We start from the raw sequence: 204,459 nt of genomic DNA, 5'->3' as shown, positions 1-204,459 counted from the left end.
TTAGAAGCCAAAGCAACAGCAACAGCAACAGCAACAGCAACAGCAACAGCAACAGCAACAGCAACAGCGACAGCAACGGCAACGGCAACGGCAACGGCAACGGCAACGGCAACGGCAACGGCAACGGCAACGGCAACGGCTAGTTGTATGGGACGATTTTAGTATCGCCCTGGCCATGGCTCATCCTCTGCCAGCCCTGGTGAATCGTCGTGCTCGTTCGTTCATGTAAAAAAGCGGCGGATAAGCCGCGATCACGCCTAGGACGAACGGACACGCCATGACACTTCGCAACCCGTCAATTCCCCTTGCCCAGATGTTACGCCTAACCTTGCTAGGCATTGCTCTCTCGCCCCTTGCTCACCAGCCCGCCCTGGCAGCTGATCAAGTGCAGACGATCTCCTTCGATATCGCCCCCGGCCCGCTCGGCAGCGTACTGGAGGAATACGCCCAGCGCGCCGCCATTTCGGTGTCATTCGCCCGTACAGCCCTCGCCGAACTTCGCTCAAGCGGCCTGCAAGGAAACTATGGCGCATGGGAAGGGCTCGATCATCTGCTGCAAGGCACTGGCCTGCGCCTTGGTCGCGACGCTAACGGTGGCTACCTTGTGCTTGCCCCTGCCCCGGGCACCAGCGGGGCAATGGAACTGACCGCCCTGAGCATTTCCGGCAAGGCCCCCGGTGCCCTCACCGAAGGTTCGGGCGCGTACACCACCGAATCGTCCAGCAGCTCTACGCGCCTGAACCTGTCACTCAAGGAAACCCCACAATCGATCACGGTCCTGACGCGCCAGCGCCTGGACGACCAGAAGCTCGATACCCTCACCGACGCACTGGACGCTACCACCGGCATCACCGTCATTCGCGAAAGCCTGGGGGCCGACAGCACGGCGTACTTGTCCCGGGGCTTTGCCATCCGCAACTTCGAGATCGACGGCGTCCCCACGTCGGCGAACATGGACAACTACACCCAGAACACAGCCATGTACGACCGGGTGGAAATCGTGCGCGGCGCCACAGGCTTGATCAGCGGCATGGGCAACCCATCGGCCACCATCAACCTGATCCGCAAACGCCCCACCGTTGATCCTCAAGTGCAGTTGAGCGCAGAGGCCGGAAGCTGGGACCGCTACGGCCTGGGCGTTGACGTGAGCGGCGCGCTCGATGAAAGCGGCAGGCTGCGTGGCCGTCTGGTGGCCGATCACAAGGACCAGCACGCCTGGATCGACCGCTTTGACCAACAGCTCTCGACCCTGTATGGCATCACCGAACTGGACCTGGGCGACGAGACCCTGCTGACGGTGGGCCTCAGCCATCAGGTCACCCACAGTACCGCCCCCATTCGCACTGGCTTCCCGCTGTTCACCACGGACGGGGCGCGCACGCATTTCTCCCGCTCGTTCAATACCGCGCCAGACTGGAGCTATTACGACCGGCAGCAAAGTACCCTCTTCACCTCGCTAGAACATCAGTTCGCCAACGGCTGGAGCGGCAAGGTGGAGTACAGCCATGCGCGCAACGACTACGACACCGTGATCGCCTACGTCGATGGCGAAATCGACCCAGCAACCGGTGCCGGGGCTACGATCAACCCGACCCGCTGGAAGGCCGCGCCCACCCAGCACAGCCTGGACGCCTACCTCACCGGCACCTTCGATGCCCTGGGGCGCGAGCACGAAGTGATCGGCGGCGTGACCCTGTCACGGACCGAGGAAAGAGGCACATCCAACTTCGGCGGCTGGCAGAGTGCTCGAACGGGCTACGACGACACCATCGACAACATTTTCAACTGGAACGGATCGTCCCCCAAGCCGGTGTTCACCCAAATCGGCACTACCGACATGACCGAAACCCAGTACGCAGGCTACCTGACCTCGCGGCTGCACCTGAGCGATGCCGCCAGGCTGATCCTCGGGGCACGCGTGGTCGACTGGAACAGGGTGAACAAGAGCGCGCTCTATACCGGCTCGCGTCAACGTACCGAGCGAACCGAAAACGGTGTAGTGATCCCCTATGCTGGGCTGGTCTATGACCTGAACGATACCTGGGCTGCCTACGCCAGCTACACGCAAATCTTCAACCCGCAAGGTAACCAGATTCGCGATGTCAAGGGCTCGCCCCTCGACCCGCAAGAAGGCACAGGCTACGAAGTGGGGTTGAAAGCCGATCTGCTCGACAAACGCCTGACCGCAAGCCTGGCCCTGTTCCGGGTGGAGCAGGACAACCTGGCAATCGCCGATGGGCGCTTGCTGCAGCCCAACGGGTTTCAGGCGTATCGCGCCGAGAGCGGCACCACCAGCGAAGGTGTAGAGCTTGAGCTCAATGGTGAGCTGGCCGATGGCTGGCAGGTCATGGCAGGCTATTCCTACAACGTCAGCTTCGATACCAACGACCAGCGCATCGTAACCGAGATTCCGCGCAATAGCGTGAAGCTGTTCACCACGTACCGCCTGCCGGGCGAGCTGGACAAATGGACTGTCGGCGGCGGGATCAACTGGCAAAGCGAAACGGGCTATGCCCTGAGCTACGCCACCACCCAGAGCAGTTATGCGCTGGTCAACCTGATGACGCGCTATCAGGTGACGCCGCAGCTATCAGCCAGCGTGAACGTCAGCAACCTGTTCGACAGACACTACTTGACGACCACGGCAGGCGGGATCTACGGCGCCCCACGCAACGTCATGACGACGCTGCGCTACAACTTCTGAGGCCCATACCCGTCGGCGGATGAGCGGGCCCGTCAATGACGGGCCGCGTAGTTATGCCAACTCTCCCTCCCAGGGATGCTCCGACAGCAGCCGCAAGGTCAGCGACAGTGTCAGCTGACGCTCGGACGCGCTGCGCTCATCGGCCAGGTTACCCACGGCCTCGAGGATCTGCTGCTCGGTCATACCTTCCTGGCCCTGCAAAAGCCCCTCGAGCCGGACGTGATAGGGCTGGTTCAGCGTCTCGTATTCGCCTGAATACGAAGTTCGCAGAAAATCGATCCAGAACGTGCGCTGCAGCAGCGAGTCTGCAATCCGCGCATTGCTTTCTGCCAGCAGAATGCTGCGCGCGGCGTCACGCAGATGCACATCGTTGACGTCGGAAAATACCCGGTGATACATGTAGCGCGACTGAGCCGGCAGCCCCAACGGCCGGACCAATCCGGCCCGGTACGCTAGGTGTATCTCCACTTCATCGATCAGGCCGTAGGGGTTGGTGGCCCTTTCCCTGGCAATGTGCTGGGCTGCAACGCGGTCCACCTCGTCCAGGCGATAGAGCTCGCGACCAATGCGCACCAGCGCCGGCGCCGTGTCTGCGGCGGCAAGCCCTGCGGTGCGAGTCGTGACCAGTGCACGTACCTCGAACAGGCTAAGCATCAGCAGCATCTGATCAGCACAGGTGCGCGGCCCTGCTGCCTGCTGGAAGACAGCTTCACGGACTTGCGAGTTTTCAACGCAAACCTCGATCAACGCCCAGATGCGCCTGCGCAGATCAATGCCTTGAAAGTGATAATCGTTCGAGCGCCCGAGGTCGTTGAAGAACCGCATCAGGTCATCGCTGCCAGGTTCGTCGGCCAGCGCCTTCCAGTGCTCGGAGCGGAGCACACGCTCCTCAGGGCTGGAGTCAGCCAACCACCGTTCGAGGGATTCCTGCCCGCCAGGGCCATGACGGCGCAGGGGCAAGGCCGTTGCACCCGCATCGCCCAAGGTGCCGCGCAGCTCGGTCTGGGTTGGTTCGGGAACAGGGTTGTCATGCAGGCTGAGCCCGGCCAGCCGCCGGTGGGAGTGAGCAAGGGTTGGGCTCATGTCCGCAATGCGGTTATCGCGAAGATCGATTTCTTCCAAGGCAGGATGCATGTAAACCTCGACCGGCAGCTCAGCCAGGCCCGTGTCACGCAGGTGTAGCCGCTGTAGATCCAGCAGCCGTCCCAAAGGTGGCAGTTGGCCGATCGGGTTGTGCGACAGGTCAAGGGTGCGCAACCGGGTCAATGCACTGAGCCTTGCCAGGCCTGCGTCGTCGATAACGATCTGGTTGCGCGTCAGGCGCAGCTCGGTGAGCTGGGTCAGTGCCTGGACGCCCTCTGGAACACTGCTCAGCAAGTTGTGGCTCAGATCCAGGGTGCGCACATTAGGGAATCGCTCGAGAAACCCCTCGGTGATGTTCGACAAATGGGCGCGGCGCAGCGTCAAGTGCGTAACGTGATCGAATATAGCGTGCGCAGGCAGCACTGGCAGGCTGTCAATGCGTTCGCTGTCGATGACCAGGCGGTACTCGCCGTCGACGTCAGGTCGCTTGCGCCGCCAGCACTGGCGGATGCGACGGGCAATCTGTCGACGGCGCTCGGGCAGCGGTGCCGTAGTCGCTTCCCGGCGCCAAGCAGTCAGATTGTCACCCAGATCCACAAGGCATTGCTGCAAGGTACGCAGGTGATCCCATGGTTGCTGACCCTGCAAACGTACCCGCTCAAGATACACTTCGATGTCCATCTCGCTGAGTGTCGGAAAGATCTGCTGGTAGCCTTGAAGCATGGCTCGCCGCGACCCTTCCGGACGACCACTGAGCGCATAGCCAATGCGACCATCGCCAAGACGCATCGGGGGCCTGGATTTACCGGGCGGCGCCATGCCCAAGAGCTGCGCAGCCTGCACTCGGTCAGCAAAAGCATGGTCTGCAAGCGCATTGGCAAGCTTGGCTGGCGTGGCCGAGACTGCCCCAATATCTGCGCGTTGTGATGGATCAAGGGTGCGCAGAAGTGCGTGAAAAAAACCGTCATCAACGACGGCACCGGGCAGAGCGCGTCCTGTGTGATCGGCTGCCAGATAGCCCTGTTTCGTAAGGATAAGAAAACGCGTCTCAGACGCCGCTGCAGCGCCCACGCTGGCCCGTACGTCGCCGTCTGGCTTCGTCTCGCGCACTTCCACCCTGATTGACGAATCCCAAGGCCAGCTGGCGTCCAGTAAACCCAAAGCCAACTGCTCGGTGTCTCTGTTAACGGCGTTCGTCTGCTCGAAACCGGCGCACGCGCGGTCCAGGCGAGCGTCATGCAAAGCCCATCGGGCTCGCTCGGCCAGCGCAAGCGGGACTTTGTGCTGTTCCAGCAGTTGTTTGCGTTCACCATCGCCGGCAGTGGCGAGCAACTCTCGGCCTGCCCGGGTGGAAAGCGTAGGAAAGTCCCGGTGCAGCGGGCCTGCTGCCCGCTCAGGGACCGTCTGTACAGCCTGCCAGTGAGCTTCGAATGCTTGCCCACGTAGCCGCGCAAACGCGTCATGCAACTCATAGCGCTGCACGGCATCACACAACCGCGCTGGTGCGGGTGCATTTTCCAGGTGCAGGCGTCGCAGGGAGGCTTCGTTCATGCCTACGCTACGCAGTACTGCTCGCGCAGCCGATTGCCCGACCAGAGCAAGATTCGAACCTAGACGTCTCATTAGCACATGCGCTTCATGCCACTCCTGAGGGCGCTCAAGCGCATGTCGCATACCGCCTGTACCATTGTCCTCCAGGCCGATAGTGGGTGCGTGGTCACGCTCGGGATGCTCGATGGCGAGTCGCTGACCACTTGCCTCGAGTCGGTAAGCACTGCTGTCGATACCTACATGGAGGCGGTCATGCAACAGGCCACGCTGCCCCTGTGCCAGGTGCATGTCCGGTACCGCATAACCCGGCAGATCGACGCGGGCCAAGCGGTGTTCGCCGGCGCGCGACAGTACGGGGACGAGTTCATCTATCACACGCTCCCGCGCCACTGCATTCCCGGCCGCCCCAGCCGCTGCGCTCACCCCGATCATGACCACATTCTGCGCCACAGACACCAGGTGACTGAGCGCTGCCTCCCGATCGCCCAGCGTCCAATCATGATAACCCTCGATTACCTCATCGGTGATCTGACGTGCTGCCAGCGCAAGTAATGGCAGCCCGAGTTCCGGTACGAAAAAACTCGCCAGCCCCAGCAAGTCAATGCCCAGTCCGTGGAGGAAATGTGTGCGTCGGTCGCGCGCACTGCTATCTACGGAGCCATTGGGCACGGCCAGCACCTGAGCATTATCAAGTACGGTATCTACTTGCACTTCACGCAGATACCGGATCAAGTCGCCCTGAATGGCTTGGTGTCGCCCGTCCAGTGCGATTGGCTCTTGGGCAGCCGTGCTGGCCAGCAAGTGCTTGAAACCCTTTACAAAGTGCAGTCGGTCGCGTTCTTTGACAAAGCGTTGGAAGAACTGCCGGTAGGCAGGTTCACGCAAACGCATACCCAAGCTGCGGAACAGGTCCGACCACGAAGCAAAGGTAGCGATGGCACCATGCGGATCGTCCGGTACCCACAGAAGCAGGCCCTGCGCCGTGGAGGAGCCGTGATCAGCCTGCGGCTCGAATACCGTGATGCCAGTGATGACCCGACCCAGCAGCCGAAGCTCGCTGAACGTACCCAGCGACTTTTCGCCTTTCCCTTCAACGGCGCCGCTCAGGTAGTCCAGGAGTTGCCCGGCAACGACACCTTGCACACGCGCCAACTCAGTTGCAGCCAGCAGGCTAGTGCGCCAACCTTCTTCGAGCACGGCGTTAACGTGACGTCGGCGGCTATCGTCGGCGAACAGCACGTGCTTGAGGTGTTGCTGATAAGTAGCGCCCAGATCCAGGGATCGACAGACCCCCGCGAATGCACGGGGACGCAAGGCAATCATATTCCCATCGGCGTCCACCAGGTCCGATTTCGGCAACCAGGCTACTTCAGCAGTCTCACGTCTATCGAAATTATGCAACGCACAGACTAGCAACGGTTGCACCAAGGTCGTCGGGACCACGTGATCAGGCACGGTGCCGAGACCGGATGGGTAACGCACATGCACCGCGCGGCGCAGCTTGGCGGTACGAACGTCTACCGGACGATGCAGAAGTTTCTCCAATGCGGCCTCCAGCAGCGTGCTGGCGAACGTATCGAGCGGCTTTATGCCGGCGAATACGGCTTGAACCTGCTCGCGGGCGCGCTGCTGGGCGCTTAGTGCCTGGTGCAGGATCTTGATCTGCTCAACCGTAGCGCTCGTCATCCAAGGCGGTAATCGATTGGCGATGAATGTATCAACGGAGTCATCGGGGAAGGGCTGGTTGGTCATGTAGCACCTGCACGTAGTAAAACCGAAAGTGAGCCAGCTCCGGCAGCCAGCCCCGAGGTAATTATCTAGAGCCATCGAAACAGCAGCGGTGTTCCACGCAACTGCACGTCCCCTGAAACGGTCATTTGCGCTACAATCGCGCCCGGGTGCTAGCTGCTTGGGGCAGTGACGCAGGTTAAAAAAGCTACGCAGGTCGGGCCGCCATGCGGGAGTCATTGCGCCTATGCAAAACACCAAGGTCCCCAAAGCACAGCAACTGGCCGAGCGTGCGCTGGCCAGCCTCGAACGTTTCCTGCACATCGAAGCCGTCAGTGGTGTGGTACTGCTGATCGCCGCCATCGCCGCCCTGATCTGGGCCAATTCCCCGGCCGCCGCCAGCTACGACGCCCTCTGGCACACACCAATCACGCTGGGTATCGGCTCGCTGGTCTATTCCCAGTCCCTGCATTTCTGGATCAATGATGGCCTGATGACGATCTTCTTCCTGGTGGTCGGGATGGAGATCCGCCGCGAGATCCATGAAGGTGCCCTTTCCAGCCTGCGCCAGGCGTCCTTGCCCATGCTGGCAGCCATGGGTGGGGTAGCCGTGCCTGCCATGGTCTACCTGGGCTTCGGCCATGCGCCTAGCGAGCAGCAAGGCTGGGCGGTGCCGACAGCCACCGATATCGCGTTCGCGGTCGGCGTCTTGGCGCTGCTGGGCAAGTCGATCCCGTCGAACATTCGCGTCTTTCTGCTGGCACTGGCGATCATCGACGACATCATCGCGGTGCTGATCATCGCCTTGTTCTACTCCGGTGGCCTGGACTACCTGGGCTTTGCCGTCGCGGCAGCGGGCCTGCTGCTGGTCCTGATCATGCAGCGCATCGGCGTGGGTTCGGCCTTTGCCTATGTCATCCCAGGCGCGATCACATGGGTGGGTGTGCTGATGACCGGTGCCCACCCTACCCTGGCAGGCGTCGTCCTGGGGCTGATGACCCCCGTCACCAGCCGCCCTATGTGGGAACGTCCTGTAGAGGCCGTATCGCGCCTGAGCGAAGAAGTGGTCGGCCGGGCCAAAGCCGCGACCCAGGACGCCAGCCAATTGCTTACGCCACTCAAGCACCTGCGGGTGGCGCAACGTGAAGTGCTGCCGCCGGTGGTGCGTGTGCAGAGTGCGCTGCACCCTTGGGTTGCATTCGGCATCATGCCGCTGTTCGCCTTGGCCAATGCCGGGGTGAGCCTGTCGGGCGTCAACCTGGACAGCGAAACACCGCGCTGGGTGATGGAGTCGGTGATGGCGGCGTTGGTCATCGGCAAACCGGTAGGCATCGTCGGCATCAGCTGGCTGATGGTGCGCTTGGGGCTCTGCTCGTTGCCGCCAGGGGTCAACTGGAGCGGCATCACCTTGATCGGGCTGCTGGCAGGTATCGGCTTCACCATGTCCATCTTCATTGCCAACCTGGCGTTCGCCAGCCCTGCGGCGCTGGGTGCGGCCAAGTTGGGCGTGCTGGCAGGTTCGGTGGTTGCGGCCTCGCTGGGCCTGGCATGGGGCGCATGGCGCGTGCGCGGTAAACACTGATAGTGTCCAAGCTGTTTCCCCATGCTCAAGCGCATGGGGAAACACGCTGAGGGGTTGCCCACGGCCGCTCGTCGTCCCAATCGTCGATCCAAGTCAACCCAGGGCAACGGGACCTTTCGAACAGGTACGAGCATTCTCAACTGCAGGAGCTTCTACCATGCGCGACTACCCTACCCCACCCTTCCCCTCTCAGCCCCAGACCGTACCCGGCTCCCAGCCGAAAATGGACCCGGTACCGGACTGCGGCGAGCAGACCTACGTCGGCCATGGCCGGCTCGAAGGCAAGAAGGCGCTGATCACCGGCGGCGACAGCGGCATCGGCCGCGCGGTGGCCATCGCCTATGCCCGTGAAGGCGCCGATGTCGCCATCTCCTACCTGGATGAACACGAAGACGCCGAAGAGACCAAGCGCTGGGTGGAGGCAGCCGGGCGCAAGTGCCTACTGCTGCCAGGCGATCTGGCGCAGAAGCAGCAATGCCACGCGATCGTGGAGCAGACCGTGGCCGAGTTCGGCCGCATCGACATTCTGGTGAACAATGCCGCCTTCCAGATGGCCCACGAAACGTTCGAGGAAATCGAGGACGAGGAATGGGTAAAGACCTTCGACACCAACATCACGGCCATCTTCCGCATCTGCAAGGCCGCCCTGCCGTCCATGCCCAAAGGCAGCTCGATCATCAACACCAGCTCGGTCAACTCCGATGATCCGTCTTCATCGCTGCTGGCCTACGCGGCGACCAAAGGCGCCATTGCCAACTTCTCTGCAGGGCTGGCGCAACTGCTGGCCAAAAAGGGCGTGCGCGTCAACAGCGTTGCGCCAGGCCCGATCTGGACGCCGTTGATCCCCGCAACCATGCCCGACGAAGCCGTCAAGAATTTCGGCTCCAGCTACCCCATGGGCCGCCCTGGCCAACCGGTGGAAGTGGCGCCGATCTACGTACTGCTGGGTTCGGACGAAGCCAGCTACATCAGTGGCTCGCGCTATGCGGTCACAGGCGGCAAGCCCATTCTCTGACTGACGCGGGGCTCTGCACGACAGAGCCCCTGCGCCACCTCACGGCATCAGGATCGCCTGGGCGCGATCGATAGAAGGCACTGGCATGCTGTCCCTGCTCACCATGAGCCACTGACGCATGCGAGCAGTGTCGAATATCTGGCCTTCTTCCATCATCGTCAGAATCAATGCCTGGGACATTCGGTAACACCCACACTGGGCGCACTGGCGCTGCTCCCACCCGCCGGCACATTCGATGGACTCTGCTTGTCCTGCGCATATCAGACAGCTCATATAAGCCCCCTTCTTGTTCTTGTTCACCAGAGCGTGGTCCCATGACCTACCCAACCCGGACATGGCCAACTTTCATGAGATATCCGTGCCAATGCTTAAATTCAGTGAAATGCGCTGCCCGATTGTCGGTTAGGTCAGCAGTTGACTCAGCACCGCGCGCAGTTTCCCGGGTTTGACCGGTTTGTTCAGCACCGGCATGCCCAGCGCCTGCAACGCCTGCCTGCCTTCGTCGCTGCGGTCTGCGGTGATGATGACGGCGGGGATCGTGCACCCGAACTGCTCACGCAACCGCTCCACCACGTCGCACCCCAGAATGCCGTGGTCCAAGTGGTAATCTGCCAGGATCAATTCCGGCGGCTGCCCTTGCAGCGCGTCCAAGGCTGCATGCTGATCGATGGCCATGACGACCTTGCAGCCCCACTGCCCCAACAGGGCGCCCATGCTGTGCAAGATACTCGACTCGTTGTCCAGCACCAGTAGCCGCCGCCCCGGCAGGGGATCGCCCATGCTCGGCTGCGGTAGCGCCACTGCCGTGGCCGCTGGCAGACAGCTTGCCATCGGTACCTGAATCGTGAACACCGACCCTCGCCCTGGTCGTGAGCGCACCCGTACCGGATGCTCGAGTATCTTGGCGATGCGCTCGACGATCGCCAGGCCCAGCCCAACCCCCTTGCGCTCGGCTGCCCGGCCCACATCCAACTGGTTGAACTCGAGGAAGATCGACTCCAGGCGATCGTCCGGGATACCGCGCCCGGTATCCCACACCTGCAGTTCGAGGTTAGGGCCACGCCGCCGCGCCGCCAACAGCACGCCGCCCTTTGACGTGTAGCGGCAGGCATTGCTCAGAAAGTTACGCAGGATGCGGGTCATCAGCCGCACATCGGTGCCCATGGCAACGTCGGGAATACGTGACCTGAGCTTGAGGCCTGCGGCTTCGGCCACCGATTCGAACTCGGACACCAGTGGCGCGAACACGGTGCTCAGGTGGTACACGCCGATGTCCGGCTTCACGGCGGCCTGATCAAGTCGCGAGATGTCCAGCAGGTCGGTCAGCAGGTCTTCGGCCCCTTCCAAGGCCTGATGAGTGCGTTCAACCAGCAGTTGTTCGGCCTGCGCCAGCGGCCGCTCGCGCAGGGTCGAAATCAGCAAGCGGGCGGCATTGAGCGGTTGCAGCAGGTCATGGCTGGCCGCCGCCAGGTATTTGTCCTTGCTGCGGTTGGCCAGCTGTGCGGCGTCCCGGGCCTCGCGCAGGGCCCGGACAATCTGCTTGCGCTCGGTGATCTGCTGATGCAGGTTGCGGTTGGCTTCGAGCAGTTGATCGGTGCGGTCGGCCACCCGCTGCTCAAGCTCATCGTTGAGTTGCTGCAAGTGCTGCTGCGCCAGCTTGCGCTCGGTGATATCGGCCACGAACCCCTCCACCAAGCCTTCATGCCCAGGTTTGCGCAGCAGGTTCATGAGCACGTCGATGTGGCGGCCATCGCGGCGGCGCAGGCGGGTTTCGTAACCGTGCAGGCTATGCTCGCGGGCCAAGGTCGTGGTGATGGTGTGCAGTTCCTGAGCGCCCCCGACGAAAAGGTTGGCGGCAAGGTCGGTCAACGAAAACAGTACGGCCTGGGGATCGTCATAGCCCAGCATCCGCGCCAGGGCCGGGTTGGCGGCGCGCATGCCGTCCTGCAGGCTGGCCTGGAAGATCCCGTGAACGGCATTTTCGAACAACCACTTGTAGCGGTTGCGCTCAGCTTCCAGTTCTTCCAGCCGCGCAGCCAGTTCCGGGTAATGACTCTTGCGCGCGGACTGGTCGCCCAGTCCCAGCAGCCCGGCCAGGGCTCGCTGCTGCGCTTCAGAGGGCTTCGCCATAAACAACCTCGACGTCGCGCTGGCTGGAGGCGCGTGGGTTGGTCAGGATGCACGGATCGTCCATCGCGTGCTGCGACAGGAATGGAATATCGCTGGTGCGCACACCGTGCAGCCCAAGGGTTTCATGAAAACCCATGGCGTATTTCAGGGCGATCAGGTGCTCGACCAGGCGCGCGCAAATCTGCCGGTGGTTCAGGCCCCGGCAATCGATGCCCATCACTTCGGCAATCACCTTGAAGCGCTCGGGCGCCGAACTGTAGTTGAAAGCCACCACATGCTCGACCAGCACGGCGTTGCACAAGCCGTGGGGCAGATCCAGGAAGCCGCCGAGGCTGTGCGACATCGCGTGCACGGCGCCGAGGATGGCATTGGAAAAGGCAAGCCCCGCCTGCATGCTGCCCAGCATGACTTTTTCGCGCAGGCTGATGTCGGTCGGATTGTCGATCATCTGCACCAGGTTGCCGTTGATCAGGCGCATGGCCTCAAGGGCATGCGGGTCGGTCAGGGGGCCGTGGCCAGTGGAGACGAACGCCTCGATGGCGTGCACCAGGGCATCGATCCCGGTACAGGCCGACAAGAACGGGTCCATGCTCAGGGTGGTCTGTGGATCGATCAACGACACGTCGGGTACCACCGCCTTGCTGACGATGGAGAACTTCATGCGTTCTTGCTGGTTGGAGATGATCACGAACTGCGACACATCCGCCGAGGTACCGGCCGTGGTCGGGATCAGGATCAGCGGGGGGCTGGGCACGCGGATCATGTCCACGCCCTCGAACTCGAGGATGCTGCGCCCGTGCGCCACCACGATGCCGATGGCCTTGCCGCAGTCCATCGGGCTGCCCCCGCCGACTGCGACGATGACATCGCAATGGTTTTGCCGGTAGATCTCGGCGCCGAGCATCACCTCCTCGACCCGGGGGTTGGGCGACACCGCGCTGTAGAGGCAATAGTCGATGCCTTGGGCTTGCAGGCTGGCCTCGACGTCGGCCACCCACCCGGCAGCGATCACCCCAGGGTCGCTGACCACCAGCACCTTGCGGGCCCCGAAGGTCTTGGCATAATTGGCCACGTTATGCCGGCAGCCGGCACCGAAGATGATTTCAGGCGAAACAAATTTGCGAAGCGGGCTGAAACTCTGGCTCATGGGCAAGCCTGTTCTTATTGTTCTGGAAGGTGAGTGCCAGCGTAATGCATCCATCGACGAAAGCAACCAGACCTAGGTGGCATCGTGTTCACTCGACCCAGGCCCTGGCCCTGGCGAGCTCGAGAAAGCCCAGCACGTCCTCCTCAAGACCTTGCACATCGGCAAAGCGCTGACGCAAGCACTCGATGACACCCGCCACGCTGAGCTGACCGTCCAGCAGTTCCAGCACCCAGCCAGCACTGCCGTTCAGTTCGATGACCACGCCCGGGCACTGCAGCACATGCATGCCTGTGCTCGGTTCCCAGCGCAAGCGGGCCCGACGGTGCACTTGCAAGGCCTGATGACGGGTGATCGGCTCCACGGCCCAGATTGTTCCTGGCGGGTAGAAAGACACCGGCCACCGCGTGGGTGGCCGGAGGGCGGATCAACGGTTAGCGAAGTACATCGTCACTTCAAAGCCAATGCGCAAGTCGGTGAAGGCGGGTTTGGTCCACATGGCGTGTCCTCTTCTTGTGCCGGACGATTCCGGTACAGCCATTAATGCACGGGCAGCCGCAGGGCCAAATGCTACTTTGGAACGAACTCACGGCGCCCATGGACGAGGGTGTCTGGGCCTTAGAAGAAGCCCAGTGGATTGATGTCATAGCTGACCAGCAGGTTCTTGGTCTGCTGGTAGTGGTCGAGCATCATCTTGTGGGTTTCACGGCCCACGCCCGACTTCTTGTAGCCCCCGAATGCGGCGTGCGCCGGGTACAAGTGGTAGCAGTTGGTCCAGACACGCCCGGCCTTGATCCCGCGGCCCATGCGGTAGGCACGGTTGATATCGCGGGTCCACACGCCGGCACCCAGCCCGAATTCACTGTCGTTGGCGATGGCCAGCGCCTCGGCTTCGTCTCTGAAGGTGGTCACGCCCACCACAGGCCCGAAGATCTCCTCCTGGAACACGCGCATCTTGTTGTCGCCCTTGAGCAGCGTGGGCTGGATGTAATAGCCGCTGGCCAAGTCGCCCTGCAGGCGCTCGGCAGCGCCGCCGGTCAGCAACTGAGCGCCTTCGTCCTGGGCAATCTGCAGGTAGGACAGGATCTTGTCGTACTGCTGTTCGGAGGCTTGCGCACCGACCATGGTCGAGGTATCGAGCGGGTTGCCACGGCTGATCTTGGCGATCTTCTTCATCACCTCAGCCATGAACGGCTCGTAGATCGATTCCTGAATCAGCGCCCGCGACGGACAGGTGCACACCTCGCCCTGGTTGAAGAAGGCCAGCACCAACCCTTCGGCCGCCTTCTCGATGAAGGCCGGTTCGGCCTGCATGATGTCCTCGAAGAATACGTTCGGCGATTTGCCGCCCAGCTCTACCGTCGAGGGAATGATGTTGTCCGCGGCGCACTTCATGATGTGCGAGCCCACCGGCGTAGAGCCTGTGAAAGCGATTTTGGCGATGCGCTTGCTGGTGGCCAGGGCCTCCCCGGCTTCACGGCCAAACCCCTGGACGATGTTGAGCACGCCAGCTGGCAGCAGGTCGGCGATGAGCTCAGCGAAGACGGTAATCGACAGCGGCGTCTGCTCGGCGGGCTTGAGCACCACGCAGTTGCCGGCGGCCAGTGCCGGGGCCAGCTTCCAGGCGGCCATCAGCAAGGGGAAGTTCCAGGGGATGATCTGCCCCACTACACCCAGCGGTTCATGGAAGTGGTAGGCGACGGTGCCCTCGTTGATCTCGGCGGCGCCGCCCTCCTGAGCCCGGATGCAGCCGGCGAAATAGCGGAAATGATCCGCTGCCAGCGGCACGTCGGCATTGAGCGTTTCACGCACGGCCTTGCCGTTGTCCCAGGTTTCGGTGACCGCCAGTACCTCCAGGTTCTGCTCGATGCGATCGGCGATGCGCAGCAGCATCAGCGCGCGGTCCTGCACCGACGTCCTGCCCCAGGCATCGGCGGCGGCGTGGGCGGCGTCCAGGGCCTTGTCCACGTCTTGGGCCGTGGACCGAGGAAACTCGGCGATCGGCTGGCCGTTGACCGGCGAGCTGTTGGTGAAATACTGCCCCGCCACTGGCGGTACGAACTGGCCGTTGATGAAGTTGCCATAGCGTGGCTTGAAAGACACGACGGCGCCTGGGGTTCCGGGTTGTGCGTAGATCATGCTGAGCCTCTGCGGGTCGATGCCTGCCTGCGACAGGCGATACGACGATGGTAAAAAGCCCCGCCTGCCAGGCGAATGCATCGTTGGCAGCGGGGCGCTCGTCATTTGGTAGTAGGGTTCAGCGCTGCGCAGTCGCGCTGGTGCCTTGCAGGTGCTTGGGCAGCTTGAAGGTCCAGAGCATGCCGCCCTGGTTGAAGTCCTTGACCCGCTTGGCCACCTCCCCGCCCCACAGCGGCACTGCGCCCCCCCAGCCGGAGACCACCGAGACGTACTGCTCGCCGTCCATTTCCCAGGTCACGGGTGAGCCGAGCACACCGGAGCCGGTCTGGAACTCCCACACCTTTTCGCCGGTCTTGGCATCGAAAGCCTGGAGGAACCCCTCAGGGGTGCCGGTGAAGACCAGGTTGCCCTTGGTGGTCAACACCCCACCCCACAACGGGGCGTAGTTCTTGTGGCGCCAGACTTCCTTGCCGCTGACCGGATCGATGGCACGCAGCACGCCGATGTAGTCCTCGTTGAGCGGCTTGATGGTGAAGCCTGCGCCCAGGAACGCTGCGCCTTTCTTGTAGGCGATGCCCTCGTTCCAGATGTCCATGCCCCATTCGTTCGAAGGCACGTAGAACAGCCCGGTGTCACGGTTGTAGGCCATGGGCATCCAATTCTTGGCGCCCAGGAATGCTGGCGCGACGAAGACCGAGCTGCCCTTGGCTTCGCTGCCCGGCGCACCCGGGCGACTGGCGTCGTTGTAGAGCGGGCGGCCGTCCTTGTCCAGGCCCGTGGCCCAGGTGATCTTGTCGACGAAGGGGAAGCCGCGGATGAACTTGCCGTTGGTGCGGTCGAGCACGTAGAAAAAGCCGTTGCGGTCAGCCGTGGCGGCGGCCTTCACCTCCTTGCCCCCATCCTTGTAGTTGAACGATATCAGCTCGTTGACGCCGTCGAAGTCCCAGCCGTCGTGGGGCGTGCTCTGGAAGTGCCACTTGATCGTGCCATCGTCCGGGTTCAGTGCCAGGCGCGAGGACGAATACAGGTTGTCGCCGGGACGCAGGTGCGAGTTCCAGGGGGCGGGGTTACCGGTGCCGAACAGAATCAGGTTGGTTTCCGGGTCGTAGTAGCCGCCCAGCCAGGGAGCAGCACCGCCGGTCTTCCACAGGTCGCCCGGCCAGGTCTTGCCGGCTTCACCGCCCGAGATGCCGTTCTCGATGGCCTTGCCGTCCTTGTAGACATAGCCCATGTGGCCCTCGACGGTGGGCCGCATCCAGAGCAACTCGCCGTTCTGCGGGTTGTAGGCCTGGATCTTGCCCACCACCCCGAACTCGCCCCCGGCAACGCCGGTAATGAGCTTGCCGTTGACGATCATGGGTGCAGCGCTGATGGAGTAGCCTTCCTTGTGGTCAGCCACCTTCTTGCTCCACACCACCTTGCCAGTGTCCTTGTTCAGGGCCACCAGCTTGGCATCCAGGGTGCCGAAGAAGACCAGGTTGCCGTACAGCGCAACACCCCGGTTGATGACATCGCAGCAAGGGCGGATATCGTCGGGCAGGCGGGCGTCGTATTGCCACAGTTTCTTGCCGGTGCGTGCGTCCACGGCAAATACCCGTGAGTAGGAGCCTGTGAGGTACATGACCCCATCCTTGATCAACGGCTGCGCCTGCTGGCCGCGTTGCTTCTCCCCACCGAAGGAGAATGCCCAAACCGGCCGCAACTCCTTGACGTTGCCGGTGTTAAGCATGTCCAACGGGCTGTAGCGCTGGCCCTGCACGCCCAGCCCGTTGGTCACGATCTGCTGGGGGTTCTTGGGGTCTTGCAGGATTTCGGCATCGGTGACGCCGGCATGGGCTGCGCCGGCGAGCAGCAAGGCGCTGAACACAAGGCTCAAGGCAAACACGGGACGGCATGGAGTACGGGTCATGGCAGTACCTTTGGCTTTTTGTTATGCCGGGAAATTTTCCCGGTGTGGCGGGAATTCTTGTTCCCGCCCTGGCTGCCAGCAATTGACCGCAATACGCAAAACCCTAGTTCCTTGGTACAAGAGCACTAGGCCTGGCCGTTATCAGGGCCTGAGATCCACCCGTTGCATTACCTGCTTTTCATAGCGCGGGTACAGGTGGCTGACACTTCGAATCAGCTCATAGCGCGTCAGGCTGATCGCGGCAAACCGCTCAGGCACAGGGCTGCGGATCAGCTCGACCATGTCGGCGCCCCGCTCGGCGCCCTCGCGCATCAGGCCGTCCAGCCAGCCCAGGTAATCGTGCATCTGGACAAAGGGCCTGGTATCGCTTGCGACAGGGCCATGGCCCGGTACCAGTTGCTTCCAGGGCAAGGCCTGCAACGTGTCCAGGTCACGCTGCCACACGTCCAGCCCCGGGCTGTTGGGCGTGGTCAGGGCGCGCTCGTAGAACACCAGGTCGCCAGCGAACAGCACGCCGGTCGTCTCATCGTAAATGGCCAGGTCAGCGCCGGTATGCCCTGCCAACCCCAACAGGCGCAATCGATGCCCGCCCACTTCACGCACGCCGGGTTGGACCACCTCGGTCGGCAAGAGCACTTCGGTGCCACGCATCCAGTCGCCGACCAAACGGTACATGTTCTCGGCCATCGCATCGCCCTGCTGGCGCAACAGCTCGGTCGTACCGGCCAGCGCAGCGATCGGCACATCGGCGAATGCCTGGTTACCCAACACATGATCAGGGTGGTGGTGGGTCAACAGGACTTCGATGACAGGCTTGTCCGTAACCCCGGCGATGGCCTGGCGCAAGGCCTCCCCATAGCGCTTGGATGGCCCGCTGTCGATCACTACCACGCCAGTGTCGGTCACGATGAACGCCGTGTTCACGACATTGCCGCCGTTGGCCTTGGCGAAATTCTCGGTGCTACCTTCAAGCACCCAGGTGCCCTGGGCGATCTGGCGCGGCGCCAGCCGGTAGTCGAAGTCGGCCAGCGCCGGCAGGCACACGCCCAGCAGCAAGAGCATCATCCATCGCATCAGGTGCCTCCTGTTGAGCATGAAAACAAGCCAGTCACGTTCAGGGCACGGCGGCTTCGAACCGATTGCCGCTGTTATCCTGCAGCACCAGGCGGGTAGGCCCTGGTGCGCGCACATCGAACCCAAGGCTTGGGTTTTCACTCACCGCCGGATAAAGCACCAAAGCCGCCAACCGCTGCCCATGTTCATCCAGCAGCTCAGCTTGGTTTATGAAGAATTCCGGAATCCCGCTGACCAGGCCATTGTCCATGGGGTGAGCGATCTGCAGGCGCAAGCGGCTGCCTTCCTGGCGCCGATAGCGCCCGCCGAGCACTTCACCCAGATGCTCCTCCCACCCTGGCTGGGTGCGCACCACGCTGGGTGCGGTGCAACCCCCACCGGCTGCGTCGACCAGGGCCGACCCCACATGCCAGATGCCGTCGCGGGTAAGCGCAGCTGCCCGTAACGGCGTGGCCTGCTCGACCCGGATGCGCACCGACAGCCAAGGCATGACCTGTTCCCCTGGTTCGAAGTCGACGATGCGCGGCAATGGATTGAGCTCGGCCCAGGCCAGAATCCGCACCACATCAGGCAAGGCCCTGGCATCGATCTCCAGCGGGACCTGGCGGGCATCCTCGGCAAAAGGCGGCGCCAGCAGCTTGACCCGATCATCGAAGACGAACGGCGCCTGGTTCAGGATCTGCTTGTGGTAGAACGCCCACATCACCGAAGGGACAGGGTCGGCATTGCTGGCAGGCGCATCGCCCTGCCCATACGCCGACCAGCCCAGGATGCACACCAGCCCCAACCCCGCTCGCCAGTTCATCGCTCGCTCCTATTGGTACATCTCCGGGACCTCATAGCGCAGCCCGTAGTGCGCGTAGAGCGCCTGCATGCGACCCTCGCGGATCATCGCTTCGAGGGTTTCTTCCAGGGCGTAGGCCAGCTGCCGGTTGCTTTCATGCACCGCCATTCCGATTTCCCACACCTGCTTGCCCAGGCTGGGGTAGGCGTTTTCGGCCACCTGCAGATGCGGGTTGCGGGCCTGGTGCAGTTGCCAGTCCACTTCACCGCGCATGGCCATCACCGCATCCACCTCGCCTTGGCCCAGGGCCGCAAACGCCCGCTGCACGCTGGGGTAGTGGCGTGCGCTGGCACGCAGTAGCCCGTCGAACACCGATGTCAGGTAGAACGAAGGTACGCTGTCTACCTCGACTCCGACCGGGTGGCCCTTGAGTGCCGCGATACTGCCAACCGACGGCAGGCGCCTGCGATCGAACGCCACCTGCCAGCGCTCCTGCTGGTAAGGGCCGAACATCACCACCTGGCCATTTTCCAGCTCGCCCAGTTCGTTGCGCTTCTGGGTATACGCCTGGTCGTAAGGCACGCGCATCATCACATCGGCCAACTGCTGGTGACGCAGCGGACTCGCTCGCCAGATGTAATCGCGCAGGTCGTCGTCGAGCTTCTCGCCAGGCGGCGCCCAGATCAGCTGGAGCCGCACGCCCATCGCGTCGGCCAGTGCCTGCGCCAGCTCCACGTCCACCCCGCGGGCCTGGCCATGGTCCTGGAAACTGTAGGGGGCAAAGTCCTTGTAGACCGCGACCTTGAGCTCGCCTGCGGCGATGATCGAATCGTAATTGCGCACCTGCCCCTGCACCGCCGCCCCCCACAGCAGCAGGCCGGCGATGGCGCAAAGCCTGGCTGCCCAGTGGCGCACGACGTTCATTCGTCCACGTGTACGCTGTCCAGGTAGGTGCGCACCGCCCATAGCGCTTCCTGGCTCAGGTAGTCCGCCATCTTGGGCATGTACACGCGGCCATCGCGCACGGCACCGTGACGCACACGTTCGACAAACCACTCATCGCCCGCTTCGCCGACGTCGAGCATGCGCAGGTCAGGTGCGATGCCGCCGGACTTGGCTTCCAGACCATGGCACGCTGCGCAGTTCTGGTTGTACGCCGACGCGCCGATTTCAACCGCCTTGTCGTGCTCGGGAGACTCCCGGTAAGGGTTGACCGCCGCCCAGCCATCGGCATCCAGGCTCACGCCGGCATCCTTGATCGGGGTCAGCCCCTGGGTTTCCACCGCCTGAGGCACCACGTTGCCGTGGGCCCAGGCCGACCCGGTCAACACGGCACCGGCCAACAGGCCTGCAGCAAGCACGACGTTGCGTTTGATTGTCATTGTTATCCCCTCACGGTTGCACGCAAGGCCTCAACCACAGAGGCCGTGCCGCCATCTTAGAAACCGCAGCGCCGACGCCGTATGCTGCTTTGGTGGTCGGGTGTTCGTTCCTTGGTAGTAGGGCTTGCGACGAAGTGCGAAAAGAGGTTGGCGCTGGGAAGTTTTCCCGGCCACGGCGGGATTTTCTCCCTGTTGCGCAGCGCCCAGGCGGACCACGCTGTGCGGGCCAAACTCCACAGGGAATCGCAACCATGACAACAAGATCGCTACCCGCCCCGTCTCCCCTGGCCCTGAGCGTGAGGGCCCTGCTGCTGGCCGCAAGCCTGGCCACCGGGACAGTGGCCACGGCGGCCACCACAAGCCCGGCACCTGCCAGCAAGAACGTGACCTGGGAAGACATCGCCAACGACCACCTCACGCCCGGGGATGTGCTGCAATACGGCATGGGCAATAACGCCCAGCGCTGGAGCCCGCTGGCCCAGGTCAACGACAAGAACGTGTTCAAGCTGACCCCGGCCTGGTCCTACTCCTTTGGTGACGAAAAGCAGCGTGGCCAGGAGTCCCAGGCCATCGTCAGCGACGGCGTGGTGTACGTTACCGGCTCCTACTCGCGGGTATTCGCCCTCGATGCCAAGACCGGCAAACGCCTGTGGACCTACAACCACCGCCTGCCGGACAACATTCGCCCGTGCTGCGACGTGGTCAACCGTGGCGCTGCCATCTACGGCGACAAGGTCTATTTCGGCACCCTGGACGCTCGGGTCATCGCGCTGAACAAGAACACAGGCAAGGTGGTGTGGAACAAGAAGTTCGGCGACCACAGCGCCGGCTACACCATGACCGGGGCGCCCGTGCTGGTCAAAGACAAGACCAGCGGCAAGGTGCTGCTGATCCACGGCAGCTCGGGCGATGAATTCGGTGTGGTGGGCCAGCTGTTCGCCCGTGACCCGGAAACCGGCGAGGAAGTGTGGATGCGCCCCTTCGTGGAGGGCCACATGGGCCGCCTCAATGGCAAGGACAGCACCCCCACCGGCAACGTCAAGGCGCCGTCCTGGCCAGATGACCCGACCACCGAAACCGGCAAGGTGGAGGCCTGGAGCCATGGCGGCGGCGCACCCTGGCAGAGCGCAAGCTTCGATGCCGAGACCAACACCATCATCGTCGGTGCCGGCAACCCCGGCCCCTGGAACACCTGGGCACGCACCGCCAAGGACGGCAACCCGCACGATTACGACAGCCTCTATACCTCCGGCCAGGTGGGCGTGGACCCCAGCACCGGCGAGGTCAAATGGTTCTACCAGCACACCCCCAACGACGCCTGGGACTTCTCTGGCAACAACGAGCTGGTGCTGTTCGACTACAAGGACAAACACGGCAAGGTGATCAAGGCCACGGGGCATGCCGACCGCAACGGCTTCTTCTACGTGGTCGATCGTAACGACGGCAAGCTGCAGAACGCCTTCCCCTTCGTCGACAACATCACCTGGGCCAGCCACATCGACCTCAAGACCGGCCGCCCCGTGGAAAATCCAGGGCAACGGCCCGCCAAGCCGCTGCCGGGTGAAACCAAGGGCAAGCCGGTGGAAGTGTCGCCACCCTTCCTGGGCGGCAAGAACTGGAACCCCATGGCCTATAGCCAGGACACCGGGCTTTTCTACATCCCGGGCAACCAGTGGAAAGAGGAGTACTGGACCGAGGAGGTGAACTACAAGAAAGGCTCCGCTTACCTGGGCATGGGCTTTCGCATCAAGCGCATGTACGACGACCACGTAGGCACCCTGCGTGCCATGGACCCGACCACCGGCAAGCTGGTGTGGGAACACAAGGAGCACCTGCCGCTGTGGGCCGGGGTGCTGGCGACCAAGGGCAACCTGGTGTTCACCGGCACCGGTGACGGTTTCTTCAAGGCGTTCGACGCCAAGACCGGCAAGGAGCTGTGGAAATTCCAGACCGGCAGCGGCATCGTTTCCCCGCCCATTACCTGGGAGCAGGACGGAGAGCAGTACATCGGCGTCACCGTCGGCTATGGCGGCGCGGTACCGCTGTGGGGTGGCGACATGGCCGAACTGACCAAGCCAGTTGCCCAAGGCGGTTCGTTCTGGGTGTTCAAGATACCGAGCTGGGACAACCCGACCGCTCAACGTTGACCGACAGCGGGGTGCGGTCTGGCTGCGCCCTGCCCTTTTCCGTCTGCCCAGAGAGCTCGATCATGACTTTTCTACCCCTGGCCTTGTTGCTGGCCGTCACACCCGCGATGGCGCTGGCCACTGACATCGACGACAGCGACACGCCGTTGAGCATCAACGGCTGCGTGATTGCCGAAGCCAGCCAATGCCCCGGCGCCGACCTGCGGGGCGCCAAACTGGCCAACCAGGACCTGCGCAAGATGAACCTGGCCGGCGCCGACCTGCGCGATGCCGACCTGCGCCACGCCCGGCTGGACCTGGCCAACCTCGAAAAGGCCCGATTGCAGGGCGCCAACCTGACCCGCGCCAGCCTGCAGCAAAGCAACCTGCGCCTGGCCAACCTAAGCGGCGCACGGCTGATGGCCATCCAGGGCTGGGGGCTGTTCGCCCAGGGCGCCCAGTTCGCCAACGCCGACCTTAGCGCCGCCTACCTGCAATTCGCCCGGCTCTCCGGTGCCAGGATGCAGCAGGTCAACTTGCAGGCTGCCGACCTGGAAATGGCCTGGCTGAACAAGACCGACTTGCGCGGCGCTCAGCTCAATGACGCCAACCTCCAGGAAGCCAAGCTCGGCCAGAGCAACCTCGAACAAGCCCATCTGGAGGGCGCGCGCCTTCACTACGGCAACTTCCAGGACGCCAACATGCAAGGCTGCACCGGCTGCCCAGCCACTTGGGAACATTGACCTGCAGAACTTGGCTACCCCGCTACACGTACCAGACCTAGGTCGATACCCACGTGCACCAGTTCAGCATGGGAGCCGACCTGCAGTTTGCTCTTGAGCGTGGTCAGGTGATTGGAGACGGTCTTTGCGCTGATGCACAGCTGCTCGGCGATCGACCGGGCTGGTGTGCCACGAACCAGCATCACGAAGATTTCCAGTTCACGCTGGGTCAGGCGTTGCAGCCTGGGATCACAGGCATCGTGCGTCGTGCTGCAGGCCAGCTGCGTGGCCAGCCCCTGCTCGATGTAGGCGTGCCCGGCAAGCACGCGCTGTACGGCCTCGACCAACACTTGTGGGGCTGAGTTCTTGGTCAGGTAGCCGGCGGCGCCGGCGTCCAGCGCCTGGCGCACCAGTGGCAGCTCGTCATGCATGCTGAAGAACAGCACCCGCAACTGCGGCAGGCGCTGGCGCAGGCGTCGGGTGGTTTCCAACCCACTGATGCCGGGCAGGCCGAAGTCCATGATCACCAGGTTCGGTACCTGCTCCTGCACCCGGGCCAGGGCTTCTTCACCGCTGGCAGCCTCGCGCACCTGCATCGCTGGCAACACGGCGCGCAACAGGCTGGCGTAGCCCTGGCGGACCACGGCGTGATCGTCGACCAGCACGATATTCATGACACCTCCAAAGGGATCGTCAGGGCCAGTGCCCACCCGGCACCGGGATGGCTGAGTATGCGCAATTCACCGCCCAGGCTGCGGGCGCGCTCGGCCATCGAATGCAGGCCTACCCCTGGGCGCCCAGGCTGGCTGGCACCACAGCCATCGTCGCGAACCAGCAGGCGCAGCCCGTTGGCGCCGCGTTGCAGGCGTATCCGCACCTGACGGGCGCGGGCATGACGGGCGACGTTGGTCAGCGCTTCCTGCAACAACCGGTACAGATGCGTGCGTCGAGTGGGTGACAGCGCCGGCAACTGGGCGCCGACCAGCAACTGGCACTCGATGGCCTGGCTGGCACGCCATTGGCTCACCAACTGGTTGAGCGCCTCCGCCATGGGCAGGTGCTGCAGCGCAACCGGATACAAGTCCCGTACCAAGGCGCGGAAACCGAACTGCAAGCCTGCGCAATTGCTTTCCAGCGTCTGGGTGGTTTGCCGCACCTGCTCAGGCTGGTGGGCACACAATTGCAACAGGCACACCTGGGCGCGGATGCCGGCCACGTACTGGCCCAGGTCGTCGTGCAACGCCTGAGCCAGTCTGGTCCGCTCCTGCTCCTGAACCGCCAGCAAAGCGCCAGTCAGTTGCCGGTTGTCGGCCTGGGCCTGCTCGATCGCCGCAGCCATCTGGTTGAAGTGCCCGGCCAACTGGCGCGCTTCCGGGCCACCGGTCTCTTGCAGGCGCACGTCCAGCTGACCTCCCGACACCTGACGCAATGCACACAGCAGCGCGGCCAGCAGCCGCAGCCCGCGCCGCACGGCCCAACTGATGGACAGCAGGCTCAGGGTCAACGCGACAACACAGACCGCCAGCAACTGTTGCAGCGAATCCCAGACTTCGTCCACCTCATCGCGGGCGTCCACGCTCAGCGCGACGCGCCGGCCGTCATCGAGGGCCAGCAGGCGCGTGCTGTCGTAGTACTTGCCTGCCAGCACCGCGCCCAACCAGCCATCGAGCCCGGCCGCGGACGGCACCGACGCTTTTTCAACCTCGCCAGGGACCAGCCACTGCACGCGCACGTGGCGCAGGTGCTCGGTCAGCGTAGGTTCCAGGCTCGCCGGATTGTGGCTGGCGGCTTGGGCCATGTACGCCATCACCGCTTCGGCCGACTGCAACTCCCGTTTCACATCGGCTGATGCCTGATGCAGCACGACCCCCGCACAGGCTAGGGTCAACACCGCGAAACAGCCGGTGACCCACAGGTTGATACGCCATAGGGCAGACAGATTGGCAGCGAGCATGACCGGACTCCAGGGTAACTGCTGTCATCCTAGGGCCCGGCGCGGGCGCATCGGCTACTACCTTGGTAGCGGCTGGGCGCTACTTTCTGCATATTCCCCGGCCCCGGCAGGCTTTCTATGCTGGCGCCATCTGCCGTGGAGTGCGATATGCGCCAGCCTGCCCACCTTGTCCTGACCTGCCTGCTGACCTTGCTCGCGCCGACGGTTTGGGCGCAAGACCAGCAGGCTGACACCCGGGCTGCGAGCGCGTTGTACATCCGCATCGGCTACCTGGGCTATCGTCCTGACAGCGGGCCGCTGTTGTCCAACATCCTGCCTGAACCGGACGATGCCGGCCTGCAAGGGGCGCAACTGGCCATTGCCGACAGCAACAGCACCGGGCGGTTTCTCAAGCAGCAGTTCGAGCTGGTCAGCGCCCGTGTCGACTCTGCCGAGCAACTGCTGCATGCCGCCCAGGCCCAGCATGGGGAAGGCGTTCGGTTGTTCGTCGTCAATGCGCCGGTCGCCAGCCTGCGGGCCTTGTCTGTGGCCCTGCCCGACAGCCTGCTGTTCAATGCCGGCAGCCCGGATGACGCCGTACGCAGCACGCAGTGCCTGGGCAATGTGCTGCACGCCCTGCCTGGGCGGGCGATGCTGGCCGATGCGCTGGTGCAGTTTCTGGTGCTGCGCAAATGGCAGCGCGGCTTGCTGATCGTCGGGCAGACCCCGGACGATGAAGCCTACGCCGCCGCACTGCGCCGCGCGGCGAAGCGCTTTGGCCTGCACCTGGTGGCCGAGAAACGCTGGACGTTCGACAACGACCAGCGCCGCAGCGCCCAGGCCGACATGCCGCTGTTCACCCAGGCGCGCGAATACGACGTGGTGCTGGTGGCTGATGAACGTGGCGACTTCGGCGAATACGTGCCCTACCAGACCTGGTTACCCCGCCCGGTCGCCGGCACTCAGGGCTTGACGCCCACTGGCTGGCACATGACCGTGGAAACGTTCGGCGCCGCGCAATTGCAAAAACGTTTCCAAGCGCAGGCCGGCCGCTGGATGAACGACCGTGACTTCGCAGCCTGGATGGCCGTGCGCAGCATCGCTACGGCGGTCAGCAAGCTGGGTGAAGCCAGGCCCGAAGCCTTGCAGCAGCTGCTTGTCAGCGAACAATTGCCACTCGATGGCTTCAAGGGGCGCAAGCTCAGCTACAGGCCCTGGAATGGCGAGCTGCGCCAACCCATCCCCCTGGTGCAGCCCAGGGCCCTGGTCAGCACCTCACCGCAGGAAGGCTTCCTGCACCCTTCCAATGAGATGGACAGCCTGGGGTTCGACAAGGCCGACGTGACCTGTACGTACCCCTGACACGCCCAAACAATAACAAGGAATCTGCCATGCGCCGCCTCCCCTCATCACGCAGCCTGCTGTGCGCCAGTTTGCTGCCGGCCGTGTTAGCCGTGGCCTGCGAGCCTACCCTGGCCGCCACCGCCTGGGTGTCCAACGAGAAGGACAACACCCTGAGCCTGATCGACCTGCAGACCTTGACGGTAACCGACACCCTGCCCGTCGGCCAACGCCCGCGCGGCCTGCTGCTGTCACACGACAACAAGCTGCTGTACATCTGCGCCAGCGATTCGGATCGGGTGCAGGTGATGGACGTGGCCAGCCGTACTCTCGTCAAGGAACTGCCCTCAGGCAAAGACCCCGAGCAGTTCGCCCTGCATCCCAATGACCGTTGGCTGTACGTGTCCAACGAAGACGATGCCCTGGTCACGGTCATTGATACCGTGACCGACACGGTACTGGCCCAGGTGGAGGTGGGCATCGAACCTGAGGGCATGGCCGTGAGCCCGGATGGCAAATGGGCGGTCAATACCAGCGAAACCACCAACATGCTGCACTGGATCGACACCCAGACCCAGACCCTGGCCGACAGCACGCCGGTGGACCAGCGCCCGCGTTTCGTGGAATTCAGCCAGGACGGCAAACACCTGTGGGCGTCGGCAGAAATTGGCGGGACCGTCACCATCCTGGACGTGGCTTCGCGCCAGGTCCTCAAGACCCTGAACTTCGCCATCAAGGGTGTGCACCCTGACAAAGTCCAGCCGGTGGGCGTCAAGCTCAGCGCCGATGGCAAGTACGCGTTCGTGGCGCTGGGCCCGGCCAATCATGTGGCGGTGGTCGATGCCAGGACATTCGAGGTGCTGGACTACCTGCTGGTGGGGCGCCGCGTCTGGCAGCTGGCCTTCACCCCTGACCAGCAGCAGCTGCTGGCCACCAATGGCGTGAGCGGCGACGTGTCGGTGATCGACGTGGCCAGCCTCAAGGTGCTCAAGTCGATCAAGGTCGGCCGCTACCCATGGGGTGTGGTGGTCACGCCATGAACGCACTGCACGTAACGGGGGTCAGTTTCGCCTACGGTCAGCGCGCAGCGCTCAGGGACGTGACCTTCAACCTGGCGCCGGGCCACTTTACCGCCTTGCTGGGGCCCAATGGCGCCGGCAAGTCGACCCTGATTGCCTTGATGACCTGCCTGTATGACTTGCAGCACGGCGATATCCAAGTATTGGGCTGTTCGCTGCGCCACCAGCCGCGGGCGGCCCTGGGCCAGTTGGGCGTCGTGTTTCAGCAGAGCACGCTGGACCTGGACCTTGGCGTGGAGCAGAACCTGCGCTATCACGCGGCGCTGCATGGCCTGCCCCGACGGGAAGCCCAGCGCCGCGTGGACGCCGAGCTGGCCCGCCAAGGGCTGGGGGAGCGGCGTCGTGACCCTGTGCGCGAACTCAATGCCGGGCACAGGCGCCGCGTCGAAATTGCCCGGGCCTTGCTGCACGGGCCCCGCCTGTTGCTGCTCGACGAAGCCAGCGTTGGCCTGGACCCGGCCAGCCGGCAGGCGCTCAGCCAGCACGTGCGTGACTTGTGCCTTAGCGATCAGCCCTTGAGCGTGCTGTGGACCACTCACCTGCTCGATGAAGTGCAACCGGCCGATGACTTGGTCATCCTGCACCAGGGTCGGGTGGTGGCAAGTGGGCCTGCCGAAGCCATGATGCAGCCCCACGACGGCGACCTGGGCCGCACGTTCGCCCATCACACGCGGGACATGACCGGAGCACCCACCTGATGAACGCCTACTGGTACTGCTTCAGCGGCATCCTCATGCGTGAAGCCCTGCGCTTCGTGCGCCAGCGCACGCGCCTGTTGAGCGCACTGGTGCGCCCTTTGCTGTGGCTGGTGGTATTCGCTGCCGGGTTTCGTGCGGCACTGGGCATCGCCATCATCGAGCCTTACGACAGCTACATTCCCTACGAGGTCTACATCGTGCCGGGGCTGGCCTGCATGATCCTGCTGTTCAATGGCATGCAGGGTTCGCTATCGATGGTCTACGACCGGGAGATGGGCAGCATGCGGGTGCTGCTGACCAGCCCGCTGCCCAGGACGTTCCTGTTGTGCAGCAAGCTTATGGCGACGTCGCTGATCTCCGTGTTGCAGGTGTACATCTTCCTCGTCATCGCCTGGCTGTACGGCATTGAGCCCCCGGTCGGCGGCCTGGGGCTGGCCCTGCCCGCAGTGCTGCTGGTGGGGTTCATGCTCAGTGCATTGGGACTGCTGCTGTCCAATGCCATCCGCCAGCTGGAGAATTTTGCCGGGGTGATGAATTTCGTGATCTTCCCTCTGTTCTTTCTGTCGTCGGCGCTTTATCCGCTGTGGAAAATGCAGGAGGCCAGCCAGTGGCTGTACTGGCTGTGCGCGGTCAACCCGTTCACCCATGCGGTCGAGCTGGTGCGCTTTGCGCTCTACGAGCGGCTGAACCTGCTGGCGCTGGCGGTATGCCTGGCGCTGAGCGTGCTGTTTACGCTGCTGGCCATCGTCACCTTCAACCCGCAGCACGCCGCCCTGCGCAAGCCACGGTGAGCCAGGCCCTCGCCTCTACTACTTTGGTACTGCCCAGGGTGTCTATGGTCGCATTCACAAAGCCACGGCACTGGCATGTAATGCGCCTATAACAAGAAGGAACAGACCATGCCACGTGCCCTCCAAAGGCTGCCCCTGCGTTTGCTGGCCGCCGCCTCGCTGAGCCTTCTGCTGGGCCATGCCCTGGCCGACACCCCACCGACGTTCACGCCAGATGGCTACCGCGCCACGCTGTACCGCAGCCCGACCCCACCGCAGGTCGAAGGTGGCAGGGTGATAGACACTGCCGCACTGCAGGCGATGATGCGGGGCCATCCGGCGCCTGTCCTGATTGACGTTTACCGCCGTCAGTGGCTGCATGAACGCTTCATCGAAGATGAACCCCATGCCAACCTGCCCGGTAGCCTGTGGCTGCCCAACACCGGGGACGGCGTGCTCAGCCCAGACTGGCAACGTTACTTCGAGCATCACCTGCGTCTGGCCACAGGGGGCGAGCCTCAGTACCCCGTCGTTTTCTACTGCCGGGCCGATTGCTGGTTGAGCTGGAACGCGGTAAAACGCGCAGCACACCTGGGCTACACCAACCTCTACTGGTACCGCGACGGGCTCGACGCCTGGCAGCAGGCCAACCTGCCCGTGCAGGCGGCCCAGCCAGCGCCGTTTCCCTGACCGGGCCCTTGCCCCTGCTCGCTCAATCATTCAAACAAGAACAAGGTGAATAGGCCATGTACAAAATCTTGATCGCCGACGATCACCCGCTGTTTCGCGAAGCGATCCACAACGTCATCAGCGACGGGTTCCAGGGCAGTGAAATCATGGAAACCGCTGACCTTGACAGCGCGCTGACGCTGACCAAGGACCATGACGACCTGGACCTGATTCTGCTCGACCTGAACATGCCGGGCATGCATGGCCTCAATGGGCTCATCACCTTGCGCAACGAAGCGCCCACCACCCCGGTGGTGATCGTCTCGGCCGAGCAGGAAAAGCAGATCGTGCTGCAAGCCATCACTTATGGCGCGGTGGGCTTCATCACCAAGTCCTCGCCGCGCGCGCAGATGATCGAAGCGATCGAGCAGATCCTCAACGGCAATGTGTACCTGCCGCCGGATATCATCCGCGCGCAGAAAAGCAGTAGCCGCCGCTTGAGCGATGCCCCAAGTTTTCCGCCGGAAATGCTCCAGGCCCTGACCCGCAAGCAGTTGCTGGTGCTCGAGCGCATGACCAAGGGCGAATCGAACAAACAGATCGCCTATGCCTTGGACATCGCCGAAACCACGGTCAAGGCCCACGTCTCGGCCATCCTGCGCAAGCTGAACGTGCACAACCGGGTGCAGGCCATCCTCAGTGCCAGCGACATCGACTTCGCTGACTACCTACGACGCTGATCCCTTGGGGACCCGGGTGGCCAGCAAGTGGCTCATGGCAGTCTTGAGCTTCATGGGTCGTACGGGCTTGTGCATCAGCGTATGGCCTCGCTCGCGGATCTGCTGCTTGAGTTCGTTGCTGTAGTTGGCGGTGATCATCAGCGCTGGCAGCGCCTTGGCGCGGCGGGCGTTGATGCGTGCAACGGCATCGACCCCATTGCAATCGTCGTCGAGGTGATAGTCGGCAATCAGCAGGTCGGCATCGGCGTGGTAGTTGTCCACCTGACGGGCCAGGTCCTGCTCCGACAGTGCCGTGATCACGCAACAGCCCCAGCCTTCTAGCAACGTGCGCATGCCGGCACAGATGGCAGCGTCATTGTCCAGCACCCACACCCGGGCCCCGCGCAGGCACTCGAGCATCGACTCGCACACGGCATGCTGGGCCCTGGCAATCGGGGCGGTGGTGCTCAATGGCACTTCCACACTGAATACCGACCCCTTGCCGGGCCGGGAGCGCACGGCAATACGGTGGCCGAGGATGCCCGCAATCTTCTCGACGATGGCAAGCCCCAGGCCCAGGCCGCGGTCCTGATCCGGCCGCTGCACGGCGCCACGCTTGAATTCCTGGAACATTTCCTCCAGGTGCTCCTCGGCGATGCCGATACCGGTGTCCCACACCTCGATGCGCACGCGACCCGGCTGGCGGCGACAGCCCAGCACCACGCGTCCGCTTGGGGTGTAGCGAATGGCGTTGCTGAGCAGGTTGCGCAGAATGCGCGCCAGCAGTTGGATATCGCTGCGCACCACGACCGAGCAGCCTATGAAGTGCAGGGCCAGCCCTTCGCTGCGGGCAACCTGGGCATATTCTGCTGCCAGGTTGTCCATCAGCTCCGCCAGGGCGAAGGGTGCCACGTCGGCCGTGATGACACCGGCATCGAGCTTTGAGATGTCCACCAGCGTTCCCAGCAGGTTCTCGACGTCTTCCAGGGAGTTGCTGACGTTACGCACCAGCTGTGCACTGGCCTGCGGATCACGGCGCTCGAGCAAGGCGCTGGTGAACAAGCGCGCCGCGTTCAGGGGCTGCAGCAGGTCATGGCTGACCGCGGCGAGGAACTTGGTCTTGGACAGGTTGGCCTGGTCAGCCTCATGCTTGGCCTCGCGCAAGCGCGCCTCGGCACGTCGCCGCTCCTCGATTTCCCTCAGCAATTGTTCGTTGAGGCTGGTCAACTCGGCCGTACGTTCCCTGACCCGCAGCTCCAGGTGCTGATAAGCCTGGTGCAACGCCTGGGCGGTGTTGCGCCGTTCGGTGATGTCACGGATCAACACGAAGATACCCACCACCTCGCCAGAGGCCAGCCGGTTTGGCACATAGGAGCGCAGCATGTGGCGCTCCTGTCCGCTGATGTTGGTTTCCGGGAATTCGAACGTAACGCTCTCCCCTGCCAGCGCCTGCGCCACGTAGGCTTCCAGGCGCTGGTAGTGCTGTTCGCTATGGGCCTGGCGCAGGCTCTGGCCCAGCATCAGCCCACTGGGCCAGCAGTACCACTGCTCATAGACCTTGTTGGTGAACTCATACACCAGGTCGGCGTTCAGGTAAGCGATCAGCGCCGGCACATGGTCCGTGATCAAGCGAATCCAGCGCTCGCTTTCGCTCAGGGCCTCGGCATGCAGGTAGCGTTCGGTGATGTCGGTAAAGGTGTTGACGAATCCGCCAGTGGGCAGTGGATGCGTGCGGATCTCCAGCATGCGCCCGTCGAACAGGCGTTGCTCGCACTCGTGCACGACACGCCCGCTGTCGTCGCGGCTTTCGGGGGTGAGCAAGCGCAGCTCGCTGTCGGCGATCACGTCGGCGAAGGGACGGTGGGCGGCAACCGGAGCCAGCCCGCTCAGCTCCAGGAACCGGCGGTTCCACAACTCCAGCACACCGTCCGCGTTGACCATGGCCACGCCCTGGGACAAATTGTCCACCGCCCGCTGCAACAGGTGCGATTTCTGCGCCACAGCCTGTTCCCGGCGCAGGGTTTCGCTGAGTTTGACCTCGGTGATGTCGGTGAACAGGATCACCCGGCCACCCTCGCAGGTGGGCCGCTCATTGACCTGCAGCCAGCGGCCGTTGTGCTGTCGGTACAACAGGTGTTCGTCGGTCGGGCTGCGCGGCTCCTCGCTGAACAACCCGCTGCTGGTCATCAGCCTGCGCACTTCGGCCAGGCGCATCCCGGGAATGATGCGCACGCGGCGATTTTCCCAGAAGGCCTTGAAGCGGCTGTTGCACAGCACCATGCGCAGGTTTCGGTCGAACAGGATGAATGCGTCGGAGATACTTTCGATGGCATCGATCAGGTGCTGGTGCGCGGTTTCGGCGCGCAGACGCGCCTCGCTGAGCAGCTGGTTGCCCGCCTTGAGTTCGGCCATGGCCTGGTTCAACGCGTCAGTGCGCTCGCGCACCTGCTCGGCCAGCACCACCGAATGCTGGAACGCCGCATAGGGGTCGCTGCCTCGCGTCACCCCCGACTCGATGCGCTCGATCAGCGCGGCGTTGATCCGCTGCAGCTTACGGTTTTCGTAGCGAAGTTGCGCCAGTTCGGCCTGCACCTCACTGGCCGGGGCGGGTTCGGTTGCGGGCAATGGCGACCCCGGTGAAGGTCTGGTTGATGTGCATGCCATTGAACTGTTCTCCATAGGTGTTGAAGCCCATCACCCGCTGCTCACGCAGAAAATCACCCACTGCCTCAAGACCTTGCTGGGTCTCAAGCTCCAGGCGGCGCAGAAAGCAGTCGCAACCGATGGTGAGCAACAGCGGCCCCAGGCGCTGCTGCAGGCCATCAAACAAATCCTGCAAGTTCGGCAGCAACGGGCCAGGCGTCATGGGCGTGAGCACGATGCCGTTCTCTACCGCACAGTAAAAGCTCAGGCTCAGGTCGGCATGCACCTGCTGGATGGCCCGCACGTAGTACCGATCGTGCATGCGCACGGCCAGCGGGTGAGCGGCAAACAGCCTGTGGTCCAGGGCGCTGACCGGCACCCCGATATGGCGTGCATATTCTTCGGCGGCAGGCTCGGCATTGAGTTCATAGACCCGCCGCTGGGCGCTGTCAGCGCCGGTGACCACCAGTTTTTCCTGCCGCGGCTCAAGGTGGTGGGTGGTGAACACTTCGAAGTCCAGCCAGGTATTGACCAGCACCACCACGGCAGCACCATGGTGAAACGCCCCGCCGTAGAAGACGTGGGTCTGGGTCAGGTAGTTGTCGTCCCCGGCCGAGCCACCAAAATGCGGGATATCGCCCAACGCTGCGCTCAGGGCCGCCAGCACCGTTTCTTCACGGCTGGACAAGCCATCGAGCAAGGTCAATGCAAAGCTGTGCCCCTTGATTTGGGCCAGGGCATTCCCACGGCAGCTGCCGACCAGTCGTTCGACCATCTGCTGGGCGTCGATCAGGCTGAAACGCTCCATTTCGTCGATCAGTTCGGTGGCGATGGAAAAATGCCGATGATCAAAGCCCATGGCCGTCACACAACTGCGCCCATAGCCCAGCGGCGTAATCTCCCCCGCGCTGGTACAACCTACCAGCGGTATGCCGCCGAAGCCTTGTTCAAGGGCCTGGCCCAGGGCCTGCAGGTCGTACTCGGCGGTGCAGAAGAACAGTACGAAGCCCAAATGCGGATGCAGCAGTTGCCGCGCCAGCTCTTGAGCCGCCACGCGTGCATCGCTGGCCTGGGACATGGCGCTGACCACGCCCTCGTTATGTGCTTGCTGCATCGGGATCTCCGGCAAGGGCTGGCTGAGCGCTGAGTGTACGAAGCGTGGGCTGGGGTTCGAATGCTACTTGGGTCGCGGGTGCACGCTTCGTTGGGCGTAGTCGTGAGCGAGTGGCATACGCCGCGCTTGCTGGAGGCGGGTGGCGGCCCTGGTGATCCGAAATATCGGGTAGCTGCACTGCCCAAGCGCCCAGCCCAGCGCGCTGCATTGACCAAACGCCACTCGTGATCAGGAAATGATCCCGGCGACCTCCAGAGCACCTTCTGCATTTACCGCCAATCACTCTCTGATTGCCAGTCACCGCGTTCGGGTGATCTTGGCGATACCTACCTGCCTCGCTTAACTGCCGCAGGGCTTTTCCCTCTTTTCGGCCCCGCATCTGCGCTTACAGGGTTGAGTGACGAAGGATCAGTCGCCCAGTCAGTGGCAGCTGCAGTCGACTGCCCTACCTTTATTTTTGGATTATCGCTAATCGCCATACGCGAGAGATTGGCTTTGGTACCGATCACCATACCCATCCGCAGCCCAAACAGGCGCAGTACAGATTCCACAGTGCCGAGTTTAGGGTTCGATTTGCCACTTTCGAGCTCATACAAACTTTTCGTGGACATCTTGCACATTGTGGCAAAGGTCTCTTGGTCCAGACCGGTCACTTCGAGCCGCAGGCGACGAATTGATGTTCCGATCGAATCAAGCCCCGCGGCGTTGCGCTGGGCAATTTCCTCCACAAGCTGAGCACGCTGCTCAGGCTTCAGTTTTTTCATCTCAATCCCCACTGCGCGAGTCGTTTGTCCAGGTCATTCACCGGCAACGGGGCTGCATTGCGTACCGACTCAGGGACGCCTGTCAGTAGATCGGGCAACGCCCTGAAGCCATCAGCCGCATCCATCAACCGTTGCAGCAGTACATCGGGATCGGTGTAACCGGCTAGTTCAGCACAATTGTCCCTCCAGTTTGAGGAGCCCTTGCGCTCGGCCGCCCACTTCGTCGTTCGCGTGACGCCCTCTTCATCAAGGATCATTGGTGCGAGATCATAGATCGGGGCCAAACGAAACTTTCCCCCTTCACGGATGATGGAAATGTTTCGGCCATGGTTGTCGGTATTGCCCAGAATGCGATTGAGCAGATCGCGCCGTGCGTACTCGAACACCAAGTCCTCCACCTCATCCCGCTGGCCGTTGTGAGTCCACAGTTCCACCAATCGGCGAACGACTTCAGTATGGGCCATCACCTGTCCGTAACCGGTAATGCCGCAGATTGAGTACACCGACTCAAGCGGCACCCGCTCCACTACGCCGTGCACGACTCGGCGATCAAAGCGCGGCATCCACAGGCTGGGCTTGACTGCCTCCTCGAGCATCAAGCCCTCAGTGGGAACCGTATCAAGTCCGAGCGCCGCCACCGCGTTGTAATAGTGAAACTCTGTGCGCAGGATATCGTTATCGCGCTCGCTCCCTCTATTGCGCGCGAACTTGATCAGCCAGTGGTGGCGCGCCTGATCATCGGCAAGCATTGCATCAGCGTACAGCGCACCGTCGTGGGCTTGGGTCATAAGCAGCTTGGGGGCTTGCCCGTTGGCACCGGTAGCGCCACCCAACGCCGCACCGGTTTCAAAGGCGTACTCTAAAAACTCATTCGTCCTATTCACGACTTCAAGCCGCGCGAAAGCCTCTTGTCGACCCGGCTTCAGATCCTCTATCGACTCCTTGATGCGCAGATGGCCAACAGGGGCCGGCGTGAAGCGCTTCAAGAGGTATAACCCCATTTCCATCCCTTCGGGTTTGGAGCGCGCGTAGCGCGATTCAAGAGCATTCTTGGCAGCGCCAGAGGGAATGATGTCGTACAGAAATGCCGGATAGCCTTTACCGTGGTGGTGCTCCCAGTTCAATGGGAGATTAACGCTCAGCGCCCGCTCACAACGATCTTCCATGCGATCGAAGTTTGCGATGATGTAGTCGTCGTCATACGCAACCAGGCTCGCACCCTCAGCAACATGGGCGGGGTTCTCAACCGTGAGCGTAGCCGCATCGGTCCAGGTACCCTCATAAAAAGCTTGGATAACGAGCCTAAGCGGCATGGCTACCTCCTAATCAGCACTGTAATGCTGGTTAGGATAATATGCAGGACATAAATCAGCAATAAAATGCCGATTAATTGGGTAAGTCACGCCTAAATCGGTACTGGACTGCTGGTTGTAGCGGCTTGCCGGATGAACGCAGTAGCGGTCCTAACGCTTGGAAAGCGTTCGGCATGCGAAGAAGCATCAACGTTGTCATTCACGCCAGCGTCATTCGAGCCGTGGCGCTGCCCTGCCATCAGGAGCCTGACCCTGAAGGTTTCGAATACCGCCCGAACGCCAGGCCTGCGCCAGATCGCTACCAGGTCAGCACCGCACCCACGGCGAAGGTATCGGTGTCTTCGTTCTGCGCGCGGGTGTCATGGCCCTCAATGGAAAACTGGTTGTACTCGGCCACCAGCTTGAGGTTGTCGTTGATGTCATGAAACAGCGCCACCCCGCGGGTTTGATAATCGGCACCGCTGCCTACCGCGCCGTTGCCGTCGTCCTTGGTTTTGCCGTAGGAAAGCGCAACCCGGTTCTTGCCCACCTTGTAAGAGGCTTGCAGCAGGTAGCCATCGCTGTCCACGTTGCGCAACACCGGCTCGCCAGCATTGTTGGTGAAGAACGGGTTGATGCCCTTGGCCTGGAAACCGGACCCGGTCAGGGACAGCCCGCCCAGCTTGGCCTGCACGCCGTAGCCAAGGCCCTTGGAAGTGACTGATCGCACCGAATCATCGGTGTTGTCGGAAGTCTGGTAGCTGCCGTTTAGCCAGCTGTAGATCTGTGCGCCTGCCAGGTCGAACTGGTACGTGATCTCGGACTCGGTGCGGGGGTTCTTTTGGTAGGCCTTGCCTGTGGGGCTGCTGTCGTTGGTGTCGACCGGGTCCATGATCCCTACGGCGATCCGCAGGCCCTCCATGACCGGGGTACGGTAGGTGATCTGCGAGGTCGGGAACGGGTATGGGTAGCCGCTGCCGATGTTGCCGAACGACACCCCACCGCCATCGACAAGACCCAACGTGTCACTGACCTGGCCGTAACCGGCGAGCAACTCGTCCAGCAGGATGTTCGAACGGGCGAACAGCCCGAAGTCCTTGCCGATGAGCACCTCGCCCCATTCGGGGTTGGCTACGGTGCCGTAGAACTGCCGGACATCGATGGCCGTGTCGGTACCGTTGCTTTCGCTGTCGTTGATGGTGACCCAGAACGAGGCACGGGCACCGAGCTTCAGGTCGTTGACCTGCTTGCCCATGTTGAAACCCAGGTAATTGGGCAGGAAACCCATTTTCACGCGGGACTGGCGGCGGTCGAATCGTTCACCTTCACGGTCGACCTTGCTGTTGACGTAGAACGCGTTGATATAGCCGTCGGTGGAAAAGGTGGTCTGATTCTGGTCGTACAGCATGATCTCGGCCTGCGCCAAGGGGCTCAGGCTGACAGCCGCGAGGCTGGCGATGGCAACTGCCAGGTACTGAGGCGGCAGATACTTGTTTTTGTTGTTGTGCATGGCGCGCTCCAAACGGGGACAGAGTGTCGGAGGCGATTATCGAAAGGTGGGTAGCGCTCAGAAACGCTGCTTTGGCGCAGTCTTGAGCCTGCTTGCGAAGGGCGTGCAAGGCCCGGTGGTTTGGGACCACTACGGGCTGTGCCGGGTCGTGCGACCTAGGGCTTACGCATCAATGATGGACACCGAAGACCGGCAGGCAGGTAGCCAAGCGTATGAATGGGAACGCCTACCAGCTGTGGCCTGCCTGGCCTCTGGCGGGTCAGGAAGCGAGCATCGATCCGCGCTGCGCACGTGCTGTGCTAAAGCGATGAGGTTGCTGCCAAGCCAGCATGGCCTGAACATCGGTAGCCGCTTGCTTGACCTTCTGCGTCCATTGGTCGTCCTGGGGGCACACCACTACCACGCGAAAACCATGTTCGAGCCCCTCGAGCCGTACACCGTCGGAGTCGTCCACATGCAGGTCGATGTCGAACGCCGAAGGCAGCTTGGACGGGGAATTGACCAGCCCCCGCTGGCCCAGCATATGCTGGTGGCGGTCGCTGTTGACCACGCCATCGACACGGATACCGTACAGCAGCAACCAGCGGCGGATATAGGCCGGCGTGCGTCCGGAGGATGTGTAGATCCACACGCTGCAACCCTGGCGGCGCAGGTCGCTGATCAGTTCGCGGGTACCGCTGCGCAGGGGCTCGCCCAGCCAGCGGTGGATGAAGCTCGGCAGCCGATTCGGCTCGGCTTCGGCGTGTTCGGGCAGGCAGGCCAAGGTATCGTCGATATCGAACGAGATGCGCACTTGGGCTTGACGTGTAGCGCTGTCGAGCACCGCTCGGCAGCGCTGCCAGGCTGATCCGCGACTCATCGAAGGCTCCTCTCGCGCAGGGGGGTTGGCAGGAAAAACGTGTCGGGCGCCGGTGCATGGGCTTCCAGGAACGCGGCGTACTTTTTCTTGATCTTGGGCAGCTCGTACAGCGCCTTGACGCCATGCTTGGCCGAGTTGCGGATGACTGACGAAGGATTGAAGTAGCCTTCGGCGTTCTCGAGCGACAACACGAATGGCGGCAAGCCTGCGCGCATCAGCAGATAGCTGACGATCAGCGAGCCGGTACGGTTATTACCTTCGATGAACAGCTGCGGCTTGCTGAGGATGCGCACGTATACACCGGCAGCCCGCTTCCATACCGAATCGCTGCCATAACCGCAGTACCAGTTGTACAAGTCCTTGATGCCGCCTTCGACGTTGTTGAAAAAATGGGCTTCGGTAGCGGCCAGGTGCGCGGCGAACTCCTCGCGACGGGCGGCGTCGCTGCCACAGAGCACGGTGGCATTGATTTCCAGCATCAGGTTCACCTGCTGCAGGTGAAACAGGTCGATGCCGCGCGCCACATAGTGATCGACCAGCGCGTAGCCCTCCAGCACGTTGCACAGCACCTCGTCCGTGAACGGGTCGCGAGGCTCGGTGAAGTGGCGGCTGAGCTCGGCAAAATGCGCCTGCACTTGGCGCAGGGCGTGCTCGACGGCATTGAGATCCAGGCGGGGTGTCGCTGGCATCGGATGTCCCTGAGTACGGTATTCGAGTAAAGGCAGCCGCGGGCCTGGGCCGTCCTGGCACTGGCGCGCGGGCGTTCTCAAGCGAGGGTCAGCTGAACTTGCCACTGATGTAGTCGGCGGTCAGCTGTTCACGAGGGTCTTGGAAGATCTGGGTAGTGGGACCCATCTCTACCAGATAGCCCGTGCGGGTGCCTTGGGAAATGTCGACCGAAAAGAACGCCGTGGTGTCGGCCACGCGAATGGCCTGCTGCATGTTGTGGGTCACCAGCGCAATGGTGTAATCCTTTTTCAACTCCACCATCAGCTCCTCCACCCGCCGGGTCGCGATCGGGTCCAGGGCCGAACAGGGTTCATCGAGCAACAACACTTCGGGCTCGGTGGCGATGGCCCGGGCAATGCACAAGCGCTGCTGCTGGCCACCGGACAGGGACAGGCCACTGACCTTGAGCTTGTCCTTCACTTCATCCCATAACGCGGCGCCTTGCAGGGCATGCTTGACCCGGTCGCCGATGTCGCCTTTGTAGCGGTTCAGGCGCAGACCGAAGGCCACGTTGTCGAAAATGCTCATCGAGAACGGGTTGGGCTGCTGGAACACCATGCCGATGTAGCGACGCACCACGACTGGATCGACCCCTTTGCCGTAGACGTCCTGCCCCAGAAAGTGCACATGGCCTTCGAAGCGAAAGCCCTTGACCAGGTCGTTCATGCGGTTGAGGCTGCGCAGCACGGTGCTTTTGCCACAACCGGACGGGCCGATGAAGCCAGTGATCTCGTTCTTGCGGATCGGCACGTGGCTGTCGCGCACGGCCATGAAGTTGCCGTAGAAGATCTTGTCCAGCTTGCAATCCATGACGATGGGGGTTTCGCTGGCCAGGGGAGCGGCTCTTTGGGCGGTGGATACGTTCACGTCGAATGCTCCCTATCAGTACTTGGGCTTGCCGAATACTCGGCTCAGAATGTTGATAACCAGCACGATCATTACCAGAACCAGCGATGCCGCCCAGGCGAGCTCCAACTGGTTGTCGAACGGCATGCCGGAGAAGTTGTAGATCAGCACCGCCAGCGAAGCGGTCGGGTTCATCACCGCCAGGCTGCCATCGTGGTAGATCCAGTAGTTGCTGAACAACGCGGTGAACAGCAGCGGCGCGGTTTCGCCGGCCGCCCGGGCCACGGCCAGCATGACGCCGGTCAGGATGGCTGGCAGGCCGGTGGGCAACACGATCTTCCAGATCACCTGGGCCCGGGTACAACCCATGCCGTAGGCGGCGTCCTTCATGATCTTGGGCACCATCTTCATGGCTTCCTCGGCGGTCAGGACCACGATTGGCAGCATCAGGACGGCCAACGCCACGCCGCCTGCCGGCGCCGAGTAGGTTCCGGTGGTCATCACCACCAGGGCATAGGCGAACACGCCGGCCAGGATGGACGGCAAGCCGGTCAGCATCCTGGCGGCGAAACGTGCGGCGTTGGCCAGCTTGCTGTCAGGCCCAAGCTCGGCCAGGAACACGGCGGCCAGGATGCCCACCGGCACAGCGATGGCCGCTGCAATGCCGACCATGACCAGGGTACCGGCCATGGCGTTGCCGAAGCCGCCCCCCATTTCGAAACCAGTTGGCGGCAGCTCGGTAAACACTTCCAGGTTCAGCCGTGCGCCACCACGGGTGATGAGCATGTACAACACCGAAATCAGGGGCACGCTGGCCACCAGCGCGGCGAGCCAGGCCAATGTGGTCAGCAGTACGCTGCGCAGCGCCCGTCCTTCGAGCTTGCGCTGCAGGCTTGGCAGCGCGGCCACTGGGGTGGAGAGATCGGTCATCAGCGGTTACCTCGTTGCGCGTAGAGCATGATCATCGAGCCCAATACGTTCACCAGCAGGGTGATGAACATCAGCACCAGGGCGGCGTACATCAGCACTTGCACCTCATTCGGCCCGGCTTCGGGGAAGTTCAATGCCAGCAGCGCTGCCAGGGTATTGGCCGGCGCGAACAGTGACAGGGAGATGGTGTTGGCGTTGCCCACCAGCATCGCCAGGGCCATGGTCTCCCCTAGGGCGCGGCCCAGGCCCAGCACCAGCGAGCCAAAGATGCCGGTCGCGGCCGAGGGCACCATGACCTTGAGAATCGCCTCCCAGTGCGTCGTGCCCATGCCGTAGGCGGCTTGCTTGGTTTTCATCGGCACACTGGTCAACGCGTCCTGGGAGACGGCGGCGATGGTCGGCAGAATCATGATCGCCAGCACCAAGGCTGCCGGCAGCAACCCCGGGCCGCTCAGGGACGTGCCAAAGAACGGGATCCAGCCCAGCTCGCTGTTGAGCCATGTGGTCAGTGGCCGTATGGCTGGAATCACCACATAGATGCCCCACAGCCCGTACACCACGCTCGGGATAGCGGCCAGCAGCTCGACAATGGTGCGAAAGACGGCCGCGAGCCTGGCCGGCAGGAAATCCTGGGTCAGAAAGATGGCCATGCTGACGCCGAAGAAACCGGCGATCAGCAAGGCGATGAATGCGCTGTACAGCGTCCCCCAGATGGCCGGAAGAATGCCGTACTTGCCTTGGTTGACGTCCCAGACGCTGCCCAACAACACATCGAAGCCATGCTTCTCGATGCCCGGCAAGGCCTTGCGCCCCACTTCGTAAACCAGTGCGAAGACCAGTGCCAGTACCAGCACAACCCCAATGCGGGCCAGCGCACGGAAGGTGCGGTCCACCAGCACGTCCTTGGCAGACGGCGGCCGGCAGGCGGAGTCGGGGTTATCCGGTAGGTCGAAAGGTGTGTTCATTGGCAGGTTCCGGGACAGGGTGCTGACACCCCCGGCGTGTCAGGCGCACGCCGGGGACGCCGGTATCACTTGATGTTGGCGGAGGCTTTGCGCACTTGCTCGACCACCGAGGGGGGCAGCGGGATGTAGCCCATCGAGTCGGCGATTTTCTGCCCTTCGGTGAGGCTGTACTCGACCATCTCGCGCATGGCCTTGGCCTTGGCGGGGTTGCCATTGTCCTTGCGGAAGATCATCCAGGTGTAGGAGGTGATGGGGTAGGACTTGGCGCCGTCCGGATCAGGCAGCCAGGCCACCAGGTTTTCCGGCATGTTCACGGCGGCCAGGGCCTCGGCGCCGCTTTCGGCATTGGGCACCACGTACTGCCCAGCCTTGTTCTGCAATTGGGCGAAGTCCACCTTGGCCAGCTTGGCAAAACCGTACTCGATGTAGCCGATGGCGCCTGGGGTCTGGCGTACGGTGGCGGTCACGCCATCGTTTTTCGGTGACTTGATGAACTTGTCAGTAGCCGGCCAGTTGACGGTATTGCCCTCACCCAGTTCTTGCTTGAAGTCGGCATTGATGGCCGACAGGTGCTTGGTGAACACCGCTGTCGTGCCGCTGGAGTCGGCACGCACCACGACGGTGATGGGGGTGTCGGGCAGCTTGAGCTCGGGGTTGGCGGCTGCGATCTGGGGGTCGTTCCAGCGCGTGATCTTGCCAAGGAAGATGTTGGAGTACACCTCGCGCGGCAGCTTGAGCCCTTTGGGGTTGCCTGGCAGGTTGTAGGCCAGCACGATCTCGCCGGCGGTCATGGGCAGCAGTTGCACGCCCTCGCTCACCTTGGCCATGTCGGCCTCGCTCATGGCCGAGTCGCTGGCAGCAAAGTCAACGGTCCTGTTCAGGAAATCCTGCACCCCGGCGCCGCTGCCCTTGGACTGGTAGTCGACGGTCACACCCTCGGATTTCTTGCTGAAGTCCTTGAACCAGGTCAGGTAGATAGGTGCGGGGAAGCTGGCCCCGGAACCGGTCAGGCGAATGTTTTCTGCGGCGATCGAAGCCGATGTGGCGCAAAGGGAGACCGCGACGGCGAGTGCAGCAGACTTCATCAGGCGTATCATTGAAAGCGCTCCGTGTGATGGCCGGCACACTTTGCATCAGCTGTGTTACAGCTTTGTGACCGCCGCATGGCAGCGAGCCCTTACCCACGCCAGGCCATGTCCTACGCCCTGTTGAACCGTAGCATCGGCAAGCCTGACGCTCACCTCCATGGAACGCTGACCGTTTGCCGCACTCACACCCTTTATCAGGGCAGCAGCCCGCACATCCCGAGCTGGAGGACAGACCTGCATGAAGAAGATCCTGATGGTGTTGACGTCCCACGATCAACTGGGTGACACCGGCAAGAAAACCGGCTTCTGGCTGGAAGAGTTCGCGGCACCTTATTACGCATTCGTGGATGCCGGAGCCGACGTCACGCTCGCCTCGCCAAAAGGCGGACAGCCGCCGCTGGACCCGAAAAGTGACGAAGACGATGCCCAGACCGAGGCCACCCGACGCTTCGCCAAAGACACCGAGGGCCAGGCTGCCCTGGCCGATACCGTACCCCTTGGCGAAATCGACCCCTATGATTTCGACGCCGTGTTCTATCCAGGCGGCCACGGCCCCCTGTGGGATCTGGCCGAGAACCAGGACTCGATCGTGCTGTTGCAAGCCTTTTATGCCTCCAACAAGCCCATCGCAGCGGTATGCCACGCCCCAGGTGTTCTGAAGAACGTCAAAGCGCCTGACGGTCACCCTGTCGTAAAGGGCAAAAAGGTCACGGGCTTTACTAACAGTGAAGAGCAAGCTGTGGGCCTGACCGACGTCGTTCCGTTTCTGGTGGAAGATATGCTACGTGACCATGGGGCGAACTACGCCAAGGCCGAGGACTGGGCAAGCCATGTGGTCGAGGATGGGCATTTGATCACAGGGCAGAACCCGGCATCGTCAGAGGCAACTGCCAAGGCATTGCTGAAACGGGTAGCCCAGGAACCCGGCGCCTGACCCCTATTTCTGCGCTGGTGAAAAGGCAACTGCTCAGAAACGGAATTTTTTGCTACAGCCCGAGGTCATAACGGTAGCGCACAGCTATCGCTTGCACCTCTGGCTGCAAGCCTACATCGGATGTTCCCTTTATTCAGCGTGCGCAGAGCCAGAGTATTGCCATGAAAACGTGCGAATTCCCCAGCTGTCCAACCGTTCTGCTGGTTGAGGACGAACCTATCATCCGTGAGCTGATCGCCATCGCCCTTGAGGATCTGGGCGTAGCGGTAACCAGCGTGGAAACAGCACAAGAAGGTCTGGAAATTACCTCGCGCTCTGCATTTTCGATGCTCCTGACCGATGTCCGCACCCCTGGCGCGGTCAACGGCCTGGAGTTGGCCTATCAGGTCGGCCAGTCGCAGCCTGACACTCGCATCGTGGTCATGAGTGGTTATCACGACCCTTCAAGCCACGCCCTACCCTCTGGCGCCGTGTTCCTGCCCAAACCCTGGACCCTGGATCATTTCATTGGCGTGATCAGTGATCAGCTTGCGCGTTCAACGTCGCTGCGGGCGCAGCCAGCGGCATGATTAAGTTCCAAGGCTTTTGCAGCAGTCAAATGCTGCAAAGTAAACCCGGCAACTGCAGCCACTGGTGTACACGGCGGATGAGTCGTGACACGCGATTCTTCCAGCCTGCGCCATGTTTAACTGGCAAGCGTTTGGAATCAAGCCCACCTGGAAAGGTCTTCTAGCTCTTCACTGATACGCTGTTTGTCGACAAGCCTCACCCATCGTTAGGCTGAAATTACCCCCGCCCCACGCGCCTAGTGCGTTGATGCGTTGCGTATATGAGAAGAGCCGGCTTCAAGCCCTGAACACCATACAGCAGGCTCACCCCGTCCTACACAACCCTGCAACTAGAACACAAAACTCCAAACGGCATGGAATCACTTTGCTGTCCATTGCTCTGCACATCAACGCGGGCGCTAGGCGAACGCTTTTCAGCGACACGTTTGAAACACCCCACTAGGGCACGCCGTAATGGGTCAACCGCTCCCACTGATAATGTACATGGCCAGCAAACGTCGGATGCTTTTCGATAAATTCAAGCGTATAGGGTAGCGACATTCCGAGGCGCATGGCGTATTGATTGTACCCGATGAAGAGGGTGCCCCGAGGCCATCCGTCAACGCGTTTACCGCATATCTGTGGATAATCACTGTTCTGCTCGTAAAGGTCCAGGCTATAGCGGGATAATGTTTCCATCCCTTGTGTCAACCGTGTAGCGTATTCTTGGTAGAGATCAACCCCTTGAATGCGTGCCGTCTCCGCAACATTGATCAGTGCTGCGACACCATAGCCTGAGTGAGGCAAGTCTCTACAAAATTCCATCGGCATGCCGCTAATGAGTCGGGTGGGGTTACCCCATTTCTGCATGACTTCGTTATAAGAGCGTCCAAACCACACTGCGTCCAAGGGTCGCGCTCCGTCCCACGGCAGATAGATATAACTGCCCAGCAATGATTTCCACTTGCTGAGTGCTTCATGGAAGCCCTGCTCATCCTTAGTGAAGATTGCTATATTAACCAAGGCTTCTACAGCACTGGCCTGCCAGTTACTGTTGTTTTTGAAGTCATTACCGGTACTAGGCAGAAACATCTGGCTGGCATACGGTCGGTATTGCTCCCTAAACATTCTCGTCACAGCATCCTTTTCAACCTGCGGCCAGCCCCCATAGCTATACTTGACGATCTCCGCTGCACGGGTAAACAATTGAGCGGCCCATGAGGCTTGCAGGCGCCTGTTATTGCCCGTATGCTGCTCTAACGTTTCAGTCCAGGCTTTGAAGATTTCCCGTACATTTTCGGCATATGCAGGGTCCCCTGTATAACGCCACAACAGCGCTTGCAAGTAGGCAGCCTGAGCATCCCGGATTTCGTCCGAGCACCCGTAATCCGGTACAGAATACGCACCGCAGTGAACAATGCTCCAAGGCCTAGCCCGATAATTTCTGTCAGCCAACGGTGACGCCAAAGCAGCGTGCATGGATGTCGCCCAAGGCTCGAGATGCTTGTGGTCACGCACATACCGCAACTGCACCTCGGACGTCAGTATTCCAGGGTGAACAAAGTTAAAATCCGCCTGCGCGCCTGCGCTGAACGCGCAAAGCAAACATGCCCCGACACTACAGTAGATTCGCATTCCGCGCCCAACCCTTGCATTCAGAACTCAGAGCTAGACGTTAGCAAGTTGCCTTGAATTACACGACTGACAAAATTATCAGGTCAAAGCGCTTGAGCGACTGAATGTTCTAGCAGGGCATGTGCGAAAAATACTTGTTTAAGCAGTGGGCGAATGTTGCATGCGAACCGAATCATCCATTTGTTGAATGACCGAAGCCTTTTGATGCTCGCTGCAATGACCTGTCAACCAGTTGTCGAAGATCCCGCCACTGCTGCCAAGCGATCAGTTGGAGACGTCTCATCTCGTCTGCTTGGCTTAGCAATTCCTCGCGGTAGGCACTGGGGCAGGCGTTGCGTAACGCGTGATCATCGAAGGTCGAGAACCAACGGTTGATTGCCTCCAGGTGCATCAGGTCATTGGTAGGCTGCTCAATGAATGCCGTCATGCCAGTTTCCCTGTGCTCGCTTTTTCAATCGAGCCCAGGGAGTAACCGATGGTTCACTTCGATTGGTGTTCAGCCGCGCCAGCCTCACACAATGCCCGTATGACCATCGAGTACCTGCCGCACACGGCGTGCCAGATCATGGGGCTGGCAGGGCTTGGAAATCACATCGAATTCAGAGCCGCCGATGTCGGTGCGTTCAATCGAGTTTTCCGCGTAGCCGGTCGTGAGCAGCACCTTGATCTGCGGCTGCAAACGACGCACCTCGCGCGCCAGCATCACCCCATTCATGCCCCCGGGCATGATCAGGTCGGTGAACAACAAGTCATAGCGCTCACCTGCTTCAATGAGTTTTAGCGCTTCGCGTGCGTTGAGCACCATGTCGGCGTCATAGCCATAGTTTTCCAGCACCATTTTGGCCAGCTCGGCGACATCAGGGCGGTCTTCGACAATGAGAATCCTCTCGGTGCCGGAACTGCGTTCAACCAGCTTCACGGGCTTTTCCTGAATCGGGCTGGCTTCGTCCACCGGGAAATACAAGCGCAGCGTGGTGCCTTCGCCCTCTTCGGTGTAGATCCGGGCAGCACCACCGGACTGACGCGCGAACCCGTACACCATGGACAGCCCTAGCCCTGAACCCTTTCCCTCCTCCTTGGTGGTGAAGAAAGGGTCCATGACACGGTCTCGAATGCTGGCAGGCATGCCGATGCCATTGTCGGTAATGGAGATGCTCACGTAACTGCCTGGCAACAGGCCATCGAAGGACAGATTGATGTCGCTTACATGCACGTTCCGCGTTTCGATGAATACATGGGGTCGTTTGCGGCCGATCAGGGCGTCCCGGGCGTTCATGAAGATGTTCAACAGCGCCACTTCGGCCTGGGTCGGGTCGATACGACAGTTGCGCAAGTGATCTTCCAAGTCGTATTCGACCGTCACCTCGGCACCGAAGGTGCGCTCGATGATAGGGACCACGTCATCGAGCAGATGATTGAGATTAAGCACCCGGCCGTGCAATTTCTGCTTGCGGGCAAAGGCCAGCAACTGTTTGGTGAGGGTGCTGGCACGATCGACCGCCGTTTGCGCGTGCCCGACGCTTCGGCGAATGCGGCTCAGGTCAGGCTGCGCCTTGTCGGTCTCGCTGGCCACCAGGCCCATGTAGCCGCCCATCACTTGCAGCAGGTTATTGAAGTCGTGGGCGATGCCGCCTGTCAGCTGACCCAGGGCTTCCATCTTCTGCGCCTGACGCAGTGCATCCTCGGCATCGCGACGACGGCTGACATCCAGCTGCGAGGCGAAGAAGTAGATCAGGTCGCCACGCTCGTTGAAAATCGGCGAGATGAACAGCGCATTCCAGAAACTGGAGCCGTCCTTGCGGTAATTGAGCACTTCGGTGGCGATGTCCACGCGCTTCTCGATCGCCTCACGGATGGCGTCGACCACTGTCCGCTCGGTTTCCGGGCCCTGCAGGAAACGACAATTTCGCCCAATGATCTCACCGGCTTCATAGCCGGTCATTTCCAGAAACGCGCGATTGGCAAAGATGATAGGATTGTCGTCGCGGCTGGGATCGGTCACGATCATGGGCATGCGCGTCGTTTGCACGGCAGCAAAAAACATGTCGTGCGGCAGGTTGGATATGTCTCCGGTCGCCTGATTGCTGACGCGGGCCTTCTTGTCCGTCACGTGACTCTCCTGGTTGGGCAATGGTGCAACTGGTCACTTCTTGACAACGCCAAGCGGCAAATTGCTCCGCCTACTTGGGCTCGTTACGAAACTATTATTCGCTAGCCAATGTCGACTCGTCATCTTGGGCCTACACTTGCTGTTAAGCGGTAGCGTCAACTGCCGACGATGGCCAAGCATGCCCTACCCACCCTGCCACGGATGCTGCACAGCCTCTTGGAAAGCCATGACCTTATCTAAGCGTAACAACGTGCGCATTGCGGGCGCAGGCCCTGTCACGTTGATCTTCTCCCACGGTTTTGGCTGCGATCAATCGATGTGGAAGTACCTTTTACCGCATTTTCAAGCGCGCTTTCGCACCGTGACCTACGATCTGGTCGGCGCCGGGCAGTCGGACCTGACTGCCTATGATCGCGTTCGCTATGACTCCCTGGCAGGTTATGCGACGGATCTGAACGAGATAGTCACCGAATATGGCCAAGGCACCGTGATTCTGGTCGGCCACTCGGTCAGCGCCATGATCGGCGCACTGGCGGACAGGCAGCAACCGGATCGCATTGCGGCCCATGTGATGGTGGGTCCTTCCCCGTGCTATATCGACGATGGTGATTACATTGGCGGTTTCAAGCATCAGGATATCCACGAACTGCTTGAAACCCTGGACAGCAATTACCTGGGCTGGTCGAGCACCATGGCGCCGGTGATCATGGGGGCGCCCGGCCAGCCCATGCTGAGCGAGGAGCTGACCAACAGCTTCTGCCGCACCGATCCAGACATCGCGCGGCAGTTCGCGCGTGTCACGTTCCTGTCTGACAACCGGCTGGATGTGCAAGGTTTGCCCACACCTGTACTGATTCTCCAATCCATCGACGATCTTATCGCCCCGGTTTCCGTAGGCCAGTACCTCAATGCAGTGCTACCCAACAGCACGCTGTGCCTGATCGACAACATCGGCCACTGCCCGCACATGAGCGCCCCTACAGCCTGTTCCCAAGCCATGGATGCCTTCCTGCAACCCTGGGCACCGGGGCCATGACGGGGGCAGGCGAGACACCGCCTGTCGACGTGTTGTTCGAAGGGGCACCCTGCGGTCTGGTAGTCACCACTGAGACCGGAATGATCGTGAAGGTCAACCAGACCTTCTGCAAATGGTTGGGCTACGCGCCCGAGGACCTGGCGCAGTGCAGGTTTCAGGAGCTGTTGACCATGGGCGGACGCATCTTCCATCAGACCCATTGGGCGCCACTGATGAGAATGCAGGGTTCGGTGGCCGAGGTGAAGCTCGAGGTCCGGCACCGCGCCGGTCACGTCATCACCATGTTGCTCAATGGCGTGCGCCGTCAATATGCCCACGGCGTGTTCCACGAACTGGCGTTGTTCGGCACCATCGAGCGTGATCGCTACGAGCGTGAATTACTTACCGCCCGGCGCCGAGCCGAGCAATTGCTGGCGCAGACCACTGAGGCCGAAGCTGCATTGCACCAGGCCAAGGCTGAACTGGCCGACGCCTACCAGAGCGCCCAACGACGTGCAGCTTTTGCCGAGCAGATGGTCGCCATCGCCAGCCATGACCTGAAAAACCCGCTAACCGCGATCAAGATGGCTACGCAGTTGCTCGAACGCGGCGAGCACAGGGACAAGGAAAGACGCCTGCTGGGCAGTATCAGCCATTCCTCGGAACGCGCCAGGCGCATGATCGCTGACCTGCTCGACTTTGCCTCGGTCAGAATTGGCCAAGGCATTACCATCCGCCGCCAACCGATAGACCTGTGTTCAACGGTCGATCAGAGCGTAAACGAATTGAGAGTCGCCTTCGCCCAGGCGCGCATTCGTCACCTTTGCAAAGGCAAAGGGCAACTTGCACTGGACCCGGATCGCGTGCAGCAGATGATTGGCAATCTGGTGGCCAACAGCGTGGCCTATGGTGACCTCGCTCACCCGGTCACCATTACCACTGACCTTCATGAGCATGGCGCCGTGGTCAGCGTACACAACCATGGCCCTTGCATTCCCGACACCTTGCTTACGTCCCTGTTTGCGCCCATGACCCGGGGCACGGACCATGCCGACTCGGTACGCTCTGTCGGGTTGGGGTTATTTATCGTGAGCGAGATCACCCTGGCCCATGGTGGCGATATCACCGTCGATTCGGACGCCGCACTTGGTACCACCTTCACGATACGCCTGCCGTTACTGGCAGCCTGAACAAGGACGGTCCGGCATACACCGGTCAAGCTTTCGACCTGAACTTTTGCTTACCTTGTGGTTTCACCTGCATAGCACACCCGCCTTCGCAGGAGTTGAACCATGAGAGCATTGACGTACCACGGTGCACAGGATGTAAGGGTCGACACGGTGCCGGACCCCATCCTGCAAGAGGCTGACGACATCATTCTGAGAGTCACGGCTACCGCTATCTGCGGGTCTGACCTGCATCTGTATCACGGCAAGATCCCACAAACCGAACACGGCGACATTTTTGGCCACGAGTTCATGGGGGTCGTCGAGGACGTCGGCCGCGCGGTGACCAATGTGCAAGTTGGCGACCGCGTGGTGATTCCGTTCGTGATCGCCTGCGGCGGCTGCTTCTTCTGCCAGCACGACTTGTTTGCCGCCTGCGAGACGACCAATACCGGCCGCGGCGCCATCATCAACAAGAAAGTCATTCCACCCGGTGCAGCGTTGTTCGGCTACAGCCATTTGTATGGTGGCATCCCGGGTGGCCAGGCGGACTATGTACGGGTACCCAAGGCCAATGTAGGCCCCTTCAAGGTGCCGACCTCGCTGTCCGACGACAAGGTGCTGTTCTTGTCGGATATTCTGCCCACCGCCTGGCAGGCGGTGACCAACGCGCAAGTGGGCCAGGGCTCGACGGTAGCCATCTACGGTGCGGGCCCCGTGGGCCTGTTGAGTGCGGCCTGCGCCCGCATGCTGGGCGCTCAAAAAATTTTCCTGGTCGATGACAACGACTACCGCCTGACGTTTGCCCGTGACGCCTATGGGGTAGTGCCAATCAATTTCGAGCAGGACGATGACCCTGCCGACAGCATCATTCGGCTGACCCCAGGCATGCGCGGCGTTGATGCCGTCATTGATGCAGTGGGCTTCGAGGCCAAGGGCAGCACCACCGAAACCGTCATGACAGCCCTCAAGATCGAAGGCAGCAGTGGCAAGGCGTTGCGTCAATGCATTGCTGCCGTGCGGCGCGGCGGCGTGGTCAGCGTCCCTGGTGTGTATGCCGGGTTCATTCATGGTTTTCTCTTCGGCGACGCATTCGACAAGGGCCTGACCTTCAAGATGGGCCAGACCCATGTGCAGAAGTTCTTGCCAGAACTGCTCGAGCACATCGAGGCCGGTCGGCTGCAACCTGAATTGATCGTGACGCATCGGTTGGCGCTCGAGGAAGCGGCGATGGGCTACAAGATGTTCGATCAGAAAAAGGATGATTGCCGCAAGGTGATTCTGGTTCCCGGTGCGGCAGCGGGTACATTGGCGCCTGAAGTAGCGATCTAAGCGGCACCGAGCCTTGTCAGGGCCTGGCCCACTGCCAGTGGGCCAGGCCAGACCTCAAGGGTGCATCAGGGTGATCAGGGCCTTGACCAGCGTCTGTTGATCAAACGGCTTGCTCAGCACCATGCCGCCGTGGGCAGGCCAGCTCTGCTGCCCAGGCGCGGGCGGTGCGTATCCCGTGATGAACAACACCGGTAGCCGCGGCCGTGTTCCCCTGGCAACGTCCACCATCTTCCTGCCGTCCAGCCCGCCAGGCAGCCCGACATCGGTGATCAACAGGTCGATTCGAGTGTCCGAGCGCAGCAATTGCAAGCCTGCCAGGCTGTCGGCTGCTTCGATGACGACGTAGCCCATACCACTGAGCGTTTCATTGACATACAGGCGAACTGACGCTTCATCGTCCACCAGCAATACAGTTTCACCCGGCCGCGCCCGATGACTCACCACAGGGGCCACGCTGTCGCTGACCACTCGGGCAGGCCCACCGTGACTGGGTAGTTGCATAAACACCCGAGTTCCTTGCCCTGGTGCCGAATCGATATGCACATGCCCGCCGGTCTGGCGGGCGAAACCGTACACCATCGAGAGGCCCAAGCCCGTCCCTGCACCCAGTGGCTTGGTGGTGAAGAATGGCTCGAACGCCCTGGAGAGGGTCGCGGCGTCCATACCAATACCCTCATCCGTGACGCATATGCTCAGGTAATCGCCCGAAGCAATCTCCGGGTCCGCATCACCGTCGATGCGTTGGTCTGCGGTCTGAATGCAAATCCGGCCATTCCCGTCCATGGCATCGCGCGCATTGATGCAAAGGTTCAGCAATGCGTTCTCAAGCTGTGCTGGATCGACCAGACAAGTGTGCAATGAAGCGGACAACTGAACCTCAAGCTTCACGCAGGGGCCTACCGTGCGGCGCACGAGCTCAGCCATGCCATCGATCAGCGCATGCACATCGGTCTGCACAGGCACCAGGGTTTGGCGCCTGGCGAACGCCAGAAGTCGATGGGTCAGCGCGGCGGCCTTGCGTGTAGCACCGTAAGCCACGGTCATGTAGCGTTCCACGTCCTCAAGACGGCCCTGGGCCAGGCGAGACCTGATCAGGTCCAGACTGCCGGAAATGCCCGCCAACAAATTGTTGAAGTCATGGGCAATGCCCCCAGTCAGTTGCCCGACGGCTTCCATTTTCTGGGCCTGATGCAAAGCCGCTTCGGCCTCCTCTCGCTCGGCTACTGCCTGGGCAATACGCGCCTCGAGCGTTCGGTTGAGCTCGAGGAGTTGCTCCTCTACCTGCCGGCGGGCGGTGACGTCGATGGAAGATCCAACCAGGCCGATCACCTCCCCCTCGTCGCTGAGCAGGGGCGCCTTGACCGATAGCCAATACGTGGCCGAGCCGTCTGGCATGTCCACCCGCTCTTCGACCTGGACGGCCGTCCCGCCGGCCATCACACGCTGATCGGTTTCCATCACCTGCCTGGCCTGATCCTTATCCTCAAGGAACTCAAGGTCGGTCTTGCCCAGGTAGAACTCCGGCGGCTTGCCGATCAGCTGCGTGGCGCCATGGTTGGCCACCAGCATGCGCCCGTTCAGGTCCTTGGCATAAACCACGCCGGGGACCGCGGCAGTGAAGGTACGCAGCAACGCGGACATACGGTCGCGTTCGGCCTGGGCCTTGCGACGCGACTCGATGTTCATCAGCACGCCCGGAAAGCGCACCGCAACGCCCTGCTCGTCGAGTTCGACCCGACCGTTGGCTTCAACCCAGCGATAGCAGCCATCGTCCTGGCGGACCCGGTATTCACACCTAAACGGGCCGCCCAGGGCCATGGCCGCCTGGATGGCTTGCGCGACGCGTTCACGGTCATCGGGATAGATGGAGGCAAATGCTTCCGCCAGAGGCATCCCCGTCAGGCATCTGGCCAGCGGCAAGCCAAACGAATGCGAGAATCGCTCATCGGCCGTCACCCTGTCATTGGGTATATCCCACACCCATGTGCCGATGATCGCACCCGCATCCAGCGCAAGCTGCAACCGCTCTGCGGTTAGCGCGGCATCATCCTGGCCACTGGCAGCGACACCAGCGGTACGTTGATTCATCGATCGACCTCGAACTTCCTGAAAACAAGCATCGGCTACAGGCACGCTATTAAGCGCAAAAGACGCCTATGATGAGCCTCACGCACAAGAGTTGGAAGGTCTGGTTTTCACGCCAGTTGAATAAATATGGCGTATGACCCGAGCAATACCCAGCATACGAGGAAAATCCAGGGTGTACGCAGCGAGAACAGCAAAGACTTGCGATGGCCGGCCTGGGAAGTCTCGGTTTCGCTAAATAATGGCGATTCGTCGTAAGCCAGCCCCATCATGGGTTCGCTTCGCAGCAGATGACTTTGCTTGAGTTGCCAATGCTCGATGATCTTGTAGGCAGCGTGAATACCTGGCCAGGCGTTCAGTGAACTGAGTACACCAAGCAGCGCCAAAAAGGGCGGCACCACCAGCGTGAACATTTCGCCCCAGCTCTGATTGGTATTGCCCATGGCTGAGGCATACGCAATGACTAAAAAGGACTGGGCGGCCAGGTAAGCATCCGTACGGTTAGCAAGGATACTCGTCTCGTACTGGATTTCCTGTCGGTAGAAGTCCAACCGCTCCTTGGGCGAGCCGAACATGCGAGCATTATGCTCCTGGATTTCGTGCTCTGGGGTGGCTGGGGTGATAATACGTGGCACAGTACGGCTCCTAGAAACTATCCATGGCCAGGGTGAGTGCCCATGCACGGGTCAACAGCATTGGCTGCCGTAGACATCGCGCGATGTAGCAAAGCTGGCTGAACATTGGTTTACGGCTTGTGCGCAGGCACATCCCTTGCGGTCTTTTGCGCCGTAGTGTCCTGCTCGGTGCCCGTAGACCCGTCTGGGCGCTGAGCGTCGTTGTCTCGCTCTTTTTCGCCCGTGGTGCGCGCTTGCTCCACGCGCTTGGCGTCCTGCTCATTCGATGTGCTCATGAAGACACCTCAGCCTTTGCTATGTTCAGGGGAAGAGGGTCCAGTACCGCGTTTGATGCCACGCGGTCCCCAGATACCCCAGATCGCCAGACCCGCCACAGGCAGAGCCAGGAGCAACAGGGCCCAGGCCGCCTTTGTGGCATCGGTCTTGTCGCTACGAAACACACTGACGATGGCCCACAGGTCCACCAGTAGGATCAGGACCGCCACGGCGATCCAGAAGTACGTCACAGGCTCGTTCATAACCGCTCTCCCTTTTGATCGGTTTCCCAACCTTCTTTAAAAAGGAAGCCTGGAAGTCCCGCTAAGTTCAGCTCGATTGCTGCACGATGGACGGGCGGACGCACTTGCAGTGAACCAACAGCGTAGCGCTCGCGTCCACTGCAAAATGCTGCGCGAGTTACAGGTATGGCCATCGACGCGATTGAGTCCGTCTTCGAGTACTTGAAAAAACATGACCTTGTTTTGACCACTGCCGAATCCTGCACCGCCGGCGCCATGGTAGCGGCCCTGGCCGCCCTGCCAGGCACCGCCGAGGTGCTCGAAAGCGGCTACGTTGTCTATTCCCCCGCTGCCAAACAACGCTTGCTGGGCGTTAGCCCGGTGACTATCGAGCGTTATGGCCTGACCAGCGAAGCGGTTGCATGGGAAATGGCATTAGGCGCATTGAAAGACAGCGACGCGACCGTTGCCATTGCCACCACAGGGGTCGCAGGACCTGCCGCGCAAGGCAAAATCCCGCCCGGTACGCTGTGCTTTGCCTGGGCGTTCTCCGGAGAGCCGCTTGCCGTTTTCACCGCCACCCAACGCTTTTTTGGCGAGCGTGACGAGGTGATGCGCCAGGGGGCGGCCTATGGACTGTCGCAACTGGCGCATTATCACCAACGTTGGCTACGCGGCGAACGGGCCTGATCACACCTTGATGAACGAGCACCCGATGACTTCCAAGCATTACCCAGCACCCGAAGGCGCCTTTGCCCATCACCGCTTTGGGCGCGCCGGACGCTTCAAATGGCTTGCACTTTTACTACCACTGGGCTTGGCGATCGCCATGGTGCCTGCCAGCCCTTGGTTGATCGATGCCAGGGCGACCAGTGCTGATGGCAAGGTACAGGTGCACTACAAGCGACTAGGTCGCAGCGCAAGCCCTGTCGAGCTATCGATCAGCGTGAAGGGAACGCCGAGCAAGCCGGTTTGGGTACAACTAGGCGGAAGCATGCTTCAGGAAGCCAGCATCGAAACCGTGCAACCGCAGCCGCTGCGCACTCAATCTCAAGGCAAGGCGATGCTCATTGAAGTGGCGACCGACGAAGCAGGAATGGCCACTGTTCACCTGACCGTGCGCAATGACGCACCAGGCCAGGTTACAGGCCACGTGAGAGCCGGCGCCAACAGCGCCGTGCGACTGTCGACATTCTTGTACCCGTAGCCCTGTACGGTTCGGTACAGACGCTTGGACACGCCGGGGCATATGCCACCGGCGTGCAGCTGGTCGAATTCAGGACTTGTCAGTGGCAACCGCAAATTTCTTCATGTCCACCGGGGGCGCGACGAACTCCGGACCTTTACCCGAGACTCGCCACCGCACGTTGGTCAACCCATAGCGCTCGGCCATGGGACGGCTGACTTTCTTGATCTTGTGCTGACCGAACCGCGGAATGATCCCGACACCTGCATCGCAGCTAGCCCAGTGCCAGGCCTCGGCGTTGTCCATGCGTTCCAGTCGAATGATGAAAGTCCTGAATTCTCCGTGTAGCTCGTACTCGATCACATACAGTTGTTGTCCTGCCATTGGACTCTCCTCCATCAAACTCAGCCTAATGGAGCCAAAGGCGTAACAAAAGATTCCATTTATTTTATCCCGACAGTCATCCTCTTGCCGTTGCCCACGTGATGACGAACTGTTCTCGCTTCGCTTCAGTCACATCAGTACCAATGGTGCAGGAGCTGCAATGTGGAAGACGTATCTGAAAGCCCGCGGCAATGTGCCGAGCCCCAGCGGGACGCCGGTGGATGGCTGGTGCTGGAGCAGTATGCAGCCCTTGGCGATGGGCGCTCGGTAGCGCTGGTAGGCCTGGACGGCTCCATCGACTGGTGGTGCGTGCCGCACATGGATTCGCCCCCTCTGTTCGATCGACTGCTCTCGCCCAGGACCGGCGGTTTCTTCGCCATCACCCCGACCCAGCCCTATCAGGCAAAGCGTCGCTATCGCCCCGGCAGCAACGTGGTGGAGACCGAGTACATCACTGCAACCGGCCGGGCGCGGTTGACCGAATCGCTGAACAGTGGGCCTGCCGGGCGCCTACCTTGGGCGGAACTGGCCCGTCGTATCGAGGGCATCGAAGGGTCGATCGCATTCGAAATCGCCATCGATTTCGGCACCCAGGCCGACACGGTGAGCCCGTACCTGACGCCCAACGACAACGGCTGCGTTTTTCACGCGGGCCATATTCTCGGGATGTTCCTGCATGACCAACAGCTCAGCGTGCGGCGCAAGGACGATATGGGCGTGCGCGCCACGCTCGACACCTCGCCCGGGCAACGTACTGTAGTGGCCTTGATCGCGGGACACGACGAGCCCTTGGTGGTGCCGCCACTCAGCTTGATCGATGACCGAATCGACGGCTCTGATCGCGAATGGCGGCAGTGGTCGCAAAGCCTCATCTATGAAGGGCCCTACCAGTCAGTGGTGGTACGCAACGCGCTGGCGCTCAAGCTGCTGCTGTCATCGCCCAGCGGTTCGATCATGGCGGCTGCCACCACCTCCCTGCCAGAGCGCATCGGCGGCACCAAGAACTATGACTACCGCTTCGCATGGGTGCGCGATGCCGGGTATACCATCGAAGCCTTCCTCGGCATTGGCGCTCAGCCTGAAGCCAAGGCGGCATTTACCTGGTTGCTGCGCAGGCTGGCCGAGCATGGCGCGCAGGTCTTCTACACCCTGGACGGGGCCATGGGCGAATGCACACGCGCCATCGACCTGCCGGGCTACAAGCAATCGCCGCCCGTAGTGGGTAACGATGCCCGCGACCAGTTACAGCACGGCGTATTCGGCGACATATTCGAAACTGCCCGTTGCTTCATCGACACCGGCAACATTCTGGACGGCAGCAGTGTGATGCTGCTGTCACGCCTGGCAGATCAATGCGCCGACCAGTGGCGCCAGCCGGATGCCGGTATCTGGGAGCTGCCAGAAACGCGGCACTACACCTTGTCGAAGATCAGCTGCTGGCAGGCCCTGAGCCGGGCCATCGAACTGGCCGACGGCGGGCATCTGCCCACTACCTGCCGGCAGCGCTGGGCGCGCGAGCGTGACCGTGTTTTCGAGTGGATCGAAAACCACTGCTGGCATGAGGCCCGCCAGGCGTATGTGTTCTACCCAGGCAGCGACAGGCTGGACGCAGGCATCGCCCTGGCGGTGCGCTTCGGCTATCCGGCGCCCGAGCGGCTGCAGAGCACCCTGGACGCTGTGCAGCACAGCCTGTCGGCCGGACCTTTCCACTATCGCTACAGCGGTGCGGTCGAGGAAGAAGGCTGCTTCCTGGCGTGCACGTTCTGGCTGGTGGAAGCCTGGGTGCTGCTCGGTCAGCACCAACGGGCGCAGCACGCCTATGAAGCTGCCCTACAAGGCCTTGACCATGGCGCAGGCATCTATTCAGAGATGATCGATCCTGATACCGCCGAGTACCTGGGCAACCTGCCGCAAGGCCTCACGCACCTGGCGGCGCTACGCGCAGCGTTGGCACTGGGTGGTCGCGCACCGTGTCGATAAGGGGACACGCCAGGCAGGTCATCTGTGCAGCGGAACTGATGGCCTGGCGCTTGACTCAACCCATGGCAACCGTGATTACAACAACCTGCAGAGGTGATCCATGAACGCCATCGAATTGCTGACCCAGGACCATCAGTTGGTCAAGAAACTGCTTGAAGAGCTGTCTTCGACAACAGAGCGCGCAGTGAAAAAGCGTGCCGACCTGCTGGAACGCATCAAGCAGGAAGTCACCATTCATACCGCCCTGGAAGAGGAAATCCTTTACCCAGCCATCAAAGAAGCTGGTGGTAAGGAAGAAGAAAAGATGTACTACGAGGCCAAGGAAGAGCACCGTACCGTCGATTCACTGGTGCTGCCTGACCTTGAAGGCACAGACACCGGCACGGTCGAGTTCGCAGGGCGGGTCAAGGTGATGAAAGAGTTGTTGGAGCACCACATCGAGGAAGAAGAAAGCGAGCTGTTCCCCACGGCACGCAAGCTGCTGGGTAAGCAGCAACTCGAGGAGATGGGCCAGGCGATGATGGCGCAGAAGAAATTGCTCAAGGGCAAGTCGGAACAGCGCGCCGCGTAATCAAGCCTGCGCGCCCTCAGGGGCGCGCAGCTCGCCCGTTATTCTGCCGGCGACTCGGCATCAACCATCGGCGGTACTGGGGCCAGGGCAAAAGCCCTGCGCTGCTCGGATCGACGCGCGAACGGCCGAGCGGGCAGTGGTTCGAGTCGTTGCGGTGTACCGGTTTCAAGCGCTCGCTTGATTGCCTCGACTACCCGTACATCACGCCACCCCTCTTCCCCATCGGGTTCGGGCGCAACGTTGTTGAGGATACAATCGGAGAAATAGGCCGTTTCCCCAGCAAATTGGTCCACCACAGGGTTGACGTGCACACGCGTCTCGCCATCGATGGTGGCCCTGTAGCTGATCGCAACCCCTTCCCCATAACCGAAGCACGGCGAAGCCTCGATCTCGCCCTTGGTGCCCAATAGCTGGAACCGCTCGGTAGACGGCAAGGTATAGCTGACGGTGAACTGCGCCAGCCGCTCGTCTTCGAAGCGCAGGCTCACGGTGACCGTATCCCAGGTATCCATGGTGCTGCCAGGCGATCGAACACCCATGGCCGAGACTTCGATGGGTTCGGCGTTGAACAACTGGCGCACCATGTTCAGGGGATAGGGGCCCATGTCCGGTACCGGCCCGGCCTCGAAACCATTCTGGGCACGGTGGTTATTAGGTTTGACACGCTGCGTGAAGATGGATGTGAACAACCTGGGATCGCCGAAATCGCCCTTATGCACGCGCTCGATCATGTCCAGCGTGCCCGGCTCGCAGTGCAGGCGGTAGGCAACCATCAGCTTGGCACCCGTGCGTTTCGAAACCTCGATCATGGCTTTGCAATCGGCTTCGCTGATGCCCATGGGCTTTTCGAGCAACACATGGATACCGGCTTCGAGGGCCGGCAATACGAACTCACGATGACGGAAATTGGGCGTTGCAATGTACAGTGCGTCCACCTCCCGCGCAGCGAGCATCTGAGCATACTGGTCGTAATGGTAGGTGCGCAGGGCATACCGCTCGCCCAACTGCCGGGCTTTTTCCTCATCTCCGGTGACCAGGACGGTAATTTCCGAGTTGTTGGTTTGCCCGATACCGGGCATGAACGCACCCTGGGAAATCGAACCGCCGGCCACTACACCATAACGGACCTTGCGTGCTGTGCTGGGCATGACACCCCTCCTCTAGAACATGATTCAAAGCAATACCTCTGAAGTGGGCAAGCCGAGGCCGGGTGAGGTTCAAAAAAACGTTGGCGTACGCGCTTTCATCGCAAGGCGTGTCTGGGAAAGAGGATCGATCTGAACCCGGCTTCGACTGGCCGGTCCCACGAACAAACCAGGACCGAGGACCGTTCGATGGAGGCTTGGATCGATTGGCTGGAATGGCCGGCCATGGTGTTGACGGTAGTGGCAGCATGGTGCATAGGCTCGCAGCGACCCGCCCGGCGCAAGGTCGGCTTCTGCTGCTTCATTGCAAGCAACCTGTTATGGGCAGCCTGGGGTTGGCAAGCCGAGGCTTGGGCGCTGATCATTCTGCAGTTCACGCTGTGCGTCATGAATCTGCGGGGATGGAAGAAGAATACGATGATGGAGCCGGGTTGACGTGGGGCTGCTCAGGGTCTGCTCAAGGCAACGCATTGCCAAGGGTGAGCGGTCTTGCCAGAGCGCCAGACCTGCCCCGAGAACTCAAGGTGCGAAGCTGCAATATCAGGGCGGCGCTCAAATCTTGGGGCCGCTTTGCGGCCCATCGCAGCAACAAGTCGCTGGCTTGAATTTCAGGAAAGCACAGCGCATGCAGCAAAACGACCCCATCGCTTAACGATTCAAGCGCTTCTCCACGTTTTCAGTCTGCTGCTCGATCGCCCGGGTCTGCTCCTCCAGCTCCTTGATGGAAGTCGGGGTGATAGCCTTGTCGATGGCCTCGGTGGCCGGATCAGGGCGTTCCAACACAGGATCAGGTGACTGCTCGCCTTTTTGCGCTTCCTCTGAAGAAATCGGACGCGGAACTTTGTCGCCGGTGTGGGTGTGAGTGTCTTTCATGAGCATCTCCTACGTGAACAGGGTGTCTTTATGAGCAGAGCGCAACGCTGGGGAAAAGTTTGATCCGCTTCGCTCAGCCCAGGTAACTGCGAACCGACAACCCATCGCCGACAGCGGCGCCACTGGCCGTGTTGTCAAAGATGCACCAAGTGATCGCCCCTTGGGCATGGGCGCGTTTCAATTGGACGGCAAGTTGCCGTAGGCATTGATCGGTATAAGCGCTCCGATACATCACCGGTACGCCGTGCAGCCGCCAATACGCTATGCCTGACCAGCCAGAGGGCTGGCCGTCTAGCTCGAATCTGGAGGGGCTTGCCCCCACCTGCCCTACCTGAAGGTCGATCAGCAGCTGTTGAGCTGAACGCCATGTCTCATGCCGAGGTTCGACGACTACTGGCTTGTCGAACCTGCACCGCAGTGCTTCGAAAAAGCGCCTGACTACAGCTTCGTCAAACCCTAGCGACGGTGGTAACTGGACGAGCAAGCAGCCCAACTTCTCTCCCAACTCCCCGCATTGGGCCAGAAAGCTGTCCAGCGCCGTTTCACACCTGTGCAGACGCATTTCATGGGTGATCGCCTTGGGCACCTTGACCGAGAAGCGAAAGTCCTCAGGCGTCGATGCGGCCCAGCGCGCATAGGTCTGCGGGCGATGGGGCCGGTAGAACGAACTGTTGATTTCCACAGCACTCAGGCGCGCGGCGTAGCGCTCCAGATGGCTGCCTGCTTCGGGAAAAGCCAGAGCATGCTCCTTGGGCAGGCTCCAGCCTGCACAGCCTAGGTAGATCATCTCAGTAGCCCCTTGACCTCACTCGATGGTGGAGTCGCTTGAGTGTCCAGGCGTTCCACTTGGCAGATTCGATGGAACACCTGGCAACAGGCTGGCCACTAACGCAGCACATCCCAAGAGGAATCCACCATGACCACCCCCACTCAACCAGACCCCTATGTGGACAACGTACCGCACAATCCGGGTGATCTCATTGAAGCACCTGAGCAGGAACCCACCGAACCGGCTCCCGAATGGCCGGAAGGCCAGGTACCACCCGAAGAGCAATCTGACGGCTGACCCTTACACACTTGGCGGCGCACACTGCGTCACCTGAAACGCTGCAATCACCAGGAGGGATCCGATGAAGTTCGCGCAGTTCTGTCAGTGGCTATCCAACCAGGCCGGCCGCCCCAGCACGTTCTTGATGGCCATCGTGCTCATCATCATGTGGGCGGTTTCCGGCCCATGGTTCCACTACAACGATACCTGGCAACTGATCATCAACACCTCGACCACCATCATCACCTTCCTGATGGTGTTTCTGATCCAGAATACCCAGAACCGAGACAACGACATCATTCACGTCAAGCTCGACGAGCTGATCCGCGCCACTCAATCGGCGCAACGTTCGGTGCTGGACCTGGAGGCCATGGACAGCAAGACCCTGCGCGAGCTGCGCAAGGAATACCGTGCACTGGCCGCACGTACCGGCACACCGCTTGAAGACAACGCGCCGCAGCCATGATGTGCCAGCGCATCGCTGGACCGGGCCCCACTTGTTGTCCACCGTGGACCAATCAATGGCCTACACGCGCACGGGCCCCTACCCGACCCGCACAGTTCATCTGTCCAGGATCGACGTGCACGGATCATCCGATAACCATTCGCAGGGCAATTGTTTTGCTCGACGCCTGACACCTCGAAACCTTTGCTAGAGGAGGCAAGCCTTCATGAGCGATCGCATCATCACACTGTTCACCGATACCACGTTCTTCGGTATCTCCATTCTCAACCTGTTACTCGCAGTCACTGTGGCCACACTGACGTTCCTGGTCGCCAGGGCAGCCATCAGTTTCGTACAGCGGCGCGTCAAGCACTGGTCCTCGCATTCCGGGGCCTTGAGCCACGTGGTAGAGAAGGTCCTGTCAGGCACCAGCAACTCGCTGCTGTTTCTGGCTTCGCTGCTGGTGGGGTTGAGCATGCTCGACCTGCCGGAGCGTTGGTTGAGCCGGGTTGGCAGCCTCTGGTTCGTCGTCGCAGCGCTGCAGATCGGCCTGTGGGCCAACCGTGCCATCGGCCTGGGCCTGGATCGCTACTTCACCCGTCACAACCCGGACGGTTCCCAGCAGAGCAGTGCCCTGGCCACGTTGTCGGCCTGGGGTGCGCGGGTGCTGTTGTGGTCGATCGTGCTACTGGCCATGCTGTCGAACCTGGGCGTGAACATCACCGCCTTCGTCGCCAGCTTGGGTGTGGGCGGTATTGCGGTCGCTCTGGCTGTGCAGAACATTCTGGGTGACCTGTTCGCATCGCTGTCCATCGCCGTGGACAAACCGTTCGAGGTAGGTGACTTCATCGTCATTGGCCCCCTGGCCGGCACCGTCGAGCATGTTGGCCTGAAAACCACGCGCATCCGCAGCCTGGGCGGCGAGCAGATCGTCATGGCCAATGCCAGCATGATCAGCAGCACCATCCAGAACTACAAGCGCCTGCAAGAACGTCGCATCGTGTTCGAATTTGGTCTGTCCTACGATACGCCTACCGAGGCGGTGAAGAAGGCGCCCGGGATCGTCGAGGAAGCGATCAAGGCTCAAGCCCAAGCACGCTTCGACCGAGCGCACTTGCGTGGCTTCGGCAAGGAGGCGCTGGAGTTCGAATGCGTCTACATCGTGCAGGACCCAGGCTACAACCTGTACATGGACATCCAGCAGGCCATCAACTTCAAACTGCTTGAGCGGTTCTCGAAAATCGGCGCCAAGTTCGCCGTACCGGTGCGGGCCATCAAGGTCACGGCGTTGCCGCAGGAGGCGAACGTGCATGCGCAAGGGCGAGACAACATGGGTATGCGGGGGGCGTGAACGCGTGACATGTAACGCTTGAACGTAGCAGCGGACCCGACGGTCCGCTGCCCTGCCGGTTCATATAGGCTCATCACCATTGACCTTGCCCAATTCGGCACCGGTCATTGGCTGCAGGTCGGGATTGGACTGGGTTCTCAGCTTCATGGCCTCCACTGCGTCTGCACTGGCCCCATCGAGCTCCACCGACGCCATACCATTACCGCCATCGACGGCCGGTTGCGGCTGATCCACGTAGACCCAATCCTGGCCTTCGTTCCATGAGCCGCGCACCTCCCCGCCGTGGGACATGTTGAAGTAGGTGCGGTTGAACTCGGGATCACCCGGCATTTTGCCCTGCGGGAAGTTAGGTTGGATGGAATGCAGCGCTTTCTCGAAAGACATCTGATGGGCAATTTCTCGGCTCATCAGAAAACCGAGCGCATCCTTGATGCCGGGGTCATCGGTCACGTTGATCAGACGCTCATACACGATCTTGGCGCGGGCCTCGGCGGCAATGTTCGAGCGCAGATCTGCCGTCGGCTCTCCAATGGTGTCGATGTAGGCAGCGGTCCAGGGAATGCCACCAGAGTTCACCAGCGCAGCGCCACCCCCATACAAAAGGCTGGTGACATGCGAGTCGTTACCCGCGCCGGTGAGTGATCGATACAGTTCACCCTCGGCTTCCACCCCTTCGGCCAGACGGCCTTTGGCAGCTTTGTTGAGCATCACCACGATCGATCCGATGATCTCGAGATGGCTGAGTTCTTCGGTGGCGATATCGAACAACATGTCCTTGCGCCCTGGGTCATCCTCGGTTACGGCCTGGGTGAAATAGCGCATCGCGGCGGCAAGCTCACCCTGAGGCCCGCCAAACTGTTCGAGCAACAGGTTCGCAAGCCCAGGGTTGGGCTGGGAGACACGGACGGTGTACTGCAGACGTTTGTTGTGCATGAACATCGGTAAATCCTCATCATCGTGCCGAAGCAGCGGGCGCTACACCGGTCGGTTTAACGTTGATCAACGATTCTCATCGCTCGAGCGGCCACCGCCGTGGCTGTTCTTGCCGCCTTCGCGGCCCGCCTCAGCGGCTTTCTGCGGATCATTGGCGAAGTTGCCTCCGGAGGCCTGCCCACCTTTACGGCCCGCTTCGGACGCTTTCTCACGGTCGTTGGCGAAATCACCGCCTGATGCCTGGCCTCCCTTGTGACCTGCCTGGGACGCTTTCTCTCGGTCATTGGCAAAGTTGCCTGGATTGGTGTTGGAGCTGCCGCCTTGGTTTGCATGCTTGTCGTCATTGCTAGCCATGATGTTCATCTCTCATGTGTTCACACAGGTTGGTCTGTGTTCATGGGTGACCCGCAGCAAACGGCGGCTGGTCAAAGCAATTCACTCCAGCCTGACGAATTGCGCGAAGCACTGTTGGTCGAGCGTTTGGGACCCTTGAGCTTGTCGCAATGTTGAGGTGCACTCAGGACGAAGGCGGACAAATGACTGTCGTGCCAGTAGTTACGGGCTCAGCTAAGCCCGTTCGTCGATTACCGGGCACGGCCGGCAGTCCAACCTGACGAACACTACGAGGACACCTCATAAAAGGAGCTTCATCATGACAATGCTAAAACCTTCCTCCCTGCTGCTTGCGCTCTGCCTGGGCGCATCTGCGCCGGTGGTCATGGCAGCAACCAACATGAATGATCAACACACCCCCAGCATGCAATCGGGCGATCACGGCATCATGAATGGCAACAGCGGCGCCACCGGTTCTGGCACCCCGGGCGATGGCATGGGCACCGGAAGCGGCACCGGCAGCAACGGCACCGACGCCACGGGGGGCGATGGCACTGCTCCCGGCTCGGGTACCGGTACCGGTAATGGGGCGAACACGGGCGCCGGCGGCACCGGGAGCGGCTCGGGCATGGGCGGCACCGGGAGTGGCGACATGGGCGGTAGAGGCGACATGGGCGGCAGCGGCGGTACCGGTATGGGCAGCGGGACCGGGAGCGGCGGCTCAGGTAGCGGTGCCGGCGGCGCAGGCGGCTCGGGTGGTGGTAGCTGATCATCCGGTGCATGTGACTCGCGCTATGGCTAACCAAGCCTGACACGTGGAATACAAGGGCTGCTGTGCAGCCCTTCCTTCAAACGACAGCTACAACAGACTTGAGGCTGACGTGGCGACTGAATCCAGACACGACACACACGCCAGTAGTCACGACCAGCGGTTCTACGACACGGATATCCCCGCCCGCCTCGATCGACTGCCATGGACACGATTTCACACGTTGCTGGTGGTAGCGCTTGGCATCACCTGGCTACTGGACGGTCTGGAAGTCACCCTTGCCGGGTCGTTGGCCGGCGCCTTGAAGGACAGCCCTGCCCTGGCCATGAGCAACCGCGATGTCGGCCTGGCTGGTGCCATCTATATCGCCGGGGCAGTGCTCGGCGCGCTCTTTTTCGGCTGGCTGACCGACCGCCTGGGTCGGCGCAAGCTGTTTTTCATCACCCTGGCGCTCTACATCGGCGCCACCGCTGCCACGGCATTTTCCTGGAACCTGTGGAGCTTAATGGTCTTTCGCTTTCTCACAGGCGCGGGCATCGGTGGGGAATATACCGCTATCAACTCAACCATCCAGGAGTTCACTCCAGCGCGCTACCGTGGCTGGGTCGACCTGACCATCAACGGTACGTTCTGGCTAGGCGCTGCGCTGGGTGCAGTGGGTGCCATCGTGCTGCTGAACCCTTCGATGGCGCACGGTGATCTTGGATGGCGCCTATGCTTTGGCATTGGCGCTGCGTTGGGCCTGCTGATCATGCTCATGCGGCTGTGGGTGCCGGAAAGCCCGCGCTGGCTGATGATCCACAATCAACCCGAGGCGGCTGAACGCATTGTGGCCGACATCGAGCGCAGGTGCCGCGATCAAGGCTTGGCACTGCCTGCACTTGACAGCCCGCCCCTGCAATTGCGAGCCAGGCACCACACGCCTTTGGCCGAGGTATTTCACAGCCTGTTCGTCGTCCACAGGCGCCGGGCCATGGTAGGCCTGACGCTGCTCACGGCGCAGGCCTTTTTTTACAACGCCATCTTCTTCACCTACGCCCTGGTGCTGACCGACTTCTACGATGTGCCCTCCTCCAGCGTTGGCTGGTATGTCCTGCCGTTCGCGCTCGGCAACTTCTGTGGCCCTTTGTTGCTCGGGCGGCTGTTCGATGTGTTAGGGCGGCGCATCATGATCAGCACCACCTATGCCCTGTCGGGCGTATTGCTGACCCTGAGCGGCTATCTGTTCGAACAGGGGATGATCAATGCCGTCGAGCAAACGATCGCGTGGATGGTCATCTTCTTCTTTGCCTCGGCCGCGGCCAGCTCTGCTTACCTCACGGTGGCAGAAACCTTCCCGCTGGAGATCCGTGCCCTGGCCATTGCCGTGTTCTATGCATTCGGCACGGGGCTGGGTGGCATGGTGGGGCCGACGTTGTTCGGTGCCTTGATCGAATCGGGCGAGCGTACCCAAGTCTGGTATGGGTACCTGCTCGGCGCTGCGCTCATGCTGGCAGCAGCAGTCGTCCAGGCCGTTTACGGGGTAGCCGCAGAGCGCCGGTCACTGGAGCACGTCGCCCGCCCCCTATCTCAGGTGGAATCCGCCGATTAAAGGGCCCGCCGTCCGTCCGCCCATCGGCACTCGAGCGTGTGCTGGCCTTCAACCCTAATACCCATCCAATGAGGAGCGACCACCATGGCACGCGGCGACAAGGACAAGTACACCCAAGAGCAAAAGCGCAAAGCCGAGCACATCGAGCAAAGCTATGAGGACAAGGGTTTGCCCAAGGACAAGGCCGAGGCGCGGGCCTGGGCCACGGTGAACAAGCAATCCGGCGGGGGCGACAAGAAAGGTGGCTCCGGTAGCAAGACGAGCAGCACCGACAAGAAAACTGCACGCAGCGACTCTGCCAAGCGAGCCGCCAAGTCCCGCGAGGGACACCCGCGCAACAGCTCTGCCTCGCTGGAATCCCAGACCAAGGAGAGCCTGCTCAAGGAGGCGCGCAACAAGGACATCAAGGGCCGCTCGACCATGACCAAGGCCGAGTTGATCGAAGCGCTGCGCAAGCACGGTTGATCTGCAAGGGCTGTTTATCCCGGTCAGCTGAACCGCTTCAAGTCCGTTGAAACTTTAGTCTTCCCTGCCAAGTCCAGAACTTATCCGAGACGCGGCAGGAGAAGACGATGAGCGACACTGTAGGCGATTTTCTGATCGCACGGCTATACCAATGGGGCGTACGCCGCATCTTTGGTTACCCAGGCGACGGAATCAACGGTGTGTTCGGCGCCCTGAACCGCGCGGGCGGCAAGATCCAATTCATCCAGGCCCGGCACGAAGAGATGGCCGCCTTCATGGCCAGTGCCCACGCCAAGTTCACCGGCGAGTTGGGCGTGTGCATCGCCACGTCCGGGCCGGGTGCCTCGCACCTGCTCACCGGCCTGTACGACGCGCGCATGGACCATCAGCCGGTCCTGGCGATCGTGGGCCAGCAAGCGCGTGCCGCCCTGGGCGGTCATTACCAGCAGGAGCTGGACCTGGTCTCGATGTTCAAGGACGTCGCCGGTGCGTTTGTGCAGCAGGCATCCACGCCGCAACAGGTACGTCATCTGGTGGACCGCGCCGTACGCACAGCCGTTGGAGAGCGACGCGTGACGGCCGTGATCCTGCCCAACGACCTGCAGGACCTGTCCTACGAAGACCCGCCCCGTGCCCATGGCACCGTGCATTCGGGCGTTGGTTACAGCAAACCTAAGGTAGTCCCCTTCGATGCCGACTTACAGCGCGCCGCTGATGTGCTCAATGCAGGACGCAAGGTCGCCATCCTGGTCGGGGCCGGCGCGCTGGGGGCCAGCAAAGAGGTAGCCGCCGTGGCTGAGCAACTGGGTGCCGGCGTTGCCAAGGCCCTGCTTGGCAAAGGCGTTCTGCCCGATGAACTGCCGTGGGTAACGGGCGCCATCGGCCTGCTGGGGACCGAGCCGAGTTATAAACTGATGGCCGAATGCGACACGTTGCTGATGATTGGTTCTGGCTTCCCGTATTCCGAATTTCTGCCCAAGGAAGGTCAGGCGCGCGGCGTTCAAATCGACCTGCAGCCAGACATGCTCAGCCTGCGCTATCCCATGGAGGTGAACCTGGTCGGTGACGCCGCGCAGACGTTGCAGGCATTACTTCCATTGCTGCACACGCGTCCAGACCACAGCTGGCGCAAGAAAATCGAGAAATGGCGCGCAAGCTGGGACAAGACATTGAGCAAACGTGCGCTGGTCAAGGCCGACCCGATCAACCCGCAGCGAGTGGTGCACGAGCTATCCCCGCGCCTGCCAGATCTGGCGATCATATCCAGTGATTCGGGTTCGTGCGCCAACTGGTACGCCCGCGACCTGATGATCCGTGAGGGGATGCAGTGCTCCTTGTCGGGCGGCCTGGCCTGCATGGGCGCGGCCGTACCTTACGCCATTGCTGCCAAGTTCGCCCACCCGACCCGGCCAGTGATCGCCCTGGTGGGCGACGGCGCCATGCAGATGAACAACCTCGCCGAACTGATCACCGTGGCCAAATACTGGCAGCAGTGGGAAAGCCCCACGTGGATCTGCGCGGTGTTCAACAACGAAGACCTCAATCAGGTGACCTGGGAGCAGCGCGTGATGGAGGGCGATCCGAAGTTCGAAGCCTCTCAATCGATACCTGACGTGCCTTATCACTTGTTCGCCATTTCGATTGGTCTTGAGGGCATCTACGTCGAGCGCGAGGAAGATGTCGCCCCCGCCTGGGAGCGCGCACTGGCAGCTGATCGCCCGGTGCTGATCGAGTTCAAGACTGACCCCAACGTAGCGCCACTGCCACCGCACCTGAAACTCGAGCAGGCCAGGAAGTTCGCAACCACCTTGCTCAAGGGTGACCCGGATGAGGCCGGCGTGATCGTGCAGACCGCCAAGCAGGTGCTGAGCGCGGTACTGCCTGCCAAGAAATGACAAGGGCCTGGCGCTTGGGATGAACGTTCCGGGCGCCTGACCAGTCGCACTCCATAGACACAGCCCACTGTGCGCAATCGAACCGTGAGGACCTACCATGACTGCACTCCCTGAACAGGGCACTGCACAGCAGACCCTGAACTTCACCCTCAATGGCCAACCCCAGGCCCTGACGGTACAACCCTGGACCACCCTGCTCGACTTGCTGCGTGAGCAGCTGGACCTGGTGGGCACCAAGAAAGGTTGCGACCATGGCCAATGCGGGGCCTGTACCGTGCTGCGCGATGGCCGCCGGGTGAACGCTTGCCTGACCCTGGCGGTAATGTGCGAAGGTGCCGACCTCGTCACCATCGAAGGCCTGGCCGAGGGTGACCAACTGCACCCCATGCAGCAGGCATTCATCAGCCAGGATGCCTTCCAGTGCGGTTACTGCACACCTGGCCAGATCTGCTCGGCCGTGGGCCTGGCCAATGAAGGACACGCCCATACCCGTGCCGACATCCGCGAGCAGATGAGCGGCAACCTGTGCCGCTGCGGCGCCTACAGCAACATCGTAGCCGCCGTCGAGCAGGCCCTGCCGCTGATCAAGAGGGCGCGCACATGACCCCTTTCAGCTACCACAAGCCGGCCTCGGTGGAAGAGGCGCTGCGCCTGACCGATGCGTCCTCGCGCTTCATTGCAGGCGGGACCAACCTGGTCGACTTGATGAAGGAAAATGTCGAGCGGCCCGAGCGACTGATTGACATCACAGGGCTGGAACTCAACCGCATCGAACCCAGCGACGCGGGCGGTGTGGTGATCGGCGCATTGGTCAGCAACGCGGACCTGGCGTGGGACCCGCTCATCCGCCAGCGCTACCCATTGCTGTCGCAAGCGATCCTGGCCGGTGCATCGCCGCAGCTGCGCAACATGGCAAGCACCGGCGGCAACCTGTTGCAACGTACGCGCTGCTACTACTTCTACGACACCGGTACGCCTTGCAACAAACGTGAACCCGGCAGCGGTTGCCCAGCACGCAGCGGCTTGAATCGCATTCATGCGATTCTCGGCGCCAGCGAGGCGTGCGTGGCGACTCATCCTTCGGACATGTGCGTGGCACTGGCTGCCCTGAAGGCCGTGGTGCATGTGCAAGGGCCTGCCGCCAAACGCCAGATTCCGTTCGCCGAGTTCCATCGTCTGCCCGGCGATACGCCGCAGCAGGACAACCACTTGGCACCTGATGAGCTGATTACCGCCATCGAGCTGCCCGACCAAGGATTTGCCGAACATTTCCGCTATGTGAAGGTGCGTGATCGAGCCTCCTACGCCTTCGCGCTGGTATCGGTTGCCGCTGCCCTGCGCATCGAAAACGGGATAATTCAAGAGGCCCGCATCGCCCTGGGTGGCGTGGCCCACAAGCCATGGCGCAACGAAGCTGTCGAAGCCATTTTGCAAGGCCAGGCGCCCAGCACCGAGCTGTTCACCCAAGCGGCCACTGCCCTGCTGCAAGGGGCGCAGCCCCTGAGCCAGAACGGCTTCAAGGTGCAGCTGGCTCAACAAGCCATCATTCGGGCATTGAACGAGGCCGCCGCCGGCGGCAGCTTCGAGGGGGACGCACAATGAGCAAAGTAGTAGGAACCCCAGCGGACCGCGTCGACGGCGCGGCCAAGGTCACTGGGCAGGCGCGCTATGCCGCCGATTACCCGGAAGAAGGCCTGCTGCACGGCAGCGTCGTTTCCAGCACCATCGCCCGTGGCCGGGTGGTCAAGGTCAACAGCGAGAAAGCGCTGCAGGTACCAGGCGTGGTGGCGGTGCTGGACCACATCAACCGTCCGCGTATTTCCAGCTACGACGATGACTACAGCGACGATGATGCAGCCGAGGGCTCGCCCTTCAGACCGTTGTTCAACGACCGCGTGTTCTACAGCGGCCAGCCCGTTGCACTGGTCGTAGCACAGACGCTGGAAATCGCCCGTCATGCAGGTTCGCTGGTCGAGATCCACTACAGCCAGGAAAGCCATGAGTCCGACCTTGAGAAGGTGCTGGGTCAAGCGCACGATGCGCCGGCTGAAACACCTGAGCCCCGTGGAGATTTCCCAGGCCAGTACGCCAGTGCCCCTACCCGCGTGGACGCCACCTACTGGACGGCCAACGAGCACCACAACCCGATGGAGCCCCACGCCTCCACCGTGTGCTACCAACTCGATGGTAGCCTGGTCATTCATGACAAAACCCAAGGTACGCAAAATTGCCAGGAATACGTGCACAACGTCTTTGGCCTGCCCAAGGATAAAGTGCGCGTCAAGGCAGCCTTCGTCGGTGGCGCCTTCGGTTCGGGCCTGCGTCCGCAGTATCAGCTGCCCCTGGCGGTCATGGCTGCCCTGCACCTGATGCGCTCGGTTCGAGTGACCTTGACCCGTCAGCAGATGTTTACCTTTGGCTACCGCCCACGCACACAGCAGCGCCTGCGCCTGGCGGCCGATGCGCAAGGCCGCCTGTCTGCCATTGGTCACGATGCCATTGGCCAGACGTCACGTTTTGAAGACTTTGCCGAACACGTCGTCGAGTGGAGCGGCATGCTGTACCAGTGCGACAACGTTGCGTTGAGTTACCGCCTGGCGCCATTGGACGTCTACACCCCGTTGGACATGCGCGCGCCGGGTGCAGGTTCAGGCGTGCTGGCGCTGGAGTGCGCCATGGACGAATTGGCCTGCGCAGCCGGACTGGACCCGGTCGAGTTACGGCGACGCAACTTTGCCAGCCACAACGGCAACGAGGGCAAGCCTTACTCGAGCAAGGAACTGCTGGCCTGTTACGCGCAAGGGGCCGAGCGTTTCGGTTGGCACAAGCGTCAGGCTACGCCCGGCTCGATGCGTGACGGCAACCAGCGCATAGGCTGGGGCATGGCCGGTGGTGTATGGGAAGCCATGCAAATGCAAGCCAGCGCCAAGGCGCGCCTGGGCTGCGACGGGCACCTGACCGTCAGCAGTGCCACCACCGACATTGGCACTGGCACCTATACCGTCATGACGCAGATCGCTGCCGACGCCGCGGGCCTCGACATGGCCGATGTGACGTTCCTGCTGGGCGATTCCTCCTTGCCCAAGGCGCCTTTGCAAGGCGGGTCATTCACCGTGTCTTCCGTCGGCTCTGCCGTCCGCAAAGCTTGCCTGGAGCTGCGCAAGCAGGTTGTCGAGCAGGCCAGGCAACAGCTCCCGAGCCTGGCCAGCGTGGACGATTCCGCGTTCGTGATTGCAGGTGGCCAGGTGAGCGCCGGTGAGCATTGCTTCGCCCTTGCCGACCTGCTGCCCAGTGCCCAGCAGGCCTGCTTCGAGGTGCAGGTAGAGGCGGGCCCAGACGACAAGCGCAAGCCCTACTCCACGGCCACCCATTCGGCGGTGTTCGTCGAGGTATCGGTGGTCGAAGACCTGGGCACCGTGCGCGTCAACCGCGTAGTCAGTGCGGTAGCGGCAGGCAGGGTCGTCAACCCCAAGACAGCGCGCAGCCAGATTCTGGGGGGCGTGGTGTGGGGCATCGGCATGGCACTACACGAAGAAACCCAGACCGACCATGCACTGGGCCGCATTCTCAACCACAATCTGGCCGAGTACCACGTACCGGTGAACGCCGACATTGGCGATATCGAGGTGGTCTTCGTCGAAGAGCATGATGATGTCGTCAACGAGCTGGGTTCCAAAGGGGTAGGCGAGATTGGCGTGGTGGGGGTAGCCGCGGCCGTGGCCAATGCCATTTACCATGCCACGGGCAAGCGGGTACGCGAGTTCCCGATCACCTTGGACAAACTGCTGTAAACGGGCCCAGCCCTCTGGAGTATTTGCATGCCACGCCTGGGTTTCGCCTGCATGTACCGGCACCCCCACCGCAGCTTGTCGGTCAAGGAGCTGGAGAACATCGAGCGGACGTTCAACCCGCGCAGCACGACGCTGCGCTGGGTCTCGGGCGCCTCCCGCGAGGCGGCCCGGAACAAGTTGCTGGAACTGGTTGAACACAATCTCCAGGCCCAGCTGCGCTTGCTCGACTACGTGGCCCAGCTGCCCCAGGCGCTGCGCATGCTGCGCCTGAGCAGCGACCTGCTACCGCTGTACAGCCACCCTAGCGTGGCCCACGTGTACCGCGAGGCGGATTTCCAAGCGCTGATGACCGAACGTTTCGCCGCCATCGGCGCTTTCGCACGCGCCCGGGAGATACGCCTGTCGTTTCACCCTGGGCAGTATTGCGTGCTGGGCTCAGACCGCCCCGATGTGGTGGACAACAGCTTGGCCGAGTTCGAATACCATGCCGACATGATCCGCATGATGGGCTACGGACAGGTCTTCCAGGACTTCAAATGCAATGTGCACATTGCCGGCCGGCTGGGCGGTGCGGGTATTCGCACCGTATGGCCGCGCCTGTCCGATGTGGCCCGCAACGTGATCACCTTCGAGAACGACGAGAAGACCTATGGGCTCGACGACTGTCTGGCGCTGGCGGACCTGGCGCCGGTGGTGCTGGATATCCACCATTGCTGGATCCATGAGGGTGACTACATCGACCCGAACGATGGGCGAGTGGAGCGGGTGATCGAGAGCTGGCGAGAGGTACGCCCGACCATGCACTATTCTCAGCCCCCGGAACATCTGCAGGCGCTGGGTTTCGACCCTGATCGCAAGCTGGTGATCGATGAGTTGCTGGAACAGGTGAACAAACGCGACCTGTATGCCCACAGCGCTCGCATGTGGAACCGCTGGACGAACCGCTACGCGCTGCAGTTTCTGGACAGGTTCGACATCATGTTCGAATGCAAGGACAAGAACCTGGCCACGCTGGAGTTCTTCGACGACTACCTGGCTTGATCGGCCCGGGCGTGCCCTCAGCCGCTTCTGGTCAGGTCATCGGCCACTTCGCAGCCGTTACGACAGCTGCACTCGTATTCAGCTTGTGCGCGAGTCGGCAGGTTTAGACTCAGCCTGACCTTGTCCTGAGTGTCGTACAGGTCGTAGCCCTCCCCCAACGAAGATGGAAAGCCGAGTCGCCGTGGCAGCCATTCTTTGGTTTGCGGTACAGCTGGAACCACAACGAAGCGCATCTGCATGATCATCCCTCATCGGCCGTTCCTTAGTATTAGTCATGCTAAGAGAAAGCATCAAGTAGGCTCATGCGTGTTTACGTCGATCATGAAGTCGAATACGTAGATGACGTGATTACGTCCCCAAGCTAGCAATCTCCTCGTCGGAGCGGCCCTTGTGCCGCGACGGGCCGCGAAGCGGCCCCGGCAACGTCAGCGGCAAAGCTGAAATCCTGGGGCCGCTTCGCGCCCCGTCGCGGCACAAGGGCCGCTCCCACTCGAAACCTCATAGCCCAGAGATAGGGACAGCACCCATCCTGACTAACTGGCTCAAGCTGACTTGCGGCTACGCCGACTCCCCAGCTCGATCCAGGTCGGAGCATGGTCACTGGCCTTGGGTTCATTGCGCACCCAGGCATCGACGCCGGCTCGTTTCAGGTATGGCGCCAAATCCCGGTTGAGCAGCAAGTGGTCTATGCGCAGGCCCGCATTACGTGCCCAGTGGTTGCGGAAGTAGTCCCAGAACGTAAATACCTGTTGTTGCGGATGCAGGTGCCGGATGGCGTCGATCCAGCCGTTGGCCAGCAAGCGCTCGAAGCAATCGCGCGATTCGGGTTGCAGCAGAGCATCCTTGCGCCAGGACTTGGGGTCGTAGATATCAAGGTCCGTGGGCACGACATTGAAGTCCCCAGCCAGGACGGTGGGGTGACCACTGCCCTGCAACTGCCGGGCATGCTCGATCAGGCACTCGAACCAACGCAGCTTGTAGTCGAACTTCGGCCCTGGTTGCGGGTTGCCATTGGGCAGGTACAAACACCCGACCAACACACCCTGTACCGCTGCCTCCAAGTAGCGGCTCTGGGTGTCGTCCTCCATGCCCGGCAAGCCTCGCCGTACCTCGAGCGGCTCGCTGTCGCGCGCCAGGATCGCCACCCCGTTCCAGGCAGGCTGGCCCAGGTGCAGGCAACCGTAGCCAGCGGCCTCCAGGGCCCTACCCGGGAACTGTTGGTCGGGTGCCTTGAGCTCCTGAAGGCAGACCACATCGGGCTTTTCACGTTCGAGCCAGGCCAGCAGTGCTGGCAGTCGGCTGCGAATGCCGTTGATGTTGAACGTGGCGATCCTCAGCGCTTTCATGTGTCAGGGTCGATCACATGGGCGTGCACGGCATCTTCGAGGGCATGCACATGCGCCTGGTCGGCCAAGGCCTTGAGCGCCAGCCAATCGTCCCAATCGATGATGCCATCGTCACGCAACGCTTCGGCGGTACGCACCAGTTCGTGGTGGTAGGCATCGGGCGACTCACGGCGGTAGCTGATGTCGTCGTACTGAGCGTACCAGGCCGCAAGTTCAGGGATACTGCGTTCGATACTCATCACACTGCTCCTGAGAAACCCTTTGGGTTTGTGAGCCTGCCTTGAGCGCATCGTTCAACTCAGACGCTTCGGGTCAGGCCCCCGTCGACCCGGATATTCTGCCCGGTGATGTAGGCGGCGCCATCACTGGCCAGAAACGCGACCGTGGCGGCGATTTCGTCGCTACTGCCATAGCGCTTGAGCGGCACGCTGTCGCGACGCTGCTCGGTGGCCGGCAAGCTGTCGATCCAACCCGGCAGCACGTTGTTCATGCGCACATTGTCACGTGCGTAAGTGTCCGCGAAGAGTTTGCTGAACGCAGCCAGTCCGGCACGCATCACGGCGGATGTGGGAAACAAATCGCTGGGTTCGAAGGCCCAGGCACTGGAGATATTCACGATGACCCCGCCGCCCTGGCGCTGCATCACTGGCGTGACCAGGCGTGTGGGCCGGATGACGTTGAGCAGGTAGGTGTCCATGCCGGCATGCCAGTCGGCGTCGCTCAGCTCCAGCACCGGCCCCCGAGGTCCGTGGCCCGCGCTGTTGACCAGCACGTCGATGCGGCCCCACCGCTGCATGACCTCATCGACCAAGCGCTCAAGGTCCTCCGTGCACTGATTGCTACCCGTCACGCCCAGCCCGCCCAGCGTCCTGGCCAAGGCCTCGCCCTTGCCAGAGGAGGAAAGAATCGCGACCTTGTAGCCATCGGCGGCCAGACGCCTGGCTGCCGCCGCGCCCATGCCGCTGCCGCCTGCGGTGATGATTGCAACCTTTTCGATTGTCATGCTGCCTCCTGTGATGGGTCATCGAGTAGGTACAGGGCTCAGGCTACCAAATGGCAGAAAAGCGAGGGAGACAGCTGCCAATGCGTTAGCCAGTAGTTTTGCTATCACCGGCATCAGACCTGAGCCAGTCGATGACCCACTGCAGCAGCTGCGTCTCTCGCCCTTTGCGGGGCCATACCAGGTAGAACGCCTTGTCTGGGCGCAGGTGCGATTCGGCGACCTGAACCAGGCGCCCGGCGTCGATGTCCTGCGCAACGAAGGCGCGTTCCGCCAGCGCAATGCCCTGCCCGCCAATGGCCGCGTCGATGGCAAGCGACGTCTGGTTGAACTGGACAGACCTTGCACAGACGGCGGGGTGACCGGGATAGACCTGCGCACGGTAAGACGGCCACCAATCATGGGCATCACTCAGGGCCACATAGCGCTCCAGGCTTGCGAAGTCTTCAGGCGGGCCAAGCGCCGCTACCAGGGTGGGGCTCGCCACTGCGATGATTTCCGAGGCCATCAACAGTGTCTGCTCAAGCCCTGGCCCAAAAGGCGGGCGCGCGTAGCGCACGGCAAGGTCGACGCCGTCGGTATGAAAATGCGACAGCCGATCGGTGGCCAGTATTCGCACATCCAATGTCGGGTGGCGCTCGGCCAGTCCGCCGAGCCTGGGTATCAGCCACTTGGCGGCGAAGGTAGGAGTCACGCTGACGGTGATATGGGAAGGCGCAGGTCGCAGCCGGCGCGTCGCCTCATCGAGCATGCCCATCGCAGTGCGCACGGTTTCGCTATACCCCCGGCCAGCGTCGGTCAATGCCAGGCCTCGGGGCAGGCGTTCGAACAAGCGTACCTCCAAGGCGCGCTCCAACCCCCGAATCTGCTGAGCCACGGCAGCCTGGGTAACCCCCAGCTCTGCAGCAGCCAGGCGAAAATTGAGGTGCCGTGCCACGACCTCAAATACCCGCAGGGCGCCAAGGGACGGCAAGTCGGAAAAAAGGGCAGGCATAGGACGTTGTTCGATCCAGGCTGGGCAGATTGGCACGAGGCTAGCCCCATCCATGCAGGAAGTCGATGAGCGTTCAGGCCAAAGTGTCCGTTCGGCCGAGCAGGACTGACCGGCAACTCCCTCGCTGCACGCTCAGGCGGGCATGGATACATTCCTTTGCAATTGCCAGAAACAAGCGCTGGTACTATGACCTCACCGCTTGCCCACACGGACCGTCAGCATGCAGATACGCACACTTTCCCGCCATGAATTCAATGAGGCCAGCGCCTAGGGCATGAATTGGCATGCGGACACGCTCGTGCCTCTTCTGCCTGCACAGGGCATGGCGACAGAGGCTGATTGACTGGCCGATGCAACAGGCCTTGAGCACGTGGTGCCTCACGCAGGCCAATGACGCTGAGATTTTTGATCAGATGGACACTCGTTGTGTCTATGTAAAGGCGGGCACTGCTGGTGCAGTACCAGGACTGCCACGCCATTCGTTTTTCCCGGAGACACTGCATGCTTCATATCTTTGAGCGTAGGCTCGACCCATTCCCTCCCGATGAGGTACCGCCGCCTCCCGTTGGCCTCGTGCCGTTTCTGTGGGCGTGCACCCGTGGGGCGCGCGGCTACATTCTGGCGCTGGCCCTGCTCAGTGCCGGCGTGTCCCTGTACGAAGCCTGGTTGTTCAGCTTCCTTGGCCAGGTGGTGGACCTGCTGTCGGCCTGGCAGGCCGGCGACACCGCTGCCGCCCAGGAAAGTCACGTATTGTGGGGAATTGGCATCGTCCTGGTGATCAGCATAGGCTTGGTGGCGCTACGCACCATGGTCCAGCACCAGGTACTGGCCATCAACCTGCCGCTGCGCCTGCGCTGGGATTTTCACCGGCTGATGCTGCGCCAGAGCCTGTCGTTCTTCTCCGATGAGTTTTCCGGGCGGGTCACCACCAAGGTGATGCAGACTGCATTGGCCGTGCGCGAGGTACTGTTCACGGTCATTGAGATCCTGCCTGGCATTGGCGTTTATTTCATCGCCATCATCGCCCTGGCCGGCGGCTTTGCCTTGAAACTGATGCTGCCGTTCATTGCCTGGCTGGTGCTGTTCGGGCTGGCAATGGTTTATTTCGTTCCACGCTTGGGCGCAGTAGGTGAAGAGCAGGCCCATGCGCGCTCGTCGATGACTGGGCGCATTTCCGACGCCTATACCAACATCACCACGGTCAAGTTGTTCTCGCACTCCAAGCGCGAAGCCCATTTTGCCCGGGCGGCCATGGAGGACTTCAAGCAGACCGGTTTCCGGCAAATGCGCCTGGTGAGCCAGTTCGAAATCGTCAACCAGGCGTTGGTGGTAGGGCTGATTCTCGGTGCAGGCGGTTATGCGCTGTGGCTATGGCACCAGGGCCAGGTGGGCACCGGCGCTGTGGCGGCCATCACCGCCATGGCCCTGCGCATCAATGGCATGTCGCACTGGATCATGTGGCAGATGACCTCATTGTTCGAAAACATCGGCACACTGCAGGACGGCATGGCTACCCTGACGCGCGGCCCGAAAGTGCAGGACGCCCCGGACGCCACTGCGCTGGTGACCCGTGGTGGCGCGGTGACATTCGACAAGGTCAGTTTCAACTATAACGGTGAACGCCAGGTACTGACCGACCTCAGCCTGGACATCAAGCCGGGTGAAAAAGTGGGCCTGGTCGGCCGCTCCGGTGCTGGCAAGTCGACGTTGATTAACCTGCTGCTGCGCTTTTACGACGTGGACAGTGGCCAGATCCGCATCGATGGTCAGGATATCGCCAAGGTCACTCAGGACAGCCTACGCAGCGCCATTGGCATGGTGACCCAGGATACGTCACTGCTGCATCGCACCATTGGCGAGAACATCGCCTATGGTCGGCCAGATGCCACCGAGGCGCAAATCCAGGCGGCCGCCCGTGATGCGCAAGCTCACGGGTTCATCAGCCAGCTCAGCGACCAACACGGCCGCACCGGCTACGACACCATGGTCGGGGAGCGCGGCATCAAGCTGTCCGGTGGGCAACGTCAGCGCATCGCCATCGCCCGGGTGATGCTCAAGAACGCCCCCATCCTGCTGCTCGACGAGGCGACCAGTGCACTGGATTCCGAGGTGGAGGTCGCCATCCAGGAAAGCCTGGACGAGATGATGGAAGGCAAGACCGTGATTGCGATCGCCCATCGCCTGTCCACGATCGCCGCCATGGACCGCCTGATCGTGATGGATGAAGGGCGCATCATCGAGCAAGGCACGCATGCCCAGTTGCTGGAGAAGAACGGCACCTATGCGCGCCTGTGGCAGCATCAGAGCGGCGGCTTCCTTGGCGAAGACCAGGGTATGGCGCACGCGCTCAACTGAATGGGCGCGCGCTGATCCGTTGCCTGGACAAATAATGTTAGAGCGTTGACCCATCGCTCCTGTGTGGTTGACTCAGGAGCGATGGGTTTGCAATTACAAAGGCGCTGTTTGCGCTCGTCGCTCACATCACTGGCATGAACGACTTGGTCCAAACTCTTCTAGACGGTATCCTCCGGTAGCTTAAAGCCACCAGTTAGGCATTCATTTTCAGCCCTCAAGGAAGAGCCGTTGCCCAGTCGATCATCTCGTCACACCATCGCCCGCCAATGGGAACTCCTCAAGCTACTGCCGGGCCGCCATCCCGGCATGAGTTGCACGCAATTACAGGCAGCGCTGTCCAGCGCAGGTCATGCCACGACTAAGCGAACGGTCGAGCGTGACCTGGTCGAACTGGCAGGGCTGTTCCCGTTGCAGCGCAACAGCGCGTGCATGCCCTATAGCTGGCACTGGCAGCCCGGAAGCAAGTTGCGCGACGGGGCAACGACCACGCCAGGTGAGGCCCCTGTCCACGTGGGATTGCACGCCTGGGTCGACGAGTCGCTCTATCATCATCTGGAGATACATCCGCTGGGTACGGGCATGCGCCTCACAGTCCTGCCCAACGGCGGTGCCATCTTGGTGACGACGGTAGCGGATGATCGAGCGCTGATGGGCTGGCTGCTGTCCCAGGCCGGGGCGATCCGCGTTCAGGGACCGCAATCGGTGCGCCTGGCCTTGCTGGAACACCTGCGTCAGAGCCTGGCACTGCACGACACAGGCGCTTGAGTAACGCCTAGGACGGCCGCCGGCGGGACAGGCAGGCGTAACCCAGCGCCAGCACGCTCACCCCCAGAACAGCCAACAGCCCCATCAGCTCTGTGCTGTAGCGGGCAACCCAGGCCGGGAAGCCGGTGACCGACTGATACACCTGAATGTCCGCCGTGCCTTCGGCGTAGCTGATACCGACCCCACTCTGGCGTATCTGCGAATAATCAGCATCGAAATACACCCAGACCTTGCTGGCGCCACCGGCCTCTATCGCCGGGATCTCAAGCTGAGCAGTGGCAGCTTCAAGCAAGGTGTCATTGCCGGCCGAATCGCGGATTTGCACCAGGCCTTTGGACGGCAAGCGAATCCTCACCTGGTCCACGGGTGCATTGCCGGTGTTCTGCAACTCGATGAGCAAGCCAGTCCGGTGGTCGACCAGGCCGGCCTCGAAAGGTTTAGCGAACAGCTGGGCATAAGGCGCCTGTGCTATCTCCACCAGCCGGTCGACCTGATCACGGCTCAGTTGCCCTTGGCCGATCGTGTTTATGCGTGCACTCAACTGCTCGTACTTGAGCTGCTCGCTGGCTTTGCTGATGCGCTCGCTGAACTGCCCTGGATAGGTCAGGTAGGCATAGGTCAGCGACGCTTCCAGGCGCGGGCTGCCCACCACTGCCTTGTAGACGAACAACAGGGCCGCCAGCCCGATCAGAACGGCTACGAGGAGTTTCCCCACCTTGTCCCAGCTCAATGCACTCTTCCTTTTGTCGAGTTACAGGCGATACGCGCCGCCAAGGGTGCCAAGTTCGCAGCCCCCAGGCAAGCGCCTGACCGCTATCGTTCGACATCGTCCTCACGAACATTGCGCAACGCCTGCAATTGCCCGTCGATAAGGGCCTTGGCCATGGCGGCCAGGTAGCAGGTGGCAAGCATCGCGTTTCTGCGGTCTGCAGGCTTGTCGATGGCCTTGCGGGTAAGCTCGGTGATGCAACCCATGATGGTGGATGCTTCCATCAAGGCAGTACGCAAGGGCAACGCTGGCTTCATCTGGACCAGGTCGGAACCGGCGCTTGCGAAACGTCGGGCTGCGTTGACCACGGTGGGGCCTTGGGTTGGTAGGGTGGGTTTGTTGTCCATGCTGTTTGCTCCCTGTCTGGAGACCCGAGACTAGGCAGGTGCTTCCGTGAGCACAACGACCAGCAAGTGCATGCGCGCATTTTCAGAAAGGGCCTACATGATCGCTGCCTCTTGACCGTTTGCCCTCGGTCACCGAGGATCGAAACCCCGCGTACAAGGATGTCAACATGCTGTGCATACTGGGCAAAGCCTCATCGATCAACGTTCGCAAGGTGCTGTGGGCGTGCGCGGAGTTTCAGGTCCCGTTCGTGCGTGAGGACTGGGGATCGGGCTTTCAGGCAACCGACAGCGAAGCGTTTCTTGCGCTCAACCCAAACGCCCTGATCCCCGTCATCCAGGACGGCGACTTCACCTTGTGGGAGTCCAACAGCATCATTCGCTACTTGGCCAACTGCTATGGCGCAGCAGCGTTCTACCCAGTGGAGGTCCGCACCCGGGCCAGGATCGACCAGTGGATCGACTGGCAGGCTTCGGACCTGAACGCCTCCTGGCGCTATGCGTTCCTGTCGCTGGTTCGGCATTCACCTGCCCATCAGGACCCGCATGCCCTGGCTAACGGCTGCGCCGAGTGGGGGCGCAACATGCTCATTCTCGAGCGCCAACTGGCCCGCACCGGCGCCTTTGTAGCCGGACGCGAATTTACACTGGCCGACATTCCCATTGGCCTGTCGGTCAACCGCTGGTTCGAAACGCCGCTCGAACACCCTCAGCTGCCTGCCTTGCGCGATTATTACGAGCGCCTGAGCGAGCGCCCGGCCTATCACGAACAAGGGCGTAACGGCACGCCCTGACCGCTAGCAGAGGCCTTGGCGCAGGCCCATGCCTCAGACCGCGACCTGGGTAACCTGGTGGCGACCCCGCCAGGCGAACGTCAGCACCATTATCAAGCCCAGCGCCGCAGTGCCAGCGCCCGCCAACGCGATGGCCGAGTAACCGAGGCCGCCATTGATCACGGCGCCCCCCAAAGCAGCGCCAATGGCGTTGCCCAGGTTGAAAGCACCGATGTTCACAGCCGATGCCAGGTTCGGTGCGTCCTTGGCGGCCTCCATCACGCGCATCTGCAGGGGCGGCACGAGGGCGAAGCTGGCTGCGCCCCAAACCAGGATTGCGCCAGCGGTCAGCAGGGACGAGCCCAGCACAAGTGGAAACGCCAGCAGCACTGCGATCAGCACGGCGAGCGAGACGATCAGGGTTCGATCTACGGAACGGTCCGCCGCCTTACCGCCCCACACGTTACCCAGGGTCAGGCCAACACCAAACAGCACCAGCATGGACGTGACGAATGCAGTAGAGGCGCCGGCTTCGTTTTGCAGGATGGGCGCGATGTAGGTAAACACCGTGAACATCGCGCTGGAACCCACCACGGTCAGGAGCAAGGCAGCCAACACGGGCCCACGGGTCAGCACACGTATCTCGGCCAGTGCACCGTCGCCTTTGGGCGATGGCACATTTGGCAAGGCATACCACAGCGTAGTCATCGCCACCAGGCCGAGCCCGGCTATGCCCCAGAACGCCGTGCGCCAGCCGAGCAACTCGCCAAACCAGGTCGCCAGGGGGACACCGCCGATGGTGGCCAGCGTCAGGCCCATGAACATTGCAGCCACGGCGCCGGCACGTTTCTCAGCGGGCACCACGCTGGCCGCGACGATGGCACCTATACCGAAGAAGGCGCCGTGGTTGAGCGAGGTCACCACCCGTGCGACCAACAGGCTGGCGTAGTCACTGGCCAGGGCCGACATCAGGTTGCCCAAGGTGAAGATGGCCATCAGGCCGATCAGCAGGTATCGGCGCGGTACGCGTACGGTTGCCAGGGTCATGAGCGGGGCGCCGATCAGTACACCCAGTGCATAGGCGCTGACCAACAGACCCGCGGCCGGAATGGAAACGCCCAGGTCAGTGGCGATGCTGGGCAGCATACCCATGGGGGCGAACTCGGTAACCCCGATACCGAATGCGCCCATGGCGAGCGCTACAAGGGGTGGGTTGATACGCATGGCTAAACTCCTTATCTGTGCCGCAAATGCTACGATCTGTTTCACCAAGGCACTAGATAGCGATTGTGCGAACCACCTTTGCGTACGAGGCACAAATGGATCTGACAGGACGATCAGGCGAGATGGAAGTGTTCACCAAAGTGGCGCAAGCAGGCAGCCTGTCCGCCGCCGCCCGTGCACTGGGCCTGACCCCCTCTGCTATCAGCCGCATATTGGCGCGTACCGAGCAGCGTCTGGGTACACGGCTGATGCTGCGCACCACTCGCGCGCTTACCCTCACGCCAGAAGGCGAGGCATACCTGCGAGGGGCACGACGTGTACTGACCGACCTTCAGGAAGTGGAGCAGGCCATTACCGACCAGGGCGTGCCGCGCGGTCGGGTTCGCGTCAGCGCTGCCCTTGGGCATGGCCGGCTGCGCATCGTCCCCTTGGTGGCGGCGTTCAGCGTGCAGTACCCGCAGGTACTGGTTGATCTCACCCTCAGTGACGAAGTTGCCGACGTACTCGGTGGGCAGGCCGATGTGGCCGTGCGCTTCGGAGCGCTGCCAGACAGTTCGCTGAATGCTCGGCAAATCGATGAAACGGGCCAAGTGATCGTGGCCTCGCCGGACTATCTGAGCCGGCGGGGCAGCCCTTTGCTGCCCGAAGACCTGGCCAGGCACAACTGCCTGCGGTTCAACTTCAGGCGCGCCACCTCGGACTGGCCGTTCGTACGTGACGGGCGCGAGTTCGCATTGAAAGTAAGCGGCAACATCGAATGCAGCAGCGGCGAGGCTCTGGCCCAGTTGGCCAGACTGGGCGCAGGCATCGCCCGGATAGGCACCTTCACCGTCGCCGATGACCTGGCCAGCGGGCGCCTGGTGTCACTGCTCGAGGCCTTCAACCCAGGCGACCGTGAACCGATTCACGCCGTCTTTGCCGGTGGACCGAACATGCCCGCACGCGTGCGGGTGTTCGTGGACTTCCTGGTCGCCAACCATCAGGGGATGTGCACACTTCCCTCGTGACCGCTCTCGCGATAACGCGCTCGCAAAACGCCAGCCAGGCACTGCTTGGCCTCAGGCTCTCCGTGTATCAGGCGGATATGCGACGGCCAGGCCTGCATGCGTGTGACGAAACCGACCAGATCTGCCTGATCGGCGTGGGCTGAATAGCCCTCCACGCGCTCTATTGCGGCACGTATGTCTATGCGCTCGCCGTCCAGCATGACGTAGCCGCCTTCCGGGCCGTGGGTCAGGATGTCCCGGCCAGGTGTGCCATGGGCCTGGTAACCGACGAAGACCACATCGTGCCGGGCATCACCCAGCATCGCCTTGAGGTAGTTGACGATACGCCCACCCGAGCACATGCCATTGCCCGCGATGACGATGGCCGGCCGGGCCGTCTCGGCCAGGTGCTGAACGATGCGCTGGTGTTCCTCATGGCTGTCGATGGTGATCAGTTGCTTGAAGGACAGGGGCTTGCGTCCCTCCTTGATGCGATCCTGGGCTGATTCGTCCCAATACCCTTGCAGACCTTTGTAGACCTGCGTGAAACGGCTGGCCAGTGGTGAATCGAGAATGATCGGCAAGTGTGGCCAATCCACCTCGGGGCCGCTGTTGGTCTGGTCCTGCCCCGCCAGTTCATGCTCGTGGAGGATTTCCTCCAGCTCGTAGAGCAAGTCCTGGGTGCGGCCAATACAGAAAGACGGGATAAGCACCGTGCCCTGATTTTGCAAGGCGCGCTCGATGACGGCCTGCAGGCGTTCACGCCGGTGCTCCCGGTCGGCGTGGCGGCGGTCGCCGTAGGTGCTTTCCAGAATCAGCAGATCAGCGCGCTCGGGAGGGGTCAGGTCTGGCAAGAGCGGGGAATGCGGGGCTCCCAGGTCACCACTGAAGACCACGCGCTGGGCAGTGGCATCCGGCCCTGTCATTTCGAGTTCCACATACGCCGAACCCAGCACATGGCCGGCCGGTTGCAGCCTGACTTTGCAGTGGGCACCCTCGGTTTCGTGGAGCGTGAACCAGTTGCCGTAAGGCAAGGCGATGGTGCGCTGCTCCACCACCTTGAGATAGCGTTCCAGTTGCTCCGGATCGTCGCTGATACCTAGACGGAACGCGTCTTCGAGTACGATGGGCAACAGTTGGGCTGACGGTTCGCTACACAGGATCGGCCCCTCAAAACCCGCAGCCAGCAAATGTGGGATTCGCCCGACGTGATCCAGATGCACATGGGTCACGATCAGGGCCTTGAAGCCGTCGATGGTGAAGTCGAGGGTCAAGCCCTCCCCGCCTTGCCCCTCGTCCTCGCCTTGGAAGGCGCCGCAGTCGATCAGCAAGCTGGCCGTCTGGTCCATCCAGACTTGATGGCAGGAGCCGGTCACGCCCTCGCGGGCGCCGTGGTGAATGATTTCTGGGTGATCCATGATGGCTAGCCTGCGTGAGCCTGGAGATACGTTGGGCACTGCCCGCTTGAGGAGGGTTCAGAAAAGCTCGGGCGTCATGGTTGCTGGGGCCGCATTGCGGCCCGATGCCGGCGTATCCAGGCGCAGGTTCAGGCATTCAGGGCCCGTGCCAGTACTTCATAGATTCTCGCGTCGGCCGACTGCGCGACGTTAAAACGCACATAGTCGCCAGCCGTCTGGGACTGGCTGAAAGCATTCCCAGGCGCCAGCACCACGCCATCGTCCAAGCATACCTTGGCCAACGCGGCAGCGTCCTTGCCCTGCGGCAGACGGCACCACAGGTACAGCCCTGCCTGCGGCATCAGCCAAGGAACGATACCGAGCGCTTTGAGCTTTTCAGCCGTCCTGTCCCTTTCGATGGCAAGGCGCATCCTCACGTTTTCCATATGCTTGCGGTAGCCGCTGCCGGTGATCGCATGGTGAATGATGTCCGCTGCCAGGCGACCGCCCCCGAACGTGGTGGCGATCTTCAGGTCGACCAGGCTCTGGATCCAGTCGTGACGTGCGGCGATATACCCACACCTGACCGAAGCGGAGACGGTCTTGGAAAAACTGCCAATCTGGATGACCCGCGCCAGGCCATCGAAGGCCGCGAGCCTAGGCGCTGGCGTATGCTCGAAATCGGCAAAAACGTCGTCCTCGACGATCAACAAGCTCGCGGCCTCAGCGAGCTTGAGCAGCCGGTGTGCAGTGCCCGGTGACAGGGAGGCACCTGTTGGGTTGTGAATACCGGAATTGGTGATGTAGAGCCGTGGCGAATGCGCCGCCAGGGCAGCACCAAATGCCTCGATGTCAGGGCCAGTAGGGGTCTGACGTACACCGACGACGTTGACGCTATGGGCCCTGAGCAAGGCATGGAAGTTGAAATAACAGGGATCGTCGAGCAGTACGGCGTCACCGGGTTGGAGCAGAAAACGGCAGATCAGGTCGATGGCGTGCGTGCCGGACTCGGTGAGCATGATCTGCTCTGCCGGCACGTCGATGCCAAAGCCTGCCAGTCGCCGCGAGAGAAAATGACGCAGCGGCGGATGGCCCTGCGGCGATGCATACTCGACCACCTGCTCGGCTTGCGAGCGCGCAGTAGCCCTGAGCGCCTTGCGCACCCCGGCCTCGAACATCCATTGCGCAGGAAGCCAGCCGCACCCAGGTTTCAACGTGGCGCCAGCAGGTTCGAGCGCCTGGCGAGAGATCCACAGCGGGTCGACTTCGTGCTCAAGCTTGGGCCCCACCTCGGTCAGCACCAAGGGCGCCGCGACCCCTGCCACATAAAACCCGGCGCCACGGCGCGCATGGACTACGCCTTCGGCCACCAGTCGCTCGTAGGCCTCGACCACGGTCGACACCGAAACCTGCATGCTTTGCGCCGTTGCCCGTACTGAAGGTATTCGTGCACCGGGCAAATAAGTACGGGCCGCGATGCGCGCATGGACTTCAGTCATGACTTTTCGAATGCGTGTGCTGTGCTCTTTCACTGAAATCCTCTCACCTGTACTGCCCATCGATACCTAACAGTTCCGCCAAACTGTACTGGATTGTACATGGCATCAAAGCGCACGTTGGTGCTGTACTGGCTTCATTGATGACAAGGAGTGCGAGATGCAGAGAACAGCAAGCGGCTGGATCAACGGTTTCATCGGCGTGGTGATTTTCGCAGGCTCCTTGCCCGCAACACGCGTTGCCGTGACGGCGTTAGAACCGACGTTCCTGACCTGCGCGAGGGCAACCATTGCCGCGTTAGTGGGTGCTTGTTGTCTGATTTTGCTGCGTCAGCCCCGGCCTGGGCGAGGCGATTGGTCATCCCTGGGCGTGACGGCGCTCGGCGTCGTGGTCGGGTTTCCGCTACTGACTGCATTGGCCTTGCAGCACGTCAGCTCGGCCCACTCCATTGTGTTTGTGGGGCTGCTGCCGCTGTGCACCGCCGGCTTTGCCGTGCTGCGAGGTAGCGAGCGTCCCAGGCCGTTATTCTGGGCATTTTCGTTGGCAGGTGCCGGGTTGGTGGCGGGGTATGCATCAACTTCCGTAGGCCAGGGTTCGCTACTGGGTGATGGATTGATGGTCGCGGCAGTGCTGGTGTGCGGATTGGGGTACGCAGAAGGTGCACGCCTGTCCCGCAAACTCGGCGGCTGGCAAGTGATCAGCTGGTCGTTGCTGCTTGCCCTGCCAGCGATGCTGGTGTTGGCGATCATCACCATGCCTACCTTGGCAAACCTGACGCAAGTCGGCGCCTCTGCCTGGTTCAGCTTCGGTTATGTAGCGTTGTTCAGCATGTTCATTGGATTCGTGTTCTGGTATCGCGGGCTCGTCCAGGGCGGGATTGCGGCGGTAGGCCAACTGCAGTTGGTCCAGCCCTTCATAGGGTTGGGGTTGGCGGCGCTGTTGTTGCACGAGCAGGTGAGCTGGGCCATGGTGTCGGTGACGGTGGGTGCGGTGCTGTGTGTTGCCGGGGCCAAGCGGTTCGCCCATTGACGCGCAATCCTGCGGTGGAACTGGAACCAGGCCACTGATCGCTCGACCAGTGGCCAGCTGCTTTGCTGCAAACTACCGCTGTCAGCGCAGCAGGGTCTGGATCTTGTCGTGCAACGTATCGAGGTCGAACGGCTTGGCCAGGATGGGCGCCTTGCGGGTGATCGGGCTGCCAGACTCCAGGATCTCCGCTGGATAGCCGCTGATGAAGATCACCTTGAGGTCCGGCCGCAACTTGACAGCGGGCTCAGCGATTTCCACCCCTGAAATGCCACCGGGCAGGCGAAAGTCGGTCACCATCAGGTCCAGGTGCGGCTTGCTGGCCAGGATGGCAAACGCTTGCTCGCCATCTTCGGCGACCAGTACGTGGTAGCCCTCCCCAGCCAGGTAGTCCCGCAAAATCATGCGAATGGCCGGCTCGTCCTCGACGACCAGCACCACATCTTGTGCATCTTCACTCATATCGAAACCTTGGAAATTCTTGCAGTTTGCCATCAGACCCCGAGCTCACGCAGAGGTTGCCCGCGCCTGGTCGTTTTGTTGTTCGCACACGCCAAGCGGCAGTTGCAGGGTGAACGTGGCACCTTGGCCCTCCTCGCTCTCGACCAGAATGCGCCCGCGGTGGGCGTGGACGATCTGCTCGGAGATATAAAGCCCAAGCCCCAGGCCACCAGTAGCCTGATGGTTCGACACCCGCTCGAACTGCTGGAAGATGCGCTGCTGGTTGGCCGCACCAATGCCAATGCCGTTGTCTTGCACCTGCACGCATGCCATGCCGTCGAGCTCGAACACCCGCACGTGCACAGGTTTGCGCTCCCCGTAGCGCAGGGCGTTGGACAAAAGGTTGGCCAGCACTTGCTCGATGCGGAACTCGTCCCACTCGCCAGCCAGGCGCCCGTCACAATGCAGGTCGATTCGGGTATCCAGCGCGATCGCTTGCGCCGTGAAGTTCTCCACCAACCCCCGTACCAGCTGACTGAGGTCAAACAGCTTCGGGCGCAGCGACAGTTTACCGGTGCGGATGCGTGACACGTCGAGCATGTCTTCGATCAGCCGTATCAGGCTGTTGATCTGGCGCTCGTCGCGCTCGACCATGGCCTGTAGCTTTTCCTTACTGAAGGCCTCCAGGTTGCCCCTGGCCAGGTTCAGCTTGCGCAGCTGCGTTTCCAGGATCAAACCATTTAGGGGCGTTCTCACCTCATGGGAGACGATGGACATGAAATCGTCACGCATCCGCACAGCGTGCTCCAGCTCGCAGCGTGCGCTTTGCAGCTTGTCCAGCAAGGCTTCCTGCTCCTGCCGACTGCGCTCGAGCGCTTGCAGTTGCTGGTCGAGCACTTTGCGTTGACGGTAGAGATCGACAAAAACCGAGACTTTGCTTTTGACCGCCATGGTATCGAGCGGCTTGTAGAGGAAATCCACGGCACCGCTTTCGTAGCCCTTGAAGGCATAGTTCATCTCGCGCCCGGCCGCGGTCACGAACACGATGGGGATGTTGCGGGTTTTTTCGGTGCCGCGCATCAGCTCGGCCAGCTCGAACCCGTTCATGCCAGGCATCTGCACGTCCAGGATGGCCAAGGCGAATTCGTGCTCAAGCAGCAGTGACAACGCCGCTTCGGCGGACTGGGCCTGATGCACCTCGCGATCGTCACCCTGGATGAGGGCATCGAGGGCCAGGAGGTTTTCTGGCAGATCGTCGACGATCAGCAGTTTGGCGATGGTCTGGCTTAACATGCGCTGGATTCCAGAGTACCAAGCAACTGCCCGATACCACTCAAAGGAAGAATATGGTCGGGCCGGTGCAGGGCCAAGGCGGCCTCCGGCATCAGCGCGACCTGTGCATCGCGGGGGTCCTGGACGATGGTCCGGCCGCCGCTGTTCTTGATGTAGGCAAGCCCTTGGGCGCCATCTTCGTTTGCGCCAGTGAGCAATATGCCGAGCAGTGCCTTGCCATAGGCATCGGCTGCCGACATGAACAGATAGTCGATCGAAGGCCTGGAAAAATGCTGCGGCGGTTCCTGGCTCAAAGACAGGGTGAAGTCGCACTCTACCGAAAGGTGATAACCATGGCCCGCCACAAAAATGCCGCCGTCTTGCAAAGACTGCTTGTCACGCGCTTCGAGCACCGGCCGGCCCAGGCGACGTTGCAGCACTTCAGCCAGATGGCTATGCCGGTCCTCGGGCAGATGCAACAGGCACACCACAGGAACCTTGCACGCCCCTGGCAACCCGCCGAGCACCTTGAACAGAGCAGTCACACCGCCCGCCGAAGCACCGATCACCACAGCCTGTATGCCCTTCATGACTTGCGGTAGATCCGTTCAGGTTTGACCCAGGGCTCGAAGCGCTGGCTATAGGCCGAGAAATCGACCGACTCCTTGCTGCCCAGTACCAGGAAACCCCGGTGGCAGAGGGACTCGTGGAACAGGCCCAGGGCCCGGTCCTGCAAGACCTTGTCGAAATAGATGAGCACGTTGCGGCACGAGACGAGCTGGGTTTCCGAGAACACGCTGTCGGTGGCCAGGCTGTGGTCGGCGAAGGTCACCTGCTCACGCAAGGTGCTGTCCATGATGGCATTGCCGTAGGCAGCGGTGTAGTACTCCGAAAAATCACGACGCCCACCGGCCAACCTGTAGTTCTCTTCGTATTCGCGCATGCTCGGCATGGTATAGATGCCCTGCTTGGCTTTTTCCAGTGAGTGCGGGTTGATGTCGGTGGCGTAGATGATGGTGCGCTCCAGCAAACCTTCCTCGCGCAGCAAGATGGCCATCGAATACACCTCTTCGCCCGTACTGCAGCCGGCAATCCAGATCTTTATCGATGGCCATGTGCGCAGCAGCGGGACCACTTCATTGCGCAGGGCAAGGAAGTGGCCAGGGTCGCGGAACATCTCGCTGACCGGAATCGTCAGGTACTGCAACAGCTGCATGAACATGCCTGGGTCATGCAGTACCCGCTCCTGAAGCGCAGACACGGTCTGGCAGTCGAACTGGCGCAGGGCATGCAGGATCCGGCGCTTGATCGAAGCGCCGGAATAGTTGCGAAAATCGTAGCTGTACTTGAGGTAGATGGCCTCGATGAGCAAGCGGATCTCGATGTCGGTATTGCGTTCGCTAATCAAATTCGCTCCAGTTGCGGCAACCACACACGTATCAGCGAGAACAGGCGGTCCAGGTCGATGGGCTTTGCCAGGTAATCATTGGCGCCGGCCTGCAGGCAGCGGTGCTGGTCGTCCTTCATCGCCTTGGCGGTCACGGCGATGATCGGCAGCTTGCGCCAGCGAGGCTGCTGGCGGATCAGCCGGGTCGCTTCGAAACCATCCATTTCCGGCATCATTACGTCCATCAGTACCAGGTCGATATCTTCATGCTGTTCGAGGCGTTCGATGGCCTCGCGGCCATTGCGGCCGATTTCGACGATGGCCCCCTTGTGCTCCAGGGCGCTGGTCAGGGCGAAGATGTTGCGCACATCGTCGTCTACCAACAGGATCTTGCGCCCCTCGAATACCTTGTCGCGGCTTCGCGCGGTCTTGAGCATGCGCTGACGCTCATGGGACAGCTGCGACTCCACCTTGTGCAGGAACAGGGTGACCTCATCGAGCAGACGCTCGGGCGAGCGTGCGCCCTTGATGATGATCGAGCGCGAATACTTGAGCAGGTCGGCCTCCTCTTCGCGCGTCAGGTTACGGCCTGTATAGACGATCACAGGCGGGAACGCGCGGATGTCTTCGGCCGTCATGCGCTTGAGCAACTCGTTGCCGAGCATGTCGGGTAACTTGAGGTCGATGATCATGCAGTCGTAGACGTGCTCGCGCAGCAGTGCCAAGGCCTCCTGGGCCAGGCCCACGGCGGTGATCTCGACGTCCTCATCGCCGATCAGCCGGGCAATGCTCTCTCGCTGCAGGTCATCGTCTTCGACCAGCAGGATGCGCTTTAGCTTCTGGGTCAGCTTGGCTTCCAGGCGCCCGAAGACTTCCTTGAGCTCCTCGCGACTGGTGGGTTTGACCGCGTAACCGACCGCGCCCATGTGCATGGCCGCCTCCACCCGATCCTCGACCGAAATGATATGCACCGGGATGTGGCGCGTCTCGGTCCGCTCCTTCAGGCGCTGCAGTACAGTGAGGCCGGAATGGTCCGGCAGTCGCATGTCCAGGAGCACGGCATCGGGCAGGAACCGAGCGGCCAGCTCGAAACCTTCGTCCGCGCCATGGGCCACCAGGCAGCTGTAGCCCAGTTCATGGGCCAGATCGAAGAGAATACGGGCAAAGTTTGGCTCGTCCTCAATGACCAGAATGCAACGATTGGTAAACGGCGCCCGCTCGCGATCATCGGTGAAGGCCAGTACCGGGGGCTTGGCTGCCGCTGCTGGTGGCTGAATGACCGATGGCATTGAAGTTACCGCAGGGCGCAGGGTAAGCGGCGCGACGGGCTGTTCGTCGACATCATGGCGCTCTGGCAGTACCAGGCTGAATACGCTGCCTTGACCCGGCGTGCTCTGTACGGTGATCTGCCCGCCCAGCAGGCGGGCCAGGTCGCGCGAAATGGACAGGCCCAGCCCGGTGCCTCCATAGCGGCGGTTACTGGTGCCATCGACTTGGTGAAATGCGCCGAAGATGGCTTGCTGCTGATCAGGCGCGATACCAATCCCGGTGTCGTGCACCGCGAACACGATACCGGCCTCGGGCTGGTAGCCGATATTCAGGCTGACCTGGCCACGCTCGGTGAACTTGATGGCGTTGGACAACAGGTTCTTGAGGATCTGTTCCAGGCGCTGGCGATCGGTGAACAGGGTCGCAGGCACGTGGTCCTCAGCTGTGACCTCGAAGCCCAGCCCCTTCTGGGAGGCCAGTGGCGTGAACATGTCGCGCAAGCCCTCGACCAGCCGATCGACGTGGGTCGTTTCGGGGCGCACCTCAAGCTTGCCGGCCTCGACCTTGGCGATGTCCAGGATGTCGTTAATGAGGTTGAGCAGGTCATTGCCTGCCGAGTAGATGGACTCGGCGAATTTGACCTGCTCCTGGCTCAGGTTGCCTTCACCGTTCTCGGCCAGCAGCTTGGCCAGGATCAGCGAGCTGTTGAGCGGCGTACGCAGCTCGTGGGACATGTTGGCGAGGAATTCGGACTTGTACTTGCTCGAACGCTGCAGCTCATCGGCGCGAGCCTGAAGCTCGGTCTGGGCGCGGCTGAGCTCCTCGTTCTTGAGGTCCAGTGCATCGGTGCGTTCGGACAGTTGCTCGTTGGTCTGCTCGAGCTCCGCCTGTTGGGTCTCCAGATAAGCCTGGGACTCCTTGAGCACCCGGGACTGTTCTTCGAGTTCTTCGTTGGCGGTCTTGAGCTCTTCCTGCTGGACCTGTAGCTCTTCGTTGAGCTGCTGGGTTTCGGCCAGCACCTCCTGCAGGCGTTGACGGTAGCGGGCGCTTTCGATCGACATACCCAGGTTGCCCGCCACGCGCTCGAGCATCTCCGCGTCGCGGTCCTGCAATGGGCGCAGCAGCCCCAGTTCAATGACGCCGTTAACCTGACCGTCCTCAAGGGCCGGCACGATCAGCCCGCTGCGCGGTAACCCCTTGCCCAGGCCCGACGCCAAACGGTAATAGTCCTGCGGCAAGGCATCGAGGCGGATAAGCCGTTCTTCACGTACCGCTTGCGCCAGCAAGCCGTGGTGATCACCCAGCACCTGCTCGCGGGCCTGCTCCTGGGCTTCGAGCCCATAACTGGCCACGCGCACCAGGCGGCCATGTTCATCTCGCACATACACGGCGCCCACCACGCTGCCCAGGTAGGCAGCGAAGAAGCGCAGGATCTTGTCACCCAGCATAGGCAGGGACAGTTGACCCAGCACCTGCTGGGCCAGTTGGGTCTGGCCGTTGCGCAGCCAGGCCTGATGCTCCAGGCGCTCAGCAGCGCGCTGCTGGGCCTGCAAGTTCTTGGTGTAGCTGTCGGACAAGGCCAGCAGGTCGCGGCGCCCCAGATAAGCGAGCAATGCGCTGAGCCCGACCAGCAACACAACGAACGTGATGATGCCAGCGACGGTGACACTGCTGACCGTCTCATTACGGGTCATGCGCAGCTGTTGCTCGGCCCCGATCAGGTCCTCGAACTCCTTGCGGATTTCGTCGGTCAGGCGTTTGCCACGGCCATTACCGATCAGCTCGCGGTATCCCCCTTCCACGCGGCGCAGGTCGATCATCTGGCTACCGAAATCGTTCCACGCGCCCTGCAGCGCGATCAGCCGGTCGATGCGTTCGACCTGCTGGGGATTGTCCTCGACCATGCTGCGCAGGCTTTGCAGGCTGTTGAAGATCCTGGGCTTGGCCACCTCGTAAGGGTCCAGGAAGCGCTCATCGCCCGTGATCAGAAACCCGCGCATGCCCGTTTCCATGTCGATCGAGAGCTTGAGCGTCTCGTTGGCGTTGCCAATCACCTGATCGGTATGTTCCACCCACTGCATGGCAGACAGCAGGTAGTTGATAACGGCGACGAATGCCACGGCACCGAGCAGGCCGAGCCCCAGGGGTAGGCCGATGTTGCGGCTCAACAGCTTGCGAAAGCTACGTTGATCCATCGAGGCAGCTTGTATCATCTGAAAACGCCCGAGCAAATGGAGTCCATGAACAGCATGGTCAATCTTTCCTTATGGTGAGGGGCAACCCCTGGCCTGGCGCAAGCTCTGATTAGTTGGCCCGGCATTTAGCCAGCATTTGAAACATACCTGTTCCAATCGTTCCATCGGATCGATCAGATCGGTATCCTTTGGGAACTTCTGGGCCCTGGCGAGGCACAGAGCAAAGACATTCATCAAGACAGGATCTGAACCATGTCCCTTCTGGTAGTCGAGGACGACGACATCGTACGCATGCTCATGGTCGAGGTCCTCGAAGATCTGAGCTACGCCGTGATCGAGGCGCATGACGCTGCGACCGCACTGAAAGTACTCGAAAATCCTGACCAAACGCTCGAACTCATGATAACCGATGTTGGCTTGCCGGACATGGATGGCCATGACCTGGCCAAGAGCGCACGCGGGCTGCGCCCTATGCTCCCTGTGCTGTTCGCCAGTGGGTATGGAGAAAACGTCGACGTGCCGGAAGGCATGTATAGAATTGGCAAGCCTTACTCCATCGATCAGTTGCGAGACACGGTGGCCTCCATTCTTGGCCCCCGCTCGGCGCAGTAGCCGGTCAGGTTGGTCAATCCGTAGTCGCGAACACTTCACGACGCAGCAAGTAGATGTCCATTATCCAACCCTTGCGCCGACGTTGACTTGCCCGGGCCTCCAGGATGCGTGCCTTGACCGCTTCCAGGGGCCCGGCGATCAGCATTTCGTCCGCGGTTCCCAGGTAAGCGCCCCAGAAGATCGTGAGCGCTGGATCCGACAGTGCAGCGAAGGCGCAGTGACTATCGAGCATTACCACAACATTATCGATGCGCCCGAGACTCGCCAGCCTCCGCCCCGGCACCACGATCAACGGCTCACCGACACGCGTGAGCGCGATCTGGTGACGGGCGGCCAAGAGCTGCATGCTGCTTATTCCGGGTAGCACCTTCAAGGCAAGCGACACCCCCCGTTCACGCACCAGCTCCATCACACGCAGCGTGCTGTCGTACAAGCCAGGTTCACCCCACAGCAAAAATGCGCCGGTCTGCCCTGGCTGCAGTTCCATTTGCAGCGCGGCGGCATAGGCTGTCGCCCTCTGTTGGTGCCAGACTTCAATGGACGTTGCATACCCCGAGGGCTGTCTGGCGCGTGGCGGGTCGGTGATCTGCACGATGCGATAGCTGTGGTCTGGCAGGTAGCGTTGCAGAATCGCCTTGCGCAACCCCAGAAGGTCTTGCACCTCGGGGCCTTTGTCCATGACGAAAAACACGTCCACACCGCGCAGTGCATCGACCGCCTCATAGGTCAGGTGGCAAGGATCCCCAGCGCCGATGCCGATCAGCAGTACCTGTTTCATCTACCCTCCTCGTACGCTTTCGTCCGGTTGCCACAAAGCAACCGGCGATGAACTTGATCGCGTCAGCGCCATGATGAAACCTCAACACTGGCTTCACACTTTTTTCACAGCGCCGCAGGCACCATGAACACAGCTAACGGACTAGCGACCCCATCACGCGCCCGCACACGCGGGCCTCTAATTCCAGCGCCCTGCCTTGAGCAGGGCGCTTTCATTTGCGCAATCGTTTCACTGCCGTATCATTAGCAGCCTGTCCGTTTCGCCGGGTCCTGGCACCCGGCCCCGTCTCAGGAGTTTCCATGAGCTTGCACGATCTGCAAACCGTTCCGGGTGTCACCGCACAGCCTGACGTTGCCACTGCCCAATTCGTCTTCAACCACACCATGCTGCGGGTCAAGGACATTCAGAAGTCGCTGGATTTCTATACGCGCGTGTTGGGTTTCCGCCTGGTGGACAAGCGTGATTTCCCAGAGGCTGCTTTCAGCCTGTACTTCCTGGCCCTGGTCGACCCCGCCCAGATTCCAGAGGACGACCATGCTCGCCATCAGTGGATGAAGTCGATTCCAGGCGTGCTTGAGCTTACGCACAACCATGGCACCGAGCAGGATGCCGACTTCGCCTACCACGATGGCAATACCGATCCACGCGGCTTCGGCCACATCTGTGTATCGGTGCCGGACGTGCGTGAAGCCTGCGCACGTTTCGAAAACCTGGGCGTGCCGTTCCAGAAACGCCTGCAAGACGGGCGCATGAACCACTTGGCCTTCATCAAGGACCCAGATGGTTACTGGGTCGAGGTCATCCAGCCTGGCGAGCTCAAAGCTTAAGGCTCACAGGCCACGCTCGTCGGGCGACCGCCTGCATGCCCTCTGCTGTGGTATATGAAGTAAAGGCTTCATTGCCACAGCGAGGTACCGATCATGCAATCGCTCCAGTGTGAATACCGCAAGCACCTCATCACCGCCAGCGTGATGCCTCACCCTGACTCGCCCTTACCCTTTGCAGCAGGCTGCCTGATCACGGCGCCCGACGGCCATGTCAGCCGGCGGCTATCGATGCCCATGAAGTTCTTCAGCGACTTGGACAATGCTCAGCATGTGTCGCTGGCGTACGGTCGTGCGCTGGTCGACGAGCAATTGGATAAGGCCAGGCAAGCGTTCTAATTGCTGCAGCGACCAGCTCAACTTGCTGGTCGCCGAATAGTGCAGGATCTGCCCCTGGCTCAACCTTGGCGCGCGTAGGCCACGGCAGCCTGTACCTGCTCAGGGGTTGGTCTGATGCCGGTGTACAGGACAAATTGCTCCAACGCCTGCAATGCGATGACTTCAAGCCCGGTGATCACTTGCTTGCCAAGCTTCTCTGCATGCTCGATCAGAGGTGTTTGCACTGGCATGGCCACGACATCGAATACGCGCTCGGACGCAGCAATTGCCATCTCGCTGAACGCGAGCTGCTGCGCCTCTGGCCCACCGGCCATGCCCACCGGGGTGACGTTGATCAGCATCGGCGGGCAAAGGTCGTCAAGCTCAGGCAGCCAGCGGTAGCCGCACACATCGGCCAGCTCCCGCCCGGCCTGCTCGTTACGGGCGACAATGATGCCTTCGCCAAACCCTGCGTCCCGCAACGCGCTGGCCACCGCCTTGGCCATGCCACCGCTGCCACGCAAGGCGAACGCCGTAGCCGGGTCGACCTTGTGCTGCGTCAGCAACTGCCGGACTGCCAGGTAGTCCGTGTTATAGGCTTTGAGGTGGCCCTCGGTATTGACCAGGGTGTTGACTGAATCGATTGCCGCAGCCGACGGGTCGATTTCATCGACCAACGCCATGCACGCTTCCTTGTACGGCATCGAGACACCACAACCACGAATCCCAAGCGCCCGGATGCCTGCTACGGCTGCCGGCAAGTCATCGGTGCGCATGGCCTTGTAATAGAAATCCAGGCCAAGCTGCTCGTAGAGGTGATTGTGGAAGCGGACACCAAAGGTGCCTGGGCGGCCTGCCAGGGAAATGCACAGCACGGTATCCCTGCTGGGGGTAAGGGGCATACGCGATCCTTTTGCGGTGTACAGACGGCGAATGAGCCTAGCAGAGCCGTTGGCCCAAGCCTACCGGTTCGACACTGCGCGTCACGCTGTGCTCATCGGCCGTTGCACAACGTTGCCTGCACGTTAGGCAAAACTGATAAGCACTATTGAGCACATTGATTTCAGTCCCACCCGCGGCATCGGTACAGTAACCCCATGTTTTAGCGGAGGACAGCAGATGGCCACGATCGAGATCATGTCCGTTATCGGCTCGGCAGTACCGGCCAATTTGCGCGATCAGGGCCTGCTGGCTTGTTGGTACCTGGTCAGCAACGGCGAGCCGGTCAGCGGACCGATGCCGAGCCTGGCCAGTGCCCGCGCCCTGATTGAAAAGTTGCAACCCGGCACCCTCCTCGCCTGACACGAACATTTAGTGCTGCTCCCTGTTGCCCGCCACTGTGCGGGCTTTTTTTTGCCTCATGACCATGCACAGGCTGCCGGCTCTTGAGCCAGGCACTTGAGATGCCCACTGCTGCGTATTGGAAAACTCGTCCGAGCAGCGGGGATAGTCGATAACAGGGGTTGTACAAAGGGCGGTAATCTCACCAATAGTTGTACAAACCGCACCGCTCATCCCCTCAAGGCAACAGGTCGGGCTCTGTGTCCTCGGAAAAGGCATAGACGGAATATGGTCAGCGGTGATGATTGGAAAACGGATTTTGGTCGTCGAAGACGAACCCGCTTTGCGAGAGTTCCTGTCTTTGATCATTGAAGAAACAGGCGCTCGGGTAATGGCGGTGGAAACCGCAACAGAAGGTATTCGGCAACTCGACAAGCAACCCTGGGCAGCGGTCGTGACCGATGTTCGTACGCCGGGCCCGTTCGATGGCTGGGACCTTGCCTGGATGGCTTACGAGCAGTGTCCATCCCTGCCCGTGATCGTGACGAGTGGTGGCTACAGCAAGATCGATATGCCGCTGCCTCCCACCGCAGCGTTCATTGGCAAGCCTTGGTCGATTGACGACATGATCTGCTTATTGATGCGCTGTACTACATCGGATTCGGGCACCCGCTGATCGCCTGCGAGGGGGAATTGGGTGGCGAATAGAACAATTGCCATTGCCTGTGTGCTGAATTATCTTTGCGATCTTTGGGTACCGCTGACGAAAATAGCTCGGCCTGGCATTCGGTATAAATGCCTGCCCAAGGATTCGTCATGTCGAAAAATACTTTATGGTCGATTTCGCTTCTGGCTGTCACGGCGGTGTGGGGCTGGAGCTTCGTGGCCAAACACGACACGCTGACCATCATGGCTGCCTCCACCTTGAATGCGTGGATGTTCAGCCTGGCAGCAGCGGCCTTGTTTCCCTTCTCGATTCGCTCGTTTCGACTGATGAACCTAGGCACGCTGTTGAATGCGGGCTTGGCCGGGGTCGTGTTGTTCATGGCTTTTTCGCTGCAGACCTCCGGGACCGCGCTGACTACGCCCTCCAATGCCGGCTTCATCACGGGCCTGTGCACTGTTTTTACACCAGTGCTGCTTTACCTCATGGGCAAGGGTCGCCCGAGCCTCAAGCAAGGGATCGGAACCGGGATCGCGGTGTTCGGACTTGGCCTGCTGAGCCTGGACGGGTTCACCCTGCACTACGGTGACTTGCTGGTGCTGGGGTGTGCCGTGTGCTTCGCCTTGCATATCGTGATGGTATCGACGTTCACCACGCCAGCGCTGGCCATGGCATCGGCTTCGATTCAACTGGGCGTCGTCGGCGTGCTTTCGTTGATATGGAGTGTGGCGAACAACGCGTTCTCCGTGCCCACCACGCTGCCTGTCACCGCCACCCTCCTGGCATTGGCGCTGCTGGCAACAGCCTTGGCTTACGCGATCCAGAACCGCGCACAGGCAGTGTTGGCTCCAGAAAAGGTGGCGTTGATATTGATATGCGAGCCAATTTTCGGTGGCCTGTTCGGCTACTTCCTGGCCGGTGATCGCTTACCTGCCGAGCGCCTGGCCGGCGCAGGCTTGATCCTGGTCGGGCTGGCCGTGACAGAGCTTCGACTCACAGGCATTGCCTGGCTTGCCTGGCGCAGGTCCTAAGGCTTTTGCGATACGCAAATAACAGCGGGCCTGTGGGTGCTGGGCCCGCTGCGAGGCATCATCTGATTCCCATCACTCAGGCTTGGGCGCATCTTCATCTTCATAGGTGAGGTCTACGACGAGCTTCACTGCATCCTCGTCATCTTCGAGCAATTGCACATCCCCCTGCTGATCCTCGACCTCGTAGAGCTCATCGAGATCGTCACGCCGGTACCACTCCGGGATGTCGTCTCCGCGATACGTCCTCAACTTCACAACCATGCCTGGATCCTCCGTGTTCAAAGGTGACAGGACTGGGTCCCATGGAGTTCACCTCGAATCAGTAAAACAGCCCAAGCGGCTCTAGGAGCTGGGCGACCAAGGGCCGTAGGGGCTGGACAGAGTCGGGGCAGCCAAATGGCTGTAGCCCTACCCGCAGGATTAAATTCTCTTCACCTTGCGCCCATTGGTGATAAGGCAATCGACACGGCTTGAGCCATACTCCAGAATGCGCCGGCTTGGGGAAAACCCTCGCAATGCCAACGACATAGCCCCCTTTAGTGAGCCTCAACGTGAAAACGATCCTGTCTACCCTCAGCCTTTTGTTGTTGCTCACAGGTACCGTGACCCCCATCAGCGCCGCTGTCGCTGCACAGCCCACCGCCCAGCTGCAACGTGACCCTGCCAAGCTGCACCTGGCCTCCGGCAGCGCCCTGTTGATCGACCTCAACAGCAACAAGGAGCTGTACGCCAGTCACCCAGACCGCGTGCTGCCCATCGCGTCGGTGACCAAACTGATGACGGCCATGGTCGTGCTCGACGCCAAGCTGCCCATGGACGAAATGCTGACCATGACCATCGCCAACAACCCGGACATGAAAGGCGTCTACTCCAGGGTTCGGCTCGGCAGCCAGCTGAATAGACGCGAGACGCTGCTGATCACCCTGATGTCCTCGGAAAACCGCGCCGCGACCACCCTGGCCAACCACTACCCTGGCGGTTACCCGGCGTTCATCAAGGCAATGAACGCCAAGGCACGCAGCCTGGGCATGAGCCATACCCGCTACATCGAACCCACCGGTCTTTCGACTCAGAACGTCTCCACTGCACGCGACCTGACCAAGCTATTGATGGCGTCGCGCAAGTACCCCCTGTTGAGTACGCTGTCGACAACCCGTGAGAAAACCGTAGCGTTCAGCAAACCCAACTACACACTCGGGTTTCGCAACACCGACCACCTGGTGAACAAGAGCAACTGGGACATCAAGCTGACCAAGACCGGTTTCACCAACGAGGCTGGGCACTGCCTGGTGCTGTTGACCCGGATGGACAACCGGCCGGTCGCCATGGTCATTCTCGATGCATTCGGCAAGTACACCCACTTCGCCGACGCCAGCCGTATGCGCCAGTGGCTGGAAACGGGCGCGACCAAGCCGGCCCCGGCGGTGGCCATGCAGTACAAGGCCGATCGGCACAAGGCGCGATTGGCCGCTGACTGACTCCCAGGGTTTGGTCAGTGCCCGCTAGGCACGGGTGCTGACCAGGCCACCGGCACTGCCACCACCGCTTTGCTGCAACAGTTCCAGCAATTGTGCCGAGGCCGCGATGATCTGGCTGCTGAGCGTGGCAATGCTGCTCTGCTTGGTGCTGATGGCAGCCATCTTCGCGGACTCTTCCATGTCGCTGTTCATCAGCGCTGAAAGTTGTTTCTGCTCTTCTGCCAGCTGTTTCTGCAACGCCTTGATCAACTCGCGCAACTGCTTGACCGCCTCTGGCTCGTCGCTGTCCTCGCCCTGGGCCGCTTGTGCCTGGCCTGTGGCTGTGGCTTTGAGGCTGTCACCGGCGATGCTCAACGGGCCGGGCGCCTCGCCCGCCTGCACGCGCCGTTCGCGCTCGTCGGCAGCGTCAACGCGCAGCGTCTGGGCTGAGACGCCGTTGATCAACAGATTGCTGGAGGTGATTGCGACCATGATGATTCCCTGCTCCAAAACCGGTCCGTGCCCCTTTTATCGGCTACAACGGCCTGGTCTTGAGCCCTGCTAAATTCCCTCTCGGTTGGCTCGTTCCAGAAGATGTACCAGCGCGGTAGCCGGATCACCGGTGAGCGTCCACATCGACCTTATGGAATCGCGGCCATGACCCAAGCCTCACAGCAGGAAACCATCAAAGATCTGATCGGCGTAGGCTTCGGCCCGTCCAACCTGGCGCTGGCAATCGCCCTGGAAGAGCTGGCCGAAAGCCAAGGGCGTGCCCTGGACGCGCTATTTATCGAAAAGCAGCGAGACTATCGCTGGCACGGTGAAACCCTGGCCACCCAAAGCGAGTTGCAGATCTCCTTCCTCAAGGACCTGGTATCCCTGCGCAACCCCACCAGCCCCTACAGCTTCGTCAACTACCTGCACCAGAAGCAGCGCCTGGCCGACTTCATCAACCTGGGCACCTTCTACCCGTGCCGACTGGAATACAACGACTACCTGCGCTGGGCTGCCGAACACTTCGCGACCCAGGCGGTATACGGTGAAGAAGTGCTGCGCATCGAACCTGAACTCACCCAGGGCCGCGTCGAACACCTGCGCCTGGTGTCCCGTGATGCCGAAGGTCGGGAATACAGCCGCAGGGCCCGTTCGGTAGTTGTGGGTAGCGGCGGGACACCGAAGATTCCGGAAACGTTCGCAGCCTTCAAGAACGACCCGCGCGTGTTCCACCATTCCCGCTACCTCAGCAGCCTCAGCCAGCTGCCCTGCAACGCCGGCAAACCGATGCGCATCGCGGTCATCGGCTCAGGCCAGAGCGCAGCCGAGGCGTTCATCGACCTCAACGACAGCTACCCGTCGGTAAAGGTAGACATGATCCTGCGCGCCTCGGCACTCAAGCCGGCCGACGACAGCCCGTTCGTCAACGAGATCTTCGCACCCGACTACACCGACCTGGTCTATAACGAACCGGCCGATCAACGCAGCAAGTTGCTCGATGAATACCACAACACCAATTACTCGGTGGTCGACCTGAACCTGATCGAGCGCATCTACGCCATCCTCTATCGGCAGAAAGTGGCCCATCAGTTCCGCCACAATGTGCTGTGCCGGCGCCAGGTAGACGCCGTGGTGGGCAACGCAGAGGGCATCGAGCTGACGCTCAGCGACCTGGCCACCGGCCAACAACAGACCCACCGCTACGATGCCGTCATCCTGGCTACCGGCTATGAGCGCCGTTCGCACCGGGACTTGCTGGCCCCGCTGGCTGGCTACCTCGAGGATTTCAACGTTGATCGCAACTACCGCGTACTGACCAGCCCCGACCTCAAGGCGTCGGTGTACCTGCAAGGCTTCTGCGAGAACAGCCATGGCCTGAGCGACACCCTGTTGTCAGTTCTGCCCTCGCGGGCCGCCGAGATTGGCCGTGCGCTTTATCAAGACCTGCCCTCGTTGCGCACCCTGCCCCTGCCAGAAGCGGTCCTGTCCCGCGCCTGACAGACGCTTTGCCACCGGCCCCCAGCTTCAGGCGCAGGGGCCGGCTCCCCAGCCTGAAACATTTCCTTGCATTTAAATCGACGGAATTTCGATTCTCATTCGTCCTTATCAATACAGCTCTCCAGGGTTGGGCTTATGCTCGGCCCCTTATTGTGAAGATCGTCTGATGGCCAAAACTCCAAAGAAATCCAAGTCCAGGCTCTGGTTCCTGGTCCACAGCTGGCTCGCGCTGCCGATCTGGTTCTTTGTTCTCATCGTCTGTTTCACCGGCATGCTCGCGGTGGTCAGCCAGGAGATCGTCTGGCTGGCCGACCCTGCGGTGCGCGCCAACAAGCCCGATGCCGACGTGGACCGCCTGAGTTTCCAGCAAGTGCTCGATGCGCTGCACAAGGCTGAGCCCGACATGATCGTGGACATGCTTCGCCAGCCCGACGGCTCTCACTTCGCGGTCGTTGCCAACGTTACCCTGCCCGACGGCACCAGCCCTACGCTGTATGTAAACCCCTACACCGGAGCGATCCAGGGCAAGACGCCCGACTTCGACTTCGAAGCCTTCACCCGTGCCTTGCATGGATGGTGGCTGGTGCCGTTCACCAACGGTTACAGCTGGGGCTGGTACCTTGTTTCCCTGTTGGGCCTGCCCATGCTGGCATCCCTGGTCACGGGGCTTGTGGTGTACAAGAAATTCTGGAGAGGGTTCTTCAAGCCGGTGCGCACCGGTCACGGCTCGCGGATTTTCTGGGGGGACGTGCACCGCCTGGCCGGCGTCTGGTCCATCTGGTTCATTGCCGTCATTTCCATTACCGGTACCTGGTTCTTGATCCAAGCCATTCTGGGCGATAACCACGTCACGATTTCCACACGGCCCATCGTGCCGGTGATTGCACGCGAAGACGTGCCGCAGACCACTGACGGCACCCCCGCACCACGCATCGACCTGGACGAAGCCGTGCGCATTGCCGGGCACGCGGTGCCAGGCCTTGAGGTCAGCTTCGTGATATTGCCCGCCACGGCCTACAGCCACATCAGCCTTTCAGGGCCGGGTTGGTACCCGCTGATGTTCCAGAATGCCTCGGTCAATCCCTACACCCGCCAGGTCGACAGCCAGTTCCGCATCAGCGACCGCACGCCCCTGGAGTTCGTCACCGAATCCATGCGTCCGCTGCACACCGGTGACTTCGGCGGGTTGCCGATCAAGCTGGTATGGTTCTTCTTCGGCCTGGTGTTGACCTTGATGGTGTTCAGCGGCCTGCTCATCTGGACCAAGCGCACCGCCCAGGCCACCGCCGCCGCCCTCAAGCGCAGCGAGCGTGCGCCCCGCGTCGCGCAGCGCGAGCCTACCCTGGAGACCCAACCATGAGCCAGGCACACACCCTCGCGCAACGGCCATTGAAACAGTTCTGGTTGAAGTGGCGCTTTCACCTGAACATTCTGCTGATCCTGATCCCGCTGGGTTTCATGCCCCAGTACTTTGCCGATGCCAAGCTGTTTCGCGGCGAAGCCGGGCTCGGCGCGAACGTCATACGCGATATCAAGGTAGGGCCCTACAGCCTGGACCTGGCTGAAATGCGTGACGAAGCGCCCCAGGCCGATGGCCCGGCCGGCTATTTCAAGGTGTTCAATGCCGCCCTCTGCAAAGGCTGCGCCCAAGAGGTGAAGGCCACCTACCTGCGCATCGGGAAGCCGCGCAGCCTGCGCGCCGCCGGCACCATTTTCTTCGGGGCACCCTACCACATGGGTACCTCCCTTCCGATTGCGCCGCGTACTCGGCCAGATGCCCAGGTGTGGATCACCCTCGAAGGCTGGGACGGCAGCATGCATCAAGCCTCGGTGCCCTTGGCCCAGGCATCGCCAGCCACCGTGGCCTGGCTCAAGAAACAAGGAGGCAACAAATGAAACACCTCATGCGTAGGCTCATGCTCTCTTCACTGCTGTTAACCGCCACGGCTGCCATGGCCCACAACCCCATGTGCGAGTGTGAGGAAGTGCCGGGCAGTCAGATCAAATGCACCGGCGGCTTTTCGGACGGGAGCGGTGCACCCGGGGTCACCCTGGATGTGATCGGCTACGACGAGCAGGTGCTGGTCGGCGGTAAGCTCGGGGATGACTCCACCCTCACCTTCAAGCGCCCGGATGGCGAATTCTACGTGTTGTTCGACGCAGGCCCAGGCCATGTGGTCGAAGTCGACTACGCGGACATTTCGCAACCATGAGCCGGGTCCAGGTGATTCGCCCGGCCGGCGCCGGGCATGAAACGCTATATGTGCTTTTGGTCAGTGCATTGATCGTGGCCCTGGCAGCCAGCGTCGTACTGGTGCGCGGGGAGCGTGTCGACGATCAGCCGATCGCCAGCCATCAGATCGATGCTCGCCGGGACCTGACTCCAGCTGAGCAAGGCCTCTACACCGACCTGCGGGTGGCTTTCGACGAAATTCAGTACCTGCGCGATGAACAGGGCGCCGTGCCCGAGGTGCAGGCGCTGGCGGCCGAGGGGCTGCCGCCTTTCGTCATTGATGCCGGTAGCCAGAGCCGTGGCGATCACCAATGGTCGTTGCTGGCGGACGGCGCCTACCTGGGCCGCAGCCAGGCGCCGGAAATCGCCGGCCACCTGCTGATGATCCAGCCCTCCGAAGGTGGCGCCGAGGCCGAGGTCTGGCTCTACCGAGGCAACCCCAGCCCATCGGTCGATGACCTTGCCCCGGCAAGCCTGATCGCCGCAGGCTGGCGCCAGGTCGTCAGCCACTACGACGCCGGTGTCACCCGCGACCACCGTCACTGACTTAAGGAACGCCCCATGCTTCGCTCCGCCCTCGCCCTGCTCCTGGCCTGTGCCCTGCCCGCCTTTGCCCTGGCCGACCCCGGCAAGCCGCTGCGTATCGGCATCACCCTGCACCCTTACTACAGCTATGTGAGCAATATCGTTGGCGACAAGGCCGAGGTAGTGCCGTTGATCCCGGCTGGTTTCAACCCCCATGCCTACGAGCCTCGCGCCGAGGACATCAAGCGCATCGGGACGCTCGATGTGGTCGTGCTCAACGGCGTCGGTCATGACGACTTTGCCGACCGCATGATCGCGGCCAGCGAAAAACCGAACATCGCCACCATCGAATCGAACCAGAACGTGCCTCTGCTCGCGGCAACCGGCATTGCCGCACGCGGCGCTGGCAAGGTCGTCAATCCGCATACCTTCCTGTCCATCAGTACCACCATTGCACAGGTCAACAACATTGCCCGAGAACTGGGCAAGCTGGACCCGGAAAACGCGAAGCTCTACACGCAAAATGCGCGGGCTTATGCCAAGCGTCTGCGCGCCCTGCGTGCCGAGGCCCTGGCCAAGGTGAGTCAAGCACCTGGCGCCACCTTCCGTGTGGCCACGATCCACGCTGCCTACGATTATCTCGTGCGTGATTTTGGCCTTGAAGTGACCGCCGTGGTGGAGCCTGCCCACGGTATCGAGCCCAGCCCCGCTCAGTTGAAGAAAACCATCGACCAACTCAAAGCGCTGGATGTGCGGGTCATTTTTTCGGAGATGGACTTCCCCTCTGCCTATGTGGAAACGATCCAGCGCGAATCCGGCGTGCGCTTGTACCCGTTGACGCATATTTCCTATGGCGAATACACCAAGGACAAGTATGAAATCGAAATGAAGCGCAACCTCGACACGGTGGTGCGCGCCATCGAGGAGAACCGCGCATGACCGCCGCCACCCAGGTGCTGCCGGTTTGTGGGCCGCGCATCGAGTTCGAGGCGATCAATCTCGAACTGGGCCGTACGCGCATTCTCGAGCAGGTCAGTTTCAGCGTCGCGGCCGGCTCGGTGCATGCCATCGTCGGGCCCAATGGGGGCGGCAAGAGCTCGCTGATCAAGACACTGCTGGGGCAGATGCCGCATCAGGGTCGATTGGCCATGCATTGGCCCAGCGGGCGGGAGGTGATCGGCTACGTGCCGCAGGCGCTGGAGTTCGACCGCGGCCTGCCCATGACCGTGGACGACTTCATGGCCGCCATGTGCCAGCGCCAGCCCGCCTTTCTAGGGCTGTCCAAGCGGGTCCAGCCGGCCATCGAGGCAGCCCTGACCCACGTCGGCATGCTCGACAAACGCAAGCGGCGCATGGGCGCGCTGTCAGGCGGTGAGCGTCAGCGGGTGCTGCTGGCGCAAGGGCTGATTCCCGAGCCGCAACTGCTGGTGCTGGACGAACCCATGTCGGCGCTGGACGAAGCGGGTATTCGCGTGTTCGAGCACCTGCTGGCCAACTGGCGCCGATCCGGCACCACTGTCTTGTGGATCGAACATGATCTTGAAGCCGTGCTGCGCCTGGCTGACCGGGTCACCGGCCTGAGTCGCCGCGTGCTGTTCGATGCTGCGCCTGCCCAGGCGCTCACCCCTGAGCGTCTGCTCGGCCTGTTCTCCGTCCATCCGCGCAGCGAGAGCCTTGCCTGATGAGTTTCGAATCCTTCCGTGAATTGGTTCAACAATGGGCCGTTCAAGGCTACTTGCCCGAGGCGCTGGCCTACGGCTTCGTGGTCAATGCTTTGCTGGCCGGGTTGATGATCGGGCCGGTGCTCGGTGGCCTTGGAACGCTGGTGGTGGTCAAGCGCTTTGCCTTCTTCTCCGAAGCAGTCGGCCACGCGGCGCTGACCGGCGTGGCCATCGGCATTCTGTTGGGCGAACCCTACACCGGCCCTTACGGCAGCCTGTTCGGCTATTGCCTGTTGTTCGGTATCTTGCTGAATTTCCTGCGTAACCGCACCGGCCTGTCACCTGACACGCTGATTGGGGTCTTCCTGTCGGTGTCCCTGGCGCTGGGGGCCAGCCTGCTGCTGATGCTGGCAGGCAAGATCAACGTGCACATTCTGGAAAACGTGCTGTTCGGTTCGGTGTTGACCGTCAGCGGTCAGGACTTGGTCGTGCTGGGAATCGTCGCTGTGCTGGTGCTGGCCTTGGCGCTGCCGCTTTACAACCGCATCATGCTGGCCAGCTTCAATCCGCAATTGGCTGCTGTACGCGGGGTCGCGGTCAAGACCCTCGACTACTTGTTCGTGGTGCTGGTGACCCTGGTCACGGTGGCTGCGGTCAAGGTGATTGGCGCCATCTTGGTGGGTGCGTTGCTGGTCATCCCCGCCGCTGCCGCGCGCCTGGTCAGCCAGTCATTGAAAGGCTTTTTCTTCATCTCGGTGATCATCGCTACCCTGAGCACCTTGTTCGGCATTCTGCTGCCCATTGTCTTCGACCTGCCTGTACCGTCCGGCGCTGCGATCATTCTGGTCGCCGGCGTCTGCTTCGCCCTGGCCGCCCTGGCCCGCGCGCTCGTCCCACGCCTGCAAGGAAACCCGGCATGAACCTCAAACGCCTGTGTCTGGCCCTCGCCCTTATCAGCCTGCCGTCCCTGGCCTCGGCCACCCAAGTGCTGACCACCCTGCCGGTCACCCACAGCCTGGCCAACACATTGCTCGAAGGCACTTCGGTTGAGCTCAAACGCGCTGCGCCGGCGAATTTGCCTGCCAGCCGCCAGCCGTCGTACTTCAGTGGCCGTGGCGAAGCCAGCCTGCACAAGGCGGCCCAGCAGGCTGACGCGGTGATCGGCGTACGCTCGATCTGGCGAGATGATCCGCTTTACCCGGTGGCGCGCCGTAGCAATATTCGCATTGTCGAAATCGACGCCGCTCGCCCGGTCGATGGCGCTTTGCCAGGCATCGCCGTGACGGGGGCTGATGCCTACGCCGGCTACCCATGGCTCAGCCCCACCAATCTGGGACGCATGGCCGATGTGGTGGCTAATGATCTGGAGCGGCTGTCGCCCGCGGACAAGGCACGCATTCAGACCAACCTTGCCGGCTTCAAGCAGCAAGTATTGGCACTGGCCGCCGATAGCCAGACGCGCCTGGCCAAGGTGGAAAACCTGACCACCGTCAGCCTGTCGGAGCGACTGGGTTATCTGGCCAGCGGATTGAACCTGGACCTGGTGGATCAGCCGCTGCCCACCGAGTGGGATGCGACTGCGCTCAAAGCCTTGGCCGATAACCTCAAAAACCAGGATGTGGCCCTGGTCTTGGATCATCGGCAACCAGAGGCTGCGGTGGCGCAGGTAATTAAAGACAGCGGCGCGAAACTGGTTGTCGTGCAGAGCGATAACGAGGACACACTGGCTGGCTTGAAAAGCAGCGTTGATCTGATCGTCGAGGCATTGGGTCAAGGCTGAAGGGGCCTTCGGACAGGCGAAGGGTAACGGGTGGCAGCGGGGCCTTGCGTGATATGAAGGTGGCTTGGGTTCTGGCTTGACCGCCATGCGGGATTCTCCGAGCAATTCACAAGTCCAAGCTGTAACGCAGTACCCGTGTGGGAGCGGCCTTGCGCCGCGATGGGCTGCGCAGCAGCCCCAGGATTTCAGCTTCGCACCTTATATTGCTGGGGCCGCCATGCGGCCCATCGCGGCACAAGACCGCTCCTACACGGGTACTGTGCTACAGCTTGTACTTTTGAAGTGCTCGCTATTTAGCTATCGAGCGCGCACCGCAGTGAGCCACCCACACCCAATCACCGACGCATACACCGCTCATAACGCCCATCCACCCGCTCGGCAAACCAGGCAGTGGTCAGCTTGCGGGTGATCTTGGGGCTTTTCAGCTCGATGCCCGGCAGCACGGCCCGCGGCAATGCACGGCCGGCCTTGGCATCGGCCAGGGCAAACACCTCCCGGTATAGCCGGGTATCTTCAAAATCCAGTTCAGTTCCCTGCTCCAGCTGACTGCGAATCTGCGGGTTACGCAGGCCCAGCTGACGACCCAGCTGACGTGCTGCCCTTTCGGTGGTGCCGGGCATGATCGACCCAGGCGCAATCAGGTCACCGTCCAGCGCCAGGTCTGTCCCGGTAACCTGGCTGAGCGCCGCCTGAAACGCCGCATTCCGGCTGGCGTACCAACCGGCGTTGAAGTCGGCGAACCGATAGAGCTGACGCTCGTAGTTGGCGGGATAGCCCAACAAATGCGCAATCCCGAAATACAGGCCACCACGGCGCGTGAACACTTCCTGTCGCACGCTGCCCTCGCGCGTGTAGGGATAGGCTTGCGCATGTTTCTCGGCAAAGTCGATGCTCACCTGCATCGGGCCGCCGGTATGTACCGGGTTGAGCCCCCCCAGCAAGGTACGGCCCAAAGGCACCCGCGCGATCACTTCATCGTACAGTTCGCTCAGCTGCTTCTCGGTGCGCACTGCCTGCAAGCGCTGTGCATAGGTCTTGCCATTGCCTGACGGGGTTTGCAGCGCGCCGTCGACCAGCATCCTGGGCACATGCACACGGGCAGCCCGCCGATTGATTTCCTCCCGGGCGATACGGCCCAGCTGGGGCACCTGGGGGTCGGCGTTGAAGGTGGACTCCTGCTCGGTCACAGCCAGTACCGCGCACAGGTTGCGCCTGGAGGGCTCGATACCCTGTGCCTGGAACGCCTTCTGGATATCAGCGGCCCAGCCAGCGCGATCACCGGCATTGGCGGGCAATAGCCGCATCAGTTCGGCGCGCACCTGCGCAGGGTCAGCTTGGGGTACGGACGCTCGGTGACCCGTACACCCTTGCAACATGGTCAAGGCCAGAACGCCTGCGACCAGCATGCGCCCTTTCAGAGGGATGCTCCTGCCAACGTGCGCACAGAGGGATCGATCAGCATGGTCTGTCCTGAGGGTTGAAATGCCCTAGCCTCGCCGACCCTGGGCAAGACGTCAATCAACCCGTCAGCCGCAGCGGTTCCAGGGCGCTGGTCAATGCCGCCAGCACGCCTGGCTCATGGTCATGGATGAAGAAGTGACCGCCAGGAAACATCTGCAGCGAAAAGGAGCCCTGTGTTTCGTGCTGCCAGGCCTGTAGCTGCTCGTGGCTGGCCCGATCCTCTTCGCCACCCAGTACGAGCAACGGGCAGCCAAGCGCGGGCCGCTGACGATACGCATAGGTCCCGCACAGCAGGAAGTCGGCCCGCAGTATCGGCAGTGTCAGGCTCATCAATTCGTCATTGGCAAGCACTTGTTCTGGCGTGCCTTGCAGCTCACGCAATTCATCGATCAGCTCGGTGTCGGACTTCGGCTCGCGCCAGCGCTGGCCGTCGTAGTCTTCCCGGCGAGTAGGCGCGGCAGTGCCGCAGGCGAACAGCGCCAGCGGTGGCGGGCAACCAAGCGCCTGCAGCTCATGGGCCAGTTCAAAGGCCAGCAGCGCGCCCAGGCTATGGCCGAGCAAGGCATAGGGCGTACTGGTCGCCAACCGCTGCTCTTGGGCCAGCTGCCGGGCCAGTCCCTGCATGTCGGTGTGCAGCGCCTCGGCCATGCGTGCGCCGCGCCCGGGCAATTCCACTGGCCGAACCTGCAACCACGCCGGCAGCGCGCGGCGCCACCGGCTGTACACCATCGCACTGGCCCCCGAATACGGCAGGCACAGAAGATTGATCACCGTCACTGCGCGCCAGCTTCAGCCATTTTCTGACGCAGGCTGAGTGGGCGCATGTCGGTCCACACCTCGTCGATGTAGGCCAGGCAGTCCTTTTTCAGCCCTGCCTTGCCCACCGCCCGCCAGCCCTCGGGAATCGCCTTGTATTCCGGCCAGATCGAATACTGTTCTTCGTGATTGACCACGACCTGGAACTGGATGTCTTCACGGTCGAAAACTGAAGTCATGTTGCCTGCCTCCTTGAGTGGGATTACCCCTGCGCACGCGGTGCAGGGGAACTTTCAAGTAGACGTGCAGGGCGTGGAAAAAATTAGGCGACTGGGTGAGGCCGGTTCGGTCAGGTATCGCGCAGCAGATCGTGGGTATCGAGCAGGCGGAAGGCAACCTGCGGATTTCGTTCGAGCCCCTTGCGAATGGCCGCCGGTATGGCCTGGCGCGTCTTGCGGCACAACCCAGGCTGATCGTCCAGTTCGATGACGATCCCGCGCATGGTGCGCACTTCATGGTGGCCCGGTGCGATATGCAGCCGGATGCCCAGGTTGTCATACAGCCGGCGTTGCAGGCGATAGAGGTCCTCGATGTCCTGAAGATTTTCCAGGCGTTCGAGCAGGCGCTTTTCTTCCTGCCGGGTGAGCAGCAGGATGCGCCGGGCCGGCTCGCACTCGGTGGCCAGCTGATCGCGACCGCAAATGCAGGCACCGGGCGGGCAAGGTTGGCGCAACGGGACAGGGTTGGTCATTGCCCAAGCATAGCCAGAATTGCGGCGCCTGCTCCAGGCTCGTTGGCATCAGGGCGCGACGCCCTCGACGATGATCACCTCGGCGCACGCCGCACCTTGGCGCAGGCCGCAGGCTTGCTGGTAAAGGTCGGAGCGATAGCAGGCCACGGCCTGGTCATAGGAGTCGAATTCGATGACCACGCTGCGTTGCGGCGTAGGCCGCCCTTCCATGGCCTCACTGCGCCCGCCCCTGGCCAGAAAGCGCCCGCCGTAGGCCTGGAAGGCCGCCGGAGCACGCTGTGTGTACTGCTGATATTGGACCGGGTCGGTTACGTCCACATGGGCAATCCAGTAGGCTTTCATCCGCTTGTCTCCTGCGCTGGGCATTTGTGTATGATGGTATACCATAAACAATTAATCTCAGCACGAGCACCTGACATGCCTTTCAATACCATCGATGAAATTCTCCAGGATTATCGGCAAGGCAAGATGGTCTTGCTGGTGGACGACGAAGATCGGGAGAACGAGGGCGACCTGCTGATCGCCGCCCAATACTGCGACGCGCAAGCCATTAATTTCATGGCCAAGCAAGCCCGTGGCCTGATCTGCCTGACGCTGACGGATGAGCATTGCCAGCGCCTAGGCCTGGAACAGATGGTTCCGGCCAACGGCAGCATGTTCAGCACCGCCTTCACCGTCTCGATCGAGGCTGCGACCGGTGTCACCACGGGCATTTCCGCCGCCGATCGCGCACGCACCGTGGCAGCTGCCATGGCCGCTGACGCTTGCCCGGAGGACCTGGTACAGCCTGGGCATATTTTCCCGTTGCGCGCTCGCGAAGGCGGTGTCCTTACCCGTGCAGGGCACACAGAGGCCGGCTGCGACCTGGCCCGCCTGGCAGGCTTGAGCCCGGCGTCGGTCATTGTAGAGGTGCTCAAAGACGACGGCACCATGGCACGTCGGCCTGAACTTGAGGCCTTTGCGGCCCGCCACGGCATCAAGATCGGCACCATTGCCGACCTCATCCATTACCGGCTGAGCACTGAGCAGACCATCAAGCGTATCGGAGAGCGTGAGCTGCCCACGGTGCATGGCACCTTCCGCCTGGTCACGTATGAAGACCGTATCGACGGCGGCGTGCACATGGCCATGGTCATGGGCCAATTGCGCCGTGAAACGCCTACGCTGGTGAGGGTGCACGTGATCGATCCGCTACGCGACCTGGTCGGCGCCGAGTGGGCGGGCCCGGCCAACTGGACGTTGTGGGCGGCATTGCAGAAAGTGGCTGAGGAAGGAACAGGCGTGGTCGTGATCCTGGCCAACCACGAATCCTCCCAGGCGCTGCTCGAGCGTGTGCCCCACTTGACCCAACCCCAGCGCCCCTACCAGCGCGGGCAGTCGAAGGTGTACTCGGAGGTCGGCACCGGTGCGCAGATTCTTCAAGACCTGGGCGTGGGCAAGCTTCGCCACCTGGGTCCGCCCTTGAAATATGCAGGCTTGGCGGGCTACGAACTGGAAGTGGTGCAAAACATACCCTTCGAGCCAATAACCGGCTGATTGCAGCGCCTGCATGGCCATCAACCAAATGATGGCCGGTAGCCTGCTGCTACTTGCGAAAAGTTTGGAATACCATAATATGACATTCCGTAGACCTTGAATGTGTAACCGCTGCTCCCCGAATACTGTTGGCGGGCGCACCACAAGCCCTGCCTCGAATAACAAAAAGCAACGAGGGCGTAATCATGCTGTTGAGCAAACATGTAACCGCAGTGCTGTCGGCCAGCCTCCTGACACTGGCCTGCCAGGCCACTCAGGCGGCTGAAAGCCTGAACTTCGTAAGCTGGGGCGGAACGACCCAGGATGCTCAGAAGCAAGCGTGGGCAGCCCCGTTCAGCAAGGCCACCGGCATCAAGGTGGTGCAGGACGGCCCGACCGACTACGGCAAGCTCAAGGCGATGGTCGAAAGCGGCAACGTGCAGTGGGACGTGGTCGACGTCGAGGCTGACTTCGCCCTGCGCGCCGCCAGCGAAGGCCTGCTCGAGCCCCTGGACTTTTCCCAGATCCAGCGCGACAAGATCGACCCGCGCTTCGTTTCCGATCATGGCGTGGGTTCGTTCTTCTTCTCCTTCGTGCTCGGCTACAACGAAGGCAAGCTCGGTGCCAGCAAGCCAACCGACTGGACTGCACTGTTCGACACCAAGACCTACCCCGGCAAGCGCGCCCTCTACAAATGGCCAAGCCCAGGCGTACTGGAACTGGCGCTGCTGGCCGATGGCGTGGCGCCCGATAAGCTCTACCCGCTGGACCTGGATCGCGCCTTCAAGAAGCTCGACACCATCAAGCAAGACATCGTCTGGTGGGGCGGCGGCGCGCAGTCGCAGCAACTGCTGGCCTCGGGTGAAGCCTCCCTCGGCCAGTTCTGGAATGGCCGCGTCTACGCCCTGCAGCAAGACGGCGCCCCTGTAGGGGTGAGCTGGAAGCAGAACCTGGTCATGGCCGATTTCCTGGTCGTTCCCAAAGGCGCCAAGAACAAGGATGCGGCGATGAAGTTCCTGGCCAACGCCAGCAGCGCCGAAGGCCAAGCCGAATTCGCCAACAAGACGGCCTACGCCCCGGTCAACACCGACAGCGTCGCCAAGCTGGACAAGGACCTGGCTCCGAACCTGCCGACCGCCTATGCGCAGGATCAGGTCACCCTGGACTTTGCCTACTGGGCCAAGAACGGCCAGGCCATCGCGGCCCGCTGGAATGAGTGGCTGGTCAAATGAAAGTCGCGATCAATGCCCTGCATAACGCCCAAGGTGCCCCTTCGGGCACCGGTGCTCCCGGAGCCAGGCCACGGCGCGCCTCCCTGAGCCAGCGCTGGAATGGCAGCCGCAACCTGCTGCCAGCCTTGCTGTTCCTGGGCCTGTTTTTCTTCGCACCGTTGGTTGGCCTGTTACTGCGCGGCGTGCTCGAGCCTACGCCCGGCCTTGGCAACTATGAACAGCTGTTCGCCAACTCGGCCTATGCCCGGGTCTTGTTCAACACCTTTTCGGTGGCAGGGCTGGTCACGCTGATCAGCGTACTGCTGGGTTTTCCGCTGGCCTGGGCGATCACGCTGGTACCCAAGGGCTGGGGCCGGTGGCTGCTTAACATCGTCCTGCTGTCGATGTGGACCAGCCTGCTGGCGCGCACCTACTCCTGGCTGGTGCTGCTGCAAAGCTCGGGGGTCATCAACAAAATGCTGATGGCCATGGGCATCATCGACAGCCCACTTGAGATGGTGCACAACCTCACAGGCGTGGTGATCGGCATGAGCTACATCATGATCCCGTTCATCGTGCTACCGCTGCAGGCAACCATGCATGCCATCGACCCGATGGTGCTGCAGGCAGGCTCGGTGTGCGGTGCCAGCCCGTGGACCAACTTCTGGAAGGTGTTCCTGCCGCTGTGCCGGTCGGGGCTGTTCTCCGGGGCGTTGATGGTGTTCGTCATGTCGTTGGGGTACTACGTCACCCCGGCGTTGCTGGGCGGGGCGCAGAACATGATGCTGCCTGAATTCATCATCCAGCAGGTGCAGTCGTTCCTCAATTGGGGCCTGGCCAGCGCGGCGGCTGCCTTGTTGGTGGTCATCACCCTGGTGCTGTTCTACCTGTACCTGAAGCTGCAGCCGGAATCCCCGGTTGGCACTGCGAGGTAAACCACATGCTCTTGTCTCCCAATGCCATGGGCCGGCCGCTTCGCACCGGCCTGTACCTGACCACCGGTGTAATTGCCGCCTTCCTCTTGCTGCCGGTGGTCTTCATCGTGCTGCTGTCGTTCGGTTCGTCCCAATGGCTGGTGTTTCCACCGCCCGGCTGGACGTTCAAATGGTATGGGCAGTTCTTTTCCAACCCTGAGTGGATGGACGCAGCCCTGGCCAGCCTCAAAGTTGCCGTGCTCACCACCGTTGCGGCAGTGCTGCTGGGCCTGCCCACGGCCTTCGCCCTGGTGCGCGGGCGCTTCCCGGGGCGCGAGCTGCTGTACGGCCTGTTCACCATGCCCATGATCGTGCCCCTGGTGATCATCGCCGTAGCGGTGTACGCCCTGTTCCTCAAGCTGGGCTACACCGGGACCTTGTTCGCCTTCGTGGTGAGCCACGTGATCGTCGCCCTGCCCTTCACCATCATCTCCATCATCAATTCCCTGAAGCTGTTCGACCAGTCGATCGAGGACGCCGCCGTCATCTGCGGTGCCTCGCGCCTGCAGGCCATCTTCAAGGTGACCTTCCCGGCCATCCGGCCTGGGATGATCGCCGGCGGGTTGTTCGCGTTTCTGGTGTCCTGGGATGAAGTGGTGCTGAGCGTGATGATGGCCAGCCCCGACCTGCAGACACTGCCGGTAAAAATGTGGACCACCCTGCGCCAGGACCTCAGCCCGGTGATCGCCGTGGCATCGACCTTGCTGATCGGTCTGTCGCTGCTTGTGATGTTCCTTGCCGCCGCCCTGCGCCGGCGTGCCGAAACCAACGCCTGAGCGCGCGGAGATTAACCCATGAGTGCAGTGATCCAAGACAACGCGCGTGGCAAGGCCCTGGTCAGCCTGCGCGGCCTGAACAAGCATTACGGCGACTTCACCGCCGTGGACAACCTGGACCTGGATATTCAGGAAGGCGAATTTCTGACCTTCCTGGGTTCCAGCGGCTCCGGCAAGTCCACCACCTTGTCGATGCTGGCTGGCTTCGAGACTCCCAGCAGCGGCCAGATACTCGTTGAGGGCCAGTCGCTGGTCAACGTGCCGCCGCACAAGCGCGACATCGGCATGGTGTTTCAGCGCTATTCGCTGTTTCCGCACCTGAACGTGCGCGACAATATTGGCTTTCCCCTGGCCATTCGCAAGCTGGGTACGGTTGAAACACGCAAGCGTGTCGATGCCATGCTCAAGCTGGTGCAACTGGAGCCTTTCGCTCACCGCAAGCCCTCGCAGATGTCCGGCGGACAACAGCAACGCGTGGCCATTGCCAGGGCGCTGGTCTACGAGCCGCGTATCCTGCTGATGGACGAGCCGCTGGGTGCCTTGGACAAGAAGCTGCGTGAAGACCTGCAGGATGAACTGCGCCAGTTGCACCGGCGTCTTGGCATTACCATCGTCTACGTCACCCATGATCAGGAAGAGGCCATGCGCCTGTCCCAGCGCATCGCGATCTTCAGCCATGGCAAAATCGTGGGCCTTGGCAGTGGCTACGACCTTTACCAGAACCCGCCCAACGCGTTTGTGGCCTCGTTCCTGGGCAACTCCAACTTCCTGCGCATCAAGGCCAACAGCAATGGCGCAGGCAGCTTCGAAGGCCAAAGCGTCGCCATTCGCCTGACCCCAGGCCTGGGCCAAGATCAGGATGCCCTGATCATGGTGCGGCCTGAGAAAGCCCTTGCCCTGACTGCACAGCAAGCTGCCGAGCAACCGTTGCCTGCCGGCTGGAACGAAGTCAGCGCCAAGGTCGGCGAGGTGTTGTTCCTCGGTGAAAGCCAAACCTGTCATGTGGTCACCGCAGGCGGTACCTCGTTGACGGTCAAGGCTTTGTCGGCGGCAGGCATGCCGATGCAGCCGGGCGACACCGTCAAGGTACGCTGGGCGGTGGCCGATGCGTGTATCTATACCCAGTGGGCAGAAAGTGACCTGAGCAAATCGGCCGGCGCTCACTGATCCAGGCGCCGCTGATCGTCCGTGCGCAAGTGCCTGCGCACGGCCGCCTGGCGACGTTGCCGCCTTGTCATCACACCATCACGCCACTGCCTTACGCTGCGGCCATTCCCACCGTGAAGGCCCAATCACCATGGCCCACCTGCTCGTCTTCCTGTTGACCGTGCTGCCGATGATGGCCTGGGCCGAGCCCGTGCACCTGCGCATCCAAGGCTCCAACACCCTGGGCAGTGCCCTGCTACCGGCGTTGGTACGGGCGCAGCTGCGCGCCGAGCACGCTACCCAGGTGCAAGTCCACAGCGGTAAGGCGGACAACGAGTCAGTGATCGCGGCGACCCGCGCTGACGGTGTAGACATTCAGGTCGATATCGCGGCGCATGGCTCAAGCACGGGCTTTGATGCCTTGGCTCGGGGCGAGGCTGACCTGATCGCCGCCTCTCGCCCGATCAGTGACAGCGAAGCACGGCAGTTGCAGGCATTTGGCGACTTGCGCTCCCCTGCAGCTGAACATGTCATCGGGCTGGACGGTGTCGCCATCCTCGTCAATCCCGCCAACCCCTTGTCTGAGTTGTCCCTGGATCAAATTGCGCAGGTTTTCAGCGGGCAGGTACGGCGCTGGGAGCAACTCGGGGTGGCCGGTGGCGACATCCACCTGTACGCCAGGGACGAGCGCTCCGGGACGTTCGAAACGTTCAGGTCACGGGTCCTGGCGCCTAAGCAGGTCAACCTGGCGCCGACAGCCAGGCGTTTTGAAGCCGGCGATCGTCTGGCCGCCCAAGTAGCAGTCGATCGCCAGGCCATCGGGTTTACCGGGCTTTCGACCCTCCACGGGACCAAGGTACTGGCAGTGGCCGATGGCACCGCTGCGGCGCTGCTGCCCGAACGCGCCTTGGTGGCCAGTGAGGTCTATCCGCTGTCACGCCGCCTGTTCCTGTATCTGCCCACTCCCCCAAGCCCTCAGGCCGCTGCATTGATCGACTTCATCCAGAGCCCCGCCGGTCAGGCCATCGTGGCCGAGCAAGGCTTTGTGTCACAGCAGATCGTGGCCCAGCGCGTGGCGCCTGTTGCGAACATGCCTGCCCAGTATCGGGCGCTGGCAGAGCACGCTCAGCGGTTGAGCGTGAACTTGCGCTTTCAACCGGGCAGTGCCGCCCTGGACAGCAAGGCTACCCAGGATGTGCAGCGGGTCATCGAGTACCTGAACCAGGCCGGCAAGCCGCATCGCAAGGCCGTACTGGTGGGCTTCGGCGACCCCAAGGACACACCGGGGCGCGCTGCCCTGCTCTCGCGCCTGCGCGGCGAGGCGGTACGCCAGGCACTGGCGCGCGGGGGTATCGAGGTGCTGGAAGTGGCGGGGTTAGGTGACCAGATGCCGGTGGCGGGTAACGAGATGGAGCAGGGCCGCTTGCGCAACCGTCGCGTCGAGGTCTGGGTCTATTGAGGCTTGCCGCACGGCATCAAGACTGGAGGGGTCAGCGCCTCCCAAGCCCTTCGCAAAAAAATGTAACAGCTGCTCATTCGGCGTGCCCCGCAAACGGATCTACGCTCAAGCCTAAGTGATACCGGGCCCCTCTGACGGTTGCCAGCCGCCATGTCGGATCACTGTTGCCACGCAACGTCGACCGATCAGGAGGGGCTCATGACAGCTCTGCACACCTTTCTCACAACACCTTTTCTCGGCACCAGCGCTTGGCTGTGGCTGGTTTTTGTCGCCATCGTCGTCGGCTTGCTGGTGCTCGACCTGGGCGTGCTGCATCGCCATGACCGCGAAATCGAAATGCGCGAAAGCCTGCTGCTGTATTCAGGCTACTTCGGCGTCGGCGTGCTGTTCGGCGTCGGTGTTTGGTACTACCTGGGCGCGCAACCGGCACTGGAGTTCTATACGGGGTTTCTCGTCGAGCAGTCGTTGTCGATGGATAACGTCTTCGTGATGGCGATGATCTTCAGCTATTTCGCCGTTCCCCGACGCTATCAGCACCGCGTGTTGTTCTGGGGGATTCTCGGCGTGGTGGTGTTGCGCGCGATCATGATTGGCGTCGGCGCGGCCTTGGTGCAGAACTTTGCCTGGGTACTTTATCTCTTCGGCGCCTTCCTGCTTTTTACCGGCGTGAAAATGGCTCTATCCAGGGAAGACAGTCAGCCGGACCTGGCCAACAATCCGATTCTGAAGTTTGTAAGGCGGCACATGCGGGTAACCGATCAAATCCACGGCTCGAAGTTTTTCGTGCACGTTACGCCCAGTGGGGAAAGCAATGCCGTGCGCCACGCTACGCCGCTGTTTCTTGCGCTTGTTTTGATTGAACTGGCTGACCTCGTATTTGCCGTGGACAGCGTCCCGGCGATATTCGCCATCACCCAGGACCCTTTCATCGTCTACACATCCAATATCTTTGCCATCTTGGGCCTGCGTTCACTGTACTTTGCCTTGTCGGCACTGATGCACCGTTTCGTGTACTTGAAGTATGCGCTGGCGCTCGTGCTGATCTTCATCGGCTGCAAGATCTTCTACCACGGCATGGTGGGCAAGGTGCCCGCCCTATTGTCGCTGGGCGTCACGTTCGGGCTGTTGCTGGGCGGTGTGCTGGTGTCGCTGATAAAAACCCGCGGTCAAGCCAAGGCCCCGGTTACTGAGCTGGATCAAGCGATTGAAACCACTCGGCATAAGGAGTATTGACCGCCATGCGCCGGTTGAAGTCCGGGCTCCCGTCGCCCCACCAGACGGGGCCACGCTCCCCCAGCGCGACCTTTGCCGCCTGAACCTGGGCACGGGCGCGAGCAAGCTGATCGGGTTCGTCGTTGGCCTTTGCGTCCTTTACCGCTCTGCGCGCGTCCATCAAGGCATGCACCCAGTGCTGACGCAGAGCGTCGGACAGGGAGGGATCGGTGCAGCGCCACAAGCGCCCCCGGACAACGAAATAGCGGCCGTCCGGGGTAGTGGGATAACGTTGGGTGGGCATTACTTGGCCAGCCAGTTTTCCACTTCATCAGCGCCGTGTTCGGCCTTCCATGCTTTGAGCTTGGTGTGATTGCCACCTTTGGTCTCAATGACTTCACCGGTGTGTGGGTTCTTGTACTGCTTGACCTGCCGAGCACGACGTGGCGCTTTCTGGGCCGCAGCAGGCGCAGCGGGCCGTTGACCGTTTTTCGGGTCGAGCAGGTTGACGATATCGCGCAAACTGTATTCGTACTTGGCCAGCAGATTTCGCAGTTTGGTTTCAAACTCGATTTCTTTTTGCAGCTCAGGGCTACCTTTCATGGCTTCCAGCTCTGCAAGTTGGGCAGCCAATTTCTGTTCCAGTTGACGAAACTCTGCAAGACGAGACATGGGGACGTTTCCTTTTCAGTACGACGGGCAATGAAACTTCAGTAACTTGTTAGTGCAGTCGAACATAGGCTTGGTTCAACCGGCTTGACTAACTAGACAGCATTACCGTCTGTCCGTCAAAGAAAATGTTAGTGCCCGGCAAGCGGTCTGTTGCGCACACCCTGCGGAGACTCAATCATGCCCAACCCTTCCCTTGGCCTTCTTGGCCTATGTTTGGCCAGCGCCCTGCTCGCGGGTTGCTCAGGGGCCAAAACCGCATCGCCTGTGCAAACACCCGGCGCCCCAATAAAGCCCGGCACGCAATGGCTTGAAAAAGGCGCGGCGCTGTTACAGGCCAAACCACCTATTGACGCACTGAATGCCTACCTGGATGGTTTTCACTTCTATAACGGCCATCCGGATATTCAAATGGAAGCGCATCATTACTGTGCGATCCTCAACGAAGACGTCATTCAGTGCGTGATCTACGATGGCAGCACGGCCACGGCCAAAATCATGGGCGTGGAGTACATCATCGATCAGAAGTTGTTCGCCCGGTTACCCGCCAAGGAAAAAGCGCTGTGGCACAGCCACGGGTTTGAAGTGTCCTCTGGCCAGTTGGTGGCGCCCGGTATCCCTGCGCCTGCCGAACATGCCTTGATGAAACGCCTGGCCACCACCTACGGCAAGACGTGGCATACCTGGCATACCGACCAAGACAAGTCACTGCCGATGGGCGTGCCGCAACTGATGATGGGCTTCACTGCGGACGGTCAGGCAGACCCGGCGATGGTCGAGCAGCGCAACCGTCGCCTGAGCATCGATACCGCCCAGACGCGCAAGCAGCGCGCTGATATTGACATTCCTACGCCCGACACTGACGCCGACAGTTGGCAGAAAGGCGTCATCATTCAGTTGGATGACCCGACTGGCGCGCATTTGCACAAACCTGCCACCACTACGCCTGCCGATACCAACAGCCGCTCGGCCCATTGAGCCTGGCGGCATGAACCCAGCAATCAGCGTTGGGCCGCTGAGCCTGACGCAGGCAGATACCTGCCGATTTCGTACTTGCCGATCGCTGCCCGGTGCACTTCATCGGGCCCGTCGGCCAGGCGCAGGGTGCGCTGCATGGCGTACATGTAGGCCAACGGAAAATCAGCGCTCACCCCCGCACCACCGTGCAACTGAATCGCCCGATCAATCACGCGCAGCGCAACATTCGGTGCTACCACCTTGATCTGCGCGATCTCGCTGCGGGCCACCTTGTTGCCCACGGTGTCCATCATATAGGCCGCTTTGAGCGTGAGCAGGCGTGCCATGTCGATGTCCATGCGCGAATCGGCAATCTTGTCGACGTTCCCGCCCAGCCGCGCCAGTGGCTGACCGAACGCAGTCCGGGCAACCGCGCGCTTGCACATCAGCTCCAGGGCCCGTTCGGCCATGCCGATGGACCGCATGCAATGGTGGATGCGTCCAGGCCCCAATCGGCCTTGGGCGATCTCGAACCCCCTGCCCTCTCCTAGCAGCACGTTCTCCAACGGCACCCGCACGTTTTCGAACACCACCTCGGCATGGCCATGGGGCGCGTCGTCGTAGCCAAATACCGGCAGAGGTCTGAGCACCCTCACACCGGGTGTATCCATCGGCACCAGAACCATCGAGTGTTGTTGGTGCCGCGGGCCGTTCGGGTTGGAAAGGCCCATGAAGATCAGAACCTTGCACCGCGGGTCACATGCGCCGGAGGTCCACCACTTGCGGCCGTTGATGACCCATTGGTCCCCTTCGCGCACTGCTGTAGCCGCCATGTTGGTGGCATCCGAAGACGCCACATCGGGCTCGGTCATGGCGAATGCCGAGCGGATTTCGCCCCGCAACAAAGGCTCCAGCCACTGCTGCTTCTGCGCGGCCGTACCGTAGCGCACCAGCACTTCCATGTTTCCTGTGTCCGGTGCCGAGCAGTTGAACGGCTCTGGGCCCAACAATGAACGGCCCATGATTTCGGCCAGTGGGGCGTACTCCAGGTTGGTCAGCCCTGCGCCGTATTCGGATTCAGGCAGAAAGAGGTTCCACAAGCCCTCCTCGCGTGCCTTGATTTTCAGCGATTCCATGATGGCGGTAGGCTGCCAACGATCGCCTTCGGCAACTTGGCGTTCGAATACGGACTCGGCTGGATAGACGTAGGCATCCATGAAGGCAGTCACGCGCTCGCGCAGCGCTTGCACCTTGGGCGAATAGGCGAAATCCATTGGCGGGTTCCTTCAGGGTCGAATGACATTAGGGCAAGCCTAGGGCAGGCGCTGGTCATCCACCTAGTCTATTTTCGGCGTGTATTAACATTCATAACCGATATATGATCGGCCGATAATTCCAAGAACGAGCGGCGCTCATGAACCTCAGCAAGGTCGATCTCAACCTGTTCATCGTCTTCGATGCGATCTACACCGAAGCCAACCTCACCCGTGCCGGGCAGATCGTCGGCATCACCCAGCCTGCCGTGTCCAATGCATTGTCCAGGCTGCGTGAAACCTTCAACGACCCGCTGTTCGTACGGACCGCCCAGGGCATGGTGCCAACACCCATGGCGCAGAACATCATCGGCTCGGTCCGCAGCGCGCTGGCATTGCTACGCACCTCGGTGCAGGAAAGCCGGACGTTCAACCCCCTGCAAGCGAGCAAGACGTTTCGCATCAGCATGACCGACCTGACCGAGGCCGTGATCCTGCCGCCGCTGTTCCAACGCCTGCGTCGCCTGGCACCTGGGGTGCTGATCGAGAGTTTCCTGTGCAAGCGCCGGGAGACCACCAAGGAGCTTGCCGCAGGACGACTGGACTTCGCCATCGACGCCCCCCTCAACACCGACCCTCAAGTGCGGCACATCAAATTGATGCAGGACCGCTACGTCTGCGCCCTGCGCCAAGGTCACCCGCTGGCCGACAGGGCATTGAGCCTGGATGGGTACCTTGGCATGACCCATATCCACATTTCCAGCCGCCGCAACGGGCTGGGTTACGTGGACCTTGCGCTGGGCAAGATGGGCGTGCAGCGCAAGGTGGCCCTGCGCTCACAGCATTACCTGATGGCCTCGCAAGTACTGCAGCAAACCGACATGGTGATGACCGTGCCAGAGCGTTTCGCCCGCCGTCATCAGTTGTGCTACAAGCCTTTGCCTGTAGAGGTGCCGGCGTTGGAGACGCACCTGTACTGGCATGAAAGCACTGACCAGGACCCAGCGAACCGCTGGATGCGCGAGCAGATCACCGAGTTGTGCGAGCGGGTAGTCAGCGAAGAGGAACGGACTCTCAATGGTCAATGAGAAAAGACCGTCTGAGTGTCGAGACAAGGGTGAGAATATTTTTTTCGTTATGCCCGATCCGGAGAATGCTTTTGCAAAATGGTCTTAAAACGCAATGATTTAGAGCAAAAGTCTCTTCGTGACGCAGTTAATCTTGTTCAGGCACCCTCGCTCTCTTGCCAATGGACCTGCTTATGTCTGACGCCCCTCTCTACTTCGATTACGCTGCCACTACCCCGGTCGACGATCGAGTGATCCAGGCCATGCTTGGATGCCTCGGTCGGCATGCCCATTTTGGTAATCCGGCCTCGAGCGGGCATATCTATGGCAGGGCAGCGCGCGATGCAGTCGAACTGGCCCGTGAGCAGGTGGCCGAACGCGTGGGGGCGCCGCCGGCGTCACTGGTATGGACATCCGGGGCTACCGAGTCCAACAACCTGGCGCTCAAAGGCGTCGCGCAGGGACTGGGCCAGCCTGGGCATTTGCTCACCAGTCAGCTAGAGCACAAAGCCGTTCTGGACACCGCAGCCGAACTGGAGCGCCAAGGCTGGGCGGTGACCCGACTGCAACCTGATCCATCAGGCCTGATCCATCCGGCCATGGTTCAGGACGCGCTGCGTGCCGATACGCGCCTGGTGTCGCTGATGGCGGTGAATAATGAATTGGGCACAGTCACCGACATCGCTGCCATCGGCGAGCGGGTGCGGGCGCACGGCGCCGTGTTCCACGTGGACGCAGCTCAGGCGGTAGGCAAGCTGGCCATCGACCTGGCTAGCCTGCCCGTTGACCTGATGTCCTTTTCCGCCCACAAGGTGTATGGCCCCAAAGGCATCGGTGCGCTGTTCGTTGGCCCGCGCGCGCGCGCCGGCATGCGTGCCCAACTGCATGGGGGGGGTCATGAGCAAGGCTTGCGCTCCGGTACCCTGGCCACGCATCAGATCGCGGGCATGGGCAGCGCGTTTGCCCTGGCCGGCCAACCAGGCGATGGCGAGTACCAGCGCTTGGCGCAGCTGGCCAAGCGCCTGCGCGAGGGCCTATTGGCCCTGCCCGGCATCACGCTCAACGGCTGCGCTACCCAGCGCGTGCCGCACACCCTGAACCTGTGTATCGATCAGGCAAGGTTCAACAGCGCGGCGCTCGCCACACAACTGGCGCTGTCGACCACCTCGGCCTGCAATTCAGCGAACAATGCGGCATCCCACGTCCTGCTGGCGCTGGGGTTGGACGAGCGCCGTGCCCGTAACAGCATTCGCCTGAGCGTTGGCAGGTTCACCACCGAGGCGCAAGTCGACAAGGCCATTGCGGTATTGGCCTCGGCACTGACCACGGCCAGCGCTGCACTCTGGTGAACCACGCCAGCCGGGCATGCCTTTACAGGAAGGTGAATACCTTGGATGCCGGGAGCCGCGATTTGCTTAACCCGGCATTGAAGTCGGTTTCACTGCGATAGCCCAGGCTCAGCAGCACTACGCTGGTGAAGCCTTGTTCGCGCAAGCCAAGCTCGGCATCCAGGCGCTGGCTATCGAAGCCTTCGATGGGGGTAGCGTCCAGGCCCAGGGCAGCGGCGCCCAGCAAGGCTGTACCCAAGGCAAGATAGGTTTGCTTTTCCATCCAATGCTGCAGGTCCTTGCGCTCGTAACGATGCAGGTCGGCGTAGTGGCGTCGGCTGTTGTCCTGCGCCGCCTTGGCCTGCTCATCGCGAAAACGCCCGTCGAGTGACTCCTGGGCGAGCACGGCCTCCAGGTGCGCCTGGGTCATGTCGGTGCGCGTGCAAAAAACGATGACATGGGAAGCATCGCGCAATTTGGGCGAATTGTAGGCGTAGTCGGTGTCGGTACTCATGGTCAGGCGGGCTTTGGCAGCTTCGCTCTGGGCAACGACGAAATGCCAGGGCTGGGAATTCACCGAAGATGGGCTGTGACGCAATTGCTCGAGCAAGGCATCGACCGTGGCTTGGGGAATTTGACGCGATGCATCGTAGGCTTTGGTGGTGTAGCGGCGCTTGGCCAGCGAGACGGTATCCATGGGCAATTCCGGACGTCGAGAGAAAAGGAATGCCCATGGTATCTTTCCTGCCACAAATAAAAACCGGCACAATCGAGCAACACTTTCACCTCTGGAGTGACAATGTTGCGTCTTGCCGACCTCGAACTGTTCGTGCGCAGCAGCGCGCTGGGCAGCTTCACCGCAGCTGCCATCGAAGCGAACCTGTTGCCCGGCCAGGTGGCGGCCGCCATCAAGCGGCTGGAGCGTGATCTGGACGTACGCCTGTTCGTTCGCACTACCCGCAGCCTGCGCCTGACTGCCGAGGGCGAGCGCTACCTGCCGACTGCCGTGAACGTGCTGGAAAGCCTGCGTCGCGGGCATGACGATTTGCATGGCAATACCACCGCCCTGCGCGGCACCTTACAGGTTTCAGCACCCTCGGACCTGGGCCGCAACATGCTGCTGCCCTGGCTCAGCGCGTTTCGCCGGGAGCACCCGGCCTTGCACCTGCGGTTCATGCTGTCCGACCAGATTGCCGACCTGAACCGTGATCCGGTGGACGTTGCCGTGCGTTACGGCCTGAACCAGGACGCCAACTACATCGCCCTCCCCCTGGCCGACTGGAACCAGCGCGTCCTGGTCGCCTCCCCCGATTACCTGGCCCGCCACGGCCGACCGCAGACGCCCGAGGCACTGCATGCCCATGACTGCTTGTTGTACATGCAGCACGGTCGGGTGTACGACAAGTGGCAACTTGGCCAACGCACGGTGCACGTGAAAGGGCCACTGATCAGTGATGACGCCGATGTGATTCGCCGCCTAGCGGTACTTGGCGAGGGAATCGTCTACAAGTCGTGGCTGGATGTCAGTGATGACCTCGCCTGCGGCAGGCTGGAAATCGTCCTGCCTCAATGGCCGGGCGAGCCGACACCTGTCACGCTGGTATGCCCGCACCGCAAGCAGCTCACCCCCGCCGTCACGCAACTGCACCAGTGGCTGCGCCAGCGGTTCGATGCACTGCAGCCGGCAGCCAGGCTCGGCAGTTGCACAAATCTTCCAGACACCTGTAGCCGAGGGCGCTAGGCTTCTTGTACAGCCTAAGCATCAGCATGCACACAGCGAGCCCCCATGAGTAACTGGATCGACCTCAAGCAGGACGCCGAGACCGGCATCGAGTCGATCCGCGCCCATTTCGTCGGTCATGCCTACGACCCCCATTGGCACGAGAGCTTTCTGGTAGGCGTCACCGAGCAAGGGGTCCAGCAATTCAATTGCCGGCGGGTCAGGCACCATAGTGTGCCGGGGCAAGTCTTCATGCTTGAACCTGGGGACCTGCACGACGGGCTCGCGCCCACTGAAGAAGGTTTTACCTACTCCACGCTCTACCTGGAGCCGGACTGGCTGGAGCAGCAGTTGCGCCTGCTATTCGAACAGGCGCCGCGTGATGCCTTGCCCCGTTTCGCCGACACGCTGACCCAGGACCTGCAGCTTGGCCAAGCCACCGCGTTTGCCTTCAATGCCCTGCATGCACACGAACTGCTCATCGTAAGGCAGTCAGCCATCGACGCCTTGCTCGCCTGCCTCACACGCCACCTGCACTGGCGCAAGCGAGTCGATCCAGACCCGCGCTTGCCGCTCACGGCGCAACGGGCCCGCGATTATCTGCATGACAACCTCGCACGGGATGTTGGCCTCCAAGAGCTGGCGACTGCCTGTGGCATCGACCGTTACCGCTTGACCAGAGCCTTCAAGGCAGCATTCGGGCTCGCCCCGCATGCGTACCTCATCCAGCTGCGCCTGGCCAGGGCCCGGCGTTTGCTTGCCAGCGGGGCCAGCCCTTCAGACGTAGCTGTCACCTTGGGCTTTGCCGATCAGAGCCACCTGGGCCGCTGGTTTCGGCGGGCCTATCAGCTCACCCCGGCATACTACCGCAAGCGCTGCTCAATCCTTCCAGACTGAGGCGATGCAAATGGCGAGCATTGGGGCTGACACCAAAGGAGCCCTAGCACATGACGCATTCTTTTCTGCCATTCGTTGCATTTGCCCTGGTTGCCAGCATCAGCCCAGGCCCGACCAATCTGCTTATCCTTGCCCAAGGCGCCCGACATGGCCTGCGCAGCACGCTGGTGCCCATCCTGGCGGCATGCCTGGCCGCTGCGGCCACTGTGTTGCTGGTTGGCATGGGGCTGGGTCAATGGTTGACGCGCCACCCACAAGCCCAGCATCTGATGATGTGGGCCGGAGTGTTGTGGTTGAGCTGGCTGGCCTGGCAACTGCTGCGCAGCACTGGCGTTACCGGCGCGCCAGCCCAGGCGCGGGTGTTCACGGCAGTGGACGCGGCAACGCTGCAGGTGATCAACCCCAAGGTGTGGCTGATGGCCGTGTCCGTAATCGGCGTATTTGCCGCGCCAGGCCTGGCGGTGTGGCAACTGGCACTGGTGTTCCTGGTGATCGCACTGCCGTGCATGACGCTGTGGGCGGTGCTGGGCGCAGGCAGTGCGGCCTGGCTGCAAACGCCACGCCGCCTGCGCGTGTTCAACCAGGCCCTGGGCGGCCTGCTCTTGCTCTCAGCGTGGGCTGCGGTATTGAGCTGAGCAGCCTTGTTGCTCGCAAAGACAGAATCAATGGGTCAGCGCATCGCGAAAGCGGCGGGTACTGCCCACTGCCAGCAACAAGCCAACCACTGCCACGCTGCCCCCGACCAGGCCGATATTGGCCACGCCCAGGTAGCTGCTGACGATACTGCCCAGCAACGCACCACCGCCGATGCCGATGTTGTAGATGCCGGAAAACAACGCCATGGCCACATCCGTGGCGTCGGAGGCCAGCTTCAAGGTGCGTGACTGCAATGACAGGCTGAAGCTCAAGATCGCCACGCCCCAGCACATGCTCAGCACGGCGAACGCATGGAAGCTGCCGGACAATGGCAAGAGCAGCAGCAAGCAGACTGCCAGCATGCCGATCGAGCCCACCAGAAAACCTTGGGGAAAACGGTCGCTGTAGCGGCTGAACAGGAACGAGCCGACCACACCTGCGCCGCCAAACAACAGCAAGACCAACGTGGTGCGCTCACCGCTGATCTGCGCGACATGCAGGGCGAACGGCTCGATATAGCTGTAGGCGGTAAACTGCGCCGTGATCACCAGCGTCACCAGCAGGTAGGTGATGACCAGCGCAGGCCGCTTGAACAGTATCGGCAGGCTGCGCAACGATCCCGAGTTCTGGCTCGGCAACAACGGCAGCGACTTCATCAGGCACAGCATGGTCGCCAGCGCCACCCCAGCGATGCTCAGGAAGGTGACGCGCCACCCCAGTGCCTCGCCCACCACGCGCCCCAGGGGGATGCCAAGCACCATCGCCAGCGTCGTGCCGGTGGCCAACAGGCCCAGCGCCTTGGCCTGCTGCCCAGGGGGCGCGACGCGCACCGCAAGCGAGGCAGTAATGGCCCAGAACACGGCGTGCGCCAAGGCTATGCCGATGCGGCTGAGCAGCAGCATCGCAAAACTCTGCGACAGCCACGACAGCAGATGGCTGACGATGAACACCAGAAACACGAACAACAGCAGGCGCCGCCGCTCGATGTTGCGTGTCATCAACATCATCGGCAGTGACGCCAATGCCACGACCCAGGCATAAATGGTCAGCATCAGCCCCACTTGCGCGGTGGTCATGTCGAAGCTGCGGCCAATGTCGCTGAGCAGCGCCACCGGCACGAACTCGGTGGTGTTGAAGATGAAGGCAGCCAACGCCAGGGCGATGACGCTCAGCCAGCTGCCGCCGCCTACTGTGGGCGGCAAGTGGTCAGGTAAGGGTCCGTTCATGGCGTGAAACCGGTTCTCCACAGGCAAGGCAAGACCACGCACGTCCGGCCCCGGCAAGGAGCGGTATGAGCGTGTGTCTTATTAAAATTGGGGACGCAGGCATGGTACGCGTCATGCTCGGGCCTCACAACCGCCGTACCGAAGGCGTACCATGCGCAATCTCGGATACTGGCGCACATCAAGGAGTTCCACCCACTCATGGACAAGCGGCATCCCCAGCAGCAATGGCAGCAGGCCGTTATCACCTACGCCCAGGCGGTCAACGACTATGTCGCACAAGGCAGTGCGCACGGCTGGGAGCAGCTCGAAGAACCCCGGCACCCTGCCACCGAACACTTGCTGGACGCCTGGCGCGCCGCCTTGCGCAAGGTCAACCAGCCGACCGTCGAGGAGCACCAGCGCCAGGCATTTCGCCAGGCTTGGCCGCCAGCCCATGCGCCCTTGTTGCCCCTGCTCGACACCCATGGTCAGGGTATCGCCACGTTGCTGCTGCTCGATGACGGGAGCCTGCTCGCACGGATCGGCATGCCCCACGAGAAAGGCCAGGTGGTGCGTATCGATGGTTATACCGTGACACCCATCATCGGCGTCGAGCATTTCGGCCGTTGCCCGGCTCGACGCTTCTTCGCCCTGGCCAACGCCGAGGGTGTGCGCGTGACCGATGGATGGGGCGGCCCACAGGTGCGGCGGCTGGCGTGGCCTACCGGTTTGGAGGGGTTGCCCAAAGGCTATCCGTTCGAGCCTTTCGACCTGCCCCCCATTGCGACTGCATTGATACCCTTCCCCGATGGGCAACAGGTGCTGCTGATCAGCGACGAGGGCATTTTCGTGCTCTCTGAGCAGGGCGCGAGCCGGCTGCTGCCGCGCCAGGAGCAGGTCGAGCAAGCGCTGGCAGAGGGTACCGACCCCGATGACATCATCTTGGGCCTGAGCATGGCCCATGGCGCTGTATCGCCCGACGGGCAGTGGGTCGTGGTAGGCGAGCAAGCCAACCGGCACCAGGTGCTGGACCGTCAGTTAACGCCTGTTGCCAGTATCGGACCGGCCAGCGAATACCCGCACTACGCCCTGTTCAACCGTACCGGGGACCAGTTGCTGCTCAATGCCTGTCACTTCTACAGCGGTGCGTCGCTGGCCGTCAGGGTGAGCGACCTGGAGGGCCTGGATACGGACTACTACAGCCAGGACCCCCGCACGCCGGTGGTGCAGGAAGGCGCAAGGGTCTACGCAGGCGTGGCGCGTCAGGACGAGTACATCGTCGGTGATGCCTATGGTTATTTACGGGCTTTCGGGGAAGACGGTGGCGAACGCTGGCAGCACTATCTAGGTTCGACCATCAGCGCAATGGACATCAGCGAGGATGGTCGAACCCTCGTTGCCGCAAGCCATGCGGGGTTCATCTCGGTGATCGCGCTCGACAGTGGCCGACCTGATTGGCAGATCGGTACAGGCCCGCATGGCGAAGTCCGCCGCTGGCTGTTCTGGAAAGGTGGGGACAAGCCGCTGGCCTGGTAAGGCTAGCAACAGGACCTGCACCGTTTGATCCCGGTGCAGGTCGACGGCCGATCAGGCCTTGAGGGTCGCCATGTCGATCACGAAGCGGTACTTCACATCGCCTGCGATCATGCGCTCATAGGCCTCGTTGATGTGCCGGATATCCAGCATCTCGATGTCGCAACGGATGTCGTGCTTGGCACAGAAGTCCAGCACTTCCTGGGTTTCGGCGATACCGCCGATCAACGAGCCGGCCAGCACGCGGCGCTTCATGACCAGGTTGGCAGCATGCAGCGCAGGCTCGATCGGTTCGATCAACCCGACGAGGATGTGCACGCCGTCGAACGTCAGGGTTTCCAGGTAGGGATTGAGGTCATGTTGAACCGGGATGGTGTCGAGCAGGAAATCGAAACGACCGGCTGCCGCTTTCATCTGCTCGGCGTCGGTGGACACAATCACATGGTCTGCCCCTTGGCGGCGCGCCTCAGCGGCCTTGGCCTCGGAACGGGTGAACAGCGTGACTTCGGCACCCAGCGCCTTGGCCAGCTTGATGCCCATGTGGCCCAGGCCACCCATGCCAAGGATGCCCACCTTGTGGCCTGGGCCTACACCGTGGTGCTTGAGCGGCGAATAGGTGGTGATACCGGCGCACAGGATAGGGGCGGCGCTGGGCAGGTCCATGCCCTCGGGGATGCGTACGACGAAATGCTCGCTCACCACGATGCTGCTGGAGTAGCCACCCATGGTGTTGCTGCCATCGACCCGATCGGGCGTGGCGTAGGTCATGGTCGGGCCTTCGAGGCAGTATTGCTCAAGGTCCTTGGCACAGGCCGCGCACTGACGGCAGGAATCCACCATGCAGCCGACACCGACCAGGTCACCGACCTTGTGGCCGGTGACCTGGGCGCCTACCGCGGTCACGCGGCCGACGATCTCGTGGCCTGGCATCAAGGGGTAGACCGCAATGCCCCATTCGTTGCGGGCCTGGTGAATGTCCGAGTGGCACACCCCGCAATACAGGATGTCGATGGCCACGTCATCCGGGCGCGGGCTGCGGCGCTCGAAGGTCATGGGTGCCAACGGGCTGGTGGGGGTTTGGGCGGCGTAACCGATAGCGGTATACATAGAGACCTCGCGGTTAAGTGAAACGGTTCATGTGAAGCATTTTGTTCTCAGATAGGAACATTGCCCACCGCAGATTCTCCGGAAGCCTTGCCTGATTCTCCGAAGCTTCTGGTGCAGCCAACGCGCGGCGGGCATAATCCGTCCACCCATGCTGTCCGATTCTCTGCCCCGGTGCTCCATGCAACTGACCCGTCACGTCGACGCCAATGCCCCGCTTTGCGCACTCATACGCCGTCTGGCGGTTCGCCCAGGGTTCGTGCCCACCCACCTGCCCCAGGTACAAGTGCTGAGCTGGGACCACTACGTGGCCAGCAGCCCGCAGATCTATGAGCCGAGCCTGATGATCCTGGCCCAGGGCAGCAAGCTGGCCCGCCTGGGGCCCCGCACGCTCGAGTATGGCGCGGGGCATTACCTGGTGCAGGCGCTGTCGGTACCGTTCATGTGCGAAACCTTCGCCACGCCCGATGTGCCCTTGCTGGGCGTGGCAGTGGCCATCGACCGCGCCACGCTGAGCGAATTGGTGCAGAGCAGCGGCCTTGCCACCGATGGCCCGGTGCAGGCTCAGACGCCCCAGTCGATGACCTCGGCCGCCCTGGACGCGCCCATGCGTGAGCGGGTCGAGCGGTTGCTGGAGTGCCTGCAAGATCCTGTGGACGCCAAGGTGTTGGGGCCGGCCCGGGTGCGTGAAGTGCTGTACGCCGCCCTGCGTGGCCCGCAGGCCGGGGTACTCAGAGCGCTGGTCGAGCAACAGGGCCATTTCGCCCGCATCGGCGCCGCCTTGGCCCACCTGCGCGAACACTACAGCGAGCCACTGAGCGTCGAGGCTCTGGCTGGGCGAGCGAACATGAGCGTCTCCACCTTCCACGAGCATTTCAAGCGCTGCACGGACATGGCGCCCATGCAGTACCTCAAGCGCCTGAGGCTGCTCAAGGCACAGCAGATGCTGATCGGCGAAGGTATGGGCGTGGCTCAGGTCGCCCATCGGGTGGGCTACCAGAGCACGTCGCAGTTCAGCCGCGAGTATAAACGCCAATTCGAACGCAGCCCCGGCGAAGAACTGCCGTATCAGAGCCTACCGGTGTGAGCCCAGTGGGCTAATGAATGCGCCTCCATCCCCCAATGCCCAGCGTGCCAATGGCTGATAGGCGCCCTTTCGAGACTCGTAAAGTACACATTCCCGGGCGCTGACAAAGAACTCAGGCGGCGTGCTGGCCTCAGGGGGCTGCCCGTGAAAGTCGCGGGACAACGTCAAGTGGGGTCGAAAGGTGCGGTCTGCAACGGCGATACCCAAGGGCAGCAGCGCCTGTTGCAGCCCATAGACCAGGTGAAGAAGGGGCGCAGGCGTATGCTGCGCCTCAAGCACCAGGGCACCGGCCCTGTGCCACACCTGCAAGCGATCAAGCACCAGCCTCGGCGCCTTGTCGGGCAGCAGCAATTGGTCGACGGCAGCGCACACCGATGGGACCTGCGCCGCATCGACATTGCCCAGGAATGCCAGGGTGATATGGAAATTGGCGGCTGGCACCGGCCTGCCGCTGCGCAGCGCCAGGCTGCGTCGCCACTGGGAGACATCGCGGCGCTGGGCATCACTGACTGGCAGGGCGAAAAACAGCCGCTTGAACGGGCTGGCCGTGGAGCGAGTGTCCTGAGCCATAAGATCTCCTGAAGGTGAAACCAGGGTCGCGGACGATGCAACGCGACACCGAACCGGCCGGACAGTTTCGTAACAATAGGTACAAACTGCCGCGACGATTGTTTATGCTGGCGGGCTTATGCCATCGCGCATGGCCATTTTTCGACAAGTAAACGTCCATGAAAATTGCACTCGTTCTGCTATTCGTCCTCTCGATCGCCTACGTTCACCTGCGCGGCCGGGTGCGTCACAAGCTGACCCGCCAGCTGGGTGACCATTCCAGTTTCCTGGCCCCGGTCAACAGTTTCCTTTACTTGTTCTCGAAACATCCGGCCAAACCTTACCTGCCGGTCGAAGCCTTCCCTGAGCTACAACCGCTGCAGGAACACTGGCAGGAAATCCGTGAAGAAGCCCAGCGCTTACTCCAGGTTGGCGAAATCAAGAAGTCCGATAATTACGACGACGTGGGCTTCAACTCGTTCTTCAAGACAGGCTGGAAGCGGTTTTACCTCAAGTGGTACGGCGAGAGTCATCCGTCGGCCATGACCCTGTGCCCGCGCACCACGCAACTGCTGCAAGGCATTGGCACCGTCAAGGCCGCCATGTTCGCCACCCTGCCCCCTGGGGCCAAGCTGGTTCGGCACCGCGACCCCTATGCTGGCTCCTACCGCTATCACTTGGGCCTGGATACTCCAAACGACGACGGCTGCTACATCGACGTCGATGGCGAGAAATATTCGTGGCGCGATGGCCAGGGCGTTGTGTTCGACGAAACCTACATCCACTACGCGGCCAACACCACCGAGCACAATCGCATCATTCTGTTCTGCGATGTGGAGCGCCCGCTCAAGTACCGCTGGGCCACGGCGTTCAATCGCTGGTTCAGCCGCAACGTCATGGCCGCCGCCGCGGCGCCCAACGATGCAGGGGACAAGACCGGCGCCATCAACCGCTTGTTCACCCGCATCTACCGCATCCGCGAACGCGGCAAAGCACTGAAGAAGCGCAACCGCACGCGTTACTACCTCGAAAAATGGGCAGTGGTGGCGGCGCTGGTGTTGGTGTTCATCTACATCTGAGGCTGCACATGATCAATCTCCGCCCCATGACGCCAGAAGATTTCGAGCGCTTCTGGCCCACGCTGCAGGGCGTGGTCCAGGCGCGCGAAACCTACGCCCTTGACCCCGACATGACCTTTGAGCAGGCCCGCCATATGTGGCTCGAGCTGCCCCGGCACACACTGGTAGCCGAAGCGCAGGGCGAGCTCCTGGGCTCCTACTACCTCAAGGCCAATGCCGGCGGGCCAGGCAGCCACGTGGGCAATTGTGGCTACATGGTGACCGAGCAGGCACGTGGCCGCGGGGTGGCGCGCTTGATGTGCGAGCACTCGCAGAAGCTGGCTCGTCAGGAAGGCTTTCTGGCGCTGCAGTTCAACTCGGTGGTCGCCAGCAATGAAGTGGCGGTGGCCTTGTGGCACAAGCTGGGCTTCGAAACCGTCGGCCGCTTGCCCAAGGCTTACCGCCATGCACACCTGGGGTTGGTGGATTGCCTTGTCATGTATAAATGGCTGGCCGATGAGCCAGTCACGGAAAAGCCTGCGCTGCTTATTGGCCGCAAGAACATCGAAGCGCGGGTATCGCGTCGCAAGGGTCGGTAGTCAGCCTTGGCGCTCCAGGGTCTGATGCCCGTGCCCTGGAGCCAGTACACGCCAGATTCTGACGGTTTAAAACAGGCAGTCTTGCTCAGCGCTCGGGTTATAAGATAACGTTTCGTCCGTCGTCTTTAACCGTGATGCCCATGCCCCCTACATCCTTGCTACCTCCCCTCTCACACCAACGCTTGCAGAGCATCGACGCCCTTCGCGGTTTCGTCATGCTGATCATGCTGCTGGACCACGTGCGCGAAACGTTTTTCATGCAGTATCAGGTCAGTGACCCGATGGCCGTGGAAACCACCGAGCCTGCGTTATTCGTCAGTCGCACCCTCGCACACCTGTGCGCGCCGGTCTTCGTGCTGCTCACCGGCCTGTCTGCCTGGCTTTACGGCGAAAAACGGCAGCGTCGCGGCGAAGTCTCGATGTTTTTGTTCAAGCGCGGGCTTTTTCTGGTGGTGCTGGAATTCACCCTGGTGAACTTCGCCTGGACATTCCAGGTGCCGCCGACTGTGATCTACCTGCAAGTGATCTGGGCCATCGGTATCAGCATGATGGCGCTGTCAGCCTTGATATGGCTGCCCCGGGCTGGCCTGCTCGCCGTTGGGCTGACCCTCATCGCCGGGCACAACCTGCTTGACGGTGTGCACTTCGACGCCGCATCCCCCTGGCATGTGCCCTGGGCCATCGCTCACGACCGTACCTGGCTCGATGTCAGTTCCACACTGCGCTTGCGCACCTCCTACCCGGTACTGCCCTGGGTCGGCGTCATCGCCGTTGGCTACTGGCTCGGCCCCTGGTTGCACAGTGCATGCACACCGGCACTGCGTCAACGACGGCTGCTACACGCTGGGTGCGGCGCCCTGTTGGGCTTTGTCGCGCTGCGCGCGATCAACGCCTATGGCGAAGCGCACTGGAGTGTTCACCCAGCGCTGGCGCAGACGCTGATGAGTTTCTTCAACATCACCAAATACCCGCCGTCACTGGTGTTCCTGACGTTGACCCTGGGCGTTGGGTTGCTGCTGCTGCGTGCATTCGAGCGCGCAGGGCACCCGCGCTGGATCGGAGTGCTGGCGATGTTTGGCGCAGCCCCGATGTTTTTCTATCTGCTGCACCTTTACGTGCTCAAGCTCCTGTACCTGAGCGCACTAGGTGTGTGGGGGGCCAACCAGGGGGCCTACTTTGGTTTCCAGACCATTGCCGCGGTTTGGCTCACGTCGGCCCTGCTACCGCTAATGCTCTACCCGCCTGTACGCTGGTTCGCCCGGCTGAAGGCGCGCCGGCGTGATCTGGCGTGGCTGAAGTACTTCTAGGCGGCTAAACCAGACCCTAAAAGCGTTTCACCCGGCGGCGCGATGGTCTACCATGCGTGCCGCCGGTTTCCACCCTCACATCAATAGGGAATCCCGCGTTCGTCTTGCGCGAGCCATCGGGAACTGCCCCACAGGAGATCGTCCTGCATGCTGCCCCGTTTCGCCACCCTGCTCGCTGGCCTTGGCATCGCCGGCCTGGCCCAGGGTGCACCCACCGCGTATCCGCTGACGATCGACAACTGCGGTAAACCCCAGGTGTTCACCCAGGCACCCCAGCGCGTGGTGACTATCGGTCAGGCGGGCACCGAAATGCTGTACGCGTTGGGCTTGGGTGCCCAGCTCGCCGGTTCATCGCTGTGGTTCAATGACGTATTGCCCGATTACCAGGCGCAAGACGCCAAGGTCCCTCGGCTTGCCGACAACGAGCCCAGCTTCGAGGCGGTGGTGGGCAAGCGCCCGCAACTGGTGACGGCCCAGTTCGAATGGATGGTCGGGGACCAGGGCGCGGTGGGTACGCGCGAGCAATTCGATGAGTTGGGCATCGCCACCTATGTGCTGCCGTCGGATTGCGAAGGCAAGGACAACCTGGTAGGCGCCGACGGCACGCGGCTGCAGGCCTTCCAGGTCGAAAGCATTTACAAGAGTGTCAGCGAATTGGCCAGCGTCTTCGATGTGCAGGCCCGTGGCGCCGCCCTCAATGACGAACTCAAGGGCCGTTTGGCCAATGCCCAGGCGCAGCTGGCAGGCGTGGACCTGTCAAATACCTCGGCGCTGTTCTGGTTCTCCAGCGCTGACCTGGCCACCGACCCGTACGTGGCAGGCCGCCAGGGCGTTGCGGATTTCATGCTGCGTGCCCTTGGCGTGCGCAACGTGGTGAGCTCCACCGAGGAGTGGCCAACCGTGAGTTGGGAGACATTGGCCAAGGCCAACCCAACCTGGCTGATCATTGCACGCATGGACCGCCGTCGTTTTCCGGCCGACGACTACCAGAAGAAACTCGACTTCTTGCGCAATGACCCTGTGACCCAGCACATGGACGCCGTCAAGCATGGGCGCATCATCGTGCTCGATGCCGAGGCGATGCAGGCGGGCATTCGTTTGTTCCGCGGCTTGCAGACGCTGGCGGCAGCCTTTTCCACTGGCGTTGCAGCCCCGTGATCAAGCGTCTGACGGTGACCTGCGCCGCATTGGTAGCCCTAGGGGGTGCGCTGCTGGCGGGTACTGCGATCGGTGAAAACCCTCTGTCATTACGCTTGGTCGGCCAGGTGCTGGCCAACCACGCCTGGCAAGCGGGCTACCCGCTCGACCCCATCGATGCTGGTGTTGTGTGGAACTACCGGCTGACCCGTAGCCTCGTCGCGGCGGCTTGCGGCGCCGGGCTGGCCACCTGCGGCGTGATCCTCCAGGCGCTGCTGCGCAATCCGCTGGCCGAGCCCTATCTGCTGGGCCTGTCGGCAGGCGCATCTACAGGAGCGGTGCTGGTGGGTCTGTTGGGCGTGGGCAGCATGACCCTGAGCATGTCTGCTGGGGCCTTCATCGGCGCCTTGGCAGCCTTTGCACTGGTGCTGCTGCTGGCGCGCGCCGCGAGCCCAGGCAGCACGGGGGCTCACGTCATCCTTGCCGGGGTGGCTGGCTCGCAGTTGTTCAATGCTGTGACGGCGCTTCTGATCACCAAGTCGGCGACGGCCGAACAGGCCCGCGGCATCCTGTTCTGGCTGCTGGGCAATCTCAGTGGCGTGCGCTGGCCTTCGGTCTGGCTGACCGTGCCGGTTGCCCTATTGGGCCTTCTGATTTGCCTGTGGCAACGCCGTGCGCTGGATGCGTTCACCTTTGGCGCCGATTCGGCAGCATCCCTGGGCGTGCCGGTACGGCGCACTCAACTGTTACTGATCAGCTGTGCAGCCCTGGTCACCGCCGTCATGGTCTCCATCGTCGGCGCGATCGGTTTCGTGGGCCTGGTCATTCCCCATGCGCTGCGCCTGCTGCTCGGGCCCGGTCATAACCGGCTCCTACCGGCCAGCGCCCTGGGCGGGGCGCTGTTCTTGATCACCGCGGATATCCTGTCGCGGACGTTGATCGCCGGACAGGTCATCCCCGTAGGGGTGGTCACGGCCCTGATCGGCGCACCGGTGTTCGCCGTTATCCTGGTAGCCCGAAGGGGACGCGCGTGACCGCCATGGCGCCCATGCAGCTCGCCCCACTGGATTGCCAGGGCATCAGCCTGCACCTGGGTGGCCGCCCGGTGCTCGACGGGATCGACCTGACGGTGCACGCCGGTGAGACCCTGGCCATCGTCGGGCCAAACGGCTCGGGGAAGTCGTCGCTGCTCAAGGTGCTGGCAGGCCTTCGCAAGCCCGCCACGGGGACCGTGCAACTTCTGGGCAAGTCGCTCTCGCGTCTGCCTCGCAGAACGGTGGCAAGGGCATTGGCACTTGTCGAGCAGCATGCTGACACGCTCGATGCCATTCGAGTCTTCGACGCCGTGGCGTTGGGCCGCATCCCATGGTTGTCGGCTTTGGCGCCATTCGGTGACGACGACAAGGCCATCGTCGAGCACGCCCTGGCTGATGTGGATGCACTGCATTTGCGCAGCCGCCTGTGGGGGTCGTTGTCCGGTGGCGAGCGCCAGCGCGTTCACATCGCCCGGGCGCTGGCGCAACGCCCCGCGGTGCTATTGCTGGACGAGCCCACCAACCACCTCGATATCCAGCATCAACTCGCCTTGTTGCAGCAGGTGCAGGGGTTGCCGGTCACGACGCTGGTGGCCCTGCATGATCTCAATCAGGCATTGACGTGCGACCGTGTGGCGGTGTTGAACAATGGGCGACTGGTCGCCTTGGGCAAACCGCTGGATGTGCTCACGCCCGCTTGCTTGCTGAGCACCTTCGGCGTTCACGCGCACGTGCTCACCGACCCGATGGACGGCGCTCAGGTACTGCGTTTTCGCTGCGCGTGAGTGCCTCCGTGCCACGCGGCGCATTGTGGACGGCGGGTAGGCTGACGGCCGTGCGTGTTGAATACGGGCGGCGGCAGCGAAGCCACCGCGCGCCCATGTCAGCGGTCAGTGAACCGTGTCGGTCGCCGTGCGGCACCATTGCGCCCGCTCTTGACCGGTGAGTGAGTCCGACAGTTCGATGAAGGTGGCTTCCAGTTCCGGTTCGACGTGACCGGCCACCTCGATGCGACTGAGCAGGTACTGCCTGACCGTCCTGGGCCATCGGCCCTCTCGGTGCGCGGCATTGATGATGCTGGCGGCATCCTGGCGGGTGGCGCCACGCCATATGTCCATCAGGCGGTTTTGGAAATCGTCGAACGACCAACCGTCTGTGCGAACTTCGAATTCATCCAGCAGTTTCAGTTTGTACAGGGCCATGTGCGGCATTGTCGCTCTCCCTCTGCGGCTGTGAAAAGTCCGTGCACGAGGAAGCAAATCATCACCTGCCTTGTAAGAAAATGAACGCGTGGTCCATCACGCCCACGTCAATGTAGGACATGTCCGAGCGCTTAACGCAGCCGCAGGTCCATGTGGGTTGTCTGCCAGACCGGGTCGTCCTCGACCTGCAGCAGGGTGAAGCCCTGTCGCTCCCAGAAGCTGACGGCCCCCGGCAGAAACGGATGGGTATGCAGGTAAAAACGGTCGATTTCTTCGCTTGCCGCTTGCGCCGTCAAGGCCCCGAACAAGCGCGCCGCAACGCCGTGCCGGCGATAGGCAGGCAACACGAACAGACGCACGACCTCGACCACACGCTGGTCACCGTAATCGAACTGGGCAAAACGATTGTCATAGGGCAGGTAGCCGATTACGCCCACCAGGTCTGCGCCTGCCCGTGCTTCGATGAACGCGCCGGCGCCTTGCAGATAGACATCATCAAAATGTTCAAGGTCCGCAGGTTTGGACGCGCTGGCAAGCATCGGAAACAAGTCCCGCCGCGCGGCCTCGACAAAGGCCACGACCTCCTCACGGGTTTCTGGGGTCACGGGGCTCAGGATCAGTTCAGGCATGGGGCAACCGTTGCAGTGAAAGGGCCTGGTTCTACCGCAGCGAGCCCGGCAAGGCAAATGCAACGCTCGTCCAGGACGCGTGCGCACCCCTATAATTGCCCTACTCCACAGCCCACTCAGGCCAAGCCATGCCTCGCCCTTCGAAGTTGCTGCTCATGTTTGCGCTCATCGCCGCGGTCACGGCGTGCGACCAGAAGCCCACGCGTGAAGAACAGATCGTTGCCCAGCTGCCACTGCAGGAGGCTTATGACCACAACATTCAACGCATGGCCGTGCTCCTTGCAGGCAAGCACCCGGACGTGAGCCAAGCCAGCATCGAACAGGTGCTGCGCCGACACCTGACCGTTGACGACCAGCGCCAGGACCTGTTCCGCCTGTACAGCGAACAGAATTTTACCGATGCCGAATTCGCCAGTATCGTCGGCGCCTTGCAGGACCCCGCCAAGGCCCGCGCTTTGGAAAAAACCCCTGAAGGCAAGCGGTTGAGCGAAAAACTCACGGCACTGATGCAGCAAACCGCCGCAGATGCCAAGGTACAGGCGGTGGCTGAACAGCGCATGCAGGACGTGGAGGCAGAACTCCAGGCTCTGGAAAACCCCGCCCCCTGAGCGTCACGCGCTACGCGACGGCTATCGAGGATTGCTTGCCATTCTCCGTATCTGATGATTTCGAGGTCAGGATTGCCAAACACCAAGCATGGATTGCGACTGGACCTGCGCAGGCTCATTCTGGTGCTCTGTGCACTCACTGCACTGGTAATGCTGTGCGCCAGCTATTTTGCCAGCTACCGCGTCCAGCGCCAGTTGCTGATCGATCACGCGCTGGAAGCGAACCGGGTGTACGCCACCAAGCTGGCCAGCATCACCGAAACCTTCATCGGGAACGCCTTGCAGCAATTGCAGTTCAGCGCAGGTGTGCAAGGCCGGCAACTGAGTGACGCCGTGGCCTTGCAGGCTGAAACACACCGCGTGCTGGCGCAGAGCATGGCGTTCAATTCCACCTTCGTGATCGATGCCGACGGCACGTTGCTGTCCGTCTCCCCTGCGCCGCTGCGGCACCTGGTGGGCGGGCGCATGCACTCCCCGGGGGTCGACGAAGCGCTGCACCTGCGGCGTGCGCTGGTCTCTACCCCTTACGTCTCCGCTGCCAACAACTTGGTGGTCACCCTCTCGCAGCCGATCATCGACGAGCAAGGCCGTTACCTGGGCTACGTAGGGGGCACGCTCTACCTGCGCGAACACAACATCCTCAACAGTTTGCTGGGCGAGCATTTCTACAAGGACGGCTCATATCTCTATGTAGTCGACCACCAACGACGCCTGCTCTACCACCCTGATAACCAGCGTATCGGTACCGTCGTGCAGGGCAATGCCTTGATCGACCAGTTGCCAACGCTGCCCAGCGGCACCCTGGCACTCACCAACAGCCAGAACGTCGATATGCTAGCAGGCTTCGCCACCGTGCCCAGTGCCCGTTGGGGCGTGGTCGCCCAGCAGCCACTGTCACGCACCGTGGCACCGCTCAATACCCTGGTCCTCAACGTGATAGGTGCATCGGTGCCACTGGCGCTGGTCGGCAGCCTGTTGCTCTGGTGGCTGGCATTGGTCATCGCTCGGCCGCTCTGGCAGCTCGCCGCCAGTGCAAGGAGGATGGACAGCGCCAACACGGCCGAAGATTTGCACCGGGTGCGTGCGTGGTATTTCGAGGCAGCTGAGCTCAAGCGAGCGTTGTTGTTCGGCCTGAATTTGCTACACGAACGCATTGGCCGGCTGAACCGCGAAGCCCAGACCGACCCCCTGACAGGGCTGGTCAATCGCCGCGGGCTGGAATTCAGCCTGTCGTTGTTAGAGGCTGAAGGCCGGCGTTTTTCAGCCATCGTCATGGACGTGGATCATTTCAAACGGATCAACGACAGCAACGGGCACGACACAGGCGATGCCGTGCTACGACAACTGGCCCATTCGATGCGCCGCTGTTGTCGGGAAGGCGACTTGCTTTGCCGTACTGGCGGCGAGGAGTTTCTGATGCTATTGCCTGGCGCAGACCTGGCTGTGGCAGCCAGTGTGGCCGAGCGCCTGCGCGCGATCATCGAGGACACCCCGATAGCTCCGGTGGGCGACCTGACTGTGTCGCTTGGAGTGGCGCATTGGGAAGGCACAGACGATGCGGCCGGCACGTTGGCCGCGGCTGACAGAGCGCTTTATCTGGCCAAGCAGAGTGGGCGCAACCGCGTTGTCGTGGCCTAGAGCTCCAACCGCCCCGGTCGTTTCTGGCATCCAAAGGTCGTCCTCGACAAAGCAACCCATAAGCGGGGCCGATCTACTGACAACCACAACAAATGATGGCGCGGCTCGACCGCACCACGCTCGTCATGGCTGCCAATGGAAAATCGGAGAGCACCCGCATGTCCGCACCTCACGAGGTATCCCCTGCCACCCTGCGCAGGGTGATCGCCGCTTCGGCCATCGGCAATTTCGTCGAATGGTTCGACTTCGCCGTCTACGGCTTTCTTGCAACCCTCATCGCCAGCCAGTTCTTCGCCAGTGGCGACCCGAGCGTCGCCTTGCTCAAGACCTTCGCCGTGTTTGCCGTGGCGTTCGCCCTGCGCCCACTGGGTGGCATCGTGTTCGGCGCGCTGGGAGACCGCCTGGGACGCAAGCGCATCCTGTCGCTGACTATCTTGCTGATGGCAGGCTCCACCACCCTCATCGGCCTGCTCCCAACGTATGCCAGCATCGGATTGGCAGCCCCCGTACTGTTGACGCTTGCACGCTGCCTGCAAGGCTTCTCGGCCGGAGGTGAATATGCGGGGGCATGTGCCTACCTGATGGAGCATGCACCAAACGACAAGCGCGCGTTCTACGGCAGCTTCGTGCCGGTCTCGACGTTCTCGGCCTTTGCCTGCGCTGCCGTGATCGCCTACGGCCTGGAAGCAAGCCTGAGCACGGAAGCCATGGCCGCCTGGGGCTGGCGTGTACCGTTTCTGATCGCCGCACCCTTGGGCCTGGTGGGTTTGTACCTGCGCTGGCGCATGGAAGAAACGCCAGCCTTCCGTGAAGCACTGGCGCAAGGCAAGGAACATGAGCATTCGCCCCTCAAGCAGACGCTGCGCCACCATGGACGCGCGATACGCAACCTGGGCGCGTTCATCTCCCTCACCGCACTGTCGTTCTATATGTTCACCACCTACTTTGCCACCTACCTGCAACTGGTGGGCAACCTGACTCGCGCCCAGTCATTGCTGGTGACCACTGTTGCGCTGCTGTTCGCCGCCGCGGGTTGCCCGGTTGCCGGCGCTGTGTCGGATCGCATCGGGCGGCGCAAAACCATTGGCTTTACCTGCTTGTGGGTGATGCTGTGCGTGTTCCCGGCCTACTGGCTGGCCAGCTCGGGGTCGATGTTCGGCGCCCTGCTAGGTGTGGTGCTGCTGGCGGTGGGTGCATTGTCCAGCGGCGTTGTAACGGCGGCCCTGCTATCGGAAAGCTTCCCTACACGTACCCGCTATACAGCCTCGGCCATTACCTATAACGTGGCCTACACCCTGTTCGGCGGCACCGCCCCGCTGGTCGCGACCTGGCTGATCGGGCAGACAGGCAGCAGTCTGGCGCCAGCTTTCTACCTGGTCGTCATTGCCTTGATAGCGCTAGTGGGCGGGCTGGCATTGCCGGAAACTTCGCGGATATCGCTGCACGATGACCCTACTCTCGTTGCGACTGGCAGCGCCGGGCAACCCACCGCCTGACCCGTAAGGGCTGCACCGGCGGCTGCACCGGCAACCCCGCATGGCGCCCGCCCTTCGCAGGCGCTTGCTTGACAAAACGCTCAATCTTCCAGGGGCTTGGGCGGTGCACTGGGCTTGGAGGGCTTGGCCGGTTTTGCATCCTTGGTCTTTTCCTGCGCCGCGGCCGCGGCCGGTTCGGATGCCTTGATCGCTTTCTCACTCGCAGGTAGGTCGTCCACCGCCTTGATGATGGCCTGGGGGTCGAGAACCTCCCCGGTGTCATCGTCCTTGAGCATGTGCCGCTCACCGTCCTTGCCAACGAGGATGACCTTGGTGCCTTTACTGGCACCGAGCTTGAGCTCGCGGATCAGTGCCATGGTGGTCTGCTGCTCAAGGTTCTTGTCGCCCTGTTTCCCCATCATCTGGGCGACGCTGTACAGCACGACGTTACGCTCCTTGAAGGCGGCCTGCGTAGCCGGATCCTCCATGGCCTTGGTAATGGCCCTGAGGGTGGGGTCGGCACTGCTAGGTGCGATGATGACCAATGGCCTTGCCTTGCCCAGCTCCTGGGCCAGTGGCCCATTATTGTCAGCCGCAAAAGCCGGGCTCACAGCGGCGAGCAAGGCGGCGAGGGTCAGTGACCGGACGAGCATGCGCATCTCCTTTTTCTCTCGATCAAACAAAGACTACAGACCTTGGAGAAAGGTCCGACGCAGGAGCCTAAACCAACCCACCCGGCAAGGCGCAACTCAAAAGTAACTGGAGGTGTCCACCCTGCCAGGTGGCGCCCTAGATAGCCCATGCATGCCTATGAGCATAGCTCAACACGCTTATCCTGCGCTGGTACGACGGCCTGCTTCACCTCAGGGTGAGATGGGCTCGGCCGCGCTGTCCAGCGCCTGACGCGTGATGGCCAGCAGAAGAGCGCGCTCGCCTGTCTGGCGTTGCTGTGAAATTTCTTCTGTCTGCTGCAACACCTGCTGTTCGCTCAGATCAGGAGCCTCTTGCACAGCCTCCAGCCGTGCATGAAAAGGGGCGTTCATCTCCTCAAAACGCTGCGCATGCACGTTGCGTACGTGCCTGCACCAGAACTCCCGATCCAACAGAGAGTTGGCCAGTTGCTCGCTGGTTTCTGCCTGCAGCACGCGCCTGGCTGCCCGCTCCATATGCGCTTCGGTAACCCCGGCTACCTCCCTGAATGACATGCCGCTGGTGAAGATGGGCAGGTCAAGGCGCTCGCGTAGCGCCAGGCGGTAAGCCAGCACCACCTCGATCTCGTCAGGATCGGCACCATCGGCCTGGCGCCAGCGCACGTCATCCATGGCCACACGCTCGACCTCATCCAAGCGCCACAGCTGCCGCCCCAGGTGCAAAAGAGCCTGTTCCTGATCACCTTGCTGCGCTTGGGCGTCGGCCTGCCAGACCCGCAGGCGCACTTCAAGGTCGCTGAAACGCAGAGCCACGCTGTCCTGACAGGTCAGTTGCTCGGCATCGCTGAACATCGCCACCCTCAGGTCGCTCGAATCTCGCATGGCCCTCAACAGTGTCAGTACTCGGCCGGCGAGATACCGCGCACCAGTGCGGTGCTGAAAATCCGCTGTGTCCATGAGGCGTTCGAGTAGACCGAAGAACTCGCCGGCGTCCTCCATGGCCTGCAGGTGTTCCCAGCAGGCGCCCAGTTCGGTGCGATGGTTCAGGCCGATCGCATCCATCCAGCGCAGTCGCACCAGTCCCATCGCTCGGTCACGGGCGCGGGTAGCGGCCGTGAGCAACGCTTGCGCCAGCCGCTCACGCTCAGCAGCCGACAGCGGATTGCCGCCCAGGTGGACTTCACCCTCCACCCACAGGCGCGATTCATAGAAGTTCTCAGGCAACGCCGTGAGCAGGTTGTCGCGCAAATCGACCACCCGCAGGGATGTACTCTCGAGTAGTTGGTAAGGCAAGCTGCGCAGGCCGGCGCCTGCTATACGCAACTCGTGCAGGTATGTCAGCCCGCCCACCGAAAACGGCCTGCCCAACGGGTTACGTGAGAGGTCCAGATAACGCAAGTTGCTGCAGCAAGCCAGAATAGTGGCCTGCCCCGCATCAAGCACGATCTGGTTGTGTGCCATGTTCAGCGTCCACAGATGTTCCAGCTGCAAGAGCGCCTGGGGAATCCGCAAGAGCTGGTTATCGGGAAGCTCGAGCGACCGAACACTGGTGAATGCACCCAGGAAGCTTTCAGGCAAATGGCGGATGCTGGCGTCGCGCAGTGCCAGTGAATACACATGGTCGAACCCTACCTGGGACGGCAGCTCCGGTAGGCTTTCGGTATGAATGCCAATCATGTCCCAACGATAGGCTTGGATAAGACTGTCGCCGTGCATGCCCTCATCCAGGACGTGCTGCCAGCAATTGCGCAAGGCTCGTCCAAGCGATCGGCGGCGTTGTCGTTCGGCATGGCTAGATCCTTGCCTGGCCCATGTGCGCAACTGCGCGCTGAGGAGCCGGTACTGATCCTCCAGGCGTCGCAACCGTGCTTCGATCCCCCCTGCGGCCGATCGCGCATCATCCAGCCACGCGTCAAGCTGGGTATCGGTATAAGTGGGGTACAGAAACCTCAGCCTTCGCAGGTAGGGGTTCGGCCTGCGCCCTCCACGTCCACTGAGCAGGTACCCCACGCGACCGTCGGCCAAGCGGGTGGGCAATTGCCAGCGGCGGCGAGTCGTGATGCCCAGGAGCTCAGGCAATGCTGCCCGGTGAACCTGGGCGAGCGCAGCGACTTCTTGGCGCAAACATTGGGCGAAAGGCTGATGCAGCCCCATGGAGGTCAGTTGTGCCTGATCATAGGCACTCACGATGGCGTCGAACAGGTCGCCGGGAGGACAGATCTCCTGCGCGAAGGCGTTTCTCACGCTGAAGCCTCGGGTTTCATGGAACAGCTGTAGCTCGGCATCCCCTTCTCCAGCACTGGCCAGTTGTACGCCGTCGGACTGCGCACTTAACAGCCGCCACCGTACATTACCGATGCCGCCAGCTCGATAAGCGAGCAACCCCAGGACCAGCTTGGCCAAATCCGTATCCTGGGACGTCCGCAAATACAGGCTTTCGAGGGCGCGTTGCACCCGAATGTACGAGCTGCGCTGACGGGCAGCTTCGGCCAGTTGCAGTGGCACGCGGCCCGTCTGACGTAGACGTTGCAGGTCGACGCTGCTCGCATTGGCCAACAGCGTCTGTGCCGCAGCGGGGTACAAGCGTGGAAATACGCACTGTAAGGCTTGGATTTCCTGGCTCGAAGGGGGCGTTTGCTGATCCAACAGGTGCTGCATGACTTCGTACCGTTGTCCATCGAGCTGCGCCGCTAGATCCACATTGGACAGCCCTTCGCCACCGGTCAGCTGGACAACCTGCGCCAGCAGGCTCTGATCCTCGGTTACAACGCCAGTGCGCAACTGCACCAGCAGGTTGTCGACACGCTGAGCAAGATGCGCACGGCTGCTGGTGTCGATCAGCGCTGGCAAGGGGTCGGCGCCGCGAATATGCAAACCGCGTAGCTGGTCGTCGTCGAGCGCGTGAATGGCCATGACCTGCTCGATGCGCGTGTCATCGAGTTCTGCCATCGGCCCGCCCAATCGCCTGAACAGGTAATGGGTTGTCGACCAATCGAGGGGGGATTCACTCCACAACCGCCACGCACCTGCACCGTTGTGCTGTAAAAGAGGACCCATACCGTCGCGCGGCAACAGTTGCCACTGATCGTCGGTCGCCCGTTGCTGCACCGGGTAAGTGTGGCCGTCCATGCGGATCCATGCATCAGTGCCTTGGCGGCTGATTCCCTCGTGTTCTGTCAACGCTTGAGCAGGTGGCGGGGCGCTTCGAAACGGCGACAAGTCCTCAGACCACAGGCGCGCGCCGTCATCTTGCACATCGGACTGGACCAGGCCATCAACCCAGGTCGAGCGTTTCCATGCCTTGGCCAAGCCATAACCCGCCCCTGCGGTAGCGCCAATCAGCGTGACTTCAGCGGCCACATGGGTCATATGATTCATGGCCTGCTCCGTCTCGCCCTCATGCCAAGCGTCCACCCCATGGAACACCTCCTTCAGCAACTCCCAAGCAGTCACGGCAAGCAGTACCAAGCCCAACCCAGGTAGCCAGAAGCTGGCCAATCCCAGCAGCGTCCAGCCTTCGGCTGCCAGGCGTTGCTCATGGGCACGCTCGAGCGCTCGATCCAAAGCGTTGACCGGAGGCGCCAGCGTCGCGGCATCGTCCATCACGTGTTGAGCGCGAGCGCTGGCGAGCGTTTCGAACACAGGCTCCGACAAGATGCTCGCCACCGGGTACAGGTCAGCCGTGGCCCAGACCGGCATGTCCTCATAGAACGCCGTTGCGATCTGGCTGAAGAACCGTTGGCTATCACGACGTCGGATGAAACGCGCAAAAAACTGCTGATAGGCAGGCTGGCGCAAGCGTTTGTTCAGCACGGTGCGTTCAAAGCGCTCCAGATTATCGGCAACGCTCCAGGCTCCAAACGGGTCACCCGGGATATACACCAGCACACGCTTGCTCGAGGTGTGGAAAGGTGCCAACGATTCGTCCCGCACATCCAGCACCAGAATCTGCTGCAATGGACAGTCCAGGATCTGCAGACGCTTGGGAATCACCCGATCGCCGTGCAGGTGTCCAAGCCTGCCGCTTTGCCACAAGTCGACCAGCAGTTTGAGTTCGCCAGGGGCAAATACGCCCTGGGCGTCAGCCTTGAATGCATCAAGCAACATTTCGTGCCGGTTCAGCTCGCCCAGTAGCGCTTGCATGGAGGCCGACGTCAGATGGGCGGCCAAGTGCTGCTGATAGAGCGCCCCTAGATCCAATTCCCGGACCCATTGGGCAAACCGAGCGGCACTAAGTCCCGGCACCGCGTTACCTGCCGCGTCATATACGCCGGCCATGGGCGGCAAGATCTGTGGCTGCATCTCTTGAGCGGTAAAATTTCGCAATACGGCTTCGAGCAGCGGTATCAGGTAGTACTCGCGCTTGGTCAAGGGCACCCGCACAGGGAAGTACGTGGCCAGCGGCACCTCGTAAGCATTGCGAAACCACAACTGGTCCACGCCCTGGGTGATACCGAAGCGAGCGCTCAAGGTCTTCTCCAGCAGGGGCTTGGCGAATGCGTCGATGCCTTTGATCGATCCCCACCGCGCCGCCAGACGGTGGCGGCAGGTCAGGCTGCTGTTGAGGGCTTGGCCTGCCTGGGTGACGAATGCCTTGTCGAGCTTTTTGAGCCAGCCCGGCAAGCGAGCAGCGATCAGGCCGTCCTGCCCGGCCTGCTCTGCCAGCTCAAGATCAGTGAGTGCGGTATCCATCAGTTAATCCCGTGAAATGATTGTGCACGGGAGGTTAGCGAGACCTAAGAACAAACCCGTGGCGACGGGGTACTACCTCAGGGTTAAAACAGCAGCATCTGGTCATCGATCAACGCAGAAAAGCTGTCACCCACAAAGGGAAGAATCGCATCGGCGACCGGCTGCAGCTGGCGCGAAAGATAATGGTCATAGTCGATGGGGGCACGACGGTTCTCCAGCGGCTGGGGCCCGGCGGTGGTCATGAGGTAGCTGATCCAGCCCCCCCGCTGGTACTGGAGCGAGCGACCCAGTTGCCGGTTGTAGTCATCGGCAAGCCGTGCGGCCCGTACGTGCGGTGGCACGTTGCGCTGATACTCAGCCAACGGGCGGCGCAGGCGTTTGCGGTACACAAGCGAAGCGTCGTGCTTCCCGCCAAGCATCTGACTGACGTACTCGCGTACGTATTCGCGGTAAGGCTCACCGCGAAAAATTCGCCGGTAGAGCTGCTGCTGGAAGGTTCTGGCCAGCGGCGACCAATCGGTGCGTACCGATTCCAGCCCTTTGTAGACCATGTCTTCGGTGCCATCGGCACGCTGGACGAGGCCGGCATAGCGCTTTTTGCTGCCTTCCTCGGTGCCGCGTATGGTGGGCATGAGAAAACGTCGGTAATGGGTTTCGAACTGCAGCTCAAGCGCGCTCTCCAGACCAAGCGTCTGGCGCAGGTGCTCGCGCCACCACCGATTTACCTCGCTCACCAGTGCATTGCCAATCTGCGCAGCCGCCGCTTCATCGTGGCCGGTCTTGAGCCAAACGAACGTCGAGTCCGTATCGCCGTAGATCACGTCATACCCGCGGGCTTCGACCAGCGCGCGGGTCTGGCGCATGATCTGGTGCCCGCGCAACGTGATCGAGGAGGCCAGACGCGCGTCGAAAAATCGGCAGCCGCTTGAGCCTAATACACCGTAGAAGGCATTCATGATGATTTTCAGCGCCTGTGACAATGGCGCATTGCAATCCTGCTTGGCTTGTTCCCTGGCGCGCCACACACGTTCGACGATCGCCGGTAGACAGTGACGTGTGCGGGAGAAACGCGCCCCTCTGAAACCCTCGACCGAACGCGCGTCATCTGGCTGTTGCAGCCCTTCGGCGAGGCCGACAGGGTCAATCAGAAATGTGCGGATGATCGAGGGGTACAGGCTCTTGTAGTCCAGCACCAGCACCGAATCGTATAGCCCAGGTCGGGAATCCATGACGAACCCGCCGGGGCTGGCTTCTTCGGGGCGGCTGCCCAGGTTGGGCGCGACGTAGCCCTGGCGGTGCATGTGCGGCATATACAAGTGGCAGAAGGCAGCCACCGAGCCACCGCTGCGGTCTGCCGCCAGGCCCGTGACCGAAGCACGCTCAAGCAGAAACTCCAGCAACCGGGTGTGGGCAAAGATGCGTGTGACCAGTTCACAGTCCTTGAGGTTGTAGCGGGCCAGCGCAGGCTTGTCCTCGGCGAACATGCGATTGATTTCATCCATGCGCTGGTAAGGAGTGCTGATGGCCTTGCCGTCACCCAAGAGGGTTTGCGCAACATTCTCAAGGCTGAACGATGGAAAACTCCACGTTGCCGAGCGCAGCGCTTCGACGCCGTCGATCACTAACCTGCCGGGCACATCGATGAAGACATGGCCACCGCTACCTGACGCGCGCAGAGTCATGGGCGCCCCGCCCCTGCCCAGGTCCATGGCCACTTGTAGCTTTTTGCCGTGTTCATGCAGCAGGCGCAGATCGAACTGCACCACGTTCCAGCCGATGATCGCGTCCGGGTCGTGGCGCGCTATCCAGTGGTTCAGGCAGTGCAGCAACGCACTGCGATCGGCGCAGTAGTGCAGGTCGAAGTCAACCTCACTGGCGTCGCCGTTGGCTGGGCCAAGCATGTACACCTGGCGCTGTCCGCAGCCTTCCAGGGCAATGCTGTACAACTCTCCCCGCTCGGTAGTTTCGATGTCCAGCGACACCAGGCGCAGCGAGGGACGGTAGCTGCCGTGCGGCTTGAGCTGGGCATCGCAGAGCACGCCCCGCTCGTCCAGGCGTCCAGCGAACTGCACAGGGGCTGTAATGAAGCGCTCCATCAGGTAGCGCTCCGGTGGCCTGACATCGGCCTCGTAGACGTCGATACCTGCGGTACGCAGCCGTTGTTCCAGCTGCAACAGCTGCCGGTAGTGCCGGCAGTACAGCCCTACCACTGGGCGTTGATCGAACGTCTTCAACCCAAGCGGGCGCAGCTCTGCATCTGGCTCGTCGGCCAGCAGCAGCTGCGCGTGCGCTTGTTGCGCCTGCGGGACGAACGCCACGTTGACCTGGGGCGCCAGTCTCACTTGCCGAGGGCCCTGATCGGTGGCCAACCACAGCTCCACGCACGTGCCTGCCTGCGTGTCGTACCAGTGCCGGGTCAGGACGAAGCCCTGCTGCAAATCCACTGCCGCGCCCTCTGCATTCGTTGATGATGACAAGTGTAACGGGTGGCCCCCGGCGCACCGGGCCTGGCCTGTGAGACGACAAGATGCTCCGGCATCCAAACCCACGGCGCCCACCGTCGGTGAAGTGGCTGCGCTTGCCGTGTGCGGTACAGCGGGCTCAGCTGTACAGGTAGTTGATGTCCTTGAGCACCAAGGGAGGCACCTGACCGAGGAGAAAATCTCGCAATTTTTGCATCTGACGGGCCTTGGGGCTGTTTTTCAGCCAGGTCATGTAGTAGCCATCCCCAGTTGCCACGGCCTGTTTGAACGGCGTGACCAGGCGCCCGGCTGCCAGGTCGGCACTGGCCAACACCAGATCGACCACGGAGATGCCCAGGCCCTGCTGAGCGGCAGAGATACCTTGATCGAGCGTGTCGAACACCTGGCCCTGGTCGATGCTGACATCGAGGGCATCCATGCGCGCCAACCAGCGCCGCCAGTCGCGCCGATCAGGCGAGGGATGCAGCAATTCACAACGGTTCAGGTCCGACAGCGCAGGTTGCGCCTGTCCCATGTAGTCGGGGTGGCAGACGGGAATGAGCCACTCGTCGAACAGCCTGAAGCTCTCCACATCGGCCGCGAAACGGCCGTTGGCCAGCAAGATGGCGCAATCGTAGGGCTCAGAATAGAAGTCGACGCTGTCGATATCCATCCACACGCTCGAGAGCTGCACAGTGCAGGTGTCTTCGTGTTTCTTGAAACCGTCCAGTGCCCTTAGCAACCAGCGCACGGTGAGCGTTGAAGGCGCCTTCAAACGCAGGCCGTAGCGATCCTGGCGCAGCAGCGCGCAAGCGTTTTCGATGATCTTGAAACCGACCTTGAGCTCTTGAGAGAGCAGGCGTCCGTGCTCGGTCAGGCTCAACTTGGGCCCTCGCCGTTCGAACAAATCGCAGCCGAACATGCCCTCGAGGGTCTTGATATGGTGGCTGACTGCGCCTTGGGTCAGTGCAAGCTCTTCCGCCGCCTTGGTGAACGAACCATAGCGGGATGCGACCTCGAACGCACGCAGTGCATGCAAGGCCTGAATCCTTTCCGACATTGACGCCTCCTGACTATTAGCAAGACTAATAGTAGGTCATAGTTTCACGCGTTTTACAACCTGCTGATAGTTCTAGAAAATGCATTAAAAAAACATACATAACCTAGATCCTGCCTGAAACTGCGTAGATCGTTCATCAATTAAAAGTTTGGGGAAACCATGTTTACGGGATATGGACAATGCTATCGCCTGGATGCGTTTGAGCAGACCCTCGAACATGCGTGCATCGAACCACACTGGACAACCGCTGCACTGCAACACTTTCGCCATACCGTTGCCAATCCGGATTTCCCCTGCCTGTTCGGGCGCAAGGCGGTCAATGCGCAAACTTGCTACGTTCTTTTCGCCAGCGCTGAACAACTGGCTGATGACATCGCTCAAGGGCTGGCCAGCTATGTCGGGTTGATGGATCCGATTGCGCCTAAGCTTCGCATCGGCCACCCGTTGGTGGCGTTTCTAGAAACAGTGACCGACATGCCGCTCGCGCAACAGCAGGCACTTGCCTGGAAGGTGCTGCAAGGCGTTCACGCACGAGATCCCAACCCCTGGCCCCAGACAGTGCCGGCCGACCCCGCAAACAGCGGCTGGTCGTTCTGCTTTGCCGGCATGCCGCTGTTCATCAACATGAATTTCCCGGGCCACCAGCAGATGAAAAGCCGCAACCTGGGCAAACACATCACATTCGTCATCAATCCGCGCGAGAACTTCGACGAAGTGGCCAATGTCGCCACCACGAGCGGCCAGCGCATCCGCGAGCGCATTCGCCAGCGGGTCGGCCACTACAACGACGGGGTAATGCCTGACAGCCTCGGCTTCTTCGGTGAAGCGGATAACTTTGAGTGGACGCAATATCAATTACAGGAAACCGGTTCGTTGAACCCGGCACGCTGCCCTTTCCATGCCCGGACCGCAGTGCCTGCCACCCCCGACAACATGATCGAGAACTGACGTGAATACCGCCCTGACTGCCTCCTACGCCCTTACCGTCCTGCTGCTGATCGCCACTCCAGGTCCGGTCGTGGCATTGATCGTCAATACCGCAGCCGCTTCTGGCTCACGCAAGGCCATTTTCACGGCCTTGGGCACCAACTGGGCCTCGCTGGTACTGATCGGCGCAGCGGCGTGGATCATCCTCACCAGCGCGGCCATCGACAGGGCGTGGCTTAGTGCCATGAGCCTGTTGGGTTGCCTGTTCATCGGCTATATCGCCGTCGGCACGCTCAGGGAGGCGCTCGCAAGCCCGCAGCCAGACCAACGGCCCGAAAGCGCCAAACCCGTGAGCCGCGGGGGGCTGTGGCAAGGCTTCATGGTGGGGATCTCCAACCCCAAGGACATCATTTTCTTCATCGCCTTCTTCCCGCAGTTCATCCAGATCACCGAGTCGTTCGGCAAAAGCATGGTCGTGCTTTCACTGCTCTGGATCGTGATCGACTTCGCCGTGCTGAGTCTTTATATCTTTGCCATCGGCAAGATCGCGTCAGCGCGCAGCCAACGATTCATCAGCCTTGCGTCCGGCGTGGCATTGCTGTTGATCGCCATCGGCGGGCTTTTGTACAACCTCAAGGAGCTTACCGCCTAGCCCCTTGCCTGAGGCGCTGTCTTGCCAGGAGACCCGATGTCCACTCCCAGTCGCCAAGGACTTGCGCCTTTGCAGCTTGAGTACCAACAGCTGCTTGCCCAGGCCACCCAGTGCGCCACCCAACGCGTTCGGGTGCACGAAACCGGGTTCAGCTCGGCCGTCGTCAACACCGACGCCTTGGGCCTTCGCTACAGCCATTTCAACGGCCGGCGGTTTTCGGTGGCTGAACGCGACAACACCGCGCGGATCAATCTGCTGGTCGGAGGCTCGGTGGCGATGGGCATCGGCGCCAGTTCCGATGAATACACCGTGGCCTCGCAGCTGTCGGCGCTGACCGGAGAACTCTGGCTGAGCCTGGCCGGCTGCGGGCTGGATGCGAGCCAGGAACTTTTGATGTTCCTCACTCATGAGCACCGCCTGGCACCGCTGGGACATGTGGTCATACTCAGCGGACTCAACAGCCTGGCACACGAAGCGCTTTGGGACATCAGCGCCTGCTCACATGAGCCTCAGCAGATCAATGACTGGCAAACGTCGCTGGCCGGTTCAGAGCAAGCCCAGGCAGCACCACAGCCTGGCCTGAGCCTCTGGCAGCGGCTGAGCCAGGTGCTGGCACCTCCGGCCGCCGCGCCTCGGCCACGTCGGCCCTTCGAGGCACTTTCCCCAGCAGAAAAACGCACCGCCCAGGCAGCCGACCATATTGCTCGCTCAGTGCAGCAATGGGATCGACTGCTAGGCAGCGCTCACACTACCCTCACCTTCATCCTTCAACCCCTGGTGCACTGGTGTCGCGATACCCTGCCAGCGGGTGAGCAGTTCATGCTCAGCGCACTTCAGCAAACGCCAGGGAACATCGACCGCTTGCTCGAAGGCGTTTTCGATCGCAAGGTGCATGCGGCATTCTTTCGCCGCATTCGCGAACAAGCCGCACCGGTGCCCTGCTTCGATATGAACTGCATGCTCGACAGCTCGCCAGCCTTCGGTTCGGACCTGTTCATCGACCGCTTGCACCTCAACGACATGGGGCAGACCGCGCTGGCCAACGTGATCACGGCCAAGCTCGGCCTTGCCCGGGAAAAACCACTGTCCGCGAGCACTCTATAGTGCTCTACTGATTGACAATCGTCGGGTGGTCTTTCGGACGGCCCTGTTGCATGGATAGAATAGTCCGTCGTTCCGATTGCCTGAGGCGTACGCTTGACTGTCATGAATAGAGAAGCCGTCCATCCTTGCCTGGCAACTGGCGAGGCGAGCCTGTGAGTCGCTTGCCGCAGATGGCGCTGATGCTGGCCGCGCTGCTGCCTACGGCGGGGCACGCACTGGAAGTGTCCATCGACCCCCATGCCGATCTGCTCTACCGCCAGGCACTGCCTCTTCTGGAACAGGCAGATACTCAAGAGGACGAAAGCGTCTTGCGCACAGCCCTGGATAGCGACCCAGAGCTGCGGCGCCAGGGGCAGGCCATGGCCCACACGTTGCCGACTGCGGTGGCACTGCTCAAGAAATCGGTCGCACTCGGCCACCCAGTCGCGCAGTACCGTCTGGCGCTTTACTACATGACTTACTTGCCTGCCGCGCAGATACCCGACGCCGCCTGCCCTCTGCTCCAGGCAAGCCTCGACCAAGGGTTTGCGCCGTCGGCACCAGCCATTGCCACCTGGTGCCCACCTTACAACGCCAGTGCCCAGTACCGCGCCGCACTGGAGGCCGTACCGAGCATGGCAACCCTCTATGCGCCCTACTATCCCCAGCCTGCCACCCGCATGGCCTGCAGCCGCAGCCAGCCCCAGGGCCTTGAGATGCTATGGGGGCGACAGCGCGATTATCAGGCCGAGGTCTACCGCCTGCTGGGTGATCTGGATCCGCAACATCGCCACTCATTGCTGCAAAAAGCGGTAGAGACCAATGGCTGTGTAACGGCGCAGCAGCATTTGACCAGCCGGCCTTGACCCCCGGCCGCCGGGGGCCTCAGCGCGGCGCACCAAATGGGTGACAACAGAGCAAGAACGTTCAAGCCATCACCTGTGGTGGCTTGGCATGCTGGCCTGCCTTGTCCACATGCCCGCTTCCTATGCCGTCCATCGCACGTCACGCCTTTTTGCAGGGCGCCATCGCCATCATGCCGCTGTCGCTTGCCGTCGCGCCCTGGGGCCTGCTGGCCGGCTCCATGGCCATCGAAGCCAACCTCAGCGCCTGGGAAAGCCAGGGGCTCTCGGCGATCGTCTTTGCCGGCGCTGCGCAGCTGGTGGCCATCGGCATGCTCAAAAGCGGTGCCAGCCTGGCCTCCATACTGCTGACAACCTTGTTACTCACCTCACAGCACCTGCTTTACGGGCTGTCGATGCGCCCAGCGCTCTCCCCCTTGCCACTGCACTGGCGCCTGGGGCTTGGATTTCTGCTGACCGATGAGTTCTTTGCCCTGACCAGTCGGCACGACCACCAGCATTTCAATCGCTGGTATGCCTTAGGTCTAGGCTTCACATTCTACGTTGCATGGAATCTGTTCACGTGGGTCGGAATCGTGCTGGGGCAAAGCATTCCACACCTTGATCAGCTAGGCCTGGACTTCTCCATCGTCGCCACTTTCGTCGCCTTGATCACGCCCCTGGTACGTAATCTGCCTACGCTCGCGTGCGTCGCCGTTTCACTGGCCGCTTCAGTACTGCTCAGCCATTGGCAGTGGGAAACGGCCTTGGTCAGCGCCGGCCTGCTTGGGATGAGCACCGGCTTCGCATGCCAGAAACTTCGGAGGACCGTTTGATGACCTGGCTGCTCATCATCGGCATGGGCATAGTGGTGTTCCTCAATCGCTATGCTTTTCTCGAACCGCGCCTACCGTTGCGCCTGAGCGCCCATGCGCGTCAATTCCTGGGCTTTGCGGTGCCAGGTATGCTCACGGCCATCTGCGGCTCTATCATCTTCTTGCCAGGGCATACGCTTAACCTGCAACCGCTCAACCCGTACCTGCTGGGGGCGGTGGTGGCTGCCGCACTGGTGTGGTTGACCCGTAGCGTGATGCTGAGCATGCTGTTGAGCATGTTGATTTTCTTCGTCCTGCGAAGCGTCCTTTCATGAACACCACTACCCGTGAGCAAACGCATCTATGGCAGGCACCGGCGCTGGGCGATGTGGAAATGCTGCACGCCCAGTATGTGCAACAACGGTTTGCACCACACGTGCATGAAGGCTATGTGTTCACCGTGATCGAATCCGGTGCCCAGCGTTTCTGGCACCGGGGCAGCGAGCATCTTGCACCGGTTGGCAGCATGGTCCTGATCAATCCGGACGAACTGCATACCGGTGCCAAGGCCCACGAGGCCGGGTGGCGTTATCGCGGGTTCTACCCTGAACATGAGCGCGTTACCGGTGTGCTGGATGAATTGGAACTGGGCCATGGGGGGATGCCGCGCTTTCGCGATAGCGTGATCCATGATGCTGGCCTTGCCAGCGCCTTCAGCCAACTGCATCAGCTGTCCGAAAGCAGCGCCAGCGCACTGCAACAGCAAACCGTATGGCGCCAGGCGGTGTTGGCGCTGGTTCAACGCCACGGACGCCTGGCCGATCTGTCTGCCCCTGGTCGCGAGCCTCGCGCTGTTGCACGCGCAAGAGAGTTGCTGGAAACCCACTTGGCTGACCCGCCGTCGCTGGAGTTACTGGCGGCTGCCGTCAACCTGTCGCCGTTTCACTTCGCACGGGTGTTTCGCCAGGCAACGGGCATGCCCCCTCACGCCTGGCTCAAGCAGCGACGCCTTGTAAGGGCCAGGGAGCTGCTCAAGGAGGGGCAGCCGCCTGCGACAGTGGCGTTCAGCCTGGGCTTTGCCGACCAGAGCCATCTGAACAGACAGTTCAAGCAAGCCTATGGCATCACCCCGGGGGCCTACCGGCTGGCCTGCTTCGCCGCGTGAGCGCGTCAATGCGGCGCAGGCGTTTGGCCATGGCGCTGCTACACTCAAAAGGCTGAAAGGAGGAGCCGTCATGTCCGAACGAGAGATCACCACCCTTCTGTCACTGATGAACCAGCGGCAAGCGTGCCTTAGCACTGCTTGCAAGGCGATTGCCGACTGGATCGATCGCCATGGCGACCTGCCGGCGGCCGGCAAGATACGGGCAAGCCTGAAGGCCTTGGAAGCTGACGAAGCACGTGTGCGGCGTGCGCTGACGTCATTGACGCTGGACAGGCCACTGCCGAAGTTTCGCAGTTGAACCAGCTGGGGCCGCAAGGCAGCCCCGCCAGGTGTTACGGGTGGCTCATGTGCATATGTTCATGCTCACCTTGCGCCTGCGCAGTGAGCGCGCGTACCTGAGCTTGCACGGCCACAGTCTCGGCGGTGCCATCGGCGGTTTCTACCGTCAGCGTCAGCGGAACCTGCTGGCCTTCCTTCACCTGATCGTTCAAGCCCATCAGCATCACGTGCAGGCCATTGGGGTCCAGGGTGACAGGCTTACCGGCCGGCAGCGCGACAGCCTTGACCTCACGCATGCCCATGACGTCCCCGTTCATGTTCATTTCATGCACTTGTACAGTCTTGGCCACAGGCGAGGCGACACTGACCAGCTTGCTGTCGCTACTGGCGGTAATGGTCATGAAGGCACCGGTCGACTGCTGGTGAGGCACGCTGGCGCGCACCCACGCCTCGCTGACTATGGTCTGGGCCATTACCGGCCCAGTGAGGCCCAGCAGGACCAACGCAGCCAGGCCGCGCTTAACGGATTGCAATGACATTCAGCAGATCTCCATCAGGGTAACCAGGTCTTCGGCACATTCCTTGGCTGTGAGGGAATGCCCGAGGCTCAGCCGCAGGGTGCCACGGGTGTCGTAAACGTAGCTGGTGGACGAATGTGAAATGGTATAGGTGTCACCGGCCGGGACTTTTTCGTAGAACACCTTGAACTCCCTGGCCACGGCGTCGATTTCTGCAGGCGTACCGGTGAGCGCGACGAAGGTCGGGTCGAACGCCTTGACGTAGGCATCGAGCACTTGCGGCGTATCGCGTTCTGGATCGAGGGTAATGAATACCACCTGGAACAGATCACGGTCTCGACCGCGCAGCAGTTTGCGGATCTGGGCGGCTCGTGCCAGTGTGGTCGGGCAGATGGCCGGGCACTGGGTGAAGCCGAAGAAGACCATCGGCATGCTGCCGTAGAAGCTTGAGAGGGTACGGACGTTGCCTTGGGGATCGCGCAGCGAGAACTTGCGCCCAAGGATTTCGTTGCTCATGTTCTTGCCATACTTGAACTCGAGCCCACGCGCCGGACTGCAACCTGCCAGCAGGCCAAGCCCAAGAACGCCCATGCCGGCGACGACTGCACGCCGGGTCAGAAGATCATTCATGAAACCATCCTTTACAGGGAAGGTGCCGACCCTCGGGGCGGGCCGGGCAGAAAACCGGCGCATTCTGGCATGCCCCCCAAGTACCTTCTACCCACTGGCGGCGATTAACCCCTGCAGGCCGCTGATTACGGGCAGCGGCCGATTGTCGCAGGGCTTGCAAACGTAACAGTTTGTTGCTAGTGCAGTGCGGCACGTCGCCTTCCAGGGCCAGCGCCAAGCCAGATTCCAGCTCGGTGCAACCCCTGATGCCTTAGTAGTAGGCGTTTTCTTTCTGGCTATGGTCCGTCACATCACGCACACCCTTGAGCTCAGGAATGCGCTCGAGGAGTGTCCGCTCGATGCCTTCCTTGAGGGTGACGTCCGCCTGACCGCAACCTTGGCAGCCGCCGCCAAATTGCAGGACAGCGATGCCCTCGTCGACGACATCCACCAGGCTCACCTGACCGCCATGACTGGCCAGGCCAGGGTTGATTTCGGTCTGCAGATAGTAGTTGATGCGTTCGTTGATGGGGCTGTCTTCATTGACCATCGGCACCTTGGCGTTAGGCGCCTTGATGGTCAACTGGCCACCCATGCGGTCGGTGGCATAGTCCACCAGCGCATCTTCCAGGAACGGCACGCTGACAGCGTCGAGGTAGGCAGTGAAGCTTTTGAGGCCCACAGCAGTGTCATCAGGCTTCTCTTCACCCGGCTTGCAATAGGCGATGCACGTCTCGGCGTACTGGGTACCCGGCTGGGTGATGAAGATACGAATGCCGATACCCGGCGTGTTCTGCTTGGACAGCAGATCAGCCAGGTAGTCATGGGCGGCGTCGGTAATGGTTATAGCGCTCATGTAGGTTCCTCACAGACTTGTACGCCAGTGTACGCCAACGCAGCCCTCTAACAAAGTCCTAGTATTTGACTCGGGAAAGCACATACGGCTGCGCCTGCACGCTCGGTGCTTGCATCCAGGCCTGCATGTAACGGTACAGGCCGCGCTCGATCCACTGGTAACTGAGCCACGACAGCAGTGCGATGCAAGGCACGCAGACGGCGAATGTCAGGTACGGGTCCAGCCCCTGTTGCTGGCTGGCAAACCAGCCCAGGTGCAGGACCAGCACATGGATCAGGTACACCGAATACGAGCAGTCGCCCAGCGCCTTGAGTACGCGATTGCCAGTGAACAGCGGCTCCATGGCGATGAAGGCCAGGACGACCATTGCGCTGGGCAGGCCCCAATGCAGCAGCCGTTGAGAGGCGTCTAGCTGATAAATGGCCAGCGCGGCCACTGCCAGAAGCCCCAGCGGGACCCAGACACCCTGACGGATCAGACCACGGCGATGCAGCACCCCGATACCGATGCCGAGCAGGAATTCATAGACGATGTCATTGTTGTAGAAATGACTGACCACGCCCAGGCGCCCCAGGACCTCGCTCACCACTACCAACAGCCCGGCCACCACCAGCAAGTGCAGGCGCCGGCCAACGAGAAACGCCATCCCGAACAGCAGGTAGAACATCATCTCGAAGTTCAAGGTCCAGCCGACGTTCAGGGTGGGGTACATACCGTAGCCACCTGGGTTCTCTGCCGGTATGAAAAAGAGTGAACGCAATAGGTGCTGCCAGGTGAACACCTGATGCGGCATCCATTGACTGAAGGCCAGCAGCATCAAGGCCATCAAGGCCGAGTAGAACCAGTAGGCCGGCACGATACGCAGCACTCGGTTTAGCAGAAACTGATGCGGGACAACCTGCTTGTCGCAGGTCGAAAGGTAGATGACCAACCCGCTGATGACGAAGAAGATATCCACGCCGACCGCACCCCGATCAGTGAACAATTGACCGACAGGCCCGGACGCGTGAAAGTCGAAAAAAACCTGCATGAAGTGGTGGCATACGACCACCCAGGCGGCGAAAGCACGAAGTGCCTGAAGCGAATACAGCATGAAGTACCCTGCGTTTGCCGGTGCATTCAGGCACCGGCTGCAGCGCAGCTGCCGGTGCCACTCATGGCTTGGGACCGCAGGAGGGCGCGAAAGGTCAGCGCGCCCCGATCAGAGGTTTTCGTAGCGGTTCATGTCCAGCACGCCGGCCTCCACCGGGTCGGTTTCCAGTATGAACGCACTCAGGTCATGGAAATAACGCCAGAATTGCGGGTGGGTTCGGCGTATACCCCATCGCTCGACGATGCGCTCGAAGCGAGCGGTATCATCCTTGGCCTGACTCATCAGGTCGACGAAAACCGCTACTTCGGCGGCTGGCACGTTGAACATGAAGTTGGGGTAGCTGGTCATGACCCCGGGCTGCAAGGTCAGGGTATCGAGGCCCGGCTGGTAACGATAAGCCTCGCCCAACAGGAATGCCACGTTGCTGTGCGCCCGGTTGCGCATCAAGGTATAGACCTGCCGCTGCCCACCCTGCCCTTCGATGCGCAGCAGCGTCGCCTCGGGCAATTGATTGATCACTTTCAACCCTGCGGCCGGACGCGAAACCAGCCGGCTGAGGGACTGCTCTGCATTGCGGAACTCTTCAGTTAACTGCGGCCGCGAACAGTACGCCCCCTGGCAGCGGTTGATCGGGTCGGGTGAAGCATTGATGCTGGCGGTCCGCGCGATCAGCTGCAACCCGAAGTCGCGTTTGGGGTCGTGTGAGCTAAGGGCAAGGCCGCTTGGGGTATCGGCGTCGATGTTTTCGTAGTCGAGCCACATCTTTATCTTGCCGCTGTCCTGATACCAGTCGCTCAGGATGCTTTGGCGCGCCTCGGCCGGCATCAGGCGCAGGAAGTTGACCTCGGCGCCGTTGCGGATCAGGTCGAAGTACAGGCGCGTCTGCAACTGGTGCGACAGGTTGCCGAAGACGTCGAAGTTGACCGCCAGCTGGTAGTAGGTGCGCTCGAGCAAGGGGTAGTCGAACAACCACATCGTCAGGGGCACATCCCCCACCAGGCCCTTGGTCACTGTAGCGCTGTCGAAGTGACGGAAGATGCTCAGCAACGCGTTGTCGTTGCCTGTCCACAAGGTCGACCAGCCCGGGGCCGGCATGTCGGCATAGGCCTCACGGCGCAGTTTCTCGTACTCGTTGCGCTTGTCGCGATAGGCACGCCACAGTGCGAGCACACTGCCCACATCGTCGTTCTGACCCGGCATGGCGAGCAAGGGCGTGGCCTTGCCACGGTAACGGGCATCGGTGACGTAGCGGTCGAAGGCAGGCTCCTGGAACAGCGCCCAGAAGTTGTCGCGGATCACGTCCGTGGCAATCTGCCCACGGCACACCGGCCCGCGTATGAAGGTGCGTACGAAGTACTCGGCGTTGTCGAGCATGAATTGGTAGCGTGCCACCGCCGGGATCGCCTCGAAGGTTTCAAAAGGGTTGGCGCGGTGACGAGGGCCGTAGCCTGGCAGCGTGGTCACCTGCCAATCGCCGGCGTAGAAGAGCTGTTTGACCCGCTTGAGTTTTTGCGGACCGAGGGGGTATGTGATGTGTGTCTTGTGCACGATCACGCCCTGGATGGGAATCAGGCGATAGAAGAACTCTGTTCCGGGCGGATCATTGGGCCTGCGCGTGGCGATGATATCGGCAGGCTGCCCGCTGGGCGTGCGCGAGCGCACCCATTGGAAAAAGTGCCCCTGCTCACCCCCGGTAAAGTGGATGTGGGCGAGGAACAGATGCTCGTACAACCAACGCCCCACCAAGGCTTCTGAAGCTCCTGGACGATTGAGCAGCGCTTCCCATTCGGCGATCTGACGGGCTTCGCTGGCACTGGGCTTGATCGCCTGGTACTCGACTGGCGCACCCGCCGCCAGCCAGCCACGCAGTGTCGCGTATTCCTGGTCCGTCAGGCCGGTGACGGCCAGCGGCATGCCTTCTTTGGGATGCGCACCGGCGTAGGCGTCGAACTCGTGGGGCAACGGGCACATATTGTTGCGGTTCAGGCCTAGTGCAATCTCATCCGGTACCTTGGCATTCGGGGTGAGCGGCGTCTTGTGCCCCAGTTCGAGCATGCGCGCCATCAAAGCGGCTTGGCTGCCCTGGTTGTCGAGCACCGAATAGAAGCCCTTCTTGCGCCACTCGGCCTCGCCATGAGCGTCATAGAACAACCGGGTGGGCGCCACGGCCTTGCTGCGCTCGCCCTGGTAAACGGGCACCTTGCTGGCGCCGCGCACGGCGCCTTCGGCTGCCTCCAGCTTCAGCTGGCAGGCAGCGTCGTTGCAGGCGTGGCAGGCGACGCATTTTTCGGTGAAGATCGGCTGGACATCACGGGTGTAGGAGATGGCTGGACTTGCTTGAAGACCTTGCCCGAACGCCGCGCTACTGAGTAAGAGAGCGACAAAGCCGGCAAGCATACGATGCACCATGTGCGAGATGTCCTGATTATGTGCAGCCAACGCAATAAGCATGGGCTGTGTTTGTATTAATAGCTGAGTAAGACCCAGGCAACATGAACATATTTCATGGAAACCGAGCGCACCCCTAAAAACCGTGCAGCTTTGTTATGATTCAGCACTTTCTGATTTCCGCCCGTCCAGGTAGTTCATATGTCCGACCGCAGCGCTCGTCTTCACGCCCTTCAACAAGCACTTAAAGAGCGCATCCTGATTCTCGATGGCGGCATGGGCACCATGATTCAAAGCTACCGGTTGGAGGAAGCCGACTATCGTGGCACGCGCTTTGCCGATTGGCCAAGCGACGTCAAAGGTAACAATGACCTGCTGCTGCTGAGTCGTCCAGATATCATCGCGGCCATCGAGAAGGCTTACCTGGACGCGGGCGCCGATATCCTCGAGACCAACACCTTCAACGCCACCCAGATCTCCCAGGCCGACTATGGCATGGAATCGCTGGTGTATGAATTGAACGTGCAAGGGGCGCGCATCGCCCGCCAAGTGGCCGATGCCAAGACGCTGGAAACACCCGACAAGCCGCGCTTCGTGGCGGGCGTGCTCGGCCCGACCAGCCGCACCTGCTCGATATCTCCCGATGTGAACGACCCGGGCTACCGCAACGTCACGTTCGACGCGCTGGTGGAAAACTACATCGAGGCCACCCGCGGGCTGATCGAGGGCGGTGCCGACCTGATCCTGATCGAAACCATCTTCGACACCCTCAATGCCAAGGCGGCGATCTTCGCCGTGCAGCAGGTGTTCGAGGACGACGGCATCGAGCTGCCGATCATGATTTCCGGCACCATCACCGATGCCTCCGGCCGCACATTGTCCGGGCAGACCACCGAAGCCTTCTGGAACTCGGTCCGGCACGCCAAGCCTATATCCGTCGGCCTGAACTGCGCATTAGGCGCCAAGGACTTGCGCCCTTACCTGGAAGAGTTGTCGAGCAAGGCCGATACTCACGTTTCGGCCCACCCCAATGCGGGCTTGCCCAATGCCTTCGGTGAGTACGACGAAACCCCGGCGGAAATGGCGGCCGTGGTCGAGGAGTTCGCCGCCAGTGGCTTCTTGAACATCATTGGCGGTTGCTGTGGCACCACCCCTGGGCATATTCAGGCAATCGCCGAGGCCGTGGCCAAGTACCCGCCACGGCCAATCCCGGAGATCGCCAAGGCGTGCCGCCTCTCGGGCCTGGAGCCCTTCACCATCGATCGCCAGTCGTTGTTCGTCAACGTCGGTGAGCGCACCAACATCACCGGCTCGGCCAGGTTCGCGCGGCTGATTCGCGAGGAAAACTACACCGAGGCCCTGGAAGTGGCGCTGCAGCAGGTAGAGGCCGGCGCCCAGGTCATCGACATCAACATGGACGAAGGGATGCTCGACTCCCAGGCGGCCATGGTCCGTTTCCTCAACCTGATCGCCGGCGAGCCGGACATCTCGCGCGTGCCGATCATGATCGACTCTTCGAAGTGGGAGGTGATCGAGGCTGGCCTCAAGTGCATCCAGGGCAAAGGCATCGTCAACTCCATTTCCATGAAAGAAGGCGTTGAGCAGTTCAAGCACCATGCCCGCTTGTGCAAGCGCTATGGCGCAGCCGTGGTGGTCATGGCCTTCGACGAGGTTGGCCAGGCCGACACTGCCGCGCGCAAGCAGGAAATCTGCAAGCGCAGCTACGACATTCTGGTCAACGAGGTGGGCTTCCCCGCAGAAGACATCATCTTCGACCCGAATATCTTCGCTGTCGCCACCGGCATCGAGGAACACAACAACTATGCCGTGGATTTCATCGAGGCCTGCGCCTATATCCGCGACCACCTGCCGCACGCCTTGACCTCGGGTGGGGTGTCCAACGTGTCGTTCTCGTTCCGGGGCAATAACCCGGTACGCGAGGCGATTCACTCGGTGTTCCTCTACCACGCCATCGCCAACGGCCTGACCATGGGCATCGTCAATGCCGGGCAGTTGGAAATCTACGACCAGATCCCAGCGCCGTTGCGGGAAAAGGTCGAGGATGTGGTGCTCAACCGCACGCCCCAGGGCACCGATGCGCTGCTGGCCATTGCCGACGACTACAAAGGCGGCGGTGCCACGCGGGAAGTCGAGAACGAGCAGTGGCGCTCGCTGCCGGTGGAAAAGCGCCTGGAGCATGCGCTGGTCAAGGGCATCACGGCGTTCATCGTCGAGGACACCGAGGCGTGCCGCCAGCAATGTGCGCGGCCGATCGAGGTCATCGAAGGCCCCTTGATGAGCGGCATGAACGTGGTCGGCGACCTGTTCGGCGCCGGCAAGATGTTCCTGCCCCAAGTGGTCAAGTCGGCCCGGGTGATGAAGCAAGCCGTTGCGCACTTGATTCCGTTCATCGAAGCCGAAAAAGGCGACAAGCCCGAGGCCAAGGGCAAGATCCTGATGGCGACGGTCAAAGGCGATGTGCACGACATCGGCAAGAACATCGTCGGCGTGGTGCTCGGCTGCAACGGCTACGACATCGTCGACCTGGGGGTGATGGTGCCCGCCGAGAAGATCCTGCAGACGGCTCGGGACGAGAAATGCGACATCATTGGCCTGTCGGGCCTGATCACACCGTCGCTGGACGAGATGGTGCATGTGGCGCGCGAGATGCAGCGCCAGGGTTTCGAGCTGCCGTTGATGATTGGCGGTGCCACCACTTCCAAGGCCCATACGGCCGTGAAGATCGAGCCCAAGTACAGCAATGACGCCGTGATCTACGTCACCGATGCGTCTCGCGCCGTCGGCGTGGCGACGCAATTGCTGTCCAAGGAGCTCAAGGCGGGTTTCGTCGAAAGCACACGCCAGGACTACGAAGAGGTACGCGCGCGCACGGCCAACCGCAGCGCCCGGACCGAGCGCCTCACCTACGCCCAGGCAGTGGCGGCCAAACCCCAGTACGACTGGGCCGGTTACCAGCCAGCCGTACCCTCCTTCACTGGTACCAAGGTCCTGCATGACATCGACCTGCGCACCCTGGCCCAATACATCGACTGGACGCCGTTCTTCATTTCCTGGGATCTGGCGGGCAAGTTCCCGCGAATTCTCACGGACGAAGTCGTTGGCGAGGCGGCGACTGCCCTGTATGCGGACGCCCGCGAGATGCTCGACAAACTGATCGACGAAAAACTCATCAGTGCTCGCGCAGTGTTTGGCTTCTGGCCCGCCAACCAGGTGGCCGATGACGACATCGAGGTGTACGGCGAAGACGGCGCTGCGCTGGCGACCTTGCACCACCTGCGCCAGCAAACCATCAAGCCCGACGGCAAGCCCAACTGGTCGCTGGCCGACTTCGTGGCCCCCAAAGCCAGCGGTGTGACCGACTACGTGGGCGGGTTCATCACCACGGCCGGTATCGGGGCCGAAGAAGTCGCCAAGGCGTACCAGGACAAAGGCGACGACTACAGCTCGATCATGGTCAAGGCCCTGGCCGATCGCCTGGCCGAGGCCTGCGCCGAATGGTTGCATGAGCAGGTGCGCAAGGATTACTGGGGGTATGCCCGGGAGGAGCAGCTGGACAACGAAGCGCTGATCAAGGAGCAGTACCGTGGCATCCGTCCAGCGCCGGGCTACCCGGCATGCCCCGACCACACCGAGAAAGAAACCCTGTTCCGCCTGCTCGACGGCAGCGCCATCGGCGAAACCGGCCCAAGCGGCGTCTTCCTGACCGAGCATTACGCCATGTTCCCGGCCGCGGCTGTCAGCGGCTGGTATTTCGCCCACCCGCAGGCGCAGTACTTTGCAGTGGGCAAGGTGGACAAGGATCAGATCGAGTGCTACAGCACCCGCAAAGGTCAACCAATAAGTGTCAGCGAGCGCTGGCTGGCGCCAAACCTTGGGTATGACAGCTAAGGCACACCCGCATCCAGCGGTTCCCGTGGGGCGCAGCTGGAAACAAGGCGCGTCAGTGTTGATGCGCCATGTGATCGGTGAGCAGGATTAGGGGTGAGTGCCCCAATACACCGCCGTGATGACGACCAGCGCGACCAGGCACAGGATTGCCCAGGTATCGACGCCATGGCTGGGCTTGCGCAACTTCGTTGGATTGGTCATGGCATTGCCTCTTGTAGTGATTATGGGAATGCACCGCACAATCGGCAGTTAAGACCAGCAAAGACCTTTGCTCAAGCAGGGCTTTTCAGTATTCGACCGGTGACGTCAGGAACGGGTACTGATAGCCAGCCGTGCGCTCTATCGCGCTGTACGCCTTGAAGTCCACGCCGTGGTCGGCCAACTCCAGTCGTTTAAGCCATTGCCCGGCCTTGGCCTGGTCGATGCTCTGCAGCACAGGCAGGCTGTAATTGCGCAGGCCGTCGCGCCCGAACGGCAGGCCGTGGGCATCGTCATACAGCATGACCATGGCCCAGCCCCCAAGGCTGAAATGCCCGCCCATCAGTACACTCAAGCGCCCATCCAGACGCGCACGCAACGCCTCCCCCGAGCTGTTCACCGCACTGAACATGACATCCTTGCCTGGCTTGAGCCCCGCTTCCTCGAACGCCTGCATGGCCCCAAAGGCCATCTCGTCGTTGGCCGACCATACAAGCCGTGTCTGTGGGTAGCGTTCGAGCAGAAACCGCGCCTGCTCGTAGGCGCGCTGCCGGCTCCACCCGCCGTACACCACCTGCCGCAAGCGCACCTGGGGGAAGTCGGCCAAGGCGCGGCGCATGCCTTCTTCCCGGCGCTGCGAGGCAGGCGTAGTTTTCACGCCTGAGAACGCGACCAAATCCACTGGGCCACTGGTGGCAGGCAATTGCGCGATCATTTCACGCAACATCTGGAAACCGGCTTGTTCGTCATTGGTGGTCAAAGAACCCAACGGCTGCGCGAATTTGTCAGGCCGAGCGCTGACAGCCCGCGCCTGGCTAGGCGTCAAGCCGTTGTTGACCAGCAACAGCTTGACCCCCGTCCCTTGCGACAGGCGCATGATCTCAGGGGCGATGTACTGCTCGTTTACCAGTACCAGGTAATCAGGTCGCCTGGGCCCATCGAGGGCCGCCCGGGCCTGGCTCAGGGCAAGATCGGTCCGGCGCTCGCCATACTCCACACGCAAGTCCATGCCCAGTTCGTCAGCGGCGGACTGCATGAACCGGCTGTAGCTGGTCCAGAATGTCTCGTCTGGCGAGCCCGGGTTGAGGAAAACCACTGACACCGGCTGCGCACTTGCGCTCAATGGCAGGGCGAAGCACAGGCAAAGGCAGCGGTACAGGGCCTTGAGCATAGGCTGACGTCTCTGAAGCAAACCCAGGATTATACCCCTCGGGTCAGAACTGGCGCATAAATGGCAGTCAGTCTCACATAGTCCGTTTGGTTCTTTTCATATGCAAAAACATCACTTTTGCGCATAAATACAACCTGCTATGGTGCCCCGGCTCCGAACCGGAGTGCGCGGCCGTGCGCGCGAATAGCTGCATGCCTGAGACAGGACTTTTATGTACGTATATGACGAATACGATCAGCGGATCATCGAGGACCGCGTCAAGCAGTTCCGTGATCAGACCCGCCGCTACCTGGCCGGTGAGCTGAGCGAGGAAGAATTCCGCCCGCTGCGCCTGCAGAACGGCCTATACATTCAACGATTCGCGCCGATGCTGCGTGTCGCCGTTCCTTATGGCCAACTCAATGCCCGGCAGGTGCGTACCCTGGCCAAGATCGCCCGCGATTACGACAAGGGCTACGCGCACATTTCCACCCGCCAGAACGTGCAGTTCAACTGGCCGTCCCTGGAAGATATCCCCGACATCCTGGCCGAATTGGCGACCGTGCAGATGCACGCCATCCAGACCAGCGGCAACTGCCTGCGCAACACCACCACCGATCAGTTCGCTGGCGTTGCCGCCGATGAAGTCATCGACCCGCGCCCCTGGTGCGAGATCGTCCGTCAGTGGACCACGTTCCACCCGGAATTCGCCTTCCTGCCGCGCAAGTTCAAGATCGCCATCAACGGTTCGAAACAGGACCGCGCGGCCATCGAAGTGCACGACATCGGCCTTGAGCCGGTGCGCAACGACGCTGGCGAGCTGGGTTTCCGCGTCCTGGTCGGGGGCGGATTGGGCCGCACGCCGGTGGTCGGTTCGTTCATCAATGAGTTCCTGCCCTGGCAGGACCTGATCAGCTACCTGGACGCTATCCTGCGCGTCTACAACCGCTACGGCCGCCGGGACAACAAGTACAAGGCGCGGATCAAGATTCTGGTCAAGGCCCTGACACCTGAAGTCTTCGCCGAAAAGGTCGAGGCCGAAATGGTCCACCTGCGTGGCGGCAGCAGCACGCTGACCGAGGCGGAAGTGCAGCGCGTGTCGCGTCACTTCGTCGACCCGCAGTACCTGGCGCTGGACGATGTCGACTACAGCGCCCTGGACAGCGAACAGCCAGGGTTCGCGCGCTGGCGCTCACGCAACACCCGCGCCCATAAACGCCCTGGTTACGTGGCCGTGACCCTGTCGCTCAAACCCACCGGCGTTGCTCCAGGTGACCTCACCGACAAGCAGCTCGACGCCGTAGCCGACTTGGCAGAACGTTACAGCTTCGGCTTCCTGCGCACCTCGCACGAGCAGAACATCATCCTGGCCGACGTCGAGCAACGCCAGCTGCATGCCCTGTGGCTGGAGCTCCGCGAGAGCGGATTCGCCACCCCGAACATTGGCCTGCTGACCGATATCATCTGCTGCCCAGGCGGTGACTACTGCTCATTGGCCAACGCCAAGTCTATCCCCATCGCCGAATCCATCCAGCGTCGTTTCGACGACCTGGACTACCTGTTCGACATTGGCGAGATCGACCTGAACATTTCCGGTTGCATGAATGCGTGCGGTCACCACCACGTCGGTCATATCGGCATCCTGGGCGTGGACAAGAAGGGCGAAGAGTTCTACCAGGTATCGCTGGGCGGCAACGCCGCGCGCGACGCCAGCCTTGGCAAGATCCTGGGCCCCTCGTTCGCCCAGGACGACATGGCCGATGTGATCGAGAAGCTGATCGCCGTCTACGTCGAACAACGCACTGAAGAAGAGCGTTTCATCGACACGTACCAACGCATCGGCATCGACCCCTTCAAGGAACGCGTGTATGCAGCGAATCATTAAGCACAACCAGATCGTCGACGAAACCTGGCACCTGCTGCCTAAGGAAACTTCGTTCGACGAACTGACCAACTGCGACGACTACATCGTGCCCCTGCAGATGTGGCGCGACCATGCCCATGCCCTGAAAGCCCGCGACGGTGGCCTGGGCATCTGGCTGGACAGCGACCAGGAGGCTGAGGAGATTGGCGAGGACGTCCAACACTTCCAGGTCATCGCCCTGAATTTCCCTGCCTTCACCGACGGGCGCAGCTATTCCAATGCGCGCCTGCTGCGCGACCGCTACGGCTACAAGGGTGAGTTGCGCGCCATCGGCGATGTGCTGCGCGACCAGCTGTTCTTCATGGCCCGTTGCGGTTTCGATGCATTCGCCATCCGCGCCGACAAGGACCCCGAAGACGCCCTGCAGGGCCTGAAGGACTTCTCGGTCACCTACCAGGGTGCCACGGACCAGCCGCTGCCTTTGTTCCGCCGGCGCTGAGCCCGTTGTTCGTCACGGCCGTGCACCTGCCACGGTCGTGACGGGCAGCCCCCACACTCGACCACACCGGTACTCCGCACACATCAGCATTGTTGTCGCCGACGCAATTATGAAGTCTGCCTGGTGATGATTCTCGCTTTGTCCCAGGCACGCTACGCTTTTCGGACACATTCATGCCGAGGAGTCGAGCAATGTCCCGTCCACCGCTGCCACCTTTCACCCGCGACAGCGCCATTGAGAAAGTCCGTCTGGCCGAGGACGGCTGGAACAGTCGCGATGCTGCCAAGGTGTCGCTGGCCTATACCCCCGATACCGTATGGCGCAATCGCGCCGAGTTTCCCCGCGGGCGAGCCGAGGTTGAGGCTTTCCTGACCCGCAAATGGAACCGCGAGCTTGATTATCGGCTGATCAAGGAGCTTTGGGCCTTCACCGAAAACCGTATTGCCGTGCGCTATGCCTACGAGTACCGCGATGACAGCGGCCAATGGCACCGGGCGTATGGTAACGAGAACTGGGAGTTTGCCCCGGACGGGCTGATGCACTACCGGCACGCGAGCATCAACGAGCACCCAATCGCAGAAAGCGAGCGCAAGTTCCATTGGCCGCTCGGCCGACGCCCTGATGATCATCCGGGCCTAAGCCAGTTGGGGCTCTGAACCACGGCCAGGCGCACAGGGGCGCTTTGAGGCCTGCAAGCGGTGTACAGTAGCTGCACAACAACATCGCCAAGGAGCCCGCCCATGACCGTGACGCTGTCACCGCTGCATATCGATTGCGACTTCGATTCTGGCAACATCGAAGTCATCGACGCCAGCAATCCTGCCCAGGTCCGCCTCGCCATCCGGCCGGACACCCACAGTGGCCACTACCAGTGGTTTCACTTTCGCGTCAGCGGCCTGACGCCTGGGCAGAAACACCGGTTCAGCCTCGACAACGCTGCTGGCTCGTCTTACAAGAATGCCTGGACTGGCTACAACGCCGTGGCCTCTTACGACCAGCAGGCCTGGTTTCGGGTGCCCAGCCAATTCGATGGTACCGCCCTGAGCTTCGAGATCACGGCGCAGCAACCGCAGATCTGGTTCGCCTACTTCGAACCCTACCCCCGTGCACGCCACAATCAACTGATCGAACGTGCGCTCGCCCTCCCCGGCATCACATTGCTGGCCAGCGGCCGCAGCATCCAGGGTCGCGACATCCCGCTGCTGCGCGCAGGCGACGGTGCAGCGGGCAAGCGCAAGGTGTGGTTCATCGCCCAGCAACATCCCGGTGAGCACATGGCCGAGTGGTTCATGGAGGGGCTGATCGACCGTTTGCAGGCTGGCGACGCCACTGTCCAGCAACTGCTGAGCCGCGCTGATCTGTACCTGATTCCTAACATGAACCCTGATGGTGCCTTCCTGGGCCATCTACGCACCAATTACGCCGGCAAGGACCTTAACCGCGCCTGGCAGGACGCCAATGTCGAGCTCACTCCGGAAGTGTTCTTCGCCCAGGCGCAGATGAAACAATATGGTGTGGACGCCTTCATCGACGTGCACGGGGATGAAGAAATCCCCCATGTATTCACTGCCGCCTGCGAGGGCAACCCAGGTTACACAGCCCGCCTCGCCCACCTGGAAGAAACCTTCCGCAACACGCTGATGAGCCTGACGGCAGACTTCCAGACCACCCATGGGTACACCCGTGACGCGCCAGGTAAGGCCAATACGACGTTGGCCTGCAACGCCGTGGGGATGGCGCACGACTGCTTGTCACTGACCCTGGAGATGCCGTTCAAGGACCACGACGATGCCCCCGACCCGCGCACGGGCTGGTCAGGGCTGCGCTCCAAGGCATTGGCGAGCGCCGTATTGGATACGCTCGCCGCGATGGTAGACGACCTGCGCTGAGCCTGTTCCTGCCCTCAGAACTGGACGTCCAGTACCACGCTGTCCGAGTAGCCGGCAGCCGGCGGCGTGGCCTGGTCGGTATAGACGCGGGCATTGTAGTTGAATACCTGACTGCCAGTGCCCGTGCCCATGCCCGGGTTGACGTCGGCGTCGGCACTGGCCCGCCTGGCGCTACCGCTCGCGCCCCAGCGAACGGTGCCGGCGCCCTTGTAGATGTCGTATGCCAGGTAATTGTTGGCAGCCGACTTCATGCGCCGCCGCCCGCTCAGCACGTTCTGCCCATCGCTGAGCCCGACGCTGTAGGCACTGCCTTTGGTACAAGAAACGCTCAGGCTCTGGGTTACCGTTGCGAAGGCGCTGACCACAGGCGCAGAACCGAAGTTGATATTCGGTGTAACGATCTGGCAATCATTGGTCACCGTCAGGCTGACGGTCAGGTACTGGGTGCCTGATCCGGTATCCCGCCCGATGCACAACCCGCCCAGCGAAAGCCCTTCACAATAGTTCCAGGTCCAATCCAGCTTGAGGGTCTCCCGATAGAGACCTGCCGCCACGTTACTCCCGATCTGGGTGCGAAGGTACAACGGTACAGTCTTGGGCGTACCGTTGAGCAAGCCCAGCAGGTCGAGGATACCCGTGCGTCCGTACTCGAATGCAACACCGCGGCTGATGGGAAAGTTGGTGGTGGCATCGGCGTAGAGCGTATACGGGATGACATCCCCTGTAGGGCCAAGCAACACCCCCGTGGACGGCTGTACCGTCAGCTTGAACGAGTCGGTGTTGCTGAGCACGCTCAATACCGTGCCATTGCACTGTAAACCGGCGTTCGCCGTGGATGCTGTCTGCACGGCGGTGCGAACCTGGGTTGAATTGAGGGCGCCGAACAGAGCGGGCGCGGTGGCCACCGACGCGCACTTGGCCAGGGCAGGCTCTGCGCAGAGCGCTAGAAACCCTGCGCAGAGCCAGGCTTGATGGCGGCTCACTTGCACACCAACGGCCCGACCAAAGGGATCGAGCCGGTGCTTTCTGGCAGGGTGAAGTCGACCTCGCACTGCCCTCCCCCCGCCAGTTCGACCTGCAAGCGGTTAGTGGCCTGCAAATTTTCCAGGTAAACCAGCCCATCCCACCCCACCACGGCCTGGGCGCCGCTTTGCACGTGTCTGACGCGGCTCCCCAGGCTCAGCGGTCGCTGATTGCCATCCACCAGTTCCAGGCTGGCTGCCTGCACCTGCTTGAGTTCGAAGTCGAGCAGATAACCGCTGCCACGGCGTACGGCAACGCGTTGCTCGACGTGCGGTGCCAGAATGTCAGGCGGCAAATCCATCGGGTCTATTTCATATTTGCCTCGGTAGTAGGCACTGCTATAGGGCACAAGCAGGTGACCGCGTTTGTCGGTGCGGCCTACCGGCTGGTTTTCGTATCGCACGGGCACATCGGCGTAGCCAGAGGTGCTGACCACGACGAACGCATCATCGATGCGGTTGGCCGCGAACAGGCCGGCGTCCATCCACACGATCGAGCCGCTGGCATCGGCCCACCGGGTCATTTCTCCACTGCTGCCGTAGACACCCGCCTGCAGCTGGACCGACTGCAGGCGCCAGGTGGCGTCGGCCTGGCGGTAAGCCTGGCGATCGCTACCGGTGGCATACCCGAGGTTGTAGCCCACCCCGGTACCCACCGGAACCGCCCGGCTGTAGTTGGCCCGCTGCTGGTGCTGGCCGTCTTTGTTGCGTTCGATGCCCAAGGCCAGGGTGCCGGTCATGTCGAACGGAATCACCAGTTGCGCCTGCGCCGCCCATTGGCGATCACCCACCTCTCGGTTAGCAGAGAAGTAAATACTGCTGTTGCCCCACAGGGGCCTGCTGTAACTGAGGTTGATCAAACGTGTGCGGGTGCCGTCCCCGGCGCGCACATCGAAATAACCGGCGCCCAGGTTCCGTACTGGTTGAGGTTCAAACTCAGCGTCACCTGCTCGCTGCTCCTGCTCAGCTGCATGTCGCGCCGGTCGATGCGGGTTAGGTCGGCGTAATCGCCATGGCGTTGCAGGCGCTGGTAGCTGAACCCCAGGCGTTGACTGTTGTATTGATAACCCAGGGCGGTTTGCTGACCTTGGTTGCCTTCGAAACGGCTTTGGGCAAGTGCAGCATTGAGCACCCCGAACTGCCCTAGGCGCATGTTCGTCCCCAGGCCCCCGAGCATCAGGGACTCGGCCGTTTGCGCATGGGCCTCCAGCGTGAAGGTATCGCTCAGGCCGTGGCGCAGGCTGGCCGAGGCCACGCCTGGGCCGTATCCGAAGTCGCGCACCCCATAGTCACGCCTGAGACTGCCGGCTGCCACCGCATAGTCGGTCAACCCTTTTTGCAACAGGCTGCTGGTCACATAGAACGGCAGGGTCGTGGACACTTGCCTGCCCAGGGTGTCGGTGGTCACCACCACTGCCTCGTCGGCACCGTTGATGAAAGGGACGTTGGTCAGCGTATAGGGGCCAGGCTGCAACTCGGTGGTGCTGGCCCGGTAACCATTGATGAAAAGCTCAAGGGACGTTGGCACGGCCGCTTCGCCTGCGAAGGCGGGCAACGGGTAGGTCACAAGGTCTGGCCGGGCAGCAAAATCCCTGGATAGCTGCAGCCCGCCCAGGCGCACTGAGCTACTCCAGGGCAAGGCGGCGGTGATCAGGTCACCGGCCTCGACGGTCAGCATCCGTTGCTCGTCGGTGAAGCGCCAGGTGGTGTCGTAACGCAGGAATCCATCACCCGTGCCACTGCGCGTCACGCCGTTGAACGAGCGCCGCCACTGGCCAGTGCTGGACACGGTCCCCCAGCTGTCGAACACGCGTAGTTCATTCCAGGCGGCGAGGTAGGTGCCGCTGTCATCGGTATCGTTCAGGTACAGGTCATAGTTGAACAAGGCACCGAAGCTGCTGCGCGCATCGGTAGGCGGGTAAAGCGTGCGCTCACCGACTTGCTGGTCCGGCAACCAGCCTGGGGGCACATCCAGCCGCAGTTGCTGGTTCTGGCTGTCATATTCGGCATGCATCCCAGCAACGGCGTCCAGGGCCACGTCGCCTGAGGGGTCGCCGGGCAACGCAAGGCCTGCTGCGCGCAGCACGTCACTGCCTATGTAAAGGCGCCCGGCCTTTTGCTGCACCGGCACCAATTCAGCCTTTGGCATCTGGTTCACCGTGAGGTCCAGGTACAAGGTGGCATCGGCAACCGCCGACAGCTCCGTTGGCGGCGGCGGCAGGTCGTCTGCCAGCACCAGGGTAGAACCGGCCAGTGCCAGCCCCAGATACCCCAGGCGCTTCGTCGCGAACCTCTTCACGCATCGGTCCTGACCATTGCCGGGCCCTCCCTGGCCCTGTGACTTGCCTGTAACTTATCGACCCTGGTTGATGACGGCCGCCTCGCCCTGGCCGTTGACCCGGCCCTTGAGTGTTCCATCGGCCCCCACGGCCAGCGGCGCTGGCCAGCGCATGCTGGCCCCGGGCAGTACATAGCCCAGCAGCCCTTCTGCAACTGGTTTGGCCTGGTTGCCTTGCTGCACCACCACATCGGTCAGGCGTGCATGCACCGGGCCGGTGTTTCGCAACTCGATGTACGGCTTGCCCTGTATCATCACCGGCTGCCAGGTCAGCTGGGGCTTGCCTACACCCTGCTCGTTGCGCTCGCCGTTCGGGTCCGGGCGGCCCCACAAGCCTTCCCCGTAGACGAACAGCGGCACCGAGTAGCGCATCTGCAGGCGAATTGCGGCCGTGGTCCCGGCCTCGGCCTTGTCCACGGGCACTGCGGGGGGAATTTCGTCGATGATGATGCGGTAGGCCTGTTCCTGACCGGCAGGTGCCGCACCTGTGCGCGTCAGGCGAATGAGCTGCTTCTGACCGGGTGCGATAGTGGCCACCGGCGGGCTGCCGATGATTTCACGTTGTGCGCTGAACTGCTCCTCGAAGCGCCCCTGACGCCAGGCAAATACACGCACTTGAAGGCTTGCCGCCGCGGTCCCGCGATTTTCCAGCCACAGCGCCCCTGCCTTCTGTCCCGCTTCCAGCACAGGGTCAATGGGCCAGATCAGTACCGACGTGGCGGCTAACACCGGCTGGCCAGCCACGCTGCACATCAGCAACAAGGCTCGGATCCATTTGCTGCGTTCTCTCATGAAGCCCTCCTTGGACGGTATGGTGGCGAATCGACCGGTCACCAGGTCAATGTCACCTGGACCACGTCGGTATAAGTACCGGCAGGCACCGTTCCGGGTAGTTGGAGCCTTCCGTAGACTGGCAGCCTTACCGCTGCAGGGTCGGCATAACTCACGTTCACGTTTTGCCCAATGCCGATGCCCTGCGCCAACGCAGCATCCTGGTACAACTGGTAGGGCACTACCTGCGTGCCTCCCGTACGCTTGAGGTTGCGCAAGCCTGCGTTCGCGTTCTGGCCAGCATCCAGGCTCATGCTCAGCACTACCCCTGGCGTGCACTGCAGCGTCACGCTCGAACCGCCCAATGCCGTACTCAGCACGGCCGTGGACAAGGCTGACTGCGTACCGTAGTTCAGAGTGCCGTACTGCGTGGCGCCCCCTATGACCAGACAACCGGCGACAACTTGCGCATTTACCGCGAAGGTACTGGTGGTGGCCGCACCCAGGGGGCCAGCCAGCATCAGCATGCACCCGGCAACGGTCCCTGCACGCCAAACGCGCATGCCTCAGAACGACAGCTCGACGGCGACGGTGTCGGTATAGACCCCCGCGGGCAGACCTGCCTTGCCACGCGCCTGCCCATAGAGGTTGACGGTTTGCGCGACCCCGGTGCTGGTCGGCAACGTGATCGTGCCGTCGATGGCCAGCAACTGCGTGCGCCCCGCATCGGTATAGAAGTCATAGGGAACGAAATTGCCGGCGCCGTCTGCCAGAGCACGGGTGCCCCCGGTGGACTGACCATCGTGGGCGCCTGCGCGTACTCGAATGGCCGGCACCGTGCCCGCTGAACACAGCACACTCAGTGCCCCGCCGCTGCCGCCGAGCACCTGCGCGTTGGCCGTACCGAACAAGGCATCCTGAGTGCCGAAGTTCAGGCTGCCGAAATTCAGGCCCGAGGTGCCTGAGCTGCCGTTGACCTGGCAAGCCGCAATCAGGGTCAGTGTCGAGTTTATGGTACCGGTGACGGTGGCTGCCGGCGCCTGGGACGCCAGCGCCATGCCCAGCCCGGCGAGGATGCAGCGTGAGAGGTGGGTTCGCATCGATATCTCCTTGATGGGTTACCAGTCCAGGGTCACTCTGAGGGTGTCGCGATACAGGCCAGCGGGTAGCGCACGAGGCTGTGCGACCAGCACGCCATAGATGGGAATGGGCATCTGCCGGGTGCTGCTGATGACGAAGGGCCGAGCCTGGCCGACCGGATAGTGGCTGCGGCCAGCAGGATCGACGGCCAGTTGGTAAGGGATCAACTCGCGCCCATTGCTCAGGCGGCGTATCCCGTCGTCGCCGTTCATGCCCGCATTGATGCTCACCCTGAACGCACGCACTTCAGGCGTGCAGCTGATCTGCAAGCTGCCCTGGGTGCCGACGTCATCCACTCGACTGCGCACGGGCTCTTCCCAATTGGGGCCTCGGGCACCGAAATCCATCAATCCAGGGTTGGCCAGTGTCGCCGGTTGCGTTTCATCGCTGCTGATCTGGCAAGCAGCGCTGATGATCAGTTGCGCCTGGATGAAACCGGTGCTGGTGCCGTGCGCCGCCCCGCCCGGTACGATCAAGGGACCAAGGGTCAGCAGCAGCATCGAGGAACGGTTCATGGCCTCACGTCCTTGTGCATGGGTTGACCTACCAGGTGACCGTCACTTTGAGCATGTCGGCATACCGCCCTGCTTCAGGGGCCCAGGCCAGCTTGTCCAGCCTCGCGTACAACGGCAGGTCGACCCAGCCGCTGCCAGGCACCCGTGATGATTGCGGCTCATCGACCAACATCGGCTGCCGCCCGGCCGCATCACGAAATAACCGGTAGGGAATGGGCCTGGCGCTGGAGCCTGACATGGCCAGGAACCGCACCGCACCGCTCCCACCATGTTGGCCAGCGTCCACGCGTACCTGATAGGGCGTGTCCGGGTTGCACTCCAGCCGCGGCACTGAAGGCCCCAACAGCGTTCCACTTCGAGATGCTTGCGGGCCATCCAATCGTGACACTGCACCAAAGTCGATGCGCCCGAGTGCCTGTGCTCCCGCCTCCCGGGCAGGGTTGACGAGCATGCAGCCGCGCTCCACCAACACCCTCACTTCGACCAGAAAATCTGCCGCCACGGCACTGCCGACTGGCAGCAGGCCCACAAGCGCGGCAAACAAGCGATTGTTCACGTTAGCGTCCCTGCCATTCAACACTCGTTTCAAGCCTAGCAGCGGGCTCACCTTCGAACCGGCCGACACGCCTGTTTTTTGGTATTAGCAAAAAAGCAGTAACGGCCATGGCAAGATCTGGACAGCGCGAAGCAGCCTTCATGCAAAGTGGGTTCAACGGCCAAGCACGGCAGGCGAGGCGATATTCTGATAGGGTATATCACCATTATCCTGCCCCAGACTCTTGCGGCATGCAGGGTCCCAAATGACAGGAGCGTTATCTTCGATGACCACCGACCGAACCCTTGCACAGGCGATCGAACGCTGCGCTCAAGAGCCCATTCAAGTGCCGGGTAGCGTTCAGCCTCACGGTTTTGTTCTGGTGCTCGACCCCGAGCATCTGCAGGTCCTACAGGCGAGTGAAAACATCGTGCAGTGGCTGGGAACGCCCGCCGAATCGGTGCTCGGTTGCAACTTCGGCGAAATCGTCCAGGCCGGCTTTGACTTGCGCCAGCAGTTGGCGAGGCTGCCGGAGGACGAGGTCTTTCCTTTCCATATCGGTGATGTGCGCTTGCACGACACGGCACCTTGCCGGGAGGAGCTCCATCTGCTGGTACACCGGCACGATCAAGTGCTAATCGTCGAGTTCGAGCCGCACAGAGTGCCCGAGGACCTGACGGCCCAAGGTGATTACTACCCATTGGTGCGCACCTTCGTCAGCAGCCTGCACCTGGCGGGCAGCCTGGAAGAGTTGTTGCAGCAGACCGTGATTCAGCTCAAGCGCGTGACCGGCTTCGGACGGGTCAAGGCCTATCGCTTCGATGCCGAGGGCAATGGCCAGGTACTGGCCGAGGTTGCCGACGCAGGTTATCCAAGTTTCCTGGGCCTGTGCTTCCCTGCCTCGGACATACCGCGTCAGGCGCGTGAGCTCTATCGGGTCAACCGCATCCGCGTCATCGAAGATGCCAACTATCAGCCGTCTCCCTTGATACCGCCACTCAACCCAACCACCGGCAAACCGCTGGACATGAGCTTCACGAGCTTGCGTAGCGTATCGCCCGTGCACCTGCAATACATGCGCAACATGGATACGCTGGCATCGATGTCATTGTCCATCGTGGTGGATGGCAAACTGTGGGGACTCATTTCGTGCCATCACGCACAACCGCGATCGGTGGCCCTGCGCACACGTACCGCTTGTGAACTGCTGGCCAGCGTCCTGTCCCTGCAGATCGAATCCCGTGAAGCCCATGCCCGCACTCACCAGTTACTGGAGTTGCGGCGGTACATCGTGCGGATGATTTCTTCCATGGCCGACCACGATAGTGTCAGCGAAGGCCTGCGTACGTTGCCCGATGTGCTCCTGGCGTTTGCAGGTGCTCAAGGCGCTGCGATCATTTCTGCCGAGCATTGCGAGCTGATCGGAGCTGTCCCGCCAGAGGCACAGGTCAATGCGCTGGTCCATTGGCTAGCCCGCCAAGGTGAAGATGTTTTCCAGACGGATAATGTACGCCGTGACGTCAGCGAGCTGCCCGAATTGGCCGAGCATGTCGGCGGCGTACTGGCAGTGGCCATCTCTAAAATCCACTCGCACTACCTGCTGTGGTTCCGCCCCGAACAGGTGCGTAGCGTCCAATGGGCTGGGCAGCCTACCAAGGAAGTCGCACCACTGGGCAACCTCGCGCCTCGCCATAGTTTCGAACGCTGGCAGGAGCAACTGCACGGTTACTGTGCACCCTGGGACCCGTTGGTCATCGAGGGCGTAATGGAGTTGCGCAATGCGGTCCTGGGTATCGTGCTGCGCAAGGCTGAAGAACTGGCGCAGATGGCCAACGAATTGCGCCGCTCCAACAAGGAGCTCGAGGCATTCTCGTATAGTGTTTCCCACGACCTGCGGGCGCCCTTGCGCCATATCGCGGGGTATACGGAATTGCTGGGCGAAATGGAAGGCAACGGTTTGAGTGAACGGGGCAAAAGGTTCTTGCAACACATCGGCGAAGCGGCGCATTTTGCCGGCAACCTGGTCGACAATTTGCTACATTTCTCGCACATGGGCCGCTCTGCCCTGCGCATGTCGGAAGTGGACCTCAACGCTCTGGTCGAAGCCATTCGCGCTGAACTGGCACCCGACTACGCCGGGCGTGAGATCATCTGGGACATCGCGCCGCTGCCCCGGGCCTATGGCGACCCGGCATTCATCAACCTGGCATTGAACAACCTGGTGGCAAATGCCATCAAATACACCCGTGGACGGACACCTGCCCGCATCGAGATCACAGCAGTGCAGCACCCAACCGAGACCGAGGTCTGTATCCGGGACAATGGCGTGGGCTTCGACATGGCCTATGCCAGCAAGCTGTTCGGCGTCTTCCAGCGCTTGCATCGCATGGAGGATTTCGAAGGCACGGGCATTGGCCTTGCCAGTGTTCGCCGCATTATTGAAAGGCACGATGGCCGTGTCTGGGCCGAAGGCCAGATCGACAAAGGCGCCAGTTTTCATTTCACTTTACCGCGCCCATCCGCGACACACTGAGGTACCGCACCTATCATGCTCAAACCCATCTTGCTGGTCGAGGACAACCCTCGGGACCTGGAGCTGACACTCCTGGCACTGGAGCGCAGCCAGTTGGCCAACGAAGTCATCGTGCTGCGCGACGGCGCAGATGCCTTGGATTACCTGTTGCGCCGCGAGGCCTACGCCGACCGCGACGACGGCAACCCTGCCGTGATTTTGCTCGACCTCAAGCTGCCGAAAGTCGATGGGCTGGAGGTACTGAAGGCGCTGCGTGCCTCCCCGGAGCTGCGCAGTATTCCGACCGTGATGCTGACCTCGTCCCGCGAAGAACCCGACCTGCTGCGCGCCTACGAACTGGGCGTCAACGCTTATGTGGTCAAACCCGTCGAGTTCAAGGAATTCGTTGCCGCCATTTCCGACCTGGGCATCTTCTGGGCGGTACTCAACGAGCCTCCACCCGGCTCGTTGCGCCTGAACCGTCGCGGCAACTGAGGCCTGCACCACGATGCAGTCTACCCCGCTGAATCTACTGATGGTCGAAGACAGCTCGATGGACGCCGAGCTCACCCTGATGCGCCTTGAGCGCAGCGGTCTGCGCATCCAGTCTCACCTGGTCTTCGATCACAACGGCGTCGAGCATGCCCTTCGCGAAGGGCGCTATGACCTGATCCTGTGTGATTGCGTATTGCCTGGGTCATCCGGCACCGAAGTGCTCTCGATCGCCCAACGCCTGGCCCCTGATGTGCCCTTCATTTTCCTCTCCGGTATCTACGGCGAGGAACATGCGGTAGAGATGATCCGCCTGGGCGCCACCGATTACGTGCTCAAGAAAAACCTGCCGTTGTTGCCCAAGGCAGTGCGCCGTGCACTCACCGAGGTGCAGGAGCGCCAGCGCAGACGCCGCGCCGAAGAGGCCTTGGCGGAGGTGGAAGCACGCGCGCGCATTGCTATCAACGCTGCGGGCATGGGGACCTGGGACTTGAGGCCCCAAGAGGGAGTGCTGGCGTGGGATGAACGCTGCAAGGCAATGTTCGGCCTGCCGCTGGACACCGAGATGAGCCTGGAGGTGTTCTACGCTGGCATTTATCCAGACGACGTGGAGATGGTTCGCAAAGCTGTCGACCTGGCCATGCTCCCGGAAAGTGGCGGCAACTATCGCATGGAGTTTCGCATCGTGCCGCCCGATGGCCAGGAGCCCCGGTGGGTCCTGAGCAGTGGCCAGAGCCAGTTCGTCGACGGCAAGTGCGTACGTTTTTCAGGTGTTCTTCAGGATGTTCACACCCAGCGCGTGGCCACCCAGGCATTGCGCCAACTCAACGAAATGCTCGGCGAGCGTGTCGAGCGACGTACCCGCGAGCGCGACCGTGCCTGGGAGCTCTCCCAGGACCTGCTGGCCGTGCTCAACCACGACCTGACACCGGTGGCGCTAAACCCAGCCTGGGAAGCCAGTCTGGGCCTTTCGCGTGAACGTTTGAGCCAGTCGTCGCTGTTGCACCTGCTACCAGAGGCGGATCAGGAACTGCTGCTAACCGAACTGGCGTCCCTGGCCCATGGGCGCACCAGCGCGCGGTTTGTGGGCCGGATTCTTCACGCAGGTGGCCAGCAGCGTTGGCTGTCGTGGGTTGTGGTACCCGAGGACACCCTGCTCTACGTGGTCGCGCGGGACATTACCAGTGAGCGTGAAACGGCAATGGGTTTGGCCGAGGCCAATGCCCGCCTGCGCGAACAGATCAGCGAGCGTGAGCGTATCGAGGCCGCCCTGCAACAGATGCAGCGTCTGGAGGCTGTGGGCCAGCTTACCGCGGGCGTGGCCCACGACTTCAACAACTTGCTGACTGTGATCCTGACTGGGGCGAGCTTTCTGGAGCGCGACCTGGTGAAAGCCGATGTCGAGAAGGCACGAACCAGGCTTACTCACATCAGGGAAGCGGGTGAACGCGGCGCCAAGCTGACCTCGCAATTGCTGGCATTTTCCAGGCGCCAACGGCTCGAACCCGTGCCGCTGAACCTGAACCGCACGCTTGATGGACTCGAAGAACTGCTACGCCGCACCCTGGGCGGCAATGTCTCTGTACGCCTGGATCTGGACAAATCACTCTGGCAGGCGCTTACGGACCCGACCCAGACCGAGATGATCATCCTGAACCTGGCGATCAACGCCCGCGACGCCATGCCCGAGGGCGGCCAGCTGACCTTGTCCACACGCAACACGCGCATCGATGACTTGCCACGCCGCCCGGAAGATCCAGACCCTGGCGAGTACGTCATGATGAGCATCCGCGACACGGGGTGCGGCATGAGCGAGGAGGTACTGGCCAAGGTCTTCGAACCGTTCTTCACCACCAAGGACATCGGCAAGGGCTCCGGCCTGGGCCTGGCGCAGGTCTTCGGGTTTGCCAAGCAGTCGGGCGGCGGGGTGCGCATTGATACCGCACCGGGTAGAGGCACCGAAGTGGCCGTCTATTTGCCTGCGGTGAAGGATCAGGTCGTGAGCGAACCGGAACCGCTGCCATTGACCCATACCATCACCGAGAGCGGCTACAACCGTAATGTGCTGCTGGTGGATGACGACCATCTGGTGCGCGACATGCTAGGCGATGTCCTGCGTCAGTATGGGTATCAGGTTCGCCAGGCACACAGCGGGGAGCAGGCACTGGCCCTGCTGGACGATGATATCGACTTGCTTCTCACCGACTTCGCCATGCCTGAGTTCAATGGCGCTCAGCTGGCCATGGCGGCCAGAGAGCGCTACCCCAACCTGCGCGTGGTGTTCCTGACGGGTTATGCGGAGCTCCAAGGGCTGGACTTGCCCGATAGCCTGGTCATTCAAAAGCCGGTACAAGCTGACGAACTTGCCAGGGCACTGAACGAGATGCTGGGTACAGCGAGCTGACGCATAGGTTGAGGATCCGCCAGGGACGGCTTTTGAAAAGAGGCGCTTTGCAGGATGCGCCTCTCGATCAAAGGAAATCTGCCGGAAAATTGCGAATCTCAGAAACGACGAATTCAGCGCTGGTAGCCCATGCACTGAAAATAGAAATGTAGAAAATGGCAGGGGCGGCTGGATTCGAACCAACGCATGGCAGGATCAAAACCTGCTGCCTTACCGCTTGGCGACGCCCCTGTATCGGATGCAGCTGAAGCTGCTCTGACAACTCCAAGTAACTGACAACGCGTTGTTGTCTTGGAATGCGCGGCACTTTATCAACAATGTTGGAGCTTGGGAAGCCCTCTGTTAAAAAAATTACCGAAAAACAGCGAGTTAGTCGTCAGCAACAATGCGGCAATACCGTTCGTCGCATTCCTGCCCCTTCTCGTCAACGCAATCGCAAACCTTCATTCCAATGGTTATCGCCACCGTCATGCTTCTGGAGGATGCCATGCCTGTTTCACACGATCTGTATCAAGACCTGCACTACCCTCGTGAAATCGTTCAACAACGCCGTCAGACCGATAAAGCCCTGGACCGCTTGCTCGACGAATATGTCGACATTGACAACCAGGTGCTGGCGGCCGAATCCATCTCGGCAGGCAATTTCGAGGACGAAGACCTTCGCCGTCTCAAGGAGCGCCGGTTGACCGTGAAGTACATGATCGAGCGTCAACTGCAACCCAAGGCATAAGGTGCCCGGGTGCGGTGACCTATCGCAGCAGGTGATCACTGACGGTCATTTTCTCGATTGGTCATACAACCAAGGCTAGTGCAAGATTCTCGCTACCGTCTGTTACAAGGAAACGAGCCTTTGCCCGCTTGGATACCTGCCCCGCTGCGCCACCTTGGCAAGCGCTTTAGTCACTGTGCAGCAGCGCCCAGCAGTGACTTGGCTGCCGCTTTCGATGACAAGGCCCGCCGATGCGGCTTTACGCTCAGCGAGAGTCAACGTCAGGCCATCACCTGCATATCGCAGCAGGTTGAACAGCACAGAGCGGGGCACGCTACGGGCGTGTACCTGCACGGCCCGGTCGGTCGTGGTAAAAGCTGGTTACTCGATGGCTTCTTCCAGTGGGTGCCCAGCCCAGCCAAGCTGCGCTGGCACTTCCATGATTTCTTCGCCCGCTTGCATCAGGGCGTGCATCGCCACCAGGCAAGTGGTGACGCCATCGGCATCACGCTCGACGAATTGATCGGACAGCACGACATCCTGTGTTTCGATGAATTTCATGTGCATGACATTGGGGATGCCATGCTGTTGACGCGGTTATTCGAGGCCCTGTTCGCACGCGGCACATTGCTGGTGCTCACCAGCAACTACGCACCTGAAGGGCTGTTGCCCAATCCGCTCTACCACCAGCGATTCCAGCCTGTGATCGACCTGATCAACCACTGCATGGTCATCAAGGAAGTCGGCGGTAAAACGGACTTTCGCAGCCTGCCGGCCAACCGTGCGCTGCAACGCTTCACGCAGGGCCGTTACATCTGGCCCGGTACCGATATGCAGCGCCAGTCCCTGCACATGCCCACGGCCCAAGGCGATACCCTCATGGTCAATAATCGACCGCTACGCCTACAGGGCGCTGAGGGCGACCAGATCAGGTTCACTTTCGAAGACCTGTGCGAGCAGCCCACAGCCGTGATCGATTACCTGGCACTTGCCCAGCAATACTCCCACTGGATCATCGAAGGCCTGGGCGACCTGGGGACATGCTCGCTTGCTGCCCAGCAGCGTTTCGTCAACGTGGTCGACGTGCTCTACGACCAGGACCGGCAACTGACTCTCATTGGCTCGCGCCCGCTGGCAGAAAGCCTTGAGGGATCGCTTGCAGACCTGATGCGCACGCGTAGTCGCCTGGGCCAGCTACAGCAAGTGGGCCCCGCAGGCGCCGAAAGCTGAGCGGGGCCGGATCAGCCTTCTTAGCTCGCCCTCGCAAGCCCTGAGAGCACCGCTTCGATTTCTTGCAGGACTGCCGGATCGTCCACCGTAGAGGGAGGCGTGTACGCTTGGCCATCGGCGATCTTGCGCAGTACCGCCCGCAGAATCTTGCCTGACCGGGTCTTGGGCAGACGCTTGACCAGCCGGACCTGATTGAAGCAGGCCAATGCGCCAATCTCCTCACGTACGCTGGCCACAAGATCGACGAGCAACTGCGACTCCACAATGCCGGCGCCGTCCTTGAGCACCACCAACGCGAGTGGCACCTGCCCTTTGATGTCATCGTGAACGCCGATCACTGCGCACTCGGCGACAGCAGAATGACGCGCGACCAGATCCTCCATCTCGCCGGTGGAAAGACGATGCCCGGAAACATTGATCACATCATCTGTGCGACCCATGATGTAGACGAACCCGTCCTCATCCAGATAGCCGCCGTCACCTGTGTGGTAGTAGCCGGGGTACGTACTTAAGTAAGCCTGGACATAGCGCGGGTGATCGCCCCACAACGTCTGGCTGCAGCCTGGCGGCAACGGCAGTGCGATGACGATCGCGCCCTGGTGATTGGGCCCGACCAGATGGCCGTCGTCATCGAGCACCTGCACATGGTACCCGGGCACCGCGCGATTGCTCGACCCTGCTCTTGCCGCGCTACCCTCGAGCCCCACGCAGGGCGCAGTCACCGGCCAGCCGGTCTCGGTCTGCCACCAATGATCATGCACCGGCTTGCCGCTTACCCGCTCCAGCCATTGATGGGTACTGGAATCGAGTTTTTCGCCTGCCAGGAACAACTGGCGCAACGAACTCAGGTCATGCTTGCGTAGCAGTTCGGCGTCAGGGTCCTCCTTGCGGACGGCACGCATGGCCGTGGGCGCACAGAACAGCGCATTGACCTTGTACTGCTCAACCACCCGCCAGTAGGCAGAAGCATCCGGTGTGCGGATGGGCTTGCCTTCGTAAAATACACTCGTGCAGCCGCACATCAGCGGCCCGTACACGATCAAGGAGTGCCCCACCACCCAGCCCACGTCGGAGATGCCCCACCAGACATCGCCTGGCTGCATGCCGTAGACGGTGCGCATGGCATAGTGCAGCGCTACGGCATTGCCGCCATTCTCGCGAACGATGCCTTTAGGTTTGCCGGTGGTACCTGAGGTGTACATGATGTACAGCGGGTCTGCCGCACCCAGTTCAACAGGCGCCACTGGCTGCGCATCGGTTACGGACTGAGCCCAATCCAGGTCTCGCCCTGCCTGCAATGGCGCTTGCGCCTGGGGCCGCTGCCAGACCAATACGTTGCGCGGGCGGTGGCGGGCCAGCGCCAGGGCGCGATCAACCAATGGCTTGTACTCGATGACCCGCTCGAACTCCAGCCCACAGGAAGCGGTCAGCAGCAACACCGGGCGCGCGTCATCGATGCGCAACGCCAGTTCATTGGCCGCAAACCCGCCGAATACCACCGAGTGAACAGCACCAATGCGCGCGCAGGCCAACATGGCCATGGCGGCCTGGGGCACCATCGGCATGTAGATGATGACGCCATCGCCTTTTTGCACCCCCAGCTGGCGCAGCAAGCCGGCCAGCCGCGCGACCTCTTCGCGAAGCTGAAGGTAAGAGAATGACTGCTGTGTGCCGGTCACCGGGGAATCGTAAATCAGCGCCAACTGATCCCCCCGACCCTGCTCGATCTGATGATCCAGAGCCAGGTAGCAACTGTTCAAGCTTGCGTCAGGGAACCACTGGTGAGTGCCATCGGCATTGTTCTCGAGGACTACGGTGGGTTCGCGGTACCAAGCTACCGAGCGCGCCTGCTCTGCCCAGAAGGCGGCGGGGTCGGCAATGGATTGGGCGTAACTGTGCTGATAGCTCATGGTGAGTTGACCCGATGTTGTTGTTCTTGAAGGGCGAACGCTGAGTATGGATGCCCTGTACCCAGACGCCAGACGCGATATGGCCTAACCGACCTGCATTTTTGCAACGTGGGCAAAAGTCGTTCAATGCGGCGACGAACTCACTAGAATAGCGACCAGTTGTTTACGGTGAGCACCTCAATGGACATCGATCAGGCCCGCACTTTTCTGGAAGTCGTGCGCAGCGGCAGCCTAGTGGCGGCTGCGGAGCGCCTGTACGTATCGCAGACAGCGGTCACCGCCAGGTTGCAGCGCCTCGAGCAGCAACTGGGCTGCACCCTGTTCATAAGAAGCCGAAGTGGCGCCCGCCTGACCAGCCACGGTGAAGCCTTCGTCGGGTATGCCAACCAGCTGGTGCAGACCTGGGAGGCGGCACGACGCGACTTGCCCTTGCCGCCTGGCTACCAGCAGGTACTGCACCTTGGGGGCGAGGTGAGCCTTGGTAACCCGATGATGCTTGACTGGGTCACGGCGCTGTATCAGGAGCTGCCTGGCCAGAGCATCCACAGCGAAGTGAGCGACGGCGAGTCGTTGCTGCGCAAGGTGGAGATGGGCGTGCTGGACGCTGCTCTGGTGTACCAGCCGATCTACGGGCCAGGCTTGCAGGTCGAGCAGCTGATGGAAGAAAAGCTGGTGCGAATCCGGCGGGTCGAACGGCCGGAGCCGTACATCTATATCGACTGGGGTGAGGCCTTCCGCCGGCAACATGACGCCGCCCTGCCCGACTGCGCCCGTGCCGCGCTGCGTTTCAACCTGGGGCCGCTTGCCTTGCAGTTCATCCTCGACAAGGGCGGTAGCGGCTATTTTCGCACGCGGGTGGTGCAGGCTTATCTGGACAGTGGCGTCTTCGAGCGCGTACCGCAGGCGCCGGAATTCACCTATCCCACCTTTCTGGTCTACGCCCGCGAGCGGGACAGCGAAGCGTTGCAACAGGCCCTGGGCATCCTGCGCCGGCTTATCGCAGCCGAGGCCAGCGACTGGTCACAACGCTGGGACCCGACGCTCTGAGGCATTGGCGCTGCTGAGCAACTGGCGCTTGAGCCCGGCGATCAGGTCAGTCTGGGTGACCACCCCTACCAACACATCACCGTCGAGCACCGGCAGGCAGTGCAGCCCCTGCTCGCACAGCAGCGGCAACAGGCGCTCCAACGGGTGCTGGCTGCTGACACTCACGACCCGGCGGCTCATCACCTGCGCCATGCGCACGGGCTTGCGCCCGAACAGGCCACGCCAGCTCAAACGCGCCTGCTGCATGGCCGGGCCTACCAGGTCGCTCAGGCTGACGATCCCTACCAAGGCGCCGTCCTGCAGCACCGGCAGGGTCTTGACATGGTGGCTGTCGAGCAGCTTCCAGGCCTGCTGCAAGGTGGTCTCGGGGCTGACGAACTGCACGTCCTTCGACATCACCGACGCCGCCGTTATGCCACCGAGACTGCGCTGCAGCGCGTGCTGCTCGGTGGCGAGAATGATGCGCTCCAGCTCGTCGCGTGTGACGTCGACAAACTCGCCCAACTCTTCCAGCGCCTGATCCAGGTCCTCACCGCGGATGCCGACGCGCTCACTGGGCAGCGGATCGTGGGTGTGGTGCAAATCCTTACGCGGTGCAGGGCCTTTCGGGTAGCGTACCCCGGTCAAGCGGTTATAGAGGGTAGCCACCGCAACAAGAATCAGCGCGTTGAGCAGCACTGGCTCAAGCAGATGGTCACCCAAGGCGGTCAGCCCTGGGTCGGCCAGAACCGCACTGACCGCCACTCCCCCACCGGGTGGGTGCAGGCAGCGCAGCAAGCACATCACCAGGATGGACAGACACAGGGCAGCGGCGGCGACCCCAAGCCCTGGACCAAAACCGTCTCGCATTGCCAAGCCAACGATCGCGGCCAGGGTATAGCTGCCAAGCACTGGCCAAGGCTGTGCAAGGGGACCTGAATGAACGGCGAACACCAGCACCGCGGAGGCCGCCAACGGCCCGAGCAGGTGCAAGGCGATATCCGGGCCATACGCCAGGCTCGTCAGCCAGCCTGCGAGAAACAGGCCGACCAATGCGCCGATACCGGCGCGCAGCCATTGGGTGGGGGGGATGTTCAGGGACGGCGGTAATAACCACTGCAAAAGACGGTCGGTACGCGAGGCAGGCATGTCGTTTCGGGTTCTGTAGGTCTGGACGGAATAAGAAACGTAGGCCTTGGCCCATCGGCCAGTGAAGGCTACATGCAGCGATTCTGCCGAGCGACGTCCATTTGGGCTAATTCAAAAAAATGTGGCAGTGATGCATTTTTTTTGCAGTACAGCCGTTTGCCAGCGGCAACGGGGCCGACCTGTGGGACGCCGCGCTGGTCACAGGCTCCGGCGCGGCAACTGGATATCCACACGCAATCCACCCATAGGACTCTCAAGCAGTTGCAGTTTCCCGCCCCAAGCCTGGACGATGTCACGCACGATGCCCAACCCCAGACCGTGTCCATCGACTTCCTCGTCAAGCCGAGAACCCCGTTCAAGCACTTGCACACGCTGCTGGTGAGGGATACCAGGGCCGTCGTCGTCGACCCACAGCTGATAGTGTTCCTCGGTGGCTGCGATGCCTAAGTGCACCTCGCTGTCCGCCCATTTGCAGGCGTTGTCCAGCAGGTTACCCAGCAGTTCCAGCATGTCTTCGCGATCCCAGGGCAGCAGCAGGCCAGGTGGCACGGCGTGGCTCAGCAGCAGGCCCTCGCCATGGATCATGCCCAAGGTGCTCAGCAACCCCGGCAACTCGTCATCACAGGCAAATTGCGCACCCGGCAACGCATCGCCTGCCAGGCGTGCGCGGTTGAGCTCACGGGCCAGGCGCTGCTCGATCTGCTGCAACTGCTCGCGCATCTGTGCACGGACCTCAGGCAAGTCCTGCAGGCGCTCGCTGGATGCCAGGCTAAGCAGCACCGCCAGGGGCGTTTTCAGGGCGTGGCCCAGGTTACCCAGTGCATTGCGCGAGCGTCGCAGACTGTCTTCGGTATGGCTGAGCAAATGGTTGATCTGCCCAACCAGCGGCACCAGCTCACTGGGCACTTGGGCATCGAGCTGGGAGCGTTGCCCCTGCTGCAACTGGGCGATTTGCTGGCGCGCCCGCTCCAGCGGGCGCAGCGAGCGGGTGACGGTCATGCGCTGAAGGACCAGCACCAGGGCCAGCGCGACCAGGCCCATGCCCAGCCCAATTTGCTGAAGGCGCCGGAAGCCTTGTCGCACAGGTGAGTAATCTTGAGCGACACTGATGGATATGTCCTGCCCCAGGCGCCGGTAATCGGCACGCAGCGTCAGCAACTCCTGCCCTTCTGGCCCAAGCTCGTGCCGGTCCGACAGACCAGGGGCCGACGGTTTGGGCAGGTTCATGTCCCACAGGGAGCGTGAACGCCACGTGCCCTGGGCAAAGTCGATGCGAAAGTAATAGCCGGAAAACGGCCGCTGATAGGCAGCCGAGATGCGTTGCTCATCGAGCTGCATGCCCGCAGGCCCGCGCACCAGCGCCACCAACAGGTTCTCGCTTTCGTTGCGCAGGCCGTTTTCCAGGTAACGTTGCAACCCGGCTTCGAACAGCCACAGCGTCAGTTGCGCCAGTACCACCCCTACTACCACCAACACAGCCACCAGGCCCAGGCTGAGCCGCGCCTGGATCGACTTCACGCAGCGCTCCCGGCATACAGGTAGCCCTGGCCGCGTCGTGTCTCGATCACCGTACGGCCTAGTTTGCGGCGCAAGTGGTTGACGTGAACCTCGAGCACGTTGGAGTCGCGCTCGGTCTCGCCGTCGTAGAGGTGCTCAGCCAGGTGGCTTTTGGACAGGATCTGCTGGGGGTGCAGCATGAAGTAGCGCAACAGGCGAAATTCTGCGGCCGTAAGCTGGATATCGACGCCCTCGCGGCTTACGCATTGACGACGTTCGTCCAGATGCAAGCCGGCAGCCTCGAGCTTTGGCTGGTTGGCAAGTCCACGCGCGCGGCGCAGCAGCGCCTGGATGCGTAACTGCAATTCTTCGGGGTGAAAGGGTTTGCTGAGGTAATCGTCGGCGCCGGCCTTCAGGCCTTCGATGCGCTCGGCCCAGGAGCCACGCGCCGTCAGAACCAGCACAGGTGTCAGCAGCCCGGCTGCACGCCACTGGGCCAGGACTTCAAGGCCAGGCAACCCTGGCAGACCAAGGTCCAGGATGATCAGGTCATAAGGCTCGCACTGGCCTTGGTAGACCGCATCTCGGCCATCGGCCAGCCAATCGACGGCGTACCCCTGACGCTGCAGCGCAGTGGTAAGTTCGTCGGCCAGCGGGACATTATCCTCGACAAGCAACAGGCGCATTCAGTCATCTTCCTCGTCTTTGAGCAGGGCACCGGTGGCAGCATCGAGCTTGACCTCCCGTACTACGCCGTCCACCGTCAGCAACTCGACCTCGTACTCATAGCGGTCGTCGTCTTCTTCAAGCTCTGCCTCCAGCAAACGCGCCCCTGGGTGACGGGCCATGGCCGTTTCCAGCAAGTGTTCGAGCGGTAGAATCACGCCCTTCTGGCGCAAAGCCAGTGCCTCATCCTGGTCCAGGTCCCGGGCAGCGGCCAGCGAGCACGCTGCCAGCAGAGCGAGGGCCAGGTAGCGCGCCGCCCGTGGAGGTGGATTCATCAGTTGTCTCGCTCATCCTTCAGCAGTTCACCGGTCTTGGCATCGAAAGCCACGTCCCACTCCACATTCTGGGTATCGCGCAGTTCGACCTTGTACACGTAGCGGCCGTATTCGTCTTCAAGTTCCGAGTCCGTGACGGTGGAACCCGGGTGCTTGGCAATGGCGGCCGCCTTGAGTTCGTCCAGGGACTTGATGGTCTTGGTGTTGACCAGTTTGACCACTTCGTCAGGCTGCACATCCTTGGCGAATGCAGCATTGGCACCCAGCGACAGGGCAGCGGCGGTGAACAGTGCAGTCAAGGTTTTCATCGTTCGTTTCTCCATAATGCTGTACACGTTGTCTACGCAATCAACATTAACCAGCAGTCCTTAACTCAACCTGAAAACAGCTGGCCGCATGATAGCGTAGCCGGCAGGTCAACAGGGCACGTCTCGAACGGCTGCATCACTCTATAATGCGGCGCCCGTCGCCGCAGAGGTCCGCCATGAGCGCTATACACGTCAAGTACCCCGCCCTTACCCTGAAGGCTGGCCAACGCGCCTTGAGCCAAATTAGAGAGCGCGGGCTGCAGGCTGCCGACGTCGGCGTGCTCCCGGGCGCAGCAGGTGGGCCAAAACCGCTGGGCATTCAGGGCCTGGACTTGGCGCTGTTCGGTCAGTTCCTGCCATCGGCCCCTCGCCCGCGCGCACTGATTGGCGCATCGATTGGCGCCTGGCGCTTCGCAAGCGCCTGCCTTGACGACCCGGTTGCCGGGCTGCGGCGGCTGGGAATGCTCTACACCGAGCAGGATTTTGCAAAAGGCGTTACCCCAGCCCAGATAACACGCAGTTGCCAGTGCATGCTCGACGAGCTGTTGCAGGGGCGCGACGGCCAGGTGCTGGCGAGCCCGGCGTACCGGTTGAATATCCTGGTCGTCAAAAGCCATGGCCAGCTCGCTCACGATCATCGCGGCCGACTGGGTATGGGCCTTGGCTCGGTGATCGCCAGTAACCTGTTGGGCAGATCCCGCCTGGCCCGACATTTCGAGCGGGTCATTCTGCACGACAGCCGCAGCCTGCCACCGCTTGATACCCTGACGGATTTCCCGACGCGCTGCCTGCCGCTGGACCTGGCAAACCTGCGCCATGCCCTACTTGCCTCGGGATCGATCCCCATGGTCATGGAGGGGGTACGGGACATCCCAGGGGCCGGGACCGGCATGTACCGCGATGGCGGGCTGCTGGACTATCACCTGGATCTGCCCTACGGCGGCGATGACCTGGTGGTTTACCCGCACTTCACTGACAAAGTCGTCCCTGGCTGGTTCGACAAGGCCCTGCCGTGGCGCAAGGGCGATGCCAGGCGCCTGCAGAACGTACTGCTGCTGGCGCCCTCGCCGGCCTACCTGGCAACCCTGCCCCATGGGAAGCTGCCCGACCGAAACGACTTCAAGCGCTTCATGGGCGACGCACCGGCGCGCCAGCGCTACTGGTACAAGGCCATCGATGAAAGCCAACGTCTGGGCGACGAGTTTCTAGAATTGGTCGCCACCGGGCGGCTGCATGAACGACTGCAAGCCTTGTGAGAGGCATGCTGGTAAACTGCGCGCATTACTGATTCAGACAGAGTTTGACTGCGTGGAAATCTTTAAAGAATTTACGTTCGAATCCGCCCACCGCCTTCCCCATGTGCCCGAAGGCCATAAATGCGGGCGTTTGCATGGGCACTCGTTCAAGGTCGGCCTTCATCTGACGGGTCCGCTTGACCCGCATACCGGCTGGATTCGCGACTTCGCCGAGATCAAGGCCGTGTTCAAGCCCATTTACGAGCAGCTCGATCATAACTACCTGAACGACATTCCTGGCCTGGAAAATCCCACCAGCGAAGTCATCGCCAAATGGATCTGGGATCAGGTCAAACCGTTGCTGCCAGAGCTGTCCAAGGTGCGTATTCACGAGACGTGCACCAGTGGCTGCGAATACAGCGGCGACTAAGCCCAAAGGCAGGCTCTTAACGCGCTGACGCCTCCGTCCACGGCGCCTTGCCCAGCCTGGTCCGGCGGCGCAGTTGCACCGCTGCAGACCTGCGCGTGGCAACGTGCCACCGGATCAGCACCGGGCCGCGGTCTCAAGCACTTGAAGCATTAGCGAGCCCTGCTGCCCCTGGACGCCTGCGATCAACCGACGGCGTTGATGGGGCAAGTGCAACGTCACAGGTCCGCTATTCACTTGCTGCAACTGCGCATTGTGGACAGATGCCCCTTCTTCCAGGGTGGTGGGATCGAGCCCCTGGAGCTTCCAGAGAAAGTCTGGGAGGGCTCGCCTGCTGGTCCAGCGCTTGGCCAGGCTTGTCGTCCAACCGCGCTGTTCTTTAAGGGTAAAATCAAGCCGCCTGCCGTGACTGTCGAGCGGCCACAGCTCATAGACATGGCTTTCTCCATTGCCGTAGGCGGCAAAACAGAGGCGGTCGCATGCCATGCGGAATTCGCCGATGCGCCAGCGATCCTCGAAATAATCGCTCGTCTCAACGGCCAACCCGGCCCTCGGAGACCATTCGCTGCCTTCGTCGAACCTTGCCGTGACCAAGCCTTGTTCCGTTGATTCACCTTCAGGCCGCCACCAAGCACGTCCAATAAAACTGTATTGAGGCTTGAATGCGTACCGGACACCAGCACTTGCCAGTCCTGCTCCCCACGCCCACTCGCGGGCCTGATGCGCATAGTCGAGGATCTCTAGCGCTATCCGGCCAGGTTGGCCGCTGACCGTATTGATCAACGATACACCGTCTTTTTCATAGCGCCTTACGCTACGCCCCTGAGCATTTTTCAAAATCAGGTTGCACAGTCGTGCACCGCGCTTGATGCCGGCATAGCCCATTGCTTCGACGGACCATAGATGGGTGGGATTGGCAAGACGCGACTGCCCGGCGCTCGGCTCATTCGCGCGCTTGACCGCCGCATAGCCCGACAATGAGGAGGGATTGTTGTAAAGGACTCGGTTCAGCGGTCGCCAGTCTCTGTCATAAGGCCGGATCTCGTAGCAGAGCCTTGCCCCATCCTCCCCTAAAGCGGCAATGTAGGCACCGAACCAGAACAGCTCGCCATACTGATGACCATCCTTGGTATAGTCCTCTGGCGCCAGTCGCAGTGGCCCTTGCCCCTCAGGCTCGGCCCGCCAGTAGTTGTACCAATGATCGTTGTGGATACTTGCTACGTCGACGTGAAGCCACATTGGGGCAAGCTTGTCCTGGCAGTCCCACCATCGATCCGGGTGAATCAGCTCTTCGGTCAACTGCCATCAGCAGCGGGCAAGAAACGAGAGTTCAGTGTGATGAATGTAGTCGGTCATGCTGGCTCACTCTTGAGTCGGAATGTGAGCCTAACGCTAAGCAACGCCGGCCGCGCATTGCAGAAGGAAGCGTTCTACATCAAGCCGATCGAATCGATCAACACGTGTTGACCTAACTCGCCCTGACCGTAGTGGTTATTCCAACGGCCTGGGATGAGGAGGCACAGGGCGACCGACCACCTCCAGACTGAGTGCACCTCGTCGCCCCTGGTGGGTGGCGAGGTAAGAGCGACCAAACTGCTTGTAACGCCTGACTGCTGCCCCGGCAGGGTCAAACAACAGTAGATTGCTTTTACGCTGCCCAACCTTCAGATGCCGGGGATCAAGGCCATCAATGCCCCAGAGCGGCGCGTTCTCCGTTCCTGCCGCCTGGGGACTACCGGACATACCTATAAAGCCGAAGTCTTTGGCCATGACATACTCAAGCCTGGGCCACAGATCAACGGTGGACTCGAAATAGGCCGGCCTGATCTCGTAACTGTACAGATCGCGAACATGGTACACCCCAAACCACAGGACAGGGCACAAGATGCCAACGCCCCTGAAAGGCGGGCTGGGAGACGGTTCCAATGCGCCTTCAGGCTCTGTCCGCATCCAGCCATCATCACCGTCACCACTTTCGAAACCCACCCACAGCGGGGCCAGATGCTGCACGGCCGCGTGCCAAGCACCCTCTGCAATGCGGGCCCCGTCTATCTGCCACCAGCAACGTGCGTGAAAGCACAGATCGGGTTTGAAGGTATAGCTGTCCATCGAGATGCTCCATTAGATCGTCGGAAGCACCACGCTAGAGGCCAGCCAAGCAGCGAAATAGAGGGAAAGGTGACTACTCCAACGCGCTGTTGAGAAACGATGGCGCGATGTAGCGCTGGTAATGCGCCTCTGACAACAGAAAGAACTCACGATCAATTGCATCGCGCAGTTGTGGCAGTTCCCAGTCGCGGAACTCGGGCAGCAATGCCATGCCGTAGGCCTCCAGGTCCCGAATCATGCGCGCGCCCCTGGCGATGAGCTGGTAGGCCCAGCAGTACTCGGACTGCTGCTCGACATACCGTATGGCACGTTGTTCAAGTTGCTGGCGCAACAAGCCTTTGTCGAACACCTCGAGCTTGGCCATCATCACCTGAACCAGCAGTTGCTCCAGGCGTAACCAGACCGCGCGTTTTTGCGCATCGTCATAGCCATTCCAGTGGATGACCTCATGGTGGAAGCGCTTGCACCCTCGGCATACCGTGTCTCCGTAAACCGTGGAACACAGGCCGACGCAGGGCGTTTTGATGGACTTGTTGGACATGAAATACAACGGCTTGAAGGTGGAGTACGCGGCCATGTTAGCCCTTTGTCTAACCAGGGTCACCCGTTAAAGTCATCATCGCCGCCTTACCTTCCAGCGTTTTTTACCGTAGAATCATCCGGCCTTTTCGAAGGCAACAATGTCCGTTGGAAGCTGTTTTCAAAGCGTCACGAGCACAGTTGATCCGGCAGAACGACGTTGGTCCGGGCCTGCATCCCCGCAGGCCCTAGCCAGCCCTCATCAGATGCTCGTTCTGCAGGCGTAAAACTTTGAAAGCAGCTTCCGCAAGGATTCCTTGCGACCCTGGCCAGGCGGCCCAAGAAGCCATGACGGCGCATGGGTGCAAGGAATGCTGGATGAGCGTCCCGGACCCCTTAAAGGGGCCACTGATGAGGGAAATAACTGTGCTTGAAGCCTACCGCAAACACATCGAAGAGCGCGCCGCTCTGGGTATCGTGCCCCAGCCGCTGAACGCCGAACAAACTGCAGGCCTGGTCGAGTTGCTGAAAAACCCGCCGGCCGGCGAAGAAGCCTTCCTCGTAGACCTGCTCACCAACCGCGTACCGCCTGGAGTCGATGAGGCCGCCTATGTCAAGGCAGCCTTCCTTTCGGCCGTCGCCAAGGGCGAAGCCACCTCGCCGCTGATCGATCGCAAGCACGCCACCGAACTGCTGGGCACCATGCAGGGCGGCTACAACATCGAGACGCTGGTCGCGCTGCTGGATGACGCCGAGCTGGGCGCCGTCGCGGCCGAGCAGCTCAAGCACACCCTGCTGATGTTCGATGCCTTCCACGACGTGGCTGAAAAAGCCAAGGCCGGCAACGCTCATGCCAAGGCCGTACTGGAATCCTGGGCCGCCGGCGAGTGGTTCACCTCGCGCCCGGCCATCGCCGACAAATACACCCTGACCGTGTTCAAGGTGCCTGGCGAAACCAACACCGACGACCTGTCCCCTGCCCCAGATGCATGGTCACGCCCTGACATCCCGCTGCACGCCCTGGCCATGCTGAAAATGGCCCGCGACGGTATCGAGCCGCAGCAGCCGGGCTCGGTGGGTCCACTGGCTCAGATCGAAGCGGTCAGGGCCAAGGGCTTCCCGGTCGCCTACGTGGGTGACGTGGTGGGTACCGGTTCTTCGCGCAAATCCGCCACCAACTCGGTGCTGTGGTTCTTCGGCGAGGATATCCCGTACGTCCCCAACAAACGTGCCGGCGGTTTCTGCTTCGGCACCAAGATCGCCCCGATCTTCTACAACACCATGGAAGACGCCGGCGCCCTGCCGATCGAGTTCGATTGCACCGACCTGGCCATGGGCGACGTGATCGACGTCTACCCGTTCAAAGGTGAAGTACGCCGTCACGAAAGCAATGAGCTGGTCACCACATTCGCACTCAAGACCGAAGTGCTGCTCGACGAAGTGCGTGCTGGTGGCCGTATCCCACTGATCGTCGGCCGTGGCCTGACCGAAAAAGCCCGTGCCGAGCTTGGCCAGGGCCCATCGGACCTGTTCAAGAAGCAAGAGCAGCCTGCCGACACCGGCAAAGGGTTCACCCTGGCGCAGAAGATGGTCGGCCGCGCGTGTGGCCTGCCGGAAGGCCAAGGCGTACGTCCAGGCGCCTATTGCGAGCCGAAGATGACCACCGTGGGTTCCCAGGACACCACTGGCCCCATGACCCGTGACGAGCTCAAGGACCTGGCCTGCCTGGGCTTCTCCGCTGACCTCGTGATGCAGTCCTTCTGCCACACCGCGGCCTATCCGAAGCCAATCGACGTCACCACCCACCACACCCTGCCAGACTTCATCCGCACCCGTGGCGGCGTGTCGTTGCGCCCAGGGGACGGCATCATCCACAGCTGGTTGAACCGCATGCTGATGCCCGATACCGTGGGCACCGGTGGCGACTCGCATACCCGCTTCCCGATCGGCATTTCCTTCCCTGCAGGCTCCGGCCTGGTAGCCTTCGCTGCCGCCACCGGCGTGATGCCACTGGACATGCCAGAGTCGATCCTGGTGCGTTTCAAAGGCAAGCTGCAACCTGGCATCACCCTGCGTGACCTGGTGCATGCCATCCCTTACTACGCCATCCAGCAGGGCCTGCTGACCGTCGAGAAGAAGGGCAAGAAAAACGCCTTCTCCGGTCGCATCCTTGAAATCGAAGGCCTTGACGAACTGACCGTCGAGCAGGCCTTCGAGCTCTCGGACGCCTCGGCTGAACGCTCCGCCGCCGGTTGCACCATCAAGCTGCCGGAAAAAGCCATTGCCGAGTACCTCAAGTCCAACATCACCCTGCTGCGTTGGATGATCGGCGAGGGCTACGGTGATGCACGCACCCTGGAGCGTCGCGCCCAGGCCATGGAAGCCTGGCTGGCCAACCCAGAACTGCTGTCGGCCGACGCCGATGCCGAATACGCCGAAATCATCGAAATCGACCTGGCCGACGTCAAGGAGCCTGTGCTCTGCGCCCCGAACGACCCGGACGATGCTCGCCTGCTGTCCTCGGTACAGGGTGAGAAGATCGACGAAGTGTTCATCGGTTCGTGCATGACCAACATTGGTCACTTCCGCGCCGCTGGCAAGCTGCTGGAAAAGGTCAAGGGTGGTATTCCGACCCGTCTGTGGCTGGCTCCGCCGACCAAGATGGATGCTCATCAGCTGACCGAAGAAGGCTACTACGGCATCTACGGCAAAGCCGGTGCGCGGATGGAAATGCCAGGCTGCTCCCTGTGCATGGGTAACCAGGCGCGGGTGCAGACCGGTTCGACCGTGGTGTCGACCTCGACCCGTAACTTCCCGAACCGCCTGGGCGACGCCACCAACGTGTACCTGGCATCGGCCGAGCTGGCTGCGGTGGCTTCGATCATCGGCAAGTTGCCGACCGTCGAAGAGTACATGCAGTACGCCAAGGACATCGACAGCATGTCTGCCGACGTCTACCGCTACCTGAGCTTCGACCAGATTGCCGAGTTCCGCGAAGCGGCCGCTAACGCCAAGATTCCAGTGGTCCAGGCGTAAGCCAGACAGCCATCCACTGGCTCCATGAAAAAAGCCCCGGCAGTG

At 61.7% G+C, this 204,459-nt stretch carries 195 protein-coding genes, 1 tRNA gene and 1 pseudogene; 99 read left to right on the top strand and 98 right to left on the bottom strand.

From position 1 onward, the window contains the following. Positions 1 to 385: 385 nt before the first annotated feature. Positions 386 to 2,704 carry a TonB-dependent siderophore receptor gene (locus ACF8R3_RS06975; RefSeq protein WP_228385142.1) on the top strand — a complete coding sequence of 773 codons (2,319 nt, stop codon included), beginning with the start codon at positions 386 to 388 and terminating at the stop codon, positions 2,702 to 2,704. Positions 2,705 to 2,755: 51 nt separating this feature from the next. On the opposite strand, the gene ACF8R3_RS06970 is transcribed toward ACF8R3_RS06975, so the two are convergent. Further along, entirely contained in the window at positions 2,756 to 7,090 is a 4,335-nt protein-coding gene (locus ACF8R3_RS06970) for an NEL-type E3 ubiquitin ligase domain-containing protein (RefSeq protein ID WP_392515324.1), read from the bottom strand. Between the two features lie 223 nt (positions 7,091 to 7,313). On the opposite strand from ACF8R3_RS06970, the gene nhaA reads away from it, so the two are divergent. Then, on the top strand, positions 7,314 to 8,648 hold the full coding sequence (nhaA, locus tag ACF8R3_RS06965; protein WP_392515322.1) for a Na+/H+ antiporter NhaA: 1,335 nt from the start codon (positions 7,314 to 7,316) through the stop codon (positions 8,646 to 8,648). Positions 8,649 to 8,805: 157 nt separating this feature from the next. Further along, the gene (locus tag ACF8R3_RS06960) at positions 8,806 to 9,663 is read left to right on the top strand and encodes an SDR family oxidoreductase (protein WP_078478710.1); all 858 of its coding nucleotides are present in this window, start codon (positions 8,806 to 8,808) and stop codon (positions 9,661 to 9,663) included. Positions 9,664 to 9,702: 39 nt separating this feature from the next. On the opposite strand, the gene ACF8R3_RS06955 is transcribed toward ACF8R3_RS06960, so the two are convergent. The 11 genes from ACF8R3_RS06955 to pedF form a co-directional block, all read right to left on the bottom strand. After that, the gene (locus tag ACF8R3_RS06955; protein ID WP_167340226.1) at positions 9,703 to 9,843 is read right to left on the bottom strand and encodes a hypothetical protein; all 141 of its coding nucleotides are present in this window, start codon (positions 9,841 to 9,843) and stop codon (positions 9,703 to 9,705) included. Positions 9,844 to 10,065: 222 nt separating this feature from the next. Next, the gene (locus ACF8R3_RS06950) at positions 10,066 to 11,793 is read right to left on the bottom strand and encodes a NahK/ErcS family hybrid sensor histidine kinase/response regulator (RefSeq protein WP_392515320.1); all 1,728 of its coding nucleotides are present in this window, start codon (positions 11,791 to 11,793) and stop codon (positions 10,066 to 10,068) included. Further along, positions 11,777 to 12,940 carry an alcohol dehydrogenase-like regulatory protein ErcA gene (gene ercA, locus ACF8R3_RS06945; RefSeq protein WP_325943759.1) on the bottom strand — a complete coding sequence of 388 codons (1,164 nt, stop codon included), beginning with the start codon at positions 12,938 to 12,940 and terminating at the stop codon, positions 11,777 to 11,779. The genes ACF8R3_RS06950 and ercA overlap by 17 nt, the downstream gene beginning before the upstream one ends. A gap of 88 nt (positions 12,941 to 13,028) precedes the next feature. Then, positions 13,029 to 13,301 carry a pyrroloquinoline quinone biosynthesis peptide chaperone PqqD gene (gene pqqD / locus ACF8R3_RS06940; RefSeq protein ID WP_100851339.1) on the bottom strand — a complete coding sequence of 91 codons (273 nt, stop codon included), beginning with the start codon at positions 13,299 to 13,301 and terminating at the stop codon, positions 13,029 to 13,031. A gap of 63 nt (positions 13,302 to 13,364) precedes the next feature. Next, a complete protein-coding gene (pqqA, locus tag ACF8R3_RS06935) occupies positions 13,365 to 13,436 on the bottom strand; it encodes a pyrroloquinoline quinone precursor peptide PqqA (protein WP_003253598.1) in 72 nt (23 codons plus the stop codon). A gap of 119 nt (positions 13,437 to 13,555) precedes the next feature. Then, positions 13,556 to 15,076: an aldehyde dehydrogenase family protein gene (locus ACF8R3_RS06930; RefSeq protein WP_196186172.1), complete on the bottom strand. Its 1,521-nt coding sequence runs from the start codon at positions 15,074 to 15,076 to the stop codon at positions 13,556 to 13,558. Positions 15,077 to 15,194: 118 nt separating this feature from the next. Beyond that, positions 15,195 to 16,985, bottom strand: a complete 1,791-nt coding sequence (gene pedH / locus ACF8R3_RS06925) for a PQQ-dependent alcohol dehydrogenase PedH (RefSeq protein WP_078478714.1) — start codon at positions 16,983 to 16,985, stop codon at positions 15,195 to 15,197. Positions 16,986 to 17,126: 141 nt separating this feature from the next. After that, complete coding sequence (locus ACF8R3_RS06920) at positions 17,127 to 18,059, bottom strand: quinoprotein relay system zinc metallohydrolase 1 (RefSeq protein WP_392515318.1); 933 nt, start codon at positions 18,057 to 18,059, stop codon at positions 17,127 to 17,129. 40 nt (positions 18,060 to 18,099) lie between these two features. Further along, positions 18,100 to 18,864, bottom strand: coding sequence for a quinoprotein dehydrogenase-associated SoxYZ-like carrier (locus ACF8R3_RS06915; protein ID WP_392515317.1), 765 nt, complete (start codon positions 18,862 to 18,864; stop codon positions 18,100 to 18,102). 9 nt (positions 18,865 to 18,873) lie between these two features. Further along, positions 18,874 to 19,767, bottom strand: coding sequence for an ABC transporter substrate-binding protein (locus tag ACF8R3_RS06910; protein ID WP_058637246.1), 894 nt, complete (start codon positions 19,765 to 19,767; stop codon positions 18,874 to 18,876). After that, positions 19,764 to 20,225, bottom strand: coding sequence for a cytochrome c-550 PedF (gene pedF / locus ACF8R3_RS06905; protein ID WP_058605249.1), 462 nt, complete (start codon positions 20,223 to 20,225; stop codon positions 19,764 to 19,766). The genes ACF8R3_RS06910 and pedF overlap by 4 nt, the downstream gene beginning before the upstream one ends. Positions 20,226 to 20,476: 251 nt before the next feature. Between pedF and exaA the strand changes: the two genes are divergently transcribed. Both exaA and ACF8R3_RS06895 read left to right on the top strand, forming a co-directional pair. Next, positions 20,477 to 22,372, top strand: a complete 1,896-nt coding sequence (exaA, locus tag ACF8R3_RS06900; RefSeq protein ID WP_392515315.1) for a quinoprotein ethanol dehydrogenase — start codon at positions 20,477 to 20,479, stop codon at positions 22,370 to 22,372. Positions 22,373 to 22,434: 62 nt separating this feature from the next. Further along, a complete protein-coding gene (locus ACF8R3_RS06895) occupies positions 22,435 to 23,094 on the top strand; it encodes a pentapeptide repeat-containing protein (RefSeq protein WP_392515313.1) in 660 nt (219 codons plus the stop codon). Positions 23,095 to 23,108: 14 nt separating this feature from the next. Here the strand turns inward: ACF8R3_RS06895 and ACF8R3_RS06890 are convergent, their stop codons facing one another. Continuing rightward, complete coding sequence (locus tag ACF8R3_RS06890; protein ID WP_058605246.1) at positions 23,109 to 23,747, bottom strand: response regulator transcription factor; 639 nt, start codon at positions 23,745 to 23,747, stop codon at positions 23,109 to 23,111. After that, entirely contained in the window at positions 23,744 to 25,027 is a 1,284-nt protein-coding gene (locus tag ACF8R3_RS06885) for a histidine kinase (protein ID WP_058637249.1), read from the bottom strand. The genes ACF8R3_RS06890 and ACF8R3_RS06885 overlap by 4 nt, the downstream gene beginning before the upstream one ends. Positions 25,028 to 25,174: 147 nt before the next feature. Here ACF8R3_RS06885 and ACF8R3_RS06880 point away from each other — a divergent pair, with 147 nt between their 5' ends. From ACF8R3_RS06880 to ACF8R3_RS06855, 6 genes are all read left to right on the top strand, one after another. Then, the gene (locus ACF8R3_RS06880) at positions 25,175 to 26,368 is read left to right on the top strand and encodes an ABC transporter substrate-binding protein (protein WP_392515311.1); all 1,194 of its coding nucleotides are present in this window, start codon (positions 25,175 to 25,177) and stop codon (positions 26,366 to 26,368) included. 29 nt (positions 26,369 to 26,397) lie between these two features. Then, positions 26,398 to 27,387, top strand: a complete 990-nt coding sequence (locus ACF8R3_RS06875; protein WP_058637251.1) for a YVTN family beta-propeller repeat protein — start codon at positions 26,398 to 26,400, stop codon at positions 27,385 to 27,387. Then, on the top strand, positions 27,384 to 28,124 hold the full coding sequence (locus tag ACF8R3_RS06870) for an ABC transporter ATP-binding protein (RefSeq protein ID WP_392515309.1): 741 nt from the start codon (positions 27,384 to 27,386) through the stop codon (positions 28,122 to 28,124). The genes ACF8R3_RS06875 and ACF8R3_RS06870 overlap by 4 nt, the downstream gene beginning before the upstream one ends. Next, positions 28,124 to 28,915, top strand: a complete 792-nt coding sequence (locus tag ACF8R3_RS06865) for an ABC transporter permease (protein ID WP_078478720.1) — start codon at positions 28,124 to 28,126, stop codon at positions 28,913 to 28,915. Before ACF8R3_RS06870 ends, ACF8R3_RS06865 begins: the two co-directional genes overlap by 1 nt. Before the next feature lie 108 nt (positions 28,916 to 29,023). Continuing rightward, a complete protein-coding gene (locus ACF8R3_RS06860) occupies positions 29,024 to 29,584 on the top strand; it encodes a PQQ-dependent catabolism-associated CXXCW motif protein (protein WP_392474995.1) in 561 nt (186 codons plus the stop codon). 56 nt (positions 29,585 to 29,640) lie between these two features. Continuing rightward, the gene (locus ACF8R3_RS06855; protein ID WP_392515307.1) at positions 29,641 to 30,303 is read left to right on the top strand and encodes a response regulator; all 663 of its coding nucleotides are present in this window, start codon (positions 29,641 to 29,643) and stop codon (positions 30,301 to 30,303) included. Here ACF8R3_RS06855 and nahK read toward each other — a convergent pair. The 11 genes from nahK to pstS all read right to left on the bottom strand — a co-directional run bounded on the left by nahK (position 30,292) and on the right by pstS (position 43,031). Next, entirely contained in the window at positions 30,292 to 32,946 is a 2,655-nt protein-coding gene (gene nahK, locus ACF8R3_RS06850; RefSeq protein ID WP_392515305.1) for a hybrid sensor histidine kinase/response regulator NahK/ErcS', read from the bottom strand. The genes ACF8R3_RS06855 and nahK overlap by 12 nt on opposite strands. After that, the gene (gene nosP / locus ACF8R3_RS06845) at positions 32,876 to 34,039 is read right to left on the bottom strand and encodes a nitric oxide-sensing protein NosP (protein WP_392515303.1); all 1,164 of its coding nucleotides are present in this window, start codon (positions 34,037 to 34,039) and stop codon (positions 32,876 to 32,878) included. The genes nahK and nosP overlap by 71 nt, the downstream gene beginning before the upstream one ends. A 326-nt stretch (positions 34,040 to 34,365) precedes the next feature. After that, positions 34,366 to 34,803, bottom strand: coding sequence for a helix-turn-helix domain-containing protein (locus ACF8R3_RS06840; protein WP_392515301.1), 438 nt, complete (start codon positions 34,801 to 34,803; stop codon positions 34,366 to 34,368). Then, positions 34,800 to 36,116, bottom strand: coding sequence for a type II toxin-antitoxin system HipA family toxin (locus ACF8R3_RS06835; RefSeq protein ID WP_100851327.1), 1,317 nt, complete (start codon positions 36,114 to 36,116; stop codon positions 34,800 to 34,802). Before ACF8R3_RS06835 ends, ACF8R3_RS06840 begins: the two co-directional genes overlap by 4 nt. Before the next feature lie 298 nt (positions 36,117 to 36,414). Next, positions 36,415 to 37,605 carry a porin gene (locus ACF8R3_RS06830; protein WP_326383922.1) on the bottom strand — a complete coding sequence of 397 codons (1,191 nt, stop codon included), beginning with the start codon at positions 37,603 to 37,605 and terminating at the stop codon, positions 36,415 to 36,417. A gap of 259 nt (positions 37,606 to 37,864) precedes the next feature. Continuing rightward, a complete protein-coding gene (locus tag ACF8R3_RS06825; protein ID WP_058637259.1) occupies positions 37,865 to 38,464 on the bottom strand; it encodes a hypothetical protein in 600 nt (199 codons plus the stop codon). Further along, entirely contained in the window at positions 38,461 to 39,153 is a 693-nt protein-coding gene (locus tag ACF8R3_RS06820) for a hypothetical protein (protein ID WP_058637260.1), read from the bottom strand. The genes ACF8R3_RS06825 and ACF8R3_RS06820 overlap by 4 nt, the downstream gene beginning before the upstream one ends. A gap of 88 nt (positions 39,154 to 39,241) precedes the next feature. Beyond that, positions 39,242 to 40,003: a phosphate ABC transporter ATP-binding protein PstB gene (pstB, locus tag ACF8R3_RS06815; RefSeq protein WP_042139286.1), complete on the bottom strand. Its 762-nt coding sequence runs from the start codon at positions 40,001 to 40,003 to the stop codon at positions 39,242 to 39,244. Between the two features lie 72 nt (positions 40,004 to 40,075). Further along, positions 40,076 to 40,969, bottom strand: a complete 894-nt coding sequence (gene pstA / locus ACF8R3_RS06810) for a phosphate ABC transporter permease PstA (RefSeq protein ID WP_058605232.1) — start codon at positions 40,967 to 40,969, stop codon at positions 40,076 to 40,078. Beyond that, positions 40,969 to 41,934: a phosphate ABC transporter permease subunit PstC gene (pstC, locus tag ACF8R3_RS06805; RefSeq protein WP_100851324.1), complete on the bottom strand. Its 966-nt coding sequence runs from the start codon at positions 41,932 to 41,934 to the stop codon at positions 40,969 to 40,971. Before pstC ends, pstA begins: the two co-directional genes overlap by 1 nt. Before the next feature lie 65 nt (positions 41,935 to 41,999). Further along, positions 42,000 to 43,031 (bottom strand): phosphate ABC transporter substrate-binding protein PstS, encoded by a 1,032-nt coding sequence (pstS, locus tag ACF8R3_RS06800; RefSeq protein WP_058637261.1) that lies wholly within the window; start codon positions 43,029 to 43,031, stop codon positions 42,000 to 42,002. Positions 43,032 to 43,260: 229 nt separating this feature from the next. Here pstS and ACF8R3_RS06795 point away from each other — a divergent pair, with 229 nt between their 5' ends. Then, positions 43,261 to 43,956: a type 1 glutamine amidotransferase domain-containing protein gene (locus tag ACF8R3_RS06795; protein WP_058637263.1), complete on the top strand. Its 696-nt coding sequence runs from the start codon at positions 43,261 to 43,263 to the stop codon at positions 43,954 to 43,956. A 161-nt stretch (positions 43,957 to 44,117) separates the two neighbouring features. Beyond that, complete coding sequence (locus ACF8R3_RS06790; protein ID WP_058637264.1) at positions 44,118 to 44,525, top strand: response regulator; 408 nt, start codon at positions 44,118 to 44,120, stop codon at positions 44,523 to 44,525. A 438-nt stretch (positions 44,526 to 44,963) separates the two neighbouring features. Here ACF8R3_RS06790 and ACF8R3_RS06785 read toward each other — a convergent pair whose 3' ends face one another. From ACF8R3_RS06785 to ACF8R3_RS06775, 3 genes are all read right to left on the bottom strand, one after another. Further along, positions 44,964 to 45,983 carry an alginate lyase family protein gene (locus tag ACF8R3_RS06785; RefSeq protein WP_256675164.1) on the bottom strand — a complete coding sequence of 340 codons (1,020 nt, stop codon included), beginning with the start codon at positions 45,981 to 45,983 and terminating at the stop codon, positions 44,964 to 44,966. A 328-nt stretch (positions 45,984 to 46,311) separates the two neighbouring features. Continuing rightward, the gene (locus ACF8R3_RS06780; protein ID WP_058637266.1) at positions 46,312 to 46,566 is read right to left on the bottom strand and encodes a hypothetical protein; all 255 of its coding nucleotides are present in this window, start codon (positions 46,564 to 46,566) and stop codon (positions 46,312 to 46,314) included. A gap of 84 nt (positions 46,567 to 46,650) precedes the next feature. Beyond that, positions 46,651 to 48,249 carry a histidine kinase famiy protein gene (locus ACF8R3_RS06775; protein WP_197844652.1) on the bottom strand — a complete coding sequence of 533 codons (1,599 nt, stop codon included), beginning with the start codon at positions 48,247 to 48,249 and terminating at the stop codon, positions 46,651 to 46,653. 226 nt (positions 48,250 to 48,475) lie between these two features. Here ACF8R3_RS06775 and ACF8R3_RS06770 point away from each other — a divergent pair, with 226 nt between their 5' ends. The 3 genes from ACF8R3_RS06770 (at position 48,476) to ACF8R3_RS06760 (ending at position 51,762) form a co-directional block, all read left to right on the top strand. After that, positions 48,476 to 49,285, top strand: a complete 810-nt coding sequence (locus ACF8R3_RS06770; RefSeq protein WP_392515299.1) for an alpha/beta fold hydrolase — start codon at positions 48,476 to 48,478, stop codon at positions 49,283 to 49,285. Beyond that, a complete protein-coding gene (locus ACF8R3_RS06765; protein ID WP_392515297.1) occupies positions 49,282 to 50,454 on the top strand; it encodes an ATP-binding protein in 1,173 nt (390 codons plus the stop codon). Before ACF8R3_RS06770 ends, ACF8R3_RS06765 begins: the two co-directional genes overlap by 4 nt. A 102-nt stretch (positions 50,455 to 50,556) precedes the next feature. After that, positions 50,557 to 51,762, top strand: coding sequence for a zinc-dependent alcohol dehydrogenase (locus tag ACF8R3_RS06760; protein WP_058637270.1), 1,206 nt, complete (start codon positions 50,557 to 50,559; stop codon positions 51,760 to 51,762). 54 nt (positions 51,763 to 51,816) lie between these two features. On the opposite strand, the gene ACF8R3_RS06755 is transcribed toward ACF8R3_RS06760, so the two are convergent. From ACF8R3_RS06755 to ACF8R3_RS06740, 4 genes are all read right to left on the bottom strand, one after another. After that, a complete protein-coding gene (locus ACF8R3_RS06755) occupies positions 51,817 to 53,850 on the bottom strand; it encodes a PAS domain-containing sensor histidine kinase (protein WP_197844653.1) in 2,034 nt (677 codons plus the stop codon). A 107-nt stretch (positions 53,851 to 53,957) separates the two neighbouring features. Continuing rightward, complete coding sequence (locus ACF8R3_RS06750; RefSeq protein WP_023536033.1) at positions 53,958 to 54,482, bottom strand: hypothetical protein; 525 nt, start codon at positions 54,480 to 54,482, stop codon at positions 53,958 to 53,960. Between the two features lie 110 nt (positions 54,483 to 54,592). Further along, the gene (locus ACF8R3_RS06745; RefSeq protein WP_167340246.1) at positions 54,593 to 54,757 is read right to left on the bottom strand and encodes a hypothetical protein; all 165 of its coding nucleotides are present in this window, start codon (positions 54,755 to 54,757) and stop codon (positions 54,593 to 54,595) included. A gap of 9 nt (positions 54,758 to 54,766) precedes the next feature. Continuing rightward, entirely contained in the window at positions 54,767 to 55,000 is a 234-nt protein-coding gene (locus tag ACF8R3_RS06740; protein WP_028687006.1) for a PLDc N-terminal domain-containing protein, read from the bottom strand. A gap of 165 nt (positions 55,001 to 55,165) precedes the next feature. On the opposite strand from ACF8R3_RS06740, the gene ACF8R3_RS06735 reads away from it, so the two are divergent. Further along, positions 55,166 to 55,669 carry a CinA family protein gene (locus ACF8R3_RS06735; protein ID WP_392474990.1) on the top strand — a complete coding sequence of 168 codons (504 nt, stop codon included), beginning with the start codon at positions 55,166 to 55,168 and terminating at the stop codon, positions 55,667 to 55,669. A 25-nt stretch (positions 55,670 to 55,694) separates the two neighbouring features. Continuing rightward, positions 55,695 to 56,186, top strand: coding sequence for a hypothetical protein (locus ACF8R3_RS06730; protein ID WP_197844655.1), 492 nt, complete (start codon positions 55,695 to 55,697; stop codon positions 56,184 to 56,186). A 69-nt stretch (positions 56,187 to 56,255) separates the two neighbouring features. Here ACF8R3_RS06730 and ACF8R3_RS06725 read toward each other — a convergent pair whose 3' ends face one another. Then, on the bottom strand, positions 56,256 to 56,549 hold the full coding sequence (locus ACF8R3_RS06725) for a DUF6555 family protein (protein WP_023535998.1): 294 nt from the start codon (positions 56,547 to 56,549) through the stop codon (positions 56,256 to 56,258). Between the two features lie 225 nt (positions 56,550 to 56,774). Between ACF8R3_RS06725 and ACF8R3_RS06720 the strand changes: the two genes are divergently transcribed. Both ACF8R3_RS06720 and ACF8R3_RS06715 read left to right on the top strand, forming a co-directional pair. Next, complete coding sequence (locus tag ACF8R3_RS06720) at positions 56,775 to 58,529, top strand: glycoside hydrolase family 15 protein (protein ID WP_392515329.1); 1,755 nt, start codon at positions 56,775 to 56,777, stop codon at positions 58,527 to 58,529. 100 nt (positions 58,530 to 58,629) lie between these two features. Then, positions 58,630 to 59,100 (top strand): hemerythrin domain-containing protein, encoded by a 471-nt coding sequence (locus tag ACF8R3_RS06715; protein WP_058605217.1) that lies wholly within the window; start codon positions 58,630 to 58,632, stop codon positions 59,098 to 59,100. A gap of 38 nt (positions 59,101 to 59,138) precedes the next feature. Here ACF8R3_RS06715 and ACF8R3_RS06710 read toward each other — a convergent pair whose 3' ends face one another. Continuing rightward, on the bottom strand, positions 59,139 to 60,248 hold the full coding sequence (locus ACF8R3_RS06710; protein ID WP_197844656.1) for a Gfo/Idh/MocA family protein: 1,110 nt from the start codon (positions 60,246 to 60,248) through the stop codon (positions 59,139 to 59,141). Positions 60,249 to 60,434: 186 nt separating this feature from the next. On the opposite strand from ACF8R3_RS06710, the gene ACF8R3_RS06705 reads away from it, so the two are divergent. Next, the gene (locus tag ACF8R3_RS06705; protein ID WP_058637277.1) at positions 60,435 to 60,680 is read left to right on the top strand and encodes a hypothetical protein; all 246 of its coding nucleotides are present in this window, start codon (positions 60,435 to 60,437) and stop codon (positions 60,678 to 60,680) included. A gap of 213 nt (positions 60,681 to 60,893) precedes the next feature. Here ACF8R3_RS06705 and ACF8R3_RS06700 read toward each other — a convergent pair whose 3' ends face one another. Further along, positions 60,894 to 61,118: a hypothetical protein gene (locus tag ACF8R3_RS06700; RefSeq protein WP_058637279.1), complete on the bottom strand. Its 225-nt coding sequence runs from the start codon at positions 61,116 to 61,118 to the stop codon at positions 60,894 to 60,896. A gap of 73 nt (positions 61,119 to 61,191) precedes the next feature. Continuing rightward, entirely contained in the window at positions 61,192 to 61,905 is a 714-nt protein-coding gene (locus ACF8R3_RS06695) for a DUF72 domain-containing protein (protein WP_392515294.1), read from the bottom strand. Between the two features lie 129 nt (positions 61,906 to 62,034). On the opposite strand from ACF8R3_RS06695, the gene ACF8R3_RS06690 reads away from it, so the two are divergent. From ACF8R3_RS06690 to ACF8R3_RS06680, 3 genes are all read left to right on the top strand, one after another. Then, complete coding sequence (locus tag ACF8R3_RS06690) at positions 62,035 to 62,184, top strand: hypothetical protein (protein ID WP_392515292.1); 150 nt, start codon at positions 62,035 to 62,037, stop codon at positions 62,182 to 62,184. Between the two features lie 64 nt (positions 62,185 to 62,248). Continuing rightward, the gene (locus ACF8R3_RS06685; RefSeq protein ID WP_058603938.1) at positions 62,249 to 62,632 is read left to right on the top strand and encodes a low affinity iron permease family protein; all 384 of its coding nucleotides are present in this window, start codon (positions 62,249 to 62,251) and stop codon (positions 62,630 to 62,632) included. 205 nt (positions 62,633 to 62,837) lie between these two features. Beyond that, the gene (locus ACF8R3_RS06680; protein WP_392515290.1) at positions 62,838 to 63,962 is read left to right on the top strand and encodes a mechanosensitive ion channel family protein; all 1,125 of its coding nucleotides are present in this window, start codon (positions 62,838 to 62,840) and stop codon (positions 63,960 to 63,962) included. Between the two features lie 60 nt (positions 63,963 to 64,022). On the opposite strand, the gene ACF8R3_RS06675 is transcribed toward ACF8R3_RS06680, so the two are convergent. Beyond that, the gene (locus tag ACF8R3_RS06675; RefSeq protein WP_392515288.1) at positions 64,023 to 64,901 is read right to left on the bottom strand and encodes a manganese catalase family protein; all 879 of its coding nucleotides are present in this window, start codon (positions 64,899 to 64,901) and stop codon (positions 64,023 to 64,025) included. 60 nt (positions 64,902 to 64,961) lie between these two features. Beyond that, a complete protein-coding gene (locus tag ACF8R3_RS06670; RefSeq protein ID WP_196186195.1) occupies positions 64,962 to 65,249 on the bottom strand; it encodes a general stress protein in 288 nt (95 codons plus the stop codon). A 298-nt stretch (positions 65,250 to 65,547) separates the two neighbouring features. Between ACF8R3_RS06670 and ACF8R3_RS06665 the strand changes: the two genes are divergently transcribed. The 8 genes from ACF8R3_RS06665 (at position 65,548) to ACF8R3_RS06630 (ending at position 74,780) form a co-directional block, all read left to right on the top strand. Continuing rightward, on the top strand, positions 65,548 to 65,997 hold the full coding sequence (locus tag ACF8R3_RS06665; RefSeq protein WP_392515286.1) for a hypothetical protein: 450 nt from the start codon (positions 65,548 to 65,550) through the stop codon (positions 65,995 to 65,997). A gap of 112 nt (positions 65,998 to 66,109) precedes the next feature. Beyond that, positions 66,110 to 67,588, top strand: coding sequence for an MFS transporter (locus tag ACF8R3_RS06660; RefSeq protein WP_326383914.1), 1,479 nt, complete (start codon positions 66,110 to 66,112; stop codon positions 67,586 to 67,588). 84 nt (positions 67,589 to 67,672) lie between these two features. Further along, positions 67,673 to 68,053, top strand: a complete 381-nt coding sequence (locus ACF8R3_RS06655; RefSeq protein ID WP_078478732.1) for a termination factor Rho — start codon at positions 67,673 to 67,675, stop codon at positions 68,051 to 68,053. Positions 68,054 to 68,160: 107 nt separating this feature from the next. Beyond that, entirely contained in the window at positions 68,161 to 69,948 is a 1,788-nt protein-coding gene (locus ACF8R3_RS06650) for a thiamine pyrophosphate-requiring protein (protein WP_392515284.1), read from the top strand. Between the two features lie 97 nt (positions 69,949 to 70,045). Continuing rightward, entirely contained in the window at positions 70,046 to 70,552 is a 507-nt protein-coding gene (locus tag ACF8R3_RS06645; RefSeq protein WP_058603931.1) for a (2Fe-2S)-binding protein, read from the top strand. After that, positions 70,549 to 71,550: an FAD binding domain-containing protein gene (locus tag ACF8R3_RS06640; RefSeq protein WP_392515282.1), complete on the top strand. Its 1,002-nt coding sequence runs from the start codon at positions 70,549 to 70,551 to the stop codon at positions 71,548 to 71,550. Before ACF8R3_RS06645 ends, ACF8R3_RS06640 begins: the two co-directional genes overlap by 4 nt. Next, positions 71,547 to 73,739 (top strand): xanthine dehydrogenase family protein molybdopterin-binding subunit, encoded by a 2,193-nt coding sequence (locus ACF8R3_RS06635; protein ID WP_392515280.1) that lies wholly within the window; start codon positions 71,547 to 71,549, stop codon positions 73,737 to 73,739. Before ACF8R3_RS06640 ends, ACF8R3_RS06635 begins: the two co-directional genes overlap by 4 nt. Positions 73,740 to 73,766: 27 nt before the next feature. After that, positions 73,767 to 74,780, top strand: coding sequence for a UV damage endonuclease UvsE (locus ACF8R3_RS06630; RefSeq protein WP_392515278.1), 1,014 nt, complete (start codon positions 73,767 to 73,769; stop codon positions 74,778 to 74,780). A 17-nt stretch (positions 74,781 to 74,797) separates the two neighbouring features. On the opposite strand, the gene ACF8R3_RS06625 is transcribed toward ACF8R3_RS06630, so the two are convergent. The 5 genes from ACF8R3_RS06625 to ACF8R3_RS06605 all read right to left on the bottom strand — a co-directional run bounded on the left by ACF8R3_RS06625 (position 74,798) and on the right by ACF8R3_RS06605 (position 78,120). Continuing rightward, positions 74,798 to 75,025: a hypothetical protein gene (locus tag ACF8R3_RS06625; protein ID WP_182139522.1), complete on the bottom strand. Its 228-nt coding sequence runs from the start codon at positions 75,023 to 75,025 to the stop codon at positions 74,798 to 74,800. A gap of 297 nt (positions 75,026 to 75,322) precedes the next feature. Then, positions 75,323 to 76,126, bottom strand: a complete 804-nt coding sequence (xth, locus tag ACF8R3_RS06620; protein ID WP_392515276.1) for an exodeoxyribonuclease III — start codon at positions 76,124 to 76,126, stop codon at positions 75,323 to 75,325. Next, positions 76,123 to 76,365: a hypothetical protein gene (locus tag ACF8R3_RS06615; RefSeq protein WP_058637293.1), complete on the bottom strand. Its 243-nt coding sequence runs from the start codon at positions 76,363 to 76,365 to the stop codon at positions 76,123 to 76,125. Before ACF8R3_RS06615 ends, xth begins: the two co-directional genes overlap by 4 nt. Positions 76,366 to 76,424: 59 nt before the next feature. Next, positions 76,425 to 77,129, bottom strand: a complete 705-nt coding sequence (locus tag ACF8R3_RS06610) for an SDR family oxidoreductase (RefSeq protein WP_196186602.1) — start codon at positions 77,127 to 77,129, stop codon at positions 76,425 to 76,427. Positions 77,130 to 77,214: 85 nt separating this feature from the next. After that, entirely contained in the window at positions 77,215 to 78,120 is a 906-nt protein-coding gene (locus ACF8R3_RS06605) for a LysR substrate-binding domain-containing protein (protein ID WP_392515274.1), read from the bottom strand. 501 nt (positions 78,121 to 78,621) lie between these two features. On the opposite strand from ACF8R3_RS06605, the gene ACF8R3_RS06600 reads away from it, so the two are divergent. Continuing rightward, positions 78,622 to 80,475, top strand: a complete 1,854-nt coding sequence (locus tag ACF8R3_RS06600; RefSeq protein WP_392515273.1) for an ABC transporter ATP-binding protein — start codon at positions 78,622 to 78,624, stop codon at positions 80,473 to 80,475. Between the two features lie 228 nt (positions 80,476 to 80,703). Continuing rightward, positions 80,704 to 81,240 carry a WYL domain-containing protein gene (locus ACF8R3_RS06595; protein WP_392515271.1) on the top strand — a complete coding sequence of 179 codons (537 nt, stop codon included), beginning with the start codon at positions 80,704 to 80,706 and terminating at the stop codon, positions 81,238 to 81,240. A gap of 7 nt (positions 81,241 to 81,247) precedes the next feature. Here the strand turns inward: ACF8R3_RS06595 and ACF8R3_RS06590 are convergent, their stop codons facing one another. Next, complete coding sequence (locus ACF8R3_RS06590) at positions 81,248 to 81,970, bottom strand: hypothetical protein (RefSeq protein ID WP_058637298.1); 723 nt, start codon at positions 81,968 to 81,970, stop codon at positions 81,248 to 81,250. Between the two features lie 83 nt (positions 81,971 to 82,053). After that, entirely contained in the window at positions 82,054 to 82,356 is a 303-nt protein-coding gene (locus ACF8R3_RS06585; protein ID WP_058637299.1) for a DUF3077 domain-containing protein, read from the bottom strand. A 167-nt stretch (positions 82,357 to 82,523) separates the two neighbouring features. Here ACF8R3_RS06585 and ACF8R3_RS06580 point away from each other — a divergent pair, with 167 nt between their 5' ends. Next, the gene (locus ACF8R3_RS06580) at positions 82,524 to 83,147 is read left to right on the top strand and encodes a glutathione S-transferase family protein (protein ID WP_392515268.1); all 624 of its coding nucleotides are present in this window, start codon (positions 82,524 to 82,526) and stop codon (positions 83,145 to 83,147) included. A gap of 33 nt (positions 83,148 to 83,180) precedes the next feature. Here ACF8R3_RS06580 and ACF8R3_RS06575 read toward each other — a convergent pair whose 3' ends face one another. Further along, positions 83,181 to 84,350: an MFS transporter gene (locus tag ACF8R3_RS06575; protein WP_100851299.1), complete on the bottom strand. Its 1,170-nt coding sequence runs from the start codon at positions 84,348 to 84,350 to the stop codon at positions 83,181 to 83,183. 95 nt (positions 84,351 to 84,445) lie between these two features. Between ACF8R3_RS06575 and ACF8R3_RS06570 the strand changes: the two genes are divergently transcribed. Next, complete coding sequence (locus ACF8R3_RS06570) at positions 84,446 to 85,357, top strand: LysR family transcriptional regulator (protein WP_196186607.1); 912 nt, start codon at positions 84,446 to 84,448, stop codon at positions 85,355 to 85,357. Here the strand turns inward: ACF8R3_RS06570 and ACF8R3_RS06565 are convergent. Beyond that, positions 85,330 to 86,754 (bottom strand): MBL fold metallo-hydrolase RNA specificity domain-containing protein, encoded by a 1,425-nt coding sequence (locus ACF8R3_RS06565; protein WP_392515266.1) that lies wholly within the window; start codon positions 86,752 to 86,754, stop codon positions 85,330 to 85,332. The two genes, ACF8R3_RS06570 and ACF8R3_RS06565, sit on opposite strands and share 28 nt — an antisense overlap. A gap of 128 nt (positions 86,755 to 86,882) precedes the next feature. Beyond that, positions 86,883 to 88,265 (bottom strand): PLP-dependent aminotransferase family protein, encoded by a 1,383-nt coding sequence (locus ACF8R3_RS06560; protein ID WP_392515264.1) that lies wholly within the window; start codon positions 88,263 to 88,265, stop codon positions 86,883 to 86,885. A 124-nt stretch (positions 88,266 to 88,389) separates the two neighbouring features. Between ACF8R3_RS06560 and ACF8R3_RS06555 the strand changes: the two genes are divergently transcribed. After that, on the top strand, positions 88,390 to 89,259 hold the full coding sequence (locus ACF8R3_RS06555) for a DMT family transporter (protein WP_392515262.1): 870 nt from the start codon (positions 88,390 to 88,392) through the stop codon (positions 89,257 to 89,259). 81 nt (positions 89,260 to 89,340) lie between these two features. On the opposite strand, the gene ACF8R3_RS06550 is transcribed toward ACF8R3_RS06555, so the two are convergent. The 5 genes from ACF8R3_RS06550 to ACF8R3_RS06530 are packed head-to-tail and all read right to left on the bottom strand — an operon-like array spanning position 89,341 to position 95,838. Further along, complete coding sequence (locus tag ACF8R3_RS06550) at positions 89,341 to 89,718, bottom strand: response regulator (protein WP_027914716.1); 378 nt, start codon at positions 89,716 to 89,718, stop codon at positions 89,341 to 89,343. A gap of 45 nt (positions 89,719 to 89,763) precedes the next feature. Further along, complete coding sequence (locus tag ACF8R3_RS06545) at positions 89,764 to 90,990, bottom strand: ATP-binding protein (protein ID WP_392515261.1); 1,227 nt, start codon at positions 90,988 to 90,990, stop codon at positions 89,764 to 89,766. Beyond that, positions 90,984 to 91,559, bottom strand: a complete 576-nt coding sequence (locus tag ACF8R3_RS06540; RefSeq protein ID WP_392515259.1) for a chemotaxis protein CheB — start codon at positions 91,557 to 91,559, stop codon at positions 90,984 to 90,986. The genes ACF8R3_RS06545 and ACF8R3_RS06540 overlap by 7 nt, the downstream gene beginning before the upstream one ends. Further along, positions 91,556 to 92,377, bottom strand: coding sequence for a protein-glutamate O-methyltransferase CheR (locus ACF8R3_RS06535; RefSeq protein ID WP_078478746.1), 822 nt, complete (start codon positions 92,375 to 92,377; stop codon positions 91,556 to 91,558). The genes ACF8R3_RS06540 and ACF8R3_RS06535 overlap by 4 nt, the downstream gene beginning before the upstream one ends. Continuing rightward, positions 92,374 to 95,838 (bottom strand): response regulator, encoded by a 3,465-nt coding sequence (locus ACF8R3_RS06530; protein WP_392515257.1) that lies wholly within the window; start codon positions 95,836 to 95,838, stop codon positions 92,374 to 92,376. The genes ACF8R3_RS06535 and ACF8R3_RS06530 overlap by 4 nt, the downstream gene beginning before the upstream one ends. A 234-nt stretch (positions 95,839 to 96,072) precedes the next feature. Here ACF8R3_RS06530 and ACF8R3_RS06525 point away from each other — a divergent pair, with 234 nt between their 5' ends. After that, positions 96,073 to 96,432 carry a response regulator gene (locus ACF8R3_RS06525; protein ID WP_058637307.1) on the top strand — a complete coding sequence of 120 codons (360 nt, stop codon included), beginning with the start codon at positions 96,073 to 96,075 and terminating at the stop codon, positions 96,430 to 96,432. A 13-nt stretch (positions 96,433 to 96,445) separates the two neighbouring features. Here ACF8R3_RS06525 and cobF read toward each other — a convergent pair whose 3' ends face one another. Next, positions 96,446 to 97,210, bottom strand: a complete 765-nt coding sequence (gene cobF, locus ACF8R3_RS06520; RefSeq protein ID WP_078478748.1) for a precorrin-6A synthase (deacetylating) — start codon at positions 97,208 to 97,210, stop codon at positions 96,446 to 96,448. Between the two features lie 299 nt (positions 97,211 to 97,509). Between cobF and gloA the strand changes: the two genes are divergently transcribed. Further along, entirely contained in the window at positions 97,510 to 98,037 is a 528-nt protein-coding gene (gene gloA, locus ACF8R3_RS06515; RefSeq protein ID WP_196121627.1) for a lactoylglutathione lyase, read from the top strand. Between the two features lie 93 nt (positions 98,038 to 98,130). Next, positions 98,131 to 98,373, top strand: a complete 243-nt coding sequence (locus ACF8R3_RS06510) for a hypothetical protein (RefSeq protein ID WP_058637310.1) — start codon at positions 98,131 to 98,133, stop codon at positions 98,371 to 98,373. 59 nt (positions 98,374 to 98,432) lie between these two features. Here the strand turns inward: ACF8R3_RS06510 and ACF8R3_RS06505 are convergent, their stop codons facing one another. Next, the gene (locus ACF8R3_RS06505) at positions 98,433 to 99,254 is read right to left on the bottom strand and encodes a shikimate 5-dehydrogenase (protein WP_144964186.1); all 822 of its coding nucleotides are present in this window, start codon (positions 99,252 to 99,254) and stop codon (positions 98,433 to 98,435) included. Positions 99,255 to 99,471: 217 nt separating this feature from the next. On the opposite strand from ACF8R3_RS06505, the gene ACF8R3_RS06500 reads away from it, so the two are divergent. The 3 genes from ACF8R3_RS06500 (at position 99,472) to ACF8R3_RS06490 (ending at position 101,328) form a co-directional block, all read left to right on the top strand. Continuing rightward, positions 99,472 to 99,654, top strand: coding sequence for a hypothetical protein (locus ACF8R3_RS06500; RefSeq protein WP_078478749.1), 183 nt, complete (start codon positions 99,472 to 99,474; stop codon positions 99,652 to 99,654). A 280-nt stretch (positions 99,655 to 99,934) separates the two neighbouring features. Next, on the top strand, positions 99,935 to 100,309 hold the full coding sequence (locus tag ACF8R3_RS06495; RefSeq protein WP_196127601.1) for a response regulator: 375 nt from the start codon (positions 99,935 to 99,937) through the stop codon (positions 100,307 to 100,309). A 140-nt stretch (positions 100,310 to 100,449) separates the two neighbouring features. Next, positions 100,450 to 101,328: a DMT family transporter gene (locus tag ACF8R3_RS06490; RefSeq protein WP_058637314.1), complete on the top strand. Its 879-nt coding sequence runs from the start codon at positions 100,450 to 100,452 to the stop codon at positions 101,326 to 101,328. Between the two features lie 72 nt (positions 101,329 to 101,400). Here ACF8R3_RS06490 and ACF8R3_RS06485 read toward each other — a convergent pair whose 3' ends face one another. After that, a complete protein-coding gene (locus tag ACF8R3_RS06485) occupies positions 101,401 to 101,589 on the bottom strand; it encodes a hypothetical protein (protein WP_196186615.1) in 189 nt (62 codons plus the stop codon). Between the two features lie 290 nt (positions 101,590 to 101,879). Here ACF8R3_RS06485 and pbpG point away from each other — a divergent pair, with 290 nt between their 5' ends. After that, positions 101,880 to 102,806 carry a D-alanyl-D-alanine endopeptidase gene (gene pbpG / locus ACF8R3_RS06480; RefSeq protein WP_058637316.1) on the top strand — a complete coding sequence of 309 codons (927 nt, stop codon included), beginning with the start codon at positions 101,880 to 101,882 and terminating at the stop codon, positions 102,804 to 102,806. Between the two features lie 24 nt (positions 102,807 to 102,830). On the opposite strand, the gene ACF8R3_RS06475 is transcribed toward pbpG, so the two are convergent. Continuing rightward, entirely contained in the window at positions 102,831 to 103,277 is a 447-nt protein-coding gene (locus ACF8R3_RS06475; RefSeq protein ID WP_058637317.1) for a hypothetical protein, read from the bottom strand. A gap of 165 nt (positions 103,278 to 103,442) precedes the next feature. Between ACF8R3_RS06475 and ACF8R3_RS06470 the strand changes: the two genes are divergently transcribed. The 9 genes from ACF8R3_RS06470 (at position 103,443) to ACF8R3_RS06430 (ending at position 110,976) form a co-directional block, all read left to right on the top strand. Next, on the top strand, positions 103,443 to 104,777 hold the full coding sequence (locus ACF8R3_RS06470) for a lysine N(6)-hydroxylase/L-ornithine N(5)-oxygenase family protein (protein ID WP_058637318.1): 1,335 nt from the start codon (positions 103,443 to 103,445) through the stop codon (positions 104,775 to 104,777). A gap of 166 nt (positions 104,778 to 104,943) precedes the next feature. Then, on the top strand, positions 104,944 to 106,137 hold the full coding sequence (locus ACF8R3_RS06465; protein WP_058603898.1) for a PepSY domain-containing protein: 1,194 nt from the start codon (positions 104,944 to 104,946) through the stop codon (positions 106,135 to 106,137). Next, entirely contained in the window at positions 106,134 to 106,673 is a 540-nt protein-coding gene (locus ACF8R3_RS06460; protein ID WP_058637319.1) for a hypothetical protein, read from the top strand. Before ACF8R3_RS06465 ends, ACF8R3_RS06460 begins: the two co-directional genes overlap by 4 nt. After that, positions 106,670 to 106,990, top strand: coding sequence for a hypothetical protein (locus ACF8R3_RS06455; RefSeq protein ID WP_058603896.1), 321 nt, complete (start codon positions 106,670 to 106,672; stop codon positions 106,988 to 106,990). The genes ACF8R3_RS06460 and ACF8R3_RS06455 overlap by 4 nt, the downstream gene beginning before the upstream one ends. Continuing rightward, positions 106,987 to 107,556, top strand: a complete 570-nt coding sequence (locus ACF8R3_RS06450; RefSeq protein WP_058637320.1) for a DUF6162 family protein — start codon at positions 106,987 to 106,989, stop codon at positions 107,554 to 107,556. The genes ACF8R3_RS06455 and ACF8R3_RS06450 overlap by 4 nt, the downstream gene beginning before the upstream one ends. Before the next feature lie 15 nt (positions 107,557 to 107,571). Beyond that, positions 107,572 to 108,474 (top strand): metal ABC transporter substrate-binding protein, encoded by a 903-nt coding sequence (locus tag ACF8R3_RS06445; protein WP_058637321.1) that lies wholly within the window; start codon positions 107,572 to 107,574, stop codon positions 108,472 to 108,474. Further along, the gene (locus tag ACF8R3_RS06440) at positions 108,471 to 109,217 is read left to right on the top strand and encodes a metal ABC transporter ATP-binding protein (RefSeq protein WP_392515254.1); all 747 of its coding nucleotides are present in this window, start codon (positions 108,471 to 108,473) and stop codon (positions 109,215 to 109,217) included. The genes ACF8R3_RS06445 and ACF8R3_RS06440 overlap by 4 nt, the downstream gene beginning before the upstream one ends. Further along, positions 109,217 to 110,116, top strand: a complete 900-nt coding sequence (locus ACF8R3_RS06435; protein ID WP_392515252.1) for a metal ABC transporter permease — start codon at positions 109,217 to 109,219, stop codon at positions 110,114 to 110,116. Before ACF8R3_RS06440 ends, ACF8R3_RS06435 begins: the two co-directional genes overlap by 1 nt. Continuing rightward, positions 110,113 to 110,976 (top strand): metal ABC transporter substrate-binding protein, encoded by an 864-nt coding sequence (locus tag ACF8R3_RS06430; protein ID WP_392515250.1) that lies wholly within the window; start codon positions 110,113 to 110,115, stop codon positions 110,974 to 110,976. Before ACF8R3_RS06435 ends, ACF8R3_RS06430 begins: the two co-directional genes overlap by 4 nt. 335 nt (positions 110,977 to 111,311) lie before the next feature. Here ACF8R3_RS06430 and ACF8R3_RS06425 read toward each other — a convergent pair whose 3' ends face one another. The 5 genes from ACF8R3_RS06425 to ACF8R3_RS06405 all read right to left on the bottom strand — a co-directional run bounded on the left by ACF8R3_RS06425 (position 111,312) and on the right by ACF8R3_RS06405 (position 114,286). Further along, on the bottom strand, positions 111,312 to 112,382 hold the full coding sequence (locus ACF8R3_RS06425; protein ID WP_372239217.1) for a DUF1615 domain-containing protein: 1,071 nt from the start codon (positions 112,380 to 112,382) through the stop codon (positions 111,312 to 111,314). Between the two features lie 112 nt (positions 112,383 to 112,494). Continuing rightward, positions 112,495 to 113,214: a thioesterase II family protein gene (locus ACF8R3_RS06420; RefSeq protein ID WP_058637325.1), complete on the bottom strand. Its 720-nt coding sequence runs from the start codon at positions 113,212 to 113,214 to the stop codon at positions 112,495 to 112,497. After that, the gene (locus ACF8R3_RS06415; protein ID WP_028686977.1) at positions 113,211 to 113,432 is read right to left on the bottom strand and encodes an MbtH family protein; all 222 of its coding nucleotides are present in this window, start codon (positions 113,430 to 113,432) and stop codon (positions 113,211 to 113,213) included. The genes ACF8R3_RS06420 and ACF8R3_RS06415 overlap by 4 nt, the downstream gene beginning before the upstream one ends. A 110-nt stretch (positions 113,433 to 113,542) precedes the next feature. Then, positions 113,543 to 113,944: a hypothetical protein gene (locus ACF8R3_RS06410; protein ID WP_023536132.1), complete on the bottom strand. Its 402-nt coding sequence runs from the start codon at positions 113,942 to 113,944 to the stop codon at positions 113,543 to 113,545. Between the two features lie 48 nt (positions 113,945 to 113,992). Then, the gene (locus ACF8R3_RS06405; RefSeq protein WP_058603887.1) at positions 113,993 to 114,286 is read right to left on the bottom strand and encodes a DUF1330 domain-containing protein; all 294 of its coding nucleotides are present in this window, start codon (positions 114,284 to 114,286) and stop codon (positions 113,993 to 113,995) included. Between the two features lie 75 nt (positions 114,287 to 114,361). On the opposite strand from ACF8R3_RS06405, the gene ribBA reads away from it, so the two are divergent. The 7 genes from ribBA (at position 114,362) to ACF8R3_RS06370 (ending at position 122,258) form a co-directional block, all read left to right on the top strand. Continuing rightward, entirely contained in the window at positions 114,362 to 115,480 is a 1,119-nt protein-coding gene (ribBA, locus tag ACF8R3_RS06400) for a bifunctional 3,4-dihydroxy-2-butanone-4-phosphate synthase/GTP cyclohydrolase II (protein WP_392515246.1), read from the top strand. A gap of 185 nt (positions 115,481 to 115,665) precedes the next feature. After that, a complete protein-coding gene (locus ACF8R3_RS06395) occupies positions 115,666 to 116,691 on the top strand; it encodes an ABC transporter substrate-binding protein (RefSeq protein WP_392515245.1) in 1,026 nt (341 codons plus the stop codon). Beyond that, on the top strand, positions 116,688 to 117,605 hold the full coding sequence (locus ACF8R3_RS06390; protein WP_196185557.1) for an ABC transporter permease: 918 nt from the start codon (positions 116,688 to 116,690) through the stop codon (positions 117,603 to 117,605). The genes ACF8R3_RS06395 and ACF8R3_RS06390 overlap by 4 nt, the downstream gene beginning before the upstream one ends. A gap of 5 nt (positions 117,606 to 117,610) precedes the next feature. Next, positions 117,611 to 118,420: an ABC transporter permease gene (locus ACF8R3_RS06385; RefSeq protein WP_023536057.1), complete on the top strand. Its 810-nt coding sequence runs from the start codon at positions 117,611 to 117,613 to the stop codon at positions 118,418 to 118,420. 18 nt (positions 118,421 to 118,438) lie between these two features. Beyond that, a complete protein-coding gene (locus ACF8R3_RS06380) occupies positions 118,439 to 119,587 on the top strand; it encodes an ABC transporter ATP-binding protein (RefSeq protein ID WP_078478758.1) in 1,149 nt (382 codons plus the stop codon). Positions 119,588 to 119,717: 130 nt separating this feature from the next. Next, positions 119,718 to 121,025 carry a substrate-binding domain-containing protein gene (locus ACF8R3_RS06375; RefSeq protein ID WP_392515242.1) on the top strand — a complete coding sequence of 436 codons (1,308 nt, stop codon included), beginning with the start codon at positions 119,718 to 119,720 and terminating at the stop codon, positions 121,023 to 121,025. Between the two features lie 198 nt (positions 121,026 to 121,223). Beyond that, positions 121,224 to 122,258 carry a TerC family protein gene (locus ACF8R3_RS06370; RefSeq protein WP_078478759.1) on the top strand — a complete coding sequence of 345 codons (1,035 nt, stop codon included), beginning with the start codon at positions 121,224 to 121,226 and terminating at the stop codon, positions 122,256 to 122,258. Here the strand turns inward: ACF8R3_RS06370 and ACF8R3_RS06365 are convergent. Both ACF8R3_RS06365 and ACF8R3_RS06360 read right to left on the bottom strand, forming a co-directional pair. Then, the gene (locus ACF8R3_RS06365) at positions 122,209 to 122,541 is read right to left on the bottom strand and encodes a hypothetical protein (RefSeq protein WP_078478760.1); all 333 of its coding nucleotides are present in this window, start codon (positions 122,539 to 122,541) and stop codon (positions 122,209 to 122,211) included. The two genes, ACF8R3_RS06370 and ACF8R3_RS06365, sit on opposite strands and share 50 nt — an antisense overlap. After that, a complete protein-coding gene (locus ACF8R3_RS06360) occupies positions 122,541 to 122,909 on the bottom strand; it encodes a histone-like nucleoid-structuring protein, MvaT/MvaU family (RefSeq protein ID WP_058603880.1) in 369 nt (122 codons plus the stop codon). The genes ACF8R3_RS06365 and ACF8R3_RS06360 overlap by 1 nt, the downstream gene beginning before the upstream one ends. A gap of 177 nt (positions 122,910 to 123,086) precedes the next feature. Here ACF8R3_RS06360 and ACF8R3_RS06355 point away from each other — a divergent pair, with 177 nt between their 5' ends. Further along, positions 123,087 to 123,884 carry an OBAP family protein gene (locus ACF8R3_RS06355; RefSeq protein WP_392515240.1) on the top strand — a complete coding sequence of 266 codons (798 nt, stop codon included), beginning with the start codon at positions 123,087 to 123,089 and terminating at the stop codon, positions 123,882 to 123,884. 23 nt (positions 123,885 to 123,907) lie between these two features. On the opposite strand, the gene ACF8R3_RS06350 is transcribed toward ACF8R3_RS06355, so the two are convergent. Next, a complete protein-coding gene (locus ACF8R3_RS06350) occupies positions 123,908 to 125,137 on the bottom strand; it encodes an acyl-CoA dehydrogenase (RefSeq protein ID WP_197843950.1) in 1,230 nt (409 codons plus the stop codon). Positions 125,138 to 125,277: 140 nt separating this feature from the next. Here ACF8R3_RS06350 and ACF8R3_RS06345 point away from each other — a divergent pair, with 140 nt between their 5' ends. Further along, positions 125,278 to 126,204 (top strand): LysR family transcriptional regulator, encoded by a 927-nt coding sequence (locus tag ACF8R3_RS06345; protein WP_058637333.1) that lies wholly within the window; start codon positions 125,278 to 125,280, stop codon positions 126,202 to 126,204. Positions 126,205 to 126,377: 173 nt separating this feature from the next. After that, the gene (locus tag ACF8R3_RS06340; protein ID WP_392515238.1) at positions 126,378 to 127,532 is read left to right on the top strand and encodes a cysteine desulfurase family protein; all 1,155 of its coding nucleotides are present in this window, start codon (positions 126,378 to 126,380) and stop codon (positions 127,530 to 127,532) included. A gap of 22 nt (positions 127,533 to 127,554) precedes the next feature. On the opposite strand, the gene nfsB is transcribed toward ACF8R3_RS06340, so the two are convergent. Continuing rightward, positions 127,555 to 128,208: an oxygen-insensitive NAD(P)H nitroreductase gene (gene nfsB, locus ACF8R3_RS06335; RefSeq protein ID WP_145255286.1), complete on the bottom strand. Its 654-nt coding sequence runs from the start codon at positions 128,206 to 128,208 to the stop codon at positions 127,555 to 127,557. Between the two features lie 102 nt (positions 128,209 to 128,310). Between nfsB and ACF8R3_RS06330 the strand changes: the two genes are divergently transcribed. Genes ACF8R3_RS06330 through ACF8R3_RS06320 form a run of 3 tightly spaced genes read left to right on the top strand, consistent with a single transcriptional unit; the run spans position 128,311 to position 130,763 of the window. Next, on the top strand, positions 128,311 to 129,252 hold the full coding sequence (locus ACF8R3_RS06330) for a LysR family transcriptional regulator (RefSeq protein ID WP_392515236.1): 942 nt from the start codon (positions 128,311 to 128,313) through the stop codon (positions 129,250 to 129,252). 45 nt (positions 129,253 to 129,297) lie between these two features. Continuing rightward, positions 129,298 to 130,128 carry an AraC family transcriptional regulator gene (locus ACF8R3_RS06325; protein WP_145255292.1) on the top strand — a complete coding sequence of 277 codons (831 nt, stop codon included), beginning with the start codon at positions 129,298 to 129,300 and terminating at the stop codon, positions 130,126 to 130,128. Positions 130,129 to 130,178: 50 nt separating this feature from the next. After that, positions 130,179 to 130,763 (top strand): LysE family translocator, encoded by a 585-nt coding sequence (locus tag ACF8R3_RS06320; RefSeq protein WP_058603872.1) that lies wholly within the window; start codon positions 130,179 to 130,181, stop codon positions 130,761 to 130,763. A gap of 27 nt (positions 130,764 to 130,790) precedes the next feature. Here the strand turns inward: ACF8R3_RS06320 and ACF8R3_RS06315 are convergent, their stop codons facing one another. After that, the gene (locus ACF8R3_RS06315; protein ID WP_167340286.1) at positions 130,791 to 131,990 is read right to left on the bottom strand and encodes a sugar transporter; all 1,200 of its coding nucleotides are present in this window, start codon (positions 131,988 to 131,990) and stop codon (positions 130,791 to 130,793) included. Between the two features lie 198 nt (positions 131,991 to 132,188). Here ACF8R3_RS06315 and ACF8R3_RS06310 point away from each other — a divergent pair, with 198 nt between their 5' ends. Beyond that, positions 132,189 to 133,505, top strand: a complete 1,317-nt coding sequence (locus ACF8R3_RS06310; protein ID WP_392515233.1) for a hypothetical protein — start codon at positions 132,189 to 132,191, stop codon at positions 133,503 to 133,505. A gap of 51 nt (positions 133,506 to 133,556) precedes the next feature. Here ACF8R3_RS06310 and calA read toward each other — a convergent pair whose 3' ends face one another. Further along, the gene (gene calA, locus ACF8R3_RS06305) at positions 133,557 to 134,609 is read right to left on the bottom strand and encodes a vanillin reductase (RefSeq protein ID WP_027914670.1); all 1,053 of its coding nucleotides are present in this window, start codon (positions 134,607 to 134,609) and stop codon (positions 133,557 to 133,559) included. Positions 134,610 to 134,787: 178 nt separating this feature from the next. Between calA and ACF8R3_RS06300 the strand changes: the two genes are divergently transcribed. After that, complete coding sequence (locus ACF8R3_RS06300) at positions 134,788 to 135,693, top strand: AraC family transcriptional regulator (protein WP_058603869.1); 906 nt, start codon at positions 134,788 to 134,790, stop codon at positions 135,691 to 135,693. Here ACF8R3_RS06300 and thpR read toward each other — a convergent pair. After that, entirely contained in the window at positions 135,682 to 136,263 is a 582-nt protein-coding gene (gene thpR / locus ACF8R3_RS06295; protein ID WP_197843954.1) for an RNA 2',3'-cyclic phosphodiesterase, read from the bottom strand. The genes ACF8R3_RS06300 and thpR overlap by 12 nt on opposite strands. A gap of 158 nt (positions 136,264 to 136,421) precedes the next feature. Here thpR and lpxO point away from each other — a divergent pair, with 158 nt between their 5' ends. From lpxO to ACF8R3_RS06265, 6 genes are all read left to right on the top strand, one after another. Then, positions 136,422 to 137,321 carry a lipid A hydroxylase LpxO gene (gene lpxO / locus ACF8R3_RS06290; protein WP_023536108.1) on the top strand — a complete coding sequence of 300 codons (900 nt, stop codon included), beginning with the start codon at positions 136,422 to 136,424 and terminating at the stop codon, positions 137,319 to 137,321. 8 nt (positions 137,322 to 137,329) lie between these two features. Then, positions 137,330 to 137,899, top strand: coding sequence for an N-acetyltransferase (locus ACF8R3_RS06285; protein ID WP_326383818.1), 570 nt, complete (start codon positions 137,330 to 137,332; stop codon positions 137,897 to 137,899). Positions 137,900 to 138,039: 140 nt separating this feature from the next. Beyond that, on the top strand, positions 138,040 to 139,206 hold the full coding sequence (locus ACF8R3_RS06280; protein ID WP_078479433.1) for a DUF1624 domain-containing protein: 1,167 nt from the start codon (positions 138,040 to 138,042) through the stop codon (positions 139,204 to 139,206). A gap of 147 nt (positions 139,207 to 139,353) precedes the next feature. Further along, positions 139,354 to 140,364 (top strand): ABC transporter substrate-binding protein, encoded by a 1,011-nt coding sequence (locus ACF8R3_RS06275; protein WP_058637343.1) that lies wholly within the window; start codon positions 139,354 to 139,356, stop codon positions 140,362 to 140,364. Beyond that, positions 140,361 to 141,377 (top strand): iron ABC transporter permease, encoded by a 1,017-nt coding sequence (locus ACF8R3_RS06270; protein ID WP_078478765.1) that lies wholly within the window; start codon positions 140,361 to 140,363, stop codon positions 141,375 to 141,377. The genes ACF8R3_RS06275 and ACF8R3_RS06270 overlap by 4 nt, the downstream gene beginning before the upstream one ends. A 5-nt stretch (positions 141,378 to 141,382) precedes the next feature. Beyond that, positions 141,383 to 142,162, top strand: coding sequence for an ABC transporter ATP-binding protein (locus ACF8R3_RS06265; protein WP_392515328.1), 780 nt, complete (start codon positions 141,383 to 141,385; stop codon positions 142,160 to 142,162). A 105-nt stretch (positions 142,163 to 142,267) separates the two neighbouring features. On the opposite strand, the gene ACF8R3_RS06260 is transcribed toward ACF8R3_RS06265, so the two are convergent. Both ACF8R3_RS06260 and ACF8R3_RS06255 read right to left on the bottom strand, forming a co-directional pair. Beyond that, positions 142,268 to 142,588 carry a hypothetical protein gene (locus tag ACF8R3_RS06260; protein ID WP_058637345.1) on the bottom strand — a complete coding sequence of 107 codons (321 nt, stop codon included), beginning with the start codon at positions 142,586 to 142,588 and terminating at the stop codon, positions 142,268 to 142,270. A 122-nt stretch (positions 142,589 to 142,710) separates the two neighbouring features. Further along, positions 142,711 to 143,208, bottom strand: coding sequence for a GNAT family N-acetyltransferase (locus tag ACF8R3_RS06255; RefSeq protein WP_196121638.1), 498 nt, complete (start codon positions 143,206 to 143,208; stop codon positions 142,711 to 142,713). Positions 143,209 to 143,336: 128 nt separating this feature from the next. Between ACF8R3_RS06255 and ACF8R3_RS06250 the strand changes: the two genes are divergently transcribed. From ACF8R3_RS06250 to ACF8R3_RS06240, 3 genes are all read left to right on the top strand, one after another. After that, on the top strand, positions 143,337 to 143,816 hold the full coding sequence (locus ACF8R3_RS06250) for a hypothetical protein (protein ID WP_058637347.1): 480 nt from the start codon (positions 143,337 to 143,339) through the stop codon (positions 143,814 to 143,816). Between the two features lie 72 nt (positions 143,817 to 143,888). Next, positions 143,889 to 145,454: a diguanylate cyclase gene (locus ACF8R3_RS06245; RefSeq protein ID WP_392515232.1), complete on the top strand. Its 1,566-nt coding sequence runs from the start codon at positions 143,889 to 143,891 to the stop codon at positions 145,452 to 145,454. A 158-nt stretch (positions 145,455 to 145,612) separates the two neighbouring features. Next, entirely contained in the window at positions 145,613 to 146,950 is a 1,338-nt protein-coding gene (locus ACF8R3_RS06240; protein ID WP_078479434.1) for an MFS transporter, read from the top strand. A gap of 80 nt (positions 146,951 to 147,030) precedes the next feature. Here ACF8R3_RS06240 and ACF8R3_RS06235 read toward each other — a convergent pair whose 3' ends face one another. The 4 genes from ACF8R3_RS06235 to ACF8R3_RS06220 form a co-directional block, all read right to left on the bottom strand. Further along, positions 147,031 to 147,582, bottom strand: a complete 552-nt coding sequence (locus ACF8R3_RS06235; RefSeq protein WP_145255305.1) for a DUF4174 domain-containing protein — start codon at positions 147,580 to 147,582, stop codon at positions 147,031 to 147,033. A gap of 210 nt (positions 147,583 to 147,792) precedes the next feature. Further along, entirely contained in the window at positions 147,793 to 152,271 is a 4,479-nt protein-coding gene (locus ACF8R3_RS06230; RefSeq protein ID WP_392515230.1) for an NEL-type E3 ubiquitin ligase domain-containing protein, read from the bottom strand. An 83-nt stretch (positions 152,272 to 152,354) separates the two neighbouring features. Continuing rightward, complete coding sequence (locus ACF8R3_RS06225; protein ID WP_078478771.1) at positions 152,355 to 154,715, bottom strand: DNA polymerase II; 2,361 nt, start codon at positions 154,713 to 154,715, stop codon at positions 152,355 to 152,357. 157 nt (positions 154,716 to 154,872) lie between these two features. Next, entirely contained in the window at positions 154,873 to 155,793 is a 921-nt protein-coding gene (locus ACF8R3_RS06220) for a LysR substrate-binding domain-containing protein (protein ID WP_058603856.1), read from the bottom strand. Positions 155,794 to 155,952: 159 nt separating this feature from the next. Between ACF8R3_RS06220 and ACF8R3_RS06215 the strand changes: the two genes are divergently transcribed. From ACF8R3_RS06215 to ACF8R3_RS06180, 8 genes are all read left to right on the top strand, one after another. Next, the gene (locus ACF8R3_RS06215) at positions 155,953 to 156,741 is read left to right on the top strand and encodes a YqcI/YcgG family protein (RefSeq protein ID WP_196124757.1); all 789 of its coding nucleotides are present in this window, start codon (positions 155,953 to 155,955) and stop codon (positions 156,739 to 156,741) included. A 1-nt stretch (position 156,742) separates the two neighbouring features. Beyond that, positions 156,743 to 157,372, top strand: coding sequence for a LysE family translocator (locus ACF8R3_RS06210; RefSeq protein ID WP_058637354.1), 630 nt, complete (start codon positions 156,743 to 156,745; stop codon positions 157,370 to 157,372). Between the two features lie 36 nt (positions 157,373 to 157,408). Beyond that, complete coding sequence (locus ACF8R3_RS06205; protein WP_392515228.1) at positions 157,409 to 158,476, top strand: hypothetical protein; 1,068 nt, start codon at positions 157,409 to 157,411, stop codon at positions 158,474 to 158,476. 170 nt (positions 158,477 to 158,646) lie between these two features. Next, positions 158,647 to 159,321 (top strand): sel1 repeat family protein, encoded by a 675-nt coding sequence (locus ACF8R3_RS06200; protein WP_230375053.1) that lies wholly within the window; start codon positions 158,647 to 158,649, stop codon positions 159,319 to 159,321. Positions 159,322 to 159,443: 122 nt separating this feature from the next. Then, a complete protein-coding gene (locus tag ACF8R3_RS06195; protein ID WP_058637357.1) occupies positions 159,444 to 160,133 on the top strand; it encodes an AzlC family ABC transporter permease in 690 nt (229 codons plus the stop codon). Beyond that, positions 160,133 to 160,447: an AzlD domain-containing protein gene (locus ACF8R3_RS06190; protein WP_196126352.1), complete on the top strand. Its 315-nt coding sequence runs from the start codon at positions 160,133 to 160,135 to the stop codon at positions 160,445 to 160,447. The genes ACF8R3_RS06195 and ACF8R3_RS06190 overlap by 1 nt, the downstream gene beginning before the upstream one ends. Further along, positions 160,444 to 161,277 (top strand): AraC family transcriptional regulator, encoded by an 834-nt coding sequence (locus tag ACF8R3_RS06185; protein ID WP_058637359.1) that lies wholly within the window; start codon positions 160,444 to 160,446, stop codon positions 161,275 to 161,277. The genes ACF8R3_RS06190 and ACF8R3_RS06185 overlap by 4 nt, the downstream gene beginning before the upstream one ends. 70 nt (positions 161,278 to 161,347) lie before the next feature. After that, entirely contained in the window at positions 161,348 to 161,575 is a 228-nt protein-coding gene (locus ACF8R3_RS06180; RefSeq protein ID WP_392515226.1) for a hypothetical protein, read from the top strand. A gap of 34 nt (positions 161,576 to 161,609) precedes the next feature. On the opposite strand, the gene ACF8R3_RS06175 is transcribed toward ACF8R3_RS06180, so the two are convergent. From ACF8R3_RS06175 to ACF8R3_RS06155, 5 genes are all read right to left on the bottom strand, one after another. Next, positions 161,610 to 162,095: a copper chaperone PCu(A)C gene (locus tag ACF8R3_RS06175; RefSeq protein ID WP_392515224.1), complete on the bottom strand. Its 486-nt coding sequence runs from the start codon at positions 162,093 to 162,095 to the stop codon at positions 161,610 to 161,612. Further along, positions 162,096 to 162,704 (bottom strand): SCO family protein, encoded by a 609-nt coding sequence (locus tag ACF8R3_RS06170; protein ID WP_058637362.1) that lies wholly within the window; start codon positions 162,702 to 162,704, stop codon positions 162,096 to 162,098. Positions 162,705 to 162,954: 250 nt separating this feature from the next. Next, positions 162,955 to 163,539 (bottom strand): Fe-S biogenesis protein NfuA, encoded by a 585-nt coding sequence (gene nfuA / locus ACF8R3_RS06165; protein ID WP_023536208.1) that lies wholly within the window; start codon positions 163,537 to 163,539, stop codon positions 162,955 to 162,957. Positions 163,540 to 163,597: 58 nt separating this feature from the next. Beyond that, positions 163,598 to 164,632, bottom strand: a complete 1,035-nt coding sequence (locus ACF8R3_RS06160) for an acyltransferase (RefSeq protein WP_196185576.1) — start codon at positions 164,630 to 164,632, stop codon at positions 163,598 to 163,600. Positions 164,633 to 164,740: 108 nt separating this feature from the next. Beyond that, a complete protein-coding gene (locus ACF8R3_RS06155) occupies positions 164,741 to 167,041 on the bottom strand; it encodes a fatty acid cis/trans isomerase (RefSeq protein ID WP_326383813.1) in 2,301 nt (766 codons plus the stop codon). A gap of 180 nt (positions 167,042 to 167,221) precedes the next feature. Here ACF8R3_RS06155 and metH point away from each other — a divergent pair, with 180 nt between their 5' ends. Next, entirely contained in the window at positions 167,222 to 170,929 is a 3,708-nt protein-coding gene (metH, locus tag ACF8R3_RS06150) for a methionine synthase (protein WP_145255314.1), read from the top strand. A gap of 286 nt (positions 170,930 to 171,215) precedes the next feature. On the opposite strand, the gene ACF8R3_RS06145 is transcribed toward metH, so the two are convergent. Beyond that, positions 171,216 to 172,298 carry an ABC transporter substrate-binding protein gene (locus tag ACF8R3_RS06145; protein WP_196185578.1) on the bottom strand — a complete coding sequence of 361 codons (1,083 nt, stop codon included), beginning with the start codon at positions 172,296 to 172,298 and terminating at the stop codon, positions 171,216 to 171,218. Between the two features lie 211 nt (positions 172,299 to 172,509). On the opposite strand from ACF8R3_RS06145, the gene ACF8R3_RS06140 reads away from it, so the two are divergent. The 4 genes from ACF8R3_RS06140 to ACF8R3_RS06125 all read left to right on the top strand — a co-directional run bounded on the left by ACF8R3_RS06140 (position 172,510) and on the right by ACF8R3_RS06125 (position 176,529). Continuing rightward, positions 172,510 to 174,162 (top strand): nitrite/sulfite reductase, encoded by a 1,653-nt coding sequence (locus ACF8R3_RS06140; RefSeq protein WP_196185579.1) that lies wholly within the window; start codon positions 172,510 to 172,512, stop codon positions 174,160 to 174,162. After that, positions 174,146 to 174,640, top strand: coding sequence for a DUF934 domain-containing protein (locus ACF8R3_RS06135; RefSeq protein WP_027914639.1), 495 nt, complete (start codon positions 174,146 to 174,148; stop codon positions 174,638 to 174,640). The genes ACF8R3_RS06140 and ACF8R3_RS06135 overlap by 17 nt, the downstream gene beginning before the upstream one ends. A 191-nt stretch (positions 174,641 to 174,831) precedes the next feature. Continuing rightward, the gene (locus tag ACF8R3_RS06130; RefSeq protein ID WP_058637368.1) at positions 174,832 to 175,296 is read left to right on the top strand and encodes a nuclear transport factor 2 family protein; all 465 of its coding nucleotides are present in this window, start codon (positions 174,832 to 174,834) and stop codon (positions 175,294 to 175,296) included. An 84-nt stretch (positions 175,297 to 175,380) separates the two neighbouring features. Continuing rightward, a complete protein-coding gene (locus ACF8R3_RS06125; protein WP_392515220.1) occupies positions 175,381 to 176,529 on the top strand; it encodes a M14-type cytosolic carboxypeptidase in 1,149 nt (382 codons plus the stop codon). Between the two features lie 14 nt (positions 176,530 to 176,543). Here the strand turns inward: ACF8R3_RS06125 and ACF8R3_RS06120 are convergent, their stop codons facing one another. The 7 genes and pseudogenes from ACF8R3_RS06120 to ACF8R3_RS06090 form a co-directional block, all read right to left on the bottom strand. Next, entirely contained in the window at positions 176,544 to 177,512 is a 969-nt protein-coding gene (locus tag ACF8R3_RS06120) for a spore coat protein U domain-containing protein (protein WP_392515219.1), read from the bottom strand. After that, positions 177,509 to 179,805, bottom strand: a pseudogene (locus ACF8R3_RS06115) (fimbria/pilus outer membrane usher protein). Before ACF8R3_RS06115 ends, ACF8R3_RS06120 begins: the two are co-directional and overlap by 4 nt. A gap of 99 nt (positions 179,806 to 179,904) precedes the next feature. Beyond that, positions 179,905 to 180,681, bottom strand: coding sequence for a molecular chaperone (locus ACF8R3_RS06110; protein WP_197843968.1), 777 nt, complete (start codon positions 180,679 to 180,681; stop codon positions 179,905 to 179,907). A gap of 38 nt (positions 180,682 to 180,719) precedes the next feature. Beyond that, positions 180,720 to 181,223, bottom strand: coding sequence for a spore coat U domain-containing protein (locus ACF8R3_RS06105; RefSeq protein ID WP_392515217.1), 504 nt, complete (start codon positions 181,221 to 181,223; stop codon positions 180,720 to 180,722). A gap of 3 nt (positions 181,224 to 181,226) precedes the next feature. Beyond that, on the bottom strand, positions 181,227 to 181,760 hold the full coding sequence (locus ACF8R3_RS06100; protein ID WP_058603835.1) for a spore coat U domain-containing protein: 534 nt from the start codon (positions 181,758 to 181,760) through the stop codon (positions 181,227 to 181,229). An 18-nt stretch (positions 181,761 to 181,778) separates the two neighbouring features. Further along, the gene (locus tag ACF8R3_RS06095; protein WP_058637373.1) at positions 181,779 to 182,315 is read right to left on the bottom strand and encodes a spore coat U domain-containing protein; all 537 of its coding nucleotides are present in this window, start codon (positions 182,313 to 182,315) and stop codon (positions 181,779 to 181,781) included. A 28-nt stretch (positions 182,316 to 182,343) separates the two neighbouring features. After that, a complete protein-coding gene (locus ACF8R3_RS06090) occupies positions 182,344 to 182,871 on the bottom strand; it encodes a spore coat U domain-containing protein (protein WP_145255320.1) in 528 nt (175 codons plus the stop codon). A 265-nt stretch (positions 182,872 to 183,136) separates the two neighbouring features. On the opposite strand from ACF8R3_RS06090, the gene ACF8R3_RS06085 reads away from it, so the two are divergent. From ACF8R3_RS06085 to ACF8R3_RS06075, 3 genes are read left to right on the top strand one after another with little or no spacing between them, the layout of a single operon-like run. Continuing rightward, the gene (locus tag ACF8R3_RS06085; RefSeq protein WP_392474964.1) at positions 183,137 to 185,383 is read left to right on the top strand and encodes an ATP-binding protein; all 2,247 of its coding nucleotides are present in this window, start codon (positions 183,137 to 183,139) and stop codon (positions 185,381 to 185,383) included. A 15-nt stretch (positions 185,384 to 185,398) separates the two neighbouring features. Next, the gene (locus ACF8R3_RS06080; protein ID WP_027914629.1) at positions 185,399 to 185,857 is read left to right on the top strand and encodes a response regulator; all 459 of its coding nucleotides are present in this window, start codon (positions 185,399 to 185,401) and stop codon (positions 185,855 to 185,857) included. Between the two features lie 13 nt (positions 185,858 to 185,870). Next, positions 185,871 to 188,258 carry a hybrid sensor histidine kinase/response regulator gene (locus ACF8R3_RS06075; RefSeq protein WP_058637375.1) on the top strand — a complete coding sequence of 796 codons (2,388 nt, stop codon included), beginning with the start codon at positions 185,871 to 185,873 and terminating at the stop codon, positions 188,256 to 188,258. Positions 188,259 to 188,414: 156 nt separating this feature from the next. Here the strand turns inward: ACF8R3_RS06075 and ACF8R3_RS06070 are convergent. Continuing rightward, positions 188,415 to 188,489 (bottom strand) — tRNA-Gln (locus ACF8R3_RS06070). Positions 188,490 to 188,745: 256 nt separating this feature from the next. Between ACF8R3_RS06070 and ACF8R3_RS06065 the strand changes: the two genes are divergently transcribed. Both ACF8R3_RS06065 and zapE read left to right on the top strand, forming a co-directional pair. Continuing rightward, complete coding sequence (locus ACF8R3_RS06065; protein WP_058637376.1) at positions 188,746 to 188,988, top strand: DUF465 domain-containing protein; 243 nt, start codon at positions 188,746 to 188,748, stop codon at positions 188,986 to 188,988. A 120-nt stretch (positions 188,989 to 189,108) separates the two neighbouring features. Further along, a complete protein-coding gene (zapE, locus tag ACF8R3_RS06060; protein WP_392515215.1) occupies positions 189,109 to 190,197 on the top strand; it encodes a cell division protein ZapE in 1,089 nt (362 codons plus the stop codon). Positions 190,198 to 190,217: 20 nt separating this feature from the next. On the opposite strand, the gene ACF8R3_RS06055 is transcribed toward zapE, so the two are convergent. Then, positions 190,218 to 192,107, bottom strand: coding sequence for a propionyl-CoA synthetase (locus tag ACF8R3_RS06055; RefSeq protein WP_392515213.1), 1,890 nt, complete (start codon positions 192,105 to 192,107; stop codon positions 190,218 to 190,220). A 180-nt stretch (positions 192,108 to 192,287) separates the two neighbouring features. Here ACF8R3_RS06055 and ACF8R3_RS06050 point away from each other — a divergent pair, with 180 nt between their 5' ends. Then, positions 192,288 to 193,154 (top strand): LysR family transcriptional regulator, encoded by an 867-nt coding sequence (locus tag ACF8R3_RS06050; RefSeq protein WP_078478781.1) that lies wholly within the window; start codon positions 192,288 to 192,290, stop codon positions 193,152 to 193,154. On the opposite strand, the gene ACF8R3_RS06045 is transcribed toward ACF8R3_RS06050, so the two are convergent. The 5 genes from ACF8R3_RS06045 to ACF8R3_RS06025 all read right to left on the bottom strand — a co-directional run bounded on the left by ACF8R3_RS06045 (position 193,128) and on the right by ACF8R3_RS06025 (position 197,088). Beyond that, positions 193,128 to 194,282 carry an HPP family protein gene (locus tag ACF8R3_RS06045; RefSeq protein ID WP_058637379.1) on the bottom strand — a complete coding sequence of 385 codons (1,155 nt, stop codon included), beginning with the start codon at positions 194,280 to 194,282 and terminating at the stop codon, positions 193,128 to 193,130. The two genes, ACF8R3_RS06050 and ACF8R3_RS06045, sit on opposite strands and share 27 nt — an antisense overlap. A gap of 198 nt (positions 194,283 to 194,480) precedes the next feature. Beyond that, entirely contained in the window at positions 194,481 to 195,800 is a 1,320-nt protein-coding gene (locus ACF8R3_RS06040; protein ID WP_392515211.1) for a sensor histidine kinase, read from the bottom strand. Further along, the gene (locus ACF8R3_RS06035; RefSeq protein WP_197843972.1) at positions 195,797 to 196,465 is read right to left on the bottom strand and encodes a response regulator transcription factor; all 669 of its coding nucleotides are present in this window, start codon (positions 196,463 to 196,465) and stop codon (positions 195,797 to 195,799) included. Before ACF8R3_RS06035 ends, ACF8R3_RS06040 begins: the two co-directional genes overlap by 4 nt. Next, positions 196,466 to 196,780, bottom strand: a complete 315-nt coding sequence (locus ACF8R3_RS06030) for a PepSY domain-containing protein (RefSeq protein ID WP_058603824.1) — start codon at positions 196,778 to 196,780, stop codon at positions 196,466 to 196,468. Next, on the bottom strand, positions 196,780 to 197,088 hold the full coding sequence (locus tag ACF8R3_RS06025) for a PepSY domain-containing protein (RefSeq protein WP_058637382.1): 309 nt from the start codon (positions 197,086 to 197,088) through the stop codon (positions 196,780 to 196,782). Before ACF8R3_RS06025 ends, ACF8R3_RS06030 begins: the two co-directional genes overlap by 1 nt. A 176-nt stretch (positions 197,089 to 197,264) precedes the next feature. Here ACF8R3_RS06025 and ACF8R3_RS06020 point away from each other — a divergent pair, with 176 nt between their 5' ends. Together ACF8R3_RS06020 and queD are read left to right on the top strand one after the other, a co-directional pair. Further along, positions 197,265 to 198,344, top strand: a complete 1,080-nt coding sequence (locus ACF8R3_RS06020; protein ID WP_058637383.1) for a hypothetical protein — start codon at positions 197,265 to 197,267, stop codon at positions 198,342 to 198,344. A gap of 52 nt (positions 198,345 to 198,396) precedes the next feature. Then, positions 198,397 to 198,753: a 6-carboxytetrahydropterin synthase QueD gene (gene queD, locus ACF8R3_RS06015; RefSeq protein WP_033695042.1), complete on the top strand. Its 357-nt coding sequence runs from the start codon at positions 198,397 to 198,399 to the stop codon at positions 198,751 to 198,753. 114 nt (positions 198,754 to 198,867) lie between these two features. Here queD and ACF8R3_RS06010 read toward each other — a convergent pair whose 3' ends face one another. The 3 genes from ACF8R3_RS06010 to ACF8R3_RS06000 form a co-directional block, all read right to left on the bottom strand. Further along, entirely contained in the window at positions 198,868 to 200,049 is a 1,182-nt protein-coding gene (locus ACF8R3_RS06010) for a hypothetical protein (protein ID WP_392515209.1), read from the bottom strand. A gap of 192 nt (positions 200,050 to 200,241) precedes the next feature. Then, positions 200,242 to 200,859 carry a hypothetical protein gene (locus tag ACF8R3_RS06005; RefSeq protein WP_058637386.1) on the bottom strand — a complete coding sequence of 206 codons (618 nt, stop codon included), beginning with the start codon at positions 200,857 to 200,859 and terminating at the stop codon, positions 200,242 to 200,244. A gap of 73 nt (positions 200,860 to 200,932) precedes the next feature. Further along, positions 200,933 to 201,400 (bottom strand): DUF1289 domain-containing protein, encoded by a 468-nt coding sequence (locus ACF8R3_RS06000; protein WP_100852605.1) that lies wholly within the window; start codon positions 201,398 to 201,400, stop codon positions 200,933 to 200,935. Between the two features lie 404 nt (positions 201,401 to 201,804). On the opposite strand from ACF8R3_RS06000, the gene acnB reads away from it, so the two are divergent. Then, positions 201,805 to 204,414, top strand: coding sequence for a bifunctional aconitate hydratase 2/2-methylisocitrate dehydratase (acnB, locus tag ACF8R3_RS05995; RefSeq protein WP_392515326.1), 2,610 nt, complete (start codon positions 201,805 to 201,807; stop codon positions 204,412 to 204,414). Positions 204,415 to 204,459 lie beyond the last annotated feature (45 nt).

The organism is Pseudomonas sp. FYR_7 (genome assembly GCF_043106155.1).
GTDB classification, from domain to species: Bacteria; Pseudomonadota; Gammaproteobacteria; order Pseudomonadales; family Pseudomonadaceae; genus Aquipseudomonas; species Aquipseudomonas parafulva_B.
Note: the sequence above shows the minus strand (reverse complement) of the source record. Positions and strands in the feature narration are given on the sequence as shown.

Coding starts and splice junctions, on each gene's coding strand:
- ACF8R3_RS06970 (WP_392515324.1), bottom strand. CDS start 7,090: ATGACCAACCAGCCCTTCCCCGATGACTCCGTTGATACATTCATCGCC.
- nhaA (WP_392515322.1), top strand. CDS start 7,314: ATGCAAAACACCAAGGTCCCCAAAGCACAGCAACTGGCCGAGCGTGCG.
- ACF8R3_RS06960 (WP_078478710.1), top strand. CDS start 8,806: ATGCGCGACTACCCTACCCCACCCTTCCCCTCTCAGCCCCAGACCGTA.
- ACF8R3_RS06955 (WP_167340226.1), bottom strand. CDS start 9,843: ATGTCCCAGGCATTGATTCTGACGATGATGGAAGAAGGCCAGATATTC.
- ACF8R3_RS06950 (WP_392515320.1), bottom strand. CDS start 11,793: ATGGCGAAGCCCTCTGAAGCGCAGCAGCGAGCCCTGGCCGGGCTGCTG.
- ercA (WP_325943759.1), bottom strand. CDS start 12,940: ATGAGCCAGAGTTTCAGCCCGCTTCGCAAATTTGTTTCGCCTGAAATC.
- ACF8R3_RS06930 (WP_196186172.1), bottom strand. CDS start 15,076: ATGATCTACGCACAACCCGGAACCCCAGGCGCCGTCGTGTCTTTCAAG.
- pedH (WP_078478714.1), bottom strand. CDS start 16,985: ATGACCCGTACTCCATGCCGTCCCGTGTTTGCCTTGAGCCTTGTGTTC.
- ACF8R3_RS06920 (WP_392515318.1), bottom strand. CDS start 18,059: ATGCGATGGATGATGCTCTTGCTGCTGGGCGTGTGCCTGCCGGCGCTG.
- ACF8R3_RS06915 (WP_392515317.1), bottom strand. CDS start 18,864: ATGAACTGGCGAGCGGGGTTGGGGCTGGTGTGCATCCTGGGCTGGTCG.
- ACF8R3_RS06910 (WP_058637246.1), bottom strand. CDS start 19,767: ATGAACGTCGTGCGCCACTGGGCAGCCAGGCTTTGCGCCATCGCCGGC.
- pedF (WP_058605249.1), bottom strand. CDS start 20,225: ATGACAATCAAACGCAACGTCGTGCTTGCTGCAGGCCTGTTGGCCGGT.
- exaA (WP_392515315.1), top strand. CDS start 20,477: ATGACAACAAGATCGCTACCCGCCCCGTCTCCCCTGGCCCTGAGCGTG.
- ACF8R3_RS06895 (WP_392515313.1), top strand. CDS start 22,435: ATGACTTTTCTACCCCTGGCCTTGTTGCTGGCCGTCACACCCGCGATG.
- ACF8R3_RS06890 (WP_058605246.1), bottom strand. CDS start 23,747: ATGAATATCGTGCTGGTCGACGATCACGCCGTGGTCCGCCAGGGCTAC.
- ACF8R3_RS06885 (WP_058637249.1), bottom strand. CDS start 25,027: ATGCTCGCTGCCAATCTGTCTGCCCTATGGCGTATCAACCTGTGGGTC.
- ACF8R3_RS06880 (WP_392515311.1), top strand. CDS start 25,175: ATGCGCCAGCCTGCCCACCTTGTCCTGACCTGCCTGCTGACCTTGCTC.
- ACF8R3_RS06875 (WP_058637251.1), top strand. CDS start 26,398: ATGCGCCGCCTCCCCTCATCACGCAGCCTGCTGTGCGCCAGTTTGCTG.
- ACF8R3_RS06870 (WP_392515309.1), top strand. CDS start 27,384: ATGAACGCACTGCACGTAACGGGGGTCAGTTTCGCCTACGGTCAGCGC.
- ACF8R3_RS06865 (WP_078478720.1), top strand. CDS start 28,124: ATGAACGCCTACTGGTACTGCTTCAGCGGCATCCTCATGCGTGAAGCC.
- ACF8R3_RS06860 (WP_392474995.1), top strand. CDS start 29,024: ATGCCACGTGCCCTCCAAAGGCTGCCCCTGCGTTTGCTGGCCGCCGCC.
- ACF8R3_RS06855 (WP_392515307.1), top strand. CDS start 29,641: ATGTACAAAATCTTGATCGCCGACGATCACCCGCTGTTTCGCGAAGCG.
- nahK (WP_392515305.1), bottom strand. CDS start 32,946: ATGGCATGCACATCAACCAGACCTTCACCGGGGTCGCCATTGCCCGCA.
- nosP (WP_392515303.1), bottom strand. CDS start 34,039: ATGCAGCAAGCACATAACGAGGGCGTGGTCAGCGCCATGTCCCAGGCC.
- ACF8R3_RS06840 (WP_392515301.1), bottom strand. CDS start 34,803: ATGAAAAAACTGAAGCCTGAGCAGCGTGCTCAGCTTGTGGAGGAAATT.
- ACF8R3_RS06835 (WP_100851327.1), bottom strand. CDS start 36,116: ATGCCGCTTAGGCTCGTTATCCAAGCTTTTTATGAGGGTACCTGGACC.
- ACF8R3_RS06830 (WP_326383922.1), bottom strand. CDS start 37,605: ATGCACAACAACAAAAACAAGTATCTGCCGCCTCAGTACCTGGCAGTT.
- ACF8R3_RS06825 (WP_058637259.1), bottom strand. CDS start 38,464: ATGAGTCGCGGATCAGCCTGGCAGCGCTGCCGAGCGGTGCTCGACAGC.
- ACF8R3_RS06820 (WP_058637260.1), bottom strand. CDS start 39,153: ATGCCAGCGACACCCCGCCTGGATCTCAATGCCGTCGAGCACGCCCTG.
- pstB (WP_042139286.1), bottom strand. CDS start 40,003: ATGGATTGCAAGCTGGACAAGATCTTCTACGGCAACTTCATGGCCGTG.
- pstA (WP_058605232.1), bottom strand. CDS start 40,969: ATGACCGATCTCTCCACCCCAGTGGCCGCGCTGCCAAGCCTGCAGCGC.
- pstC (WP_100851324.1), bottom strand. CDS start 41,934: ATGAACACACCTTTCGACCTACCGGATAACCCCGACTCCGCCTGCCGG.
- pstS (WP_058637261.1), bottom strand. CDS start 43,031: ATGATACGCCTGATGAAGTCTGCTGCACTCGCCGTCGCGGTCTCCCTT.
- ACF8R3_RS06795 (WP_058637263.1), top strand. CDS start 43,261: ATGAAGAAGATCCTGATGGTGTTGACGTCCCACGATCAACTGGGTGAC.
- ACF8R3_RS06790 (WP_058637264.1), top strand. CDS start 44,118: ATGAAAACGTGCGAATTCCCCAGCTGTCCAACCGTTCTGCTGGTTGAG.
- ACF8R3_RS06785 (WP_256675164.1), bottom strand. CDS start 45,983: ATGCACGCTGCTTTGGCGTCACCGTTGGCTGACAGAAATTATCGGGCT.
- ACF8R3_RS06780 (WP_058637266.1), bottom strand. CDS start 46,566: ATGACGGCATTCATTGAGCAGCCTACCAATGACCTGATGCACCTGGAG.
- ACF8R3_RS06770 (WP_392515299.1), top strand. CDS start 48,476: ATGACCTTATCTAAGCGTAACAACGTGCGCATTGCGGGCGCAGGCCCT.
- ACF8R3_RS06765 (WP_392515297.1), top strand. CDS start 49,282: ATGACGGGGGCAGGCGAGACACCGCCTGTCGACGTGTTGTTCGAAGGG.
- ACF8R3_RS06760 (WP_058637270.1), top strand. CDS start 50,557: ATGAGAGCATTGACGTACCACGGTGCACAGGATGTAAGGGTCGACACG.
- ACF8R3_RS06755 (WP_197844653.1), bottom strand. CDS start 53,850: ATGAATCAACGTACCGCTGGTGTCGCTGCCAGTGGCCAGGATGATGCC.
- ACF8R3_RS06745 (WP_167340246.1), bottom strand. CDS start 54,757: ATGAGCACATCGAATGAGCAGGACGCCAAGCGCGTGGAGCAAGCGCGC.
- ACF8R3_RS06740 (WP_028687006.1), bottom strand. CDS start 55,000: ATGAACGAGCCTGTGACGTACTTCTGGATCGCCGTGGCGGTCCTGATC.
- ACF8R3_RS06735 (WP_392474990.1), top strand. CDS start 55,166: ATGGCCATCGACGCGATTGAGTCCGTCTTCGAGTACTTGAAAAAACAT.
- ACF8R3_RS06730 (WP_197844655.1), top strand. CDS start 55,695: ATGACTTCCAAGCATTACCCAGCACCCGAAGGCGCCTTTGCCCATCAC.
- ACF8R3_RS06725 (WP_023535998.1), bottom strand. CDS start 56,549: ATGGCAGGACAACAACTGTATGTGATCGAGTACGAGCTACACGGAGAA.
- ACF8R3_RS06715 (WP_058605217.1), top strand. CDS start 58,630: ATGAACGCCATCGAATTGCTGACCCAGGACCATCAGTTGGTCAAGAAA.
- ACF8R3_RS06710 (WP_197844656.1), bottom strand. CDS start 60,248: ATGCCCAGCACAGCACGCAAGGTCCGTTATGGTGTAGTGGCCGGCGGT.
- ACF8R3_RS06705 (WP_058637277.1), top strand. CDS start 60,435: ATGGAGGCTTGGATCGATTGGCTGGAATGGCCGGCCATGGTGTTGACG.
- ACF8R3_RS06700 (WP_058637279.1), bottom strand. CDS start 61,118: ATGAAAGACACTCACACCCACACCGGCGACAAAGTTCCGCGTCCGATT.
- ACF8R3_RS06695 (WP_392515294.1), bottom strand. CDS start 61,905: ATGATCTACCTAGGCTGTGCAGGCTGGAGCCTGCCCAAGGAGCATGCT.
- ACF8R3_RS06690 (WP_392515292.1), top strand. CDS start 62,035: ATGACCACCCCCACTCAACCAGACCCCTATGTGGACAACGTACCGCAC.
- ACF8R3_RS06685 (WP_058603938.1), top strand. CDS start 62,249: ATGAAGTTCGCGCAGTTCTGTCAGTGGCTATCCAACCAGGCCGGCCGC.
- ACF8R3_RS06680 (WP_392515290.1), top strand. CDS start 62,838: ATGAGCGATCGCATCATCACACTGTTCACCGATACCACGTTCTTCGGT.
- ACF8R3_RS06675 (WP_392515288.1), bottom strand. CDS start 64,901: ATGTTCATGCACAACAAACGTCTGCAGTACACCGTCCGTGTCTCCCAG.
- ACF8R3_RS06670 (WP_196186195.1), bottom strand. CDS start 65,249: ATGGCTAGCAATGACGACAAGCATGCAAACCAAGGCGGCAGCTCCAAC.
- ACF8R3_RS06665 (WP_392515286.1), top strand. CDS start 65,548: ATGACAATGCTAAAACCTTCCTCCCTGCTGCTTGCGCTCTGCCTGGGC.
- ACF8R3_RS06655 (WP_078478732.1), top strand. CDS start 67,673: ATGGCACGCGGCGACAAGGACAAGTACACCCAAGAGCAAAAGCGCAAA.
- ACF8R3_RS06650 (WP_392515284.1), top strand. CDS start 68,161: ATGAGCGACACTGTAGGCGATTTTCTGATCGCACGGCTATACCAATGG.
- ACF8R3_RS06645 (WP_058603931.1), top strand. CDS start 70,046: ATGACTGCACTCCCTGAACAGGGCACTGCACAGCAGACCCTGAACTTC.
- ACF8R3_RS06640 (WP_392515282.1), top strand. CDS start 70,549: ATGACCCCTTTCAGCTACCACAAGCCGGCCTCGGTGGAAGAGGCGCTG.
- ACF8R3_RS06635 (WP_392515280.1), top strand. CDS start 71,547: ATGAGCAAAGTAGTAGGAACCCCAGCGGACCGCGTCGACGGCGCGGCC.
- ACF8R3_RS06630 (WP_392515278.1), top strand. CDS start 73,767: ATGCCACGCCTGGGTTTCGCCTGCATGTACCGGCACCCCCACCGCAGC.
- ACF8R3_RS06625 (WP_182139522.1), bottom strand. CDS start 75,025: ATGATCATGCAGATGCGCTTCGTTGTGGTTCCAGCTGTACCGCAAACC.
- xth (WP_392515276.1), bottom strand. CDS start 76,126: ATGAAAGCGCTGAGGATCGCCACGTTCAACATCAACGGCATTCGCAGC.
- ACF8R3_RS06615 (WP_058637293.1), bottom strand. CDS start 76,365: ATGAGTATCGAACGCAGTATCCCTGAACTTGCGGCCTGGTACGCTCAG.
- ACF8R3_RS06610 (WP_196186602.1), bottom strand. CDS start 77,129: ATGACAATCGAAAAGGTTGCAATCATCACCGCAGGCGGCAGCGGCATG.
- ACF8R3_RS06605 (WP_392515274.1), bottom strand. CDS start 78,120: ATGCCTGCCCTTTTTTCCGACTTGCCGTCCCTTGGCGCCCTGCGGGTA.
- ACF8R3_RS06600 (WP_392515273.1), top strand. CDS start 78,622: ATGCTTCATATCTTTGAGCGTAGGCTCGACCCATTCCCTCCCGATGAG.
- ACF8R3_RS06585 (WP_058637299.1), bottom strand. CDS start 82,356: ATGGACAACAAACCCACCCTACCAACCCAAGGCCCCACCGTGGTCAAC.
- ACF8R3_RS06580 (WP_392515268.1), top strand. CDS start 82,524: ATGCTGTGCATACTGGGCAAAGCCTCATCGATCAACGTTCGCAAGGTG.
- ACF8R3_RS06575 (WP_100851299.1), bottom strand. CDS start 84,350: ATGCGTATCAACCCACCCCTTGTAGCGCTCGCCATGGGCGCATTCGGT.
- ACF8R3_RS06570 (WP_196186607.1), top strand. CDS start 84,446: ATGGATCTGACAGGACGATCAGGCGAGATGGAAGTGTTCACCAAAGTG.
- ACF8R3_RS06565 (WP_392515266.1), bottom strand. CDS start 86,754: ATGGATCACCCAGAAATCATTCACCACGGCGCCCGCGAGGGCGTGACC.
- ACF8R3_RS06555 (WP_392515262.1), top strand. CDS start 88,390: ATGCAGAGAACAGCAAGCGGCTGGATCAACGGTTTCATCGGCGTGGTG.
- ACF8R3_RS06550 (WP_027914716.1), bottom strand. CDS start 89,718: ATGAGTGAAGATGCACAAGATGTGGTGCTGGTCGTCGAGGACGAGCCG.
- ACF8R3_RS06545 (WP_392515261.1), bottom strand. CDS start 90,990: ATGTTAAGCCAGACCATCGCCAAACTGCTGATCGTCGACGATCTGCCA.
- ACF8R3_RS06540 (WP_392515259.1), bottom strand. CDS start 91,559: ATGAAGGGCATACAGGCTGTGGTGATCGGTGCTTCGGCGGGCGGTGTG.
- ACF8R3_RS06530 (WP_392515257.1), bottom strand. CDS start 95,838: ATGATACAAGCTGCCTCGATGGATCAACGTAGCTTTCGCAAGCTGTTG.
- ACF8R3_RS06525 (WP_058637307.1), top strand. CDS start 96,073: ATGTCCCTTCTGGTAGTCGAGGACGACGACATCGTACGCATGCTCATG.
- cobF (WP_078478748.1), bottom strand. CDS start 97,210: ATGAAACAGGTACTGCTGATCGGCATCGGCGCTGGGGATCCTTGCCAC.
- gloA (WP_196121627.1), top strand. CDS start 97,510: ATGAGCTTGCACGATCTGCAAACCGTTCCGGGTGTCACCGCACAGCCT.
- ACF8R3_RS06510 (WP_058637310.1), top strand. CDS start 98,131: ATGCAATCGCTCCAGTGTGAATACCGCAAGCACCTCATCACCGCCAGC.
- ACF8R3_RS06505 (WP_144964186.1), bottom strand. CDS start 99,254: ATGCCCCTTACCCCCAGCAGGGATACCGTGCTGTGCATTTCCCTGGCA.
- ACF8R3_RS06500 (WP_078478749.1), top strand. CDS start 99,472: ATGGCCACGATCGAGATCATGTCCGTTATCGGCTCGGCAGTACCGGCC.
- ACF8R3_RS06495 (WP_196127601.1), top strand. CDS start 99,935: ATGATTGGAAAACGGATTTTGGTCGTCGAAGACGAACCCGCTTTGCGA.
- ACF8R3_RS06490 (WP_058637314.1), top strand. CDS start 100,450: ATGTCGAAAAATACTTTATGGTCGATTTCGCTTCTGGCTGTCACGGCG.
- ACF8R3_RS06485 (WP_196186615.1), bottom strand. CDS start 101,589: ATGGTTGTGAAGTTGAGGACGTATCGCGGAGACGACATCCCGGAGTGG.
- ACF8R3_RS06475 (WP_058637317.1), bottom strand. CDS start 103,277: ATGGTCGCAATCACCTCCAGCAATCTGTTGATCAACGGCGTCTCAGCC.
- ACF8R3_RS06470 (WP_058637318.1), top strand. CDS start 103,443: ATGACCCAAGCCTCACAGCAGGAAACCATCAAAGATCTGATCGGCGTA.
- ACF8R3_RS06465 (WP_058603898.1), top strand. CDS start 104,944: ATGGCCAAAACTCCAAAGAAATCCAAGTCCAGGCTCTGGTTCCTGGTC.
- ACF8R3_RS06460 (WP_058637319.1), top strand. CDS start 106,134: ATGAGCCAGGCACACACCCTCGCGCAACGGCCATTGAAACAGTTCTGG.
- ACF8R3_RS06455 (WP_058603896.1), top strand. CDS start 106,670: ATGAAACACCTCATGCGTAGGCTCATGCTCTCTTCACTGCTGTTAACC.
- ACF8R3_RS06450 (WP_058637320.1), top strand. CDS start 106,987: ATGAGCCGGGTCCAGGTGATTCGCCCGGCCGGCGCCGGGCATGAAACG.
- ACF8R3_RS06445 (WP_058637321.1), top strand. CDS start 107,572: ATGCTTCGCTCCGCCCTCGCCCTGCTCCTGGCCTGTGCCCTGCCCGCC.
- ACF8R3_RS06440 (WP_392515254.1), top strand. CDS start 108,471: ATGACCGCCGCCACCCAGGTGCTGCCGGTTTGTGGGCCGCGCATCGAG.
- ACF8R3_RS06435 (WP_392515252.1), top strand. CDS start 109,217: ATGAGTTTCGAATCCTTCCGTGAATTGGTTCAACAATGGGCCGTTCAA.
- ACF8R3_RS06430 (WP_392515250.1), top strand. CDS start 110,113: ATGAACCTCAAACGCCTGTGTCTGGCCCTCGCCCTTATCAGCCTGCCG.
- ACF8R3_RS06425 (WP_372239217.1), bottom strand. CDS start 112,382: ATGCTGGTCGCAGGCGTTCTGGCCTTGACCATGTTGCAAGGGTGTACG.
- ACF8R3_RS06415 (WP_028686977.1), bottom strand. CDS start 113,432: ATGACTTCAGTTTTCGACCGTGAAGACATCCAGTTCCAGGTCGTGGTC.
- ACF8R3_RS06410 (WP_023536132.1), bottom strand. CDS start 113,944: ATGACCAACCCTGTCCCGTTGCGCCAACCTTGCCCGCCCGGTGCCTGC.
- ACF8R3_RS06405 (WP_058603887.1), bottom strand. CDS start 114,286: ATGAAAGCCTACTGGATTGCCCATGTGGACGTAACCGACCCGGTCCAA.
- ribBA (WP_392515246.1), top strand. CDS start 114,362: ATGCCTTTCAATACCATCGATGAAATTCTCCAGGATTATCGGCAAGGC.
- ACF8R3_RS06395 (WP_392515245.1), top strand. CDS start 115,666: ATGCTGTTGAGCAAACATGTAACCGCAGTGCTGTCGGCCAGCCTCCTG.
- ACF8R3_RS06390 (WP_196185557.1), top strand. CDS start 116,688: ATGAAAGTCGCGATCAATGCCCTGCATAACGCCCAAGGTGCCCCTTCG.
- ACF8R3_RS06385 (WP_023536057.1), top strand. CDS start 117,611: ATGCTCTTGTCTCCCAATGCCATGGGCCGGCCGCTTCGCACCGGCCTG.
- ACF8R3_RS06380 (WP_078478758.1), top strand. CDS start 118,439: ATGAGTGCAGTGATCCAAGACAACGCGCGTGGCAAGGCCCTGGTCAGC.
- ACF8R3_RS06375 (WP_392515242.1), top strand. CDS start 119,718: ATGGCCCACCTGCTCGTCTTCCTGTTGACCGTGCTGCCGATGATGGCC.
- ACF8R3_RS06370 (WP_078478759.1), top strand. CDS start 121,224: ATGACAGCTCTGCACACCTTTCTCACAACACCTTTTCTCGGCACCAGC.
- ACF8R3_RS06365 (WP_078478760.1), bottom strand. CDS start 122,541: ATGCCCACCCAACGTTATCCCACTACCCCGGACGGCCGCTATTTCGTT.
- ACF8R3_RS06360 (WP_058603880.1), bottom strand. CDS start 122,909: ATGTCTCGTCTTGCAGAGTTTCGTCAACTGGAACAGAAATTGGCTGCC.
- ACF8R3_RS06355 (WP_392515240.1), top strand. CDS start 123,087: ATGCCCAACCCTTCCCTTGGCCTTCTTGGCCTATGTTTGGCCAGCGCC.
- ACF8R3_RS06350 (WP_197843950.1), bottom strand. CDS start 125,137: ATGGATTTCGCCTATTCGCCCAAGGTGCAAGCGCTGCGCGAGCGCGTG.
- ACF8R3_RS06345 (WP_058637333.1), top strand. CDS start 125,278: ATGAACCTCAGCAAGGTCGATCTCAACCTGTTCATCGTCTTCGATGCG.
- ACF8R3_RS06340 (WP_392515238.1), top strand. CDS start 126,378: ATGTCTGACGCCCCTCTCTACTTCGATTACGCTGCCACTACCCCGGTC.
- nfsB (WP_145255286.1), bottom strand. CDS start 128,208: ATGGATACCGTCTCGCTGGCCAAGCGCCGCTACACCACCAAAGCCTAC.
- ACF8R3_RS06330 (WP_392515236.1), top strand. CDS start 128,311: ATGTTGCGTCTTGCCGACCTCGAACTGTTCGTGCGCAGCAGCGCGCTG.
- ACF8R3_RS06325 (WP_145255292.1), top strand. CDS start 129,298: ATGAGTAACTGGATCGACCTCAAGCAGGACGCCGAGACCGGCATCGAG.
- ACF8R3_RS06320 (WP_058603872.1), top strand. CDS start 130,179: ATGACGCATTCTTTTCTGCCATTCGTTGCATTTGCCCTGGTTGCCAGC.
- ACF8R3_RS06315 (WP_167340286.1), bottom strand. CDS start 131,990: ATGAACGGACCCTTACCTGACCACTTGCCGCCCACAGTAGGCGGCGGC.
- ACF8R3_RS06310 (WP_392515233.1), top strand. CDS start 132,189: ATGGACAAGCGGCATCCCCAGCAGCAATGGCAGCAGGCCGTTATCACC.
- calA (WP_027914670.1), bottom strand. CDS start 134,609: ATGTATACCGCTATCGGTTACGCCGCCCAAACCCCCACCAGCCCGTTG.
- ACF8R3_RS06300 (WP_058603869.1), top strand. CDS start 134,788: ATGCAACTGACCCGTCACGTCGACGCCAATGCCCCGCTTTGCGCACTC.
- thpR (WP_197843954.1), bottom strand. CDS start 136,263: ATGGCTCAGGACACTCGCTCCACGGCCAGCCCGTTCAAGCGGCTGTTT.
- lpxO (WP_023536108.1), top strand. CDS start 136,422: ATGAAAATTGCACTCGTTCTGCTATTCGTCCTCTCGATCGCCTACGTT.
- ACF8R3_RS06285 (WP_326383818.1), top strand. CDS start 137,330: ATGATCAATCTCCGCCCCATGACGCCAGAAGATTTCGAGCGCTTCTGG.
- ACF8R3_RS06280 (WP_078479433.1), top strand. CDS start 138,040: ATGCCCCCTACATCCTTGCTACCTCCCCTCTCACACCAACGCTTGCAG.
- ACF8R3_RS06275 (WP_058637343.1), top strand. CDS start 139,354: ATGCTGCCCCGTTTCGCCACCCTGCTCGCTGGCCTTGGCATCGCCGGC.
- ACF8R3_RS06265 (WP_392515328.1), top strand. CDS start 141,383: ATGGCGCCCATGCAGCTCGCCCCACTGGATTGCCAGGGCATCAGCCTG.
- ACF8R3_RS06260 (WP_058637345.1), bottom strand. CDS start 142,588: ATGCCGCACATGGCCCTGTACAAACTGAAACTGCTGGATGAATTCGAA.
- ACF8R3_RS06255 (WP_196121638.1), bottom strand. CDS start 143,208: ATGCCTGAACTGATCCTGAGCCCCGTGACCCCAGAAACCCGTGAGGAG.
- ACF8R3_RS06250 (WP_058637347.1), top strand. CDS start 143,337: ATGCCTCGCCCTTCGAAGTTGCTGCTCATGTTTGCGCTCATCGCCGCG.
- ACF8R3_RS06240 (WP_078479434.1), top strand. CDS start 145,613: ATGTCCGCACCTCACGAGGTATCCCCTGCCACCCTGCGCAGGGTGATC.
- ACF8R3_RS06235 (WP_145255305.1), bottom strand. CDS start 147,582: ATGCTCGTCCGGTCACTGACCCTCGCCGCCTTGCTCGCCGCTGTGAGC.
- ACF8R3_RS06230 (WP_392515230.1), bottom strand. CDS start 152,271: ATGGATACCGCACTCACTGATCTTGAGCTGGCAGAGCAGGCCGGGCAG.
- ACF8R3_RS06220 (WP_058603856.1), bottom strand. CDS start 155,793: ATGTCGGAAAGGATTCAGGCCTTGCATGCACTGCGTGCGTTCGAGGTC.
- ACF8R3_RS06215 (WP_196124757.1), top strand. CDS start 155,953: ATGTTTACGGGATATGGACAATGCTATCGCCTGGATGCGTTTGAGCAG.
- ACF8R3_RS06205 (WP_392515228.1), top strand. CDS start 157,409: ATGTCCACTCCCAGTCGCCAAGGACTTGCGCCTTTGCAGCTTGAGTAC.
- ACF8R3_RS06200 (WP_230375053.1), top strand. CDS start 158,647: ATGGCGCTGATGCTGGCCGCGCTGCTGCCTACGGCGGGGCACGCACTG.
- ACF8R3_RS06195 (WP_058637357.1), top strand. CDS start 159,444: ATGCCGTCCATCGCACGTCACGCCTTTTTGCAGGGCGCCATCGCCATC.
- ACF8R3_RS06190 (WP_196126352.1), top strand. CDS start 160,133: ATGACCTGGCTGCTCATCATCGGCATGGGCATAGTGGTGTTCCTCAAT.
- ACF8R3_RS06185 (WP_058637359.1), top strand. CDS start 160,444: ATGAACACCACTACCCGTGAGCAAACGCATCTATGGCAGGCACCGGCG.
- ACF8R3_RS06180 (WP_392515226.1), top strand. CDS start 161,348: ATGTCCGAACGAGAGATCACCACCCTTCTGTCACTGATGAACCAGCGG.
- ACF8R3_RS06175 (WP_392515224.1), bottom strand. CDS start 162,095: ATGTCATTGCAATCCGTTAAGCGCGGCCTGGCTGCGTTGGTCCTGCTG.
- ACF8R3_RS06170 (WP_058637362.1), bottom strand. CDS start 162,704: ATGAATGATCTTCTGACCCGGCGTGCAGTCGTCGCCGGCATGGGCGTT.
- nfuA (WP_023536208.1), bottom strand. CDS start 163,539: ATGAGCGCTATAACCATTACCGACGCCGCCCATGACTACCTGGCTGAT.
- ACF8R3_RS06160 (WP_196185576.1), bottom strand. CDS start 164,632: ATGCTGTATTCGCTTCAGGCACTTCGTGCTTTCGCCGCCTGGGTGGTC.
- ACF8R3_RS06155 (WP_326383813.1), bottom strand. CDS start 167,041: ATGGTGCATCGTATGCTTGCCGGCTTTGTCGCTCTCTTACTCAGTAGC.
- metH (WP_145255314.1), top strand. CDS start 167,222: ATGTCCGACCGCAGCGCTCGTCTTCACGCCCTTCAACAAGCACTTAAA.
- ACF8R3_RS06145 (WP_196185578.1), bottom strand. CDS start 172,298: ATGCTCAAGGCCCTGTACCGCTGCCTTTGCCTGTGCTTCGCCCTGCCA.
- ACF8R3_RS06140 (WP_196185579.1), top strand. CDS start 172,510: ATGTACGTATATGACGAATACGATCAGCGGATCATCGAGGACCGCGTC.
- ACF8R3_RS06135 (WP_027914639.1), top strand. CDS start 174,146: ATGCAGCGAATCATTAAGCACAACCAGATCGTCGACGAAACCTGGCAC.
- ACF8R3_RS06130 (WP_058637368.1), top strand. CDS start 174,832: ATGTCCCGTCCACCGCTGCCACCTTTCACCCGCGACAGCGCCATTGAG.
- ACF8R3_RS06125 (WP_392515220.1), top strand. CDS start 175,381: ATGACCGTGACGCTGTCACCGCTGCATATCGATTGCGACTTCGATTCT.
- ACF8R3_RS06110 (WP_197843968.1), bottom strand. CDS start 180,681: ATGAGAGAACGCAGCAAATGGATCCGAGCCTTGTTGCTGATGTGCAGC.
- ACF8R3_RS06105 (WP_392515217.1), bottom strand. CDS start 181,223: ATGCGCGTTTGGCGTGCAGGGACCGTTGCCGGGTGCATGCTGATGCTG.
- ACF8R3_RS06100 (WP_058603835.1), bottom strand. CDS start 181,760: ATGCGAACCCACCTCTCACGCTGCATCCTCGCCGGGCTGGGCATGGCG.
- ACF8R3_RS06095 (WP_058637373.1), bottom strand. CDS start 182,315: ATGAACCGTTCCTCGATGCTGCTGCTGACCCTTGGTCCCTTGATCGTA.
- ACF8R3_RS06085 (WP_392474964.1), top strand. CDS start 183,137: ATGACCACCGACCGAACCCTTGCACAGGCGATCGAACGCTGCGCTCAA.
- ACF8R3_RS06080 (WP_027914629.1), top strand. CDS start 185,399: ATGCTCAAACCCATCTTGCTGGTCGAGGACAACCCTCGGGACCTGGAG.
- ACF8R3_RS06075 (WP_058637375.1), top strand. CDS start 185,871: ATGCAGTCTACCCCGCTGAATCTACTGATGGTCGAAGACAGCTCGATG.
- ACF8R3_RS06065 (WP_058637376.1), top strand. CDS start 188,746: ATGCCTGTTTCACACGATCTGTATCAAGACCTGCACTACCCTCGTGAA.
- ACF8R3_RS06055 (WP_392515213.1), bottom strand. CDS start 192,107: ATGAGCTATCAGCACAGTTACGCCCAATCCATTGCCGACCCCGCCGCC.
- ACF8R3_RS06050 (WP_078478781.1), top strand. CDS start 192,288: ATGGACATCGATCAGGCCCGCACTTTTCTGGAAGTCGTGCGCAGCGGC.
- ACF8R3_RS06045 (WP_058637379.1), bottom strand. CDS start 194,282: ATGCCTGCCTCGCGTACCGACCGTCTTTTGCAGTGGTTATTACCGCCG.
- ACF8R3_RS06035 (WP_197843972.1), bottom strand. CDS start 196,465: ATGCGCCTGTTGCTTGTCGAGGATAATGTCCCGCTGGCCGACGAACTT.
- ACF8R3_RS06030 (WP_058603824.1), bottom strand. CDS start 196,780: ATGAATCCACCTCCACGGGCGGCGCGCTACCTGGCCCTCGCTCTGCTG.
- ACF8R3_RS06025 (WP_058637382.1), bottom strand. CDS start 197,088: ATGAAAACCTTGACTGCACTGTTCACCGCCGCTGCCCTGTCGCTGGGT.
- ACF8R3_RS06020 (WP_058637383.1), top strand. CDS start 197,265: ATGAGCGCTATACACGTCAAGTACCCCGCCCTTACCCTGAAGGCTGGC.
- ACF8R3_RS06005 (WP_058637386.1), bottom strand. CDS start 200,859: ATGGACAGCTATACCTTCAAACCCGATCTGTGCTTTCACGCACGTTGC.
- ACF8R3_RS06000 (WP_100852605.1), bottom strand. CDS start 201,400: ATGTCCAACAAGTCCATCAAAACGCCCTGCGTCGGCCTGTGTTCCACG.